Raw genomic sequence first — 230,686 nt, forward strand, 5'->3', positions numbered from 1 at the left:
CAATAGCCTGGACGCGGTACAAAGAGGTTGAGCACGGCTGTAAATCCTTAACGCAGAGAATGACGCTAGAGGTGAAGGCCACAGACTGACAGCACAAGCGAACAGACCGCTCTTGACGGTCTCTTTACGGATTGATGGCCGACACTCAGGCCGGGTTATTGCTTCAGTAGGGGCTGTTCAGTCGAGATCATTAAAGTGACGCGCCGGTATCCAGTAACGTCGCGGAATGTTGGGTAATTGTCCGTCGATAAAAGGATTGTCCAGCCAGATCAACTGATAGTCGGTGTTGTTCAGCCAGTCGCGCGCTTCGCGAATGGCCGGATGGTTTTGATACAGCCTATCCAGACTGCCATTGGCTTGGGCGTGCAAATAACCGGCTTGCAACTGGGCGGCCAGCTCGGCATCGGCTTTGTTTAAATAGATAAAAAAATCGGCGGGATAGGCGATCAGCCAGTCAGGGCTGACATAAAACTGGCGTCCCTGTTGCGCTTGTAAATCCAACTCGAGAAAGGCTTCGGCAACGCCGCGCGGAAAGGCATCGAAGCGACCGCGTTCAAGCATCGGCCAGAGGTTGGCGTAATCACTTTCAACGATGTTAAAGCCGCCGTGTTCCAAGATGTCGGTATCGAACCAGTTCAACCCCGAGCCGAATTGCCATTGTTGTTTTAAGGCGGCTTCGGAGCTCGGTGCCGGTTGCTCATCAGTGACCACCAACACCCTCAGTCCAAGCAAGCCTTGCGTCAGCGGGTAGGGCAGTTGAATCATGGTTTCGGCGCGTTCGCGGCTAAAGCCCGCGAAGTAGAGATCGAATTCATCGGTACCGTTTTCGAGCATTGTCAGCAGGCGCAGCTGGGTCGCACCGTCCATGGCAACAATCTCCAACTTACGTGGCTGTGGCGCATTGGCCAGCGCCAGTTCGATAACGCTCAAAGGTAATTCGAGCACAGGCGTAGAACCGAAGCGGGTGGCAACGCGCACCGGCCCAGGGTCGGCCGCCAGGCTGGGGCCGGCGCTGAGTAAAATCAGCATCGAAAATAGCGCAAACCGCCGCATGATTTGGCCCTGAAGACGATGTTTCCGGCAGTATAGCCAAGCATTGTGGCTTTGCTTTATACCGCTCTGGGCAAGGGCCGCAGCGGCGTTGGGGCCGGAGTGGGACCGCTGGGATCGCGCGGTTGCTGGCTGTACAGATAGCCCAGAATGGCGTCTTTCAGTGCATCGCTGCCGGCCAGTCCCTGATTGCCAAACAAACGGTTGAACTCCAGCAGGTAAGGATGACCGCCAACCCAGGCGATATCGAAGCCAGCATGATTGACGCCCAGATCGTGGGCGACCTGCAATGCCAGCTCAATGGCGGCAGCGGGCACCGCTTCATGGCTGACCCAGCCGCCGCGCGCCACATTGTTGTAAAAACCCTGATCAGCCTGGCGCCGCCAGTAAGCCGAAACCACCTGATCACCGACGATAACGATGCGAATGTCGCGGTCGATGGGCAGATATTCCTGAACGTACAGCACCTCGGCGCTGGCGCAGTAACGCTGCCAGTCGGCGTGGTCACGAATCAGAAAAACGCCTTCGCCCATGCTCGCCTTGGGGTGCTTGGCGACGAAGGGCAGCGTCATGGTGTCCCACAATAATTCCTGTTGCAGCGGACCGTTTGGTTCGATCAGCGTCAGTGGAATATAGGCCGGGGCGACCATCTCAAAAGCGCGCGTCATCTCCACCTTATCGTGGCCGATGCGGTAGCTGGCTTCACTGGGAAAGACGCGACAGTCGAGCCCGTAAAGCAGAGCGTTGAGTTGCCAGTAAGCGGGAAATAACACCCAGTCCGCCTGGCGCAATTCGTCCTTGTGGCGAAAGAAATGTTCCGGCTTGAGGACTTTCGTGTCGGGAAAGCCAAGGGTGCGGAAAGGATCGAATGAAATCAGCTGCATAAAGGGTGCGCAGGCCAGGGTGCGCAGATTTTATGCAGCTTTTGGTTTTTGACAAGCGTTATTCGTGCCTGCCTCAGGCTTCATCCAGATGACAGCGAAAACGCCCGCTGAGCCGGTCCAGTTCTTCGGACTGGCCGCGCAATGTCTGGCTGATGGTGGTGGTGGCGGCCACGGTTTCGCTAAGACCCTCAGCGCTGTCGGTCAGTCGTTGTGAGCGCCGTGCTACTCGGCCGATTTCGTCGCGCTGGGCGACCAACGCCGTGTCGATATCGGTGCTGCGATGTTCCAGATCGGTAAAGCGGCTGTTTAATTCGCTGAGGTGCGATTTCAGCGTCGCCAGGGTCTGGCGATTGTTTTCGCCGGCGTCGGTGGTGGCATCGAGCAAACTTTCCAGATTGCCGACCTGCTGGCCCAGATCGCCGACCCAGTCGCGAATCTGAGCGGTCGATTCGGTGGTGCGCTTCGACAGCTGGCGCACTTCATCGGCCACCACGGCAAAGCCACGGCCCTGCTCACCGGCACGCGCCGCTTCGATGGCGGCGTTGAGTGCCAAAAGGTTGGTCTGATCGGCGATATCGACGATCACATCGATCACCTGATCAATGCGCCCGCTGGCGTCGCGCAGCGCGGTGATGCCATTTGCCACCTGATCCATCACTTCGGCGGCCTGGTGGGCGGCGGCTTCGTTGGCGACCAACTGGTTTTGCAGCTCAGCGTTGCTGTTCACTGCGGTTTCGATGGTCTGGCGCGAAGCCAGCGCCGAGGTTTCGATATCGGCGGCGCGGTCGGCGATAGTCGCCATGGCTTTGCTGACATCCTGAATCTGCTGGTGGGTCTGGCCGGTGGCAGTACGCACCGATTCGGATTGAGTATCGAGCCCGCTGGCGCTGTCTTGTAAGGCTCCAGCGGCGAGGCGAACGTCGCCAACAAAGGTATTCAATCGCGCTACCAAACCGTTGATGGCGACCGCCACCCGGGTAACTTCATCGCGGCCGTCATCGGGCAGCACAGGCGTCAGGTCGGCGTCGGCATCCATGGCATCTAACTCGCTGGCGATACGCGCCAGGCGGACGGTGACTGAGCGGCGCAGCCATTCAGTGAGCGCCAGAATCAACACCAATGCCAGGGCGCCGCCGATCCAGGCGAGGCTGCGTTGCTGGGCGAGAAACCGAAACAGCGACTGTACGCCGGCCTCGGTATTGGTTCGCGCCGCCTGACGATTTTCATCGACCGCGGCGATCATCGGGTCGATGGCGCGGTACAGTTCCAGATCAACGACGCGGCCGACATCGTAATAGCTGTGTGCTTCGATGCCGCTGGCCATGGCAGCGAGCAGGGCATCGACGGCGGCGCGCTGGTCGGCGTGTTCAGCAACCCAGTCGCTTAAGCGCGGATTATTGGCCGCGCTTTGCCACTGTGCAGCGAGATCGTTTTGGATGGTGGCGAAGCGGCTGTCGACTTCGTCCCAGAAAATCAGCTGGGCTTTGATGCGATATGCCAGATCCTGCAAGGCACGGTGACTCTGGGCGAGATCCGATAATAGCCAGACGTCGGCCAATTGCTGGTGCACCAGCCGGTCGGTATCTCGCTCGGCCTGGCTCATGGTGGTGGTGGCCAGGCCGGTCAAACCGGTCAGCGCCAAAATGCTTAACGCGGAAAACAACAGCAACCGCAGGCGAACGGTCAGCGCCATGGTTGGACTTTCCTCAGTCAGGCTGGGCGACACAGTTTGTGGCAGAGAGATGACATTTTGATGGCAGGCGCTGCGATCCGGACAGGCGGCTTGCGCTATATCAAAATATATTGATATAGTTCGCCGTATTGAACGAACCCGCTGATTTAATGGTCACTTGCGAGCGGTATATAAATGCAGCTAAAGCGCCGGTTTGTTTGGCCTTCCCTGCACCCCTCCCATTGAATCAGCACCGCTTAATTGAGGTGCCTGATGACAACGTTGTTTTCCCATTTTCTGGCCCAGGTTTTGGGCTGTGCCAACCTGGGTAATTTGCACAATCGCGTCCGTACCCGGCTGCTGTTTCAGCCCGATCACGGCTTGAGTGCGGCCCAGGTCGACGACTTTCTGCTTAATGGCAGCACCGATGAAAACCAGTTGGCGTTTTGGTCGGAACTCTTGGCGATTGATCTGGAGCTGCTGCGCGACGCGGCGCATCTGGCGCATCGCAGTGCTGAACTTCAATCGCAACGCCTGCCGCGTCTGGAAGTGACCGCCGTCGGCACGCCGGAACTGCTGGCACCGCAGCGGCGTGTTCGGGTCAGTATTCGGATTGAGCCGGGTGAGCTGGCGCAGCCGGAACGACTGGCCAGATTGGGCGAGCGCTGGTTGCAGCGCGATACCGGCTATACCGTGGCTGACCTGAATCAGGCCGGCGCTTTCGAGCGGATACTGGCGGTCGCCAATCAGCATTGGCAGGACGTCGAACAACTGACCGGCGCGCCGGCCGACGCCATCGATATCGAACTGGTGCCGCAAGCCGGTTGAATGCGCTGTTATAAGCCGCTGATCAGAGCGCTCAATGAGGCGCGAATCTGGGTATCGTCCATCGACTGTTGAGTTTGCTGTTGAATCAGCAAATCGGCCAGACCATGCACCAGCGCCCAGGCGGTCAGACTGGCCTGATCATCGGTGAGCTGGGATTGCCGTTGTGGCCGCTGCTCAATGACCCGACGTAGTCGCTGGTAGGTCTCGGCGCTGGCCTCGACCAGGCCGCTGAATTGCGCTGCCTGCCCGCGTGGAAAGTGGAACATGCTGCGATACAGCTGCGGATGGTCCAGCGCGAAGCGCACGTAAATTACTCCCAAGGCGGTTAGATCCGCGTCTTCAACCGCGTCCATTTGCGCGCTTAACTGCTCAAAGCCTCGCTCGGCGAGGGCGGCGATCAGTTCGTCGGCGCTGGCGAAATGGCGCCTCGGTGCACCCTTCGATACCCCGGCTTCCGCCGCCAGCGCGCGGATGCTGAGCTCAGTTACCGCCTGTCCGGCCGCCAGTTTGTCGAGCGCGCTGTTGAGTAAGGTCTCTTTTAAGGCGCCGTGGTGATAGTTCGTGGAATCGGTCATTTGCGCTGTCTTGTAATGAAGTGCTTGACGCTAGTGTAGTCACTGCCTACATTATTGCCAAGCCATGTAGGCAGTGACTACATAGGTGCCTTTTAGCTAACAGGAGACGGTTATGATCACCCCTATCATTGTCTGTTTGATTCTGATGTCGCCTCTGGCGCTCGCCTGGCTGTTTGGTCGTCTGACTGGCCAGCGCTTTGATTTAACGCTCTGGGCAACGCTCGGACTGGCGTTCGCCTTTGTGTTTTTCTTTGTCGGTCATCTGGTCCAGACCGACGGCATGGTCGCCATGCTGCCGGCCTGGGTGCCGCAGCGGCTGGCGCTGGTCTATGTCACCGGTGGGCTGGAAGTAGTGATAGCCGTCGGCCTGGTGGTCCCGGCGACTCGGCGCTGGGCCTTGCTGGCAGCGATGCTGGTTCTGGTGCTGTTTTATCCGGCCAATATTTACGCCGCCTGGCAGCAGATCGACTACGCCGGTTATCGCTGGGGGTTGAGTTATTTGTGGGTGCGTACGCCCTTGCAATTGTTGTTGCTGGGTTGGGCGTACTGGTTGTGCTGGAGACCGACATCTGCTTCCGCTCCGGCGCTTAGGTCATAAGCCGTCGGCTCAACAAGGGCGCCGGTTCGACGGCACCCTTGTTGCTTCTGACTGAGTGATTGCCGTTGGGCTATCAAGTCGACTAAAAGTACAGGAATCACGTATTAACGTTGTCGTATCAAAGACCGCAACGAGCTGCTGCGAATGAGAAGGTAATGAATGAGTGTTTTAGCGACGAATCGGGTCGTTTGTCTGTTTTTCTTAAGCCAAATTAACTCCATGCACAACAGACTATAACGGTAAAAACTCAGCCTGTTTTTAAAATTTTCTAATAAGGTAAGCAGCTGATTTTCGCGTAACTGACGAATATTAAACCCATGGGCAATGCACAGCTTTCGCTCTAGCGCATATCGAATCAGATAGCCTTCCAGTGTATCGGAGGTTCCCGATGTTCGTGTTCCTTTAATCTGGTAGTGGGTGAAAAGTCTTTCGCGCAGTACCGCTATATTTTGCGATACGTTAAGAACATTCAGCATCATGACGTGGTCTTGAAATACTGGTGTTTTAATAAAGCCTTCGGACGCGAGATAGATCGATTTTTTCAACATGATCATTGGCGTAAACGCAACGCCAGAAAACAAGAATTCTTGCAACGATGAAGCGACTGCCTGTGAGTGCCACTCCTGATAATGCTGCTCTGCGCCAGCTTCGGTAACGATATCCATATCGCAAACGCAGATATCCAATTTGTTATCAACCATGTAGGCGAGTTGCTGAGCTACTTTGGTGGGTCGATATTCATCATCGTCGTCCAGAAAGGTGATGTAACTGCCTGTGCAATGTCGAATGCCGTAATCTCGGGCAAGACTCCCACCAAGATTTTCAGTGACGGGCAGGTAGCGGACGGTGGCTAGGTTTTTACAGCACTCATCAATAATGCGCTGTGTTTTAGTGCCAAGGCCATTGTCATCGACGACTACAATTTCGAGGTCGGGGTAAGTCTGGGTAAGTAAGCTATTTAAGGCTCGTTGAAATTGATGCACCCGATTGTAAGTCGGTAAAATGACCGACACCTTCATGATTTTCGGGCCTTTAAGACCGCGATCATCGACCACTTAACTGTTCTGGCAATCAGGTAGAGTGGCAGGCTGGATATCATCAGGCGTATGCTCAGCCTGAAGTTTTTTATTGCTTTGTTTCTGGCAAGTGTTCGGCGCAATTTTTTATGGCCAATACCCACTATGGTTTTATACATATTGATGTAGATATGCATGTATATAGTCAAAGCATTGCATAACAAAAAATAGTTAAGATCGTTGGGTTCCAATTGGTATTGTTGGTGACAAACTGCAACCACATGATTCAGGCTGATCAGGTCTTTTTCAGTGTTGGTGTTGGTGATAGAGGTCGGTCGAAAACGGTAACCAACACAGGCTTGATTATAAGTGAAAATGGACTGAGCGCGGATGTAACATTGGGAGGTAAACAGCACATCTTCGTACGTAATTCCTTCAACAAACTGAATGCCGGATAGGATTTCCCGTCGATAGAAACGTCCCCAAACCATCCAGTCTGATTGAATAAATGCGGCTTTTTTTATGTGGCTGAGATTTTGCTCAGTATCAGGCAGTTTGAAAACATCGTACTCGTCGATTTCCGTATCGGTGAAACGCTTAGAATTAAATTCAATGATGTCTGTATTGAAGGTGTCGATTTTGGCAATGAGCGGCTGCATGCCATCCAACCAAATATCGTCACTGTCGAGAAAACCTATATAGCGACCGCAGGCGATGGCCATCCCCGCGTTTCTGGCGGCAGACAGTCCTTGGTTGGTTTGTTCGATCAGTTGGTAGCTGAGATTTGTTTTGGGCAAAAGGTCGGACAGCAGTTCAGCGGTGTGATCCGTTGAGCCATCGTTGATCACGATCAGTTCAACGGCATCTCGCCAACGGGTTGGGATGTGCCTGGTAACCGATAACAGGCAATCTTCCAAATAGTCTGCGGTATTGTAACAAGGGACGATAATGCTCAGTTGAAAGATGGCCATACATTCAGACTCAAGAACTGCAACATGGCCAGCTGCAGTGAGGTGGCCTTCTGTCATGAAGAAGAGGTTAAATGGTGTCAGAAGTTAATTTGGTATCTTTTAATGAAACCAAAATCTATAAAATCAATAAAGGTAGCATTATAAGATCTTTTTTGAGGTAAGCCAAGACGCACTTGGCTAGGAAGGAAAGGTCAGTTCCGCTCTAACAGGTGCGCCCGCGCCGCATTGATACGCGCGGCCAGATAAGCGCTGCCACCGTGATCGGGATGCAGTTTCTGCATCAGTCGGCGATGCGCCTGGATGATGGCGTCGCGATCGGCGCCGGCGTCCAAGCCGAGAATTTCGTAAGCTTCGGCGTCGCTCAGGGCGCCGTTGTGATTGGAGCTCGGTTGTTCGGCTTCGCCCTGGTTTTGAGTGTCGTCAGCGCGCCAGGCATCACCAAAACGTTTGTCCAGATAACTTTCCAGCAGCCGCGCTGAATCGGTGTCGGTCTGGCGGCAGTAACTCAGTAAATCGAGAAATTCCTGCTTTTGCAGATCGGCCAGATCACGATTGGCGAGGGGCCCGGTGAGCACGCGGCCGGACATGGCGCCGCTGTCGTGATCGAGCTCCATCTCCACCACCTCGCCGGCCACGCGCGAACGTTGTCCGCCGCCAGCCTTTCCTTGCCGCTGCTGGCGACGGCGATACCAGCCGGCCAGAAACGGCAGCGAGCGCAACAGCCAGGGCAGCAGGTGGCGCATAAAGGGCACCAGCAGCGCAAAGAGCGCACCGAGCAGATAAAGACGCTGTGTCAGGGCCAGAAAGATAAGGCCAAAAATGGCCAGCGCCACCAGCGCTTTAATACGAAAAGGGCCGCGCTGGGCGGCGGGCAAGCGTCGGTAATAGAGCAGTACACCCAGGGCGAGCACCAGCAAAAACATCAGGGTGATGGGGTTCACGATCGACCTCTTATTTCAATTGCTGGGTCAGGCGTTTGACTTCGGCCGGCGCACTGCGCGAGAAGTCGTCCAGCGCGCTACGACCACCACTGGCGTAGACGGCAACCGCGCCGAGCAGCGCTTTCAGCACTGCCGGACTGCGGTGATCGAAAGCGCTGTGAGCGCCGCCCGAGAGCTGGGCAAGTTGCGCAAAAACATTGCTGGCGGTCGGCTCATTGCCTTCCTGAAACACAAAGACCGGGGTCTTGAGCAAGCCCAGTTCGCCGGCCAGTTGGCACAGTTCATCGGCCGATTCTTCGCAGCAATCAACCACCAGAATCACCGCTTTGACGGCTTGCTGGCGGGTTTCGCGGATCGCCTGTTTGAGCACTTTGCGAATCTGCGTATGACCACCCAGGCAGCGCACACCGTTCATGGCGCGCAGCAGGCCATCGGCGTTGCTGACCCAGGGCAGGGCATGGAACTCGTTAAAACCGCGGTAATAACACAGTTGAATCGCCAGACCACCCAGATCGCGCGTGGCCAGAAAGAGTTCGCTGTGCAGTTGGCAGGCGGTATCCCAGCTCGGTTGGCGGCTGGCGGTGGCATCCAGAGCGAACATCAAGCGACCCGGTTGGCGAGCAGCCACCGGTGTCTTGGCGGCGGTGCTCAGGAACTGGTCGATGTCTTGTCGGCTGGATTTGCTGGGGAGTTGGTCGTTGCTCATGGTCAAAGCATACAAAGGCCGTTGCACCTTGACCACTTAACAAACGCCCGTCAGGACGACGGGCGTTTTTGTGAGGCTCAGGTTAGCGCACGGTGACGCAGGTGCAGTGTGCCAGTTGCATCACTTTGTGAGACACGCTGCCCAGCATCAGGCTTTTCCACTCACCTAAACCACGGGTGCCGAGCACGATCATATCGGCTTTCAGCTCGTCGGCTTTGGCGACGATTTTATGCGCCGGATCGCCGATCACCAGTGAGGTTTCGACGTGCTCCTGGCCGGTTGCTTTGGCGACATCGACCGCCGCAGCCAGAATGTCGTTGCCGGCCTCTTCGAGTTCTTCGCGAGTGGCGTGCAAGGTCAGGCTGGCGCCGCCCATCACCAATACTTCATCGCCGGTCATGGGTTCGGGTACGTGTAACAGATGCAGTTTACCGTCGTGGGTTTTGGCCCAGTCTGCGGCAAATTCGATGGCTTTTTGTGAGTGTTCGGAACCGTCCACCGGTACCAGTATCAGTTTGCTCATGATGTCCCCTCCTCTGGATGGGTACGAATTAGATCGGAGCACCGACCGCAAGATTCAACCGGTCCGACCACGCTTTAATCATCGCTGACATTGGCCACAGGGAGTTTGATACAAGTCAAAGTTGCGGTGGTTGTTGCCCGCTGGTGAACGTTGCGTTTCCCGGCCGGGCTGGGTGAAATGCCGTGCCAAGCCCCCACCTTAGGGCCACAATACGCACACTTACAGCGCCATGGAGTCCGATTATGAGCCAAGCTGTTCAGCAGGTTATCCAGCTAGGGTTTCCCTGGCAGACCGCCGATCCGTTTTTATTTTGTGTCCACCACCTCGACGATTTCCCCAAAGGCAATGCTGGCATGGGGCCGCAGGCGTCGTTGGCCGGCCGTCAGATTGGCCAGGATTTCGACTGGAACCGGCCGTGGCGCATGTACCACGGCGACACCATCCCCGGTTTCCCGGCGCATCCGCATCGCGGTTTTGAAACCGTCACCGTGGTCACCAAAGGCTTTGTCGATCACGCCGATTCGTTGGGTGCCGCCGGCCGTTACGGCCAGGGTGATACTCAGTGGATGACCGCCGGTCGCGGTGTGCAGCATTCGGAAATGTTTCCGCTGCTCAGCGAGCAGGAAGAAAACCATATGGAGCTGTTCCAGATCTGGTTGAACCTGCCCGCCAAGAGTAAAAAGGTCGAGCCGCATTTCGGCATGATCTGGGGCGATGAAACGCCCATCGTTGAAGAGACCGACAGCGCCGGCCGCGCCACCCGTGTGCGTGTCGTTGCCGGTCATCTGCACGGTCACGATGCGCCGCCACCGCCGCCGGATTCCTGGGCCGCCGATGCCGACAACGAAGTCGCGATCTGGACCATTCATCTGGAACCGGGCGCGCGCTGGACGCTGCCGGCAGCGTCGGCCGACTTGAACCGCATGTTGTATTTCTATCGTGGCGACAGCGCCGTGGTGGAAGAGACCGAGCTCAGCGTGCGTCAGGGTGTGCAGTTGATTTCCAATGCCTCGGTAGAGTTGGTCGCCGGTGACGCCGGAGCCGACTTTTTAATGCTGCAAGGCAAACCGATCGCCGAGCCGATCGCCCAGTACGGTCCCTTTGTGATGAACACCGAAGCGGAGATTCACGAAGCCTTTGCCGACTTCCGTCGCGACGAATTCGGCGGCTGGCCTTGGCCGCGCATGGACCAGGTGCACGACCGTCCGCGCGGGCGTTTCGCCAAGCACGCCGACGGTCGATTGGAAGAGCGGGACTGACGCATTAAAGGCCGGTTAACAGGGATGTAAATCGGCTCTTGCCAACAGCGCTGTTGGACTACACTCTGGTGCTCCTCTCCGTGGCAACAGGAAGACAAGATGACTTCAACTGCCCAGACCGCCGTTCGCCAGGCGCACGATTTTGAGCTGCACCTCAACGATGACGAATACCGCCTGATCGAGCGTGCTGCTGAAGCCTGGCAATTGTCGGTGACCGATTTTCTAGTCGAGGCCGCTTTGGAAAAAGCCATCGCCATCACCGAAGAAGATGTTTCCTCCCACCTGGCGACCGTCACCTCTGACGAAATTCAGCCGCACAACTGAAGCTTCAATCCAGCCCCAATTCAGGGTGGCTGCGTAAGCGCTCGGCCAGTGTCTCCATCAAGGCTGTTATCCGGGCGCTGTGGCGCAGGTCCGGGTGGGTGAGCAGCCACAGATCGGTGCCCAAAGCGTCCAGCGGTTCGCCTAGCCGCATCAGATCAGCATGCTGTTCACCCAGGTAAGCGTCGGCCAGATAACAGGGCAATACGGCCGCTCCCAGTCCTGACCTTACCGCTGCCAACATGGCGTTGGTGGTGTCGGTGCGATAACGCGCCGCCAGGCCGTTGTGCTGCAGCCAGTGCTCCAGTGATCGGTAGTGCATGCTGTCGTCCGGGCCAATCCAGTCCAGTTCCTGCCATTGCTGATGCTGAGCACCAAGGTCGCGTCGCCCATACACTGCCTGGCGGATAAAACCGACGCGCCGACCAACCAGATGTTCGGGCGGCTGGTTGGATGGTCGCAGCGCCAGGTCAGCCTCGCGTCGGCTTAAATTAAACGGCTGACTGGGTGCGACGACTTCCAGCTCAATACCCGGATGCTGCTCGCGAAAATCGGCCAGCATGGGCGTGAGCACGGCGCTCAGCAGGCTGTCGGTGGTGGTCAGGCGAATGGTGCCCGCAAGTCCAAGCTCAGGTCCGGCCAGACGGTGTTCCAGTGCCAGGACCTCGGCTGCCATGCCGGCCGCGACCTGGGCCATGGCCTCGCCCGCGACGGTTGGGCGGTAGCCGCTGGCGGCGCGTTCGAACAGCGTCACACCGAGGCGCTGTTCGATGCTGTTCAAACGCCGGAATACGGTGGCGTGGCTGACGGTGAGATGACGCGCTGCGCCGGCGAGGGAACCGCTTTGAGCGATGGCCTGCACCGTGCGGAAGTCATCCCAGGCCAGCAGGTTGTTCGTTTTTGCAAGGGTCGTTGGCATTTTTTGGGAATACCTGTGCGTTTTTCGTCAGGCTAGCATGGCCTTCCTTCCAGCCATAACAGGAACCGAACCATGTCCGCGCTGATTGTGCACAGCCACCCGGAACCGACCTCCTTTAACGCCCAGCTTACCGCAACGGCGCGCCAGACCTTGCAGCAGGCCGGCCACAGCGTCGAGGTGGCGGATCTGTATGCCGAACACTTCGACCCGGTTGAGCGCGGCGCACACTATTCGCAGCGCCTCAATGCCGAGCGCTTCTCACCCTTGGGCGAACAACGCCATGCTTGGCAGAACGCTGCGCTGCCCAGTGACGTTCAGACGCAAATAGACCGCCTGGAAGCCGCCGACCTGCTGATTCTGCAGTTCCCGCTCTGGTGGCACGGGCCGCCGGCCATGCTCAAAGGCTGGCTCGACCGGGTGCTGATCAGCGGCGGTTTCTATACCAGCCGGATGCGCTACGACAAGGGTTATTTCAAAGGCCGGCGCGCCTTGATTTCGGTCACCACAGGCGCGCCCGCTGCGGCCCTGGGGCCGGGCGGCCGAGGCGGTGATATCGAGGCTTTGCTGTGGCCGCTGCATTACTCGCTGCACTATCTCGGTTACAGCGTGCTGCCGCCTTTTGTGGCGGCCGGTGTTCAGGGTCACGGCTATCGGTATCGTGATGCGGCTGGGTTTGACCAGCATCTGGCGCAACTGCAGCAGGGTTGGCGCGACCATCTGGGAGCTCTGGATGCTCATGCAGCGCTAGAATTTCCAGGCTGGCACGACTGGGATAACGACGGCCGCGCTCTGAGTGCCCGCCGCTAGGGCACTTCTTCACCCGCCGCAGCCGTCCAGATTTCAAACCAGCTGTGCCGATCGATCTCGATTTCCATTGCGCCGGCCAGACCCTGAATACGCTCAATCGAATTGGTGCCGACCACCGGCAAAATGCCGGCTGGGTGACGCAGCAGCCAGGCGATCGCCGCCAGATCGGTGCGGCCGTTATAGTCGGCGGCGGCAGCTTTCAGTAAGGGCCGAACGCGTTGGGCGACCTCGTTATCGCCAAACAGTCGGCCTCCGGCCAGTGGTGACCAGGCCATGGGCTGGATGCCGTCGAGCTGGAGGTTATCCAGCGTGCCGTCGGTGAAAGCGCTGCGTTCGAGCACGCTCAGCTCAATCTGATTGGCGACCAGAGGATGCTTCATGGCCGATTGCAGCAGTCGCCATTGCGCGGGCGTGAAGTTGGAAACGCCGACAGCGCGCACCAGGCCGGAGTCGATCAACGCATCCAGAGCCGCGCCGGTCTCAGCGGCGTCCATCAGCGGATCCGGCCGATGCAGCAACAGCAGATCGAGATGATCGGTGTGCAGATGGCGCAGGCTGGTTTCGACGCTGGTGCGGATGTAGGCAGCGCTGGTGTCGTAATACTTCACCCGACGTTCCGGGAAGCGTTCGCTGACCAGAGCGATGTCGCATTTGCTGATCAGTTCGATGCGCTGGCGCAGCGCCGGGTCGGCGGCCAGGGCCTGACCAAAGAGCGCTTCGCACTGGTAATTGCCGTAGATGTCGGCGTGGTCGAAACTGCTGATGCCTTCGCCCAGCGCTGCATCGATTTTGCGGCGTACCTGGGCGGCGCTGCTATCAGTGTCGTCAGCCAGACGCCAGGCGCCATAGATCAGCCGGCTCAGTGAGAGGCTGTTGTTTGCGAGAGAGATGCGTTCGAGTGTCATAGTTTTTACAGTCTTGGTTGATACAAAGGCGGGGCAGCATAGCCTGAGTAACGCTGCGTTGTCGGCATTTTCTGACTCCCGGTACTGGTGTTTATCGAGCCAGTCGTTAGTCTGGTCATCCGTTTGCCGCCGTGGCGGTTGAGTAGAGGTTTGTTGCATGTCTACCGAATCATCGGCGTCCGCGCCAACCACCGAGGTTAACCGAACCTTGATCGTCGCCCTGCTGATTGCCGGGGCCTTTGTCACCATTTTGAACCAGACTCTAATGCTGGTCGCCATTCCCGCCATCAGTGCCGATTTCGGCGCCGCGCCCAGTCTGGTGCAGTGGGTGACTACGGCCTTTATGCTGGCCAACGGTATTTTTATTCCGGTCTCGGCGGTGTTGATCGACCGCTATTCCAACCGCGCTTTGTATCTGACCGCTCTGGCTATTTTTGTCGGCGGTACGCTGATCGGCGCGCTCTCGACCTCCTTTGCCATGTTGCTGGTGGCGCGCATCATTCAGGGCGCGGCCGCTGGTTTGATTATTCCGATGATTCAGACGCTGGTGATGTCGCTGTTTCCGCCGCATCGTCGCGGCGCGGCCATGGGCTTGGTCGGTCTGGCGATAGCCTTTGCACCGGCCATTGGGCCGACGCTGTCCGGCTGGATAGTTGAGCATCTGTCGTGGCGCGCCCTCTTTGTGCTGATGCTGCCGATCAGCGCGCTGGTGTGGGTGGCGACCGCCATCTTTATGAGGAATGTGACGCCGCGTCGCGATCGACCCATCGATGCGCTGTCGGTGGTGCTGTCGACCTTCGGCTGGGGCGGATTGCTCTACGGTTTCAGTGTGGCGGGCAGTCACGGCTGGACCAGCCCGGAAGTGTTGGTTGCGCTCATTGTCGGCGCGCTGAGCCTAGCCTGGTTTGTTCATCGCCAGTATCGGTTGCCGCTGCCATTGCTCGATATGGCGGTATTCCGCAGCCCCGTTTTTTCACTGACCACGGCGCTGTGTACGCTGATTTTCCTGTTGATGATCGGAGTGATGACGCTGATTCCGATCTTTGTCCAGAACGCCCTGGAACTCGGTGCGCTGGTGTCCGGACTGGTGCTGCTGCCGGGTGCCATTATCAACGGTGTGATGTCGCCCGTTGCGGGTCGGCTGTTTGATCGGTTTGGTATCGGGCATATGGCACCGCTGAGCTATGCGCTGATTGCACTGGCGATCTTCCTGCTGATGCAGATGGATACCACCACGTCACCCTGGGCGATTGCCGTCTATGTAGCGCTGCTGATGTTCGCCATCGCCTTGCTGTTTTTGCCGCTGGTGACCGCCGGTATTAACGCCTTGCCGCACGAGTTGATTGCCCACGCGACCGCCATGAATAACACCCTGCGAATGGTTGGCGCGTCGGTCGGTACCGCCTTGCTGGTCACTGTTATGAGTTGGCCGATGTCGCGCGCTGGCGCCGAAGCGGCGCCAGCAGCGGCGGTCGCTGAAGGCGTGCATCTGGCCTTTGGTGCAGCCCTGGTGCTGGCGCTGTTGGGTCTGGCCGGTTCGCTGGCGCTATGGCGTCTGGTGAGTCAGCCGAGCCGCCAGACAAACGAGGGCTGAGCATGGAAATTCGAGTCGTTGACGCCACCGATCTGGAAGCCTGGGTGCAGCTGCGCCAGGCGTTATGGACCGATCTTGAGCGCGATAAAGCGCTGCACGAATGCGCCGCTATTTTAAGCAGTGACACTGAGGTCGCCTTTATTGCCTGGCAGGACGAGCGGCCGGTCGGTCTGATTGAAGGCCAGATTTATCGCGGCGACGACGAACTCTATGGTCACGTTGAAGGTTGGTATGTGGCCGCAGAAGCCAGAGGCACCGGCGTCGGCAAAGCCTTGATGAGCGCGCTGTCGGGCTGGTTTTTGCATCGCCATATCCGCACGGTGTTTTCCGATACCAATCCGGATTATCCGTTGTCGCCGGCGGCGCATGCGGCGGCGGGTTTTGAGGAAGTCGGCCGCATTATTGTCTACCGCAAGAAACTGAACGCTGATCGTAACCGTTGACGCCCGGCGGGGAGCGTGCTCGAATCGAAGCTCCCCCGGCTACGGAAGCGTTGCGATGTCCTCCGATTCAACCGCCGTCTATACCGTTTCCTCGCAACGGCCCTGGATATTGACGGCGACGATCCTTGCATCTGCCATGGCGTTTATCGACGGCTCCGTGGTGACGCTGGCGTTGCCCATTATCCGCACCGATCTGGATGCCTCTCTCGCACAACTGCTGTGGATTCTCAACGCTTACACCCTCTTTCTGGGCGCGCTTTTGATGGTCGGTGGCGGCGCCGGTGACCGCCTGGGTCGGCGGCGTATTTTCAGCCTGGGTATCGGCTTGTTTGCGCTGGCGTCCTTAGGCTGCGCGCTGGCTACAACCCCGACCTGGCTGATCATTGCCCGTGCCATTCAGGGCGTGGGCGCGGCGCTGCTGGTGCCACAAAGTCTGGCGATCATTTCCGCGACCTATCCCAGTGGTGAACGCGGCAAAGCCATCGGTCTGTGGGCTGGCGCTTCGGCTTTAACCACAGCACTGGGTCCGGCCTTTGGTGGTGTATTGATGGACTGGTTCAGTTGGCGCGCCGCCTTCTGGATCAATTTACCATTGGCGCTCATCGTGCTCTGGCTGACGCGCCACTATATGCCGGAAAGCCGCGACCCTGACGCGCACGGCCGGCTCGATTGGGGTGGTGTGCTGATCGCCGCTGCCGCCTGTGGTCTGTTGACGCTGGGTTTGACGGTGCTGACCGAAGGCGTCGCCGGCAGTGGCTTCTATGCGAGTTTGATGATCGTGCCGGGCGTGCTCGGCTTGGTGGCGTTCTTCTTCTACGAAGGCCGGGTCAGGAATGCCTTGGCGCCGCCGGCGTTGTTTCAAAGTCGTGCCTTTACCGGCACTAACCTGATGACGCTGTTGCTCTATGGCGCCTTGGCCGGAGTGATGTTTTTAATTCCCATCGATCTGATTGAACGGCGGGGTTTATCGCCGTCCCAGGTCGGACTGGCATTGCTGCCCTTTGGCTTGATCATCGGGGTATTGTCGAGCCGGGCCGGCAAACTGGGTGACCGTTTCGGCCCTCGTCCGATGCTGGTGATTGGCGCGATTTTGGTCACGCTGGGCATTGTTGGCCTGATTCCGCAGTGGTCGTCGTTCTGGCTGGGCGTTGAATTGCCGCTGTGTCTGATGTCGCTGGGCATGGCGACGCTGGTGTCGCCGCTGACCACGGCGGTGATGAACTCGGTGCCGGACCCGCGTGCCGGTGCGGCTTCGGGCATCAACAACACCGCCAGCCGCCTGGCCGGACTCTTTGCCATCGCCGGTGTCGGCGCCTGCGCTGCTGGGTTGTTTCGCTGGTTAAATGCCGGCGAAGGACAGTTTGGTTTATTCCCGGCGCCCACCGATGCCAGTTACCAGGCCACGCTGGAAGCCTATCGTTGGGCGCTGGGTGGCAGCCTGTTGCTGATGGCGCTGTGCGCCTTGGGCGCGGCCCTGTTAGCCGCCTGGTTGATACCGGGCAAGAACGCTGAGCAGGCGCTGGCATGAAACGACCTTGGCTGGCTGCCCTGGCGGCATTGTTGCTAAGCGCTGCCGCCGAGGCGAACCGTGATTTCGAACGGCTGACGGCCCAGCCCTGGCCGGTGGCGTCGCCGTTGCAGTTTCACGATCGTCCGCAGCGAGCGTTTTCAGCCCAGGGTGTGCCGATGCTGGTCAACGTCTGGGCGATCTGGTGCATTCCCTGTCGCGAAGAATTGCCGGCGCTGAATGCGCTGCGCCAGCGCATACCGGAAAATCAGTTGCGGATGGTGGCGTTGAACTATGGCGATACGCCCGCCAACGTCGCTACCTTTGTGAACCGCTTGCCGATCGATTTTGAACTCTGGCTCGACATCGATACCAGCGTCAGTCGTCAGCTGCCGATGCGCGGTTTGCCGACCACCTTTTTGCTCGATGCTCAGGGCCGGCTGCGTTACCGGCTCGAAGGCGTTGCCGACTGGGATGGCGACGCCATGGTTGAGCAGTTGAACGAATTGCTGCCACAACTGATCAACACTCCTTAGATTTATTTTCTGTAAGCCTCCTTTGTTTATTGCTCCGGGTTATTTCAAAGCTTGGCCGCAGTGTGCCGCAGCGGCCGATTTGCTGCTCTGGATGCGGCTGAACAGTCGATAAGACCGGACCGCCTGAACCCGACCCTCACTTCGCCTCAGTTGAAAAAGCCGCAATCTGTCATAGGGTTTGAATGACGGGCACTGAGGTTTATGCCCGCCCGTCTGCGCAAAACCTGGCGCAGAACAATCCCACACAATAAGCACAAGAGGGACCGACCATGAAATGCGTCTACTACTTGTCTCCCACCTTGAAAGAATGCGAACGCATTGCCGAAGATTTGCACAGCGTCGGTTTGTCGAACTGGCTGGTGCATCTGATCAGCCGCAACGAAACCGGCATCAGCCGACACCGGTTGCAATCGGCCAACTATGTGGAAACGCTCGATCTGTATCACAGCGGTGTGATCGGTGGTTTTCTGGGCTTTTGCGCCGGTCTGTTACTGCTGGCAATCTTTCATGTGACCGGCCTGTTTAGCGACAGCCTGCCGTTTTTCGTCAACCTGGTGTTTGTCGCCGTGCTGACCTTGTTTGGCTTGTGGGAAGGTGGGCTCTGGGGCGTGGAAACCCAGAATAACAAGCTGGCACCCTTTGCTGCCGAGCTCGACGCCGGCCATTATCTGATTCTGATTTATACCCCGCGAGAATACGAAAGCCGGGTGCGTGAGATGATGCAGCAGCGTCATCCGGATGCGCGCCTGGCGGCCGTTGATCCGCACTTTATCCTGCCATTTTCGCGCCCCAAACGCGTCTGATCCACGCCATTCGCGCACCGGACGATGGTCACTGTTGAAAGCCCGGGCTTTGCCACCATCTCGGGCTTTCCATTCGTTGTTGCGCGTTCGGCCACCTCCATGACGGGCCGGTTCGTAACCCTCAGTCAGGAGTGTTCATGGCGTCGATCATCTCCATCGAAAACCTCACTAAAACCTACGATTCCGGCTTTCAGGCGCTTAAAGGCATCAACCTCGATATCGAGCAGGGCGAGATTTTTGCGCTGCTCGGTCCTAACGGTGCCGGCAAGACAACGCTGATCAGCATCATTTGTGGTCTGGTTAACCCCAGCGGTGGTCAGGTGAGCGCCGATGGCCACGACATCATCAAGCAATACCGTCAGGCGCGTTCCAAAATTGGTCTGGTGCCGCAGGAGTTGACCTCCAATGCGTTCGAGTCGGTCTGGGACACCGTCAATTTCACCCGCGGTTTGTTTGGTAAGGCACCCAACCCCAAGCACATCGAAAAAGTACTGCGCGATCTGTCGCTGTGGGACAAACGCAATGATCGTCTGATGGCGCTTTCCGGCGGTATGAAACGCCGGGTCATGATTGCCAAGGCGTTATCGCACGAACCGCGCATCCTGTTTTTGGATGAACCGACGGCCGGTGTTGATGTCGAGTTGCGTCGCGAAATGTGGGCCATGGTGCGTGAGCTGCGCGAAAGCGGTGTGACCATCATTCTGACCACTCACTACATCGAAGAAGCCGAAGAAATGGCCGATCGGGTTGGTGTGATCAATCAGGGTGAAATTGTCCTGGTCGAGCAAAAGCAGGATTTGATGCGCAAGCTGGGTCGGCGTGAATTGCGCTTGGCTTTGCGTGAACCACTCAGTGAGATTCCGAGCGGTTTAAAAGATCGTGATCTGAGCCTGAGCGAAGACGGTTATCAACTGATTTATCGCTTCGACAGCCAACTCGATGACACCGGTATTCCGGAAATGCTGGCGACTCTGAGCGACGCCGGCATCGATTATAAAGATCTGCAAACGCGGGAAAGTTCATTGGAAGATATTTTCGTGAACCTGGTTCACCGCAACGATTAATCGATCAGGAGAGTCCATGAATTTTTATTCCATCCGCGCCATCTACCTGTTCGAGATGGCTCGCACCTGGCGCACCTTATTGCAAAGCGTGGCGACGCCGGTGATTTCCACTTCGCTGTATTTTGTCGTCTTTGGTTCGGCCATCGGTTCGCGCATGGTGGAGATCGACGGCGTCAGTTATGGCGCTTTTATTGTCCCCGGTCTGATCATGCTGACGCTGTTGATGCAGAGCATCAGTAATGCTTCCTTTGGTATCTATATGCCGAAGTTTTCCGGCACTATTTATGAAGTTTTGTCGGCACCGGTTTCCTATCTGGAAATTCTGATTGGCTACGTTGGTGCGGCGGCGAGCAAGTCGGTGATTCTCGGTCTGATCATTCTGATCACCGCCACCTTCTTCGTGGATTATTCCATCGACCATCCGTTCTGGATGTTTGGCTTTCTGGTGCTGACGTCGATCACCTTCAGTTTCCTCGGTTTTATCATTGGCATCTGGGCCGATGGTTTCGAAAAACTGCAGATTGTCCCGATGATGATCGTCACCCCGCTGGTGTTTCTGGGCGGTACTTTTTACTCCATCGATATGCTGCCGTCGTTTTGGCAGGGAGTGACCTTGTTGAATCCGGTGGTTTATCTGGTCAGCGGTTTCCGTTGGAGTTTTTACGGTCTGTCGGACGTTCATGTCGGCGTCAGCATCGGCATGACGTTGGGCTTTCTGGCGCTCTTTGTGGCCATCGTCTGGTGGATTTTCCGCACCGGTTACAAGCTGAAAAGCTGAAGCCGGTCGCGGCGGGCGACGCATGATTTGATAGACTGCGTTCAGTTCTTGAATCGAGTCCGTTATGCGTCGCTGCCTGTTGCTGCTAATCCTGTTTTGTCTCTCGCCACTGCGCGCCGAAACCTCGACCGCTCCCTGGTTGCAGGTGGTGCGCGATACACCCTATGTATTCAGTGCCGGCTTTTACGACAACCTCTCTACCATTCGGCGTTGGGTTTTACTCGGTGAAAGTTATTGCGCCGAGTCGCAACGTCATTTGCTGTTCGATCAGCGCGGTCGCTTTCTGACCTGGTTTGAAAACCCTGGCGATTCGGCTGCCAATCAAATTGAACTGAATGCGGTGCGTGAGCAGTTATATCGTGACGGCGACGTGCATCGTCTGATAAATGGCAGTGCGTCTGAAACCGGCTATCCCTTTGCGCTGCGTTGCGATCAGCCTCACGTCGACTTGCCGGCCGCTCTGGGGCGCCTGCTTGGAACGAATACAGAAGACCGAGTCTGGGGAACCTGGGATGGCATCACCGCCGGTTCACCCGAAGCGCCTTGGTCGCTGGCGGAGGTGGTGATCGAAGTGTTGCACACCCAGGCGCAGCGCCGTGGTTATGAGGTGACGCCGGCGATGCAGCGCGCCTTTCTCGGCCAGATTTTAATTGAAAGCGGAGCGCGCAAACGTTCCTTCTCGGCGGCACAAGCGGTGGGATTACTGCAGCTGCGACCGGAAGTTTTGGCCGACTGTGAACTGGCAGAACGGTTTTATTTGCATCGCATGGCGCAGGTCGATTGCGCGGTGCGGTTGTATCAACAAAACGATCGCAACCTGCGTCCGGCTTTTGAACAGCGCTTCGGCGATTTGCCGGAAGCGAAAGCCGAGCAACTCTATTCGCTGTTGTTGGTGCAGGCTTATCACGGCGGTATCGGCCGGATGTTGGCCTTGCTGGGCGACGACGAAGTCGGCCGTGCCGGTCGTGAACTGGCCGCCGATGCGCAGCGTTACAGCGCCGAAGATTTAGCCTTGGGCTTGGTGTTCCACAATATGGGGCGCATCGGTTTGGGGCTCGATTCGTTGTATTACAGTGTCGACGTTGCCATCGCTGCCGAGGCCGTTTGCAACGCTGAGCCGGAGCTATGTTCGTGAGATGGGTCGGCATGGTTGTGCTGGCATTGATGTCGACCGGTGCGTTCGCGGATGTGCAAAGCGAACTGGATTGGCAACACTATCCGGTGCGTATCAATGAGGGTGAAACGCTGGCCCAGGCGCTCGATCGCAGCTCGCCGATTCGCAGTCGCGGTCTGGTCTTTCACGCCACCACAGATTGGCAGGTGCAGTGGCGTTTCTGGTGGCGCCGTACCAGCGATGGCTGCGTTATTGAGCGGGTGCGAACCGAGGTTGAAGTGCAGATTCAAGTGCCGCAACTGGTCGCCGGGACGGACGCTCAGCAAGCCGAATTTGCGGACTATCTCAGCGCGCTGACGCAGCACGAAGAAGGGCATCAGCAATTGGCGTTGGCGGCTGGTGAAGCCATCGATCTGGCGTTGCGGCAGTTCCCGGTTGCCGATTCTTGCGCGGCTCTGGAAACCGATGCCAATGCGCTCGGTCAGCAGCTGTTGCAGCGCTTTCGCGAACGTGAATTTGATTATGATCGGCGCACCAATCACGGCCAGACTCAGGGCGCCTGGATGGAATAATTTGCGGGCTTTTTGGGCGGCTGGTTTTACAGCGGCCGATGCTGATCCTGCCAATAGACCACCCAGCTTTGATCGCGCACAAAATGATTCACCGCCTGCATCGACGGAAACCATTCGCTGAGTAACACCTCCGATTGCGGGTCGGCCTCGCGATAGACCATGACGAAAAAACCGTCTTCTTCGGTATCGCGGCTGATGTGGCAATAGCCGCGATAGTGATTGCCTTCGATGATCTCACCAAAGCGATCGAGCACCACATTCAGTGACATCTCAGCCTCGCTCGCCGGCCAGCCGATCCAACTGATGGGCCAGGTTGAAATCGCGCTGTGACAGACCGTCCACATCGTGGCTGATCAGTTGCACCTTGACGGTTTTATAGGCGTTGAACCATTCCGGATGGTGGTCGTTTTTTTCGATCACCAGGGCGGCGCGAGTCATAAAACCAAAGGCTTCGACAAAGTCTTTGAACTGATAAGTCTTGCTCAGCTTGTCGTCTTCGATGGCCCAGGCGTGCGTCGATTTTGAATTCAGCGCCTGAAGTTCAGTCTGGATTTGTTGGGCGTCGTAACGATCGGTAGGCATGGGGTTTCTCCGTTGGTGGAGTGGGCGGTCACCTTAGCAGTTGGGAGATGGGAGACGCAAAATGGTGAACGGGAGACGCTAATTAGCGAGGCGTGGGTTTTCAGCTATCTAGCGTCTCACGTCTGGGCGGCACACCGCTCCCGTCAAGCGTTCAGCGTTGCCAACAGCGCGACTCCATCCCGAATTTCTTCCTCACTCGAATTGGCAAAGCCAATCACCAAACCCGTTCGCTTCGGCTCGGCCAGTGCATAGTCACTCAACGCCAGCGGGCCATAGCCAGCTTGACTCAGTTGTTGTGCCCAGGCTCGGTCATCGCCTTGGCGTTCCAACACCAGATGCATGCCCGCGCTTTCGGCAACGATGCGAAACTGACCGTCGAGGCGTTGTTCGATCTGCTCACTCAGTAACTGCCATTTGCCATGATAGTGCTGCCGCATCCGGCGCAGGTGACGCGCGAAGTGACCCTGGTCGATAAAGGCGGCGGTGACCGCTTGCAGCAGTAACGGCGATTCACCGGTGTGGATACGTTTGAGCTGATTGAAGGCATCGATCAGATCGGGCGGCACCACCAGATAACCCAGTCGTAACGCCGGAAACAGCGTTTTGCTGAAACTGCCGACGTACAGCACCGGAGCGTCTTCGATTAACCCCTGCATGGCTGCGAGCGGTTTGTTGGTGAAGTGAAATTCGCTGTCGTAATCGTCTTCGATAATCCACACACCGGCGCGCGCAGCCCAATCGAGCAGGCGCAAACGCTGACTGATATCGAGAATGCCGCCCAGCGGGTATTGGTGGGTCGGTGTGCAATACAGCAGCTTGGCGTCGGTTTGCTGTGGCAATTGATCCAGATCGAGCACGGTGTCGGCCAGTGGCACCGGCTGCAATTCCACACCCGGTCGTGCCAGCGCAAAACGGGCGCCGCGATAACCCGGGTCTTCGATCAGTACTGTGTCGCCGGCGTGCAAAAACAGTTCAGCGATCATCGACAGTGCCTGCTGGGCGCCGGCGGTGATGATGATCTGGTCGGGGTGGCAGCGTACGCCGCGTGCTTGCCGTAAATAATCCGCGATAGCACGACGCAGCGGTGGATAACCCTGGTGGCTGTCGTAACCGAGCAGTGCCGTGCGGCTTTCCTGCTGATGCAGCAGACGATTCCAACTGGCCAGCGGGAAGGCCTGGTGATCGGGCAGGCCGGGAGTAAAGGGTCGGTTCTGTTCGTTGGGTTCGCGCCTTTGACTGCCTTGTAACCAGGGCAACGCCGGACTTGGCAGCGGTGGTCTGGGGTGTGCCGCGGGTTTTGGGGTGCCATCGACCGACTGCGCTGGCAGCCGCGGATCAACAAAGGTACCGGAGCGCGGCTGGTGGCGGATAAAGCCTTCGGCCTGCAATTGGTCGAACACCGCCAGCACTGTATTGCGCGCCACGCCCAGATCGGTGGCCAACAATCGGCTGGACGGCAGACGATCACCCGGTTGCAGCCGCCCATCCAGAATGCGCTGGCTGAGCGCCTGATAGAGCTGGGTCTGTAATGACTGACCGCTGTGGTTGGGGTCGCGCAGATGCAGATCATTAAGCGGCAGGCTGGTGGTCATTCTGGATCCATAAAAAATTAATATCTGGTTCTTTTTAGAATACCAGATGTCGCTAGTCTAGACCTCGTTAACACGAGGAGACCACCATGCCCCGCCAGACCGAGCAAGCAGCCAGTCAGTCCGAATTGGGTTTTTGTCCACGCAGCCAGGTGCGCCGCGCCGCCAAACGGGCGAGTTACGACCGTGAGCCGGTGTATCAGTTGATTGACGATCTGAAGACCGCCCATTTGGGTTTTGTTGAAGAGGGTGAACCCCGGGTGATTCCCATCACCTGCTGGCGCGATGGCGATAACCTCTATGTGCACAGTGGCAACAAAGGCCGGCTGGCGAAGTATCTGCAAAGTGGCCAGCTAGTGGTGTTGTCGTTCGCTGAATGCAGCGAATGGGTGATGACCAAATCGGCCTACCACCACAGCGCCAACTATCGCTCGGCGGTGCTCTATTGCCACGGTGAAACGGTTACCGATGAGGCCGAATTCGACAACGCCTTCCGCGTGCTGATCAACCAGCTCGAAGCGGGGCGCTGGGAGCAGGTGCGGCCGCCCAATCGGATTGAGCGCAAGGCCACGGTGTTGGTGCGCTTACCGATGCAGGAAGGCTCGTTCAAGGCCCGTACCGGTGGCCCGGTGGAGGAACCGGAAGATCTGGCGTTGCCCGTCTGGCATGGCACCCTGGCGGTGAAGTAAGACGGCGCTGCAACCGGTTACATAGTACTTGCACCGTGAACGTCGTTCAAAGACACTGATAAGCGTCGCTCGGGCGGGCGCGCTTTTCTTCACTTTCTAGTGAACCTGGAAAGGCCGCTTAGCGTACTCATGGATGAATGGAAACGCTGAGATGAGCATGTTCGATACCCTCAAAGATTATTCGATTGTCTATTCCTTCGACCGCAGTGGCTATCAACGCCACGCACGTCAATTTGCGCCCATTGAAGACAACCATCTGATTGGCAAACGCTTTCTGGTCACCGGCGGTACCAGCGGTATTGGTGCGGCGCTGGCGCAGCGTCTGGCCGAGGCCGGCAGTGAAGTCATCGTCACCGGCCGCAGCGCCGAGCGCTTTGCGCAGTCCGGGCTGGATTCACTGGGTGTCGCCTTTGTGCCGCTCGATATGGCCGACTTCAAAACCGTTATGCAATTGAATCTGCCGCCGCTCGATGGCTTGGTGTGCAACGCCGGCGGCATGCCCGATCAACTGCAGTTGGTGAACAATGAGTTCGATGTGATTTTTGCCTCTCAGGTGATTGGTCACTATCTGCTGATGCGGCGCTGTATCGAGTCGGGGCTGTTAGCGCCCGGAGGCAGTCTGCATCTCACATCCAGCGGTGGCATGTACTTAAAGAAACTGAATCTGGACGACCTGTGCTGGCAGGAGAACAGCTATGACAAGGTGCAGTCCTACGCCAACGCCAAACGCGCCCAGGTGATTCTTAACGAAGAACTGGCGCGGCGTTATCCGGACTATGTGTTCTCTTCATCCCACCCTGGCTGGGTTGGTACCGAGGCGTTGCGTGAGGCGCTGCCGGGCTTTACCAAGCGGCTGTCCAAACGCTTGCGCAGCGATGACCAAGGCGCCGACACCATCTATTGGTGTCTTGCCGAAGGTAAGCAACTGCCCAGCGGCGAATTCTGGTTCGATCGTCAAAGCCGGCCGGTCTACCCACTGCCCTGGACGCGGGAAACCCAGACCACCCGTCAGCGGTTGATGACGCTTTGCGCTACCGTCTGGGCCGAGCATCAAAACTGAGCGCTTTGGGCGGCAATGCAAGATTGTCGCCTGGGTGTTGGGCGCGTATATTGAGCGGTCCTGAAAGCCGACCAAAAGCCTGTGCTTGCGCGCCATGCCCGCCTTTACGCCCTTAGCTGAAAGCAACCGACGCCATTACCTCGATGCCATGGGCATTCAGTCCTGGTATCCGCGTGTGCGCTTGCCGATGGCGCCCGAACCTCTGGTGTTCGATCTGGATGACGGCCAGGATGAATTCCCGGCGGCAGAGTCAGCTGCACATTCTCAAGCTGCGCCGGCTCAAGCTGCGCCGGCTCAACCAGCCGTAGCGCAAGCCGCCGAGTCTGCGCCAGCGCAACCGCAAGAACCGGTTGCCGTTCCGCGAGTCCAAACCGAAACCGCCAAGCCGGCCGCTGAACCGGAAGCTGCGCCGCGAGCTCAGTCGGCGCCAGCGGTGCCGCGCTTTGTGTTGTCGCTCAGCGTGGTCGGCCCTTACCTGATTGCCGATACGCTGGGGCGTGGTTTGGAACAACCCACGCCGGCCGGCCAGCAGTTGCTGCTCAATATTCTCGCCACCCTGGGTGTCAGCGCTGCCGATGTGCACACCCATCATGTGATTCAGTGGCCATTGTTTACCAACCCGCGTGTCGATCAGGGCATCAAGCAGGCGCAGCTGTACGTCGATGAAAAGCTTGAGCAGTTTGTCCGTCAGCATCAGCCGCAACAGCTGTTGTCTTTCGGTGCGGTGCTGCCGCGTCTGCACGATTGGCAGCAACCTCAGGGTGAGCACTTAGGTTTGCCTTGGGTGGGTTTGCCGTCGCTCTATCGCATGCTGGAGGATCCACGCCAGAAGGCGGTCGCTTGGCAGCGTCTTAAACCCTTAGTGCAAGAACAACCCTCCAGCGACGCATGAAGCTGTTGCCAGCCCGTCTCGATGATTTTAACGCCTTGGTGATACTGGATGCCGAAGCTGGTCCGCATCCCTGGTCGGTGATGGCGTTGCAGCAGGCGTTAACCGAAAGCCGGGTCTGGCGGATTGAGCACGAGGCCCAACTGGCGGGTTTTCTGGTCGGTGAATCCATATTCGATGAAAGCAGCCTGTTGCATCTGGCTGTGGCGCAAGGCTTTCAGGGCAAAGGTCTGGCCCGTCAGGCGTTACGCCACTGGCTGGTGCAATTGCAGCGTCTGGGTCAGCAACGCTGCCTGTTGGAAGTGCGGCCCAGCAATGCGCCAGCGCTGGCGGTTTATCGCCGTCTGGGGTTTAGCGAGATCGGCCAGCGTCGTCGCTATTATGCCGATGGAGAAGATGCTTTGGTGATGGCATTGGCGTTCAGTGAGCGGTGACTTTCGGCGGCTGCATCGGCGGCAGTCAGCGACTAATGTAGCGCTATCAATGTGCCAACCAGGAGAAGCTCGGCATGCGCGAAGTGCGTTATGAGATCGTTAAACAGGGTGTGTCGTTCGGGACGGTGCTGGCCATCGTGCTGTCATGGAGCGCCAACAAATCGATTCTTTGGGCCATTATCCACGGCCTGTTCAGCTGGTTTTACGTGCTCTATTTCGCCCTATTTAAATCGGTATAAACCGTTTTTAGGCCGTTTCCCGGATCTGCAACTGGGTCGGTAATATCTGGCTTTTAAAACGTTCCGGATTGAGCGCCATCATCGCTGCCAGCCGGCCTTTTTCGATGCTTGGCTGATAGACGGTGGTGATGGTCGGGTGCGAGCGCCGGGCTTCGGAAATGTCATCGAAGCCGACAATTTTCAAATCTTCCGGCACGCGAATATCCAGATCGCGCGCCACACTGAGCGCCGCCAGTGCCAACTGGTCGGACATGCAAAGCAGCGCCTTGGGTCGCGGTTGCGACAATAGCGCTTCACGCGCGGCCTTGACGCCGTCGGACCAATTACTTTCATGGGTATTCCACACCTGATCGGCAAGAATTTCGCTGCCGAATTCAGCTGCGGCATCGCGGTAAGCATCGAGTCGTTGGCGTGAAATCGAGGTGGCGGCATCGATCAGTTCGACTTCGCTGACCCGGCCGACGGCGTCGGAATGAATCAACCGCAAACCGATGACTGCGACCGCTGCGTTGCTGCCGATCTGGCGATAAATATGTTGTGCCGCCTGCTTGGCGCCACCGTAATTATCGATGTTCAGTGACAGATGATTGCCCAGCGTAAAATCGACGGTGACCACCGGTTTATGCTGCCGTTCCAGACGCTGAATGATGCCCAGGTCGCGCGGTGGTCCGTAGATGATAAAACGGTCGGGAATCGATTCCATCGACTGCTGATGGTAGAAGTCGTCGCGACCGGGCATCAGCAGCAAATTAACGCGGGCGTCGTCGAGCACTTCGGCAACGCCTTGCAGAAATTCGGTGGCGCAGCTGTCGCGGAAGTTATAAGCCAGACGTTCGGCGAGCATCACGCCGACCACGCCGGTAGCGCCGGTGCGCAACGAGCGCGCAGCCGGATTCGGACCGTGATAGCCAAGCCGCTCGCACTCTTTAAGAATGCGGTCGCGCAGCACGGCCGACAGTTGATCCGGTCGATTGAACGCATTGGAGATCGACGCTGTCGAAACCCCCAGGGCTTCGGCGACGGCTTTCAAGGTCATGCGTTTGCTGGGTGCTTTGTTATTGTCTTTGTTGATCACACGCATAGTGTCCGCCAGGAAAACGCCGGCGCTATGGCCGGCGTCCGCTTACTCGGCCCAGGCTGCCAGAGTGTAAGCCGGAATTCGGCCTCCAGTTGCTGCTTGGAAACCAGGAACCGTCACCGCTGAACCGGTGACTTCAACCGGCAATTCCCGGCTGGTCATGTTCAGGGCGATGACCAGACTTTCCTGATCGTTGACGCGCCGGAACAGCAGCAGGTCTGGGTCGCTGTCGAGCCATTCAAAACGACCGTCTTTCAGCGCCGGATGTTGACGGCGCCAGGCCAGTAACTGACGACTGAAGTTGAGCGTGGAGTTGGCATCGACCTTTTGCTCAGCCACCGCCAATTGACGATGAATCGGCTCGATGGGCAGCCAGGGATGACCATCGGAAGTAAAGCCACCCATGGCTTCATTGAGCCAGGGAATCGGGGTGCGGCAGCCGTCACGACCTTTGAACTCGGGCCAGAATTCGATGCCGAAAGGATCCTGCAGTAATTCGAACGGCACCTCGGCTTCCGGCAAGCCCAGTTCTTCGCCCTGATAAATACAGGGGCTGCCACGCAAGGTGGTAAGCAGACCGAGAGTGGTGCGCACATAGGCTTTGGGATCTTCGGCGTCTTTGCCCCAACGGCTGGCGGAACGTTCAACGTCGTGGTTGCTCAGCGCAAAGCACGGCCAGCCATCGCCGAGGTTTTGTTCCACCCGTTCAATGGTTTTGCGGATGTAATCGACGCTGTGTTCTTTTTCCAGCAACTCGAAGGTGTAAGCCATGTGCAGCTTGTCACCGTTCGAGGTGTACTGCGCCATGTATTTCATGCCGCCCGGGGCGCCGATTTCACCGACGGTGGTGGTACCCGGAAACTCATCCATAACCGCGCGCAAACGCTTGAGGAAATCGAGGTTCTCGTCGCGGCACATCTGGTGAATGTGGTACTGACGGGTGAACGGATTCACCTTGTCGGCGCCGACAAACTGTTTCTCCGGCGAGTCGGCGAGACCGTTATCGGTCAGAGCCGCGTCGTGGAAATACATGTTCACCACATCCAGACGGAAACCGTCGACACCCAGTTCCAGCCAGAAGCGGGCGGTGTCGAGAATGGCGTTCTGAACCTCCGGATTGTGGAAGTTCAGATCCGGCTGGCTGGACAGGAAGTTGTGCATGAAATACTGGCCGCGGCGAGTATCAAACTTCCACGCCGGGCCACCGAACAGCGACAGCCAGTTGTTCGGGGCGGTGCCATCGGCTTTGGGATCGGCCCAGACGTACCAGTCGGCTTTGGGATTGTCGCGGCTTTCGCGACTTTCCTTAAACCACAGATGCTGGTCTGAGGTGTGGCTGTAAACCTGATCAATGATGACCTTTAATCCGCGCTGGTGAGCTTCTTCGATGAGGTGCTTGAAGTCGTGCAGCGAGCCGAACATCGGATCGACATCTTTGTAGTCCGAGATGTCGTAACCGAAGTCCTTCATTGGTGAGGTGAAAAACGGCGACAACCAGATGGCGTCGACGCCCAGCTCAGCGATGTAATCCAGGTGAGTAATAACACCGGGAATATCACCGATACCGTCACCGTTGCTGTCGAAGAAAGAGCGCGGATAGATCTGATAGATCACGCCACCGCGCCACCAGTTGAGATCGGCTACCACTTAAATCAGCCTCCTTTAACCGAACCGGCCAACAGGCCGCGAACGAAATAACGTTGCATGGAAATAAAGACGATCAACGGCACGATCATGGTCACGAACGCACCGGCGGTGAGGATTTCCCAGTTGTCGCCGCGCGAACCGAGCAGCTCGACCAACTGAGCGGTCATCACCGTTTTACCTTCGCCCTGGCCGAGGAACACCAAGGCAACCAGCAAGTCGTTCCACACCCAGAGGAACTGGAAGATGGAGAACGACGCCAGCGCCGGCAGCGACAACGGCAGGACAATGGTACGGAACACATCGAAGTGACTGGCGCCGTCCATGCGGGCGGATTCCATCACCTCTTTGGGCAGGCCGGCCATATAGTTACGCAGCAGATAAACCGCCAGCGACAGACCAAAGGCAGTGTGCGCCAGCCAGATGCCGGGATAGGACTTGGGCTCGGTGCCGAAAATACTGCCCAGGGTGGTGTACATGCGCAGCACCGGAATCAGTGAAATCTGCAGCGGTACCACCAACAGACCGACGATCATCGCCAGCACCAGCATCCGTCCTTTGAAACGCATCCAGGCCAGCGCATAGGCGGCAAAGGCGGCGATCAGAATGGGAATGAAGGTGGACGGCAAAGTCACCGTCATGGTGTTGATAAAGGCACGGCCGACGCCTTCGGACGCCATCACTTCCTTATAGTTCTGTAAGGTGAAGATGGGCGGCACTTCGGCGATGTAGAACACCCGCTGACCGCGGTTGTGGCTGAAGGGTTCGTCCGACACCCAGCTGAAATCGCCGTTGGCGTCGAGCGTCATCTGCGAACCGTCGTCCAGAGTGGTGGTGTCGCCGGCGGCGAAGGCGGTCAGGTCGGTTGGCCGCAGGCTCCAGGACTGCACTTCTTTGCCCTGATCCACTTCGAAGATGTTGCCTTCAATAACGAACTGACCGTTCTGTTCGCTTTGCGCATCAGCGGTTGGGGTGCGGTAGAACTCGTTGCTTTCACTGGATGACAACGACGTCCACCAGCCGGTCTGTGCCAACTGGTCTTTGTCGCGCACCGAGCTGATCAACAGACCGAGCGTGGGAATGGTCCAGAGTGCGACCAGGATAAATACCGTCAGGTGTTTGCCGCCGACGGCCAGCATGGAAGTTCTGTGGCTCATGATCGGCTCCTTATTGCTCGTCGGCGCGAGCGCGACGGATGTTGTAGAGCATGACCGGCGTCACGGCGAACATAATGACCAGAGCGATGGCGCTCCCTTTACCGATGTCACCGGCCCGGAACAGCTGGTCATACATAAAGTTCGCCAGGACGTTGGTGTCCCACTGACCGTTGGTCATGGCAAAGACGATATCGAAGATCTTCAACACCAGAATGGTGATGGTGGTCCAGACCACGACGATGGTGCCGAAAATTTGCGGAATCACGATCTTGAAGAAGATGGAGAACTGATTAGCGCCTTCGATGATGGCCGCTTCCAAGGTGTCTTCAGGAACACCGCGAATAGCAGCACCGAGAATCACCATGGCGAAACCGGTTTGAATCCACACCAGGATGATCATCAGCAGGAAGTTGTTCCAGAAGGAGACGGTGATCCAGGGTGTCGGATCGCCACCGAACGCCACGACTATGGCGTTAAGCAAACCGATTTGTTCTTCACCGACGCCGCGATAATCGTAAATAAATTTCCAGATCACCGAGGCGCCGACAAAGGAAATCGCCATCGGCAAAAACACCAGGGTGCGCGCCAACTTTCCCCACCACAGTCGATCGGTCATATAGGCAATCAGCAAACCAAAACCGGTGGCCATGGTGGGCACAAAAATCAGCCATAAGAGGTTATTGCGAACCGCGATCCAGAAGTTGGGGTTCTGTACGGCCCAGGCGTAGTTCGCCAGGCCGACAAATTCGTTGGCGTTTCTATCGAGTACGGAATACCACAGAGAGGCGAATACGGGGTACACCAGATAGATCAGCAAAATAACGACCGCTGGACCGATAAAAATCCAGGGACGGATGGATTCGCGCAGGTTGTCGCGCTTCATCCGGGCGGCATCGCCGCTGACAGAATCACTGGACAGGAAACGGTCCAGCAGAAAGTTAGATCCAAGAAAAAATAGGGCACTGAGGCCTATTGCCAGGGCAATAGCAATCACTGCCGTGATAATTTGCTGAGCCACAGTTGTCTCCTGACCAAGAAGGGGTTAAAAGCAGCCCGCCCCGAAGAACGGGGCGGGCGGGTACGGCGACCGAAGTCGCCGTGGCTGGGTTAATTCACCTCGACTTAGAGGTTTTCCCAGGCCGATTCGATGTCGTCGGCAACGTCTTCGGCGGAATCGCCACTGACGTAGTCAACCATACCGGTCCAGAAGGCACCTGCGCCGATACCGCCAGGCATCAGGTCAGAGCCGTCGAAACGGAAGGTGTCGGCGCTTTGCAGGATCTCAGCTTGACGACGCAGAGTGTCGTTGGCGAACAGATCGTTGTTAACACCAGTGTGCGGCGTCAGGAAGCCACCGTTGATCATCCAAATTTCGTGAGCCAGCGGCGTGGTCAGGTATTCCATCAGCGCCACAGCAGCTTCGTTTTCTTTCGGCATGGTGACAACGGTGCCGGCGCCCAGTACCGGGTTACCCAGGTTTTTGGACTCGAAAGACGGCAGGTAGAAGAAGTCGATGTCTTCACCAACCACAGTACCTTCTGGGAAGAAGGCTGGGATGAAGCTCGCCTGACGGTGCATGAAGCAGCCCGGCGGGATGTCGAACAGGCCGTTGGGGCTTTCACGGAAGTCAGTGGAGCCGACAGACTGAGCGCCGCCCTGAACGTAATCATCGTTCTTGGCGAATTGGCCGAACAGTTCGATGGCTTCAACCACACGCGGATCGTTGAACGGGATTTCGTGGCTGACCCATTGGTCGTAAACGGCCGGAGAGTGCAGACGCAGCATCATGTCTTCAACCCAGTCGGTGGCCGGCCAGCCAGTGGCGGCACCACTACCCAGACCGATACACCAAGGAGTTTGGCCGTCGGCAACCATCTGGTCAGACAGTTCGATCAGCTCTTCCATGGATTCCGGAACGTCATAACCGTAGTCGGCGAAGTTATCCGGGGAGTACCAAACCAGGCTCTTCAGGTCGACGCGGAAGAACACACCGTAGAAGTTGTCGTCGCCGTCAGAATCAGCATAGGTACCCAGATCAACCCAGGATTGGCCAGCGGCGTAGTTGTTCAGAACGTCTGTACGCAGTTCGCTAGACAGCGGCGCCAGCAGGTCTTGGCTGGCCATGTCGGCAGCCAGACCCGGCTGCGGGAAGATCGCCAGGTTGGGCGGAGAGCCGGCCTGGAGATCGATACGAATTTGTTGTTCGAAGCTGTCGGAACCGGAGTACTGAACGTCGGCGCCGGTGGCTTCTTCGAAGTGGCTGACGATGGCGTTGAAGATGGCGTTTTCCGGCGCCAACCACGGACCGGCGACGGTAACCGTCTGACCGGACAGATCCATGTCATCGAATTTATCCAGTGAATCCCAGTGGAAATCACCGGAACCACGGGTGGGGTTTTCTTCAGCAGCAGCGCCTGCAGCAAAAGCCGCTGACATAGCGACGACAAGCGTCTTTTTCATCAAGGATTTTGTCATTTTTGTAGCCCTTTTCGTGCAATGGGATGGTTCGCGTTTTCAAAATCAGCGCCATACACCGGGGGTGATCTCAGACGCTGGGCTTGGAAAGCACGGTCGATAGCTTAATCGTTTAAGAACGTTTGTCACCCGCTTTTTAGTCTGATTATTCATCATCAGCGCTAAACGCCCGGTAACAAACGAACCGAACACTAACAACCTTGCTGCGTTTTGAGCCTAGTTGCCGCAAATGAACGCGGACTGAACTCAAACGTGCCCCGATCAGTTGGCGGACCAACTCATCAGAGGTGTTTCCGAACTGCCTTCAACAATGCGAGCGGCGGGTTGTTCGAAGTCGACCTCCAGGGTCAAACGCTGCTCGCCTTGTGACCACGCTAACCGCAGTTTAGACGATGTTGGCTGATCCAGATCAAAAGAGCCTGCAAAGGCGGGGTGGGTATTGCGCAGCAGGATCAAATCCAGCAGTTGTTGCACCACGGGCCGGTTCAGTTCAGACGTCACTTCATCGGGCTGATAATAGTGGCGGTTGATGTCGCGACCGACGCTGGTTTGTTTGAGCAACTCCAGATCGTTGCCGCCGGCCAGCAGGCCGGTGTAGTAAAGCTGTGGCACACCGGGCGCGAAAAACTGCACGGCACGGGCGATCAGATAGTCGACATCGCGTTCGCCCAGGGCGGCGTAGTAGGTGCAGTTGACCTGATAGAGGTCGAGATTAGAGGCCGCCGCGCCGGTGGCCAGTCGGCTTTCGCCCTGGCTGCGCTGATGAATGGTTTCCACCAGTTGATCGATGGCTTGTGGTTCAAGCAGACCCGGCTTGTCGCCATCGGCGCCGACGTCCATCACCCCGATGCCATCGTGGGTATCGAGCACGGTGATGCAATTGCGCGGCGAAATGTTCAGCCAGTTGGCCAGCGGTTTTGCTTCGCCGGTAAACAGAGCGTGCAGAATCAGCGGCGGCAAGGCGAAGTCGTAGACGCGGCCGACGCGTTCGGCGATGTCGATCTGGGTTTGGTAGTGGCTGTGAATCTCGACCAGGGTTTCCATGCCGCGCTCGTCGGCGGCTTCGCTCAGCCGATGAATAAAGTCGAACGTCTCGGGCAGCATAAAGCAGCGCGTACCGGCGCGCTTGATGGCGTAACCGGCGGCATCCAGCCGGATCATCGACACCCCGCCGTCACGGAAACGATCGAGAATGGCGCTTAAATAGTGCCAGCCGGCCACGGATTCGACATCGATATCCAATTGCTGCGGGGTAAAGGTGGTCCACAGCAGGCGCTTCTCGCCGCCGAGCACATAAGGCGTCCAGGGCAGACTGGGGCGCGGTCGATAGATGGCCGTCAGTTGAGCTTCAGTCGCGCCTTCGGGAAAAACTCTGTCATAACTCAAAAACAAATCGTGCCACTGACTGTCGCGACCTTTGGCCTGCACATCGAGAAACTGGGGTGAACGGCTGGACAGGTGATTGACGATCAGGTCGGCCATCACCGGCGTGGTCTGACTCAGCGTTTTAACGTCAGACCAGTCGCCCAGGCGTGGATCGACGGTCAGATGATCGTCCGGATCAAAACCGGCATCGGCACCATCGATGGGCGTATAAAACGGCAGCAAATGAATGCCACCAAAAAGTTGATTTAACGGACCTTGCAGTAACGCCTGCAACGCCTTGAGGTCGCCGCCGCCGAGGCGGTCGATGTAAGTAATCAGTTGTACCTGGTTGTTCATAAGTGTGCCGAAGCCTCTGCTGATTCGGCCGGAACCTTAGTTTGCTAAATCGATTAAGTAAAGTGCGAGCGGTGTTCGAAAAGCCCCATCTTTGAGCTTAACGACACAGTGACCATCCAAGCCTAAGTTTCGCCCTGATGCTGCCGGTACAATGCCGATCCCTTATTGATGGAGGCCGACATGGTGCGTTGGTTTCTGCCCCGGCGCGACGGCGATCTGGTTCGCGAAAAGGCCGTGGTAGCGTTCTGTTTTCTGGCTGTGCTGGTTGGGCTCTATTCGTTGCTCAAGTGGCGGGCCTTCGATGTGGCCGGCCTGCAGGTGACGGCGGTTATTTTGATGCTCATGGTGCTGCCCGTGCCCTGGCTCGTGCGCGCTGGTTTCTCGGTGGTGCTGGGTTCTAACCTGGCCATTGCCGGTATGGCGACGCACGCGCTGTTTTCCGCCTATCTGTTTGGCGGCATCGATTCGCAGTATTTGCTCTGGCTGGTCACGTTGATCGTGCTCGCCTATATGATGACCAACCCTCTGTGGGGTTCGGTCTGGTCGTTGCTGATGCTCGGCTTTGCCGGCTTCTTTGTGTGGCTGAAGCTGGGCGGGCATGAGTTTCCCGAACCGCCGCTGAGCGGCAGCGATCTGAACCGCGATATCGTTGTGGGTTACCTGTTGCCGGTGCTGATGATCTGGGTCGGTCAGGCTTATATGCAGCGCATTACCTTGCAGGCGGTCGACGATGCGCGCGCTGCGGAAGTCGCCGCCAGTGAACAAAGCGATCGGCTGGAAGCCGCCAGCGGTCGCATGAGTCGGGTGGTTGAACGCACTCGCGATGTTAGCACGCGCCTGGTCGATGCCACGGCGGAGTTGGCCTCGGTGCGTACTCAGGTGAATCAGGAATCGACCGAACTGAACGATGTCAGCGGCCGTCAGGCCAGTCTCAGTCAGCAACTGGCGGACAGTCTGGCGCGGGTCGATGAGATCATGACGGTCAGTGGTCAGACGCTGGCGCAGGTCGGCACTTCATTGGATGCGACGCGCCAACAATCTGACCAGACGCAGCAACTGGTGGCCGAACTGGTCGCGGAAATGTCGGCCATTAAGACCAGTAACGAGCGCATCGAAGAAGCTTCTCAGGCGATCAGCGATATTGCTGCGCGGACTAACCTGCTGGCGTTGAATGCCTCCATCGAAGCGGCGCGTGCGGGTGAACACGGTCGGGGTTTTGCAGTCGTGGCTGACGAGGTGCGCGCGCTGTCGCTCAGTTCTGATACCTCGGCTAACGAAATCCGCGAGTTGCTCAATGAAAGCGGCGAGCGTATTGCCCGCGGCATCAGCCAGAGTGAAGACAGCCAGCGGCGGGTGCGGGCGGTGGCCGACCAGGTTGCCTTGATGCGCGAACGCTTTGCCGAATTGGAAGAGCAACTTGGTCGCGTCGCCAGCGAAATGCAGTCGCTGGCGGCCGGTGGCGCCGAATTAAATAACAGCAGTGCCATCTCGCTGGCCACGGTGGAATCGATGACCGGTCGGTTGGCGACCCTGAGTGAAGTCGCCGATGCCTTGCAGGATGCGGCGCAGGAGCTACGCCAGGCCACCACTGATTAATTCAGATCGCACCGTTCCAGCCAGCGGCTTGCGCGCCTGACCTTAAAGCCGGACACTGCCTGACCTCGATTCGCCTAATAATTATTTTAAAAAAGTAACAATAACAACCGAGGTCACAGTGTCTTATCGCGCCATTCTGGTGGCGGTCGGCTTTGCCGTCCTGGCCAACTTTTTCTGGGCGACCAATGCCATTGTCGGCAAACTGGCCGTCAGTTCCGTTCCTGCCTTTACGCTGTCGCAATTTCGCTGGTGGCTGGCGCTGCTGTTTATCGCGCCTTTTGGGCTGCCATTTTTGCGTCGCCAGTGGCATTGGTATCGCCTGCATTGGCGGCGCCTGGTGGTGCTTTCAATTCTCAGCGTGACCCTCTTTAACAGCTTCCAATATTGGGCGCTGGAATACACCCAGCCGGTGAACATCGGCGCGCTGACGGCACTGATGCCGGTGATGATTTTTATTCTGTCCGGTTGGCTGGGTCAGGGTCGTTTGACCATCGGTCAGTGGCTGACTGCTCTGATCGCGGTGGTCGGCGCTTATCTGGTGCTGACGCGTGGCCAGGGTCTGAGTCTGGATGAGCAAAGCTGGCGCGGTGACCTGCTGTTTATTCTGGGGTTGTTGGGCTGGTCCTGTTACTCGGTGCTGCTGAAATCAGTACCGACGCACGAAGTGAATGGGCTGGGTTTGCTGACCTTTCTGATTGGCAGCGGCAGCTGTTTTATTGTGCCCTTCTGGCTCAGTGGTTGGTTCACTGATACGGCCCTGTTACCAACGGGTTCGGCCTGGTGGGCCGTGCTTTATGTGGCGATTTTCCCATCGCTGGTGGCGTACTTTTCCTGGATTAAAGCCGTCAGTCACGGCAACCCCAGCATTGCCGGTTTGATGATGACCACGGCGCCGTTATTTAACGCTCTGTTAACCCTCTTTGTGTTGCATCAGGTCGTGTTACCGGTGCAGTGGCTGGGCATCCTTTGTGTGGTTGTTGGGGTGGCGCTGACGTTGCTTCAGGCGGGTAAACGAACGCCGGCCATGCCACGCGAATCGTTGGAATAAAGCGCGGTTTAGCTCAGGCAATCGGCCAGGATCTGTTGCAGTCGGGTTACGCCCATGGCTTCCATGCGGGCGATATTGCGCTCGGGAATATCGGCGGTATCCGGATAGCGTTCAATGGCGTCTTCCAGCGACGCTTCGCGCAATAAATGCAGCACCGGGTAGGGCGAGCGGTTGGTGTAATTTTCGGCGTCGTCCGGCTCGGTGCCGGCAAACTGGTAATCGGGATGAAAGCTTGCGATCTGAAATTCACCCTCGAGTTTTTTATGACGCAAGAGCGCATCGGCCTGGTCGAGAAAATTATTAAAGTTGAGAAAATCCTCCAGCACCTGGGGGTGAATCAACAAGGTGGTTTCCACTTCAGCGTCCGCCAGCAAGCGGTTTAATTCGGCATCCAGATCCAACAGCAAATCGGCTTCATTGGTGGCGCTTGAATGCACGAAACGCACCCGGTCGCGCACCAGCTCGCGTTTGGCAAAAGGACAGAGGTTTTCGCCGATGACCAAACGTTCAACCCAGCGTTGAACCGCTTGAATAACGGAGTCCTGGCTGCTCATCAGACGGTGGTTTGCTCCGGCCGGGACAGCAGCGTTTCCAACCGCTGCGGACGATAAAAATGGAAGCCCTGCAATTCATCACAGCCCAGACTGGTCAGCATTCTGACTTCCTGTTCGGTTTCCACACCTTCGGCCACCACACTCAACCCCAGCGTATGACCCAGGTTGATGATGGCGCGCACCAGTTCCAGGTGTTTGCCGCCGGCGCCCAGGTTCTGCACAAAACGTTTATCGATTTTAAGCACCGACAACGGCAGTGATTGCAGCATGCCAAGATTGGAATAACCGGTACCAAAATCGTCCATGGCGAAGCGAATGCCCATGGCGGAAAGGTCGGTTAAAGTGCTCAGGGTGGTATCGGATTCTTCGGTGACCGAATGTTCGGTGATTTCAAACTCCACGCGTTCGGCGGGGACACCCGACATCTGTATTTCGGCGGCGACATAACGCACCAGGTCGGCGTGTTCCAGTTGGCGCGGTGACAGGTTGATGGAAATCACCATGTCCGGGTCGAATCGATCCAGGTTGGCGGCAAACTGCGTCAAGGCTTCACGAATGACCCAGTTGCCGATGTCGACAATCAGGTGGCTGCCTTCGGCCAGTGGAATAAATTCCGCGGGCGATACAAAACCCAGCACCTCACTTTCCCAGCGCAACAACACTTCGACGCTCGACCAGCGACCGTCAACACTCGCTACCCGCGGCTGCAACACCAGATGGAATTCGTTGTTGTTCAGGGCGTTGGGCAACAGTCGCATGACTTCCTGACGACGATCGTTTTCCAGGTTCAGTTGATCGGAATAAAACTGATAAAAACCACGCTCCACTTCCTTGGCTTTTTGCAACGCCATCTCGGCTTTTTTCACCAGGCCTTCGTATTCCTGATCGTCTTCCGGGCAGGTGGCGATGCCCAGAGTGGCCGTCAGGCTGATGCGTCGATCATCCAATTCCAGTGCTTCGGAAATTGATTTGAGAATGGTATCGGCCACGAAGATGGCGTGGCTCGGGTCTTTGAGGTTTTGCAGGCAGGCGGCGAAGCGGTCGCCGGACAAGCGCGCAATGCTGTCGCTGCGCCGGATGCAGCGGGCCAGACGATCGGTGGTTACTTTGAGCACTTCATCGCCGATGGAGTGACCGTAACTGGAATTGATGGCTTTGAAGTTATCCAGATCGATAATGATCAGCGCCAGATGATTGCCATGCCGGCGCGACAAACTGATCGCCTGCTGCACTTGCTTGCTGAAAAAATTGCGGTTGGATGCGCCGGTCAGGGAGTCGTAATAGGCGAGCTTTTTCAACTCGGCTTCGGTCGATTTGATCTCGGTAATATCCCGCACCATGCCGGAAATTTCGCCGTCGGTATTCATCGCCAGACTGTGTTCCACCCAGATCAGCGCTTCATCGGTCATGACGCGATGTTCCAAACGGGTGAAGCCGGCTTCGCCAGAGCGTACAAAACGCAGATGCGATAAAACGTATTCCCGATCAGGCTCGTAGATAAAGCCAAGAATCTGTTTGTCAGTCAGACATTCGCGCTCGGTACCAAGCATTTCAGCCAGCGGCGATGACAGCGAAAAACGGCGGTAATCGTCGGTGGTCCAGGAGCCCAGTCGTCCCAGACGCTGAGCTTCGAGCAGTTCTTTCTCCTGAGCTTTGAGGCGCAGGCGTTCGCGGTCACGCACGCGCATCAGACGGTGTTGCCAGCCGATGACGCCAAACAGAAAACCCCACAGCACCAGCCCCACTGCGCGGGCACCCCAGGATGCCCAGGCCGATGGCGCGAAACCCAGTTCGGGTTCGGCCTGGAATTGCCAGTCAAAGCCGGAATGGAAGAAGCGCGCCTGCACCGCCTGCGGCCCAAGCTCGCCGCCGGACAAGAGTTGATGACTCTGCTCGCCGCGCTTGAGCGTCAGTTGCAAATTTATGCGTGAACCGGCCAGCGCCGCGCGCGATAGCAGGCGATCGAGTGACAGCACACCGGAAACAATCATGCCCTGCCGCCCTGGGACCGGAAGCCGATAAATCAGCGCTTCATCGCCTTGCAACGTCTCGATGGGCCCTACTACCAGTGGACGCTGTTGTTGCATGACCTCTTCGATGGCCGCGCGCTGCTCTGGCACGGTACGCATGTCCATGCCCAGTATGTCCAGGTTGTGTGCCGACAGCGGATAAACGTGAGTGATGATCAGATCGTCGGTGATGGCGATGTTCAGGTAGGTGTAGTTCTGGGCGGGAATCAGATAGGTGAGCCAACGCTGGTAGTCGGCCTGGTTGATATCAACAGAATTAGCGACCAGTAAAGTAACGGCGTCGAGATGACTGCGATTGACCACCAGCTGACTTTCGACGCGCTTGGCTATGACATTCAGATCATCGCTCAACTCGGCCTGACGGGAACTGAGTTGCAGCTCGAGCATCAGACCTTCGAGCCAGGTGGTCATCGGTACCACAGGAACCGCCGCCAGCAGCGCCAGCTTTAACAGCATCTGGCTGCGGCGACCGCGCCAGATCGACAGGACGATACACAGCAATGCCGCCAATGCCAGAACGACATCGACCCACAAAACCGAGCTGAAAAATGTGCTGCCCAGTAAAACAATGGCGAGGACCAGACTCAGGGCGGGCATGGTCGGCATCCGATCATGAACATAGACCCTTGAGTATAGACAACTGTGGCCTAGTGACCACAGGGAGCCTTAAATAACTCGTGCAGAGCCTGGTGCGAATTATTTAGACGCTCCTCGGCAACAATTTCAGCCCAACGGTTTCAATACGATCGCCAGTCATTTGACGGATAGTCAGCCGAACCGCGCCAAGACGAGTGCGATCACCGACTACGGGATGCCGGCCCAACCGCTGGTGCAGCAAACCGGCGACCGTCAGCGGGCGTTCGGCGTCATCAATGCTCAGACCATAGGCGCTGGCCAGATCGGTCAACTGAGCATCGGGGTGCAACACGAATTCGCCATAGAAGTTGTTGCTGGCCAGCAGGCCGCCCTGGGTTTCGCTGGAAAACTGACTGGCAACATCATCGACGTCTTCACTGCGCAGCAACATCCAGACGCGGTCGCCAGCATGCAGCTCGACCTTGCCATCGAGCGGCAACGGCCGGCCATCGCGCACCAGCGCCATCATTGCAGGATTGATGGGGTTGTCCTCGCCGACGCGAAACAGCGGCGATAACACTGGAGACTCAGGCTCGACGCGAAACTCATCAACCTCCAGCGTGATCTGATCGCCCGATACCAGCCGATGTCGTTTCGCCGGTGCCGGTGCCGGCGGAATCAGCACCTTCAGCCAACGCGCCATCAACGGCACGGTCGAACCCTGCACCAGCAGCGACACCAGCACCACGGCGAAGGTCACATTAAAAATATATTGGGCGTTCGACAGCCCGGCCATCACCGGATAAACCGCCAGCACAATGGGCACGGCGCCACGCAGGCCGACCCAGCTGATATAGAAACGTTCGCGCCACTGAAAACGAAACGGCAGCAGACACAGCATGACCGCCAGCGGCCGGGCGATCAGAATCAAAAAAGCCGCAATGGCGCCAGCGGTGGGCGCGAAGTAAAACACCTCATTGGGCGCGACTAATAAACCGAGAATCAAGAACATACCGGCCTGAGCCAGCCAGGCCAGGCCATCCATAATTTGCGACACCGGCTCAGAAGGCCCGCTGCGCACATTACCGAGCATCAGACCGACCAGATAGACCGCCAGATAACCACTGCCACCGAGGCGGTTAACACCGGCGAACACCACCAGCCCGAAAGACACCACCAACAGCGCCTGCAGACCGTCGGCCAGACGCAGATGCTGAACCAGCCGCACCAGCAACCAACCACCACCGACACCAATCAGTGCCCCGAGGGCAAATTGCTGCGTCAGCAACGTCAGCAGCGGCAACCAGGACAGTTGCGCCTCGCCCTGAATCAGATCGACGATGACGATCACCAGCAGAATCGCCATCGGATCGTTGGCACCGGATTCCAGCTCTAGAGTCCCGCCGACGCGTTCGTTTAAGCGAATGCCGGAATTGCGCAGCAGATTAAAAACCGCAGCCGCGTCGGTGGAACCGACGATGGCGCCGAGCAACAGTCCGAACAAAGGATTCACACCGAGCAGCCAGGTGGCGAAAAGCCCCAAAGCGCTGGCGGTCAGCACCACGCCGATGGTCGCCAGCGACAGCGATGGCCAAAAAGCGGCGCGAAACGTTGAGGTTTTGGTGCGCATACCGCCATCGAGCAGAATGATGGCCAGCGCCAGATTACCGACCAGAAAGGCCTGATCGAAATCGTCGAAGGCAATGCCGCCGATACCGTCTTCGCCGGCGAGCATGCCGATGACCAGAAACAACAGCAGAAACGGCAGACCGAGACGAACCGTCAGCGAGCTGGCGAGAATGCCGATCAACACCAGCAGGCCAGCGATCAATAAAAAGAGGTTGGAATCCAGCGGCACGTCGCAATCCTTGTTGCCTGAACATGAGTGGCTTAGGCGCTCAGCATACCGCAAAGCCAGCTTGTGACGCAGCGACCGCTGGTTCAGTCGGTGTGTTGCTCAGCAATGAGAGGGCACAAACCCACGCCGAGGCCGGTGCCCAGCGTCACCATGATGGCCGGTACCGAAGCAGGAAAAGCCAGAGCCGCAGCGCTGCTGTCGTGCAGCAAAGTGACCAAGCGACCGAGACCGGCCTCGGGCAACCAGTGCTGATGCAAACTGCTCGCCAGATGCGGGCTGTCTTCAACGAGCCGATGATAAACGCCGGAATGATAGTCGTAAGGCTGGCCGTCTTTCATATAGCACGCCAGGCTGATCGCCGTCGGCAAGGCCGCGCCAACCAGAGTGCGGCTGTCGCGCAACACAGCGCTAAAAGCCTCGGCGCGAAACAGGCCGTCATCGTTTAACCAATGGTCGACATTCAACTCCGGCAGGCTGTGCAAGTTACCCTGCGCATCGACCAGGCCGCGCTTGATGCCGGTGGCGCCAAAATCCATCACCAGTAACGGCGACGGCTCGTGCCAGACTGTGGTCAGACCGACCAGGCCGGTTTGACCACCATAAGGCGACAGCGCCAGTTCACGGCCATCCAGTTGTCCGTTCAGTGCCTCGGTCAGTGCGCGACCAAAGGCGCCGCTGCTTAAACCGCCACCGAGCACCAGCCGCTGACAGCGCTGCCAATAGCGCGCGTAGCCTTGCTGGAAATCGCTGCCAGCCAGCCAATAGTCAGCGCGTAAGGCGGTTTTCAGCACGGTCGTTAAGCGCTCGGCATAGCGTGCGAGGATGCGGGCGTCGCTGGCTTGATCGCTATCAAAGGTGCGCAGGAACTGCCGCACCGAGCGTTCATCGCCGGGGTCTTCTGCCAGCATCAGGCCGTGCAATGCCTGCGTAGAAACCCAGTGTCGCGCTGGTCGTATGGGCTCATTCGCCAGCGCCACCGGCAGGCGATTGAGCGACGCTTCGGGGGTCAGTGTCAGCATGGCGTTGAGGGTCTGGCGATAACAGAAAAGATCGGGCCACCTTAGTGCTGGCCGGGCGACTTGAACAGCCAAAACGTGTCAGAATATGGCCGACAAAAAACGCGGGCCAGTGCGGCCCGCTATAACACTGAGGACGCTCATGGTCACATTGTTTCATCAGGTCGATATCGACGCTCCCGCCGCGCGCATCTGGGAGCAGTTGACGACCCGAACCGGACTGCAATCCTGGTGGTCGGGCACGGTCAGTATCGCCGGTGGCGACAGCTGGCGCTTCAGCAGCAGCGACCTGGAAGCGCCCATCACCATGCGAGTGGTTGAAGAAGAACCTGACCAGCAGCTGGAATGGTTGTGCGTTCAGGGTGCGCCGGACTGGGAAAACACCCTGATACTCTGGACCTTAAAACGCGCCAAACAGGGGTTCAGTGTGTGTCTGGAACACCGCGACTGGCGACTCGACGAAGCCAGTCTCGCGGCCGAAAACACCCGCTGGGGGGAACGGCTGATCAAGCTGCGCGCCAACTGCCACCACAACGATGAACTGCCCCATAACGACAATGATTTGAGCGTCTGGACCTGAGTGTCCAGGTTCGTCATCGCAGGAGAATACGCCTTATGACTGGCTCGGTGTTAACCGAAGTGTGGACCTCGTTGTTACTGTCGGCGCTGGTTGGCGCTGCCATCGCAGGCGGCGCCATGGCCGTGGTGCGGCAACGTCTGCTGCGTGACTTGCAGCAACAACAAAGCGATTTGCAACAGGCGCGCTTTGAGACGCAAATGGCGGAGCGCCAACGCAGTGAAACTCAGGCTGAACTGGCCTCGAGCCGGCAGCGCCTGCAACAGCTTGAAGCCTCGCTGAACGACAGCAATAACCAGATGGCGCGCCTGGAAACTCAGCATCGTGCCGATGCGCGTCACTACGAAGAACAGATTCAATTGCTGAAGGAAAACAAAGAGCAGTTGAAGCAAGAATTTTCCAATCTGGCGAACGAAATTTTCGATCACAAAGGCAAACGTTTTGCCGAACAGAGCCAGGAAAATCTCAACGCTTTATTGAAGCCATTTCGTGAGCAGGTGGAGCAATTCCGCAAGCGCGTTGATGACATCCATACGCAAGATACTCAGGGTCGCGCCGAACTGAAAACTCAGCTCGATTCGCTTAAGGAAATGAATAACCAGCTCAATCAACAGGCGGGTGATTTAACCCGCGCCTTGCGCGGCGATAAAAAACTCCAGGGCAGTTGGGGTGAGCTGCAGGTTGAACGCATTCTGGAAAGTGCCGGTTTACAGCGCGGGCGAGAGTTCGAACGCGAAGCCAATTTTAAAGACGAAGACGGCCAGAACCGTCGGCCGGACTTCATCGTTTATCTGCCCGATGGCAAACACCTGATCATCGATTCGAAAGTTTCGCTGAACGACTATCAGCAATACGTCAGCGCCGAAGAAGACCTCGAACGTGACGCTGCGCTGAAGCGTCATATCGGTTCGGTTCGCCAACATATTCGTGCCTTGAGCGATAAAGATTATCCGCACCTTGAAGGCATGAAAGCGCCCGATTTTGTGCTGATGTTTATGCCAGTTGAGCCAGCTTTTATTGCTGCTTTCCAGGCTGACCCGCAACTGTTTAACGACGGTTTTGAACGCAACATTGTGGTGGTTACTCCGACCACCTTATTGGCAACACTGCGCACCGTCGCCAACCTCTGGACCCTGGAGCGGCAGAACGACAACGCCAAAAAACTCTTTGATCAGGCCGGCAAGGTTTACGACAAACTGCGCATCTTTGCCGAGAAAATGGAGAAGCTCGGTAATCAGTTGGGCACCGCTCAACGCACCTACGATGACGCCTGGAGTTCGTTGCGCGATGGTCGCGGTTCGCTGGTGCGGCAGGTCGAGGTGTTGGAAGAACTGGGTGCTTCGGTGCGGCGTAAATTGCCGGAATCCATTGCCACCGGTTTGGGTCAGGATGAGGAGACTGAGGCTTCGTCGTCGCAGACGGAATAATTCAGCTGTCGTTGTGAATATCGTGCTCGACGAATTGTTTAAAACGCCGCATTGTTTTCAGCGACTCCTTACGAAAGGCGCCGGGTAAAAACCAGGTCATCAGTTTCATCCAGCCCGTGCCGATAAATTCATTGTCGGCATACCAGCGGGTTACATCGCCCCGTTCTTCGAAACGATTCACCATATGATTGGTCATGCCGGTGGCTTCGAAGCGCATGGCCATACGCTCTGGCAGCTTGCGCTCAACGACCGTTTCGATCATTTCCAGTTCACGCTTACCCAGGCGGTAAACCAACCGCACCTGGCTGTCGGGCTGGCCGGGAATGCCCGCGATCGGTTCCAGCTCGATCAGGTCGGGTTGCCATTTCGGCAGGTGGTCGGGGTTATCGAAAAGTTCGATCACTTCGTCCCGCGGCCGTTTGATGTCGACGTGCACACTGTATTTCATGGCGCCCCTCCCTGCTTGCCAGCTTAGATCAGCCGCTTTTTGTTGTCGATGCGGCTGACAAACCGCGACCAATGGTTACACTGGCTGCTCTTTTTCAATAAAGCCGCCTGGTGTTGTTCTACAAGCTCGAGCCCGGTGCGAGTTGTCTAGAGGTTCCTGATGTCCGATCTCAGTTTGGTGCAGCTTGGGCTGATTGCCCTGGTGTTTGTCTGGAGTGGCTTTGTGCGCTCTGGTCTGGGTTTTGGTGGTGCTGCGCTATCACTGCCTTTCCTGTTATTGATCTCCGACCGGCCGGTGGTGTTTTTGCCGATCATCGGCATTCATCTGCTGGTGTTTTCCTCCTTGACGGTCTGGCAAAGTCATCGCCAGTCGCGCACTGATAGCGAGGCTGAAGGCGGTACGATCGACTGGAATTATCTGGGCAAGTTGCTGGCGCTGCTGCTGATTCCAAAACTGATCGGCGTCTTTGGTTTGCTGACACTGCCCGATGCGGTGATGAGTGCCATTATTTTTGTCATCGTCGGCAGTTATTCGATCAGCTACATTCTCAATAAACCCTTCCGCAGCACCTCCAAACCCCTGGAGTGGTTGTTCATTATTCTGGGCGGTTACATCAGTGGCGCTTCCCTGGTGGGCGCGCCTTTATTGATTGCCGTGGCGGCGCAGCATGTGGCGCGGCATCAACTGCGCGATACGCTCTTTGCGCTCTGGTTTGTGCTGGTGTGCATCAAGCTCGGTGCTTTTATGATCTTTGGTGTCGATCTGCAATTACTGGCGGCGTTGTACTTGTTGCCGGCGGCGGCGATCGGTCACGTCCTCGGCCTGCGTTTCCATAGCTTGTTGCAACGCGCTGATTCGGCTTTGTTTTATCGTTGGCTGGGTTGGGTGTTGTTGGTGACCAGCTCGGTTGGCGTGGTGCAGGTGTTGCTTTGAGCGGGTTGTAAAATTTCGTAACCCCGGTTTCACCCTTTGGCGAAAGCGACACTACAGTCATCCAAACGACAGTCGCTGAGTGAATGGATTTATGACAATCAAGCTGAAACTGCTGGGGTTGGCACTGGTTGCGGTACTGGCACTGGCATTGACCGGGGCGTTCGGTTTTCTAGGGATTAACCAACTCGATCGGTCGGCGAGCGCCATGCTGACCAATACCTCTATTTTGAGCCACCATCTGACCGCGGACATGATGCATGACGCGCTCAGTTCCGACGTGATGGCTGCGCTGATTGCCAGCCAAACGCGTGACCAGGAAGCCTTGGCAACCGTGCAGGCTGACCTGGTTGAGCACGCGGATAATTTTCGCGCCCAGCTCGATGCCAACGAGAACCTGATAGATGACACCGAAACCCTGGCCGCCCTGGATGCGGTGCTGCCGGCTTTGCAGTCATACATCGCGACTGCGGAGGACATCGTCGAGCAGGCTACTGTTTCCTATCGAAGCGCTCTGACCCAACTTCCGGAATTCAGAGTGGCTTATGATGCTCTGGCCGATCAGATGGAAGCCTTGACGGTACGGATTGAAGGCAATGCCGAGCGGGTGACGCAGCAGGCGGATCAGACCGCCGTGGTATCGAATCTGCTGATGGGACTGGCGGTCATCCTGGGTATGGCGGCGTTATTGGGCATTGCCGGCTGGGTGATTATCAATATTCAGCGTTCGTTGCATTTGATGATTGGTGGCGCTCAGGATCTGTCGCAAGGCAGGTTGGATGAGCCGTTGCCAGCACGCGGCCGTGATGAGCTATCGGTTGCCATGAAATCGCTTGAGCAGATGCGCGTCAATTTAACCGAAATGGTGACCTCGATTGATCAGGCATCACGACGTCTGGTGCAATCGTCAGAAGCCTTGATTCGGCTGGCGCGTGAAAGCAGTGACAGCGCCAGCGAACAGCAAATGGAAATCTCTCAGATGGCGACCGCCATGCAGCAAATGGCCTCCACCGCCGCCGATGTCACCCAGAATATTTCTCAGGCCGCGAGCGCTGCCAACGATGCCAATAACCAGAGCCAGCAGGGGCGTGAGATCGTTACTCGTATGGCGTCGGCGATGCAAAAACTGACCGCTCAGGTCGAAGAAACCGCCAACCGCATCCATCAACTGGACCAGGACAGCGCTGAAATTTCCGAGGTGCTGGAAGTGATCACTGGTGTTGCCGAACAGACCAACCTGCTGGCCTTGAACGCCGCCATCGAAGCGGCCAGGGCGGGCGAACAAGGACGCGGCTTTGCCGTGGTCGCGGATGAGGTGCGCACCCTGGCGGCGCGTACCCAGGCCTCGACCGAGCAGATTCGCGACACCACCGACAAGCTGCAAAGCGGCTCGCGTGCCTCGGTCGAATCCATGAGTGAAAGCCAGAGCCAACTGGGTGGCGCTGCTGAGCAGGCCAGTGCTGCCGGGGAAGCGCTTGAGGCCATCGCGCGCAGCGTCAACGATATCAATGATATGAATACTCAGGTCGCCAGTGCCGCAGAAGAACAAAGCCGGGTCGCCAATGATATGAGTCAGACACTGGAAGGCATTAACAGTCGCGCCCAGCACGCCAGTGACAGTATGAAGCGGACCTCGGTGTCGGCGCGTGAAGTCTCGGATATTGCCGGAGAATTACAGGCGGCAGTGGGACGGTTTCGGGTTTAGGGCGCTGCGCGCCCGGAAGACGCTGGATGGGAGACGCAGGACGCAGGCTACAAAAGGGGAGCGCCGGGCGGTAGCTCCCTTTTTATTGATTCATCCCGGACGAAAATCCGGGATGCCGAAGGGCATTTGGATACGTCGAGTCAAACTAAGTCACCAGGGCGTAGCCCGCAGTGACTTAGCCCCAATCCTCAATCGGGAAGCCGCCGTATTGTTCGCCCAGCCAGGCAAGGCCCGCTTCGGATTCGGCGATGCTGTCGAGTTCGGCTTCCTGGGCGCGGGTTTCGAACGGCAACTGGTCGGGGAAGACGTGCAGCAGGCCGGTCAGCCACCAGCTGAAGCGTTCGGTTTTCCACACTCGGGCCAGCGCCACTTCGGAATAACGATCCATCATGCTGTCGTTGTTTTCCTTGAAGTGGGTGGTCAGAGCGCGCCACAGATAATAAACGTCGCTGGCGGCCAGGTTCAGACCTTTGGCGCCGGTCGGCGGCACGATATGAGCAGCATCGCCGGCGAGGAACAGATTGCCGTAGCGCATTGGCTCGGAAACAAACGAACGCAGCGGCGCGATGGATTTCTCAATCGACGGACCGGTGACGATCTGCTTGGCAATGTCCGGCGGGAAGCGCTGCGTCAGTTCATCCCAGAAACGGTCGTCCGACCAGTTTTCCACCTTGTCATCCATCGAGCACTGAACGTAATAACGGCTCAACATCGGGCTGCGTTGCGATGCCAGCGCAAAACCGCGCTCGTGCTGCACATACCACAGATCTTCCAGCGGCGGGGTTTCGGACATCACACCCAGCCAGCCGAACGGATAGACCTTCTCGAAGGTTTTCTGCACCGATTCGGGAATGGAGCGACGCGATACGCCGTGAAAACCATCGCAGCCAGCGATGAAATCGCAGTCGATGCGATGCGCTTTGCCGTCTTTGTTGAAGGTGACGTAGGACGTCTTGTCGGTCAGTTCGTGCAGGGTGACGTCTTCGGCTTCGTGCCAGACCTGGCCGCCAATCTTGTCCATTTCGGCGTAGAGATCTTCGGTGATGTAAGTCTGGCCGTAGGCCATCAGCTTGCGCTGCGAATATTTGAACGAATCGATCATCAGGTGACGTTCGCCTTTCCAGGCGACGCGCGTGCCGTCGTGGGCGTGACCTTGTTTATCCATACGTTCGCTGACGCCGGCGCGGCGCAACAGTTCCACCGCACTCCATTCCAAAATACCGGCGCGAATGCGCTCTAACACATGCGCCCGGGTGGCGCGTTCGATAACGATGGAATCGATGCCTTCGCGGTACAGCAGGATGGACAGCAGCATGCCGGCTGGTCCGCCGCCGACAATGGCGACCTGGGTCTTTTGAGTCTGGCTCATGCATTACCTCCGCTCGTGATTGTTGTTGTCAGTCTGATGCAAGCCTTTGTCAGTGCAAAGTACCACTGCCAACCCTATTGCTGTAGATGATAAATTGGTTAGCATGATAACCATTGGTTATAGAGTAGTGGAGCGCCGATGAAGCTGGATCTGATCGAAGCCTTTATGGCGACGCTGCACAGCGGCAGCATTCGCGCCGCCGCCAAGGCGTTGCATCAGTCGCAGCCCGGGGTGTCGAAAAAACTTCGCCAACTGGAAGCCGAGTTGGGCGTGCCGTTAATCAGTCGTTCGCAGAAAGGCATCGACCTGACCCGCTATGGCGAAGCCTTCGCGGTGCGCGCCAGAGCGATTCTCAATGAAACCGATCGCGCTCTGGATGAAATGAAGCAACTGCGCGGCGAGCTGGAAGGCGCGGTGCGCATCGTGCTGGCGCCCTCGTCCTGTGTCGACTTGGTGCCCCAGGCGGTGCGTCTGTTTCAGCGCGATTGCCCGCAGGTGCGGCTGGATATTTATGAGGGTTTGCAGGCACTGGCGATCAATCAGCTGCGCGCCGGCCATATCGATTTCGCGGTCTGCCCGCTGTGGGAACCCTTGTCAGAGTCGGAATTTATCGTCGAGGAAATTGAGCGCATGCGCATGGCGGTGGTGACCAGCGTTGGCAGTCGTTATCGCAACGCCACCAGTCTGGCGCAGCTCGATCCGGCCGACTGGGTGCACGTCGGCGCCGGCGCCAATATCAGTCCCTTGGTGGTAAAGATTTTTCAGCAGGCCGGGCTCGCCGCGCCGCAGCCGCGCATGGAGTGTTATTCGATGACCTCGACCCTGGCGCTGCTGGTGCATTCCGAAGCCGTCGCTCTGCTGCCGGCCAAGCTGGCGCAGCAGCCACAGTATCGCGATCTGCTGGTGGACGTGCCGGTGCGCGAAACCATTCCCGATTACCCGCTGTACATCATCCACCGCCGCGAAAGTCCGCTGACACCGGCCAGCCGGGTGCTGGCGTCAACCTTTGCCCGCGTAGCCTCCGCTAAGGGATAAAGTAGCCTCTGCTAAGGGATAAAGCGGCCGGCGGCAAAGGCTGAGCGTTCAGTCGATCTCGCTGAACATTTCGGTGTCGATTTCCGCCAGCGTCGCCTGGCCGTAGCGCGGGCCGCTGACGGTATCTTTGTTGATCAGCCGATCCAGTTCATCGACGACACTCTTGCTCAGTTTGATGTCGGCTGCCGCCAGGTTGTCTTTCATGTGCGCAATCTGAGTGGTGCCGGGAATGGCGACGATAGACGGCGAACGATGCAGCACCCAGGCCAATGCCAGCTGCGCCACGGTGACGTCGTGCTCGGCGGCGATGGCTTTCATTGGCTCCAGCAAGGCCAGGTTTTTGGCGTAGTGTTCGGTGGTAAAACGTGGCATCTGGCGGCGAATATCGCCTTCGGGCAGACGCGCCGGATCGATCAGCTTGGCACCAAGATAACCGCGCGCCAGCGGACTGAAGGCAACGAAGGTCACGCCCATCTCTTCGCAGGCTTTGATCACGGCGATTTCCGCATTGCGCGTCCACAATGAGTATTCGGTTTGCACCGCAGCGATCGGATGAACGGCGTGCGCTTTGCGCAGGGTATCGGCAGAGACTTCCGACAAACCCAGCTCGCGCACTTTACCGGCTTTGACCAGATCAGCCATGGCGCCGACGCTGTCTTCGATGGGTACGCTCTTGTCCCAGCGATGCAGGTAATACAGATCGATAACATCGGTGTTCAGTCGTTGCAGCGCCGCTTCGCAGGTTTCTTTAATAACGTCCGGGCGACCATCGATGGCGCGTTTGCCATCCGGGCCTTTGAACATGCCGCACTTGCTGGCCAGATAAAATTCATCTCGGCGATGCATAACACCACGACCGAGCAGGGATTCGTTTTTACCAAAGCCATAGAGGGCGGCGGTATCGAGGTGATCGTAGCCGGCATCCAGGGCTTCGTTGAGTAGCTTGATGCCGTCTTCGTCGGACGGACGCGGCCCGTAGGCGTGCGAGAGGTTCATGCAACCCAAGCCAATGGCGCGAGTGTCTTTCAATGTTTTCATGCGTTCCTCCGCGAGTGTCTTTCCGGATGCTTTTCCTGGTTCAGCGCCGGATGATAAAGGTCGCTCAGTGTAGCGTCCGCAGGCGTTGCATGTTTAGTACGCTGTGTTGCAACGGCCGCGCTGGCTGAGCGCGAAACGTCTGACGTAAATAACAACAAACCGTCACAGGAGTCGATATGAAATGGGTGTCTTTTGTTCACCGGGATGAGCCCGGTTTTGGGGTGCTGGACGAAGCGGGCGTGCGCGATGCCCGTGCCTTGGCGCCGACGCTCAAGGCGCTGTTGCGTGGCGCTGGTCTGGCATCGGTACCGCCGTTGGATAAGCTGCCGCTGCTTAACTTTGATGAAGTGACTTATTTACCGGTCATTCCCGACGCCGAAAAAATCTACTGCATCGGCATCAACTACGCCCGCCATATTGAAGAGACCGGCATGCCCAAGCCGGACTACCCGATGATCTTCACCCGCTATGCCGATACCCAGGTGGGGCATGGTCAGCCGTTGATCGTACCCAAGGTGTCGCATCGCTTCGATTACGAAGGCGAGCTGGCGGTGATTATTGGAAAAACCGCACGCCACGTCAGCGCCGCCGAAGCGCTTGATTATGTTGCCGGCTACAGCTGCTACAACGACGCCTCGGTGCGCGATTGGCAGGTGCATACTTCGCAATTCACGCCGGGCAAAAACTTCCCCGGCAGCGGCGCTTTTGGTCCGGCGCTGGTAACCACGGATGAGATTCCCGATCCGTCGCAATTGCATCTGACCACCGAGTTGAATGGCGAGGTAATGCAGGACACGCCGGTCAGCGATCTGGTGTTCGATGTGCCACAGCTGATCGAATACATCAGCACCTTTTCGCAGCTCAATCCCGGCGATGTGATTGTTACTGGCACACCGGGTGGTTCCGGTGCGTTTCGTAAACCGCGGGTGTGGATGAAAGCCGGCGATGAGGTGCGGGTGAACATTTCCGGGCTGGGAACCCTGATCAATTCAGTGCAGGAAGAAGCCTGATTCAGCGCGCCAGTCGCCGTCCCAGCTCAATACTTGCGGCTACCTGGCGGGCGACGCGCTCCAGGTTATCGGTTGCGCCAGCGAGGGCGTCGGGTAACGACATGGGTCGTTGTACGCTGCCAAAGAGGGCGTTGATGCCGGCGTCCATCAGGGCTGCGGCGTCGTCATCCATGGCACCGCCCAGAGCGATGACCGGTACATTCGCGGCCTTCGCCACCCGGGCCACGCCCAGCGGTGTTTTGCCGCCGAGCGTCTGGCCATCGAGTTTGCCTTCGCCGGTAAAAACCAGATCGGCCCCGGCCATGGCGGATGTCAAACCGACCGCTTCGGCCACCACCTCGATTCCAGATTTCAATTCTCCGCCCAGCGCCATCAGGCTGACGCCCAGGCCACCGGCAGCGCCGGCACCGGCCTGGTGACGAGCGTCGATACCGGTCGCCTCGGCCAGACACTCGGCGAAGTGATTCAGTGCATCATCCAACGTCTTAACCTGCTCAGCGCTGGCGCCTTTTTGCGGGCCGAACACCGCACTGGCGCCTTGGGGTCCGCACAGCGGGTTGGTGACATCGCTGGCAATGATCAAGTCGGTGTGTTGCAAGCGCGGGTCGAGAGCACTGAGATCCAGACGCGACAGCCGCGCCAGAGCAGCGCCACCCTCGGGCAGATCGGCGCCTTCGGCATCAAGCAGACGCGCGCCGAGCGCGGCCAGCATGCCGGCACCGCCATCGTTGGTGGCCGATCCGCCCAGGCCGAGAATCAGCCGCCGGGCGCCGCTGTCCAGGGCGGCGCGAATCAGTTCGCCGGTGCCCCGGCTGGAGGTGAGGTTGGGGTTGCGTTCGTGGCCGCTGACGCGATGCAAACCGGAGGCTTCGGCCATTTCGATAACGGCGGTGGTCGACTCGGTTGGATCCGCACCGACCACGCCATAGTCGGCCTGAACCGGCCGCCCCAGCGGGTCGCTGACGGTCTCGGTGATGCGCCGGCCGCCGCTGGCATCGACCAGGGCCTGAACGGTGCCTTCGCCGCCATCGGCCATTGGCAGCAGGCTGCACTCGGCATCGGGCCAGACGGCACGCAGGCCACGCTCGATGGCTCTGGCGACATCCAACGCGGTCAGACTCTCTTTGAATGAATCCGGAGCAATGACAATTTTCATGGCAATGACCTCAAGGATGCCGGGGTCAGCTGTGGCCGTCCGGCCGGGTTTTCAGGAAGTCGAGCACCATGGTGACGGCGTGCGCTTCGCGCTCCTGAATCATGGCGATGTGCGCCAGGTCGGTGTCGAAAATGATCGACAGGGTGTGGATGTTTGAGATGTAGAAATAACCCAGGGCTGCGATAGAGATATACAGCTGAACCGGGTCGACATCCTGACGGAAAATGCCCTTGTCGGCGCCGCGCTCGATCAGCGTGCGGATCTGGGCGACCAGTGGTGAATGCAGTTCCTTGACCTCGGGCAGCGTCTTGAGAAAACGCGCGTATTGCAGGTTTTCCGTAGTCAGCAGACGTAGAAACCAGGGGTTTTGTTGGAAGTGACGAAAGGTGAAGCGCACCAGCCGGTCCATGGCTTCTTCGGGTGAATATTGATCCAGGCTCAGTTCGCGCTCACCGGCGCGAATGGTCTTGTAAGCGCCCAGCAGTACCGTTCGGTAGAGGTCTTCCTTGTTACCGAAATAGTGGTACAGCAGGCGCTTGTTGGCGCCGGCGCGGGCGGCAATGCTGTCGATCCGGGCGCCATCGAAGCCCTTTTCACAGAACTCTTCGTGAGCTGCCTGGAGGATGTCCTGGCGGGTGAGGTCCGGGTTGCGTTTACGACCCACTTCGGTGCGCTCCGTCGTTCATACAATCGCTTTAGGAACCTGAGTCGGTCGCTGCCTTGCGCACCAGACCGAGCCTGGCCGCCAGTTGTCGGACCAGCCGGGTGCAGGCGGGAATGCTCATAAAGATGGCGGCGAGCGTGATCAGGCATAGTATCAAACTGACTGGACGGGTAAAGAAAGGGGTCGGGTCGCCGCCGGTCAGTGCCAGCCCGCGTCTTAGATTGGTGTCGAGCAGCGTGCCCAGAATGATACCCAGCACGATCGGCGCCATCGGGTATTTCATCTCCCGCAGCAGATAACCGGCCAGACCAAAGAACACCATGACGTAGACATCGAACAGCTGTTGCGAAATGGAGAAAGAACCAATCACACAGAGCACATAGATCACCGGCATCAGTTTTTCGCGCGGAATGTTCAGCACCTTGACCAATAACTTGGTCATCGACAGTCCGTAGAGGGTGATGGCAAGCGTGGTGAACAACAGCATGGCGACCACCTGGTAGAGGAAGTCCGGGTTCTCGATCATCAGCATCGGACCGGGGCGGATGTCATGAATAAACATGGCGGCGATCAGTACGGCGGCCGAAGTCGAACCGGGAATGGCCAGTGTTAACACTGGAATCAGAGCGCCGGGAATCACCGCGCTGTTGCCGGTTTCGGCGGCGGTCAAACCCTCGTAGGAACCCTTGCCGAACTGCTCCTTTTCCTTGCTGGCGCGACGCGCGGCGGCGTAGGACGACCAACTGCCGATGTCCTCACCAACGCCGGGAATAATGCCCACCAGAGTGCCGATCACGCCAGAGCGAATCGAGGTGCGACGGTATTTCCAGATGTCTTTGAATTCCGGTATTACCCGACCCTGGGAGCGAATCACCTGAGCATCCGCCTTGCGTTTCATCACGGTCAGAATCTCGGCAAAACCGAAGGCACCGACCATGGCCGGAATGATGTCGATACCGCCAGCCATCTGTGGAATATCGAAGGTGAAACGGCGGTAAGCGTGCAGGCTTTCCATGCCGATCATGGCGACCAGTAAACCGAGCAGCCCGGCGATATAGCCTTTGAGCGGATCGCCTGCGGCGGTTAACCGCCCGGAGATCACCACACCGAAGACCGCCAGCCAGAAGAATTCGTAGGAACCAAAGTTAAAGGCGAACTCGGCCAGCATCGGCGCCAGTACCGCCAGGCAGAAAATACCCACCAAAGTGCCGATCGCCGAGCTGGTGGTGGCCAGTCCCATGGCGTAACCGGCCTTGCCGGCCAGAGCCAGGGGATAGCCGTCCAGACTGGTGGCGGCGCTGGCCGGGGTGCCGGGAATATTGAGCAAAATGGCACTGCGGCTGCCGCCGTAGATGGCGCCAACATACATGCAGATCAGCGTCAGAATGGCCTGATCGCCGGGCAGTCCGTAAGTCAGGGTGACCAGCAGCGCCACACCCATGGTGGCGGTCAGGCCAGGGAGCATGCCGATCACAATGCCCAGCAAGGTGGCCCAGGCGATATTGAACAGACTCAGTGGTGTTAAAAAATGGCCGATGCCCTGAGCCAGCATGCCAAGCTCTTCAATCATGAACATGGGACTTCCTCATTGAATCATCACGGCAGTCGTACCAGGAAAATTTCCTGGAAGGACAGCGTGACCACTGCCGCAACGACAACGGCCTGAATGCCAGCCAGAATCAGACAGCGCAGCAAGGTGCGCGGCTGGCTGGTCAGATAACGTTCAAACAGCACGATGGCGGCGAATACATAGACAAGGGTGGCCAGCCAGAACGGCAGGCGACCGACCAGTAACAGGGCATAACACAGCGTCAGTGCCAGCATGGCGCCCAGGCGGACGGCTTCGATATCGTTGAACAAATCGCGCAGGCGCTGGCCCACCGGCAGTGGTTTGAGCGCCCCCTGTCGCCAGGCGCGCAGGCTCAGCAATAGACCGCAGAACGCCAGCATCAGGCCCAGCGCCATCGGCACCAGACCGGGAATGGTCGACGGATGCACGCCCCGGCTTGCCAGTCGGGGCATGGTCCAGGCGGCGATAAACACCAGCAACCCCAAGGCGATAAACACCAGGCCACTGATCAGATCGGCGCGCAGCGAGCGTTGGCTGATATCGCTCATCGCTCAGCCCTCCTTATTAGGTGAATGTGCTTATAGAAATCCGGCCGGTGCCATATGACACTGGCCGGCTACGACTCAGCGGTCCACTTCGCTGCGGGTTTCGCAATCGATGCCGATGTCGATCGGGTCGATTACCGCTTCACCACGATGCACATAGGCACAGGCTTCCTGGATGGCGATCGGCATGGCGCGAGAGCGGGCTTCGGCACCATAGGATGGATCGAAGATGGCGCCCTGACGGTCGGCGTAACTCTGCAGTGCCTGGGAGTTCATCACGTGCTCCGCCCAGATGCGGTCCATGGTGGCGACCACTTCGTCCGGTACGCCGGTGGGAATAAAGATGCCGAAATAATCCGGCGCCACCGGCAGATCGGGCAACCAGTTGGTGACCGGCGGAATCGGCTCATCCAGACCTTCGATCGTGAGCGGCTTGTCACTCAACACCGCCAGCGGCTTGAGTCGGCCACCGCGCAGCATCTGCGCCTGTTCGACCGCCAACTGAGTGGTGACCATGGCCTCACCGCGCGCCGCGGCGACCACCGCCGGGTTGCCGCCGTCGTAGGTGATCATGTTGTATTCGAAGCCGCTTTCATCGCTGAGCGTGGCGATGGCGGTACCGCCGGAAGAGGTCTGACCGGCGGTGGCGACGGTGATTTGGCTGCCGCGTTCTTTGAAGGCGGCCAGCAGTTCACCGAAGTCATCGAACTCGCTGTTGGCCGGTACGCTGACCACCGGCACGTTCGCGACCGACAGGTAGATGTGATAGTCGTCGATGTTGGTGTCTTCGATCAGACCGGTGATCGAATAGTTGGCGTTGTTGGCGATGGCGTTGGCAGTCCAGGTGTAGCCGTCGCGTTCCGATTCCAGCACTTCACGGGTACCGATGGCACCGGAGGCGCCGCCCTGATTTACCACCACCACACTCTGGCCGAGGTGTTCCTCTAGAATGGGCACGGTGGCGCGGGTCACCTGGTCGGTGGAACCGCCAGCGCCCCAGGGCACGATGATGTTGATGGGTTTGGATGGTTGCCAGTCTTCCGCCATGGCCGGCATGGCCAGAGCAGCAGCAGTGATCAATCCATAAACCAGTGTTGTTTTTGTTGGGTTCATGTCTGACTCCAGGTTTTGAGGTGCGGCCAGGCCGCGTTTTTTATTTTTCCAGCACAATACAGCATTCGTGCCGGGACCGGTCGGCGGTTGCCGACCCTGGGTGAACGCCTCGAAGCGGGTTTACACCACGCTCAGATAACGTTCCTTGCACGTTGCCAGTACTTCCTCGGCTGGTTTTTTCCACCAGTGGTCGGCCGAGAAAATTTCCACTTCGTGAAAACCGTCGTAGCCCTGATCCTCGACCCAGCTGCGAATCAGCGGGATGTTGATGACGCCGTCGCCCATCATGGCGCGGTCGAGCAGCATGTCGGACATCGGCATGCGCCAGTCGCAGATATGAAAGGCCAGCAGCCGTTCGCGTCCGGCGCGTTCGATCTGTTGCTTGAGCTGCGGATCCCACCAGACGTGAAACACATCCACAGCGACACCGATGCCCGAGCCGATGCGGTCGCACAGATCGAGCGATTGCCCGAGGGTGTTAACGCAGGCGCGGTCGGCGGCGTACATCGGATGCAGCGGTTCGATGGCTAGTGGTACACCGGCCTGGCGGGCGTGATCGATGATGGCGTGCAGGCCGTCTTCGACCATGGTGCGCGCGCCAATCAGGTCGCGTGAGCCTTCGGGTATGCCGCCGACCACCAGCACCAGACACTGGGCACCCAGCTTGGCGGCGTCGTCGATGGCGCTTTTGTTGTCGTCAATGGCCGCCTGACGTTCGGCGGCGGTCGCGGCGGGAAACATGCCGCCGCGGCAGACGCCGGTCACCGTCATGTCGTGCTCGCGCAGCAGTCGCGCCGCCTGATCGACACCGCACTCGGCGAGCTTGTCGCGCCAGATGGAAATGCCGTGAATGTCGGCGGCAGCGTAACCGCGAATCTCTTCTTCCAGCGTCCATTGCACCTTGGTGGTGGCGTCGTTGATCGACAGCCGGCTGAAGTCGGTCAAAGGTTGTGCACTCATTGCTCGACTCCTCGTGTTGCCAGCACCTGTTTCATGCGTTGCACCGCCAGCTCCGGCTGACTGAGCAGGCCGGCCTGGTCGGCCAGGCGGAACAGTTCGGTCAGATGCAGGGTGGAACGCGCGCTTTCCTGACCGCCGATCATGGTGAAGTGATCCTGGTGGCCGTTGAGGTAGGCGAGAAACACCACGCCGGTTTTGTAGAAACGCGTCGGCGCCGCAAAGACGTGGCGCGCCAGCGGCAGAGTAGGCGCGAAAATCTTGTGATAGTTGTCCAGATCGCCGTCATCCAGAGCCGCCAGTGCTGCTGCCGCGGCCGGCGCGATAGCGTCGAAAATACCCAGCAAGGCATGGCTGTGTCCGTGTTCATCGCCTGCGATCAGTTCCGGGTAATTGAAGTCGTCGCCGCTGTACATTTTCACGCCGTCAGGCAGGCGGTTGCGCATGGCGATTTCCTTGCTGGCATCGAGCAGTGAAATCTTGATGCCGTCGACCTTGTCAGCGTGGCGCTGAATCACATCCAGGCAGACATCCATGGCGCGGTCGGCGTCGGCGTAACCCCAGTAACCGGCGAGCGCCGGATCGAACATCTCGCCGAGCCAGTGCAGTATCACCGGTTCGCGCGCCTGGCTGAGCAGGTGGTCGTAGACGCGGGCGTAGTCGTCGGGCGACTGAGCGTGCGCCGCCAGCGCACGGCTGGCCATGATGATCAGGCGGCCACCGAGTTGTTCGATGGCCGCCATCTGGCTTTCATAGGCGCGGATGACGTCGTCGACACTGCGGCATTCATCGACGCTCAGATGATCGGTGCCACAGCCGCTGGCGACGCGGGCGTTGGGGAAATCCCGGCTGGCGTCGATCGAGCGGCGAATCAGCTCCAGACTGGTCGGCCAATCCAGACCCATGCCGCGCTGGGCGGTGTCCATGGCTTCGGCGACGCCGAAACCCAGACGCCACAGATGACGGCGGTAATCCAGGGTGCGGTCCCAGTCCACGGCGCTGTCGAGCCAGGGATCGACCGGCGCCAGCGGATCGGCCACCACATGAGCGGCGGCATAGGCCACGCGGCTGCGCGGCCCGGCCGGGTTCGGTTGAAAGGACAGCGGCTGGCCGACCTGATAGCGGGTGACTTGGCCGGTGGCGTCGGGGAGCAGTAATGAATGGCTCATCTCAGTCCTCCAACGCCGGTACGTTCAGCCAGCGACGCTCAGCGGAACTTTGCAGCGCCAATTCGGCGAACTGCACGCCCTTGGCGGCTTCGCGCAAGGTCCAGCGGTAAGGCGCGTCTTCGACGACGTGACGGATAAACATTTCCCACTGGCGTTTGAAGGCGTTGTCGGTCGGTTCGCGCTCCGGAACTTTCTGCCAGTCACCAAAGAAATCCAGCGTCTGTTTCTGATCCGGGTTCCATACCGGTTTGGGGGTGGCTTCGCGCGGTTGGATGTAGCAGTCGGTCAGGCCAGCGACGGCGGAACCGGCGGTGCCATCGACATGGAAGGTGACTAGATCGTCGCGTCGCACCCGGGTGTTCCAGCTCGATTTGATGTGCACCACGGCGCCGTTGTCGAGTTCGACGGTGGCGTAGCAGGCGTCGTCTGCGGTGGCGTTATAAGGTTGGCCGTTTTCGTCCCAGCGCTGCGGAATATGGGTTTTGCCCAGGCAGGTGAGCGAGGTCGGCGCACCGAATAGGTTGTCGATGACGTAGCGCCAGTGGCACATCATATCGAGAATCATGCCGCCGCCGTCTTCTTTGCGGTAATTCCACGATGGCCGTTGCGCCGGTACCCAATCGCCTTCGAATACCCAGTAACCGAAATCCAGATCGACGCTGAGAATGCGACCGAAAAAACCGGAATCATTCAGTTGCTGCAGCTTGAGCAGACCGGGTAACCACAGCTTGTCCTGAACGGCGCCGTTTTTAACCCCGGCCTGTTCGGCGGTTTTGGCGATGGCCAGCGCATCTTGCAGATTTTCGGCGATGGGTTTTTCGCAGTAGACATGCTTGCCGGCGGCGATGGCTTTGCGCAGCAGATCGCAGCGCAATTGGGTGGAGGCGGCGTCGAAGAAGATCTGATCGTCTTTATTGGCCAGCGCCGCGTCCAGATCGGTGGTCCAGCGTTCAACCTTATGCTGCTCCGCCAGGCGGCGAATCTTGTCGGCGTTGCGGCCGACTAGAATGGGGTCGGGCATCACGCGGTCGCCATTCGACAGCACGACGCCGCCCTGGTCCCGAATCGCCAGAATGGAGCGGATCAGGTGCTGGTTCATGCCCATGCGGCCGGTAACGCCGTTCATGATGATGCCGAGTGAATGGGTAGTCATTGGGATTCCTCTTGATCGTGTTGAGTCAGTGCTCGCATGCCTGCAAAGGCAGGTACCGCGCCGCTGGCGAAGCCGGCACCGGCGAGCGAATCGAGGGCGATACGCCCCTGTTGGATGCGCAATGACAGACCTTTGTCATCGCGCTGATAGAGGCTTGGATGAGCCGAGGCGAAGGCGTCCACTTCGGTCGCGGGCGCGCCATCCAGTCGCCCCACAAAGTGGTGTCCGTTGCGTTCGACGTGGTCCAAACCGAGCAGGCCGACCAAAGCCAGGTCTTGTTGCACGGCGAGGCCGGCCTGGGTGGTCAGATCCTCAGCGGAGAGAAAGCAGCCGGCGCTGGTATCGTGCTGGCAGCGCATAGCGTTGATCAGGGAGCGATAGAGGCCTTTGCAGGCTTTGGACGAGACACCCAGATAGCCCAGTTCGCGGGCGCGGCGGAAGCTGTCCAGATCGGCGTCGCTTTCATCGATTAATAACGGCAGGCGTCGGGCCAGGTCGTGCACCGGTGTATCTAGGGTGTGCTCGCGGTGCAGTGGTTGTTCGACGAACAGAATTGACTGGCGCAGCCGCGTCAGTTGCGGTGTTGCCTCTATGGCGTCGAGTAATTCGCTGAACGCTGCAGCGGTGGTGAATTGTTCGTTGCCATCGAGCGTCAACCGGTAATTCGGCAGCGGCTCCAGTTGCCCGGCGATGGCGATCAGCCGTTGCAGGTCGGTATCGAGTTCGCCGCTGACCTTGACCTTGAAGTAACCCGGCTGATAGCGCTCGATTACCTCGCTGAGCGTTTCCGGCAAGCCATCGTTAAGCCCCGATTCCAGCTCCGCCGGTGTCAAAGCATCGGCCAGGCCAACGGTATGTCGCAGGGCGATGGACGGCTGAGGTTTGAGACCGGCAAGGAAGGCATCGATATCAAAACCGGCTAGATCGTCCGGCAGATGAGCCGCGCTCAGGCCGGGCCGGTTGAGCTGCATCAGTTGGGCGAACGACAGTTGCTCAATGTGGCCCAGCGCATCCAGACAGGCGCAGGCCAGCAGCGCCGGCCCGAAACCCGCGACCAGACCATTTTCACCACTTAGTTCGGCGCGTTGCCGGGCATCCAGATGCCAGGCGTGATCGGCAGCGGTCATCGGGCCGGGTTCGGCCAGGCTGAGTCTGAGCGCTGTGCTGACCGAACGCCGCAGTTGGTTGACGTTATCGGCCTCGCTCAAGGCGGGTGATTTGTCGAACCACTTGGGCACCATCAGCTCGGCGGCATAACCTTCGGCGCTGACACCGCTATTAGCGTCGCGCAGCCGCACGCGCACAAACACCTCGGTAACCTCGTGCAGAGTGATAACGCCGAAGCGAAACGGCAGCCGCAGTTTGTGGTCGCGTTCAAAGGCCTCGGCCTGTTCGATGATTAACAGCGGTGCCGTCATGCCAGTGCCTCGCGTAAACCGTGCAGATAACCGATGGCGCGCGCTGCGGTGGTGGCGCCATCGGGTTCATAGATAAAGGGTTCCACCGCCAGCGTGCCGCTGTAGCCGTGTCGGATCAGCGTCTCCAGCACCGGCAGAAAAGCATCGTCACCCTGGCCCGGTGCGCGACGGTTGCGGTCGTTCAGTTGCACGTGGGCGACCAGGCCGGAGTCGAGCCAGGCGTCGAGCACAGCAGCGGGCGATTCGGTTTCACCGTGCGCTGCGGCCGAGGTATCGAGCATGGTTTTCAAGCCCGGTCGATTGAGACGACGCACCAGGTCGGCGGTTTCGGCCAGGGTGTTGAGGTAGTTGGTTTCGCGCGGGGCCAGTGGTTCGATGCAGTAGGTGACGCCGGCTTTTTGGGCGAGTTCACCGGCGCGGTCGAAATAGTCTTCGGCGCGTTCCCGGTCGCCATCGGCTTCCAGCCGGCGCTGACCTGGCGAGCCATGCACCAGCACCTCAGCACCGAGCAGGGCGCACTGTTCGATCAGCCGCTGCATGGCCGCCAGGGTGTGTTGGCGCACGGTGCTGTCGGCGCTGACGATGGACAGCCCGGCTGGCGCCACCAGCAACCAATGCAGGCTGGTGATCGTCAGGCCGTGGCTGGCCGCAACGGCTTGGTAACCAAGAAGTTCTTTATCGGACAATGTCAGCGGGTTTTCGCCCAGGGTATAGGGCGCCACTTCCAGACCGTCGTAACCCAGCGCTGCCGCATAGCGGCATTGCTCGGCGAAGGAGCGGTCTGCCAGAACCTCGTTGCACAACGCAATGCGCATTCGAGCACCTTTTTTGTTTTTATTAACTATATGGTTACTTTTAAGCTAACAACGGGATTTGCTGCTGTCAAAATGGTTGCTGGCTCTCTAGACGAGGTTGGATGGTGGAGCCTGAACTTCAATGATCGTCAGGAAAAATCGCTGTACAGGGAAAATTCTCTTTGGATTCAGTAGCTTGCTGCCAGCACTGGAATGATCGCTTTCTTGCTGACAGCTGAATCTTCATTCCTGACAAATATAACTATGTGGTTACTTATAAAAAAATAATCGGATTGGCGTGTTTTACTGGAGGGATTGGAGATGTGACGAGGAGCAGAAGGAAAAGCCAACCTGGGGCGCTGGATGAGCGCACCGCAGGTTGGTAATGGAGGGGTTCAGATCACGCCGATGGAGCGCGGCGGCCGCTGATCTTCCGGGATATCGTCGCGTTCCCAGAAACCGATCAGAATGCCTTGGCGCCGCGACAGGCCATTGTTCGCCTGCTCCATTGCGCGACTGACTGTGGTTCGGTTGCGCAGGGTTGCGCTCCAGTCGAGTAATTGATGCCGCAGTTCGCTGCGCACAGCGCTGCGTGCCGGATCGCGGCCGAGGTCGACCAGTTCGTCCGGATCATCGTGCAGGTCGTACAGCAGGTCGGCGAAACCGGGGCAGTGCACCAGCTTGTGGCGACCATCGAAGATCATCGTCATGCGCGCATCCAGCGCATCGACACCCAACTGCTTAGCCACCGGCAGGCGGCCGTAGTCGTCTTCGCTGATGATAAAGTCACGCTCGAAAGCGCTGGCTTGATTGTGCAGCCAGGGTTGCAGCGAGCGGCCTTCGATACGGTGTTCGGCAGCGGTGCCGCCGGCGCTTTCGATCAGCGTCGGCAACACATCAATAGCACCGACCAGCGCATCGCATTGGCTGCCTCGGCTGGCGTCGGCTTCCGCTCTTGGGTCGGCGATAATCAGCGGCAGTTTTACCGACGGCTGATGGAACAGATCTTTCTCGCCGAGCCAGTGATCACCCAGATAATCGCCGTGATCGGCAGTAAAGACGATCAGCGTATCGTCGCTCAGGCCTTTGGCGTCGAGGTGGTCGAGCAGCCGGCCAATGTGGTCGTCGACTTCTTTGACCAAACCATAATAAGCCGGCAACACATGGGCGCGCTTGGCCGGATCGGCCAGGGTGCGGCTGACGCCCAGCTCCATAAAGGCACCATAGATCGGATGTGGATCGGCGCGTTCAGCTTCGCTGCGCACCGCCGCTGGCAGCTCCATATCGCGATACAACTGGTGATAGGGATCCGGCGCCAGGTAGGGCCAGTGCGGTTTGATGTAAGAAGCGTGCAGACACCAGGCCTGATCGCCCAGGGCGTCGATGGTTTCGATCACTCGGTCGGTCAGATAGGCGGTTTCTGAGTGTTCTTTGGGGATGCGCGCCGGCAGGTGGGCGTTGGCCAGAAAGAAGCCGGACAGCCGTTCGCCGTTGTCGCCATCGGCGGCATTGGCCCACTCCAGCCAGGGGTTGTCGCCGTCGAAACCCTGTTTACGCAGATAGTCGTTATAGCGCGGCTCGACCGCTGAATACTTGCCGGCCGGGCCTTCCGGATGCAAGCCGTCGTCGTGCTCGCCTGCCACAAAACCCGCGTTACTGAGCTTCTTACCCAGAGCGGAATCCGCCGCTATGTTGAGCCGGTTCATGCCCTCGCGGTCGGGTTTCATATGGGTTTTACCGAGCAGTACCACACGCCGATCCAGCTCGCCTAAATAGTCGGCCAGCGTCCACTCATCCAGACTGAACGGCCAGTCGTTCCAGGTGGCACCGTGCGAGCGCACGTGACGGCCAGTATAGAAAGAGGCGCGGGAATTACCGCAGCTGGTGCCCTGGGTGTAGGCGTTGGTAAAACGCAGACCCCGCTGCGCCAGGCGATCGATATTGGGCGTATCGATCACACCGCCATAGCACGACAACGCATCCCAGCGCAGTTGATCGATCATAATAAAGAGGCTGTTCTTAACCGTTGAACTCATCGCTTAGGACTCCTGCAAGGCAGTGGTCGCCAACGCCGGGCGGCGCAGCCAGTGCAGACTCAGCACGGCCAGACCCAGCACCAGGCTGGCGAGGCTCAGCGTCAGGTAAGGTGTCAGCAGTCCCAGGGCGAGGACAAAGCGCAGCAGACTTTCCAGCGGATGCAGGGCGCGCCGGTCAAAACGCGCCAGGCTGGAGGTCACCAGATAGAGCGCGGCCAGCAATTGCACCAGCAGCCAGGCGTAACCGGCCAGACTGAATTCTGCACCGGCTTCGGCCACGGTCAGCATCAGCGGGTTGTAGGCGAAGGCGAAGGGAATCAGGAACATCACCGCCGAGATACGGGTACTGGCAATGGCCGTCGCCATCGGCGTGCCGCCGGAAATGGAAGCGGCGGCGTAGGCGGCGATCGCCACCGGCGGGGTAATCACCGAAGCAACGCCGAAGAAGAACACAAACATGTGCGCCGTCAGCAGGCTCATGCCGAACGCCTGCAAGGTCGGACCCATGACCGCGATAATGGCGATATAAGCCGGCAAGGTCGGCATACCCATACCCAGCACGATGCTGCCAGCGGCAGTAATCAATAACGCCGCCAGCAGCGAATAGTTGGAGGCATCGGACAGCAGCACCGCGAAGGTGGTGGGAATACCGGTTGCTGCCAAGGTGGCGACAATCACGCCGACCACGGCGATGGCCATCGACAAACGCGCCACCGTCACGCCACCTTCGGCAATGGCGGACAGCAGCTGTATCGGTTTACGGCGAATCGCCGGGTTAAGCAGGCTCAGCGGCAGCAACATAAAAATGGCGCTGATCGACGCGCCGGCTGGCGACAGACCGCGCACCAGCAGCCAGACGATCATCGCCAGCGGCGCAATGATCAGCAGCAGGTTAATCCAGTCCTGACGCAACACCGGCTCGGCGACGGTTTCTTCTTCGCTCGCGCTCAGGCCCAGCTTGCGCGCTTCGAAATAGACCGCCAGAAACAGGCTGGCGTAATAGGCCAGCGCCGGTATCAGCACCGCCAGTATCACTGTCAGATAGGTCACCCCGACGTAGTCAGCCATCACCAGCGCAGCGGCGCCCATGATCGGTGGCAGTATCTGCCCGCCGGCCGAAGCTGAGGATTCCAGTCCACCGGCGAAATCGCCGTGAAATCCGCGCTTTTTGATCATCGGAATGGTCACCACACCGGTGCCGACCACATTGGCGACGGCGCTGCCGGACACAGTGCCAAACAGGCCCGAAGCCAGAATGGCAGCGTAGGCCGGACCGCCGCGAAAACGCTGCATTAAGGCAAAGGAAATGCGGATCATCGATTGACCGGCACCGCAGCCATCGAGCACCGCGCCAAGCACGATAAAGGGCAGCACGGTGGACAAAATAATGCCGAAGATGGAGCCGAGTACGCCGTTATCGCTGCCGAACCAGAGGTTCGATGCCAGCCGGTCGAGCACATTACCGCCAGCGGTTTGCAAAACGCCGGGCCAGTATTGGCCGGTGGCCAGATAGCTCAGTGCCAGCAAGCCGATAATGGCGATGGGCGCTCCCCAAAGCCGCCAGCAGATGATGGTGGCAATGGCGACAGCTGCGAGCGCGACGCTGGTGTCCCAGCCATCGAAAAAGACGATGGAAAACATCATCTCCCGGGCCACCACGAAATAGCGCAGGCTGCAGTAAAGCGTAACGACGATCAGTGCCAGATCGAGCAGCAGTCGGCCGGTGCCGATGTTTTGTCCGGCCGCTAAGCGAGCGCGCCAGCCATAAACGACGGCGATGGCGACGCAGAAACTGAAGAAGGCCGGGCGAAACCATTCGACGGCAAAGGGGCCAAGCCGGGGCACGAAGTCGTAGCCGGGCATTACATTGATCAGGCCGGCCAGTGCCAGCAATCCGCCCAGCACCAATATCAGTCGGCGCAGGCGCGGATCGGTCATCCAGGAAGTCAGCATGGAGTCCTCCCGAGGCGAGCCAAGGCTCGCCTCAAGGTCATAGTTCTAAGTTCTGGGTTCTAAGTTCTAAGTTCTGGGTTCTTAGTTGGCAGGCGGTAACAGAGCGTCGGGAACAGCGATATCGTGCTCGCGGTAGTAACGCAGCGCGCCTGGATGCAAGGGCGCATTGACGCCAGCGAAGGGGTTGTCGGTGCTGACACTGCGCAGCAGAGCGTTAGATGCCTTGAGCTCGTCGATGTTGTCCCAGTAGGCCTTGGCCAGGCGGTAGGCGACGTCATCATCGAGGCCAGCGTGGGTGCCCATAAACATGATGTTGGAGGCAGTGACCAGGTCTTCATCGCCATTTACCTGGCCCTGGTAAGTGCCGGCCGGAATGGTGGTGTAGTCCATGGCGGCCGCTTCGGTATAGGCGTCCCAGTCCGCGGTACCGAGCTTCTGTTGCGGAATGCCGAGGATGCGGATGGAGCGTTGCAGGCTCATCTCATTGATGGATTGCTGGCCGACCGGAGCGGAAATCACCAGGACGTCATATTGGCCGTCCTGAAAACCCTGTACCGCTGCACCCCAGGGTGCGCGCACGGCATCGTAGTCGGCTTCGGTCAGGCCGGACGCGACTTCGATCATACCCATGATCTGCATATTGGCAGCACCGGCCGGTGGGCCGACATAGACGCGCTTGCCGCGCAGGTCATCCCAACTTTCGATGCCGTCATCGGCCCAGGTAATGGCGTGGTAGGTGGAACCCGGCAGGCCGGTGATGGCACGCACATTGGCGGATAACTGCTTGGCCTGATCGGCGTTGCTGGCGTAAGGACCGACACCACGGCGCATGGCGTTAAAGGCCGGTGGCGGCACCACAGAAGTATCGAGGCGGCCGGCGCCGAGCATCATCACTGAGCGGGTCAGCGTCTGGCCGAGCACGACTTGCAGGGAAATGCCTTCACGGTTGGCGTATTGAGCAAAGGTCTGCGGCAGGATGCCGGTAACGGAAGCCGAGCCGCCGGCGTCCATTTGCAGGTTTTCCGCATGGCTCAGACCGGCGCACAGCAGCAGCGCCAGGCCCGCGCAGAGGGACTGGAGGAAGGTTTTCATGATCACCTCGTATTATTGGATTTATTAGAGAGACTCTTTAGGTCAACTCAGTGTGCCTTGAGCGCAGACCTTCGTATAATGCAATTTTAGCGACCCAAACCAACAAAAATGCATATAACGGGGAGCCCTTGCCATGGAACCCAAGCACCTGGTCCATTTGGCCGCCATTATAGACAGCGGCTCGATTCGCGCCGCCGCCAGCCGGCTCAACCTGACGCAGTCGACCTTGACCCGCAATATTCAAACGCTGGAGATGCAGGCCGGTGGCAGTCTGTTTGCGCGCAGTCGTCACGGTGTGCGTCAGACCTCGCTGGGCGCGGCGCTGGCGCGCGAAGGCCGCAGCATTGCCCGGGCGGTCTGGGTCGCCGAACAGGCCGCGACTCGCCATGGACTGGGGCTGAAACGGGAATTACGCATCGGCGTCGGGCCGCTGTTCGCCAACAACGTTATGAACAAGGTGGCCCAGGATCTGGTCAGCACTCATGCCGAGTTGTCGTTGCAGATACGCGTGGATACGCCCTATCGATTGTTTGAGCAGATGCACGACGATGCGCTCGATCTGGTGATCGCGCCGCGGGTGCAGTCGCCCACTCAGGAACTCGATTGCGAACTCTTGCTCGAAGACCGCCTGGTGGTGGTCGCCGCCGAGCATCATCCGTTGGCCGGCATTGGTCCTTTGCAGGTAGCCGATTTAGAAGATCGTGACTGGATCAATATGGGCACCTACGCCCGCTTTGAGGAATCGCCGGTGGAGCGTTTGCAAGCGGCGGGCATCCATCGTCTGCATACCCCTATAGCGCTGTCCGGCGATGCCGTTATCTGTCTGAATATTCTCAGTGAAGGTCGGCACCTGAGTCTGATGCCGCAGCGCCTGACGCAGCGCGTTGCCGCCGACTATGGTTTGAAAGTGCTCAATGTCGACGCCGATTTCGGCCAGCGCAATCTCTATTTATGGCATCGATTGAGTGACACTGATCCAAGCTGGGTAGCGACGTTGCGGGCTGCCTTATTAGCAAGGTTGGCATAACGACTATTGGCATAACGACTAAGGTAGCCAATTAAATCGGGAACGGTGAACGCCGATGCAGTGGTAGTAACAAACACAAAAAAATCAGGTGTTGTTAACCGGCGTATGCAGAGATCTTTTCATTCGAGTGCCACTTAAATTTTTTAATGGCACTCGAATGAAATGCGCTTAGTTCAAAGTATAGCTTAGACCGAGCGTCAAAAAGGTTTCTTCGTAGAATCGACTGGTTTTGGTACCAGATGTCAGATCGCCATTGCTGTCTATCTCGACATCTTCTATCTCTCTGTTGCCAAACTGAAATTCTATTTCTGAATGAATGGCAATTCGTTCTCCAAGAGACTCTTCAAAACCAATAATGGCACTGCCGTGATATCCCGAAAAAGTTCGTTCATCGACGGCATCGTTTTCATACTCTTCGGTGCCGCGGTAGGTATAGTAACCAGCCTTAGCTGCCAGATAGACACCATCATTGATAAAATATTGGCCTCCCAGGCTGAACCCAAAATTGGGGTCCTCGACGGTGCTGTAGTCTTCGTATCTATCATCACCTACGCTGTATTCATCAAGTTTATCGGTAAGCAGATCGAACTCATCCAGTTTTGCATAGAAGGCTAAATCGTCGGAATGAGCAAAGCGAATGCCGGCAGATTCATAGCCGATTGGACTGATGATGATATCAATATCACCTGCTTTTATTGGTGTTTCGGCAAGTGCCTGGATTGACGTGGTCCATAATAAAATAAGCGACAACAGTAGAATTCTCATCAAACTCTCCTTCGTAAGCTGAGTCCTTAAGCGGAATTGCAATGTCTAGTTTGGGGTGGAGTAAGTTCAGGCTGAAAAATAATTTAATGAATTGCAAACCAATTTTATTGATGGAAGTAACATGATTTTTGGCGAATTAGAAAAATATTTTTGTCGACAATGGTTTAGGCGGAATTTCGAAAAATAAAAATTTCTAAATTAATTTCATGATCGTCAATCGGTTGACGACTAATGCTGCCTTGTTAAGTTGAAAACATTCCTTTGCCATTTATTTGACTAGAATCTGAATGGTAAATGTGACGGGTTATTTGGGGTAGGCAGTTATAGCAATGGCATAAAAAAACCCGCCAATAAGGCGGGTAAAGCACAACACAAGATGGAAAAAACAGTGTCTTTGATGAACGCGCCAATTTGGCGCGTTCATTGTCGCGACTAAACTTTTAAGCGCGGGAATACAGCGCGGGCGTTGTCTTCAAAAATTATTTTCTTCTCGGCAACACTCAGCTTGGTATTGCCGTCGATATAACGCTTGGTGTCGTCGTAGTAGTTGCCGGTGCGCGGGTCGATGCCGCGTACCGCGCCGATCATTTCTGAGGCGAACAGAATGTTTTTGGTCGGAATTACGTCCAGCAACAGATCGATGCCTTCCTGGTGGTAAACGCAGGTATCGAAGTAGATGTTGTTCAGGACGCGCTCTTCCAGATCGCCCCAGCCTTTGTCTTCACTGATGCCACGGAAACGACCCCAGTGGTAAGGCACCGCGCCGCCGCCATGAGGAATGATGAATTTCAAATCCGGGAAGTCTTTGAACAGGTCGGATTTCATCATATGCACGAACGCCGTGGTGTCGGCGCTGAGATAGTAAGACGAGGTGGTGTCGAAGCTTTCGTGGCAGGAACCACTGACGTGAATCATCGCCGGGATGTTCAGCTCGACCATTTTTTCGTAAATCGGATACCAGAACTTGTCGTACAGTGGCTTGTCTTTCCAGAAACCGCCGGACGGATCGGGGTTCAGGTTGCAGCCGATAAAGCCCATCTGCTCAACGGTGCGCTCCAGTTCGGCGACGCAGGCCTCGGGCGTAACACCCGGGCTTTGCGGCAACTGGGCGACCGGCGCGAAGTTCTGCGGGAACAGATCGCAGACGCGTTTGATCAAATCGTTGCAGTGTTCAGTCCAGGCGATGCTGGTGCTTTCATTGCCCAGGTCGTGACCCATCCAGCTGGCGCGTGGCGAGAAAATGGTCAGGTCGGTGCCGCGCTCGCGTTGCAGTTTTAACTGGTTGTTTTCGATGCTTTCGCGAATCTGGTCGTCGCTGATGTTCAGCGTGCCTTTAGCGGTGCGAAAGTTGGGATCGCTGTTCAGCTCGGCGCGCTGTTGATCGCGGTATTCGCCCAGCTCGCCCGGGGCCGTGGTGTAGTGACCGTGGCAATCGATGATCATGGTCCGCTCCAAATAAGTCGGTAATGTTGTGTTGTTATTAATTAGGTTATGAGTTGCGTTATTAGTCGGGGCCAGCAGGCCCCGTTTTTTTTCGCCGGACGCTTACTGATCTTCCAGCAGAATAATACCAGCGCCGGTGTTAGAAGCCGGGACATGATAGAAGCTGTAGGTTTCCTTGGCGGCGTCGCCCAGCGCGCCGCGCATGATCAGCCACATCACCAGTTCGATGCCTTCGGAGCCAGCTTCGCGCATGTATTCGACGTGCGGTTTTTTCACCAGGCTGGGCACATCGGCGGTCAGGTCGCGCAGAAAGGCGCGGTCGAATTCTTCGTTGACCAGGCCGGCGCGTTCGCCCTGTAACTGGTGCGACATGCCGCCGGTGCCGAAGATGGCGACGTTAAGGTCTTCACCATAAGCTTCGACCGCTTTGCGGATTGCCACACCCAGATCGAAGCAGCGCTTGCCTGTGGGTGGCGGATACTGAATGACGTTGACGCACAGCGGAATGATTTTGCACGGCCATTCTTCCGGCTCACCAAAGGCGATCGACAGCGGCACGGTGCAGCCGTGGTCGATGTCCATTTCGTTGGCGATGGTCATGTCGAATTCATCGAGAATCAGCGATTCGGCCAGATGCCAGGCCAGGTCCGGTTCGCCCTGGGCGACCGGGACTTTGCGCGGGCCATAGCCTTCGTCGGCCGGGTTGAACGATTCCGCAACCCCCAAGGTGAAGGTCGGGATCAGATTCAGGCCGAAGGCTGAGGCGTGGTCGTTGTAAACCACGATGGCGACGTCCGGCTTGTTCTTTTTGAGCCAGTCGCGCACCGGCTGATAGCCATCGAACAGGGGTTTCCAGTAATCGTTCTGGGTCTTGCCGTTGTCGATGGCGGCACCGATGGCCGGTACGTGGGACGAGCCGATGCCGGTAGTAATTCTAGCCATGGTTCAGCGCTCCTGTGCTTGCTTGCTGCGATTGCCTTCGACGGAACGCCCGCCGCCCAACATCATCTGTGCGAATTCTTGTTCGCTCACACCGCTCATCTGACCACCGACGTACTGCATGGAATGGCCGTCGAAGATGGCGAGCTTGAAGGTGTAGTAAATGTTGCCGCCCAACTGCAGCAAACCCAGCCAGTCGCGTTCCAGCACGGCTTGGCGTTGTTCGGGGGTCAGCTTGAAGTTATCCAGATAGGCCGCTTCGTCTTTGCGGAACGCCTCCCGGTTTTCTGCTTTGTTCAGGGACATACAGAACATGTTCAGGTGATAGCCCTGACGGCAGTGCCGGCCATCCATGACGTAGGTGCCAGGAATGTCCATGTATTCGCGGTCTTCGCGGTTCATCGGTTTCACCTCTTGAGCGTGGTCACTTCTAAGTGAGTGATCCTAGGGGTATTCGTTCCCAGTGCATTTTGCGTTGGCATTATTTTAGGGCGTACTCAGCTGCCCTGCGCTGGAATAGGGTGACAATGAGCCTAGTTAAGGGCACAATCTGGAACAACCTATAACAATAGGACGTTTCGTTCGTGAAGTGGAACATTGCCGATCTGCCCGTCTTCGTTGCTGTGGTTGAACGCGAAGGCATATCCGCTGCTGCTCGAGCCTTGCGCATGCCCAAATCGAGTGTCAGCCGTTTTATCCAGCGACTCGAAGACGACCTCCAGGTGCGTCTGCTGGAACGTAATTCCCGCCAGATGCGCATGACCAGTGAAGGTGAAATCTTCTACAAGCATTGCCAACTGATCATGGAACAGATCGAAGTCGCCGACGCCCAGATGAATGGTCTGACGCATACCCCCAGTGGCGAGCTGACGGTGTCGCTGCCGATGGCGTTCAGCCGGCATATTCTGGGCGGTCATCTGAACCGTTTTCATGAGCAGTATCCGGAAATTCAGCTGAACATTCAGGTCACGCCGACGACGGTGGATCTGATTGGCGATCACATCGATCTGGCGGTTCAGGTGGGCGATCTGCCGGATTCGGAACTGATTGCTGTGCCGCTGTTCGAAACACCGCTGGTGTGGGTGGCCAATCCGAAAACTTTCGCAGCCAATCATCGTTTCGACAGCCTGGAAGACTTGCTGGCGGAAGTGAAAGTCTGTGAACGACGCTACAACCGCACGCCCCTGTTGATCCGTCATCACGGCGAGAAGCAAAAAGCCGAGATCGACGCCCCCATCGAAACCATCGATCCCATTATGGTGCGCGATACCGTCGCTGCCGGCACCGGCATTGGCTTGCTGCCGCGCATCTACTGCGGCGATATGATCGACGCCGGTCAATTGGTGGAAGTCGGTCGTGAATACGCCCTGGATGCGCCGGCCAAGGCGTCGGCGGTCTACACCAGCCGACGCATGCTCAGTGCCAAAACCCGACTGTTTATCGAGTTCCTCAAAGAGTTGACCGAAGGCTGGGGCTGACCGAAGCTGAGCCTTCGATTGAGGGCGAGGACTGAGCGATGCAACTGACGCTGGCGTTCGACATCTACGGAACATTGATCGATACCCGCGGTGTGGAAGCGGAACTGTCGACGCTGGTCGGCAGCGCCGCCGCCGAAGTCAGCCGCAGCTGGCGTGACAAACAACTCGAATACGCCTTCCGACGTGGCCTGATGGGCCGCTACCAACCCTTTTCTGCCTGTACCGCTCAGGCACTGGATTACGCTCTGGCGTTTCATCGTTGCAGCCTGACCGATAAACAGCGTCAGCAATTACTCACCAGCTATGGTCGCTTACCCGCCTTTGCCGATGTTGCTCCGGCGCTGCGCCAATTGAGCGACGCCGGGCATCGACTCTGGGCCTTCTCCAACGGCCAGGCTGCAGCGGTGGAGACCTTATTGGCTGGCGCTGGTTTGCCGGCTGTCTTCGAAGGCACGGTCAGTGTCGATGAGATCCAACGCTTCAAGCCCGACCCGGCTGTTTATGCCCATTTTCTGCAGCGCACCGGCGCCCGCTCCGATGCAACCTGGCTGGTGTCGTCCAATCCCTTTGATGTACTCGGTGCCCGTTCTGCCGGCTGGCAGGCTGCCTGGGTGCAGCGCTCGGCAGCGATACCCTTTGATGACTGGGAATGGTCCCCCACTGTTGTTGTCGAGCGCCTCGATGTGTTGGCCGGTGCCTTGCCTGACTGAAGGTTTGCAACAGCGGAACGCACTGTCCAAGGCCCCGCAGGGACGGCGAACTGAGTATGCTTGGCGCACAACAAGAGGGGAGGCCCAATGAGCCAAGAACTGACCGAATTGGATCGCTGTCTGATCCACCGTGCGGTGGAAGAGCTGATCATCCGTACCGGCAAAACCATCGACAGCAAGGACTTCGCGTCCCTCGATCAATGCTTTCATGCCGATGCCCAACTGTTCCGACCCACCACGCCCGATCCATTGATCGGTCCGCAAGCCATAGCGGCGTCCTATGAGCAGAACCCGGCGCAGCGGTTGAACCGTCATCTGGTTTCTAACCTGAGTGTGAAGATTGATTCTGCCAGCCAGGCGCGGGCGCATTGCTATGTGACGCTTTATTCCAGTGACGAAGGCGACCAGGCGGAAGCCGTTTTCGGTGCACCGTTGCACCGCTGTCTGGTCGGCGAATTTCACGATACCTGCGTCAAAACTGACGCCGGCTGGCGCATTCTGGAGCGTCGCGCCAGCTTCACCCTGAAGATGCCGGTAGGAGAAACACTGTGAAACCAACCCTGATGCTGCTGCCTGGTCTGATGTGCGATGCGCGCGTTTGGCAACCGCAGATCGATGCCCTCAACGATGCCTGGGATTGCCGCGTCCCCGACTACGATTTCGCCGACGATCTGGGCGCTATGGCCGACCATGTGCTGAAGGAAGCCCCGGAAACCTTTGCGCTGGCCGGCCATTCGATGGGCGGTCGGGTTGCGTTGGAAGTCATACGGCGAGCGCCGGAACGGGTGTTGCGACTGGCGCTGCTCGATACCGGCTACAAGGCCCTGGCCGACGGCGACGCCGGTGAGCGTGAAGTCGCCGGCCGCATGCGCCTGGTCGAACTGGCGCAGCGCGAAGGCACCCGGATCATGGGCGAAGACTGGGTGCAGGGCATGGTGCATCCGGATCGGCTCAGTGACCAGCCGCTGATCAATGCCATTGTCGAGATGATCGGCAGCAAGACGGTCGCCACTTTTGAACGTCAGATTCATGCGCTGATTCATCGCCCTGATGCCACCGAGGTGCTCGAAGCCATTCGCTGCCCGACCACCTTTATCTGCGGCAGCCACGACAGCTGGAGCCCGCTGGAACAGCACCAGGAAATGGCCGATCAGGTACGTCACAGTCGTGTCGTCGCTATCGAAGCGGCGGGTCATATGAGTACCATGGAACGCCCCGAAGCGATGAATGAGGCGTTCTGGCAATGGCTGAGCTGACATCGATCGATATGCAGCCCATCGGCTGGGTTCGCGGTGGTCGCACCCAGGCGACCAAAGACGGCTGGGCTGGCAATCGTTGCCGGCTGGAATTACGCGCCGATCTGTTCGGCCCCGAAGCCTTGGCGGGCGTCGCTGAGCTGTCGCATCTGGACGTGCTGTTCTGGTTTCATATCGATGCCGATGAGGCCGTTGAGACCGGCGCGCGTCATCCCCGCGGTAACACCGATTGGCCAAAAGTCGGCATTTTCGCCCAGCGTGGACGCATGCGACCAAACCGCATCGGCGTGTCTTACTGCAAAGTCGTCAGCGTGGATGGCTTGAACATCGAGGTGGAAGATCTGGACGCGGTGGATGGCACGCCACTGCTCGACCTGAAACCGGTGTGGCGCGAAACCTTACCGCGCGGCGAGATTCGTCAGCCCGACTGGGCCAGTGAATTGATGGGGAAGTATTACTGACGGGAGACGCTGAACGGGAGACGGGAGACGCCGGGTTAGCGGTATTAGCGTCTCCCGTCCGGGCGGCGCACTGCTCCCGTTAAGCGTTCAGCGGTTATGAACAAACGGATCGTCGCCGTGGTTGTGCACCAGGTCGTCATCGGCTTCGCTGGCCACTTCGTCGGTTAATTCTTTGAACCGCGACATCAACTCTTCCAGCGTCTGGCGTGATTGCGCCGACATCTCTTCCAGCGAAACCCCCAGGGCGTACAGGCTGGGGTCGTTTTCCTGATCACACCAGCGCACCCGGGCGCAGAAGTCCATCTTGCCTTCGCCCATGGTATTGCGTGGCAGCTCGACGCTCAGTGCCAGGCGGGTGTCGGGTGCGAACTCGGCATTGCCGATCAGCATCATGCCGTCGAGGGTGACATCCACCAGATGACCGTTGAACCAATGACCCTGGTCATCCTGGGCTTCGGCACGCAGACGATAGATGAACCGCGTTCTGTCCTTACGTCTCGAATCCATATCAGGCCTTTTGGGATGAAGGGAAGGTCGCCACCGAAGCCTGGGAGCCGTGGCCGGCGCTCGCCTTGCCGCTGTGTTCCAGGCACCGACGTACCACCAGAGCGGTCATGTCGTCGTCCTGCTCCTGCTGATATGCCTTGACGCCATCCAGGACGGTGCGGGCAATGTCTCCCGGTTGGCCGCTGATGCCTTGCCGGAACAGTTTTTCCAGATTCTGTTGACCGAACATTTCGCCGTGCTCTTCACCGGCTTCGGTTAAACCGTCGGTGAACAGCAGCAGCGTATCGCCAGGTTCGATGGTCAGCGTCAGCGAATCGATCAGGCCGCGCAGGTCATCGGTGATGCCCAGCCAGGTGCCGGTGGTCGGCTGAATTTCCAGGCTGTTGCTGGAATAACGGTGCACCAGAATATCCTGATGATGGCCGGCGATTTCGATGATTTCGTCACCCAGCTTGAGGATGGTCATGGTCATGTAGTGATCCGAACCCAGCCGGCCGACGTTTTCGCGCAGCGCAGCATTGATGGTTTCCAATGCCCGCACCGGTGAACAATCGGGTTCGGCCTTGAGCAAGGTCATCAGGCTGGTTTGCACCATCATCATGATCAGACCAGCGTTCAGACCGTGGCCGGCGACATCACCAATGGCGACATAGCGGGCACCGGTTTCGGTCTCAAACACTTCGTAATAATCGCCGCCGACTTCCTGCGCCGGTTCCATCAGGGCAGCAATGTCGTAGCCGGAGATGTTCAGTTGGCGTGGCAGCAGTGACATCTGAATGCGTTGCGCCAATTCCATTTCGCCCCACAGCGAGTCCCGCGCTTCTTTAAGTTTGATCAGCAATGAAAATTCGTTGGCGATCAGACGGTGACGCAGTTCGTTGATCGACACCGCCAGAATACCGCTGCTGCACAGGAAGAAGAGGTTATTGACCAGCAGACGGCCGTCGTAGGGTTGCGGGTGGGCGAAATTCAGTCCCAGATACATGCCGATAATAATCAGCGTATTCAGACCGGTATGTTTGCCGCGCCAGGGCAATAACAGATTGACGCCGATAATGACCAGAATCAGACCAACGTAATAACCATTGTCAAAACCACCCAGATGAACCGTCATCAGGGCGATAAAACCGCCGATTTGGAAGGAGGCAAAATAACCGTGGAAATAAGACAGCGGACCGGGCTGGGTGCGGCTGAGGATAACAAATTGCAGTAAAATCAAGGCGGTCGATAAACCGCGATACAACGCAAAGAGCGGAATCAGTTCGTGCGGTAACAGGATAACGTCGAGCACGAAAAACAACGGCACCAAACCGGTCGCCAGAAAAGCCACAGTACGCAGCCAGCCATGGACCAGTTCGGTTTGATAGGCATCGAAGTCGGTGTGCTTAACTGCTTCGTCGACGTCCGGGCCGTATTGTTGTTCTAAATCTCGGCTCAAGATTCCCGTTTCCGTATGCGTAGCATCATTTGGACGCCAGTATCGTCAAATTCGATCCAGGTTTGCGCGCCCTCAAGGCCATCTGCCAGCGCCGTAAAACTGTCTTCGGTGCGGTAGATAATGGGCCAGTCTAGCCAGTAATCCATATAGTAGCGACTCGGATTACTTTCATGGAAGTTGCCGATCGCCATTTCACCACCGGGCAGCAACAATGCATAGAGTTTTCGTAATACTGCACTGGCCACCGGTGGTGTTAAATAATCGAACAGTCCCATCGAATAAATAAAATGGAAATCACCCCAGCGTGCTTTCAATTCACGCGTCGATAACAGGGTGCGCACCGACTCGCGGATAAAATCCACCGACAGCTTACCATCGAGCCGCGTTTCAATCGATTCCACCGTTTTACCCGCTTCAAACAGGGCGGCCGGGTCCTGGTCGAGCAAGGAAGCGTGAATGCCCGCGGCGTCTTCGGGGTTGATATAAATATCCGCCAGTTCGCGCGCCGGACCACAGGCAACCGACAAAAACTTGAACGGTGCTTCGACACTGTATTGGGGCCAGCGCGGCAACTGCGCACGAATCAATTGCGGAATAATTTCGCGTCGGTTGCGGACCGCCTGAGCGCCCGGCGCGGAAACCGGATGCTTGTGCAATAACTTGCCGAAGGTGGAGTCACCTTCATAAGTATTGCGATAACACATGGCCATCATTTCTGAATCGCCAATATAGCCGCGTGGTTTGAGGTTGGTGCGGGCAATAAAGGGAGCGCACAACAAATCACCCCAGATCAGCTTGCGCAGATAATAGCCATGATGGCTGTGCTGCTCGCCGTCAAAGCCAGCGATCAAACCTTCCAGACGCTGAATATGCTGATCGATGCATTCGTGCAGTTGCGGACCCAGACTGGCCAGAATGCCGGCCTGAATGCGTTCGGCGACCTCGGGCGGTTCATTGGCGTACTCCTCATCAAGTCGGTCGAAGAGGTTGTGATAGATACTCAGGTCGTAGGCAATGTCGGCGACGTGTTCGCGAAAGGCCGGGTCGATGTTGTCTTTGTAACCCAATACCAAGGGCAAATTGCGGGCGGTGTTATCGAGCACATCGATGCGGCCATCAAACAGCAGTTTTTTGAAATCGTGAATGTTCTCCAGCGCCACCAGACGAAAATCATCGCCCTCGATTTCCGGTGCCAACAGTTCACAGCGGCCGGTTTCGATGGTGAGGATTTCCGCATTCAGAGTGAGGTGATCATAAACACCGAGCGGCGCTGGCGGCTGGTCATCGACAAAGCGCAACCACAGCGAATACTGGGAGGCGTAGCGCATCGCCACCTCGAAGCTGTGGTCGCCACGCAACAGCCGCCCACTGAGTGTGGTTTTTTGGCTGTCATCAACCCTACTGTCCGCTTGCGGCGTGGTCATCAGACGGCGCCTCCGTCGATGCGAATACGCTCGTCCGGGGTTTTAAAAATGGTCATCGCGGAAAACGAAACAGTTTGCCATTTTTGCTGGTTGTCATAGCAAATGGTCAGCGCCTGCTGGCCCAGACGGGCTTTTTCCAACACCTTGATCACCGGCGCGAAGGACGACGAATTCATATAGGTCACCTGGCGAAAATCCAGCACCAGCCGGAGGCCGCTGTCAGCGCTTGCTTCCATGGCGGTGGCGAAGATCGGCATCAGCGTATCGTTAGCATCGCGGATAATGCACTTGCCCATCAATTCCAGGGTCAGAGTCTGATCTTCAATGATGCGTGAAATCTTCAAAGTGCCATCGTCGAAAACAGCGTCCATAGTACTCATAGTGGAACCTCCGGTTGGCGGTTGAGCGGAGCGCGGTTGAGTGGCGCCAGGGCAGAAACGCTCAGTCGGTCGTTATCATCCAAAATAAAATCGATATTGGCGCGGCCTTCGTAGGCAATGCGGACCAGCCCCAGACAGCTGCGTGCCATATTCAGTGGTTCACGGGAAATTTCCCGGATGCGTTCCAGGTACGCCTGGTAAGGGTCCTGAACGCCACGAATCCATTGCAGGGTACGATCCAGTTCGGCCAGGTGGGGTCGGTTATTACTGTTGATGGCGTTGTCGACCTGAATGCTGATGTCCGCCTCGGTGATGGTCACGCTCACTTCGATGGTTTCGCCTTCGCTGCCATATTTGATGCTGTTTTCCAGCAGTTCACAGATGACCATGGTGTAGGTGTCGATGGCGGTTTCCGGCAGGTTGGTCTGACGCAGAAATTCCTGCGTCTGATCGTTGATGCGCGCGATTTCATGCCAGTCCGGTTGAATACTGAATGTCAGGACGTCGTTCATAGTGGCGTTATTCCTTCAGGATCGACGAGCAAAGTGTCGCGCGCCGCCAACTCAGCAATCGCACTGGCTGGTTCGGGGCGACAAAACAAGAAACCCTGGATAAAGCGGCAGCCATAGGTTTGCAGTTGCATCAGTTGTTCTTGACGCTCAACGCCTTCCGCGACGACGGACAAACCAATGGCATCGGCCATGGACATGATAGAACCCACGATGGCACTGGTGACCGGATCGGTCGCAATGTCATCGATGAAACTCTTGTCAATTTTCAGGCGATCAACCGGCAAGTGTTTCAGGTAAGCCAAAGAGGCGTACTTGGTGCCGAAGTCGTCAATCGATACGGTGATGCCCAGTTCGCGTAAGCGATTGAGATGATCGATAACGTCTTCGCGTCCTTCTATCCAGACGGCTTCACTCAGTTCCAAGTCCAATCCATCGGCCGGGAAACCGGTTTCCTTTAGGATGTTCTGCACCCGGCTGACGAACTGGGTGTCGCGCAGTTGTTGCGCTGAGACGTTAACACTCAGTTTGCCGAAACGGATGCCTGCCTGTCGCCAGGCGGCGCCTTGTTGGCAGGCGCTGCGTAATACGTGCTCGCCCAGGGGTCGGATCAGCCCGGACTCTTCGGCGATGTCGATAAAGGTGCCGGGTCCGAGCAGACCTTCACTGGGTGAATCCCAGCGTGCCAGTACTTCAAGTCCGCTGATGCGGCCGGTCTGCAGATCAACGATGCCTTGATAACGATTGACGATTTCGCCGTCTTCGATGGCCCGACGCAACTTGGCCTGACGGGTCAGACGTTCGCCCATATGTTCGACCAGACTTTCTGAGACCCGCTGATAGCCGTTTTTGCCGTTGGCTTTGGCGGCGTACATGGCGCTGTCGAGCAGACGCAGCAGTTTTTCACTGCTCTGGCCGCGTTGATAATCGCTGATGCCGATGCTGGCGGTGAGAAAGAATTCCTGATCTTCCAGCGTGACCGGTTCGGCGATGCGCGCGAGAATTTGCTCGGCGATCTGGTTGGCGCTGTCGAGGTGATCGAGGTGACGCAACAGCAGCAGAAACTCATCGCCACCCATGCGTGCGACGGTATCGCTTTCGCGCACGCAGGCGACAATGCGGTCGGCGACGATGCGCAGCATTTCATCACCGGAACGATGGCCAAGGTGGTCGTTAACCAACTTAAAACCGTCCAGGTCGATCAACATCAAACCGATGTTTTCGCCGCTGCGATCGGCCGACGACATGGCCTGAGACAGACGATCATCAAACAAGCGACGATTGGACAGGCCGGTTAACTGATCGTAATGCGCCATCTGAAACAGCTGCTCTTCGGCTTCTTTTTGCCGGGTCACGTCGGTCAGCACCGCGATGTACTGACTGAGACTGCTGTCTTCGGCGCGCACTTCGGTGATGGACAGCCACAGTGCGTAGCGGCTGCCATCGCGACGCTGACCCCACAATTCTCCCTGCCAGCTGCCTTTGGCCATTAAGGACTGACCGACCGAGGCCATAAATTCAGGGTTTTCTTCTTCCTCGGCATGAAAGGTGGCGGTCTCACCGAGCACTTCGCCCGGTTGGTAGCCGGTAATCTGCGTATAGGCGGGGTTTACATCGATGACCCGAAGATCCGGGTCCATGATCAAAATGCCTTCCAGCGCCGATTCGAACACCCGGGCATTAAGCTCTATTTTTTCTTCGCTCTGACGGCGAGAGGTGACGTCGATACCAATGACGCTGACTTGATTGGAGGCGGGCAGAGGCAGGAACAATAAGGCGATGCTGACCATGCCGGCGGAGAGCGTTGTTTCCTGCGTTTCACCGCTGTTCAAGGCGTTGAGAGCGGTGCTTAACCAGGGATCGGTGAGGCGCTCGCCGGGACTGACACCCCACTGATACTGCACCAGCCAACTGCCGGCGTTGGCATCGATCAGAGTGCCGTCGGCGTCGAGCAGCAGTACCGGGCAAGGATTATCCTGGGCGTCCTGAACGAGGCTGACGGGCATATCATTCAGCCGCTTGACGCCTCTCGATGTGTCCATGCCCGTCCTCCGGATCCAGTCACTCAATCGACTGGCCCAACATCATTGATTGCTAATAAAAAGTAGCAGAGCTTCCCGGGTGCTACAACGTGAATTAGTTCACATTCGGCCGATCCGGGACGGACCGGACCGGCCGTCGGCTTCAGCGCTGCGCAATCAGCAACTGTTCCATTTCGTGCAGGCTTTCCATCGCCGGCAGGCACTGGGCCACGCTGGAGTTCGGTTCGCGGCCGTCACGGATGGCGCCGATGAATTCACGATCCTGCAGCTCAATACCATTCATGGAAACGTCGACCTTCGATACATCGATGGGGTTTTCGTTGCCGTCCACCAGATCGTCGTAACGGGCGATGTAGGTGCCGTTATCGCAGATGTAGCGGAAGAAGGTGCCGAACGGACCATCGTTGTTGAACGACAGCGACAGGGTGCACAGCGCGCCGGAAGGCACTTTCATGCCGATGCTCATGTCCATGGCGATGCCCAGTTCCGGATGGGTCGGGCCTTCCATCGCCTGCACCTGCTTGGCTTTTTCGCCGGTCTGGTACTGGAACAAATCGACGGTGTGGCAGGCGTGGTGCCACAGTAGATGGTCGGTCCAGGAACGCGGTTTGCCCAGAGCGTTCTTGTTGGAGCGACGAAAGAAGTAGGTCTGCACATCCATCTGTTGAATCTTCAGCTCGCCGGCCTGGATCTTGTTGTGAATCCACTGGTGGCTGGGGTTGAAGCGACGGGTGTGACCGGCCATGGCGACCAGGCCGGTTTCCTGCTGCACCTTGACCAGTTCGCGCGCGTCTTCGATGTTGTCGGCCATGGGGATTTCCACCATGACGTGCTTGCCGGCTTTCAGGCATTGAATCGCCTGGCTGGCGTGCACCTGGGTCGGGGTGGCGAGAATAACCGCATCGACGGCGTCGTCTTTCAAAGCGTCGGCCAGGTCGGTGTAGTAGTTGTCGATGCCGCGTTCTTTGGCGAACTCAGCTACGCCGTCCTGATCACGGCCAACAATGGAGTGAACTTCAACGCCGTCGATCTTGCTCAGGGCGTCCAGATGTTTCATGCCGAAGGCGCCAGCGGCACCGGCTACACAGAGTTTCATATCAATCCTCCGTTAAGGGTTGGAGTTTCAAGGCGGAAATCAGGGCATCGGCGGTGACTGCTACATCGTCGTTCGCCGCCTCAGCCAGGTTCAGTTCACCCAGCCGGCGTTGCCAACTGACCGTCCGTTCGGACAGCGGTTCGGCCATGCCCAGTTCATTGAGAAAATGACAGACTTCGGTCATCTCGGCGGCGCGTCGGCCACCGTGGTTAAGCATTCGTTCCAGGTTGTAAGCGCTGCGCTGCGCCCAGTCGAAACCGGGGTGAGATTGGTTCAGCGACGCCAGCACTTTGTCCTCGACGCCGGCCAGACGACCGGCCAGCACGCATTCAGCGGTCAGTGCTTCCAGGCCTTTGACCATGATTGAACGCACCATCTTCACCGACGAGGCTTTACCGACCGGGCCGGCTTGTTCGGTGGCGTTCATATTCAGGCGGTTCAAGGCGTCCAGCGCCGCAAAGCTGTGCTCGCCGCTGACCAAGAGCGGCGTGCGGTTGCGCGCCGGCAGCACCGGGGCCATTACCGCCACATCGACATAGCGACCGCCGCCCTTGCTAATGGCGGCGGCCGAGCGTTGCTTGGTCTGGGGCGCGCAGGAGTTGCAGTCGAAAAACAGCGCTTCGGAGCTAAGCAGCGGCGCGGCTTCGACGGCGACAGCATGAGCCTGGTCGGCGGTGACCACGGAAATGACCAGGTCAGCACCGTCCAAGGCTTCGGCCAGGCTGGCGCACCCGATCACGTCACAGCCTCGCAGACGGTCGTCGATTTCGCGATTCGCCTGGATATCGAAGGCGCGAACCTCTGCCAAGGTGCTGCGGTCCAGGCTGCTGGCGAAAGCTTCCGCGGCTTCGCCGAAGCCGATAAAGGCCAGTGTCAGATCGCGGCTGCTCATGGTGGCGTCCTCTCAGCGCTCCCAGTAGAGGCGCATCGGGTTGTCGATTAACAGCTTCTGGCGCGCTTCCTCGGTGGTGGCGATGCGCGGAATCACATCGACCAGCACGCCGTCGTCCGGCACATGCGATTTCATGTTCGGGTGCGGCCAGTCAGTGCCCCACAAGACGCGATCCGGGAAGCGTTCGACCAGGGTACGCGCGAAGGGCACGACGTCGTCGTACTCGGGGCCGTCGATGGTCAGGCGTTCCGGGCAGCTGACCTTGGTCCAGATGTTGGGGTTGTCTTCCAACAGTTGGATAAAGGACTGAAAACCAGCGCCATCGATGCCTTCGCTGACGTCGGGACGGCCCATATGGTCAACCACAATAGTTGTATCGAACTTGGCTAACAGCGGCTTCAGACCTTCCAGATCGGGCGCTTCGAAGTAGACAACGATGTGCCAGCCGAGTGGTTTGATCTTTTCATAGATCTCCAGGAAGTTTTCCCAGGGCGTGTCGTCGACCAGCCGTTTGACGAAGTTGAAACGCACGGCCCGTACGCCGGCGGCGTCCATCTTCTGCAATTCTTCGGTGGTGACTTCCTTGCCGACAAAAGCCACGCCGCGCGCCAGCTCGCCGGCGCTGTTCAGCGCGTCGACCAGGGCGTCGTTGTTCTTGCCGTGGCAAGACGCCTGGACGATGACGTTGCGGCTGAAACCGAGGTGATCGCGCAGTGCGAATAATTGTTCTTTGCCCGCATCGCAAGGCGTGTATTTGCGTTCCGGCGCGTAGGGGAATTTGTCTTCCGGTCCAAACACATGGCAATGCGCGTCGACGGCGCCAGCCGGTGGTTGGTAGTCGGGTTTTTTCGGGTTGGGGTGAAACGGCAGATAGCCTTCACTAATAGGCATGTTTTTGCTCCTAACCGGACAAGTTGCCGATTGCTGTATCAATGCTGTGGGTCCGGCCCGGCCGGCCATCACCCATTAGGGGTCGGCGTAAATCCGTCCCTGGAGCCTAGGCCTCGGCATCCATGCCTCGGACTTCCCCTAATGAGTGATGGCCAACCTGACCTCAGTTCGTTGCACCGTTTAGGCGAACACGGTGCCGTCCATCAATTTGCGCGCAGTGCGCAAAATGGCGGCGCTTTCGACATTGCCCTGGTCGTCACGTTTCAGTACCACCGTGGTTTCGCCACTGGGGTGTTCAATCGCCATATCGTCGCCGCTGATCTGGGCAACTTCGTGTGCGACTGAGCCTTCAATGGCGCAGGCGGTTGCCACCGACACCGCGCCTAAAACGCCGATGGAGGCGTGGCAGCGATGCGGAATAAAGGTGCGCGTGGAAATCACGCCGCCATTGGTCGGTGCGCTGACCAGACTCATCTTGGGCACGGTCTTTTCGGTGACATCACCCAGATTCATCAGGTAGCCCGCCTGTAGACGGATTTTCTCCAGCCGCGCTTTAAGCTCGTCATTGGCGTCCATTTCCTCGCGCGTTTCGGTACCGCTGATGCCGAAATCGCGGGCGCGCAGCAACACCGTTGGCATGCCGTTATCGATGCAGGTCACGCGCGTGCCTTCGATGGTGTCGTAGGCGTTGCCGGTTGGCAGAAGAGCGCCGCAACTGGAGCCGGCGGTGTCTTTAAAGGTGATCAGCACCGGCGCCGAAGTGCCCGGTACACCGTCGATGCGGGCGTCGCCGTCGTAGCTCACCTGGCCGTTGGGTGTCTGAATATTAGCCACCGCCACCTGGCCGGTGTTGGCCATAAAGATGCGCACTGGGGTGACATCATTTTTGGCTTCTACCAGACCGCGCTCCAGCGCAAACGGGCCAACGCCGGCGAGCATATTGCCGCAGTTCTGGGCGTCGGTGACGATGGCTTCATCGATCAGCACGTACAGAAACAGATACTCGACATCGACGTCGGGCTTATCGGACTTGCTGACCACGGCAATCTTCGAGGTCAGCGGATCGGCGCCGCCCATGCCATCAATCTGACGCGGGTCGGGCGAGCCCATGATTTTCAGCAGGAAAGCATCGCGTTCGGCGGTGTCTGAGGGCAGGTCGTCCGCTAGGAAGTAGCCGCCCTTGGAGCTGCCGCCGCGCATCCACATGCAAGGCGCAGACTTAGACATATTTCAGTCCTTTCTCTTTCAGGCGCGGGCGCATGTCGTAGATATCCAGGCCCAGTTCGCCATTGGCCAGACGGACGCGTTTCTCTTCCTCTTTGGCCATGCGCTCGCGGGATTTTTCCAGTACTTCGGCGGCTTCCTCGCGACGCACCACGCAAACACCATCGTCGTCGGCCACGATGATGTCGCCCGGGTTAACCAGCTCACCTGCGCAGACAATCGGTACGTTCACTGAACCCAGCGTCTCTTTAACGGTGCCTTGGGCAAAGACGGCCTTGGACCAGACCGGGAAATCCATCTCGGTCAGGTCTTTGGTATCGCGAACGCCGGCATCGATGATCAAACCAACGCCACCACGCGCCTGCATGGAAGTCGCCAGCAGGTCGCCGAAGTAGCCGGCGTTAGAAGGAGAGGTCGGTGCCAGCACCAGAATATCGCCGGCTTTTACCTGCTCGATGGCGACGTGCACCATCCAGTTGTCGGCCGGTGGCGCGGAGATGGTTACCGCCGACGCGGCCAGCATCTTGCCCTTGAAAATGGGTTTCATGTAATCGGCCAGCAGGCCTTTGCGACCCTGGGCTTCATGCACAGTGGCGACGCCACATTCGGCCAGTCCGTCGATGATGGCCTGATCGGCACGCTCAATGTTTTGTACGACAACACTCATGGCAAATGCTCCTCTGTTGAGACGGGGCGGTCGGGGTAAGGCGGTTGCAGGTCACCCGGCCGCCGGTTTGCAAGCGGGAATGTCTGGCCGGCGCCAGGCCGGACCTTGGGCTAGATCAGCCCCAGTGCCAGTACCGGGAAGGCGATCAGCAGCGCCAGCCGCACGATGTCGGACAGTACGAAGGGCACTACGCCTTTGAAAATTTCGGTAATGCGCACGTCTTCCGACACCGATTTGATGACGAAAACGTTCATGCCGATGGGCGGCGTAATCAGCCCCAGCTCCACGGTGATCACGGTAACGATGCCGAACCAGATCGGGTCGAAACCGGCCTGCATTGCCAGCGGATACACAATCGGCACCGTCAGCAGCAGCATGGCAATCGAATCCATCACCATGCCCAGCACCACATAGAGCGCCAGGATGGCGAGCAGAATCATGAAGGGTGATAGGTCGAGATGAGTGACGATCTCGATCAGCGTCTGGGAAATACGCGACACCTGCAGGAAGTAACCGAACACTTCGGCGCCGATGACCATAAAGAAGATCATCGTCGACATGATCAGCGTTTCCTGAATCGCATCGACAAAATCTTTCCAGGTCATACCGCGGAACAGGGCGATGATCAGTGCACCGGCGGCGCCGACAGAGGCCGCTTCTGTGGGCGTGAAAATACCGCCGTAAATACCGCCGATGATCAGCGCGAAGATGGCGCCGAAGGGAATCAGACCTTTCAGGCCGGCCAGTTTTTCGCGCAAATTAGTGGCTTCACCGGGTGTCGCCAGTTCGGGTTTCAGGGCAACGGTCACGGCGATGGCGACCATGTACAGCGCCAAACCAAGCAGACCGGGCAGGATGCCGGCGATAAACATGTCACCGACCGATTGCTCAGTCATCAGACCGTACAACAGCAACGCCAGTGACGGCGGAATCATGATGCCCAGCGTACCGCCAGCGGCCAGCGTGCCGGTGGCCAGCGAGGCGGCGTAGCCGTTCTTCTTCATTTCCGGCAGCGCCACCTTGGACATGGACGCCGCTGTCGCTAACGAGGAGCCGGAGATGGCGGAAAACACACCGCAAGAGGTCACTGCCGCCAACGCCATACCGCCGCGCCAGGCACCGAATAAGGTCTTGGCGCCGTGGAACAGTTCCGCCGACATCCGCGCTTTGGAGGCGAATACACCCATCAGAATAAACATCGGAATGGGACTGAAGTCGTAGGAGGAAATGGTTTCAAAAGTACCGTTTTCCAGAATGGAAATCGCCGGTTTAAAAGCAATGATCCAGCCGAAGCCGACAAAGCCGGTGACGCCCATAGCCAGGGCGATGGGCATGCGCAGCGCGATCAGGCCGAACATGCCAGCGACGCAGAGGAAGCCGATGATTTCAGAACTCATGACTCACTCCCGTCGGTCAAAAAGAATTCTTCATACGCCAAGGCAAAGCCACGCAGGCCGAGCATCAGCATGCCGATGGATGCCAGGTAATAGATGTATTGCATCGGAATCAGCAAATCTTGTGAGGTTTCGCCATTCATGGCGGCACCCTGGCCGGACTTGATCATCAGCCAGACCATTAATAATCCGAACACACCGAACAGCAGGGTGTAGAAACCCTTGAGCCGCTCTTTCATCCATTCTGGGAGGTTGTCGGTAAACAAATCGACCACCACCTGGGCGCGCGGCAGGGTATAAGGCATGCAATACGCCAGCGACAACAACATGCCCCAGCGCACCAGTTCAAAGCTGCCGGTAAAGGTCAGATCCACACGGCCACCGGTCAGGCCGAACAGGGAACGCAGTAAAATTTCAGCGAGCACGACCACCATGGTCGCGATCAGGATGACGCCGGCAGCCAGGTTCAGGCCGTAGGCGGAATGTCGTATCCAGTCAATCAGGGTTCGCACGGGAGATCTCCGATCAGCACGAGAAGACGATGGTAAAGGGGCGGCCGTAGCCGCCCCTTGCAACGTCGAGCTGGTTAGATGGCGCAGTCGCCGCCAGCCAGTTCCAACGCACGCTCATAGGTAGCGCGTGCCGGCAGACCACGGGATTCCAGGTCGTCCAGGTAGGCCTTACGACCGGCTTCGATGGCCGGAGCCCAGGCCGGGTTGGAAGTGCCGCCTTCGATCTGGATGATTTCATCACCCATCTCGACCGCTTGCGCACGACCACGGACGTCGAGGTCATCAAACACCTGACCGGCTTTAGTCGCCCAATCCATACCCGATACAGCATCGATCACGGCTTTGTTTTCAGCCGACAGGTTGTTGTACACATCCTTGTTCATGGTGACCACGAACGACAGGGTGTACAGACCACCGATTTCAGTGTGAGTGTCGGCCAGCTCGTTCAGACGGAAAGACAAAGCGCCTTCCCACGGCAGAGCCACACCGTCGATCACGCCACGCTGCATGGAGGTGTAGGATTCCGGTGCCGCCATACCGACCGGCTGAGCACCCAGTTCACGCAGAATGTTGGCGACCACGGTGGTCGGACGACGGATGCGCAGACCTTCCAGATCGCTCGGCTCACGAATGGTGGTGCCGTTGATGTGGAAGCCACCCGGACCGTGAGTGAACAGGAAGATCGGGTGAGTATCGGCGTACTCGTCGGCGATCAGACCTTCTTCCAACAGGCTTTGCACGACGCAAGCGCCTTGCTCACCGCTGTCGACCACACCCGGCAGCTCAACGACTTGAGTCAGCGGGAAACGGTTGGCGGTGTAGCCCTGAACGGTAGCGGTGACGTCCATAATACGGTTGGTCACTGCATCGTACTGAGCCGGCGGTGCTGCCAGGGCGCCGCCCGGGTAGACTTCGACTTCAATACGGCCGTTGGACTGTGCTTCGACGGTATCCGCCCAAACCTGCATCAGATCAACGTGTGGGCCTGCAACAGACGGCCACAAGTGACCGACGCGCAGGGTGACATCCGCGGCCTGGGCAGAGACGGCGGAAGCGGCCAGCAGGCCGATGAGGGTGGTGTGCTTAACAAACTTCAGCATTGTCAGTTACCTCATTGTTCTTGTTATAGGAGCAAGCTCCTACAGTGCTTCGAATGCGCTGTTAACGAAAAAGACGACTGCGACGGACGGCCGGTTCGGCTGACAATCATCCTTGCTGTCTTATCGATCTACTCCGATCCGGATCAGGCCAACACAGCTACTGCCTTGTCTTTAGTTGCCAGCGCCTGCAGTTCCGATTCTTCAGTATTGTCGAAGGCAAGGCAATCAGCCATTTAGTTTTCCTTTAGAAGGTATTAGTTTCTGTTATAAAGTCAGTTTTTGTTCCGTTTTGGGGCAGGCTCGCAGACCGCTTCGCGTGGGGAGCCTGTCCGTTTTGCAGAGGTTGCAATGTTCGAACACCTGCCCAATCTGCGCCATTTGAGAGCCTTCAGTGAGGTGGCGGCCAGCGGCAGCATCAGTGCCGCGGCCACCCAGATCTTTCTGTCGCAGTCGGCGGTGACCCAGGCGATCGGGAAGCTGGAGTCCAAGCTGGGAACGACCCTGTTTCTGCGTCGCCATAACGGCATGTTCCTCACCGACGCGGGCGAGCTGTTCGCAACCCGGGTCAATCGCTGCATCGCCTTTTTGCGCGCCGGCCTGCGCGATGCAGTGCGCATCGGCGAGCGCAAAGACCGGGTTGAACGTCATTCGAGTCACCCACTCTATACGCTGATCACCAATGCCCATCTACGCGCGCTGCTGGCGTTGCAGAACGCCACCAGCTATTCCATTGCTGCCCGTCAGATCGGCATCTCCCAGCCGGCGCTGTACCGTTCGGCCGGGGAGTTGGAAGCACTGCTCAACACCTGGCTGTTTGAGAAAACCAGCGTCGGCATCAGTCTGACCCGGGCGGCGTTGCGACTGGCCCGGGCAGCGCGGCTGGCGATCAAGGAAGTCGATCAGGGCATCGAGGAATTGCATGAACTGGCCGGTGCCGATTCGGGCAGCATTCAACTGGGCTGCATGCCGCTGGCGCGGACCTATGTGGTGCCGGCGACCATCAACCAGATGGCGCAGTTCAAGCCGGACGTCAGTGTCGGGGTGATCGAAGGCGCCTACGACGATCTGCTCGGCCGCCTGCTGCATGGTGAGCTGGACATGTTAATCGGCGCCTTGCGCGATCCGGCGCCGAGTCCGGACATTGCGCAGGAACAGTTGTTTATCACCTCCATTTCAGTGGTGGCGCGTTCGGGTCATCCGCTGAGCGGTCGCCGTGGTCTGACGCTCGACGATCTGCACGGCTATGGCTGGGTGGTGCCGCGGCCGGGCACGCCAGCGCGCCGCCTGTTCGATCAGGTGGTGGCCGATCAGGACCCATCGGTGTTACGCGGCGTTGTGGAATGCAGCTCGCAGATTGTCATTCGCGAGCTGCTCACCGATTCCGATCGCCTCACCTTTATTTCCTCGCACCAGGTGCAGCACGAAATTCAGGAAGGCATTCTCAGCGTGCTCGATACCCAACTGCCGTTGACCGAGCGTCCCATCGGCATCACCACCCGCACCGACTGGCGACCGACGCCGACCCAGCAACTGTTTTTATCCATGCTCAGAGAACTCAGTCGGCCGCTGGCTGCTGCCGAGCTTCCTTAAGCCGCAGCTGATGATCGAGCTGCAACGCGGCAATAAAGTCCGGGTCGTGCGATACCACCATCAAGGTGCCCGGATAATCCGCCAGCGCTTGCTCCAGCAGCAGACGCGAATCCAGATCCAGATGGTTGTCGGGTTCATCGAGCAGCAGCAGATCGGCGGACTGTTCGCCGGCGGTCACCGCTAACAACGCTACTTTTAAACGCTCGCCGCCGCTGAGCTGGGCGACTGGACGCAGCGCATCATCGCGCCGCAAACGCATGCCGGCGAGCAGGGTGCGCAGATCGCTTTCGCTGCGTTGCGGATGCAGTCGGCGCAGATTTGCGGTGGCCGATTGCTCGGGGTCGAGCAGCGAAAAGTGTTGATCCAGATAGCGCACCTGACCATGGCACTCACACTGCCCTGAAGCGGGCTCCAACAGACCGGCAATGATTTTCAGCAGCGTCGATTTGCCGCTGCCATTGGCGCCGTCCAGATGCCAGCGCTCGCCGCCGAATACGCTCAGCGTTATGGCCTCATCCGAGCCAAAGGGCAGACGCAGCTCGTTAAGATGCAAGCGCAACCGTCCATCGCTGGCGGCCGTTTGCAGGCTGACCCGCTGCGCCTTGATCTGTTCAACCTCGGCCTTGGCGTCTTTTAATTGCTCGCTGAGGTGCTCGCGGCGTTCGCCTTGGCGTCGCTTCAGCGATCCCAGACTGGCTTCGGCGCGGTTCTTCCGAGCGTCGAGCAAGAGCGTACTCTGGCTGCCGGACTTGCGCTGCTGCTCACCACTGCGGCGTCGCTGCGCGGCCTTTTGCAGTTCGGCCTGCTGGGCACGTTGCAGGCGTTGCTGTTCGCTGGCCAGTCGATCGGCTCGGGCTTCAGCGGCGGCGCGCTGAGCATCGGTCTGAGCGCGGTAGTGATCGTAGTTGCCGCCGTATTCGGCGAGACCCAAGCCCGTCAGTTCGAGAATGTGGCTCACCTGGCGCAGCAGGCTGCGGTCGTGGCTGGCGATCAGCGCACCTCCGGGATGCTGCTGTAACGCTTCCAGCAGCCAGGCGCGACCGGCGCTGTCCAGATGGTTGGTCGGTTCATCGAGCAGCAGGTAATGATCCGGTCGCAGCAGAGCGCGGCACAGCGCCAGTCGGGTACGCTCACCGCCGCTGAGTTCATCAACCCGAGCCTCCAGCGAATGGTCGAGACCGGCGCGATCGAGTTGAGCGCGCCAGTCGGCGGGTTCGTGCCAGCGCTCGGCGAGTCGGTCGAGATCCTCCGGGCTGCCTTGGCCGGCTTCGACGCGGGCGAAGGTATCGAACAGCTCGCCGACACCGAGCGCATCAACCAGACGCGGTCCGTTAAGTCGGTCAAGTTGTCGCAGCCAGAGGGTCGGAACCTGCCAGCTAACCGAGCCGCTGGAGGGCGAACGTTCACCGGCGAGAATGGACATCAGCACCGACTTGCCCTGACCGTTGCGGCCGACCAGACCGGTCAGACCCGGTTGCAGGCTGGCAGACAGGTCGGCAAATAAAACGCTGTCGTCAAAGCTGACGGAGAGGTGGTCGAAGTGACCGGGAGTGGATGGCGTAGGCATAAGCGATTCCTGTCAAAAGCGACAGATCGCGGACCAGCAGCACAGTAAGGAGATATAAAGGTAGAGCGAAACCGACGCGACCTGTCATCACACAAGATACCGGTGGTGTCACCGGACGAGAGCGAAGATGAGCAGGCTTAGTTCATGGGCGTCGGGGCCTCAGTGATTCAAAACACGCCGAAATGTTAGCACAGCATTTTCGGTCACACGACTTTAACCAAACGACCTAGAGCGCCGATAAGGTCTGATATTCCTCCAGCGCGAACTGATCGGTCATGCCGCTGACCATGTCTTGTAGCAGCCGGCAACGGCAGTAGGCTTCCCAGAGTTCCGTTTCGGTTTGTGGATGCTGGCGCAGTTGGTGATAGGCGGCCACGTGTTTGTTGGGCAGTCGTTTAAACAGCAGCGATTCAACCAGCAGACCTTTGCGCTCGCCGTTACAGAGCCGGTCGAAATCGGCCATTGGCAACATCAACAGCGGCCGGTAGTGATCGAGCAGACCGTTGATGATGGTGTAACCCTGCAGCTCCAGCGTTTCCACTTCCGGCACCGAGAAAATCGATTTCGCCGCCACCGTTTTGAAGGTTTCGATCACCGCATGACAAGGCGAATCGTCTTCCAGCAGCGCCCGGTTCAGATTGCCGTGATAGACCGCCTCGATGTTATCGACAAAGGCCTGGGCCGCGTGTTTGACCAGCGGATGAATCAGCTGCACGCGCAGCCATAAAAAGAACTGGTGGTCTTTGTTGATGTCTTCGTCATCGGCGCGCTGGACGGCGTAGTCGATCAGGTTGCGGAAGGATTTGTTGTTAAACGCCGGCTGGCGGAAGTCGGTGGGTAAGCGCTCACCAAAGGCGTCGAGCAGTTGGTCGGCCACCTGACGATAACTGAGAATGCCTTTGTCGACGCCATCTTCGATATCGGCCAGACAGTAAGCAATGTCATCGGCGGCTTCCATCAGATAAGCCAGCGGATAGCGATGACCCGGTTCCAGATTCAGCGCCTGTTGCAGGTCCTCGATATAGGGCTGCTCGGACAGGTAATAGCCGGGTTTCTTCTTCAGGTACGACAGCGGATCACCGATCTCCGGACGTTCGTCGGTAGCGCGGCGGGTGTACTTCAAAATGCAGGCGGCCTGGCTGTAGGTCAGGTTGAGCTTGAGCAGATTGCTGACCAGTCGAATCGCCTGGGCGTTGCCTTCAAAGGAACTCAGCTCGGTGATCAGCGATTTGGCTTCGCCCGCTTCGAGCTTGAAAATCGGTACTGCCTCGAGGTTGCGCGAGAACCAGTCGGAGATCGCCGCCTCACCAAAATGACCGAAGGGCGGGTTGCCGATGTCGTGCATCAGGCAGGCCATTTCGGTCAGGCTTTCCAGAGCACGTTCCAGACCGGCCAGACCGTATTGCTCGGCGTCGCTGCCCAGCAGATCGAAAACAGTGCGCACCAGAAAGCGACCGTTTTGCTGCACTTCGAGCGAATGCGTTAAGCGCGAACGCACCGCTGCATTGCGCTCCAGCGGAAATACCTGGGTCTTCTGTTGCAGCCGTCGCACTGCTGCCGATTGAATAATGCGACCGCGATCGCTTTCCAACGCCACTTCAAACAGCGCAATGCCTTTGGTCGCAACGCCCTGATGCTCGATACCCGGCTGTTGGTTGCCCTGCAGAAAGGGTCGTTCCTGGGAGAGCTTGTCGCGAAAATCGATCATGGTCGGCTGCCGTCAACGGGAAAGCGCCAAGATACCCAAGCCAGCAAGGTAACCACAACCTTACCGATTAAAACAGCGGCGCTAAAACAGCAGCCACAGCACCACGGTCAGCGACAGGAAAGAACTCAGCGTCGCCACCACTAAGGTCGCCGCATAACGACTGCCATCCAGATAGTGGCCGGCCAGCACCGGATAGATCGACAGCATCGGCATGGCCGCCGCCAGAATGGCGATGGTTTGCAGCTGCGCATCGAAAGGCGGCAACCACCACACCATTAAAGCGACCAGCGCCGGGTGCAGTACCAGCTTGGCCAGCGTAATAACAGCAATGGCGCGGCGATCGCCTTTGATCTGAGTGCCGACCAGCGAGCCACCAATCACAAAGAGCGCCACACCGGCGGCGGCCTCGGCAAGAAATTCCAGGCTGCGATCGATCACGCCCGGCAGCGTCCAGCCGGTCAGACTGAACAAGAGCCCGGCGAGAATGCCAAGCAGAATGGGTTGGGTGAACAACCGGCGCACAAAGTTGATCAGCACCTGGCGCGTCGAACCGCCCTCGGCCAGCGCCCGGTTCAGCTCCAGAATCATCAGCGTCAGCGGCATGATCAGCAGATTTTCCACCAGCAGCGTCATGGTGAAGGCGGCCGCTGGCAGCGTACCAAACACCTGCAGCAAGACGGGATAACCGATAAAGGCCGAGTTGCAGATGGCGCTGCCCAAAGCATTCAGCGTCGCCGCGCTGGTCTGGCTGCCAAACAGGCGGCTGAGACCAAACACCAAGACAAACGCCAGCAGCGAACCACCGCCATAAGCCAGCAGATAAAGCGGTTCGATCACTTGCCGGATGGGCGTGTGCGCCAGCGTCGAGAAAATCAGTGCCGGCAGGCAGAAGTAGAGAACAAAGCGTCCCATACCAGGAACGGCATTCTTTGGCAGCAGCTCGGTTTTGACGGCGAAAAAGCCGATGCCGATGACAAGAAAGATCGGACTGATGATCGGTAAAACAGCAAACATGGTGGCTCCGCTGGGTCTTTAACGGCGCTCAAAGTGGGCGTCGAGGCTCGGCAGTCTAGCGTAACAAGATGTTAAAACCAGAAGGCTGCACGGTCGATTTAAAACATCCCTCATTTTTAAAAACGTGGAATGTTATTGAATTGAGCTGCAAAACTGTCTAGCGTTCGCATCGCGAAATGTCGAATCACATACAATAAGAGGACAACAACAATGACCCGCATTTCTGCCCAGGCTGCTGTTGCGGCCATCGCACTGACAACCATCGGCGCTGTTTCGGCCGAGACTATTCGTTTTGCTCACGTAGACCCCGCCGAATGGACGCAATCCAAGAAGGGTGCGGCCAGCCAGGTGTTTAAAAACCTGGTGGAAGCGGAAACCGATATCAGCGTTGAGCTGTATCCGGCCGGTTCTCTGGGTGGTGAAACCGAACTGATCGAAGGCGCACAGGACGGCAGCATCACTGTTGTTATGGTCTCTGGCGCTTACGCCAACTTCTGCCCGGCAGCGGCGGTTACCGACATTCCCTACACCTTCCCGAACGCGCCTCTGGCCTGGGAAGTGATGGATGGTGAATTCGGTGATGCGTTGGCGGCGCACTGTCTGGAAGAGACTGGCCTGCGCACCCTGGCGTATGGCGAGACCGGCTTCCGTAACTTCACCAACTCGGTGCGTCCGATCGCTGAACCGGCTGATATGGCGGGTTTGAAGTTCCGCGTACAGACCATTCCGCTGTACCTGGAAATGGTGCGTGGTCTGGGCGCCGAGCCGCAAGGTATCGCTTGGGGTGAAGTTCCGACGGCCTTGGCCACGGGCGTGGTTGATGGTCAGGAAAACCCGATCTCGGTTATCTACAGCAACAACTTCTTCGAATTTCAGGATTATCTGACGCTGGACCGTCACGTCTACGGCGTCGACCACATCCTGATCAACGATGAGTTTTATCAGTCACTGGACAGTGAGCAGCAAGCGGCCATTCAACGTGCGGCCATTGTTGCCGGTACCACCGGTCGTGCCATTCAGCAGTTTGGTTCCGCCGACGGCATCGCCAAGCTGGCCGCCGAAGGTATGGAAATCACTCAGCCGAGCGCCGAGCAGATGGAAAAATTCCGTGCGGCTGCCCAGCCGGCGGTGCAAGCCTACCTGCGTGATGAGCTCGGCAGCGATGCGGTCTGGATCGATCGTCTGGCGGAAGCCGTTGACGCCGCCCAAGGTAACTGATTCCTTGATGCTGTTAGGGTCGTCCATTGGGCGACCCTGTTAATCACAGCCTTCTCTCGTTGCAGGAAATTCTGACTCATGTTGAGTGTTTTAACGGCGCTTCGGCGCTGGCTGATGCGCATCAATGCCTTTGGCGCCGGTTTGATGATGTTGCTGGTGTTCGGCATCGTTTTCGCCAATGCGGCCTGGCGCTATGGCGCGGGCAAATCCATCGTCTGGGGTGAAGACATCGCTGTCTATGCGATGATTTTCGGCATCATGTTCGGCATGGCGCTGGCCTATCTGCAAGACGGCCATGTGCGTTTTCATTTTGCCAGTTCGATTGTGCCCAAGCGCTGGCGTCTTGGTCATAGAGTGTTAATCGATATTCTGGTTTTGCTGGTGGGTATTGGTCTGACCTGGTCGGCGTTTGAGTTTATCGCCAGCCGTGGCGGACGGGCGTCACCCAGTACCGGTATTCCCATGGGCGTGTTTCAGTCGGCGGTGTTGATCGGCGGTGTGTTGTTGTCGATGTCGGCGGTCACTATGGGACTGTGGCGCTTCGTTGAAACGGAGGCCGCGGAACAATGACTTACGTTATTTTATTAGCCACCTTGCTGCTCGGCGTGCCCTTTGCGTTCGCCATTCTGGCGGCGCTGTTGTATCTGATGCTGACCGGCGATTTTCCGTATCACATTCGCATCGTCGCCCAGCAGACTTTTTCCGGTTTGAGTTCCTTTCCGTTATTGGCGGTGCCGCTGTTTATTCTCGCTGGCGAGCTGATGAACGAAGCCGGTATTACCCGGCGCATTATTAATCTGGCTAATGCTTTGGTCGGACGCATGAAAGCCGGTCTGGCGCAGGTGAATATCTGGGCGTCGGTGATCTTTGCCGGCCTTTCCGGTTCGGCCATTGCCGATACCTCGACGCTCGGTCGTGTCTTTATTCCGTCGATGGAAAAAGAAGGTTACCCGCGTGCCTTTGCCGCTGCCTTAACAGCCGCTTCTTCGGTTATCGGGCCGATTATTCCGCCCAGTATTCCGATCATTATTTATGCCTTAACTGTGACCGGTGTGTCGGTGCCAGGTTTGTTTATGGCCGGTATTGTTCCGGGCTTGTTGCTGGCCTTGGCGCTGTCGATTTACGTCTGGTTGTTTGCTGGCAAGATCGGCGCCAGCCAGACCTTGCAGACGGGGTCGCGTCGTAAGGCGGTACTGTCGGGACTGGTGCCGCTCTTTATGCCGATCTTTGTGGTCGGTTCCATTCTCGGTGGTCTGGTGACGCCGACTGAAGCGGCGTCGTTCGCGGTGGTCTACGCGCTGATCGTCGGGGTGGTGTTTTATCGCTCTATTTCGATTGGCAGTCTGCCGCGTATTTTCTCGCGTGCCATGCGCGACAGCGCAGTGATTATGATCATCATGGGCGCCGTTTCAGCAGCCAACTGGGTACTCACCTTTAATCGCGTGCCTAATATGATTACCGAGTGGGCGCTGGCCACTGTCGATGCTCAGTGGACTTTCTTGCTGGCGGTCATGTTGCTGTTGTTGGTGGTCGGCCTGTTCCTCGAAGGCATTGCCGCTATTTTGGTGCTGGTGCCGATCCTGCATCCGATTGCCGTTGGCCTGGGGATTGACCCTTTGCACTTTGCCATCGTCGTGGTGTTCAACCTGATGATCGGTTTGATCACGCCGCCGCTGGGGCTTTGTCTGTTTGTTTCCGATGCCATAGCGCGCACTGGTATGGCGGCGATTATTCGTCATCTGCTGCCCATGTTGCTGGTGGAAATTCTGGTGTTACTGGTCATCGTCTTTGTGCCCGATCTGGTCACCTTCCTGCCGCGTCTGGCCGGTTATTAACAAAAGGATCTGACTTAAAATGAGCGATTTTCCAATAGATAACGAAGCAGAATTACCGCTCTATGAGCAGATGCGTAATGCGCTGATTTACGGCAGTTACGAACCCGGCCAGAAGTTAAAAATCGATGTGTTAAAGCGTGAATTTTCTGCCGGTCAAAATGCCATTCGCGAAGCCTTGGTACGCTTGAGTGTTGAAGGTCTGGTGGTGGCGGAAGACCAAAAAGGCTTTCGCGTTGCACCGGCAGGTTTGGACGAATTAAAAGACCTGGCCTATATGCGCAACCTGCTGGAAAGCGAAGCTGTGGGTCGTTCCATTGAGGTCGGTGACTTGGAATGGGAAGGCCGGGTTGCGGCGGCCATGCGTAAATTGCATCGCACCGAAGAAGCCTTGCTGAACAATGAAACCAGTGTCGAGTTGTGGACCCGTTATGACCAGGAATTTCATCTGGCATTAATGAGCGCCTGCGGTTCCAAACTGATGATTCGCACCTATCAGGATCTGTTTTTGAAATACCGCCAGTACGTGGTGCGGGAATTAAAAACTCAGGGTTTTCGTGGTCGGGAAATCATTGCTGAACATCTGGCGATTGGCGAAGCGGCGCTTGCGCGTGACAAAGAAGGTTGCCTGGCGCTACTGCGTGAACACGCCAACACCTATCTCGACCGTCAGTTAAAACAGGAGCGGCACTGAGATGTTTCCTTCCATTGCCACCGTCTGTCTCAGCGGCGCCTTGCCGGAAAAACTGGATGCGATAGCGCGCGCCGGTTTTGAAGGCGTCGAGCTGTTCGAGAACGATCTGACTGCCTTCGATGGCAGCGCTCGTGAAGTCGGTGAATTGATTCGTGAACGCGGTTTAAAGCTGGTCACTTTGCAGCCGTTTCGTGATTTCGAAGGCCTGGAAGGTGACGATCGCCGCCGCGCTTTCGATCGTGCCGAGCGCAAGTTCGATCTGATGGAAGAGCTGGGTACCGATTTATTAATGGCCTGCAGTTCAGTGCATCCGCGCGCCTTGCCTGGCATCGCTCGCGCTGCTGAAGACTACCGCGAACTGGGCGAACGCGCTGCCAAACGCGGTCTGCGTGTTGCCTTTGAAGCCTTGGCCTGGGGCCGGCATATTCATGACTATCGCGACAGCTGGGAAGTGGTGCGCCGTGCCGATCACCCATCCGTCGGGTTAGTGCTCGATACCTTCCATATTTTCTCGCGCGGTACTGAACTGGGCACCTTGGCGGGTATTCCCGGCGATCGAATTTTTTTGGTGCAAACCGCCGATGCGCCACGGCTGTCGATGGATCATTTAAGTTGGAGTCGTCATTACCGCTGCTTCCCTGGCCAGGGTGAATTGCAGATGCGCGACTTTATGACCGCGCTGGCGGAAACTCGCTATGACGGCCCGCTGTCGCACGAAATTTTTAACGACGTTTTCCGCACCGGTCGCAGTCGTCAAACTGCGCGCGACGGTCTGCATTCCTATAAGTTACTGCAGACTATGACCGGCACAACCGAGGTGCCGGCAGAGCAACCGATTGCAGCGGTGGAATTTATCGAGATCGTCACCACCGACGATAAAATCGATGGCCTGCGCGATACCTGTCGTGCTTTAGGCTTGGCGCCACTGGGCAAACATCCGACCAAAACCGCCGAACGCTGGGGTGTCGAAGGCGTCAATCTGGTGCTCAATACCGAGCGCGATTTTGCCGAACGGTTTCACGGTGGTCGTCAGACCGCGGCGGGTGCTTTTGGTCTGCGCGTGGGCAACAGTTACGAAACCATTCAGCGCGCCCGCCAGTTGGGTTATCCGTTAATTGAGCCGACTGACGATGCGACCAGTCACGGCATGACCGCGCTCGACAGCACCGAAGGTTCGCTGGCTTATCTGCTCGATGAACCTCTGGCCAGTCGCGTTTGGGATACCGAGTTCAGTGTCGAACGTCAGGCGCCGCAAAGCGGTTTGTTGACGGCGGTGGATCACCTCAGCTTGTCGTTGTCTTACCACGATTATCTGTCGCTGCTGCTGCAGTATCGGGCGCTGTTTCAACTGGAAACCACGGCCTCTTTCGACGTCGCCGACCCGCGCGGTCTGATTCAAAGCCAGGTACTGCACAGCGCCGGAGGCGACTTCCGTTTGGCGTTAAACGCCAGTGCTTCACCCGACACCACAAGCAACAAATTTGTGCGTCGTCAGGGCGGCGCGGGTGTGCAGCATATCGCACTCGCCAGCAGCGACATCATCGCCAGCGCCGAGCGCTTGCAAGCCGCCAAGGTGCCGGTGTTGGAAATTCCCGCTAATTATTATCGTGATTTGCAGGCGCGTTTTGATCTGGAAGACGATCATCTGGCCGACCTGCAACGGCTGAACATTCTCTATGACGAAGACGAGTCGGGTTGTTTCTGGCAGCTCTACACCCAGCCGATCCACGACACCTTCTTTTTTGAAATCGTCCAGCGCGACGGCTATCAGGGGCTGGGCGCACCCAACGCCTTTGTCCGGGTCGCTGCGCAACGCCGCGCCGAACGCGCGACCATGACTGAGGAATTGTAAGCATGTTGAAGTTGGGATTGATTGGAGAAGGCATCGGCCAATCCAAGTCCCCTGATTTGCACCAGCGTCTGGGTGGTCTGGTCGGCATCGACACCGACTATCAATTGATCGACGCGCTCAATGAAGCGGATTTCGATTTTGCCGCTACTGTCGAGCGCGTACGCCAAGCCGGTTATCGCGGTGTGAATGTCACCTTCCCGTTCAAAGAGGCGGCTTTGCGTCTGGCCGATCATGCCGGCGAAGGCGCACGTCGGGTCGGTTCGGCCAATACTTTGCTGTTCGAAGCGTCCGGTATTCGCGCTGAAAACACCGACTACACCGGCTTCGTCAGCGCCTACCAATACAGCCTGGGTGAGCGTCCGGTCGGGCGGGTGTTATTGGTTGGCGCCGGTGGTGTTGGGCGGGCCGTTGCCTGTGGTTTGGGTGAGTTGGGCGTTGAGGAGTTGTTGATCGCCGAGCGTGATAGTGCGCGCGGTGAAGCGCTGGTGGCGCATCTGGTTGGCCTGGGCATAAAGGCCCGTTTCGTCAGCGCGGCCGATGGACAGGCTGCGCTGGCGCTTTGTTCCGGGCTGGTCAATTGCACCCCTGTGGGCCATCGCAATCATCCGGGTTGCCCGGTGGATCCGAGCCCACTGACGGCTGATCACTGGGTGTTTGATGCGGTCTATATTCCGGCCCACACCGAGTTATTACAGGCGGCTGAAGCGGCGGGTGCGGCGGTGCTCAGTGGCGTGGAGCTGTTCGCCTTCCAGGGCATTGATGCCTACCGCTTTTTTAGTGAAGGCCTGGTCGAGGCGGCGCAGCTGAGTGAAGCTGCGCGTGGTATTCGTGATCATTATTACCAGCAATTAGTTCTGGCGGCTGATCACTCGTAAGGACGAATCTTGGCCGCTTCAAACCGATAACCGGCGGTGCCGATGTCGGTTTCGGTCTTGGCGATGGTCAGCGTGCCTTCGGCCCAATAAGGTTCGAACAGATTGTCGAAGGGAATGGCTTCGTCCAGCACCACATGCACAATCTGGTTGGATGGCGGTGGCGGGGTGTGAATGCAGGCGCCGTAATAAGGCACCAGGAAAAATTCGCGTACCGCATCGCCGGCGTTTTCCAGTGGCACTAAGAAACCGGGCAGGCGGGTCTGCTGACCGTCGAGGCTGGTGACCAGCGGTACTTGCGACATGGCGTCCTGCAAGTCGGCGAACAGTCGCTGCGCTTCGGGGTCGGAATCGTCCAGTTCCTGAATGTTATAGCTGTCCAGATCGATCTGATCGCGGATGGTCTGGAAGTCGAAATCTTCTGGCAATAAGTCGTCCCAGCTGAGTTCGCGGTAAGCCAGATCATCCGGATTGGCGATCGGCTCGATGGTCTCACTGGGTTCCAGATCACGCTCTTCTGCGGACAGTTGAGACGGGGTTGCACCCAGCGCCGGCTCGACGGCCGGTTGGTTGGCCTGGGCTTCAATATCGGCACTGACCTTATCGTCGGACTGGCCGCAGGCGCTGAGCAGAGCGGTGGCAAATACCAGGCTAAAGAGTGGAAGACGGATCGACATCGGTAGCAGTCTGCCTTGGAATGTGCGGGATACGGTATAACATCTAACGAAGGGTGCAAGCGGTCAGGGGTTGCACGACGCAGGTTTACCCGGCCTTGACTGTGCGAGGCCGGGTCCAGCGCCACCAGGCTCAGTCTGCCATTGGGTGGTAACGCCAGCCTTGCATTGATTTTTGATTCGCCAATTGCAGATCGAACAGAACACGGCCGTCGGCGTTGGTCAGATCAGTGATCTCAACCTCACGGGTATAGAGCCCTTTCTCCACCCGGATTTGTTTCGGCACGGTGACTTCGCCAGCGGCGACGGTGAAGCTGCCGTCAATATCTTCCAGGCGAATGCCACGGGCATCGCGACGGATGTCTTCGCGTTTTACAAAGCGGTATTCACCATTGGGTAAACGACCCAAAACGGCGTAAGTTTCCCCTTCACGCACCACCATGCGCATCCGGTCGACGTCGCCGGTGGCAACATTTTCAACGCTGAAAATATAGTTGTATTCCAGCTCCGCATCGCCTTTCACGACGATGTCGGTACCGAAGACCACCAGACCTTCCGGTTCGCCATCATAGGGCGCCATCGTTGGGCTGATGCTGCAGCCGGTTAGCAGTAACACAGATAAAACAGCCGTCAGGCCGAGCGTTTTCAAAGCAGACATAGGGCACTTCCGAAAGTGGTTTGAACGGTGCCGCAGCATAACGCAGGCGCAGGCTGATATGCACCTTCCATCAGTCATGGATGCGTTGATGGCGGTGGCAGGGTGACCACATCGAACCAGTAGGTGTCCATGGTGCGGATCAGTTCACGCAAACCCTCGAAACGCAGTGGAAAACGCAGCACGCTGTTGGCACCGAACTGATAGAGAATTCGGGCCAAGGCCGGGTTCTCGCCCTCAATTAAGGCCACCAGTGGCACGCTGCGCCAGCGCGGTAACAAGCGGATTTCCTCAACCGCTTTACGGCTACGCTCGGCATCGTTCAGGTAGGCAATTAAACACAGGTCGATGCGCGCCATCGGGGTGGCAACAACACCGGAGCCCAGAGCGGCTTGCTGATAGTGGTCGATATCGCAAAACTGATGCAGGTGATGGCACAGTTGATAACCGGCTAACGCCTGCTCGATATGCTGCGCCAGAGCTGAATCGTCAGTCAGCAAGAGCAGATGATGGTTGCGATAAGCAGGCATGGCGTGTTCACTTTGCTGAACCCGGCAGCCGGGGCTCAAGCTCTGCCAGTGGCATGGGGCGGTAATAGTGGTAACCCTGAAAATACCGGCATCCCTGTTGGCAAAGCAAGTCTACCTGCTCCGCTGTTTCGACACCTTCAGCCACGACCTCCAGTTGCAGCCCCTGCGCCAGCGACAGTATGGATTGGGTAATGGCCGGCTCAGACAGTTCTGGACCGCCTTTGCCACTGACAAAACTGCGGTCGATCTTAATACGATCCAGCGGCAGGTCACGCAAGTAACGCATCGATGAATAACCGGTGCCAAAATCATCAATGGCAATGCGAATGCCGGCGTCTTTCAGTCGCTGCATCATCTTGCTGTAGACCGAACCACTGTCGATAAAAACCTCTTCAGTTAACTCAATTTCCAAAGCGCCATCCGCCAGCTGATGCTGTTGTACACAGTCGATCAGATGATCGGCAAAGCCATTGAATTTAAGTTGGCGTGGCGAGACATTGACCGACATGGGAATATGGATGCCAGCCTTTTGCCAGTGACCTATCAAACGACAGGCGGTTTCGATAACCCATTGGCCGATCGGCACAATCAAACCACAGCGCACGGCGACCGGGATAAATTCATCGGGTGATACCAGCTGGCCATCTGGCCGATGCCAACGGATCAATGCTTCGAGGCCGGCAATCTGTTGGGTTTGAATATCGATCTGGGGCTGAAAAAACAGCTCGAACTCGTTATCAGCCAAAGCTTCGCGTAAGGCTTTTTCAAGCTCCAGACCACGCATTAATCGTTGCTGCAAATTCTCGGTGAAAAAATGATAGCGACCCGGTCCCAGCGCTTTGGATTCATACAAAGCCATATCGGCTTTCTGCATTAATTCAATCGGCAGCTCGCCGTTTTTCGGATACAACGCCACGCCGATACTGACCGACACATCCAGGGTGGTATTGCTGATCGGTGCCGGCCGGCAGACTTCAGCGCAGATTTTTTCGACAATCTGGGTTACGTCGTCGGCGGAGTTAATACCATCGAGCAGCACGGTGAATTCATCGCCGCCAATGCGTGCGACAAAATCACTTTTGCGCACCGAGCGTTTCAGCCGGTCACCTACCAGGGTCAGCAATAAATCACCAATATGATGGCCCAGACTGTCGTTCACATCTTTGAAACGGTCCAGATCCATAAACAACACGGCCAGTTGCGCATTGCTGCGAGACGCGCGGGCAATGGCCAACTCCATATGTTCCTCAAACAGAACTCGGTTACCAAGGCCGGTTAAATGATCGCGCCGAACCAGTTCAGCAATTTCCTGCTCTGAATTTTTGCGTTCAATAGCGTGACGAATAGTACGATCCAAAAAGGCGGTGCTTAAATCATCCTTGGGAATGAAATCCGCAGCGCCTTGCTTCATCAGCATGTCATCCAATTCTGCTGAGTTGCTGCTGGTCATTACCACTATGGGTCTGGTGCAACGAAGCTCGCGTGCCTGATGCAAAACATCCAGGCCGGAGTGTTCGCCGAGAAAATAGTCGAGCAGAATAATGTCGTAATCATCGTCGATCAGTATCTGCGAAGCCTCGGTCAGTGTGGTCAGATGACGGACCTCATAGTCTGCCCGCTCACTCATCCGCAGGGCCGTTTTTATCAACAGAAAATCCTCATTGTCATCTTCAACAATGACCGCACGAATGGTGTTTTTACTTGCACTGCTCATGCCTTGCTCCTGTCACCAAACCAGTACTGATAGACTGAATTCAGGATGTTGTCTAAGGCTTTGGGATCATCGGGTTTGCTGATGTAGGAATTGGCATTTAGTTCATAACAGCGGCGGATATCGTCGGGTGCATCGGAGGTGGAAAAAATCAGGATAGGCAGATCCACCCAGTTTGGATTCGACTTTAAACGCTGCAGACATTTGCGGCCGTCCAGGCGTGGCAAGTTCAAATCGAGGAATATGATGAGTGGTGGTACTTCGTTGGGCAGGCTGCCTTCATCGATAATGTCATTTAAATAATCAAAGAGGGCGTCACCGTCATACAGGCTGATCACCTCCAGCGGAATATCGGCACGCCGGATGGCGGTTTTGACCAGCAAAATGTCTTCAGGATCATCGTCAACCATAACCAGCCTGCGTTTTGCTTCAGTGATCATGAACGGCCTCCGCCGGTGCTTCCGTCTGCGGCTGTCGTACCGGTAAATCGATAATAAAAGTGGTGCCCTCCTGGTCGCGCCCGTTAGCCATGATGACGCCGTTATGGCGATCGACAATTTTCCGGCAAATCGCTAATCCCATGCCGGTGCCGGGGTATTCCGAACGGCCGTGTAATCTTTTGAAGACCTCAAAAACCTGTTCGTTATAACGTGGATCGAAGCCAATGCCGTTATCGCTGATCACCAGACGGTAACGTTCGTCGGGCAAGGCTTCTCCCTGTATCAAAATATGAGGCGTCCGCTCGGGATGACGATACTTCAAGGCATTGCTGAGCAGGTTCTGCAACAATTGTCTGAGCTGGCTACTGTCGGCATCAATTCGTGACAGTTCGCCGACTTCAACAGTGGCATTGGTTTCTTCGATAGTCAGCTGCAGATCAGCCTTAACCTGTTCCACCACCTGAGCAATATCAGTGTCGATGAACCGACGGCCCTGAGAGGTAATTCTGCTGTACGATAACAAGCTTTCGAGCAGCTCACGCATGCGTTCGGCGGCACTCACGATATAGTGTGTAAATTCCTGACCTTCGCCGGTGAAATTGCCGTAGTCATTGCTTAACAGTAAGCGCGAAAAGGAAATGATTTTACGCAAGGGTTCGCGTAAATCATGAGAGGCAATAAAGGCGAATTCCTCCAGCTCTTTGTTGGAGCGTTCCAGTGCTTCATTGTGTTGTTGAATGCGTTGTTCGTAACTGCGTCTTTCGCTGACATCGACAATGGACGCAATGATTTCTCCACCCTCACTGCCACTGATTGGATTCAAACCAATTTCAACCGGCACAGCGGTGCCATCCTGACGCAGGCCGAACAAATCCTGACGGTCACCCATCATGCGTTTGGAGGGGGCCGCGCTGTAATCAAGGCGACGCGCTTTGTGCTCTGGGCGATCCGGTCGTGGCACCAGATCCTCAACACAATGCCCCGCTAAATCGGTGTAGCGAAAGAGACTGTTGGCGGTGGCATTGGCCTGCAGAATATGACCACTGGGTGAAACCACGATCATGCCATTGGGTGCGGATTCGAAAATACTTTCCAAGCGTTGCCGGATGCGATGCGCCGTCATGACTTCCGCTTCCAGTGCTTCTTTTGCCTGTTCCAGTTCGCGGGTGCGTTCGCTGACGGTCCGCTCCAGCGATTCATTCATCCGGAATATTTCGGTTTCAGCACGCAGGCGCAGTTGCATCTCTTCGTTCAGAATCCGGTTGCGTTCTGCCAGCTCAGCCGGACTGGGAATCTGCATCAGTCTAGGCAGTAATGGCCACAGCAGGATGGCGGTCACCACCGACACCACCGCGGTCAGCAATTTAACCACACCCTGAATATAGTAATTGCCATTCCAGATGTTCCACACCGCGAGAAAGTGAGTGGTACCACAGGCGACAATAAAGAGCGCAAACAGCTTAAACATCCAGCTGTATTCGAAGTTGGGTCGTTGACGCCACAACACCAACAACGCCAGTGGAATGGAGTAATAAGCCAGCGCAATTAACAGATCTGAACCGGCATGCAGAATGAGCAGATCGGGCCGCCATAAGAAACACATGCCATGAGGCATGAATTGAATGTCCTGGAAGTACGTCGAGATGCTGGCCATAGGCACTCCTTTGACGCCGGTTAAGGCGTAACCTGCCAGGCAATGAGTGGCAGCTCCTGATAGCAATCGATGAACGGTTAACCCGGCCGACGCCAAAGCACTGTAACGGCACAGTGCTTCGAGCAGTCTAGTCAGTGTCTGGGTGCTTTTCCAAAGCCGGCCAAAATTGTTTTCGTACGGTGATCGGGTTCAAGAGACGGTACGACACCTTTGTTATATGATCGCGTCCGGGATAAAGGTGTAGGGATTTAATGGATGTGGACTAAAGGGAATCTGGGTTTTGTTCTGTTTTATGCACTGACGCACCTCTTTATGGCGCTTGGTCTGGAGCGGTCAATGCATTCTGGTGATGTTCAACTGTATTATCGTTTTGCTTTGGATACCTGGCAGTCGATAACGAATTTTTCTGCTTTTAGCGGCGGCTTTGCTATTGAATACCCGCCGCTGACCGCCTTCTTTGTGACCTTGCCATTGGCAGTGGCAAAGGTGTTCGGTAATCAGGTTGATTTTGCCGTTTGGCATCTTTGTTTCAAATTATTTTATTGGTTGATCGATCTGGGTGTGATGCTGGTGCTGTTAAAGTACCTGACGCAAAACCCGCTTAAAAAGACCGATCGTTGGTTGTGTTTTGCTTCGCTGTATTTGGTGTCATTGGTGTTGACACCCGTCTATTTTGATCGTCTGGATGTATTGCTTGGCGCGCTGATTTTTGCAGCCCTGGTTTGCGCATCATCGGCCTCGAAAAACTTTCTCTGGCCCTGGTTCTGGTTATCCCTTGGCGTCTGTTTCAAGCTGATTCCGGTGCTGCTCGGGCCGTTGTTCTTAATCTGTTTTATCGCCCTGCGTTTCAACCCAAATAATGGACTGTCGCTGGCACGTATTATAGTTACTGAAACGGGTCGTGCAGGTGCTTTTTGTATGGCTGTTTGCTTTGCATTAATTCTGCCGTTCCTGCTGTTGTGGGGCACCGATCTGTTTGCATTTTTAAGTTATCACAGCGAACGCGGGCTGCAGGTTGAATCGACCTATAGCAACCTGATTTTGTTGTTGCATCATTTGTCTGGTTTGTCAGCGGTGGTCAGCCTTGGTTATGGCTCGTTCAACATCAATTCAGCCCTGGACGGGCCTTTGCTGATGATCAGTTCGGTATTGTTGTTCGCTGTGTTACTCGGCTGTTATGGCTATGCAGCACAGGCGTTCTATCGGCTGGCTAAGGCCGGAAAACTTGGTGATCGGCGTCATGCCATCGAGCTGCTGGCAACATTGGTTTGCCTGTTATTGCTCGGTGCCATCCTGACTGCCAAAGTATTTTCACCGCAATATATGTTGTGGTTATTTCCCTGCTATGTACTGGTCGGTAACGATGGTCGAGCAGCTACGCTGTTTCAGGTGATGTTGCCCTTGGCTTGTGCGTTAACCACGCTGATATATCCGCTGACTTATGAGGGCGATTTTATTCAGGTAGGTTTTGCCTGGACTGAAGATGGTCAGACGTTCTGGCCAGCGCCCACTATCTTGGCGACGGTATTGCTGACGTTGAGAAATCTGGTGCTGGTGATTGCCGTGGTCGCTTTGGTTGGCGTTGTTCGACGTCATGTTTTAACGGCTGAACGTTCAGGCTAAATACAAAAAAAGCCCCGGTTTCTGGCCGGGGCTTTTTGTTTAACGGGCGGAAAACTCAGTGATGATCTTCCGCTGACTTCGGCAGGAAGCGCCGTGCAAAAACGGCAAACTGTTCGATGTAGGTAACCACCACCGGGACCACTACTAAGGTCAGAATGGTCGAGCTGATCAGGCCTCCGATAACAGCGTGGGCCATGGGCGCATTCTGGCCCGCGCCTTCGTGGATATTCAGCGCCAGTGGCAACATGCCGAAGATCATCGCCAGGGTGGTCATGATGATCGGACGGAAACGCGTCATGCCCGCCTCAACCAGCGCATCGTACAGATTCAGGCCATGTTTGCGGCCCTGGTTGGCGTTATCGACCAGCAGGATGGCGTTCTTGACCACCAGACCCATCAGCATAATAAAGCCGATGATGGAGTAGATGTTCAGGGTACTGCCGCCCACCAACAGACCGAGCATAACGCCGATCAGCGCCAGTGGCAGCGACGCCATAATGGCAATTGGTTGCAGGAAACTGCCGAACTGTGACGCCAAAACCAGGTAGATAAAGACAATCGCCAGCAGCAATGCCTGGCCGGCAGAAGCGGCGGTCTCAGCCAGTTGTTCGGCATCGCCACCCATGGAAATGCGGTAGCCGCTGGGCAGCGTCATGTCGTTGATGGCTTGCTGGATTTGCGGTGTCACTGAACCCAGGGGCACACCGGCCAGGTTGGCGCTGAGTGTCACCTGACGCGACAGATCCAGTCGGCTGATTTCTGACGGACCGGTGGATTCGACAATGTCGGCCACCTGATCCAGACGCACCACCGCCGAACTGCCGGTGGCGCCACTCTGACTGATCGGCAGGCGCGCCAGGCTGCTCACGTCACTGCGCAAGTCTTCCGGCAGACGTACCACCATGGTGTGGTTTTCACCATTGGGGTCTGTCCAGTCGGACACTTCTTCACCGCCGACCAAAGGTCGCAAGGTCGCGCCGATCTGTTGCAGGCTGACACCCAGATCGCTGGCCGCTTCACGGTCGATGCGAATGCCAATGATCGGCTGGGCCGCGTTCAGGCTCGACTCGATATCGGTGACGCCTTCGATGTCAGACATGCGTGAGGCCAGTTCATCCGCCAACCGCTCCAGGGTGTTGAAGCTTTCACCATAGAGGTTGACCTGAATCGGTGCGGTGACGCCACCACCGAAGCCACCTGCTGCACCGACACGCACGGTTACACCGGCCACCTGCTGCAAGGCGTTGCGCACTGGAATAGTCATTTGCTGAGGCGTGCGCTCGCGCTCTGACGGCTCGGTCATCGACACCACTATAGTGGCGCTGGTTTCACCCTGAGCACCGGCACCGGCGTTGATGGTGGTGTAGGTGCCAGTGACTTCCGGGAACTGGCGCAGGATGGCATTAACCTGGCGTACCTTGGCCGTGGTGTAGTCCAGATTGGAACCTTCCGGCGTTTCCAGATCGACCTGGAATTCGCTGTTATCAACGGCGGGTGAAAACTCAAAGCCGACCATCGGCGCCAGGAAAAAACTGCCAATAAAGGCGCAGAAGGCAATCGCCAAGGTGATGACTCGATGGCGCAAACTCCACTGCAAAACTGAGCGGTAACGCTGGCGCAAAGCATCGAACCAGCCATCGAATTTTTCCACCCCGCGGCCGATAAAACCGCGCTTGGCGTTGGGCTCGGTTGATGGGTCGTACCAGACACTCGACAACATCGGATCGAGCGTAAAGGCGACGAACATGGAGATTGCCACCGCCACCGATACGGTCACCCCAAACTGCAAAAAGAAGCGACCGAGAATGCCATCCATAAAAGCCACCGGCAGGAAGACGGCGATGATCGACAGCGTCGTCGCCAATACCGCCAGGCCGATTTCGTTGGTGCCATCGAGTGCTGCCTGCTTGTGGTCTTTATTCATGTGCAGATGACGCATGATGTTTTCGCGCACCACGATGGCATCATCGATTAACAAACCGACCGCCAGTGACAGCGCCAACAGCGTCATCATATTCAGCGTAAAGCCGAGGAAGTGCAGCGCGGTCATGGTGCCGATGATGGAAATCGGCAACGTCAGACCGGTGATGACAGTGGAGCGCCAGGAGTTCAAAAACAGGAAGACGATCACCACCGCCAGCAGTGCACCTTCGACCAGCATGTTGCGCACCGTGTGGAAGGATTGTTCGACCGGTTCGGCGTTATCGCGCACCACTTCAATGTGCACGCCATCGCGCGCCAGTTCCTGCTCCAGTTTATGAATTTCCTCACGCACCGCTTCGGCCACGGCGACCGTATTGGCGCCCTGGGTTTTGACGATGTCGATGGCCAGCGCCTGTTCATCATCGAGCAGCGCCAGACTGGTTAGTTCGGAAACGCCCGGCACAATGGTGGCCACGTCACCGAGGTAAACCGGTTGGCCACCCTGACGGCCAATGATCAGTTTGAGAAAATCATCGAGCGACTGAATGCGGCCTTCCACCTGAATGGAGGTGACTTGCCGATCCTGGCGAATTGAGCCGGCCGGCAGATTCATATTTTCCTGGTTCAGTGCCGACACCACCTGACCGATGCCAACGTTAAAGGCCGCCAGTTTGTCCGGGTCGACCAGCACATTCAGCTGGCTGGCCTGCCCTCCGACAATGGTGGTGTTACCCACGCCCTGAATGATCGATAAACGCTGGGTGATGGTGTCTTCGGTCAAGGTGGTGAGTTCACCGGTGGTCAGTTCGGACGAGCTCACCGACAGCGACATAATCGGGAACTGCGCCGGGTCGAAACGCCAGATCAGCGGATCATCGGCACCGTCCGGAAAGGAGGCGGTAACGGTCGACATCCGGTCACGCACATCCTGAGCGGCGCGATCGGAATTAACCTCCAGATCGAACAGAATCACCACCAGAGCCTGGCCCTGACGAGCGGTCGATTCGATGCTGTCGATGCCGTTGATGGCGTTCACCGAATCTTCGATCGGCTTGATGATGTCATTCTCAACCGCCTCGGGTGAAGCGCCCGGATAGGAGGTCACGACGGCCACGACCGGTACATCGATGTCCGGCATCTGTTCAATCGGCAGACGCTGATAGGAATAGAAACCAAACACCATGATGGCGACCATAATCATGGCCGCGAACACAGGTTGGCTGACGCTGATTCGGGTCAGAAACATCAGTTCGCCTCCATCAGGCGGACCTTATCTCCGGCCTTCAGTTCGGGCAGCGGAGCGGCTACATACTGAGTGCCTGCCGTCAGGCCCGAGGTGATGGCAACACGTTCGCCGCCGTTCCACAGCTCGCCGGTTTCCACCGCGGTGCGTGCTAATTCGTCGTTGTTCAGCGTCAGCACAAATTCGCCGTCGGCGTCTTCACGCAGCGCATCGACCGGAATCGACAAGGCGTCATCGCGCTGGGCGATCACAATTTCCACGCTGGCAAACATACCGCCGCGCAGACGCTCTTCCGGGTTAGGCACGCGAATATAAACCGACGCCGTCCGGGTGCCGCTTTGGGCCACCGGATTGACGCGATCGACTTCGCCGGTGAAGCGTTCGCCGTTGATGCCGTCAACCTGAATCAGCGCGCTTTGGCCGGGTTTGATGCTATCGACCGCACGCAGTGGCACGTTGGCGGCTAGTTCCATCGCCGACAGATCGACCAGCGTCATCAGCGGCGTACCCGTGGAAACATACTGACCGGCTTCGACCGAGCGACTGGCAATACGGCCAGCGACCGGCGCCGTCACCGTGGCATTGGCGAGCGCGCGTTCAGCGGTTTGCACCGCCAACTGCTGCGCCTCAAGATTGGCTTCCAGAGCAGTGACCTGAGCGCGTTGCGATTCGATCGACGACTGCGGTGTCATGCCGCGTTCGCCCAGGGAGCGATCACGTTCCAACTGATTACGGGCAACGGCCAGATTGGCCGCGGTGGAGCGGGCATTAGCGCGTTGTTGGTCCAAGGTCGAGGCCAGATCATCGGTCTCCATGCGCAGCAACACAGCGCCGGCTTCGACGGCATCGCCAGAACGCACCAGCACCTCCGCGATGGGCGCATTAACCCGGGCCGCCAACTGAGTAGTGGCCAGAGGGCTTAAAGTCCCGGTGACTCTAACGCTTTGCCGGATCGGGCCGCGCTCGGCGGTGGCTACCTCGGTGGCATTCAATTGCATGGTGGCGACGGCATCGGCGTCTTCTTCACCGGCGCCGGAATCGTCACCACCGCCGAGCACCACCATCAGCACCAGCGCCACAACGATGACGCCTGCGACAATCCACGGCCAGCGACGGCGTGGTTGGGGAAAACCCTGGCGCAATGCTTCGGCTTTGCGTTTTTCGCGGCGGCTCATCGCCCAGTCGGGCTTGTCGTCGAGAGGTTGGTTGGACATAACGAATAACCTTAATTCGAGTGATTGTTTGCTGACGATGTTGAGCGTCAGTCCAATTCCGGCAGTTGATCGAACATCTGCCGTGCGGTTTCGGCGGAGACCCGGTAGCACTGGGCCAGACCTTGAATACGTTGCTTCGCCTCCGGCGACCCCGTCGGCAGCAGCGACACCATGTTCTCAATCTGCTCGGCACGAACCAGAAAACGCTCGGTCATGGTCCGGCTCATCTGACGGTAGAGATCAGGCACCAGGGCGTAGCTGTCTTGTCGGTTGGAACTTTTGATGTGCTCAATAACACCGATGGTGGCCAGCCGCCGCGCATTAGTGCTGGCGCTGGCTTTGCTGATATCCAGGCGCTGCGCAAAATCGTTGAGCGTCAGAGCACGACCTTCCACCAGCAGCAAACCGAACATCCGCCCGCCAATGCGGGGCTCGCCATCGGTCTGGCTGATCAGGCCCATCAGTTCCACAAAATCGTCGTAGGTTTTGGTCATAGAGCTCCTCAAGTCTGGCAAAGGTAGGGGTGCGCTATCGTTCAGTCAATACTGAACGATGGGGCCATAAGTCATGACTTTGCAGGAGCGCGTGAAATGAGCACAGGTATTCGAGCTCAATTGGGCGAAGTTGGTGGTTGTGAGCTCTATAGTGGGAGTGATGGTGCAGATATGAGCAATGCTACAGGTAGGGTGTGAAAGCAATGCATCGATGATTTGTCGGAAAATTTCTGACTGATAGTTTTATACGACGGGATAGAAATTTCCACCAACATAAACTGTGCTGTTTTAAGGTTGCTGCTCATCAATTATGTTTACTGAAAGTGGTTATTGCGTGAAGGTTGATTCGCAAATGACTGTTCGTGTGATGATACTCTTGCGGGATAACTCATTTCAGTACTGCCATTTTACTTTTAACGATAGGCCAGGGAGGCTTACGGTTTGCACGATTTTAGTCAAGGATGCATTAATGTTTTTGCCATCGCACGCGCTTTAATTTCGGCAGTTATCACTCTGATGTGCGTGGCGGTTAAAGCAGAGTTACCAACACCTGAACAAGAATCGCTCGATCAGCAGCGTCGTTTCGAAGAATGGCAGCGACAACAGAACGAACGTTTTCAGTCTGACCCGGATGTCTTTTTTGATACCCCAGAGTTCCCGTCATTGGATGACGATCAGTTGCTAGATGGAACCTGTTTTCCTATTGCGAAAATTCAGTTGGTATCGACCGCGTACAAGCGATTTCGTTGGCTGGAAAAACATCTCAATAGCCGCTTGGAAACAGATGGATGTCTGGATGCCAAAGACATCAATCGTCTGATGACCGAGACTCAAAACGATGTCATCAGAGCCGGCTATGTCACTACTCGGCTGGTTGCTGAAGCTCAGGATCTGAATTCGGGGTTGCTGACTTTTACGCTATTACCCGGATATGTCGAGGACATCCGCTTTGCTGATGGAGTGTCGCGCCGGGCGACGGTCTGGAATGCACTGCCAATACGCTCAGGTGATGTGCTGAATTTACGTCACCTGGAGCAAGGCCTGGAGAATCTCAAACGGGTTCCTTCGGTTGCAGTGAATATTGATATTGAACCGGGGGAACAACCTGGTTACAGCGATTTAGTCATTCAGTGGCAACAGCAAAAACCACTACGCGTGACCGAAACCCTAGATAACAGTGGCAGCGGAAATACCGGGCGCTATCAAAGCAGCGTGACCCTGAGTTATGACCCTTACTGGGCGTTTAATGATTTATCCTATGTCACCTACGCGCAGTCCATTGTATTCGCCGTAGGGCAGTTGGGATCGCAAAGCTTCAGCGCTCATTACTCCGTGCCTTATCGCTATTGGCTGCTGAGTTTGAATGGTGGTTACAGCGAAAGTGTTCAGACCGTAAAGGGCGAGACAGGGTCCTACAAATACGCCGGAACCAGTTCGAATCAGAGCGTTAAACTTGAGCGAATTTTGTTCCGTAGCAGCCACCAAAAAGTGGCCGCATCCTCCAGTATTAAGGCTAACCAATCGGAAAGTTTTATTAATGATGTCGAGATAGACGTGCAGCATCGGCAGCGCCGAAAGATAGAGTTGGCTTTACAGCATCAATGGTTCATGGGCAAAGCAACCCTGGATTCCAGTCTGATTTATAAAAGAGGTGTCACGGCCATGGGTGCCTCCGAAGATCCAGAAGTGAAAGCCGGAGATGGCGTGAAAAATCCGCAGTGGCTGATGCTCGATATAAACTACAGCCAGCCATTCAGGTTCGTGAAGCAAAATTGGGTATTAGGCAGTCGTCTTCAGGTGCAGGGCAACCTGACCCCATTGATTCCGCTCGATCAAATGCTACTGGGCAGCGCCTACAGCGTACGAGGTTTTGACCAGGGCATCAGCGGCGAATCTGCTGCCTATCTGCATAACGATCTGATTTTTGTCGTACCAAAGGTCTCTCAGCAAATTACCCTGGGTTTCGACGCTGGGACGGTATTTGATCATGGAGCCGTTCTGGCAGGAGCAAGTCTTGGTTTAAAAGGACAGATACTTGGTTTCGCCTATGAAGCCAGCATCAGTCGCCCCTTGCTGAGTCCGAAGGGTTTGGAAGCAGAATCTTCAATCTATGCTTTCCAGGTATCGAAGGCATTCTGAGTGACCTTGTTAGTCCGGTTGTGAAAATAAGTTGTTACTGGGCCTGAATTCAGGTCGGTATATTGCGATAAATCTATTATTGATCTGGCATTGTGACGTATATCTCAAAATTAGATTTCGTATTTGTCAATAAATTGACGATCGTCTGACAAAGAGCTTATCAAAGGGAGGCTGAATACTGACACTGCCAACCAGGAAGGAGGCAGTGTTCCAGCTCTGAATGGGCGCAACCAAGGGACTGCAGCGATGAACAAGCAATGCTATCGCGTTATTTTCAACGCCGCGCGCGGCCAACTTATGGTGGTGGGGGAGGTCGCCGGGTCGGGGGATTGCGCCAAGGGTACCGCAACCGCAATGCGACCATCCGGCCCATTCCGCTTATTCGGGCTGCTGACCCGAGCCCTGGGCCAAGGCCTGATCATACTGATCGGCTGTACCACCCTGGCACAGGCCGAGACCCAGATTACCTCTGATCCCAGCGCTAACCAGGCACAGCAGGCTAATGTGACCGAAACCGCCAGTGGTATGGTCCAGGTTGATATCACCAAGCCAAGCGCTGGCGGTGTCTCGCATAACGTCTACAGCCAGTTTGATGTGGGTGCCGACGGCGCCATCCTCAATAACAGTCAGCAAGCGGTGCAGACGCAATTGGCTGGCTGGGTGAGTGGCAATGCCAATCTGAGCCAGGGCAGTGCTCAGGTAATTCTCAACGAGGTTAATAGCAACGATCCTTCCTTGTTACAGGGTTATATTGAGATTGCTGGCCAACGTGCCGAACTGGTGGTTGCCAATCCGTCCGGCATTCAAGTCGATGGTGCTGGCTTTATCAACGCTTCCAGCGCCACTCTCACCACCGGACAGCCCATGCTGCAAGGCGGGCAACTAAGCCATTACCGCGTTACCGACGGCAGCATTGCTATTAACGGCGCGGGTCTGGATGGCCAACAGACGGATTACACCCAACTGATTGCCCGTGCCGTCGAGGTCAATGCAGGTATCTGGGCGAAGGATCTATCGGTGGTGACGGGTGTTAATGAAGTAGACGCCACCAACCTGGATGTCACCGCATTGGAACCCAACGACCCCGTTGTACCGCAAGGTGCCGCTATCGATGTTGCAGCGCTGGGTGGCATGTACGCCGGAATGATCCGATTGGTTGGAACCGAAGCCGGCCTGGGCATTCACAACCAGGGTACGTTGGCCGCCAGCAGCGGCGACGTAGTGATCACCGAAGATGGTCAGTTGCTGAATGCCGGTGTTATTCAAGCCGAGCAAGGGGAAGTCCATGTCACCGCTGAGACGCTGACCAACGGTGGCGAAGTAACGGCAGAATCAGCTCTTGTCGCCCGCACCGTTAGCCTGGACAACACCAACGGCACCCTTCAGACCAACCGCTTTGATATCGAAACTGAAACCCTCACCAATACCGACGGAACCCTGCAGCAACTGGGCAGCCGCAAGCTGGAATTGGCTCTGGCCGAGGTAGACAACACCGCAGGCTGGATTGGCCAGTTGGAGCAAGAAAGTGAGCAAGACGATAATCTCGACATTCCTGATGATATAGATGCGCCAACCTCAGGTGATGGTTCCGGGGAAACACCGGATGAAGACGAGGCAGTGGGTGGCGAAGTAGAGCAACCACTAGCGGGTCGTATTGAAGTAAACGGTCAGACCGATAACCAGAACGGAACCATTTCCAGCTCGGGTCTTATGAGTCTCGCTGCTCAGGCGTTGGACAATAGCGAAGGCGAAGTTCAGGTAGATGCCTTGACGTTGTCAGGCACCCAATTAAATAACCAAGATGGCAAAATTCAAGCCCGTCAGGCTGAGCTGACATTGGAAGATTGGAATAACCAGATTGGTCAATTTGAAGCGGATAATCTGAATGCTCAGGTCGCAAGTCTTAACAACGACAATGGTCAAATCCAAGGAAATGAATTGACCGCTTATCTGGATACTCTAAGTAATGACGACGGCGATATCCGAGCTAATGTCAACTTGCTACTTGATGTGGATGGTTATTTTACTAATAAAGGTCGACTGGAAGCGGGAGCGAATCTGAAACTCAACGCGACCAATCTGAACAATGCAGCAGTAGGTAAAATCAACGCCGGATATACCTTTATTAACGTGGATTACACATTCAACAATAGCGGCCTGGTGGATGGTGGTGGTACCTATATAAGTACAAATTATCTAACCAATATTGGAATAGGACGGATTTATGGCAACCTTGTTTCCATAGATGCCTATCGCTTGGGGAATTATGCGGAATCGACGAATGGATCAAATAATAAAGCCGTGATAGCGGCCCGAGAGCGCTTAGATATTGGTGCTAGTTATATATATAACACAGGTGGATCTACCCTGATGAGCATGGGTGATTTGCATATCGGTGGCGGCATAGACGATAACTATAGAGCTGTGGGCGTGGCGAGCTATATCCATAATGGAAGTTCTACGATAGAAAGTTATACAGACATGTACATCAGTGCTGACCGAATTCTTAACTATGATGCAGTACTTGACTATGAAACTTATTTGGCCGACGTAGAGCATGTTCATGAAAAAATAAATAGCCACGACTATCTTGATTATTATATCTATACCTATGACGTAGAAATAACCAATAAATCTCCAGGAAGGATTATCAGTGGCGGAGATATGGTTATTGACAGTCAGGATGCTTTGAATATGGATAGCCATATCATAGCGGGTGATACTATTTATATCAAAGGTAAAGCCATTGATAACAAAACCACGGAAGTAGTGGTTACGGATAAGCATACTGGTACCTATCGTTGGCGTGAAGAAGATGAAGACTGCTACTGGTGGACGTTCAACTTGATTTGCGATACCGAATATAAATACCATTATGAAAATTACTACAAAGAATTTAATAAAACTAAAAAACTCGCGACAACAAGATACGAGGACAATGTGTCTGTCGGGTTTGGCTCTGGCATACAAAATAGGACTGCTTATGAAGGCGATACAAATAAACCACAGGCTTTAGCTGAGTTAACCAGCAGTGGTTTATTCAAAACGATGCCTGATAGCTCCAGTGGCTATCTGATTCAGACTGATCCTGACTTTGCAAATTATAAAGATTGGATGAGCTCTGAATACATGCTGGAAATACTGGGCATTGGTGATGATGAAGAAGCGCCAATTTTATTAGGCGATGGGTTCTATGAGCAACAACTGATCAAAGAGCAAATTATATCCCAGACCGGTCAGCGTTATCTAAATGGTTATACGGATGATGATGCCCAGTATCAGGGCTTAATGGCGGCGGCAGTAGATTTTGCTCAAGGCAAAGATCTGAAAATTGGAATAGCCTTAACTGACGAACAAATTACCTCACTAACAAGTGACATTGTATGGCTGGTTGAACGAAAAGTGACCATGCCTGACGGTCAAATTGTGACGGTACTGGCTCCTAAGGTCTATACCGCAGAAAGATCAGATAACGACGCTGTGAGTGGTGCAGTTTTGGCTGGCCGCAATATCAACATCGATGTCGATGGCGACTTCACTAACACCGGTACCGTTAAGGCCACAGAAACAGCCAAAGTCGATGCTGAAAACATCAATCACGAAGGCGGCGCTATCACTGGTGAGCAAGTTCAGCTCTCGGCTAAGGAAGACATCAATGTCATTGGTGCTAGTGTTAGGGCTGACGATCTGTTGGCACTTGATGCGGGTAATGATGTCAACCTAGTTACCTCAACCAACCAACAAGGGAATTGGAACAATCGAAACTGGTACTCAGGTGAAGGCGCTGGTCCGGTGCAAGAATCCACCAAACAGATCGACCAATTCGCCAGTCTGACCGTGACCGGGGAAGGTGGTCAATTGGTGACCAGTGCAGGTAACGACATCAACCTGACGGCCGCCCAAATCGAAAGCGCCGGCAGTGCTCAGTTCCATGCTGAGAACGATATCAACCTGAATACCGTTACTGAATCTTCATATAAAAAAGTCGGTTTGGGCCATAACTATGTGGAAACAGAAGCAAGCCGTGAGGTAGGTACCCAAATACTAGGTGACGGCAATGTAGTTATGGTCGCTGGGAATGATATCAATGCTCGCGCCGCCGAAGTGCATGCCCAAGAAAATCTGGCGCTGCAAGCGAGTGGTGACATTGCCATAACAGCAGGGGAAAGCACCTATTCACGAGAACAAGAAATCAGGATAAAGAAAAAAGGGCTCCTCAGTTCCAGTACCTACAAGGAGAAAAACAGCTACTCCAGTACCGAGTTGCAAAGTTCTAATCTTTCCGGGGGTAACGTTTCCATAGTATCCGGTAACGATATTTTGGTAGAGGCATCTTCGATCACCAGCCAATCCGATGCCCTGTTACAAGCGGAAGGCGATATTGATGTAATCGCCGGCCATAATACCGAAACAGCGAGTCGGGATGTCTACAGCAGCTCCAAAGGACTCAGTTTTTCATTCGATGCTTCGTCCTTCGGTATTTCATGGCAAGATGAAAAATCGTCCAACGGCAACGATCTGAACGCCAGCACCTCAGTCGGCAGCACGATAGATGCTGGTGCAGGTAATCTTATTATCAATAGCGGTGGCAAAGTCTCGCAGATAGGTTCCGATTTACTTGCGGGCGCGAAGCAAGACGGTACCGCTGGAAACATATTAATAGCTGCACAGGAGGTTGATGTACAAGCCAGCTATGACACTTTCGAAAGCACCAGCTACAGCGACAGCGAAACCTATACTGTTGGTTTAACTGTCGATGTATCTACTGGTCTGCAAACGGCCTACGAAACAGGGCAAAAAATTAAAGGTACGAATGCCAATTTTGGCGCGGCTTTGGATAATGGACAAAGTATTTCTGCCACTTTAGCGGGGCTCACACTGGCCGATCAGGCACTAACGGCAGCAGGGAGTGCAAAGGGTGCAATTGGTAACGCCATAGATGATCCACTTTCAACCATAACACCGACAGCAAGTGTGGGTTTGAGTGTAGGTTACAGTGCCAGTGAGTCCAGCAGCAGTACAAGTGGCAGTACCGCCAGGGCCAGCAGTATAAAAGCCGATGGCCAAATCAGTATAGTCGCCAGCGGTGCGGGCAAAAATTCCAACGTCAGCCTGATAGGTGCTGAGCTTGATGCCAGCAGTATTGGTATAGCGGCCGACAACGATATTCTGCTGCAGGCCGCAGAGAATACCTATCAGGAACATTCTGAATCTTCGAGTGTCAGCGGATCGGCCGGTGTGAATGTTTCGGCCGCAGGCTATGGCGGCAATGCATCAATGAATAGCTCGGAATACGAACTGGACCGCAGTCGAACTTCCTATACGCAGACCAGCCTGAATGCCGCCAATATAAGCCTGAATAGTGGCAACAATCTGACCTTGATAGGGGCGGATGTTAACGCTGACAGCATCGCCGCACAGGTCGGCGGAGACCTACACATAGAAAGCGTTCAGGCATCATCCACTTACAGTGAAAGCAGCAAGAGTTATGGCGCTAGCGTGAGTGCTGGAGGTGGGGCACCAAGCAGTGCGAATCTCAACGTTAATACCAGCCGCCTGGAAGCCTCTTATACCAGCGTCGTAGAACAAAGCGGTCTCTTCGCCGGTGATGGTGGCTTTAACGTGAATGTTGAAGGCAACACTCATTTAGTAGGCGCGGTGATCAGCAGTTCTGCCGAAGCCGAACAGCTAGGTCACAACAGCCTCACCACGGCAACGCTAACCGCGGCCGATCTGCAAAACGAATCCAGCTACAGTGTCAGCAGCAACAGCGTCGGCTTGGGCACCGACATGTTTTCCCAAGGTGCCTTCAGCATGATGAAAGGTATTGGCGGTAACGTGGCCGGGCACGGTTCCGCCGGTGGCTCAGATGCAGGCACGACCAGCAGCGCCATCTCGGAAGGCAGCGTCACCCTGACGGATGCTTCAGCTCAACAGGAACTGACCGGGGAGTCCCCAGAAGATTACTTGGTGGCATTGAATCGGAATACCGACGACAGTCACGATGAAGTCAAGTCATTTGAGGATACAGCAAAATCTGAGCTCAATGAGGTTGAGGAGAAAGTTGAAGTACGTACCACGGCCTATAACAACTTTAATGCTGAGGTAACGGATGATATCTATACCTCGGCAACGGCACCAAAGAAAATATTGTTACAAAAATGTGAGGCCGGTGGTACTAACTGCGGTGAGGCTGTTGAGGTAAAGGCTGAAGATATTGAAGTGGGCGAAGATGGTGTGATCTATGTCTTTAACCATGGCATAAACCAGACAGAGAAAGACGCGTTGGAAACCGCCGCCCAACAAAGTTCAGACGAAGCCAATGCCGATGGGGTTTATGTTGTAGTAAACCGGAAAACCGATAGCTTTGTATCGGAGGTTTTGTATGCAGGTTACGACAAACTGAACGAGCTAACGGGCACACCCCTGCCAATAACTAATGCGGGCAAGGCGAATATAGACATTGCACACCTGGCGGAGGAGCAAGGTGCAGATATAAAGAGCGTTAATCATAGCCGCGGTGGCTTAACCCAAGCCAATGCGGTACAGAAACAACTAAACAACGGCGAAACCGATATCCCGCTTGCACGTGTTGAGTTCAACGGGTCAGCCGCTAATGCGCAGGCAATGGCTAATCGGTTGGGTGAAGCTACGAATGGCGAAGGTGAGATGTATCAGTCGACACATAGAAGCGATTTTGTGGGTCGGGTTTTAGGTGGAAATGAGGCCACGGGTGATAAAATCTTATGGGCACCGTGGGATTGGTTTGGTGATGCGCACGGCGCCTATGGACAGAACACTGACCGCGATCAACAAAATATTGTGTGGGGGGATGTAAATGTTAACTCTCCAATATTTGTTAAGTCGGAGGGAAATTGATTAAAAAAATTCTGCTTATCATTTTACTGTTCGTTTTTACTATAACTTTGGGTGCATGTGCTTTTTTTTACTTTGGTAGAATTAGCGCTCCAACTGGGAGTCAGTGGAGTAAGGATGGCTATACTCTAGAAGAAACGCAGGCAGTTTTATTATCTGAATGTTGGCGTGATATTCCTAGTGGCCATAGCGGTCGAGATGAAATTATCTTCTCACATAATTGTATGTTAAATCGTGGATTTGACTATATGGAAGATGCTTATGACGTAGTAGGATTGGGATATTTACCGCTAAATTCTCATGTGTGCTTCAAAGGAAGTAATAGCTTCATGTACTCCACTCCTGGATGTATTTCTTATCGTGAGAAGCACCCTAAAAATTCTTGGTTTAAAGTGTTTTTTTGAATACGGTAGCCCTTGAATGATTCGATTGATTATAGAATAGGATACATAGTTTATATCATCGCGAGGCCAAGGCAATTAATTAAGGGAAGGTTGCTATTGTATTTTTTAAAAGGCCGGCTTATGACGTTTAAGGAATGTCAATTAACATTGAAGAAATTACGAATAGAATGAATAATGAAAGTAGGGCCAAGGCTATTTGATGGTGTGACTAAAATAAATATAGATACGGAAATTTCGATGATACCTGTTTGGTAGTAAATTATTAGAGATATCTATTATTTTGAGGAGGCTTTATGAATCTTTCGAAGTCAGCTATCTTTTTAACGGTGGTATTTATAGTCACAGGCTGTGCCACAAATACTAATACCATGACCACCACTTCATTCAAAAATGGAAGAAGTGAAACAGTCTATTGGTCTAAGTATTACAGCTCTGCAAGTTGGGTAATAGAAGGCGAGGTCGGTGTAGAAGTTTGGCTGGATCATGACAAGAAAGTTAGCCCGCTTTACTCGTTTCAGGACTGGATGGGCATATTGGGACCCGGTGATTTAAAGGCCAATGGGATTGTGACGGGCTATCTGATTAATTTAAGTGAAGCACCACGGCAGGTGTTTAGGTTTCGGGTCATACCTGATAGAGCCGACCAGCCTGTAAATTTGGAGCAGGCCATTCAGTTGGATCCGCATACCGTTACCCAAGTACATCCAGGAACTTTTCCGATTGCTAACTACGGCACAGAGGTGGGACTTACCGTTGAGTTGGATCTTGATGGAATCGAGTATCATATTCCGCTAAAGGCGCAGCGATTAACTCGTGAAGATATGGTGGATCTGAGAGGTGATTTTCCATGGTTTCAGGAACCTTACTTTCCTTTTGACCCACCATTAGCAAACAGTAACTTCTAAGGAAAGGTACTGGTCGTATTGGATTATATAGAACGTTTTGCAGGTCTCGATCTCAACACTATTCCGTCAACGTTGAAGGTGGCGGGTAACATGCGCATTCACGGAATATTAGATCGGTAAGTATCCGAGTCAATCAACCAGGGAACAATACTATGAAAGTAATTATAGCTATTTTTCTTTTCCTATTTCTGCTTTCAGGATGTGCAACTGTTGGCGGTATGGATCGCCGGGAAGCAGATATCGAAGAAATTCGTTCCGGGTATGAGACGATTTATATTTTTGAAGTACCAAACACTGATACAATTATCAGTGACACTCTGTTGGTTGCTACCATTAAGCTGGCTTCATCAAAGCCTTCTGGCGACTTACTGGCTTATATGCAATCACTTTCTGCAAGCGACCCTATCGTCGTATACAGTGACTCAGATGCGGTTGCTGCCGCCACATTGGAACGTGCGATGAAAGAGGGCGCTGGAACCATCGATGGCAAATTGGTGTATTTCCTTGGGGCTGAAAAGTATTGGGAGAGTTTGACAGGCGTTGCTAAAGAAGCCGGAGTTGATCTTCGATTCTCCCACAATATGCCTTGATCAGTCGTATGTTCGTAACCCTAGCAGGGAGTGTAGTTCGAAAGAGTGATTCAAAAGATGCAGCTGCGACGTTAGTAAGGGAACCGCCGAGAGAGCAGATCTTTTGACTATATTCGCTGTAGCACTACATCCACTATCCAGGCCGCAGCAGCCACCCACACAATCAGAATCAAAGCTGCCCCTGCTTTACTGGCGGAGGGGGGCTTTAGTTCCTTAGCCCGTTCCATACACTCCTGTCGCACTTGCGCTGGTATCATCCGATCGACCCACCACAACCCAATCGGCACCAACAGCAAGTCATCAAGCAAGCCGAAGACGGGGATAAAATCGGGAATCAAGTCGATCGGAGACAGCGCATAGGCGACGACACCGACGCCCAGAGCGCGGGCGTACCAGGGCGTTCTTGGGTCTCGCACGGCCAAGTATAAAACCACCAGCCGGGTTTTCATGGCGGTGGCGAACTGTTTCAGTTTTTCATACATGGCCATGGCGCTCGTTAGTCGTCACCACGGCTAAGTTGCACGCGCCGCTTTAAGCTGAACAAATCCTTGCGACGATCTTTCAGGTTGGTGACCGAGCCTTCGTTGCGGACGATTTTCAAGCGTGAAAAATCCACATCCGAGAAGAAAATCATCTCGGTGTTGGGTGTAGTTTCGTTCAATACCGCATCGTGCGGGAAGGCGAAATCGGACGGGCTGAACACGGCTGACTGAGCGTATTGAATATCGAGGTTTTCAATGGACGGCAGGTTACCAACGCTGCCGCAGATAACCACATAACATTCGTTTTCAATGGCGCGTGCCTGAGCACAATGACGTACGCGCAGATAACCGTTTTTGGTATCGGTCCAGAATGGCACGAACAGAATGTCCATGTCGTCGTCGGCGAGCAGACGCGACAGTTCGGGGAATTCGACATCGTAGCAGATCAACATGCCGATGCGACCAGCATCGGTCTGGAACACGGCCAGATCATGGCCGCCTTCAATCACCCAGTCGCGTTTTTCCTGCGGGGTAATATGCAGTTTGGCCTGGCGTTCGGTGGTGCCGTCGCGGCGGAATAAATAGGCGACATTATAAACCCGCTGATCGTCGCCTTCTTCGATCATCGAGCCGCCAATAATATTGATGTTGTAGCTCACCGCCATACGCGACAGTTCGCTTTTAAAAGCTTCGGTGTGAGTGCCTAAATAACGAATGGCGGCTACCTGATCGGACTGATCGGTCAGGCCCATCAGCGGCGCGTTAAAGAGTTCCGGAAAGACGGCGAAATCACTTTGATAATCGGACAGCGCATCGACGAAATATTCGACCTGTTGCAACACATCCTCGACCGATTCGAACACCCGCATTTGCCACTGCACCGCACCGACGCGCGCCTGGGTTCGAGTGTTTTCAATCACTCTGTCGGCGGGTTCATAAAGGATGTTGTTCCATTCCAGCAAGGTGGCATAGCCGTGCGATTTTTCATCTTCGGGCAGGTATTTGCGCATCAGGCGTTTCACCTGAAAATCGTTGGCCAGCTGGAAGGATAAAATCGGGTCGTGGATTTCCTTGCGCGCAACCTGATCGATGTATTCGGTCGGTTTCAGTTGGTCCGAATGTTCGTGGTAATTAGGAATGCGACCGCCCGCCAGGATGGCGCGCAGATTCATCGAGCGGCACAGTTCCTTACGGGTGTCGTACAGGCGACGGCCGAGGCGGTGGCCGCGGTAATCGGGATCGATCAGCACGTCCAGTCCATAGAGCGCATCGCCTTCGGGATTGTTCAGAATAATTTCGCGATGGCCGATCAGATCATCGTATTTGTGCGGGTTGGAAAAGGTGGCGTAGTCGACCAGCAGACTGAGCGCCACACCGACTAGCACGCCATCGTCGTCGATAACGATCTGGCCATCCGGAAAATCGGCAACCAGGGTGTCGATGGTTTCTTTGTACCAGGAACCGCCGATGTCGTCGTAGACACGATCCATCAACCGTTTCAGCTGAGGGTAATCCTCGCTGGTCAGGTTGCGCAGGTTCAGGTGAGTGTCGTCCTGTTGCAGCATCAATCGGCTCCGCGGCGCTGAAAAAGTGGAAGTCCGCTATTGTAGCAACGAAACCGGGCTGACAGCGAAGATCAGTCGGTGACCAGCAGCCAAAACAGGCTGATTATTTGGATAATCAGCAAGGCAGTGGCCAGTCGATTGGCACGCACGGCCAGGCGCTGATAGAGGGCGTGCCAGAGCATCAGCAGCAGACCAGCCATAGTGGCCGGCGTCAACCAAAGCAGCGCGAACAGCCAATAAGCCGCCAGAGGTGGGCCAGGGTCGTGGCCGGTTAACAGCAGGCCGCTGAACACCAGAGTAATAAACCAAACCGGTATGCTGGCGATCAGGACGAGATGGGCCAGCAAGGGCAGCAGCCAGGGCCTGGAGGTTTGCGTCATAATGGCGACTCGGCAAAGGTGACTTAAGCAGATTAGTCAGCCTGATGGGGCGCGGCAATAGCGCTGTTCCTCACCCAGTGTGATCGCTACACTGCGGATTATTATTCAACCTCCGACTGTGCTATGACCGACACCCTGATCACCGATCCGCCCGATATCGAACACTGGCCCACCTGGACCACCGATCTGTTTCTGTGCACCAACCCTTACCATGACATGCTGAAGCAACCGGTACTCGATGCCATCAAGGCGCATCGTGATCAATCGCAGCAGGCTATCGCCAGCCAGGTAGCGGTGAGCGCCAAACACGCCCTGTTCGAAAGTGAGCTGGACTTTCTGGAAAGCGACGATGCTGACCTGCAAACCTTGCGTCAGTTGCTCACCGATCTGGTGCTTGAATGCGCCACCAGCGTCAACGCACCCTACTGGCCGGAAGACGCCGAACCCGACGCCCAGATTATTGAAAGCTGGTATCACCTTACTGCTAATGGCGGGTATCACGATGCCCATTCGCACCCCAATTGTTCCTGGTGCGGTATTTATTGTCTCGACCCTGGCGCTTCCAACTTGCAGACCCGCAACGGCGTTAATCGGTTTTACGACCCGCGCCATAATGCCGCGCATTATATGGATGCCGGTACGGCCTATTTGGATGGCGCCGGCTTTTGGGATGTGGCACCGGTGGCCGGTCAGGTGGTGATTTTTCCGTCCTATTTAAAACACTCGGCGTTGCCGTATTTTGGCGATCAAGAACGAGTAGTCTTGGCCTTTAATGCTCGGGTGGATTTGCGATGAAGGAAATCGCAGCGATGACTCCCGCCGAACTCTTGGAAGTTTATGAAAAGGCGCTGGCGTCGCAACGCTGGTCGGTTGTTGAACCGCTTCTACACGATAAAGTCTGCGTAACCTTTGCCAACGGTACCTTTAAAGGCAAGGCCGCAGTCCGCTCCATTTTCGAACAGAATTTTCGCAGCATTGAAGACGAGCAATACACCATCTCTAAATTACATTGGGTGCATCAATCAGCCGCTTCGGTCGTCGCGCTCTACGAATTTCACTGGCAGGGAATGATCGATGGCGAAGCTGCTTCCGGTGGTGGCCGTGGCACCAGCGTGCTGATCTTCGAACAAGACCGCTGGTGGATCATCACCGAACATCTGGGCCCTTTTGCTGACGACTAAACCGGCTTGCGAAAGAACACTCTTTGGTAACCGCTATCCAAACGTCGATCGGTTTCCTGATAACCCAGGCTTGGGTAGAGCGACAGGTTATTGGTCATCTTTTCGTTGGTGAATAATTCCACCACCTGAAAACCTTCCGCCTTTGCTTTGTCTTCTACATAACCGATTAAACGCTTGCCAATACCTCGGCCAGTAAAAGCAGGCAACACAGCGATAGCATCCAGATGCAGTGCGTTGCCATCGGGGTAACAGGCAACATAACCGGCAAATTGCGACTGGTAACGAGCGATGAAGATTTGCTGCTTGCTGATCTGGTTGTCGAAGTCGGCGTCCATAGGCGCCGGTCGCTTGCCAATCGCTTCGATGTACTGAGCGAAGGCCTGCTCGGCGCAATCGCGAATGGTGGCGATGTCCGATGCTTGTGCAAGCTTTATTTCGACCGTGTTCGTCGGTGCTTCCAGCTGGTAGTAGATATCGAAATCACTTTCGTGCGTTTGTTGAAAACCATGTCGGCGATAAAATTTATTAGAATCGCTGCCTTTGAGTGCCCCCAGACGAATCGGTTGCTGCTTCTGTTGAGCCAGTTTTTTAATCTCAGTGATCACCACACCGCCAATGCCGAGTCCCTGAAATTCTGGATCGATGTAGAAATGATCCAGATAGAGGTGGTCGACTTTATCGAGCAACACATAAAAACCGACCAACTTATCCTGATAAAAAATCTTTTGAGTATCGTCGGGCTGGAAGGTGCTGAGCAATCGTTGGCGAACGCGCTGCTCATCAAAGCGGCCCAGCAATTCAAGACTGGGTTGCATAGCCCTGGCACGAAGGTTGGCTAAGTCGATTGCATCGGAAAGTCGGGCAGGCGTGTAGTTCAGGTCAGTGCTATGCATAAAAGTTTGGATTACTAAAGATTGTTAGCCCAAAACTGGTTTCATCTATTAGCATAACTACTATTTCCGATCCGCCGATTATAATTGAGTAAAAGGTGTGTTCACATAATGCCCTTTGGTAAAGATGTGAATGCCATCCTTGGATTTTTTATTATGGCTTTGATTTTGGAAAGGAAACAGCTTCTTCTTAGTAAACGCAACTTGAGCAATGAGCAGTATTTGTATGCCCATATCAATCAAGAGTTGAGTCGATAATTCTGAACCGTTTTCGATGCCGAAAATCAGGCCAAAAAGATATAGGTAGAACAGAGCGAGATAGCCAGTTGAGCGCTTTTTAATGAGCAAATAAAGTATAGTGGATGCTATAGCTATTATCAGGCTAGAAAGAACAATTTTCATGGTCGGTGCTTGATTGGTGAGAATGATCCAGGCGTTGCTGAGGAGAGCAATAGATAAAAGGCAGTGAATGATAATTACGGCAATATGGTATTTATTGTATTTTCTTGCATCATCCGGGTCTGGAATTTTGGCTAGGTACTTTGCAATTCTCTTCGGCTTTTCCCCCATTAGCAATGGCGAGACGAAAAACCTCTACTTTAGATTTCCCCCTGCGTAGCTGACGTACGACCTCGTTCATACTGGACATCTTTATTTACCAATACACACTTTTACCATTGCATGGATAAATTCTGATATCTAGGTGTTAGAGCGAGTTTTATGCTGTGGCAGATCATCGGTTATGTCATACCAGACCGCTTTCGAGCCAACAAACATATGCTCTGTTGGGCGAATACCCGGGTCGCCATCTACCGTGCCTAAGGCAACGCTGGTTAAGCGTCCATCGGCACCGGGCATCCCCAAACTGGAGCCGCAGGTTTTGCAGAAGGCCCAGCCTTTACCGGGGTTGGGCTCGTAAATACCGAGCTGATCTTCGCCTTGCAGCCAGTGGAAATCATCGGGGTTAAAATCGGCATAGCTGGAAAAGGCGGCACCGTGAAAGCGGCGACACATTGAGCAGTGACAATGCTCGGCGCTCTCCAGTGGAGCGGCGATCTGGTAGCGTATTTTTCCGCATAAACAGCCGCCTTCAATGCTCATCGTTATTTCCTTTTATTGGTTACTTATCCAGCTATGGCGAAAGCCGGTAAAACAGTCAGTGGTTTTCTTTGGGTTGATAATGCGCTACTTCTTCAATAGATCCCAGGCTACTGAATTCGACGGTCACTTTCGGCAGGCTCAGATAATGACAAATTCGAATCAAGACCGCGCCGATGGCGATGGTCAGCATGGCATTAAAACCGACCATAAGCGTCTGGAAATTTTGCACATCGGCAGGGCCATGAATGATGCTGGCTCGGGCCAGTGGCAGTTCGGCCATAAACAGGGTCATCAGTATCAGGTTGATGACTTTCCAGGCCAGGCCGATGATCAATAAATTGATCAGCAGTTTGCGCGCCCATTCGAAGCGATTCAGTACGCCGATGGCGGCAATAAAAAGCACGGCTGAAAGTGCAGTAAACAAGCCGACCAGCCAATGCAGATGCGTCGCCAGAAAACGGGCCAGCGGTGGTGCACTGGATAGGTTGCGGCTCAGCTCCGGCAGAAAGTCTGGATAGAGCCAGTAGATCAACAGATTTTGCGCGATGCCGATTAAGGTCATAAGGGCGGCGAGGATAATAAAGACCCAGGCGATCAGGGTGACAGAGTCTGATCTCAGTTCCTGTTCGGGCATGGACGGCGTCTCCTGAATTGTGCGTCGAGCGGGCGCCGTTATTCGACGCCTCTGTTTTATAAGTGGTTATTCTTTGATGAAACCACGACTTTGCAAAAACGGCAGCATGTGTGGCCGCGCTTCTTTCTGCAGCATGCCGGAAATCTGTTCGGTCCAGCTTTGACTGCGTGGGTTGCCGGTGCGGGTCTGATAGTACTGACGCACCTGGTCATCATAGTCGCGCAGAGCGGCTTCGTCGTCAGCGTCGCTGTAAGTTTCCTGTTTTAAAACAACCGACAGTGGCAGGCGCGGTTTCACTTCCGGGTTCTGGTCCGGGTGGCCGATGCACAGTCCGAACAGCGGATAGCTCAGGTGCGGTAATTGCAATAATTCAGCAACAGCCTCGGGATTGTTACGCAAGGCGCCGATGTAGCAGATGCCCAGACCCAGATTCTCAGCCGCGACCACGACGTTTTGGGCGAACAGCGCGCAATCGACCGAGGCGGTCAGAAACTGCTCGGTAAAGCCGCTTTTCATCGGTGCGTCGTGCATATCGCAGGCAATTTGATGGCGATGCATGTCAGCGCAGAACACCAGAAAAACCGGCGCATCATTAATATAAGCCTGATTGTTGGCAAGTTCGGCCAGCCGCGCGCGCCGTTCGCCCTGACTCACCTGTATCACGGTGCAGGCCTGAATAAAGCTGGAAGTGGCCGCCGCCTGACCGGCACGGATCAGTTCTTCAACGGTGCTTTGTGCTACTGGCTCGGTGGTGAACTTGCGGATGGATCGGTGGTTTTGCAGTTGGCTGAGAATGTTGGTCATGGTGGACTCCAACCGAAAATGATCGGTTGATTTTATCATTGATTGACGCCTTTGGCGGTGCCCTGATCGCTATTTCCAGTCAGGCTTGTATTGCCCCAACCAGCGCGGTACAAAGCGGCTGGGTTTTATTAGGGGCGAATGGGTGACGTCATCTTCTGGATCAGCGCTGCGCTTATGGGCTTCCGGCCTGGCGGCAAGTGCGTCATTGGCCGTGGGCTATTTCCCGGTGGCTTTTTCCTTTGGTGTGGTGGCTTTGCAGGCGCAGCTCAGCGGCGTTCAGGCCATGCTGATTTCACTGATTGTTTTTGCCGGCGCCTCGCAATTTGTGCTGGTCAGTCTGGTGGTGGCCGGCACCGGTTTTTGGCCGGCCTTGTCGGCGATCTGGATGCTCAATCTGCGCCATCTGTTTTATGGCCCGGCCTTGGTTGCTCAGTTAGAGCGTCCGCCGGGCAAATTGCTGCCCTTTGTCGCCTGGGGGCTGACCGATGAAATGTTCGCTACTGCCATGGCCGAATCCACGCGCCGGCCGTTACCGCCGGCCTGGTGTCTGGGTGTTGGTTGCGGCGCTTACGGTTCCTGGCTGTCGGGTACTCTGGTTGGTGTCTGGCTGGGTACGGAATTGGGCGGCGCTGACGGCTGGCTGAGCGATGCGCTGTCCTTTGTGTTGCCGGCACTCTTTATTGCCTTGCTGGGGCAGGCTTTTGAGCGTTCCTTGTGGCCGGTGATTGCATTCACGCTGGTGGTCACGGCGCTGGCGCTGATCTGGTTGCCATCACACCTGGCGTTGATGATGGGCATGGTACTCGGCGCCTGTGCCCGGCCACTGACGCAGAGGGGCGTAAAGCATGACCCATCATGAACTCTTGATGCTGATCCTGTTGGCCGGTTTGGGTACCTATCTGATGCGCCTGTTGCCGATGCTTTATGGCCAGCAACTGGCGACTGGTCGCGGTGCTTTGGCGCTGGTGTTGAGTGCGTTGGGCGTGGCGGCGATTAGCGCGCTGATCGTGGTGTCACTGGTCGATCTGGCCGCTCAGCAGGTTGGAATAATGCGTTTGCTGTTGGCGTCGCTGGCGGTGCTGGTCACCTTGAAAGTCGCCCGCAATGTCGGTGTGGCGACCTTGACCGGGGCATTGCTATACGGTCTGCTGGGAATATGGCTGGCCTGACCGCGATGCACATCCGGCGCACCTTACTGGCTCAGTGGCGAAGGAGGTTCCATGTCTTTGGATTCATGGGTTTATGTGGTCGATCAATACGGCGTCAAAAATTATCGACTGACGTTCTTATCCCTGCTGGCGGTGTTGATTTTGTACGGCTGCATTGGTGCCCTGTCGCCGGTGCTGCTGTGGTTTGAACGTGCCGCCGCCAACGCCAATATTCACAGCTACGCCGATGCCTTCTGGACCTTGCAGATGGCGGCGTCGACCATTGGTTTTGGCGATTATTATCCGGTGTCGTTCGGTGGCCGGTTGATCGTCGCCCTGATGTTTTATCTGGGTGTCGGCCTGGTGGGTTTTATCGGTGCTCTGGTGGCCGATAAGTTACTCGGCTTTGCTGATACCACCGTTAAAAATCGCGAATTGCGCGAACAGAATGCGGTGCTGCTGGCGCACAATCGCGAGCTGGAACGCAAGATCGATAAATTACTGGATCGGTTCGAAGCCGATATCGAGCAGGAAAAACACTAGCGGTTACTCCTCTTTGCTCAACAAAGTGGCATAACCGCTTGATGCTGTTAGCCGAGCGGATTCACACCGATCAGCAGGCCGTGCAGCCAGAACGCAAAGACGCCATAACCCACCAGACCGACGACTAACACTGCCAGATCACGGCTGACGCCAAGCGCCGGATAAGTCACACCCTCAGCGCGATCGCGCCTGCGCGAAACAGCGAAATCGGCAATCGCCCAAACCAGGAAACTGCCGAACAACAGCAAATCGGCCAGGGTGCCGTTGGCGAGTAAATGCGCCAGCGCCCAGACCTTGGTGGCCAGCAGCATGGGATGTCCCATCTTGGCTTTGATACGGTTGCCGGGAATATAGGCCGCCGCCAGTAACACAAAAGCCAGCAGCATCAGCAAAGCCGCCAGATGATAGGTCCAGATCGGGCTGACCCACAGCCAGACCGGCGCCATGCGCGCCTGGCCGTAACCCCAGACGATCAACGCCAAGCCCACCAGTGACACCACCGAGAACAGACCTTTCCAGGTCATTTCACCGAGTTTTTCGAGCAGCGCCGTACGGACGCCAGGAATAAAGATGCGCACCGAATGAGCGCCGAGGAATAACACCAGTCCAAGGATTAACGCCGCCATCGTCCAGTCTCCATTGAAGGTCATTGTTGTAGTCGAGCACGGTGCGGCCAGAGTAGAGGGGTTTGGCAAGGCTGTACATATGCCGAAAGGTCAGTCGCGCTTAACGTTCCAGATCAATGACGCGGGTCAGAATGCTCAGCAACCATTCTTTCTCGCCGGAGTTCATCACCTGTTCAAAATGGGCTTCGTGAGCGAGCACTTTTTTGTGCAGATCATCGGTGAAACGGATGCCGTGTTCGGTGAGGTAAAGCGCGTAAGAGCGGCGATCATTTTCCGAGGGCTGGCGTTCAATCAGACTCAATTTTTCCAGCTTGTCGACCGCCGCCACCATGGCCGAGCGGTCGGTTTCAATGGCCTGGGCGACGGCGGTCTGGGTCAGCCCCGGGTTGTTGCGGACGATCGCCAGAATGCCAAACAGGCCGGGAGTGACGCCGAAGTCGGCGCAGGTCGCGGTGAAGTTTTCAAAGTAGGCGAGCTGAGCCCGACGCAGCCGATAACCGACCAGTGAATTCAGCAGGCTGTAGTCGATGCCGGTCTTGGTCTCGCTCATAGATGTCTAATCGCCCTGTTGTCTATAGGAAGCTGGATGAAGCAAGCAAAGGTAACGCTCAAAGCGGTGCAGTTTATCATTACCGCTGTCGGTTTTGCCGAGCATCAGCCAGTCATAAAGAGCACCAGTTCCGGCCACAGAATGACCAGCGTAACCACCACCAGGTCGGCGACCAGAAAATAAGCCACGCCTTTGAAAATATCGACCAGGCTGGCGTATTGCGATGCCACCGAACGAATCACAAAGATGTTCATACCCACCGGCGGCGTGATCATGCCAATTTCCAGCAGCTTGACCAGCAGCACACCAAACCAGATCAGGCTGATGTCGTATTGCTCGAACACCGGCAACAGAATCGGCAGAGTGACCAGCATGGCGCCGAAGGGGTCCATAAAGAGACCGAGGAACAGATAAATCAGCACCACCACGAGCATCAGTTGCAGAAAGCCGAGCTCCCAGTTGGTGACGGCCACGCTGATAAAACCGGCCAGGCCCGAGAGGCTCAGGAACACAGTAAACATGGTGGCGCCGACGCCGATGATCAGCAGCGAGGCGGTGGTCGAGAGCGTCTCCAGCAGGGCGGTTTTTAACTGACCCAGGTTAAGTTTACCGAGCGCAAAACTGATCAATAAGGCCCCGGCAGCACCCACGGCGCCGGCTTCGGTGGCGGTGAAAAAGCCACTGAACAGGCCGCCAAAGACCAGCGTACCCAGGGCCAGCACCGGCCAGATTTCCAACACCGCTTGCCGTACCGAGTAACCTTCCACGCCTTGGGCAACGCGCGGTGCGATATCGGGCCGCAACCAGCTGACAATGAGAATCACCAGGCTGTAACTGACCGCTGTCAGCAGGCCGATGGTGATACCACCGAGAAACACCTGAGTGATGGAGGTTTGCGCAAAAACGCCGTAGATGATCATTAAAATGGACGGCGGAATCAGCGCACCGATGGTGCCACCGGCGGCGATGGTGCCGCAGGCGAAACTCGGTTTATAGCCGGAGCGCACCATTTCCGGAATGGCGATGCGTCCCATGGCCGCAGCACAAGCCAGGCTGGAACCACTGACCGCCGCAAAGCCGGACGCGGCAAAAATACTGGAAATCGCCTGGCCACCCGGCAACCAGCGAAACACCACCTTGGCGGCGTTAAATAAGCCTGCGGTTAGGCCGGCGTGATAGCTGACAAAGCCCATCAGCAAAAACATCGGTACCGCGCTCAGGGTCCACTTGGCGATAAAGTCGTAAGGCGTAGACGCCAGCAAACTGAGCGCGGTTTCCCAACCCAGCATCAGGCTGAGACCACCGAGCGACACCACCATCAACGCCAAAGCTACCGGCACGCGCAATGCGAGCAGCAGCATCAACACCAGCAAGCCATAAAAACCGGTTTCAATCGACATGCGTTTGCCTACTGCGAAGCCATCGCAGGCGTAAGGTGATGCAGCCGCACAATGCGGATCAGGCACACCAGGCCAGCGAGGGCAAAAGAAAGCGGCAGTACGAAATAGGTCGGCCAGACCGGAACTGCCAGATCGAGCGCCATTACATAGGCACCCAGCTCAAATTGTTCGACCGCCTTGTCCCAGGTGGCCAGGGTAAAAATGCCATAGAGCCCCGCGGCGAGCAGCGCCACCAGACTGTCCAGCCAGCGCACACCAGCGTCGCCTAAGATCGATGAAAAGGCTTCAACGGTGATCATCTGTTGTTTCCATTCCACCCAACCGAGGGGCAATAACACCAGGGTGATCATGTAGTAGCGAGTCACCAGTTCGATGGTCGCCGGCACTGAAATAGACAGCGTCGAGCGCAACACCACATCGAGGGTGACGTGCAGCATCATGGCGATAATGCCTAGGGTGCCGAGCAAAGCCAGACCGGCCACCAGGCGATCGGAAAGTTGATACAGCCAGCGCATCAGCAAGGTTCTCCGAGCAATAAAAAACCGACCCGACGCTTGCCGGGCCGGTACCACTTAGAGACCGTAAGTCGAGAAATCGACCTGATCCCAGACTTCGCTATTTACTTCGTCGGCGATTTTTTGCGGGTCGTTATCGACCGAGTTGGCAAAGGCGGTCCACTTGTCGACCAGCGCTTCAAAGCGTTCGACCTTGGCCGCTGCATCGGCAATGCCGTCGCGTTCCTGCGCCAGTTCGATGGCTTTTTGCAGGTCTTCACGCTGGTAGGCGTTGGACGCATTCAGCAACTCAGCGCTCGGTTCGATGAACTCGATACCGGCGTCACGCGCAGCGGATTCGGCCGCCGATGGCATTTCGTAGCCCCAACGCTGGGTTGCCAGCGCACTGGCGTAGCTGGAGGTTTCTGCCATGATGCGACGCTTATCTTCGTCAAGACCGGCCCAGGTGCGGGCGTTGATGGCGTGCGAGATGGTGGAATGGTAAGTGCCCATCGGCAGGGTGGTGATGTGGGTGACGACATCGTCCAGGCGGAAGGAAATCAGATCCGCGGTGGAGGCGATGGTGCCATCGAGCACACCCTGAGAAATGGCTTCAAAGGTTTCACCGACCGAAACGTTAGCACCGTCGGCGCCCATTTCTTCGGCCCAGCGCGCAAAGTGCGGGCCACCGACGCGCAGCCGCAAACCTTGCAGATCATCAAGATCGCGCACCGGTTTGGTGGTCAGCAGCACATAGGTATCGGAGGAATGGCTGGAGCCGTAGACCACACCCAACTGCTTCAATTGGGCCTGGCAATCAGCACAGGTAACAATGTATTCGGTCATGGCGGCCGCCATCGCCTGAGCGTTGCTGCCCAGGAAGGACAGGTTGCCCACCAGGTTGATCTCGGACAGATCAGCCGGGAAATAAGCCGGCAGGAACATGCCCGCATCGGACAGGCCGGAACGGATGGCGGTGCGCATATTGCCCAGGTTGGCGACTTCGGTACCGAGGATGGTGCCGGTCAGTTCGCCATTGGTGCGCGCATCGATCTGTTCAGCAAAGGCGGTAAAAAGCGGCGTATGGCCGGGATGTGCCGGAGGCGTTCCGGGCGTCAGACGCAGCGTTTGGGCACTGGCCTGGGCGCCGAACAAACCGCACGCCAGCAGCAAAGCCGCCACAGCGGCGGGGAGTTTCTTGGTCAGCATCGTTCGAACCTCTAGTTTTTGTTGGACTTGTTCTTAGAGCCGGGCGGTGCCCGCAACGATCGTTTTGTCAGGCCGAAAAGCCTGGTCGCCGAGAGCGTATTGTCGCCGGCGCACGTTGAGGTTTATGGCACAGATTGTTGTGTTCATCAACAAAAATCCGGAGATGATTGGTTAAGGCGCTGTTGTTGATCTTGTTCGAAATGGCGCTGTGGCGCCCATTTTAAGGGGGCTTATCCTTTATCAATCTGAAATCGTCCGTGCTTAGCTTTAAACGTCATAAAAATAAATTGTTTACAAATACAACAATCATGGCTAGGTTTTTTAGCCACAGCAGCGGACCCTCAAATGGGACCGGCAACAACAAGACTTCATAGCCTGAACCGCTGACCGACGATCCATTTCACAACCGCTGCGGCGGTGTTGCACACAGGTCCGAGCATGACACAGACGCCTCTGGTGACCTTCGACGTGAGCGAAGGTATTGCCCATATCCGCCTTAACCGGCCGGACAAACACAACGCCATCAACGACGCTCTGTTGCTGGAGCTGGAAGCCTGTTTCGATCCGGTACCTGAAGGTGTCCGCGTCATCGTACTCAGCGGCGCCGGCGATAATTTCTGTGCCGGTCTGGATCTGGCTGAACATCAGGCGCGTGAACCTTTCGCTGTGGTTAAACACTCGCACAGCTGGCACCGGGTGTTCGGCAAAATTCAGCAAGCCGGCGTGCCGGTGATTGCTGTTTTGAAAGGCGCTGTCATCGGTGGCGGTCTGGAACTGGCATCGGCGGCGCATATTCGGGTGGCCGATCCGACCACTTACTTCCGCTTGCCCGAAGGTCGTCATGGCATTTTTGTTGGTGGCGGTGCCTCGGTGCGGGTAGCGCGCCTGATCGGCACCGGTCGTATGACCGACATGATGCTCACCGGTCGCACTCTCGATGCCGACGAAGCCGAGCGTTTTGGTCTGGTGCAGTATCGCGTCGAGCCCAACGCCGGTGATGCCAAGGCCGACGAGTTAGCGCGCACCATTGCCAGCAATTCTGAGTTGTCGAACTGGGCCATGGTGTCGGCCTTGTCGCGCATCGAAAACATGAGTTCCGACGATGGTTTGTTTACCGAATCGCTGGTCGCCGGCATCACTCAAACCAGTCCGGAAGTTCAGGCCCGTATCGGTCAGTTTTTGAATAGGAAAAAATAATATGAACGCCTATGCCGATTCCGAAAACAGCGCGCTGAAATCGCGCTACGACGACATCTATTTAATCGATGGCCGGCGCACGCCCTTCGCCGATTATTGCGGCGTGCTGCGTGATATTTCGCCGACCGATCTGGGCATTTATGCCGCTCGTGCCTTGTTTGAAAAAACCGGCATTCCGGCAGCAGACGTAGACGCCATTGTCGCCGGCAATGTCGCTCAGTCGAGTTTCGATGCCTACCTGTTGCCGCGCCATATCGGTTTGTATTCTGGCATGCGTCAGGCAGCACCGGCGCTGCTGGTGCATCGTTTGTGTGGCACCGGTTTCGAAGCCATTTTAACCGCTGCCGATCAGATTCAATTGGGCAAAGCGCAGTTGGTGTTGTGCGCCGGTGCTGAGTCGATGTCGCGCAATCCGGTGGCGTCTTATAGCCATCGCGCCGGTTTCCGCATGGGCCAGGTGGAGTTCAAGGATTTCCTTTGGGAAGCGACCATCGATACCGCTCCGGAAGTGTCCATGGGTGGCACCGCCGAAAATCTCGCCAATCGTTATGGCATCAGCCGCGACCAGGCCGACGAGTTCGCTGCCCGCAGTTTTGCCGCCGCCGAACAGGCCTGGCAGAACGGCTGGTACGACGACGAAGTGGTGCCGGTCGAGAATGCGCATTGGACGCTCGATGGCTACGCCGATCGCGGTCTGAAACTGGCCGACAAAGCTCAGCGCTTTGATAAAGACGGCCATATTCGGCACTCGCCTTTTGAGGTGCTGAATAAATTGCGTCCGGCTTTTGGCGGCGTGCAAACCGGCGGTAATTCATCCGGCATTGTCGATGGTGCGGCGGCGGTACTGGTCGCCTCAGGTGACTACGTGCGTGCGCACGGATTAAAACCCTTGGCGCGTATTGTCGGTGGTTCGGTGGTGGGCGTGCCGCCAGAGATTATGGGCATTGGTCCGGCACCGGCGATTCGCTCGCTGCTGGCCGATCAAAAAATGTCGCTGGGTGATATCGGCCGTATCGAAATTAACGAAGCTTTTGCGGCGCAATATTTGGCCTGCGAACAAGAGCTGGGTCTGGACCGCGACAAGGTAAACCGTAACGGCGGTTCCATTGCCATCGGTCATCCGTTGGGTGTTTCCGGCGTACGTTTAACGCATACCGTTGCGCGTCAGATGCAAGCCGATGGTCAGCAGTTTGCTATTTCTTCGGCCTGCGCCGGTGGTGGTCAGGGTGTGGCGGTGTTGCTGGAAAACGTCTCTTAAAAAGAGTGTTTAAAAACATCGCTTAAACAGACCGTTATGGAATTGTCGTTATGCAAATAGAGTCAGCCAATATTCTGGTTACCGGCGCCGCTTCCGGTTTGGGTGAAGCAGTGGCGCGTTATCTGGTCGGTCGCGGCGCGCGCGTGCTGCTGGCCGATTTAAACAGCGAAGCGGGTGAAGCTCTGGCAACTGAGATCGGTGAGTCGGCTTATTTTGTGACCACGGACATCACCCGTGAAGACGAAGCGCGCCGCGCCATCGACACCTTGCGCGAACGCTGGGGCGACTTAAATGGCCTGGTGAACTGCGCCGGTATTCCCGGTGCTGCACGTGTTTTAGGTCGCGATGGCGTGCACGATCTGGAGCGTTTTGCGCGCGCTATTCAGGTCAATCTGATCGGTACTTTTAACATGATTCGCCTGGCCGCCGAGGCCATGCAGCACAGCACACCGAACGAGAATTTAGAGCAGGGCGTCATCATTAATACCGCCTCGGTTGCCGCCTACGATGGCCAGATTGGTCAGGCTGCTTACTCGGCGTCCAAAGGCGGCATTGTCTCGATGACCTTGCCCATCGCGCGTGAGCTGGCCAACTTTGGCATCCGCGTGATGACCATAGCACCGGGCTTATTTAAAACGCCGATGATGGGTGCTTTGCCCGAAGAAGTGCAGCAGTCATTGGGTGAGTCGGTGCCCTTTCCGGCGCGTCTGGGTGAGCCGTCTGAATTCGCTCTCTTGGTCGGGCAGATTTTCGATAACCCTATGCTCAATGGCGAAGTGATCCGTCTCGACGGTGCTTTGCGCATGGCGCCACGGTAAGCGGTTATGGCTCAGTATCGCGCGCCCATCGATGATTACCGTTTTATCTTCGAACGGCTGTTACCCAACGAGCTTCGGGCAACACTCGGTGGTGATGATCTCGACGACGAACTGCTGTTCGCCATCCTCGATGAAGCCGCGCGCTTTGCGGAAGATCGTCTGGCGACGCTGTATCGCAGTGGCGATCAGCAAGGCTGCACGCTCGATCAAAACCAGGTAACAACGCCTGATGGCTGGCGTGAAGTCTTTGCGGATTTCCGCGCTGCCGGCTGGACCGCGCTGGCGTTACCCGAAGCCATTGGTGGGCAAGGCTTACCGCGCTGGTTGGCAACGCCGGTTACTGAATTCTGGCAAGGCGCCAACCTGGCGTTTTCCATGTTCCAGCCGCTGACCGAAGGCGCCCTGGAAGCGCTCGAAGCCAGTGGCGATAAAGCGCTGATTGAACGCTATGGTCCGGCGCTCGCCGCCGGTGAAATGACTGCCACCATGGCACTGACTGAAGCCGGCGCCGGCTCCGATTTGGGCTTATTAAAAACCCGTGCCGAAGCGGATGGCAACGGCGGTTATCGACTCAGCGGTAACAAGCAATTTATCACCTTTGGCAGCCACGATTTTTGCGATCGAATTCTGCATCTGGTGTTGGCGCGTCTGCCCGATGCGCCCGCCGGCAGCAAAGGTATTTCACTCTTTGCGGTGCCCAGCCATTTAGACGATGGCCAGAGCAATCATGTTCTGTGCACCGGCATCGAAGAGAAGCTGGGTTTGCACGGCAGCCCGACTTGCTCGTTGTCGTTTGAGGGTGCCCAGGCGCAGTTGGTCGGCACGGCCGGTAAAGGCCTGGCGATCATGTTTGTGATGATGAATGAAGCGCGTTTATCGGTGGGTTTGCAAGGCGTGGCAGTAGCCGAACGCGCTTATCAGACCGCCTTGGAATGGGCGCAGGAACGTCGCCAGGGGCGGCATCCGGTAAGCGGTGAATCGGCTTGCGCCATCATCGAACATCCGGACGTGCGTCGGCTGCTATTACGCCAGCGTGCGCAAACTTTGGCATCGCGTTTTTTGGCCAGTCATCTGGCGTTACGACTCGATCAGTCGCGCTGCAAAGATCATCCGGAACGCGATTGGGCACAACGTGAAGTTGAACTTCTGACACCGGTGTTTAAAGCCTACTCAACCGAAGTCGCCAACCGCTTGGTGGGCGATGCCATCCAGGTATTGGGTGGCATGGGCTTTATCGAAGAAACCGGGGTGGCGCAGTGCTATCGCGACTTGCGGGTGTCGACCATTTACGAAGGCACCACAGCAATACAGGCGCAGGATTTTCTGCTGCGCAAAGTCATCGCCGATGGCGGCGAAACTATGTTCCATTGGTTGCAGCAAGTGGATCAACAGGCGCCGGCTTTGCTCGAAAAAACCGAAGCTGTTCGCCAGCTGGTGCAGCGCGCTCTGGCTGACAACAGCGACACGACTTGGCGCTTGGCCGGATCAGTGGCGTTGCTGGAAGCGGTGGGAATTCTGGCCAGCGCCTGGCAACTGAATCGTGCCCTGGCCTGCGCTGAAGATAATCAGTACGGGCAAAACTTAGCGGCTGTCTGGGCGTTTTATCAGTCGCATTTTGTCGTCGATATCGATGCGCAACTGCGTCGTGCAGAGCGCGCTGCTGATGGACTGGATTATCGGTTTGGTTGAACCGGGAGACGTTTGACGGAAGACGTTGAACGCTAGAAAAACAACAAGCAAAAAAATTAAACACCACGAATAAAAACAATCTTAGGTGACACCATGAATTCCGTATTTCGCGATGTTCGCATCGGTCGGACCACGGCCGATTTGCAATCCCAGCCGGACGGCAGCCAGGTGCTGCGGGTACGCGAACCACTGGGCGCTTATCCCGATACTCTGATGGAGCGACTTGACCATTGGGCCGAGATCGCGCCGGATCGTTTGTTTGTCGCGCAAAGAGACGCTGCCGGTGAGTGGCGTCGGTTCAGCTACCGTCAAACTCTGGAAACAGTGCGTCGTTTAGCGCAGGCATTGCTCGATCGGGGGTTGTCGAGCGAGCAACCGGTGGCGATTCTAAGCGGCAATTCCGTCGAGCATTTATTGCTGGGTCTGGCTGCCATGTACGTCGGCATTCCCTACGCGCCGATCTCGCCAGCCTATTCGTTGATCAGTACCGATTATGGCAAGTTGCGTCACATCATCGACCTGCTGACGCCGGGTTTAATCCTGGTGGAACAGGGCGACGATTTTGCCGCTGCTGTTAATGCAGTTGCGCCTTCGGTTGAGACTCTGGCGATTGATCCCGGCCAGCAAACGCAGATGCAAAGTTTCGAGTCATTATTGGCAACCACCGCCACCGAAGCGGTCGATAAAGCACACGCTCAGGTGACGCCCGATACCATCGCCAAGTTTTTGTTTACCTCCGGTTCAACCGGTATGCCTAAGGGCGTAATTAACACCAATCGCATGCTCTGTTCCAACCAGGAAATGCTGGTCAGTCTGATGGAATTTATGCGTGATGAACCGCCGGTTTTGGTCGATTGGTTGCCCTGGAACCACACCTTCGGTGGTAATCATAACGTCGGCATCGTGCTCTATAACGGTGGCTCGCTGTATATCGATGATGGCAAACCGGTGCCGGGGCATATCGAGAAAACCCTGGCGAATTTACGTGAAATTGCGCCCACGGTTTATTTCAATGTACCTAAGGGTTTTGAATTACTGGCAGCGGAATTGGAAGCCGATGCAGCGCTGCGTCGTTTCTTCTTCAGCGAATTGAAACTGATGTTTTTTGCCGGTGCCGGCCTGGCGCAACACGTCTGGGACAAGCTCGACGAACTGGCGGTGGAAACCATCGGCTCCAAGGTGGGAATGTTGACCGGCTTGGGCGCCACCGAAACTGCACCCTCGGCATTGTTTGCCTCTCTGGAGGAATCGCAGTCCGGCGTTATCGGTTTGCCGGCGCACGGCGTCGAAGTGAAGTTGGTGCCCAACGATGACAAGCTGGAGTGTCGGGTGCGCGGTCCGAATGTGATGCCCGGCTACTGGCGGCAACCGGAAGTGACTGCCAAGTGTTTCGATGAAGACGGTTTTTATTGCTTAGGCGACGCCGCCAAATTTATCGATCCGCAAAACCCGCAACGCGGTTTGCGTTTCGACGGTCGCATCTCCGAAGACTTCAAACTCGATACCGGTACCTGGGTCAGTGTCGGGCCGCTGCGCGCCAAAATTATTGCCGAGGGCGCGCCGCTGGTTCAGGACGTTGTGATTGCCGGTTTGGACCGGCCTTTCGTCAGCGTGCTGATTTTTCCGGACCGCGAACAATGCCGACAGATCTCCGGCCTGGGCAAGGAGGCGAGCTTAAGTGAGGTGCTCGACAGTGAGCCGGTGCGTTCACGAGTGCGTGCCTTATTACAGCAGCTGGTCGATACCAGTACCGGCAGTTCCAACTGCGTGCGCCGCGCTGTGTTGCTGGCTGAACCACCGAAGCTGGATGCCCACGAAATTACCGACAAGGGATCGATCAACCAGCGCGCTGTGCTGGAAAACCGCGCTGAGCTGGTGACCGATCTGTACAGCAAAACCCCAACCGATGCCGTTATCCGGCTGGATTGAGCAAGGACTCTTTATGCTGAAAAATACTCACACCCAGACCATCGAATGGGGCGATTGCGACCCGGCCGGTATCGTTTTTTATCCGCGTTATTTTGCCTACTTCGACGCCTGCACCGGCAAGTTATTTGCCCGCGCTGGTTTCGATAAATTCGAGATGCTCAAGCAATTTAATATCGTCGGTTTTCCGATGGTCGATACTCGCTCGAAGTTTTATATCCCGTCGCATTTTGGTGAGGAAGTGGTGATTGAATCGACCGTGACCGAATTCCGTCGTTCCAGTTTCGATGTCCATCATCGGTTGCTGAAAGGCGGCGACCTGGCGGTGGAAGGTTTCGAAACCCGGGTCTGGGTGGGCAAAGATCCAGAAAACCCCGACGGCATCAAGTCACAGCCGATTCCGCAGCAGGTCATTGACGCCTTTCAGTCCTGATCGTCCAGCGGTTGGTCGCCCAGACTGACCAAGAGAGTACGCAGCAATTCCGCCAGTTGGGATTGCTGCGTCTCACTGAGCCCGGCCAACAACTGAGCTTCGCGGACGACATGCTGCTCCAGTACTGCATCCACTTTTTCCAGCCCGGTTTTACTGAGGGTAATGCGCACCGAGCGGCGATTGTCGGGGTCGGTTTCGCGTTTCACCCAGCCTTTGTCGAGCAGTCGGTCAATGCGGTTAGTGATGGCGCCGGAGGTTACCATGGCGGCCTGGGTCAGCTGGCCCGCCGTTAAACGGTAGGGCGCGCCGGAACGACGCAGCGTCGCCAGAATATCGAACTCGTGGGTTTGCAGGCCGTGCTCGGCGAAGCCTTCGCGCAAACGGTTCGACAGGCGACGTTCCGCGCGCGACAAGCGGCCGATCACGCCCATGGGCGAGGTATCTACATCGGGTCGCTCGCGCTGCCATTGCTCCAGAATGGAATCGACACCGTCTTTCATGATGAATCCTTTAACGTTGAACTGTTTGACGCGAGTTTAACATTAGCTTTAATATCTCAACATTAAAATATTTAGCGTTGAGGTGATTCGATGTCAGCCGTCAAAAGCAGCAGCCCGATCTGGCTGACTACTCTGAACACTGCCTATGCACCGATGATCTGGGGCACAACCTACCTCACCACCACCGAATTCCTGCCACCGGACCGGCCCTTTCTGGCGGGTGCGGTGCGCTCGTTGCCGGCGGGTCTGGCGCTGTTACTGCTGGTTCGACGGCTGCCACAAGGTGCCTGGTGGTGGCGCTCTGCGGTGCTCGGCGCGCTCAATATCGGCATTTTCTTCGCATTGTTGTTTGTCGCGGCTTATCGCCTGCCCGGTGGCGTGGCGGCTACCTTAGGCGCGGTGCAACCGCTCTGGGTCGCGCTGCTGGCCTGGCTGATATTGTCGGAAAAGCCGGGGCTGTGGCGCTTGGGCTGGGGTTTGGCCGGCGTCGTGGGTGTTGCCTTGCTGGTGCTCAAAGGCGAGCTGTGGCTGGACCCGCTTGGGCTGATGGCCGGCCTGGTGGCGATGGGCTGCATGGGTCTGGGCGTTGTCTTAACCCGGCATTGGGGCCGCCCGTCCAGCATGCTGGCCTTTACGGCCTGGCAATTGATCGCCGGTGGGCTCTTGTTGATGCCCTTGGCGCTCTTGGTGGAAGGCTTGCCGCCGGTGCTCGACGCTCGCGCCATTGGCGGTTATCTGTGGTTGTCGATTCCCGGCTCGATTGTGGCCTATTGGTTGTGGTTTCGCGGCATCAATCAATTGCCGGTCTCGGCGGTGTCGTTTCTCGGTTTGCTGTCGCCGGTGGTGGCCACCTTGCTGGGCTGGTGGGTTTTGGGCCAGGCACTGTCGGCCTGGCAATGGCTGGGTTTCCTGCTGGCGCTGGCGGCCATGCTGGCGGCGCAGTTTCAGCCAAAATGGAGTCTGGGCCGGTTTAACCCAGGAAGAGCGGGTGTTTAAGCAAGATGGCGTAGGTTTGCCAAAAGGCGGGCCTGGCCTGAGTGTTTTGCGGTTGGGTCATGATGGCGCCCTCTGTGGTGGAGTAATGGTCGGGTGGCGACCTTGAGCGCAGTTTAGTCAAGCTAATGTTGTTAGCTGAAATATATTGATGTTAATTCAGTGATAGCTAATGGCTAATTTGTGACGAGCTTTACACCTTGCCCATGGCACCGCGACCTGCCTTGGGGTAAAGTGCACGCCCCCGCTGACCAGCGGACCCTTTTTTCTCACTTGCCCGATTCCACAAGAGACACCTCCTCACGATGAGTTTTGCCCCTTTGGGCCTTGCCACCCCCTTATTGAAAGCCGTGGCCGACCAAGGCTACGAGACACCTTCCCCCATTCAAGCCCAAGCCATTCCCGCCGTCCTCCAAGGCCGGGATGTGATGGCAGCCGCCCAGACGGGCACAGGCAAGACGGCCGGTTTTACGCTGCCGTTGTTGCATCGTCTGAGTGAAGGGCAACGCGCCGGCAGCAACCGCGCCCGCGCACTGATATTAACGCCAACGCGCGAACTGGCCGCCCAGATTGCCGAGAACGTCACCGCTTACAGCAAATACCTGCCGATGCGTTCGGCTGTGGTGTTCGGCGGCGTCAGCATCAACCCGCAGATGAAAGCGCTGCGTCAGGGTGTGGATGTTTTAGTCGCGACGCCAGGTCGCCTGCTCGATCTGTACAACCAGAACGCGGTGCGCTTTAACGAGTTGGAAATACTGGTGCTGGACGAAGCCGACCGCATGCTCGACATGGGCTTTATCCACGACATCAAGAAGATTTTGAAAGTGCTGCCGGCCAAGCGTCAGAACCTCTTGTTCTCGGCCACTTTCTCGGATGACATTCGCCACCTGGCCAAAGGCCTGGTCAACGATCCGGTGGAAATCGACGTCAGTCCGCGCAACTCGACGGTGAAGTCGGTCAGCCAGACGGTGTACACCGTCGACAAAAAGCGCAAACCGGCGCTGCTGACGCAATTGATTCAGGACGGCAAATGGCACCAGGCGCTGGTGTTCACCAAGACCAAACACGGCGCTAATCGCCTGAGCGAGCATCTGGAAAAGAATGGCATCCGTTCGGCGGCCATTCATGGCAACAAAAGCCAGGGCGCGCGCACCAAAGCATTGGCCGGCTTTAAGGCGGGCAAGATTAATATTCTGGTCGCCACCGACATCGCTGCGCGCGGTCTGGATATCGACCAGTTGCCGCAGGTGGTGAACTTCGATCTGCCCAACGTGCCGGAAGATTATGTGCATCGCATCGGTCGTACTGGCCGCGCTGGCGCCACCGGCAAAGCCTACTCCCTGGTCAGCGCCGACGAAGCCAAACTGCTGGCCGCCATTGAGCGGCTGACCAAGCAGACCATTACCCGCACCACCTTGGATGGCTTCGAGCCGGATCAGAACGTGCCCCATGCTCGCCCAGACGACAAACCGCGTGCGCGTCGTCCGGCCAGCGGCAACGGTGGTGGTCGCGGTAACAGTAATGGTGGACGTTCGAATCACTCGGGTCGCTCGAATAACGGCAGTAATCAGAGTCGTGATGGTCAAGGCCGTGACGGTCAATCACGCGGCGAAGGTCGCCGTCGTCCAGGTTCCGGAAACGGTTCATCTGGTCGAAGCTCTGGCGGCCGAAGCTCGGGTAATCGCAGCTCCGGTCAGCGCTCGTCAGGCAATCGAGCTTGATCTGAGAACGAAAAAAAAGAGCGCTTCGGCGCTCTTTTTTTTCGCTGAAACACACTCATTGCTGTGCCAGAGAGCAGGCGATAACGTCGGAAAAATTGTCGGTGATTAAGATGGGTTCGTGCACATCCAGCGGTTTATTCTGGTGGTAACCATAGCTGACGGCGATGCGTGGCATAGCGATTTTTTCAGCCGGAATTAAGTCGTTCACCGAGTCGCCGACCATGATCGCTTCACTGGCATGAATGCCAAAACGATCGCAGAGAATGTGCAGGCTTTGCGGGTCGGGTTTGGGGCGGTCAACTTCATCGCCACACAGCACTGCATCGAAATAATTCGTCAGTTCCAGCTGGCGCAAAAAGGGTTCGGTGTAGTGCGACGATTTGTTGGTCACGCAGGCGAGTTTTAAGCCGGTATTTTTTAACTGCGCCAGACCTTCGCGCACGCCGGGGTAACACACCGCATTGCCGAGGGTTTGTTGGTAGTAATGGCGGAAGCGTTCGAGTGCCTGGTCGGACGGCAGATCAATAGTGCGAAATTCCAGCGCGCGTTCGATCAGTTTTTGTGGCCCGTTGCCGACCCAGACGCGCACCTGATCTTCACTGCATGGCTCGCCACCGAGTTCCACTAAAACGCCATTCACGGCTTCCGCCAAACCCGGCACGCTGTCGACCAGAGTGCCGTCCAGATCGAACAACACCGCCTTTAATGTCACAACGAAAATCCGTAACGCTCAGCCAGAAAATAGGCGATGGCGTGGTCGGTATTTTTGCCGATGGTTTGGGTCGCCATGGCTTTTAAGGCGGGCAGTGCATTGCCCATGGCGTAGGCTTCGTCGGCGCGTTCGAACATGGCAATGTCGTTGTCGGAATCGCCAAAGCAGATCAGTTTTTTGGCACCGGTTTGCTGTTGCAGATATTTCACCGCATCGCCTTTGGTGCCTTCAACGTGATGAATGTCGAGCCAGTAATAGCCGTCGTGGTACATGTCGGCACCGGCATAGACTTGCACGCCGGGAATGTCGGCTAGTTCTTCGGCCATATAGAGCACGCGTTCGTTTTCGGTGAGTGCGAAAATGTTGAACGCCGTGCCCTTGATCAGGTTGAAGTCGTTGTGGCGCTGAATGTCGATTGCCTGGCTTTCCATATAGCGCACCCAGCTTTGTTCACGCTCGTTGTCGGAATCGCGCACCGCGGCGCCGATGCGGTTTTCCTCGTTCAATACGTTGGCCATCGCATTGATGCCGTGGGCGTCCAGACGTTTGCAGACTTCGATAAATTCATCGCGATCGAGTGGCCGGGTATGAATGGAACGGTCATCGTTCAGATCCCAGATCAGTACCCCATTTTTATAGGCTTGCGGATGCTTAAAGCGCACATCCGGCAAGGCTTCACGCGCGCCCTGGGGCAGGCGGCCGGTGGCCACTGTCCAGGCGATGCCGCGTTGGTCGAGCTCGTGCAGCGCACGGCGGGTGACATCGGAAATACGTTCGTCGGCGTCAATCAGGGTGCCGTCGAGATCAAAAACTAATAGTTCGTCCACTGGGACTCCGTTGTTCGGTTAGGGCAATTAGCCGCGCTGGGCAGCAGCGAGTTCGGCGCGCATGGCGCGGATGGGCTCCAAGTAGTCGTCGGCGCCGAAGATGGCGCTGCCGGCAACGAAAGTGTCGGCCCCGGCTTCGGCGATGGCGCGGATGTTATCGACCTTGACGCCGCCATCGACTTCCAGGCGAATGTCGCGGCCGCTGGCGTCGATGCGGGCGCGGGCGTCGCGCAGTTTATCGAGTGCGGCAGGGATAAAACTCTGGCCGCCGAAGCCGGGGTTCACCGACATGATCAGCACCTGATCGACCTTATCCATCACATAGTCGAGGTAACTCAGTGGCGTGGCCGGGTTAAATACCAGACCGGCGCGGCAGCCGCCAGCGCGGATCAGTTGCAGCGAGCGGTCGATGTGGTCGCTGGCTTCAGGGTGGAACATGACGGTGGTGGCGCCGGCCTCAATAAAGTCGCCGATCAGCCGATCAACCGGTGACACCATCAGATGCACATCCAGCGGCGCCGTGACACCATAGTCGCGCAACGCCCGGCAGAACATCGGGCCCATGGTCAGGTTGGGTACGTAGTGATTATCCATCACATCGAAATGCACCCAGTCGGCACCGGCAGCCAGAACGGCAGCGGTATCCTCGCCCAGACGGGCAAAATCGGCGGAGAGTATGGACGGCGCTATGACAAATTCCGACATCGGCAGGCGGTCTCTAGGCAGGCGGATTGCCCATTGTAGTGACGCCCGGGGGCAGGTCAAACGGCGTCTGCCCCGTTGGCTGTTGCCGACCGTGCTGTTGGCCTTATTGCCGCTCGCAGCAGCCGCCGAAGCGCTCGACCAGGCGCGTCAGAACCATATGGACGATCTGGCCACCTACTACCGCAACGCGCTGCGCGGTGAGGAAGTGGTGGAACTGACGGCCAATGGTGAAAGCTTTCTCGGCCTGTGGCTGGAACAACGCACCGGCACGCCTCAGGGTGGCATCGTGCTGCTGCACGACCAGGGCCACACTCCAGACTGGCCGTTCCGGTTGCAACAGGCGCGTTCCTATTTACCCGATGTTGGCTGGAACACGCTGTCGATTACGCTGCCGCGCACTCCCGACGATCTGACCGATGCCGAATACGACCGCCTGACTATGGCGCGGGTGAATGCCGGCGTACAGCGACTGATTCAGGAAGGGCAGTTGAACCTGGTGCTGCTCGGTTATGGCGAGGGCGCCTATTGGGCAGCGCGCTATCTGGTGATGACCGGCGCACCGCCGGAGAACTTCGGCTACGCTTTAATGATGGTCGATGCCACACCCGATCGCGCCGACCTGCCGGATCTGATCGGCCAACTGGAAATCCCAGTGCTCGATCTGATGTTCAACCGCGACAACTGGGCCAAGCGCAACGCCCGCGAGCGCAAGGCCGAAGCCGCGCGCAACCAGTTGGAAAACTACCTGCTGATTGAAGACGCACCGGACGGAACTTTTCTCGGTGAACCCAATCCCAGCCGGACCACCCGCCGTCTGTGGGGTTGGCTCAGATCCAACGCCGCCGGCCAGGAAGTCGAGGTGAAGCGGTAACGTGGAGTCACGCCCAATTGTGATATAGTTCACACACGTAAATGGGAGTGATTGCTAACTTCAAAGCCAGGGTCGGTTGTTTAATTCTTAATCAAAACCGACATTGATGGCCGCGATAGCAGGAGAAACGGGATGAAACCCTCCGAAGCTGCAGTTCCGGAAACTGTACCGGTTGGTGCCGAGTGGAGCGCCGATAACACCAGCGACCTGCTGGTCCGGTTGGCCCAGGAAAAAGGACTGGGCAACCTGATGCAGCGCATTCTGCGCGAAGCCCGTGGTTTGACCGGCGCCGAAGGCGGCACTTTCTACCGCTTTATCGACGATGGCGATAACTCCCGTTTAGCCTTCTCGGTGGTGCACAACACCGTGCTCGGCATCGAAACAATGATCAACGAAGGCCAGGACCAGGGCTGGCCGCCGATCCAACTCTACAAGGACGGCGAACCCAACCACCGCAATGTGGCGTCCCACGTCGGCCTGACCCGCCAGGCGGTGAACATTCCCGATGTTTACGACGCCGAAATGTTCGACTTCACCGGCACTCGCCATTTCGACGCAGCGCACAACTACCGTTCCAAATCGATGCTCACGCTGCCGCTGCTCAACCACGAAGATGACATCATCGGCGTGATGCAGCTGATCAACGCCCGCGATGCCGAAGGCAACACCCGCGCCTTTTCGCCGGAAGATCAGGCCACCGTTCAGGCCATGGCCAAATTCGCCGCCATCACCCTCGACAACCAACTGCTGGTGCAGAGCCACAAAGACCTGCTCGATGCTTTTATTCAGGCTTTGGCACGCATCATCGACGTGCGTTCGGCGCACACCTCGGCGCACTGTCAGCGCATTCCGGTGCTCACCGAACTCATCGCCCAGGCCGCCTGCGAAGACACCGAGGGCGTCTTTGCCGACTTCCAACTGAACGACGACGAATGGTACGAACTGCACGTCGCCGCCTGGTTGCACGATTGCGGCAAACTGGCGACCTCGGAAAACGTGCTCAACAAAGGCCGCAAACTGCAGAAACTGCACGACGGTTTCGATGCCGTGCGGGCCCGTTTCGCAACGGCAATTGCCGTGGCGCAAAGCGAAGACGAAAAAGCCGCGCTGCGCGACGACCTGGAATTTATCGACCAGGTAAACCGGGGCGGCGAATTTATGTCCGACGAATTCAAAGCGCGCATCGAACGCATCGCCACTGGCACCTGGCCGGACGCCTACGGCGAAGCGCGCCCGCTGCTGAGCGAAGACGAGGTGTACAACCTCAACATCACCCGCGGCACCATCAACAACGAAGAACGCGCCGAGATTAACCGCCATATCGACATCACCATCGACATTCTCGAAGGCCTGCCGTTCCCGCCGAAACTGCGCCGGGTGCCGGAATACGCCGGCGGTCACCACGAACGCATGGACGGCAAAGGCTACCCGCGCGGTTTAACGCGCGACCAGTTATCCATTCCCGCCCGCATGATGGGCGTGGCCGACATCTTCGAAGCCCTGACCGCCAAAGAACGACCCTACAAACCACCAATGCCACTGAGCCAGGCGTTCTCTATTCTGCGCAATATGCGCGATGAAAATCATATCGACGGCGATGTGTTCGAGCTGTTCCTGCGCAGCGGTAAATGGCGTCAATACGCGCAAGATCATCTGCTGCCAGAGCAGGATGATATTGAGGATGTAGAGCAGTATTTGTGAGTGCGAAACGCTAAACGCCAGTTAAAAAGGATATGCGTAGATCGCACATTAATTCAGAACTAGTGTCTTACGGCAGCTTTAAGATCACTTACTGTCACTATTTAAAAAACATGACGATTTTATGAGAGACCGTGGTGATGAAGAAGTAAAAGGCCTGGACCGTTTTATCCCAACCAGGCGGGCAGTGGTTCTTCTAGTGGCAACTGTAACTACGCCACCAGGTATATTTGCTTTTTTGGTTAGTCAGCAAAGCTTTCTATTTTATGGAACCCATGAAAGTGCACGAATACCACTTATAGCGGCAATAACTTTTGGCTGGGCGATAATAGTATTAGCATGTCTATGTGTTGAACTATCAATTGCATTGAATCATTCCAAGCACCGAAAAATCACTCATTTCAGCAACGAACATTCTCAAATGTCTTTTCAGTGGATTTTCTTGAATGCGACTACAAAACACTATTTATTTATAGCTTTTGTATTTTTGTTCGGGTTGGTGTTGGGAAGGCTTATATGAGTCGCTTATTGATTGATGGAAGTGCAATAAGAAAATTTTTACTGATACCAACTAGTAATGATTGGCGATCTTGGTCTACACCTGAGAAAGCTACCATGATCGGGGTTTGGTTGACGGTATTTAGCATTTTTTCCTCCATAATTATTGGAGGAGTTAAGTACATTTTTAGCGATACGCATAATACAAAAAACATGGGTGAAGATGAGAAATTAGAAGTTGTAGATATTAAAGATCAATTTTATACCCTGGAAGAAATGAGATCCCGTTTGCCTGGTTTTGATGGGGCATTTTTAGCGTTGAAAGCTGACCGTCAAAGAGAAATAAGAGAAATTCAGCATGGCACATTGATTACTGCGCCGGTCAAATTAAATGCAGATGTTGAAGGAAGACTGTTAAGTTTAGATAACACTGTACTTGATCTAAATATTGATGGCTTCCCTGAGCTTTACTTTTACCACCCGGAAAATTGCGGATCAGGTGGCTGTAATCATGATGTCTATTCATACAATGTTGAGACTTTAAACTTAGAGAATATTGGTGTCTTCAATACGAGCCATTTTTCAGTATCAGAAAGTCCTATCAATGGTTGGTTGCCAGTTACAGATTATTGGCGCCTCGGCGCTTGTGAGTTTCTTGTTACGTTGTTTGTTTTCAAAGACCAAAGTTATAAAAAAGAGACTCAGCACTCCGTCAGGCAATGCTAAGTGGTGATGTAGTAGCTACATTAGTCAGTAGTTTTTAACGGCCATACATGGTATTCGGGGTTGTCGCGTTAGCCTGAATAAGATGGTGTTTAAGACTTTGATGGTTTTTGTAGAGCTGGAGGTTTTTGACAGAAGACTTCAAACACCAGTTACAAAAAAGGCACCCTAGGGTGCCTTTTTTGTAACTTGCGTTCTGTGTTTCCAGTCAAGCGTCTCCCGCCACCTCAGTGATACCGTAAGGTGGTGGATTTCCCCCAAAACACCCGATACGCATAAACCGTATAGGCCAGAATCAGCGGCAGGACGATGGCGACGCCGACGCCGATAAAGCGCAGTGAGGCTTCGGCGCTGGCGGCGTCGGTGGCGGTGATGCGGCCGGGCACGACTTCCGGGAAGAAGCTGTAGGCGAGGCCGAAGAAGCTGAGGATAAACAGGAAGGCGGTGCCGAAGAAGGGCAGCCAGCAGCCGACGTCGCCGCGTGTCGGAACCTGACGCAGGTATTGGTCGACGACGACGATCAGTACCAGACACATCAGCGGAATCGGAATCAGCAGAATGACCGCCGGCAGTGTGAACCAGCGCTCAGCGACGGCCGGGCTGAGCAGCGGATTGACGATGCTGATCGCCGCCAGACCAATGGCCGCCAACCAACCGCAGTAGCGCGACCAGCGCGCGGCGCGCACCTGCAATTCGCCTTCGGTTTTCATCACCAGCCAGGCGCCGCCGATGTAGGCGAAGGCGGCGGTGACGCAGACCGCGCTCAAGGCGGCAAAAGCGTAGGCGGTCGGGCTGTCGTCGAAACCGAGCACGTAGCGGCCGAGCATATAGCCCTGGGTAGCGGCAGAAATAATGGAGCCGGCCTTGAAGGCGTAGTCCCAAAACCGGCGGTGGCCGGTCACGGCCTTGGCGCGGAAGTCGAAGGAGACGCCGCGCAGAATCAGCCCGAGCATCAACAAGGCTGCCGGCAGATAGAGTTCGCGCAGCACCAACGAATGGGCTTCGGGGAAGGCGATCAGCAAAATACCGACGGCCAGCACCAGCCAGGTTTCGTTGGCGTCCCAGAACGGACCGATGGAGGCGATCATGCCGTCGCGCTGGGTTTCGTTATCGAGCGGCAGCAACACGCCGACGCCCAGGTCGTAGCCATCGAGTACGGCATACACCAGCACCGCCAGACCCATCAAAAACAGGAAAATATAGGGCAACCAGTCACCGGGAATCATGCGTCGGTCTCCTTGGTGTGATGGGTGTTGAGGTAATTGAAGTCGGTGGACATTTCATACTCTTCCACCTTCACCGATTTACGCGCCATGTAGAACAGCGTCTGGATGTAGGCAAACAATAAGCCTGCGTAGAGCAGCAGATACATGGTCAGCGACAGTCCGACCTGGCTGCCCGGTACGGTGGTGACGGCCTGATCGGTGGTCAGCACGCCGGTAACCAGCCACGGCTGACGGCCGATTTCGGTGACGTACCAGCCGGCCAGAGTGGCGATCCAGCCAGAGAACGTCATACCGATCAGCACGCGTTGCAGCCAGCGCGGTGGGTCGGTGCGATGGCTGTGCAGGTGCCAGAAGGTGGTCCAGCTCACCAGCAACATCAGAATGCCCATGCCGACCATAACGCGGAAACCGAAGAAGACGGGTTTGACCGGCGGGTGCATGCCGTCGAATTCGTTGAGGCCGGGAATTTCGCCGTCGGTCTGGTGGGTGAGAATCAGGCTGGCCATGTTGGGAATGCCGATTTCGAAATGGTTTTCGCGATTCTCTTCATCCGGCCAGGCAAACAGCAACAGCGGTGCGCCGTGTTCGGTATCCCAGACCGCTTCCATGGCGGCGACTTTCTGTGGCTGATGCTCGAAGGTGTTCAGACCGTGCATGTCGCCGACCACAATTTGCACCGGAATCAGGATGGCGGCGACGGTCATTGAGGTTTTCAGCGCCACACGCGGTGCGTGTTTCACATCGCCTTTAAAGATGCGGTAGGCGGAAATACCGGCAACCAGGAAGGACGCGGTCAGGCCGGAGGCGATCAGCATGTGCGTCAGGCGATACGGCATCGATGGATTGAAAATGATCGCCAGCCAATCCAGAGGCATGGCCACACCGTCGACCATTTCGAAACCAGCCGGCGTATGCATCCACGAATTCAGCGCCAGAATCCAGAACGCCGACAGCGTCGTGCCGATGGCGACTAAAAAAGTTGCCAGCGTGTGCACCCAGTTGGGCACGCGATGAATGCCGAACAGCATCACGCCCAGAAAGGTGGCTTCCATAAAGAAGGCGGTGAGCACTTCGTAACCGAGCAAGGGCCCGGCGATGTTACCGACGGTTTCCATATAGCCCGGCCAGTTGGTGCCGAACTGGAAACTCATGGTGATGCCGGATACCACGCCGAGCGCGAAGCTGAGCGCGAAGATTTTCACCCAGAAGCGATAGACGCGCATCCACACCGGATGGTTGGAAATATTGGAGCGGACTTTGAAATAGAACAGCAGCCAGGCCAGCGCGATGGTGATGGTGGGGAACAGGATGTGAAAGCTGATATTGGCGGCGAACTGGATGCGCGACAATATCAGTGTCTGGGCTAGATCGGCTTCCATGGAAGTCTCCGTCAGTCTTTACGGCCACCCGGACGAATCCGGTCGGTGAATTTGAGAACACCGGTACCCAGCGTCAGCAAACGCTTTAACTGGTCGGGTGTCAGGCTTTGTATCTCGTCGAACCCGCGATTGAGCAACTCCAGCAAGTCGTGCATTTCCTGCAACTGTTGGCGGGCGTGGCTGGGCGGGTTGTCTTCGGCGCTGTCCAGCAACTGGCTGCGCAACAAAGACAGGGTGGGATCCATCTCGCGTTTTTTGCGTTCCGTCAGCACCTGTTGCGCCAGCTCCCAAATGCTGCCGGCGGCGATCAGATAATCCTTGCGATCGCCCGGTTCGCGGTGGGTGCGCACCAGATGCCAGGCGTGCAGCTCTTTCGCTGCCATACTGACATTGCCGCGTGAAACTTTGAGTTCGGCGGCGATTTCATCGGCGGCCAGCGGCCGATCGCTTAAGACGATCAACGCCAGCATCTGGCCGACCGTGCGGTTGAAGCCCCAGCGGCTGCCCATCTCGCCGAAATGAACCACGATGTTTTCCAGTTCCGGCGTCAAGCTGACCTCTGTAGTTTCAGAAATTTCTGAAAGTTTAAAAACTTATGACTGAATCGCCAAGTTTTTTGATGTAAATCAATGCAACTCAGGCTCGCCTGCGGTTGGGTCAGCACGCATCTGTAACTCATAAAGATGCTTGTACAGCCCTTCTTCGGCGACCAGTTCAGCGTGGCTGCCCAACTGCTGAATCTGCCCCTGATGCAGCACCACCAGCTGGTCGGCGTCTTTCACGGTACTCAGCCGGTGGGCGATGGCGATCAGTGTAACCCGGCCGCGCAACAGCATCAGTGACCGCTGTATCAGTGCTTCGGTATGGCTGTCGATGTTGGCGGTGGCCTCATCGAGAATCAGCACTTCCGGCTTACGCGCCAAGGTGCGCGCCAGGCTGAGCAGTTGCCGCTGACCGCTGCTGAGGTTGCTGCCGCGTTCGGTCAGCACCGTCTGGTAACCATTCGGCATGCGCATAATGCTGTCGTGCAACTGCGCCTGCTGAGCGGCGTCGATGATGTCGCTGTCACTGAGCGGCAGTTCCAGACGGATGTTGTCGGCAATGGTGCCGGCGAAAATAAACGGATCCTGCTGCACCAATCCCAAACGCCGGCTGCGCTCGGCCGGATCGAGCCGCTCCAGCGGCACACCGCCGACCAGCACCTGACCGTATTGCAGCGGATAAAACCCCATCAGCAAGGACATCAGCGTGCTCTTGCCCGAGCCGGTGTGACCGACGATGCCGATAAAGGCGCCAGGCTCGATGCGCAGATCGATATCGCGCAGCACCGTATGGCGACCGTCGTAACTGAACAGCTCGATGTCGAATTGCACCGAGGCATTGTGCGGCAACTCCGGATGCTTGGGCGCGCTTTCGATCGGCTCGTCCAGCAACTGGAAAACCCGGTCGGCCGAGACCAGCGCCTGCTGAAACAGATTCAGCCGCGAAATCATATCGACCATGGGTTCGGTCAGGTTGCCCAGATAATTCAGAAAGGCGTAGATCACCCCGACCTGTATCGCTCCGGTCGGACTCAGCGCATCCATGCCGAAGGCGTAGAGCAACGCTGCCAGCACTGCCATATAGAGCAGATCGACCAGGGCGCGCAGCATGACGCCATCGATCAGGATGTTGCGGATTTTGGCGCGGTAATGATCGGTCGAGGTTTTGCCGAAGGCTTTGCTGAACGCCGCCTGCTGGTTCATCAACTGAATCACGCTCATGCCCTGAATGCTTTCGCTGAGCCGGGCATTGATGTCGCTGAGCAGCGAACGCACACGTTGAAACACCGGCGTCGACAACTTGCTGTAGGCGAGCATGGCGACGACGATGCCCGGCACCAGTGCTGCGCTGATCAACATCAGGTGCCAGTCGAGCAACGCCATGGCGATCAGAATACCGACCATGCGAATGGAGTTTTGCACCACCACTGAGATGACGTTGACGTAGAGGTCTTTGATGGTTTCGGTGTCGTTGGTGATGCGGCTGACCAGACTGCCGGTTGGGGTGCGATCAAAAAACGCCATCGGCAAACGGATAACGCGCGCGAAGACCTGCTCGCGAATGGTCTGCACCACATTGAGCGCGATCTCGTTAAAGCGAATCGCCTGCTGAAAAAAAGTCGCCGCTGAAATCAACTGAGCGGTGATATAGGTCAACACCAGAGCGACAATCGGCCCGACCGTCCAATCGCCCGGCGTTAAATGCTGGTCGATAAACACCTTGATTAAATAAGGCCCGAGCACGTTGCCGGCGGTGGCGACCACCAATAACAACACCGCCTGAGTCAGCAAACGCCGATAAGCCAGGCCGTATTTCAGCAGCCGCAAAAACGGACGATTCATCGGCCATCCTCCACGGTGCGTTCGAGTTGTTGGTAATCGTAGGTGCGTTTATACCAGCCATTTGCCGCCAGTAATTGTGCATGGCTGCCGCGTTCCAACACCTTGCCCTGGTCGAGCACCAGAATTTCGTCGGCCTGTTCCACCGCGCTTAAACGATGGCAGGCAATCAGGGTGGTGCGGCCAGCACGCGCTTCTTTTAGATGCGCCAGGATGTGTTTCTCGGTGCCCAGATCGACTGCCGATAAGGCATCGTCGAGCACCAGAACCGGCGCATCGAGCAACAGCGCCCGCGCCAGTGCCAGACGTTGTTTCTGACCGCCCGACAGCGTCACGCCACGCTCACCAACGCGGGTGGCATAGCCGTCGGCAAAGCGCTGAATGTCGTCGTGCACCTGCGCCAGTTTGGCCGCGGTTTCAATTTCCTCGACGGTTGCATCGGGTTTTGCCAAGGCGATGTTTTCGGCAACGCTGGCGGAAAACAGAAACGGCGATTGCGGCACCACTGCCAGATGCCGGCGCAGATTAGCAAGGCTGAATTCGGCCAGGTTTTTGCCGCCGAGTTTTAACTGCGCATCGGGGCTTTCTGACAGTCGTAAAATCAAATCGATCAGCGAAGTTTTACCGGCACCGGTCGGGCCGACCAGGCCAATTAACTGGCCCGGTTCAACCTTCAATTCGATAGCGCTGAGCACCGGCTGTTGTTCCGGGAAATGGCGGAAATCGCGGATGTTGATGTGCAATGCCGGCTCAACCGAATCTTCAAAAGTGCCGCTGTCGGCGATGGCCGGTTTGGTATCAAAAATTTCCTGGATGCGCTTGTACGCCGCCTGGCCGCGTTCAACCAGATTGAGCATCCAGCCGACGGCAAACATCGGCCAGATCATAAAACCCAGATAGAGCGTAAAACTGGTCAGTTCGCCGAGCGTCATCGCATCGTGCACGATCAGCCAGGTGCCGCCGGCAATGCTGAGAAAAAACGAGGTACCGATGGCCAGTGAAATGGCCGGATCGTATTTGGAATCGGTGCGCGCTACCGACTGGTTGGCTTCATTGGCTTCGCGCGCGATGGCGTTGAAACCGGCGTCTTCGACCTGCTCGCGACCAAAGGCGCGAATCAGCCGAATGCCCGCCAGGCTTTCCTGAACGCGGTCGTTTAGGTCACTGAAACGCGCTTGGGCAATATGAAAAGAGGCCTGCATTTCCTGGCCAAAACGCCACATAAAATAACCGACAATCGGCCAGGGCAGCAGTGCCACCAGCGTCAGTTGCCAGCTGATTTGAGTGGTCAGGACGATCAGTACCAAAAGCCCGGTTAATGCGCCGTCGAACAACGCCAGTACGGCTTCGCCGGCGGTCATTTCCACGGCTTGAATATCGTTGGTGGCGCGGGCCATCAGGTCGCCGGTTTTGTGCTTGGCGAAAAACGACGGTGGCTGCAACGACAGGTGTTGATAGAGGTCTTGGCGCAGTCGGTTAGCGAGCGCAAAACTGGCACCAAAGAGCGCCACCCGCCAGACCACACGCAGGGTGTAACTGACCAGCGCTACCGCCAGAACAATGCCGACGTTGAGTAGTAACTGCTGGCGCGTCAGGCTGCCATCGGCGATGGCGTCGACGACTCGTCCGGTAATCCAGGGCGGTACCAGAACTGCCAGGCCGACAACGATCAGTGCCAGCACCGCCAGGCCATAGCGACGCCATTCTTCGCGGAAAAACCACCGTAATTGCCAGAAGACCGACACCCTGCCTCCTTAGCGCGAGCCGACCCGATAGAAGCCGGGCAGCATAGTGAAGGCCGGGCGAAAACACCAGACGGGCCAGCGCGATAACCGTCAGCGAAAACGGCGACGTAATTGGCCCGGCGTTTCACCACGGTATTTGCGAAACAGCCGGTTGAAATTGGCCAGGTTGGTGAAGCCAGAGCGTTCGGCGAGCAGCGCGATTGGCTGGTTGCTGCCAATCAGTTCCGAGCAGGCATGGCCCAGCCGAACCTGAGTCAAATAATGATGGACGCTCTGTTTCATATGGCGCCGGAAAAACCGGCTCAGCGTCGCCGGGCTCATATGGGCGCTGGCGGCCAATTCATCCAGCGACAAGGGCTCGGCAAAGCGCTGGTGGATGCGTTCCAGCAGGGCGCTTAATTGCTGCTGATCAGACGGCGCCGGTCGGCTGGCGGCAAAGCTCGGCGACGCCAGGGTCTGGCTGGGCGCATCGAGCAGTTGATCGAGAATGCTCAGCAAACTCGCCAAGCGTTCGCGCGGTGTGGCTTCGACCAGGGCTTCGAACTGCGGCAGCAGCTGTGCGCTCAACTGGGCATCGAAGGCCAGGCCCTGACGCGCCTGCAGCAATAAGTCGGGCAGCTGACGGTATTCGGCAAAACCTTCGCTGAGCCGTTGTACCCAGTCCTGACTGAACCAGAGCACAAAGGCGGTGTGTGGCTGGCTTGGGTCCGGTCGTTCCAGCGACTGCCAGGAATGCGGCAGGTTGGGGCCGATCAACGCCAGGTCGCCCGGTTGATAGTCGCTCAGATGATCGCCGACAAAGCGTTTGCCGGCGCTGTTTAAGGTCAGCGTCAGTTCGTATTCGGGGTGGAAATGCCACTCGAACGGCAGCTCATCCAACTGGCGATGAAAGAAGCGCCAGGAAGCGTCTTGCGGGGGTGCGATGTGTTCATGAAAGGCGCGCATGACGATGCATAGTAACCAGCAATAAGCCTGAGAATGATCGGAAAGTATCATTCTTTGCGTGCTTTGGATAACACCGATGCAGCGAGCCGACCAGAATAATCACTCCAACAAGAACAAAACGAGGAGATGGCATGCGTTCTCAAGCCTCAACATCCGGCCAACCGCAAAACCGTTACGGCTTTGGCGACAACGCTCCGGGCAATAATTCCATTGCCAATACCGGCGATGTGCAACTGCGTGAACTGGAAAAACAAATGCCGCTGCGGGTGCTCAGCGACGCCGATTTTGCGCACTGGCAGACTTACGGTTACGTCATTGTGCCGAATGCCATCGATGCCGATGCCATCGAACGCACGCGCCGGTTGTTATGGGAATTCCAGGAAATGGACCCGGACGACAGCCGCACCTGGTATCAGCATCAGCGGCGCGATCACGCCATGGTGGAGCTGAATAATTCCGGCATGGTGGAGTGTTACAACCATCCGCAGCTGTGGGCTAATCGTCAAACGCCGCGCATCTATAACGCCTTTGTCGATATCTGGGATCGCGAAGATTTGTGGGTCACCATCGACCGCGCCAACCTGAACCCACCGAATACTCAAAAGCGCGCCTTCAGCGGTTTTATTCACTGGGACGCCAATACCACTCTCGATCCGCTACCGATCAATGTGCAGGGCGTGTTGGCGCTGAGCGATACCGACGACGATACTGGCGGCTTCCAGTGCGTGCCGGAACTGTTCCGTGATTTCGATGACTGGCGCGCCAAGCAACCGGCCGATCGCGACCCTTATCAGCCGGACCTGGGCGACCTGAAACCAACCTCGATACCGCTGCGCGCCGGTGACTTACTGATCTTCAACTCGCTGCTCGCCCACGGCATTCGGCCGAACCATTCCGACCGCGTGCGCATGGCGCAATACATCGCCATGGTCCCCGCCGACGAGAGCAACACCGAGATCCGCGACTGGCGCATCCGTTCCTGGCGTGACCGCGAACCGCCCCAAGGCTATGCCTTTCCGGGCGATCCGCGTGAGTGGGAGAAGCTGAAGTATGGCCGGGCGGAGTTGACAGAGCTTGGGGAGAGGTTGCTTGGGTTGAAGTCCTGGCGTTGAGCCAGGCTTCAACGGGAGACGCTTGGCTGCTCCGCACCCGGGAGACGGAAGACGCTAAACCACTAAAACCTGCCCGTCGCTGCTACTTAGCGTCTCCCGTCTCCCGTCAAGCGTCTCCCGGGCGCCGCTAACGGCGCCTCAATAATCCTCACTCCAATTCAACTCCAACCCACCCGAGCCATATTGCCCATTGGTATACAACTCCAGACTGACCTCAGGTGTGACCTGGAATTGCAGTCGGCCGGAGAAGTTTTGCTCGGTGCGTACGCCGGATTCCACCTCCAGATAAAGTTGGTCCGACAGGTATTTGCCGGCCTGGACGTTGACCGCGGTTTCGCCCGCTTCGTTGGTGTTGCTGTCGAGTGACAGGGAGTCGAGACCGAGCAGTTCGCGCGTGGTGCCGAACAAATCCAGGCCGGAATTCGGGTCGCGCAGGCTGTTCAGAGCGCTGGCCAATTGGAATGCCTGGACGGCGGTCATCTCGTTCAGAGAGGTGCCGAACAGCAGTCGCGCCAGCAGCTCGTCGTTGGCCAGCGGCGGCTGCGAGGTCAGCGTCAGGTTGAGTTTGTCCTGGGTGCCGGTGATGTGCAGTTCGACGCTCAGTTCCGGGTTCGAATAATTCGCGGTGATGTCGAGAAAAATCTGGCTGCCCTGAACCTGGATATTGCCGTCGGTGATTTCGAAGATTTTGCCGAAGGCGGTGTAGGTTCCGCGGATCACCTGGAAGCGACCACCGACAGTCGGGCTGGCCAGTTCGTCGGTCAGATCGAGTTCGCCAGACAGTTCAGCTTCCAATCCCTGGCCGTAAATCTGCGCCCGGCGGTCGGCGCGCAGCCGAACCTGCCATTGGCCCTGGGGCGCGAGCAGTCGCGGTTCGGCGTCTTCGTCTTCGTCGTCTTCCGCTTCGCTGGCGCCATTGTTGCGCACCACGTTCAGGCTGGGTGCGCCGCTTTGCAGCAAGGAGTTCAACTGAATGGTCAGCGGTGCGACATCGACGTTGCCAGCGGCGGTCAGGTCGCGCCAGGGACCGGTGACGCTGACTTCACCGGTGACGCTGGCGTCCATATCGGCGCGGCGCAACAGATGGGCGCTGCGCGTGGTCATGGCGAGGTCGAGTTCGGGCATCCACCAGACGGTGCGATCTTCCGGCCATACAACTGAGCCGGCCAATTCGACGCTGCCGCCACCGTCGTCGGAAGCATCCAGTTCCAGTTGGAGGGTGCGGTTGTTGGCGCTCAGGTTACCGTTCATATCCGACAGCACGGCGCCGTAGGTGGCGTTTTCGTAGCGGCCGTTGCGCAGCGATACCTCGCCATTCCATTGCGGCCGCGACAGGCTGCCCTCGATGTTCAACTGGCCTTGCAGTTCGCCGCTGAAATCCTGGTCCGGCCGACCCTGGAAGAAGGGCTCGAAAACGGTGGAGTCGGTGTCGAAACGCAGTTCGGCATCGAACGGCCGGTCGGTTGGTTCGCCGCGCCAGTCGCTCAAGGCGGTCTGGGCGGTCTGGACGCTGACGTTGAGGCGTTCGACATTTTCTTCGCTGAGTTTGGCGTTGAGTTGGTGTTCGCCTGCTTCGGTCGCCAGATTGAGGTTCAGCACCAGCGGCCAGCGATCGGAGCGCCAGTCCAAACGGGCATCGACCACCGGTTCTTCGGCGCTGCCGCTCAGTTCGAAGTCGCCTTCCAGCGAACCGCTCCATTCCGGACTATTGGCCAGCCAATAGCGGCTGTCGGTGATGTTGATGTCGCCGTTGAGGGTCAGCTCATCCATGGAACCGGAGCCGCTGATCGACAACTGGCCGGCGCTGCCCAGATCGGCTTCGGCCTGTTGCAGCTGCCAGTCGTCGCGACGGCCCCGGCCATTGAGGTCGATGCGCCAGTCGGTCGGGTTGGTCAGCCCAATGCTGGCCGGCTGCCAGCGACCGGCGGCCTGCAATCGCAGGTCGAGTTCGGGATCGTCCATGCTGCCGGCGACGCCCAGGTCGGCGTTGATCTGGCCACTGACGCCGTTCTCCAGCGGCAAGCCTAAAGCGCGCAGTTGCTCGATGCTGAGATTGTCGACGCTCAGTTGGCCGTCGATTTCGTCGCCACTGCTGTCCAGCTGGCCGTCCAGTCGGCTGTCGCCCCAGTTCAGGCTGAGACTGTGGCGCAGTTGCGCGGACCATTCGCCCTGGCCGCGCCAGTTCAGTTGGAAACCCTGGTCGCGATAACGACCGCCGGCGCTCAGTTCGCCATCGAGCGTTAATTGTGGCCAGCGACCCTGAGCGCTCAACTGGCCGGAAGCCTCACCGCTCAAGGTTGAAAACGACTGGCTGATGCTGTCTGGCATCCAGGGTTCGATCCGCGCCCAGTCGAGGTTATCCAGATCAGCTTGCAGGTTCATGGCTTTGTCGGGCCAGTTGAGTTGGCCTGCGAGCCTGAGACTGGCGTTGCCGGAGCGCAGCTGAAATTGGTTGATGTCGACGTCGTCGACACTGGCTTGGGTCAGGTCGACCGTCAGTTGCAGCGGTGTTTGGTCGATGGCGCCGTCGAAGCTGGCCTGAGTGTTGGCGAGCGTCGGCCGTAGCAGATTGCCGCTGATCTGCCCTTGGGCATTGGCGGTACCGCTCAGTTGTTCCCAGGGATCGGGCAGGGAAAACGGCAGCGACTGCAGCTGGGCAACCGTCAGCTGGTTGACCTCGAACTGGCCTTGCAGCGCTGGCGTGAAGGGTTCTATCCAGCCTTGATAATGGATGTCGGCATCGCCCCAATGCACGCCAGCGTGGTTGATCTGCCAGCGCTCGCGTTGCTGCGCCTGAACGTCCAGATCGACGCTCAGTGGCAGCTCCTGCCAGTCGCCGTCGAGGGTCAGATCGGAAACCAGTCGTGGCTGAGTCCAGGGGCCGTTGAGGGTGAGTCGGCCGTTAATCTGGCCGCTCAGTTCGTCAAACAAGGCTGGCCAGGGCGGGGTAAAGGGCCTGATGCTGGCCAGGCGTACGCCCTGAGGAGTGGCGCTCAAATTCAGTTGGCGTTGCTGCCAATCGACCTGGCCGGCCAGTCCGGTTTCGGCGTCGCCGAGCGACAGCCGGCTCTCGGCCAGCGTCACCTGATGCAGGTTTAGTCGTTCGACCGCCAGGTCAGCGTTCAGCGGTTGATCCTGCCATTGGCCTTGTACCCTCAGGTTGCCACTGGTGTCGGGGTTACGCAGCGCGCCGCTCCAGCTCAGTTGGCCGTTGACCTGCCAGTCGTGATCGCCGGGCAGGGCGACCCCGAACACCGGCAACCAGTCGGAATCGACCTCGCTGAAACGGCTGTCGCCGCTCAGGGTGGCATTGCCGAAGTCGATGTTCAGATCGCCGGCGACCGCACCGAGATCAGACTCAAGCTGGATGTCGGCCAGGTTTAGTTGGCTGAGGGTCAGCCGGACCGGGGTCTGCAGTTGCAGCGTCTGGTCGTGGTAGGCGCCAGTGGCGCTGAGATCACCCGTCAGTACCGGCTGGCGCAACGGACCGTTGATGCTGCCTTCGATGTTGGCGTCATCGACGCTGATCGCACTGGGCCAGGCAGGCACCCAGTAACGCCAGTGGCGATCGGCCAGGTGTTGGCCGCTGATGCTCAGGTCGAGTCGTTGTCCGCCCCAATCAATGCGACCGGTGGTGGTCACTTCGGCCGGTCCCCAGTTGAGCTCGAATTCATCGATGGTGACGGCATTGCGGGTGGCGCTGGAACGAGTAGTGATGTTTAGGTTTTCGTCTTGCCACTGACCATCGAATTCAGCATCGCCGGCAAAGCGCGGTGCGCGCCAGCCGCCGGTCAGACGGCCGTCGACCGACAGGGCACCGTCCAATCCATCGACCGGCAGCCAGGGTTTTACCAGTGCCAGTGGCAGGGCGTCGGCGCTGAGCCTGAGGTCGGCGCGGTCGGCCTGCACAAAACCGTGCAAGCGGGCGGGCTGACCATCGGCGCTGAGTTCGAATTCGGAGAAAAACCAGCGGCCATTGTAAGGGTTGAGGCTGATGCCGCCTTCGGCGCGCAGCGATTGTTCGCGCCAGGGCAGGGTCAGGGTATCGATGCGCGCTTCAATCTGGCCCTGGCGTTGGCTCAGTTCCAGATCCCACTGGCCGACGATATCCTGTTGCAGCGGCCAGTCGAAGGCCTGTGCCCAGGCGCTGTCGGCCGGTGCCTTGAGTTCGCCCTGAATGCGCAGGGCATCGACGGCATCGACATTAACACCCAGCATCAGCGCACTGCGGCTGCCTTCGCTGAGCGTTAAATCGAGTCGCGCCGGCCAACTGCCCCAGTTGATGGCCATCTCGCCCACCGCTGTGGCGTCCAGCTCGGGCAGGCTGGGGTGTTGCACGCTCAGTCGATGAATCACCAGTTGGTCCAGTCGCGCCGACGGCAGTTTTGACCAGAGCTCAGCGACATCGGGTATGCCGCCGGCTTCGTTGTCTGGCGCTGCTTCCTCGTCGTTGCTAGCGGGAATCTGCACATCGAGGCGGTCGGCATTGAGGGCGTCGATCCACAGTCGGCGTTGCCACAGATAAGTGGGTCGCCATTGCACACTGAGGTTTTCGGCGTCGACGGCCACGCCATCGTCGCCGCTTTGCCAGCTCAGTTGTTCGAAGCGCCAGTCGCCGATGTCCGGACTGCGCGCGCCTTCGGTGTGCAGGCTGAACGGCGTGACGCGCGGCAGCCAGTATTCGGCCTGGCCCAACAGCGTCAGTCGGCCGCTTTCGCTGGCCAGCAGCCAGGCGACCACCAACAGCAGCGTTATGATCAGGCCAAGCAGGCTGCCCAGTCCGATCAACCAGGCGCGCGCGGCGCCTTTGCGCAATCGCCAGGCCATCAGAACGACTGCCCCAGGCTGATGTAAAGCTGATAATTCGGGTCGTCTTCGCGCTGATTCAGCGGCATGGCGATGTCGACCCGTATCGGCGCAAAGCGGGTGAAATAGCGCAGACCCAGGCCGACGCTGCTGTACCAATCCTGTTGACCAGAGGTCGGGTCCGCGTCTTCACTGACACTGGCGCTGTCGCTGAACAACACCAGCCCCCAGTTCTCACCCAGTTTGCCACGCAGCTCCAGACTGCCCTGCCATTGTTGGGTGCCGCTTTGATCGCTGCCGTTGATGCCAATGGAGCGGTAGGGATAGCCGCGTACCGAACCGCCGCCACCGGCTAACATGCGGTCGGACTGCGGTGCGGTATCGAGGTCGGTGTAATCGCGCAAGGCCCACAACGAACGCCATTCCAGGTGCGTGGCGATGATCAGGTCACCGTCCCAGGCCGGTAGAAAACCGGACCAGCCCAGAGTCCCGACCCAGAACGGGTCGCTGCTGCCTGACAGGCTCCACACCGGTTCTACGCCGAGGTCGTAGCGCATACCGTCGGTTGGATTCAGGCTGCCGGCCGAGCTGTCGTATTCGTAAGCCAGCGGCACCCGGACCAGACTGAATGAGTCCCAGTTGTCATCGACGCGCTCGTCACTGCGCTGGTAGGCGATGCCGTAGCTGTAAGTGTCACGGCTGGATGCCTGGCGGTCGATGGTGGCGCTGCTTAAATATTTATAAGTTTCCCCGTTTTCCGGCGTTTCGTGAACGAAGCTGTTGTCCTGCCTCAGGGTATTTCGCGCTTCCAGAAAGCCCGGTAACGTCAGCGTGACATTGGCGCTCTGCCGTTCCTGTTGCAGGCTTGTACCCAGTTCCAGCCATTGGGCACGGTGCCCCAGATTGCGGTGCTCCCAGCCCAAAGTCAGACCAAAGCCCTGATCGGTGTCCCAGCCGATACCGGCGCGCACCGTGCGTGGCGAACGCTTGATCACCTCGAAGGTGACGTCGACCTGGCCGGCTTCGTTGCGTGACAGCGATCGCCGCACCGTGGCAAAGAGTTGGGTTTGATAGAGGTTGATCACCGCCTGATCAATATCGGCGCGACGGAAGCAGGCACCGGTATCGAGGTCGGTTTGCCGGCGCAGATAGGCCTGGTTGATGTCGTCGGCGCCTTTGAACTGAATGTCGCCAATGCGTGATGGCTCGCTGGCGTTAACCCGATAACGCACCCGACCACCGGCTTCACCCGGCACCAGTCGGACTTCGTGGCTGACGGCCAACTGAAAGAAGCAGCCCTGATCATCGACAATGGATTGCAGACTGGATTGATCGCTGAGAATGGTTTCGGCATCCAGCGGTTCGCCTTCGCGCGCTTGCGGCCAGTCATCCGGTAGCTCGACCGTCACGCCCTGAATATCGACCGATAAGACTTTATATTGCGGTCCGGTATCGATGCGGTAACTCAGGCGTTCGCCGTTGTTGGTTTCTTCCACCCGATGCAGAATTTCAGCGTCGTAATAACCGCGCGAGTCGAGCCATTGAATCATGCGTTGACGTTCGCCCTGGGCCAGGCGATTGGAGCGTGGCGAGAGATTGATGGCGCGCAATGAATCCCGGTAGATGCGTAACTGATCGAGCAGTTCGCCTTGCAGGCCGCGATTTTTCGGCGACAGGGTCAGGTCGGAGCGACCGATACGCGGTAACTCTTCTGCGTCGGCCAGGCTGGCCATCATTAGCAGCGCGACGCCGAAAACGGCCGCCAGTAAACGTAAGGCTGTAATGATTGACCCCTTCGCGTCTTGGTGTGAATGGTGCTGTGTAGTGTCATCAGCTTGCCTGAACGCGGCCTGAAGGCAACGCATATAGCCCAGCTGGGTGCATTTATTCCAATAGGGCATTTCACCCAGCCTAACTATAACTTTAGAATGCCCGCCTTTGGTCGGCTTTGCGGCTGATCGCAACCGATAACATCCGCCGACGCTGTAAAAGCACCCCAAGAGGCACCCTATGAAACGAGACAAGCAACGTGTTGAAGGCGAAACCTGGAGCGAGGAGCATCTGGCGGAATATTTGGGTTTCAAAACATACGATGGCACCGACCCGGATTTCCATTGCCTTTACCGCGCTTATACCCGCATGAACGAGGTGACGTTCGAGCGTTTCGTGCAGCTGTTTCGTGACCAGGGTCGTAACGTCCAGGCGACCAATCTGGAAGGCCAGACGCTGGCCGATATCATCAAACAGCATCGCCAGTCCGAAGACTATCTTAAGGTGCTGCAGGGCGAGGCGATCAGCTAAAGATTCTGCAAGGCGGCCAGCACTTCATCGAGGCGCGCAGCGCCGATCACCGTCATTCCCTCAATCGGTTTCTTGGGCATATTGGCCTTGGGCATGATGGCTTTTTTAAAGCCGTGCTTGGCCGCTTCCGATAACCGCTCCTGGCCGTTAGGCACCGGTCGCAACTCGCCGTTTAAACCCAGTTCACCGAACACCACCCAGTCGCGCGGCAGCGGTTTGTCGCGCAGGCTCGATAACACCGCCAGTAAGGTGGCCAGGTCGGCGCTGGTTTCGGTGACGCGCACGCCGCCGACAACATTCAAAAACACATCCTGATCGCCGGTAAAAACACCGCCGTGCCGATTCAATATCGCCAGAATCAAACTTAAACGGTTGGTATCGAGTCCCACGGCAATGCGTCGCGGGTGGCCCATGCTGGTGCCATCGACCAAGGCCTGAAGTTCAATCAGCAGTGGCCGGGTGCCTTCCCAGACCACGGTAACCACCGAACCCGGCGCTTCTTCGCTGCCCTGGTTCAAGAAAATCGATGAGGGGTTTTTGACCTCTTTAAGACCCGAATCGAGCATCGCAAAGACGCCCAGTTCGTTGACCGCACCGAAGCGGTTTTTGATGGCGCGCAAGGTGCGAAAACGACTGTCGCCCGAGCTTTCCAGCATCACCGAGGCGTCGATCATATGCTCCAGCACTTTCGGCCCGGCCAGGCTGCCGTCCTTGGTGACGTGACCGACGATGATCAACACCGTGCCGGTTTGTTTGGCAAAACGCGTCAACCAAGCGGCGGATTCGCGTACCTGGGAGACCGAACCCGGTGCCGATTCGACATCGGGTGCGTGCATCACCTGAATGGAGTCGATGACCAGAATTTTCGGCGCGACCTCTTTGGCCGTTTCGGTGATGCTTGCCACCGAGGTTTCCGCCAGAATCGACAACTCATCCATGGGCAGGTTGAGTCGCTTGGCGCGCAAGGCGATCTGCTGCACCGACTCTTCGCCAGAGACATAGAGCACCGGCAACTGACGCGCCAGATGACAGAGCGTCTGCAACAACAAGGTCGATTTACCGGCGCCGGGATGACCGCCAATCAACACCGCGCTGCCGCCAACCAGGCCGCCACCGAGCACGCGGTCGAATTCACCCATGCCGGTGGCAATGCGCGCCTGCTCGGCCAGATCGACATCGGAAAGTTTTTGTATGCGCGAGCGGGAACCGGCAAAACCTTCGCGGTTATCGGTGAAGTCGGGTTGGCGCGCCGCAGCGCCAGTGGCCTCACGAAACTCCTTGAGCGTGTTCCAGGCCTTGCACTCGGTGCACTGGCCTTGCCATTTGGAATAGTCGGCGCCGCATTCACTGCAGACGAATTGAACTTTGCTCTTGGCCAAGAAAGGATGCCTCTGAGAATGCTGCCAAAGGTGCGCAGTTTGACACAGCGACCGGCGCTCATAAACGTCGACGGCTTGCCAGCGCATGCGTGCTGCTGGATCATTCACCCTTACGTTAACGAGATAGCCTCATGGATTGGACCCAACTGCTGACCACCGAACGCTACGGCCACCAGGCCATCGACGCCGAAGAACTGGGTCGCAGCCACTTCCATAAAGACCACGATCGCATTGTTTTCTCCAGCGCCTTTCGCAAGCTCGGCGGCAAGACGCAGGTGCATCCGCTGGCCAAGAATGACCATGTGCACAACCGGCTGATTCACAGCCTGGAAGTGGGCAGCGTCGGTCGCAGCCTGGGCATCCGCGTTGGTGAACGCATTCGCGAACAACTGCCAGCCTTTATTGAACCGGACGACCTGGGCGTCATCGTGCAAAGCGCCTGTCTGGCGCACGACATCGGTAACCCGCCGTTCGGTCATGCCGGTGAATACGCCATTCAGGACTGGTTTAAGCAGCCGGAAAATGAGTATTTGCTGAAGCCGTTGTCTGACGCCACGCGCCGTGATTTAACCCAATTCGAGGGCAATGCTCAGGGCTTTCGCATCGTCGCTCAGGTGGAATATCACCTCGGTCGCGGTGGTTTGCGGCTGACCTACCCAACGCTCGGCGCCTCCATCAAATACCCCTGGACCGCCGAAGGCGCCGGTGCCAAGGGCAAGTTCAGTTGCTTCGAACCGGAGCGTCCCATTCTGCAAAAACTGGCGGCGCAATTGGGCTTGGTGCCGCGTGGCGAATTCGGTTTTGCGCGCCATCCACTCAGCTATCTGATGGAGGCGGCGGACGACATCTGTTACGCCCTGATCGATCTCGAAGACGCCGTTGAATTGCACATTCTCGATTTCGAAGAAGTGCGCGATGTGTTTCAGAACATCCAGGGCAGTGGCGACCTCGACCTGGACAGTGCCGACAACGGCATTTCTTCCGGCCGTCAGTTGGCAGCGCTGCGTGGCAAAACCATCGGCGTGATCGTCGATGCCGTGGTTGATGCGTTTATTCAGCAACAGGACGCCATTCTCGCCGGTACTTTCGAAGGCGACCTGATCGCCAGTTGCCCGCCGCGCATCCAGCAAGGTATTCAGCGCGCCAAGACACTGGCCTACACCAAGGTGTTTCTCGATACCCAGAAAACCGAAACCGAGATCGGCGCCTACGCGGTCTTGAGTACTTTATTGCAGGCTTTTATCACCGCCGGTTTTGAGTTGTATAACAAGGGTGATCAGCAGCAACTCAGTTACCGCGCCAAACGCGTTTTCGACCTGATGGGCGATGAAGCACCGGCGGCCCAGAGTTCATTGGAGACGATTTATCACCGAGTGATCGACCATATTGCCGGCATGACCGACAACTACGCCAGCTATCTGGCGCGGCAGATTGGTGGACCGTCACAGCCGCATTTTGTGTGACGGGTTCAAAGGGGAACGCAGCGTTCGATGCGGCTGGGAGTCGTATTGAAAGCAATTATCATTATTGACTCTTGATGACGAAAGGATAGAGTTGCTGGCGGTTATCGCACTCTCACTCATTCGATAGAAGTCATCTTATGCGTCTGCAACTGCCCCATCCTGTCCTGATCTTCTGTTTCGCCGTCGCCACGCTGGCCTCCTGGTCGGCCGCGGCGGAACAACATTTTCCCCTGCAAATTGAGCACGCCTTCGGCACCACCACCCTGACTGAAAAACCCGAGCGTGTGGCCACCGTTGCCTGGGCCAACCACGAAGTGCCCTTGGCGCTGGGCGTGGTGCCGGTTGGTTTCGCGGCGGCTAATTTTGGTGATGATGACGGCGACGGTTTGCTGCCCTGGGTAAAGGCGCGTCTGGACGAACTCGGCGCCGACACTCCGGTTTTGTTTGACGAAGGCGACGGCATCGATTTTGAAGCCGTGGCAGCGACTCAGCCGGATGTGATTCTGGCGGCCTATTCCGGTCTCAGTCAGGCCGATTACGACACCCTGAGCATGATCGCGCCGGTGGTGCCTTTCCCGGAATCGCCCTGGTCGACCGACTGGCGCGAAATGATCCGTATCAACAGCGCCGGCATGGGCATGGCGGCAGAAGGCGAAGCCTTGATCGAGCAACTGGAACAACAGATTGCTGATACCGTGGCGGATTATCCGGAACTCGATGGCAAGTCGGCGATGTTTATTACCCACCTGGATGCGACCGATTTAAGTCTGGTGCGTTTTTATACCGCCAACGATACCCGGGTGAAATTCTTTGCCGATCTGGGTTTGCGCACGCCGCTAAGTGTTGAGCAAGCCAGTCGCGATGGTCAGTTCTCCGGCGAAGTCAGCGCTGAACAAATCGACCGCTTTAACGACGTCGATATCTTTGTGACCTACGGCGATGACAGCCTGTTGGCGCCGCTGAAGGCGAATCCGTTGACCGCCCGAATGCGCGCCATCGCCAACGATTCGGTAGTAATGCTGGGCAATGGTCCGATTGGTACCGCTGCCAATCCGACACCGCTGTCGATCGGCTGGGTGCTGGATGATTATGTCGCCATGCTGGCCGAAGCCGCACGCCGATCGCAATGACATCGGTTACTGGTTTGAAGGACGCAGCGCCGTCTTTTAAACGCAATAATGGGTTACGTTCGCTGAGTCTTTTAGCGCTGGTTTTAGTGTTGCTGGCGCTGTGCTTTTTATCGATTGCCGTCGGCACGCGCGACGTTAGCTGGGCGGAAATTAATGCCGCTTTGCAGGGCCAGATTAACAGCGTCGGTGAAGCTGCCGTCGCCACCCGAATTCCCCGTACTTTGTTGGCGGTTATCGCCGGCAGCGCCTTGGGTTTGGCAGGCGCCGTTATGCAGGGCGTGACGCGCAATCCGCTCGCAGACCCTGGCATTCTGGGTATCAATACCGGCGCGTCTTTGGCGGTGGTTATTGGTCTGGCCTGGTTTGGTATGAGCCTGGCACACAGCTATGTCTGGGTGGCAATTTTTGGTGCGGGCATTACTGCAGTTTTTGTTTATGCCATCGGCTCGCTGGGCCTGGGTGGGGCAACGCCACTTAAACTGGCGCTGGCCGGTGCGGCGACCTCCATTGCCTTGTCCAGTTTTACCATTGCTGTGGTGTTGCCGCGTAATGATATCGCCGGTGGCGTGCGTTCCTGGCAGATTGGCGGCGTCGGTGGCGCCACTTTCGATACCCTTCGTTTAGTGCTGCCATTTTTAGTCGTTGGCTTTGCGATCTGTCTGTTATCGGCGCGCAAATTAAACAGCCTGGCACTGGGTGATGAGCTCGCCGCTGGCTTGGGTGAAAACGTCATGCTGGCGCGATTAAGCGCTGGTTTTGGTGCCATCCTGTTGTGCGGCGCAACCACAGCGGCTTGTGGGCCCATTGGTTTTGTCGGTTTGGTGGTACCGCATCTGTGTCGGTTGTTGGTTGGTGTTGATCACCGTTGGTTGTTGCCGTTTTCCGCGCTCAGTGGTGCGGGTTTATTGCTGGTTGCTGATGTCGTTGGCCGCCTTGTCGCCCGGCCGAGCGAACTGGCGGTCGGCATTGTTACCGCCTTTATTGGCGCGCCCTTTTTTATCTGGATTGTGCGGCGCCAGCGAGTGCGTGATTTATGACGATCACCCAGACAGATGTGCTTGATCGTGTTGTGGCACAACGACATAAACGCCACCAGGGCTGGCGGTTTATCGCGCTGATTTTTGTGCTGATTTTGTTGTTTGGTTTCGCGCTGACGTTGTCATTGGGTCAATCTTTTACGCCGCCTTCGGCTGTGTTGCGCGTGCTGTTGGGCGAGCCGGTTCCCGGCGCCAGCTTTACCGTCGGTCAGCTGCGTTTGCCGCGCGCGGTGTTATCCATTCTGGTGGGGCTGAGTTTCGGTCTGGGCGGTGTCGCCTTTCAGATTATGTTGCGTAATCCACTGGCCAGTCCGGACATTATCGGTGTCAGTTCCGGCGCCAGTGCGGCAGCGGTTTTTGCCATTGTCGTACTGCAATGGGACGGCACAGCGGTGACGGTTTTTTCTGTGCTGGCGGGGCTGGGTGTTGCCTTGCTGGTGTATGGGTTGTCGTTTAAAAACGGCGCCGCCGGCAGTCGGTTGATTCTGATTGGCATCGGCGTAGCGGCAATGATCGAAAGTTTTATCAGCTACGTTTTGTTGCGCGCACCCGCCTGGGATTTGCAGCAAGCCATGCGCTGGTTGACCGGCAGCGTGAACGCGGCGCAACTGAATCAGGCTTGGCCGGTGTTGGTTGCTTTGCTGGTTTTTGGTGGCCTGCTGCTTAGCCGGCGGCGCGATCTGGATGCGCTGCGCATGGGCGACGATACCGCTGCGGCGCTGGGTGTAAAAGTAGGAGTTACCCGGGTCATGGTTATTGTCTGCGCGGTCGGCATGATCGCTGTGGCGACCGCTGTTACCGGCCCCATTGCCTTTGTTGCGTTTCTCTCCGGTCCGATTGCTGCACGCATCGTTGGTAGTAAAGGTTCGCTGTTAATTCCCTCGGCTTTAGTCGGCGCTGCTCTGGTGTTGATGGGCGATTATGTCGGACAGTTTTTATTACCCAGCCGTTATCCGGTTGGCGTGGTCACCGGTGCCTTGGGCGCGCCCTATCTGATTTATCTGATCATTCGCGTGAACCGTGCAGGAGGTTCGTTGTGACGCTGGAGCATCGTTTGGTGGTCGAGAATTTATCGGCCGGTTATGGCGAACGCACCATTCTAGATGGTTTGAATCTCGATGTTATTCCCGGTCGCATTACCTCCATTGTCGGTGCCAATGCTTGTGGTAAATCGACCTTGTTGCGCACCATGTCGCGGTTGTTGAAACCCACAGCTGGACAGGTATTCCTCGATGGTAAGTCGGTGCATCAGGGCCCCACGCGAGAGCTCGCCCAAACGCTGGGATTATTGCCGCAGTCACCGATTGCGCCGGAAGGCATTACCGTGGCTGATCTGGTCAGCCGGGGTCGTCATCCTCACCACGGTTTGATGTCGCGTTGGGGCAGGCGTGATGACGACGCGGTGGCCCAGGCGTTAGAAGTGACCAAGACTGCTGAGTTGATGGATCGCGATGTCGACGAACTGTCCGGCGGGCAGCGCCAGCGCGTCTGGATCGCCATGGCACTGGCGCAGGAAACAGCGTTGCTGCTGTTGGACGAACCGACCACTTTTTTAGATGTCAGCCATCAGGTGGAAGTACTGGATTTGTTGGTCGATCTGAACCAGAGCCGGGGCACCACCATCGTCATGGTGCTGCACGATCTGAACTTGGCGGCGCGTTATTCCGATCAGTTGGTGGCGCTGCAGGGCGGGCGCTTGTACGCCCAGGGTGCGCCTGAAACGGTTATGGATGAAGCCATGATTGAGTCGGTATTCGGGCTGCGCAGTCAGGTGATGACCGATCCGGTTTCCGGCAAACCGATGGTGTTACCCATCGGCCGGCATCGTTTGTCGCCGGGCACGAATTGAGATAAAAAGTCAACAGCAAACGCAAATGATCATAATTCCCATTAGCATTGACTAAGTAAGCCTCTCCTTACACACTATGACACCCCTGAAACCAACGGGTCGCAGGCATCCTCCGATGCTCGGCCTACTGAGGATGTCTATCATGTTCCAATCCAAACCGCGGATGATTTCAGCATGGACTCGCTGTCAACGTTCCACCTCTGTCCTGCTGTGTTGTACTCCGTTGGTGTTTGCGCCGCTGAGTGTTCAGGCCGAGCAGACTGAGAACGAAACCGAAGCAGAAAGCTTCCGTCTTGCACCCATCATCGTTAATGCCCAGGTGCAGGCCGATGACGATGCTGAATCCACCGTCGCCCAGGAGCTCTGGGTCGGCGGCAAAGTTGCTACCAGTATTCTTGATACTCCGGCTTCTGTTTCAGTGATTACGCAAAAAGAAATTGAACAGCGCGACGCCAATACGACTGAGGAAGTTTTGCAGTATACGGCGGGTACGGTCACCGATTATTACGGTACCGATGACCGCAATGATTACTTCCAGATTCGTGGCTACAACGCGACTACTTACCGTGATGGTTTGACGCTGGGTTCCATGCGCGGAGTTCGCGAAGAGCCGTATGCGTTCGAGCGAGTCGAAGTGCTGCGTGGCGCTAACTCAACCTTATTTGGTCCTGCTGATCCCGGTGGTTCAATAAATTTTGTCAGTAAGCAACCTCGCTTTGAACGTTTCGGTGAAACGTATCTGACATTGGGTTCGTTCAGTCATATGGAAGCAGGTGTCGATGTCGGGGACGTTCTAAATGATGATGAAACACTGGCTTATCGACTGACAGGTAAAATAAAAGACAGCGAGCGCGAGTATGAACATTCGCGTGACAATACTGGTTTTGTAATGGGTGGTTTAACCTGGGATGCGACCGACAACACAACCACTACCATTATCGTCGATTACCTGAACACCGATAGTACGCCGAACAGTGGTGGCTATGGGTTTGATAAGGAATATGACCGTAGCGACTTTTACGGTGAGCCGGACTACAACTTCCATGATGTAGAACGTATAACGGTTTCGGGTCGAGTCAGCCATGATTTTAATAATGGCTTAATGCTCAGTAGTAATATTCGCTATAGCGATTTAACTGATGATTATGGTCAAGTCTATATCACCGACAGTGAGGGCCGAACCGGTTCTGTTGTCGATCGCGACTATCTGGGCTCCGACCGTGAAGCTCAAGAACTGATCGGTAATATTATTACCCAATATAGCGCGGAGTTTGATCTATTCGATAGCAATACGGCGGCTGGAGTTGAGTACCGCAATGCATCAAGTAGCAGTACGTCGGTATACGGTGACACAAGCTCAATTGATCTCAACAACCCAAGTTACTCAGGTGCGCCATCTAGCTTGTCCGTCTATCAAGACCAGACGTTGGAATATTCCGCGCTAGCATTCTTTATTCAGCAAAACATCGCCATCAACGATCGATATATTGTGACTGCAGGTCTGCGTAATGACCTGTTGGATATCTCACGAGAGGGCGAGAGTGCTTATACAGGTTCCTTAGATGCCGAAGATGATTTCTCGGAATTCTCCTTCCGAGGTGCCTTGACCTATATCGTTAACGATTCAGTGTCCACCTACGTCAGTATGGTTGAGTCTGTTGAACCACCAGAAGCGGGCTCCGAGCCTGAACGTGGAGAACAGTATGAGTTGGGTGCTAAGTATTCACCGGCTGACATGAATGCGGTGTTCTCTGCTGCGGTCTATCAGTTGACCATTGGCAATGACAGTATCGCTATTATTGGTGGAGATGGCAGCATTACACGTGAAAGTATCGATGAGTCCTTGGTCCGCGGTCTTGATTTGGAGGCCAGAGCTGAAGTTACTGCCAATCTGAGTATAACAGCAGCCTATTCTTACATGATGTCGGAGATCGAACGGCGTGAAGGTTCTGAAGAAAAAGAAGGCAATGAACTACCGACTGCTCCGAATCACACTGCTTCCGTTTGGGGTTTCTATGAAGTGCCGGAATTGGACCTCGGTGTTGGCTTGGGAGCTCGATATGTTGGTGCCTATTACTTCACAGAAGATAACGATGATGAAAGCGATGCGGCCGTCATCTTTGATACCTCTTTGAGTTATCAGCCGATCGACAATACAGATGTATCAATTAATGTCAGTAATCTGCTGGATGAGCAACATGTTGTGAATAAGGGATCTGCAGCATACTACAACCCAGGCCGCGAAATTACCGCAACCGTTAGCTATAACTGGTAAGCAAGTCGTTCGATAGAACGCAATAAAAAACCGGAGCCGAGTTATCGACTCCGGTTTTTTATTCAACAAAAGTATTCAGCTTAGTACTGAAATCCTCAGTTACCCGCCTTCTTTAATACTTCCGAAAGGCCCGCAACGGCACCGCCAATATTCGACAACTCAGCTGGCAGAATCAGCGTATTGTTGGTCTTAGCCAGCTTGCCGAATTCACCAACATACTGCTCGGCGATGCGCAGGCTGACGGCGTCTTTGCCGCCGGGTGTTTGAATCGCTTCGGCGATTTTGCGCAGACCTTCGGCGGTAGCGATAGCGATCAGTTCGATCTCTTTAGCGCGGCCTTCGGCTTCGTTGATCTGCTTGAGTTTTTCACCTTCGGAGAGGTTGATGACTTCCTGTTTCTGACCTTCAGACACGTTAATCATCGCCTGACGTTCACCTTCGGATTTGGCGATGGCAGCGCGACGTTCACGCTCGGCACGCATCTGCTGTTCCAGCGCATCTTTGATGCTTTCCGGCAGCGAAATGTCGGAAATTTCGTAACGCAGTACTTTAATGCCCCAGGGCGCAGCGGCTTCGTCCAAAGCCTTGACGACCACTTCATTGATCTTGGCGCGTTCCTCGAAAGTTTTGTCGAGGTCGGTCTGGCCGATCACCGAACGCATAGTGGTTTGTGCTAACTGGCTGGCGGCATTGCGGTAGTTGTCGACACCGTAACTGGCTTTGTGGGCATCTATCACCTGAATGTAGAGCACGCCGTCGATACCGACCTGGATGTTGTCCTTAGTGACACAGTCCTGCTGGGCAACGTCGATGACTTCCTCTTTCAAGGTGTGCTGGTAAGCGACCTTGTCGATAAAGGGAATCAGAATATGAAAACCGGAGTCGAGGGTTTTGGAGTATTTACCCAAACGCTCGACGACGAAGTTGGAACGTTGCGGAACAATGCGCGCCGTCTTGAGAATGACGACAATAACAGCGAGGGCAATACCCAACGCCAGAATAGTGCCGATATCGAGAAAGCCGTTCATGGGATGTCCTTATTGAGTGGGGGATTCAGTTGGGGCGCTGGCGACTGACCGTCAGCCGGATGCCTTCGTTAGCGACGACCCAGGCAACATCGCCGGCTTTAAGGTCGTCGTCGCTCAGTGCGTCCCAGGCGACGCCATTGAGAATGACGCGGCCGGCGCCCTGATTAAAATCGTTTTCCACTGTTACGCGTTCACCCAAATCCTGACGAAAAGCGCTGTGGCTTTCGCCTTGGTCAGTCGTGAAGCCACCGAACCAGGCTTTAAGGCGACGCCGGGCGAGCACGAGTGAACCCAGGCTGACAATGCTGAAGGTGAGTAATTGCCAGGTCAGGCTATCGACCCAGCCCAGCCACATCAGAATACCGGTCACCAAAGCACCGAGGCCGATAAACACAGCGACTACACTGGTCGCCAATAATTCAGACAGAATCAGCAGGATGCCGACAACAATCCAGATGATCGCATTCATCCCGGTTTCCCTGTGGTGGGGCGTCCGTTTTCACGCACGCACGGCTGTTTATTGTGGTACTGATTGCGCGGATTTATTTGTGTTCGACTTGCTCAATTTCGTATTCAACATCGCCGCCGGGGGTTTTCACCACCACTTCGTCGCCTTCTTCTTTGCCGATCAAGGCGCGGGCAATGGGTGAGCTGTAGGAGATCTTATTGACCTTCACATTGGCTTCGTCTTCGCCGACGATTTTGTAAGTGACGCCCTGGTCGGTTTCCAGGTTAAGCAGGGTGACGGTGCAACCAAAAATCACTTTGCCGCTGTGCGGAATATCGTGAATGTTGATCACCTGAGCGTTCGACAGTTTACTCTCGATTTCCTGAATGCGACCCTCGATAAAACCCTGCTGTTCGCGCGCTGCGTGGTACTCGGCGTTCTCTTTTAAGTCGCCGTGTTCACGCGCTTCCGCAATGGCTTTGATAACCGTTGGTCGTTTGTTTTGTTTGAGGTCTTTCAACTCATTTTGTAAGGCGATTTCGCCTTCGAGTGTCATCGGGTGACGTTGCATCTGAGTGCTTCCTGTACTGGAACCGGACGGTTAAACCGACGCGGCGGATGATTCAAATTCGGTGCTTGCCTGATGGCAAATAAAAAGGGCGCCGCAGCGCCCTTATTTAAATCGCTTGGCGCTGTCGGATCAGGCGATGTGCTTTTCGTGCAGCTGTTGCAAGCGGCGCACGGCAGTGTTCTGAACGAACTGTAATGCCATGACCGAAGCCTCTGCAGCGGCCATCGTCGTAGTGTAGTAAACCTTGTGTTGCAATGCACTACGGCGGATAGCGGAGCTGTCGATGATCGACTGGCGGCCTTCGGTGGTGTTGATCATAAAGGCGACTTCGCCGTTCTTGATCATGTCCACCAGGTGCGGCCGACCTTCTTTCACCTTATTGACCACGCTGACCGTCAAGCCTTCGTTTTCCAGGAACTTGGCGGTGCCGCTGGTGGCACACAATTCAAAGCCCAGTTCGGCCAGAGCACGGGCTGTCGGCAGAATGGTTTTCTTATCGCGATCCTTAACCGAAACGATCACCTTGCCGGTTTCCGGCAAGCGAGTGCCAGCGCCAAGCAAGGCTTTGGCATAGGCTTCGGCAAAGGTTTCGCCGATGCCCATCACTTCACCGGTGGATTTCATTTCCGGTGACAGAATCGGGTCGACACCCGGGAACTTATTGAACGGCATTACCGCTTCTTTGACCGAGTAATAGGTCGGGATCAGTTCCTGAGTGAAGTTCAGTTCGGCCAGCGTTTTGCCGGTCATGACCTGAGCGGCGACCTTAGCCAGTGACACGCCGATGGCTTTGGAGACGAATGGCACGGTACGCGAAGCGCGCGGATTCACTTCGATGATGTACAACTGCTCGTCCTGCCAGGCCATCTGCACATTCATCAGGCCGATGACATTCAGTTCCAGCGCCATGGCGGTGACCTGTTCACGAATCAGATCGAGCGCTTTCTGTGGCAGGCTGTACGGCGGCAGCGAACAGGCGGAATCACCGGAGTGCACGCCGGCCTGTTCGATGTGTTGCATGATGCCGCCGATGACCACTTGCTGGCCGTCGCTGACCGCATCGATGTCGACTTCGATAGCCGCATCGAGGAAGTGGTCGAGCAGCACCGGCGCGTCGTTGGAAACGCGCACCGCATCGTTCATATAGCGTTCCAGTTCGCTCTCTTCATAAACGATTTCCATGGCCCGGCCGCCCAACACATAAGACGGACGCACCACCAGCGGATAGCCGATTTTCGCCGCCACGGCGAGCGCCTGTTCGTGGCTGCGCGCCAGACCATTTTCCGGTTGCAGCAGGCCGAGTTTGTCGGCCATCACCTGGAAGCGTTCGCGGTCTTCGGCGCGGTCGATGGCATCCGGTGCGGTGCCGATAATCGGTGCGCCGGCGGCTTCCAAATCGCGCGCCAGTTTCAGCGGCGTCTGACCACCGAACTGAACGATAACGCCCTTGGGCTTTTCCAGCTCGATGATTTCCAGCACGTCTTCGAGCGTGATCGGCTCGAAGTACAAACGGTCGGAGGTATCGTAATCGGTAGAGACGGTTTCCGGGTTGCAGTTGACCATGATGGTCTCAAAACCGTCTTCGCGTGCGGCCAGGGAGGCGTGCACACAGCAGTAATCGAATTCGATGCCCTGACCGATGCGGTTGGGGCCACCACCGATGACCATAATCTTGTCGCGATCGCTCGGCGCGGCTTCGCATTCCTCGTCGTAACTGGAATACATATAGGCGGTGCTGGAAGCGAATTCAGCGGCGCAGGTATCGACGCGTTTGTAGACCGGGCGAATGCCCTGGGCCCAACGCTTTTTACGCACTTCCTGTTCGCTGACGCCGACCAAACGCGCCAGGCGTTCGTCGCAGAAACCCTTGCGTTTTAATTGGCGCATGCGGGTTTCGTCGAGGTCTTTCAGGCCGGATTCAGTGAGCGTTTTTTCTTCGTTAATCAGGTCTTCGATCTGCACCAAAAACCACGGATCAATACCGGTTAAGCGTTGCACTTCCTCGACGCTGAAATCGGCACGGAAGGCATCGCCGATGTACCAGATGCGCTCGGCACCGGGTTCTTTCAGTTCGCGTACGATGGTGTCGATGGCACTCTCGGCGTTGAGATCGACCTTGGGGTCGAGACCACCGACATTGACTTCCAGACCACGCAGCGCTTTCTGCAGCGATTCGGAGAAGTTACGGCCGATGGCCATGACTTCGCCGACCGATTTCATCTGGGTGGTTAAACGATCATTCGCTTGCGGGAATTTCTCGAACGCAAAGCGCGGAATCTTGGTGACCACGTAATCGATGCTCGGCTCGAACGAAGCCGGCGTTACGCCGCCGGTGATTTCATTGCGCAGTTCATCGAGCGTATAACCGACCGCCAGTTTGGCGGCGACCTTGGCGATCGGGAAGCCGGTGGCTTTCGATGCCAGCGCCGAAGAACGGCTGACGCGCGGGTTCATTTCGATGACCACCATGCGGCCGGTCTGCGGATCGACACCAAACTGAACGTTGGAACCGCCGGTCTCGACACCGATTTCACGCAACACCGCCAGCGAGGCGTCGCGCATGATCTGGTATTCCTTGTCGGTCAGCGTTTGCGCTGGCGCGACGGTGATGGAATCGCCGGTGTGTACGCCCATGGCGTCGAAGTTTTCGATGGCACAGACGATGATGCAGTTGTCCGCTTTGTCGCGGACCACTTCCATCTCGTACTCCTTCCAGCCGATCAGGCTTTCGTCGATCAGCAGTTCGTTGGTCGGCGATAAGTCCAAACCGCGTTCGCAGATTTCATCGAACTCTTCTTTGTTGTAAGCGATGCCGCCACCGCTGCCGCCCATGGTGAAGGACGGACGGATAATGGCCGGAAAGCCGATCCATTCCAGAATGTCCCAGGCTTCCTGCATGGAGCGGGCGATGCCCGAGCGCGGTGTTTCCAGGTTGATGGCTTTCATCGCCTTATCGAACCGTTCGCGGTCTTCAGCTTTGTCGATGGTGTCGGCGTTGGCGCCGATCATCTGTACACCGAATTTTTCCAGGACGCCGTGTTTTTCCAGATCGAGTGCGCAGTTCAACGCCGTTTGGCCGCCCATGGTCGGCAGCAGGGCGTCGGGTTTTTCCTGCTCGATGATCTTGGCAACTTCGGTCCACACCACCGGTTCGATGTAGGTGGCGTCGGCCATGGCCGGGTCGGTCATAATGGTGGCCGGGTTGGAGTTCACCAGAATGACGCGGTAACCCTCTTCGCGCAGGGCCTTGCACGCCTGGGCACCGGAGTAGTCGAATTCACAGGCCTGGCCGATGACGATGGGGCCAGCGCCGAGGATCAGAATGCTTTTTATGTCTGTGCGTTTGGGCATGGGTCAGTCGCTTCGCTTTGTGACGCTTGACGCATGACGGGAGACGGGAGACGCAAGCTTGGGTTTAGCGTCTTCCGTCTCCCGTTCAGCGTCCAGCGTTATCCATTAACTCAATAAAGTGGTCGAACAGGGGCGCGCAGTCGTGTGGGCCGGGGCTGGCTTCCGGGTGACCCTGGAAGCCGAACGCTGCCTTGTCGGTGCGGTGAATGCCCTGGACGGTGCCGTCGAATAGTGAGCGGTGTGTCAGCTCGACGTTGCTCGGCAGACTGTCACCATCGACCGCGAAGCCATGGTTCTGGCTGGTGATCATCACCGTCTTGTCGGCGATGGTTTCCACCGGGTGGTTGGCGCCATGATGGCCGGTCGCCATCTTCATGGTCTTGCCGCCACTGGCCAGTGCCAGTAACTGGTGGCCGAGGCAGATGCCGAACACCGGAATCTCGGTTTCCAGAATCTGCTGGATGGCTTCAATAGCGTAATCGCAAGGCTCAGGGTCGCCCGGTCCGTTCGACAAAAAGACGCCATCCGGATTCATCGCCAGCACGTCTTTGGCTGGGGTCTGCGCCGGAACCACAGTCAGTTTGCAGCCGCGATCGACCAGCATGCGCAGGATGTTGCGCTTGGCACCGAAGTCGTAAGCGACAACGTGGTAGTTCAGTTCGGCCTCGGTTTTTTCGCTGTGGCCGTGGCCCAGTTGCCAGCTGCCGGAGCGCCAGTCGTATTGTTCCTTGACGCTGACGACCTTGGCCAAATCCATATTTTTCAACCCGGCAAAGCCGCGTGCCTTAGCCAGTGCATCGGTTTCATCGATATTGTCGCCGGCGACGATGCAGGCGCTCTGGGCGCCTTTTTCGCGCAGCAGTCGGGTCAGGCGACGGGTGTCGATATCGGCAATGGCGACGACGTTATTGGCGATCAAAAATTCGCTCAGCGAGCCCTGGCTGCGGAAGTTCGAATGCAGCAACGGCAGATCGCGGATCACCAGGCCAGCGGCCCAGACGCGGTCGGACTCGTTGTCTTCATCGTTGGTGCCGGTATTGCCGATGTGAGGATAGGTGAGGGTGACGATTTGTCGGGCGTAGGATGGGTCGGTCAGGATTTCCTGGTAACCGGTCATGGCGGTATTGAACACCACCTCACCGATCGATTCTCCAGGAGCGCCAATACTGACCCCCCGGAATAGACTACCGTCGGCGAGAGCAAGTATGGCTGGCGTACTCAAGATCCGTTCCTCTGGTTAAAGCGAGTGGACGTCATGGGCAGCGGCGCTTTGATGGTGCTGTTTAGCAACCTGACCGGATGGACAATAGTCCTGGCCTCTTTCGCAAAAAAGCGAGATGAAGTAGCCTCCATCCCGCTCGGAATTCGTTTGCGATGTGCAAAGTCGCGACCTGTGCTCAGCAGCTTAGACGCAAACGCCTGATTTTGCTGTGCCGGCGATCCGGGTGCCGTGCCCAAATTTCGGGGATTCTACCCAAGAAGCAGCCTGGCTGTCCACCGAACTGGGCCGTGAATCATGCCTTTCAGAGGAACGACCATGTCGTTAAATGCTCGTCTGTCCTTTACTGAGGACCTGGCTGTCCAGGCCGGTCAGTTGATCCGCAAGCGCCGCGAAGCCGGCAATCTGAATACCGATTTCAAAGGTGGCATCGAACTGGTAACCGACGCCGATCTGGCATCGGAGCAGTTGATCACCAATGCCATTGCCGCCAGCTATCCCAGCGACGCCATTCTGGCTGAAGAAAGTAACCAGTCGCTGAGCCCGGCTGAATTGAACGGCCCACTCTGGGTCATCGATCCCATCGACGGCACCGTTAATTACGCCCACGGTCACAATATGGTGGCAGTCTCGGTTGCCTGGTACGACGGCGGCGAGGCGCAAGTCGCGGTGGTCTATAACCCCTTTCTGAACGAATGCTACACCGCCATTCGTGGCCAGGGTGCCTGGTTGAATGGTCAACCGATTCAGGTATCGGGCAAGACCGAACTGGCGCGTTCCATTGTCGGCACTGGCTTTCCCTATGATCGTGCCGCCCGGGCGGAATTGTTACCACGGCTGAGTCGGGTGTTGGCGGAATGCGCCGATGTGCGACGCCTGGGTTCGGCGGCGATGGATATCTGTTGGGTGGCCAGCGGTCGTCTGGATGCCTATTACGAATCGATCAGTCCCTGGGATGGCGCGGCCGGTCAATTAGTGGCGCGCGAAGCCGGCGCCAGTCTGAGTCATTTTCTGCCGGGCGAGGGTGACTTGCCGGAAGAACTTGAGGGGCGCCATTGGTTGATCAGTACGCCGGGCATTCATGAGTCGCTGAGAGTAATGTTGGCGTCGCAGGGAGACTAGCGAACAGTCCGTTCATTAGGTAAATGGTGGTGGAGTGTGCGACGATTGGTAGCGTCTAGTGCTACCAAGCAATACCGCCACCATGTCTCAAACAGCCCAACTCGTCGACACCCTCAAACGCATTCTGCGCGAACGCAAAATCACCTATTCCGATGTGGCCAGCCATCTGGATCTTAGCGAAGCCAACGTCAAACGGATGTTCTCCAAACGTCATTTTACGCTGACGCGATTGGAAGAAATCTGCGCTCTGGCGGGTACTGACCTGGGTTATCTGATGACCCGTATGCACGAACGGGCGATGAATCTGGATGAGTTGAGTGAGGCCAGCGAAGCCGAGTTGGTGTCCAATCCGAAACTGCTGTTGATGGCACAGTTGATGGTTAACCGCTGGTCGTATGAAGACATCGTGGCCACCTATCAGATTGACCAAGAAGAAGCCTGCAGACTGCTTGAGCAGCTGGATGAGATGGGTGTGATTGGGCGCTTGCCGGGCGAGCAGATTCAAATCAAGATTTCGCGCGATTTTCGCTGGATTCACAACGGACCGGTGTATCAGTTCTTCCAGCAGCACATCTCGAATGAGTTTTTTGACAGCAACTTTGATCCACGCCTGGGCGAAATTCTGGTGTTTGTCGGCGGTATGTTGTCGCGCGAATCGAACCAACGCATGCAAAATGCGATTCGCCGTCTGGCCAAAGAATTTGATGAGTTAAGTTTGGACGATGCCCGGTTGCCGCAAAATGATATTTTCGGCACCGGTCTGGTCCTGGCGATGCGGCCCTGGGAATTGAGCATCTTCACGCAGATGCGCCGTGGACCCATTACCAAGAAGTTTTGAGGGTTTGACCCGGCGATGAAGGCGCCGGGTGCTTAAACGATGAAGTCCAGGTTGCGGCCGACAGTCGCCTGTTGATCGCGGTACTGTTCGCGCACCAGGGCCTGATCGTTGACCTCACGGCTCTGCTCGAAAATGGCTTCGAAGCGCTCGCGAGCGTTATCAACTTCCTGCTCTCTGACTTCATTATTGCGCTCACCGGAGCGTTCCGTCTGGTTCTCCGACTCCTGCTCAATCGAGCGGGACTCTGCCACTTCCTGGTCACTGTCCGCGCTCTCGGCGCGTTCCTGCTGACGCAGTTCCACCTGAGCCTGCAGCGCCATTAACGTCGCCTGGGCGGCAACGGAACGGTCCTGATTGGAGGGTTCCGCCGGCGCCAACGCAGCCTGACGAATCTGCTGGGCTTTTAATCGCGTGGCTTCAGGGTTGCCCGGTATGGGTGACAGGTCGATGGGCACTTCACCCGATACCGCATAGCGACGACCGTCCGGGCCGGTGGTGTAGTCCAGTTTCATGGCGCCCGCATACTGGCCACCTACGGTCTGGTGGGCCTGTTCATGGCTGCGCACTTCCCGGTCACGACGAGCCAGGTCACGGATGGTTTCCAACTGCTCTTTCTGCAGGCGTTCTTCGTTGCGACGTTCAGTCTGGTTGCGTGACTCACTGTCGTCTGCTTGCTGTTCCTGCTGCGCTGCTTTGGGTGTTGCTTCGACATCCTGCCGGGCGCTGGCTCGCTCCCCAGTCGTCGGTTGTGACGACTGGCCGGTGCGGCTTTGCTCAGTACGACTTTGTTCGGTGCGATCCTGGCTGGGTCCAGCGCGGTTCTGGCTGGCCGATGTCGCTTCACCTTCCTCAACGGGGGCAAATACCGCCGTTTCATTGCGACGACGCAACTGCGCCTGCTGATCAGGATCGTTCAGTGGGGCAACACTGGGCGTTACAGAGGTCGGGGTAAGGCCGCTGACTGTCGACATCGTTGTACTCCGCTAAACCTCGATATCCAGCAAGCTGCCTAAGGTCGCTGAGCCGGCCTCGACAACGCGAGCGCTGGCCTGAACCTGAGTCTTGCCTTCAATCTGTTCAACTAAGGGAGGAGCGAGGTCTTCAGTTCCGCCTTCTTCGGCTGGAATATTGGCACGCGCAATCTCATGGCCGCTGCGAGCCAGAGAGTTCATGCCGGTATGGATACCGGAAATTGCACTGCTGAAGACTGAACCTATCATTTCATGCTCCGGGATGATGTCCCTGAAGTTACAACGAAAACGGATGGATCAATGGTACAAACGTTTGAAAATCCGTTTGAAACGTTTGAATTGAGCATATTTTAACCAGCATTAGAGGCCTTGTTGTAACAAATTGTTATAAAAGTTCAATTTAATGGTCATTTTGCCGACTTAATCACAGTTCGACCCCCAATCCGTGCATTTGCAACGCTGGTTATTGCGTTCCGGCGTCGGCCTTTCTTACAGTATTCGGCGATTTGACCCGAGTGAGCAGGCACGGATGCCATCAAAACTCCCCTCTTTTATTCACCCGGCTGCGGTTGCGGTTGGCGCTGCGGTGAATCGTGTTATCGGGCTGCAGTGTCCGTTGTGCGAGCAATCCTCGGTTGACGGCGAACTTTGTGAGCTCTGCCGCAGCTGGCTGCAACCGCTGTCCGATCCCTGCAGCGGCTGTGGTGCACCCCATACTCTGGTGTCGCTGTGTGGTCGTTGCCAGCGCCGCCCGCCGCCCTGGCAGCAACTGCGAGTCGCCTGGCCGTTTGCCGAAGCATGCCGGTTTCTGATCCATCAAATGAAGTACCACCAGGATTACGCCAGCACCCGGGTGTTGGCGAAACAATGGCTGTCATTGATGCAGGCACAGCTGGATCTGTCGGCCGATGCCTTACTGGCGGTGCCGGTACACCGCAGCAAGCTGAACCAGCGAGGCTTTAATCAGGCACAGTGGCTGGCTGCTATCTGGTCGCAGCTGTTGGGAATTCCTCTTTGGCAGGGCGCTTATAAGATGCGTTCGACGCCGGCTTTGGAAGGGTTGAACCGGCGTCAGCGTAAGGCGGCGTTGAGCGGTGTGTTTAAGGTCACCGGACCCGTGCCGAAGCGGTTGATTGTGGTCGATGATGTGTTGACCACCGGTGCCACCCTGAGCGAGCTGAGTCGCGAACTGTTGCTGGGTGGTGCGCAGCAGCTCGAGGTCTGGACGCTGGCGCGAACGCCGCTGGGTGACTAAGCGCAGCGTCACACTTTTTAACCCCGCACTTCAGACGGCCTTTGCTCTACAATGCGCCGACATTTTCCCGCCAGGCTGTGACATGACCACAAGCGCCCACCCTTACGATGCTCTGAGCCAGGACCGGCTGATCGACTGGATCGAATCACTCGGCCTGTGGTCGGACTATCGACTTTACCCGCTCAACAGTTACGAAAACCGGGTCTATCGGGTAGGCATCGAAGACGCCGAACCGATGGTGGTAAAGGTGTACCGACCCGGGCGCTGGAGCGAAGCACAAATCCGCGAGGAGTTGCTGTTTACCGCTCAGTTGGCCGAGGCCGATGTGCCGGTGGTGCCGGCGCTGGAAATTGCCGGTGATGTGCTGCACCAACGCGACGGTTTCTACTTTGCCTGTTTCCCGATGCGCGCCGGCCACGCCTTTGAACTGGATAACCCCGATCAGCTGTATCGCATTGGTCAGCATCTGGGTCGACTGCATAATATCGGTGCCGTGGAAAGCTTTGCCCATCGTCCACGTTTGTCACTGCTTGAACCGCTGCAACAGGCGCAAAGCTTCTTTGCCGACAGTCCACTGCTGCCGGACGATCTGCGCGCCAATTATCTGGCCACGCTGGAACCCTTGCTGCGCTTGATGAGTGACCGCTTCGAGCCGATCTATCGTGATCTGCCAGTGCATCGCATCCACGGCGATTTTCACGCCGGCAATATTCTCAGTCGGGGTGATCAGTTGCTGATCGTCGATCTGGACGACACTGTGATGGGACCAGCGGCTCAGGATATCTGGAAGCTGCTGTCCGGTGACGTCAATGAACAGCGTCTGCAACTGAGCGAACTCGAAGAAGGCTATGAGCAGTTCCGCGCCTTTCCCAAAAAGGATCTGGCCCTGCTCGAACCCTTGCGCACGGTACATATGGTGCGTCACACCCTGTGGATTGCACAGCGCTGGCAAGACCCGGCCTTTCCGCGCGCCTTTTCCTGGTTCGACAGTGGGCGCTTCTGGAGTGATCACTTACTGGCATTGCGCGAGCAGTGGTCGCTTTTACAGGAAGGTTGATAGTTGCAGGAAGCTTGATCGCTGCAGGAAGGATCAGCAGCAATAAAAAAGGCGGCCGTGGCCGCCTTTTTTATCGACTGCCAAATGGCTTAAGAGGTAACGGCGGTGGCCTGAGTGATTTCCAGGCGAATGGTGCCGTTGCTGCTGTTGCCGAAGTCGCGCACCTGGATGGTGTATTCACCCGGCGTCAGGAACTGTTCGATCAGCGAGTTGGTGCCTTCGCCGCCGTCGTCATCTTCCAGGTTCAGACCGCCACCGCTGAGCGTCAGCACGGTGTCGGCTGAGGTCGAAGAGGCGCTGATGCTGACGGTACGAGCGCTGTCGACGGTCAGGTTGTAAGTCAGCGGTTGGCCGTTTCGCATTTGGCCATAGACCACATCACCGGGTGCCACTTCGCCGCCGTCCTGCAGACGACCGACGGCTTCGGCCTGGGCAACGCTGATGTTGAAGACGCCGCCGGCACTGCCGTAAGCCGATACCTGAATGCTGTAAGTGCCCGGTTCCAGCAGCGTTTCAATGCGCGAATTGGTGCCGTCGCCGCCATCGTCGTCGCTGAGGTTGATGCTGTTACCGACCAGCGTGACCAGGGTGTCGAAGTTCTCTGAACCGACATCGATAGTGACTTCGGAGCGCTCTTCAATGGTCAGGCTGTAGGTGTTGTCAGTGCCGCTGTGCAGGCCGGTCAGTTGTTCACCGGGTTCAATGCTGCCTTCGTTGGTCAGCTCGCCGCTGAACGGTTCGATGCGCGCGCGCAGGTCGTATTGGCCGCCGTTGCCGGAACCGAAGGACTGTACCAGCACGCGGTAATCACCCGGACGCATGACCGAATCGATTTCTGAGTTGGTGCCGTTGCCGGAATCGTCATTACGCTGGTCGCCATAAGGTCCCTGGATTTCCAGCACGGTGTCGAAGTCTGATGACGCCAGGTTGATGGTGACCTGAGCCAGTTCGTCGAGCGTGAAACGGTATTCGTTGTCGCGGCCGTTACCCAGCACGCCAATGATTTCGTCACCGTTAGACAAGGGACCGCCGTTGCGCATGCCTTCGGGCATCAGGCTGGCGGTGGATTTCAGGTAGAAGGCCTGGCCGTCAGTCGTGGCGACAGCGGCGCATTCATCATCAGGCAGGTTGTTGGTGGGGCGCTGGCCGGGAATCAAAGAGATTTGGTAATCGCCCGGTTCCAGATAGGTGGTCATGCGCAGTTCTTTATCACCGCAAGCCAGGGCCTGATCGCGGAAATTATCACCGCTGATGCTCAGACCAAGGCGACCGCTGGTATCGATCAATTGCAGGTCGAGTTCGGTGGCGTCATCCACGTTCAACGGTAAATTCATCGGCTTGTTGCCGCCCATTTCCGCGAGAATGGATTCGCCGGCTTGCAGACGACGAGTCGAGTCCGAGGCACTGACTGCATTCAGTTGATAGGGACCATAGGCGTTGCTGTTCTGGCCACTGACGATCAGCGTTACGCACTGGTCAGCCGGCGGATCGATCAGCACCAGGCCACCTTCAGCAGCGGTCGCTTTGTTGCCAGCGCCAATCAGGCTGTAGTTTTCATCGATCAGCGACAACCGAGCGCTGAACGGACCCTGGAATTGATACAAGGCAATGGCATCACCATTGCCCGCACAAAAGCGATGACTGGAATAGCGGGTGCCATCGTTCAGGTTGACCGGGCTGGCGGAGGTCAGTTCACCGCGCAGGTTGTCGCCCAGTGTTGAGACAGGGACTTCTTCAGCGAATGACGGGGAGGCAAAGACGGCGCTCAGGGTGACGACCAGGCTCAGGCCAGTCAGTGGGCGACGCGCCCTGAGTTGAGTTGCGCTCAGGCGGCTGATCATGAAATACATCTCCTTGGGGGGTAGTTCACAGCCAGGTCTGCCTAGCTGCTCAGCAAAGCGGGAACTATAGGCAGGCATCTTCAAATGGTAAAGTTGAATGCATTGGTTCGTGAGCCCCGTCAGGCTTTTGAATCAGGGGACTTGCGTTGCGTTTGAATTTCCGCACCAAGTGATCTGGTACCGTTTGAACGTGGGCCGCACCCGGCTCGATTAAAGCCGGATACGTTTGAGGGAAGGGACGGGTGTTGCCGGACTAGTTCTTGCGTCCGGCCTGAACTTCCGGTTGGCGTAAATGCTGGGCGAGTTTATCGAGCACGCCGTTCACATAGCGGTGACCTTCGCTGGCCCCGAACACCTTGGACAGCTCGACACCTTCGTTGATCACCACCTTGTACGGAACGTCCAGTCGGTGGACCAATTCATAGCTGCCCATACGCAAAATCGCCAGCTCTACCGGGGTCATGTCGCGGGTTGGACGATCGGTGAAGCGTTCGATCTGGCTGTCGAGGTCGGCCTTGGTGGTGGCGACACCGCGCAACAGTTCCGAGAAGTATTCGCCGTCGACCTTGGTCATATCGTGATCGGCATTGAACTCGGCTTCGATCTGACTGATTGGCGAGGCCGAAACCTGCCACTGATACAAAGCCTGCACCGCCAGTCGCCGCGCTTTGCGGCGGGCCGCCATGGATGGACGTTCGCTCATTCGCTGGCCTCGATCTGCTTGAACAGGTTGACCATTTCCAGCGCGACCTGAGCGGCTTCGGCGCCTTTGTTACCAGCCTTGGTGCCGGCGCGCTCGATGGCCTGTTCGATGGAATCGACGGTCAGCACGCCGAAGATCACCGGTACGTTGGTGGCCAGCGACACCGAACTCAGACCACCAGCGGCTTCACCGGCGACGAAATCAAAGTGCGGTGTGCCGCCACGAATGACGGCGCCGAGCGCGACGATGGCGTCATAACGGTCAGTGGCCGCGAGCTTCTGACACACCAGCGGCAATTCATAAGCACCAGGAGCGCGCACGATGGTGATCTGGTCGTCTTTGATGCCGTGGCGTTTCAGTGCATCGACGGCGCCGTCGAGCAGGCTTTCAACCACAAAGCTGTTCCAGCGACCCACGACAATGGCGTATTGCGCGGCGTTCGGCGAAAAGTCGCCTTCCAGAGTTTTCAGTGCAGAGGTGAGTGTCGACATCGTCCTATCCTGTTGGTGGAGCTCGCGCTCCAGGCAAAAAATAAAGTGGCCGGTCAGTCGCCGGCCGCAGCGATATATTCTGTCACTTCCAGATCGAAGCCGGAAATGCCACCGAATTTGATTGGCGAACTCAGCAAACGCATCTTGCCGATGCCCAGCTCACGCAGAATCTGCGAGCCGGTGCCGATGGTGTTATAGGTGCCGTATTTATCGACCTTGGGATTGCGTCGATTAGGTTCGCCCTTGCACTGCGCCAGTTCGGTCAGCACATCCGGCGCTTGCTGCACATCGAGCAGCACCACACAGCCAGCGCCTTCTTCGGCGACGCGTTTAAGCGAAGCATCCAGCGTCCAGCCGTGACCGCGCGGTGGCGCCACGCCCAACAAATCGCGCAGCGTCTGGGCGACGTGCACCCGCACCAAGGTCGGTTCGTTAGGGTCGAACGGACCGCCCAGCGTCAGTGCCAGATGGGTGCCGCCGCTGACGCCATCGCGAAACACCTGCATATCGAAGGGGCCGTTGCGGGTTTCTAACTGGCTGGTCTCAACGCGCTCGATGGTGCGTTCGTTGAGAATGCGGTAGTGAATCAGATCGGCAATGGTGCCGATGCGCAGGCCGTGTTCTTTGGCGAAGACTTCTAAATCCGGCCGGCGCGCCATTTCGCCGTCTTCTTTCATGATTTCGACGATGGCCGCTGCCGGAATCAGACCGGCCATGCGCGCCAGATCGCAACCGGCTTCGGTATGACCGGCGCGGCTCAGAACGCCACCGGGCTGGGCGCGCAGCGGGAAAATATGGCCGGGCTGAACGATGTCTTCGGGCTTGCTCGCCGGATCGACCGCAACGCGAATGGTGCGTGCCCGGTCGGCAGCGGAAATGCCGGTAGTGACGCCGTGCGCCGCCTCGATGGAAATGGTGAAGGGTGTGCCGAAGGCGGAACCGTTGTCTTTTTTCACCATCGGTTCCAGGCCTAAAAAGTCGCAACGCTCGCCGGACAACGTCAGGCAAATCAGGCCGCGTGCCTTGGACGCCATAAAGTTGATGATTTCCGGCGTGACTTTTTCCGCCGCGACGATCAAGTCGCCTTCGTTTTCGCGATCTTCATCATCCATCAGGATGACCGGTTTTCCCTGGCGAATGTCGTCGATGATGTCTGCGATACTGTCCAGTGCCACTGCGGGACCTCGTCGTTGTAAAAGAGCGACCGCCGCGCGGCCAGGCTCGCTGTCAGGTTAGGGTAGCGCTCGGGCTTTTCAAGCGCGGTTGCAGCCGCCAGCACAGATCGGTGCCCAGGCTGAGTCGTTCGATCACATTAAATTGCTGGCCGTCGCTCAGTTGACTCAAAGCGGTGGCGTACAGCGGGCGGATGGCGGAGCCCAGAAAAACCGGCGCCTGATAGAGCCGCACTTCGTCGACCCAACCGCCATCAAGCAGGCTGGCGGCCAGTGTCGCGCCGGCTTCTGTCCAGACTTCGTTGTAGCTCTGTTCACCCAGCCAGTTCATGACGGCGGTTAAATCGAGCTGGCCGTGAATGTTCAGCGGCAGTTCGTGCAGTCGGGCACCGGCGTCTAACAGTTGTTGTTGCGCGGTCTGATTATCGTTCGGGCCATGCAGTAACCAGGTTTCGCCGTCGAGACTGAGCATCTTGGCGTTGCTGGGCGTACGCAGGTGAGTATCGAGCACAATGCGTGCAGGCTGGCGCGGATGATTTTCCAGCCGCACATTGAGCGACGGATCGTCGGCCAGCACCGTGCCGATGCCGGTGAGAATGGCGCAGCTGCGTGCGCGACCCTGTTGCACATGGTGGCGTGATTCGGCGCTGGTAATCCATTGGCTGTCGCCATTGGCCAGCGCTGTTGCACCATCAAGACTGGCGGCGAGCTTCAGCGTCAGCCAGGGCTGGCCTTTACGCATGCGTTTAAGAAAGCCAGCGTTCAATGCTTCGGCGTCGGCACGCAGTACCTCGGTGTGAGTCTCGATGCCCGCCGCTTCCAGTCGCGCCAGACCACGGCCAGCCACATCCGGATTCGGGTCTTGCATGGCGGTAACGACACGGCTTACGCCAGCCTTAATCAAAGCATCGGCGCAGGGCGGAGTGCGACCGTGATGACTGCAGGGTTCGAGCGTGACATAGGCGGTGGCGCCGCGGGCTTTGTCGCCGGCAGCGGCCAGAGCATGAACTTCGGCGTGAGCTTCGCCGGCGCGCTGATGAAAGCCTTCACCGACCACTTCACCATTGCGCACCAGCACACAGCCGACGCGAGGATTGGGTGTGGTGGTGGTCAGTCCACGTGTGGCCAGTTGCAGCGCGCGGGCCATCCAGATGCTGTCATGACGGTAATCGGGCACGATCAGGGCTTCTTGCTTTCCAGACGGTCGATCTCGCTGCGAAATTCGCTGAGATCCTGGAAGGAACGATAAACAGAGGCGAAGCGCACATAGGCGACCTGGTCGAGATCGCGCAATTCATCCATAACCGCTTCGCCAACACGACGCGAGGGCAATTCACGCTCACCAGTGGCACGTAAGGCTTGCTTGATGCGGGCGATGGCGGCTTCCACATCCTCGACACTGACCGGGCGTTTTTCCAACGCTCTTTGCAAACCGGCGCGCAGCTTGAGTTCATCGAAGGCTTCGCGATTGCCGTTTTGCTTGATCAATCGCGGCATCAGCAGCTCGGCGCTTTCGTAGGTGGTGTAGCGTTCGCCGCATTCCAGACATTCGCGACGCCGGCGCACCTGCTCGCCTTCGGCAACCAGACGCGAATCGATCACCTTGGTGTCCTGAGCTTTACAGAAGGGGCAATGCATGACGGCAGCGCTGACTCAATGCGTGAATGGGGGTAAATATTTGAACGCCGTAGTGTACTGGCAATGCACACTTTTGGCGATCAATTCACCCTTTTTAGCGTCTTGACTTTTACCAAGTCCGCCAGGAATCGGGCTTGGCGGGTGATGATTATTCACATGGCGGGCGTGCACCGTCTCAGTGCTTTTGACGTCTTGTCTTAGCGTCGGTCAATCTATGATCAATTCAGCAACTCTATGATTTTATTGGGTTTTTTGTTGTTGGTCATTTTTTGATCAATAATTTGCAACAACAGTGTCATGCCACTAAGGCGTTGCTATAAAGAGGCTGTGCACAATTTTATCCACAGATTCTGTGGATGGATGAGGCCAGCCAGCATGGTAGGCGGACCGGCTGGTTTTTGCGCCTCAGCGACCCGGCGTCAGGCTGGCGTAATAGGCTGCCAGGTTGCGGATGTCGTCGTCCGACAGACCCGCGGCCAGGCTCCACATCACCGCCGCGTTACCGCCCTGGCGGTCGCGACTTTTATAGGCCTGCAGCGCCGACACCAGATAGGCTTCTTTCTGGCCGGCAAGGTTGGGATAAACCGGAGCATTGGAAATGCCGGCGACGCCGTGACAACCGACACACAGACGCGACTTATCGCGCCCGGCATCAATATCGCCGTCGGCCAGCGCCAGCGGGGAGAGCAGAACTATAAACAGCGTACTGATAATTCTGAGGGCCATGGAGGTTCCTAAAAATAGACGTCAGGGGTGTTCAGCTTAAAGCCCGCACGCTAATCAGCAAACCACCACATTGACCGCCAGGCCACCGAGCGCGGTTTCTTTATATTTGGCGGTCATGTCTTCGCCGGTCTGGCGCATGGTTTCGATTACCTGATCCAGCGACACTCTGTGATCGCCCGGTTCGCGCAGTGCCAGCCGAGCTGCCTGTATGGCTTTAACGGCACCGAAGGCGTTGCGCTCAATACAGGGCACCTGCACCAAGCCACCGACCGGGTCGCAGGTCATCCCCAGATGATGCTCCATGGCAATCTCCGCCGCGTGTTCGGCCTGGGCCGGGCTGCCACCGAGCACCGCCGCGAGTCCGGCGGCGGCCATGGACGAGGCCACGCCGATTTCGCCCTGGCAACCCATCTCGGCAGCCGAGATGGAGGCATTGCGCTTGTACAGCCAGCCAATGGCGGCACAGGTGAGCAGGAAGTCGGTTTCGGCGGCCCGATCGAGGCTGGGTAAATGCAAGCGGATATAAGCCAACACCGCTGGAATAACCCCGGCCGAACCGTTGGTCGGCGCGGTGACCACCCGGCCACCGGCGGCGTTTTCTTCGTTCACGGCCAAAGCGTAGACGCTGACCCAATCGATCAACGCCAGTTCATCAGTGGCTGGTTTCTCTTTTAGCGCTTTGACCATACGTGCGGCGCGACGCTGAACGTCCAGACCGCCGGGCAGGGTGCCGGTCAGGGTCATGCCTCTATCCAGGCAGGCGAACATGGCGTCGATGATCAGCTTGCTCCAGGCAGCCAGCTCAGTGTCGGAACTGCCCAGGCCGTTTTCGTTGGCGCCAATCAGTTGCGCAATGCTAAGTTGATGCTCGTTGCATTGCGCTAACAGTTCTGTGGCGTTAAAGAAGGGATAAGGCCGGCTGTCGGGAAATTCCTCGAGCAAGTCCCGATGCGCCGAATCGCGCGCCAGCTCATTGGCAATGGCACCGCCGCCGACCGAATACCAGGTTTCGCTGAGTAAGACGATGCCGTTGGCGTCTTCGGCGGTAAAGCGCATGCCATTGGGGTGCTCGGGCAGGAAGACGTCTTTAAAAAGACGCACGCTCTCATCAAGATTGAATCGGAGATCGCGTTGACCAGCCAACCGCAGACGTTGCTCGGTGCGCACTTTGAGGAAGGTCTGATCGGCCTCTTGCGGATCGACAGTGGCCGCATCCAGACCGCAAAAACCCAATACCACCGCTTTATCGGTGGCGTGGCCCACACCGGTCAGCGCCAGCGAGCCATAGAGGTCGGCGCGCAATTGTTCGACCTGGTCGAGCAAGCCCTTCTCCTGCAGATGCAGCACAAAACGTTCAGCCGCGCGCATCGGCCCGAGCGTATGCGACGACGACGGGCCCAGCCCGACCTTAAACAGATCCTGTACTGAATAGGGTTGCATCTATCCGCTTCCGAATTGGGATGGTTAGCTGCGCATTGTTGTTGCTGAAGTTGGCCTTGTCGATCTGCGTGCCTTGGTTCAGTCCGCTATAAGCTGTATGGCTGTGTTGCCAGTCTACTGGCGATAGGCCGTTAATCGCTGTTGCAGAAATTCCCTTAAGGCGGTTACTGCCGGTGTTAATGACAAGCGATGCGCGCACAACAGATACAAGGGCGTCGCTTCGGTGGGCCAGTCGGGTAACAGAATTTGCAGCCGACCGGCCTGCACATCGGCTTGCACATCGAGTGCCGACTTGTAAGCAATGCCTTGACCACGAATCGCCCAGCGCCGCACGCAATCAGCGTCGTCACTGCTGCGGTCGCCGCTGACGCGTACCGTCTGGTCACCAAAACGCCAGCGATCATGGAGTCGGTCACCCAGCAAAAAGCGCAGGCAATTGTGCTGGCTCAGGTCGGCGGGTCTTGCCGGTGTACCGTGTTGGCGCAGATAGTCATTTGAGGCGCACAGAACGCGATGGTTATCGGTCAGCAATGGCAAAGCGACCAGGCTGGAGTCTTCCGGCAGGCCATAGCGCAAGGCCAGGTCGACCGGTTGGCGATAAAAATTACTGAGTCGATCACTGACGCGTAACCTGAGGCGTAAATCCGGATGGCGAGCCATAAAGTCATCGAACCAGGGCAATAACAGATGACGACCGATATCCGATGGCATGGCAACCGTCAGTGCGCCGGCAATGCGTTGGCGCTGTTGATTGATGGCCGCTTCGCCGGCCGCTATGGCATTTAAGGCCGCTTTGGCGTGTTCCAGGTAGTGCGCGCCTTCGGTGGTCAGGCGCAGATGTCGGGTGGAGCGAACCAGCAGCCGCAAATCCAGCTCAGCCTCGAGTCGTTTGATCGCCAGGCTGGCCACCGCCGGGGTGATGTCCAGGTCGCGAGCAGCCGAGGAAAGGCTGCCCAACTCGGCAGCCTGGACCAACACCTGCAAATCATCCAGTCGCACCATTTTCAATAATCTATAGAAACTGAAACCAATATTTTGCTCTATTTCTATAAAAAATGCTTTGTCATGCTGAGTGCCCTGAACCATTAAGTGGAGAGTATTAAATGAAAGCCGTTGCCTTTACCCAAAGCCAAACCATCGATCAGGCCGAGGCCTTGATTGACCTGGACCTGCCGATACCGGAACCCGGCGCGCATGATCTGCGTGTTGCGGTACGTGCCATAGCGGTTAACCCGGTGGACACCAAAGTGCGTAACAGCGCCTTGCCGCAACCAGGCGAGCCTCGGGTACTGGGTTACGATGCGGTCGGTATTGTCGATGCCGTGGGTGCTGAGGTGAGTGCCTATCAGCCCGGTGACCGGGTCTGGTATGCCGGCAACATCGCCCGGCCGGGTTCCAATGCCGAATATCAGCTGGTGGATGAGCGCATTGTCGGTACTGCCCCGACTCAGTTGAGCGATGTCGAGGCTGCGGCTTTACCGCTGACGGCGATCACCGCCTGGGAATTGCTGTTTGATCGGCTGGAGTTGGATCGACGTGATACTCGTGGCCAATCGCTGTTGATCGTTGGCGCGGCCGGTGGTGTCGGTTCCATTCTGATTCAGCTGGCCAAGCAGCGAACTGACTTGCAGGTGATTGCTACCGCATCACGTCCTGAAAGCCGCGATTGGGTGACCTCGCTGGGCGCGGATACGGTGCTCGATCACAGTCAGCCACTTGATCAGGCCTGGCAGGCAGCGGGTTTGAAAGCGGTTGATTATGTCATCAGCCTGACCCACACCGACCGCCATTTCGATGCACTGATTGAGCTGTTGAAACCTCAGGGCAAACTGGCGTTGATCGACGATCCGGACCTGATCGACGTACGCAAACTCAAGCGCAAAAGCCTGTCGCTGCACTGGGAACTGATGTTCACCCGGCCGCTGTTTGGCACCGACGACATGATTCGTCAGCAGCAGTTGCTGAACGAGGTCGCGCAACTGGTCGACGCTGGCCACATTCGCACCACCCTGGCTGAGAATCTGGGACCTATTAACGCGACTAACCTCAAGCGCGCCCATGCGCTGCTGGAAAGCCAGCGCACCATTGGTAAGTTGGTGTTGAGCGGCTTTGCCGACTGAGTGCCGTCAGCCGGTGATCGGTGGCGGCGCTTCCGGCGGTACCGATGGCTGGCGTTTTTCCTGGCTGAGATAGACGCCGACAAAGACCAATACGATGGCGATCCATTGCCACAGATTGACGCGCTCGCCCAGCAAGGCCATCGAAAACAGCAGGGTAAACACCGGCAACAAGTTAGTGTAGCCAGCGGCGACTGAGGCTTTCAGATAGGTCAGTGAATAGTTGTACAGGCCGTAGGCGCCGAGCGTGGCAACCAGACCGAGGTAGACGATGATGCCGAAGGTGCTCAGCGAGATCTGCTGCGGCCAGTCGGACATCAACGCCAGCGGGAAGAAAAAGACGGCGCCGACGCACGCCTGAAAGGCGGTAATAAAGAAAGCCGAATAACGCCGGGTCAGGTTTTTCACCATCAGCGTATAGCCGACCGCCGCCGCCATGGCGAGCAGCTCGAGCGTATTGCCGAGAATGGCATTGGGCGCTTGATCGTCGTCTTCGCCGGCGAGCGTCATAACGATGACCCCGGTCACGGCGATGGCGAAACCGACCCACTGGCGCGGCAAGGTGCGTTCTTTTAATAAAAAGTAGGCGGCGACGGCGACCATCAGCGGCAACATGGCGGTGATCATCCCGGCCTGGCCGGCGCTGGTGTATTGCAGCGCCTGAGCTTCGAAGATGAAATACAGGCAGGGCTCGAACAGCGCCATACCGGCGAGCAGTTTCCAGTCGCCTTTTTGATAATTAAAGCCGTGGCGCAACCAGGGCCAGACCACTAAAAAGGCCAGCGCGCCGACGCACATGCGCAGGAAGACGACGATCATCGGCGACAGTTCGGTCACCGCCAGCTTCAGGGCAATAAAGGAAGAACCCCAGAGCAACATGGCGAGCAGCAGCGCCAGATGAGCGCGCAGGGTGACATTATCCGGCATGGCACGACCTCATTTTTTGACCCTGTAAAACAACAAAGCCCCTTGCCGCAGCGCGACAAGGGGCTGGATTCAAACCCTGTCGCGCTTAGCGATAAACCGGCAACTTGGCGCAGATGGCCAGCACCTTGTTTTTCACCGTCTCGATCACGCTGTCACTGTCGCCGTTTTCCAGCGAATCCAGCACATCGCAAATCCAGCCGGCCAGTTCGCTCGATTCGGCTTCGGTGAAACCGCGACGGGTGATCGCCGGTGTACCCAGACGCAAGCCTGAAGTCACAAAGGGTGAGCGTGGATCGTTCGGGACGGCGTTTTTGTTGACCGTGATGTTGGCACGACCCAAAGCGGCATCGGCGTCTTTACCGGTGTATTCCTTGCCGATCAGATCGACCAGGAACAGATGGTCGTCAGTGCCGCCAGAAACGATATTGATGCCGCGCTCGATAAAAGTGGCTGCCATGGCCTGAGCGTTTTTCACCACCTGAGTTTGATACGCCTTGAAGTCTGGCTCCATGGCTTCTTTAAAGCACACCGCTTTGCCAGCGATCACGTGCATCAGTGGGCCGCCCTGGCTTTCCGGGAAAACGGCGAAGTTGAGCTTCTTATTCAGCTCTTCGTTTTCTTCGGCCAGAATCAGACCGCCGCGCGGGCCGCCCAAGGTTTTATGCGTGGTGGTGGTGGTTACGTGCGCATGCGGCACCGGGCTAGGGTAGACGCCGGCGGCAATCAAACCGGCGACGTGCGCCATATCGACCAGCAGGTAAGCGCCCACTTCGTCGGCGATCTTGCGAAAACGCGCCCAGTCGACCACGCGGGAATAGGCCGAGAAGCCAGCAACAATCATCTTCGGCTTATGTTCGCGCGCCAGTTGCTCAACCTGCTCGTAATCGATTTCGCCGGTTTCCGGGTTCAAACCATATTGAACAGCGTTGTAGATGCGACCGGAGAACGACACCGAAGCACCGTGCGTGAGGTGACCACCGTGCGCCAGGCTCATGCCCAGAACGGTATCGCCGGGTTCGCACAACGCCATATAAACGGCAGCGTTGGCCTGAGAACCGGAATGCGGCTGAACGTTGGCGTAACCCGCACCGAAGAGTTTTTTGGCGCGTTCGATGGCCAGGTTCTCGACCACATCGACGTGCTCACAACCGCCGTAATAACGCTTGCCCGGATAGCCTTCGGCGTACTTGTTGGTCAGCTGAGAACCCTGCGCCTGCATGACTCGGGGCGAGGTGTAATTCTCGGAGGCGATCAGTTCAATGTGCTCTTCCTGACGCTTGCGCTCGGCTTCCATAGCCGCCCACAGGTCGGCATCGTAATCGGCGATGTTTTGAGTCTTCTCGAACATGGCAATTTCCTCGGGCAGGTTGGCCTTGGCCAGCTAACGAAAGGGTATCGATGGGGATGACCGAAACTGACCACAAGATCAGCTTTGGCTCAGCCACAGCAGGCCTTTCGCGAAGGGGCGTTATTGTACATAACAGGCGCCGTTTTCCCACCGCCAAAACGCAGCCAGCCTTCCCATAGTCAGGGCTTTTCTCTACCCTAGTCGCTCATTATGGATACCCGGTGAGCCGCTTTTTCATTCGCTCGCTGTTTGGCATCCGCCGCACTTCCTCATTTATTTCATCAAGGCAAAGGTGCACTGGTGGCTCAATATGGGGTTAATACTGATGTGTATTTGTAACGTTTAAAAATGTAGGGAAAATAGTTGATGTGCTATGGCTTAAAACGCATCTAATGCTGCATGGGCCAAAAATAGAGGGTATTTTTGTAACCTTATCACTGTGATCGCTAGTTAAACGTTACAAAATGGCGCAACTTCCATTTCAAAACATGTTTGTTACCTGAAAGGTGACACCTAGGGATCTTAATAGTTCTATTAACTAGTTATCTGATCCATTAATCAATATGGGTTGAACCCCAGCAATCAGGTCTTTCGATATCCTCAGTGGTTTTGATAAATCACCAGAACCAAGGTCAAGAAACAACTCAGAAGAGGTTTCACCAATCAAATATACTTTCGACTGCACCATATTGTATAAATCAGAGCCGTCTTTTGTGATAAGAGAAGATTCATTAAATATTAAATTAACAAGCCTAGGTTCGCCTCCTCCCACTTCAAATCTTATTTCGCCATAAAACCTCGATCCGAGTTCGATTGTTGCAAACCCAAGCATTACTACTACAAGAAAAGCTGAGAAAAAATCTTTTACTTGAAAATTGAAGTGCGAGAGGAAAAATATTAATAATGAAAAATATAAAAAGAACATATGCAATTGAAGAATTTTTTTATCAGGAAGAAAGTTATAAACTAGGAATATTACTATTGTATATAAAAGAGTCTTAACGTATATGATGTTTTCTGAGTGTTTCTCACGATTCTCAAGCTTGTAAGTGACCAAATAGTCAATAATAAAAGCTCCAATTAAGATTGCAGTGAATAAGTGTAAGATATTTGAAGCCCCAAATAAAATGGAATATAAAAGATGTACTGCGATTGAGGACTGAAACTGCAATTCGTATATTATAAAAAAACCAATATAAAGTTTCCACCACTTGGTTGGTTCTGATTTTTTTTCGATTTTTAGAAGCTCTCCATAGTACTTCTTCACTTCAAAAATCCGCCTACCAACAAAGAAGTAATAAGCAGCAATGATAATTGAGAAGATCACCCCTGCAGAAAGAAATTGGACGCTTATGAATTCATAGGAATAGAACCCGTAGCGAGAAAAATATGAATTTACACCAATATATCCAATAACGTAAAAAATCGAAATAGATGCGCCGACTATTTGAAAAAGTGAAGTTGCACTATCAAAAGGTTTATTTATGTCAAAACTCACGATGTGATTGCCCCATTAAAGCGAACACCCTGATGTACTTAACGGCATCTGTGCCTTATAACTCCAGGGTTATTTGATCTTCAGTGCTCAGCATTGTGCCGCACCCTGAAATAGTGTTGTCCTGCAACTAACTTTCTAATTTACAGTGAACTGAGTAATGGTCACCGCTCAAGAGGACGAAGAACATGAAGAAGCAATAGACCGAAGAACACGTCATCCCCATCCTAAAGGAAGGCTAAGCGGGCTGCACATCAACTAACTGTAGTGGGAATACAGTATCTCGAATATCACCTTGTAACGGACATTACAAAGACACCTTGTTATTATAACGCCTTAATCGGGAGCTACTTTAGCATTCGGTTGTATTGATTTGTTATGTGACTTTTGAATTTTATTAATTTCGTCTAAATTAAAATCGTTATGATATTGACAAACAAAAGTCAATATAACTGTTCTCGCTTTTACTATTACATCATGTGCCGGCTGATAGTCCGCAAATTTACCAGCGTGAACTATTCCGTTTCGAATTCTGTTTATATCACTAATATCATTAGAGAGTTGCTTAAAGGTTAGAGCATAATCTTTACCTTCGACGGCAGGTAATATCAATTTTTGAAACTTTCCCTGTATTCCATTGGCCCACATCATCAAATGACTAACAAATGGCTCGTCAATACCTTTGATGTTTTCTAACTCCTCACGAACTACTAAATTCGACGCGATTTCAGCTGTTGTGGCTGCTCTGACTATAGAGCTAGACCACTCGTTGCGGGAGTACAGGCCGGAAAGCTTTTTCCAGTTCGATTGAATTTTTTCTATATCCGATCGGTCTTCATACTCTTTACTCGTATATGACATTCAGTCTCCTTGTCAAATAAGGCTACCAGCATGCGCGACTTTGCAGTTAAGGCGAAGCCGTAACAAAGAAGACGTCGCCGTGCCTGGTCTTGTTAATTTACTCCTCAGCCACCCAACGCCGAGAGAAGAAATGATCCAATTGTGGCAATGCTACCGGCGCTTGGCAAAGCGCTCAGAAGTGTTTTTATGACAATCTTGCTAGGTGCGTTTGATTCAAACTGCCCCTCAATAGCATCAACCACTTCAAGAGCTGATTTTTGCTCCTGTTCTGGTAGAAGACGCTTAACTTCCTGTCGCAACATTAAAATATGCTCGACGACTTCGGGATTAACTGTAATGGTATTTACTGAATTGTCCGTGGAATGATTATTCACCCGAGCATTTGCACCAGAGATGTGATAAGTGATGCTCTGCACTGCCGCATTGGCTTCAGGTAATCCAAGCTTTCGATAGGTTATCTGGTAGCTTGCTTCTATACCATGGAAGCTCTCATGAAAACCCGGATCGATTACCTCGTAAGTATCTTCTCCGCCGTTAGTCATGTTCCGCTGAATAAGGTCTCCGGTTTCGATCAAAATATCGGACCGATTGATGAAGATCTTCTTCGCCTGAACACTGGCTTTAATTCCTTTTACTCGATCACCGTTCTTTTTCAGAAGAGTGACGTTGTCATTTAGCATACTTGAGAATGTCATGATGACTCCTGTGTAAATCAACGCAGAGCTTTACGGAAATTTTTAGCCGCGAAGCGATGGTAAAATTGTTTAACAACTGGGACTTGTTATATTTTACCGAGCCACGATTCGAAGGACTCGGTCTTGGCTGCCATCCACATTGTCCCAGCGAAGAGACACCGTGTAAGTTGTCTGCCGGACGCTAAGGGGAATAGATGCCAATAGGTAGTAGCTGTCACCAGGCCCCAGTATTCGGTATGGAGTTTTTTGTTCCAAATCGTTTGAAACTAGTGGATTGTGCTCGTTGTCTTGCTCTAGGCCGAAGTAGATATTTTTGGCTTCTGCCCTACCTTGGTTTGTTATTACGAATTTGTGGGCTTTGTCGTCTTTTACCATTCGTACCGATAAAGATGCCTTTAGAGCATCACGATCCCGCTTGTCGTACTCGGCAAGTTCACGTTCACTAAGCCTGGCATGTACCTTTTCTATTTCAATAAGCTGATCATGGTTTCTCTTCGAGCGATAAAGCGCATAGAAAGACACCATCACAGCGAGTAGAGATATTACCGAGCTAATTATTTCGAACTTAGTCAAACCAATACCTCAAATATAACGCCCCTATTCTTTGGTAAGAGGCTTTTCCGAGTCCAAAGCAATGGATCGCTATCTTTAAAAATCCCTTGCAATATCTTCTAAGGTGATAATTCTTAGCTTTAAATAATCTATATCATCTTTACTACTTTTGGAATTTACTACCGCACTGCTTAGATTATTTGCCAACTCAACTGCGTCTTCATTTCGTTCAACGATTAAGTAGTTTACTGCCGAAATAGGAAATTTGAGCATGCAATTATCATATGTATAGCCATTTAGATCCTCATTTTCAATATTATGCTTATTCATCGATATACACTTCCTGTTTTTGGGTAGGTTTGGTGAGTACCTCCATTCACTTTCAAGACAAAAGTCCTTTTCTATTTCTTCCCCATTTGCTCTAGACATCTTCCCAGAAATAGGCTTGATTAGGCTAAGAACCTCAAGAAAATAGTCAGAATATAGGTCTATATTTGGAGGGAACACGAACTTCTTAGGCTGTGCCAACTGAAGAAGACTGTACCTTAGCGCACTATTTTCAGTGAGATATATAACTGGATTTATACCGGCTGAGATTGCCATTTCCCTTGAAATACCCAAACCAAACTTACCGTAAAAATCAGTATGCTCGTTAATTTGTGTTAGTGGGATATCGCAAAAACTAACTATAGGGTAAGAAACATAACCTAATTCTTGGTTATACCATCTGAAGTCCTCTGTACAGTATCTGGGCCAAAATCCTGTTCTTAAAATGCTTAGCAGAGTATCTAATGAGCTTGTAAAGTGAAATAAGGTATGCGATTTAATTGCCACTTAATCTACCAACTTTGAAGGTGACGCCAATCTTAAGCGGCGTCTGGTGGACGGCCGCTAGGCCCTAGACCGGTAACGTACTTGAATGACTAGCTAGAAAAGCCTAGCCACCGAAATTGGAAGCAGACTGGATAAGTGTGGCAGAGTTTTGAACGCTCCATAGTACCATCTCCGAGAAAACTTTCCGAAGCTCTTCTCGCGCACTGTCTTTAGCCGCGCCAGCAAGAACACTCTTGGCAGCGTTCAGCAATCGGCTTTCTCTTCCGGGCGCCGACCTGATTGCTTCCAGCCCCTTTGCAGTTAAGCAAACGTTTTGAAATTTACCTCCGCGGTAGCAATCGAAGGTTATGAAATCTGTATTTGCCAGCCAACGGACCGTGGGTTCGGCTAACCCTGCAGGGCTTTTATGTCGAATATATGCATTGATTTGGCCGGTGTCTTCCAGGGGGCGTTCCGCCTCATCCCAATATTCATTTCCGAGTTCTAGAGCCAGCAGCTTTGGATCGATAGTCTTTGGAAGCGGGAAGTACTCGTACAACTCTGCAAACAGAAGTCCGGATAAAGCTTCAAATATCTCGATGTTTTTCATGCATACCTTCGGGTGGTTCTCTAACGCTGTGTTCTGAAATAAACTTATGGCACTGCGTAAAGTTTATCCGCCAGTAGCGCTTTGTTATGTTTATTTAAAGTAAGCAGTGTAACGTCTAAAAATCCAACCCTGCTCAAGATTGCCGTCAATTTCAACCTCAACTAGAAGCCATGACCGGTCGGACTTATCAATGACTTCGACCAACGTTCCAACCGGCAGCGTTGTAATAATTTCAGATTTAACTCCAGGATTTTCTCTAAAGTTCAAGGCATTGACAGTTATAATACGAAACCCTTTTAAAGCAGCACGATCGAAATTTTCATTTGGTTCTTTAACAAAAGCTTTAGCCTCTGACGGCATTGTTATAGCGACAGTCTCTTTTCTTGCCTCAACTGCATTCGTCATTACATAAGAAGATAGGAAGCTCAAAAAGACAGGTAAAAAATAGGTGTGGTATAGATAAACTAGAATATTCTTTGTTCTTTCCGATAGAGCATTAAAATCTGCTGCTGATGATATTTCTTCACTTATTTCTGCATCTATTTCAATAAGAGATTCATCAAGAGTTTCTGAAGAAGCCATTTCAGGAAACAATGATAAAGCTGAGCTTTCAAGAAACGGCGAGTTTTCCAGGCTGGATAAGGCTTTAAATGATGCAAGACTGCTCAGCTGTGATATATGCTTAAACGCTTCAGATTGATTTAAAGCAGTCGATGCAAACTGACTTGATTCGGCCAAATTTTGTAGTTGTATAGCTTTTTCAAATTGCTGGAATGCAATAGCAGATAATTGAGTCGATCCTGCAATAGACCTAAATGATTTCAAAACTTCTGATTCTTGCAATGCTAGTGCAACAAAGCGACTTGACTTAGTTATCTGGTTGATTGATCTAATAGCATCTAAATCACCAGATGTGAGTGATATCAACCTATTACTTTCTGCAACTATACGTGCAGACTTCATAAGTGCCGATCCACTAAAAGCAAAATAATCTAGCTTGATAGGCTCACTTAGTTTTCTGATTGAACGCATAGCGTTGGATTCTTGGAATGCTAACGAAGCAATGTCAGTCCGCATTTGGAGCTTTTCAGTGAACTTCGTCCAGGGAGGGTTGAGTAGCTTGCCTAGATCTTTATTCATACTTTATAGATCCCTCTTTCCTGGTTGGCAGCAAAGACTAAACGCCAGCCAACATGCACGGCTACGGAGTGGAAGCGTCGCATCAATGCAGTAGGCGCCACAGTGCATGGTCTTTTTAAAAATTCGGTGCACTGACCACGCGTCCAGAAACGTTGATATTAAAACCGTTTAAATCATATGTTCCGCCCTGAACAAATGTTATAGACATATAGTAGTTGTCGAGGTGGTTGACTATGAGGTTTCCAGAACTGATAGAAGAAAGTCGAGCAAACTTCCCTGAAAGTTGGTCCGCCCAGGACCATACGTGGACGTCCCATCCGCGATTCAGTGCTCTCTCCGCCTGCTTGGTAAAGCTAGTGCCGAAATCTGAGTCATTCCCGTCTCCAGTGACGAGAACAAGGGTCTGTGGAGGTTCATGATCAAGAAGGGCATTCGCAATTTTAAGGTGCGCTATTTCGTCCACGCCTTGCTCAACTAGCCGACCATCATCTTGCTCAATACGGTGCAGAAGATCTGTGTTATATCCGTACTTCCTCGCATGCTCCCAGAGCACTTCATTTCCTGGGGGAACGGAGCCAGCAAGGACTTTAGTAACCGGATTCGTCTCACGCTCTAACAGCTGGAAAAAGTTTCGGTAATATAGTCTTACCGCCATCCAGACTGCTTCCGGCTCATGGGTTGCTGCTGCTCTCTGAGCTCCTCCGAAAATATTCGAGTTGTCTATAAAAATGTGAGAATCCATTCGATCTCCTTGTTTTTTGACACCCGCGGCACGCGCGACTTTTTAGTGGAGGGACAGCTACAACGGAAAAGCCATTGCAGACTTTCGATTGTTATGCCATTCATGAGAGTAGGCCGAGAAAAAATTCAGGAGCAGCCTTGCACTCTCTCTTGCAGTTTCAATGAATGTCGGTATCAGTATCAGAACATCACTTGCGACAAGCCACCAAACCAACTTTCCAGAAAAGGTGCTGAGCACACTGTTCCCACAGCGTTGGCCTGCTGATCTGGTTGATTGGTGTCGTCTAGAATTTGTAGACTACCAGTCCCGATTTTTTGACGTATAGGTCACCAAAGTTTAGCCCCAAACTTCCATCGACACCCTTTGCCCCCTCAATATATCCTTCTGAAATCATGCTCAGCAGAGAGAGACAAGTTTTGTGCCTTGCTGTGTCGTCGGCCCCCCGACGTATAGATTGGACTTGAAACTCATCCGTGCTCGACCATACCCCTATCTTACTTTTTCAAATTGATCTATATCTACTAAAGGCTTCCGAGTCTAATTTTTGGTACAAGGCCGCGTTCTGGGATGATTTTTAGCACAGCGGAACAATTGTCCGGCAGTCGTGCTTTTCTAGCTTTGGCTCTCTAATATGCTGTGTGACCATCATTTCCTAGCACGAAATCTTCAACCAGGCTCATACCTTCGATGCTCTCGTATAGGAGGTCAAGGTTATACTTTTCAGAAAAGTCGGAAAAATCATTAATATTAACTTGCGCATTTTCTATATAGTTGACTAACTTATCAAAACTGGAATGGCTGACGCTGCAGTTGTTTCGAGATAACAGTACACTTAACCTTTGTATACGCCGGACGTGTACCGTGATTTCCGAAATAGTCCTTTCGTCCTTCGCATAGTTTCCGCTCAGCATAGCGGAAAAACGGTGAACCAGATCTCCGTAAAACTCTCTGTATTCAATCAGCTCTTCGAGATACTTGGGACGAAATGCTATTTCCTCTATTCTTTCAATCCTTTCAAGAACCATATTTTCTTTTGGAATGCGTATCGTTATGGATTTTTTGGCTGATTCCCGCCAAAATGGATCTTCGGTGTCCAGGACGTCTTTGATGTACCTTTGAATCCAAACGAAGTAACACTCATTTGAATCCGATGACACATTTAGTCTAAAAAGAAAAAATGGGACACTAAATTTTTCCACGTATTTTAATGAATCTTTATCCAGTGAGTAATTAATCGATCCTACTTTCGAGGCTTTAAGTTCGTTGCTAGTGCCTTTGATTTGAATATGAAATATCGCACCAGATGAATCGAATGCTTCGTTACCCTTTTTATCTTCTAGACCACGAATGAAAATCTCGACCATAAGGTCTATGCCATAGTCTCGCTCGGTCAATTCTCTAACGACCCAATGATCTGGCAGTTGATTCAGGACTTTCTTAACCGCTTTTGTATCGGTAACGTGTGTTTGAGTTCTCATAAGAAGCTAACGCCTCCAGTAGCGGCAGCTTTGTAGTTGAATTGGTTTTATGGCGGTTTTTTTTGCCAAAAAATTATGCGACGGGAAACCTGTCCACTGACTGGCCTTGTTGCACCGCAGTTTTTCCGCTATCACGACTAATATCTAGCCCGCACGGTCATTAACTAGGCAATTTACAATTATTCTCAAAAATTCCATCCTATCGACAGCGAAGTGCGATTCTCTGGAATTTACTGTCATTACCACAACTATTTTACGTTTCGGGAAGAACACCTTCACGTTGTCCAAAGTTTTAAAGTAGGTTGAATCACCCATTTTCTGAGGATAAAGCGGTAGGTCGATATATTCATGCGCAGGAAGCTTTAAAAATTTAGATGAAGTCCAGTTTTCCTTAAATTTTCTTATGAGTTTATTATCCGTTGTCAGTTTATGTTCTGGATTATTTTGTTCCAGTGTCCTAGAGAAATACGTATTTTGCTGAATTATGTAGGAAAGCGACTCGCCGTTTATAAAAAAACTTCCTAGATCGAATGTAACATCATCAGAGCTTGCATTATGGATTCTTATAGCAGGAAAATTTGGGCGTAGTCGCTTTGCATCACTAGTAGCGAATTCAATGCTCGTATTTCTGACAGCCAATTGAAGACTGGGCCGCTTCCAGTAATTCCAAAGCTTCCCAATAAAGTTAGGAGTAAATCTCAATATGGCCAAGCCAACTTTCATACCAGCTGACAAATACTCAGCTACCATTATTCCTTCCTATTCTTAGTTCGTGGCAAATCGTGACCAGCGTTGTAACATCTTATTCTTTGCCACTTATGCTACTTATTTGGGAGCGACCTTGGTTTCACGTTGTCACGGTGTTTTGCTCTGGCCCAGTGGCTATCATATATTCCAGCATGATTTAAAGCTTATTGCCGCTGATATTAATCCCACAAAACCGCGCTAACCGACGCATATTCGGTTTATCAGCGACTCCAAAGGTGGATATCCGTTTTTTGCCCGGAGTATCTGTCGTACCAATGAAGGTTTTATGATCATCCTGTTGCTAAATTGCGCTCTATCTATGACTACATGCACAGGTCTACTATTCTAACTAGGATTTGGAGCATGGCCGCTTAAGACTGTTTCAAACACTTCAAGCCGGTTTATAGGTCGGCTTAGTGACTACTGCGCGATGGCTGGACCTACAAATATCCAAGATACTTTAGACCGCCGTTCGATCGATACGGTTCAAATGTATCTGAATGTTGCTGGATTGCCTGAGCGTGGAGTGTGCAGCTCGATGGACATTCGCTAGCCAAAAAACACGCTACCGCCCGACCAGCTACACGGTTGCCAAAGTGGTTAGGTTGTGACGACCCATGGATACCACGATTAGCATTCTGTTGTCATTCCAATTGGCGCACTTTTGTCCGCTTTCGATCGGGCCAAGACCAAGTTAAAGCGATCAAAGGTAAAAATATATATTATAAATGCGGCCTACTTCTGCCACCCACACCGACGGAGGGATGCATTTGTCTTTAATATGCCAACGATGACTAATCCAGTGGCTAAGCTCTTTATTGAGCGTCCATTAAAATGTGTTCTACGCTTGGTTACGCCCCATCCCACGCAATAGAAAGAGGCGGTGTGTCAGATTCATTGAATAAAAATAATGTACTTTCAGGTCCTTAGATTAGAGCGACAAGATATTTTCAGGTATCAGCCTAGGAAAGAGATCTTGAGCTAATCTTAACGGGATATGCATCTTAAGCGGGGCTCTGCTGCTTTTTGCTGCCATCAGTTCGTGCTTTTCAAGCAGAGCCTTCACGACCCGCCGGCAGCTGCGCTCGGGTAGTCCGGTTACCTCTTGGGCTTTGCCACGAGGTACTTCACCATGCACTAGAACGTAGCGCAGCAACTTCTCTATCGGTAGCGCATAGGTTTTTTCGCGATCATGAACCCAACGCATCAGTTGATGCACTATGCTGTCGACCTGTAGAGCCTCAGACATGCGCTGCACCTGGTCGCAACTGGTCTCCAAGAAATACTGCGTGAAACTTACTAGGCTTCGCTCATTCAACTGGCCATGGCCGTCTAAGTCGTTGCTCTGAGGCTGGTCACACGCCGCAAGCAATCGGCGATAATCCGTTTGTGATTGTCCGAAGCCCCGTGAGGCCGACCACATATCAGTTCCGAGCATGCAATAGCGCATCATGGCGTGCGTGACAAGCCGAGCAACACGTCCGTTGCCATCCGTAAAAGGGTGGATCCACACCAAGCGATGGTGGGCTGCGGCCAAGGCTGAGACCATCGCCAGCTTTCCAAGGCCGGAATAGAAGCGCTCCCAACAATCCATGAGCGGTATAATCTCATTTGGCCGGCAGGGCACATGGTTGCCTACAACTACCCCGTGATTCCTGAACTCGCCTGGGATCACCTGGTGCATCTCGCTTGTGCCTGGGGTGTGCACCCAATGTAGACGTTTTGGCATGGCTTCATAGAACCGACGATGGACCTCCTTGATGCCGTCCACCCCAAAGCCCAATTCTTCCATCCCGCCATGATCAATCCACCGCTGAACCTTGATGTGTGCCAGGGCCTCCTCCTGCAGTTCAAGCCGCGCGGGGTCGTTATGGAAGTGTTGCCGTAGAGCTTGATCGATGTCGACTGGCATCATCGAACGCCCTTCGATCAAGTTGGAGTAATAGCAATCCACCACCCGGACCATGTCACCAACTGCTAAGATAAGGCCGGCGGGTAGATCACCTCCAAGTGCAGCGGACTGTAGGGCCAGGTCATAAGCTTTCTCGCTTAATACCTGATAGGAGTCGTGATCCGCCCGGATCAGCATTGGCTCCATAATTTGCACCGTTTTCATAATTGCTGCCTCAAACAATGCCTGGATCGGCGCTTATAGCTACTTAATATGTCTTTCAAACTAAGGAGTGGCCGGTTTTCACCCAAAATTTGGCCGGTTAAAAAGCAGGTTTCGGCCGACAACGAAGTTACATTTTTTATCTGAAAGCTGCGCATATCGATGGGATAAAGCTTTAACGAGGTTTTATATGATGTAAAGAGGCCCTCTTTATGGCCGGATCAGAACTCTTTATTGGCCGGTTTTGGAGAGAAAGATGTCGGAAGTAAAAACTCCAAAAATACCTTAAAGCTATATGCCTTGATAACTATACTAACAAGGCCTTGTATATTTAGGGAGCGGCAACTTTCGTTTAATTGAGATAACCATAGAAACCCCTTAACTGAAATATCAGCTATGGGGTTATATTAAAAAAAATGATGCAGAAACAACATAAATTCGATGCATTTGAGGTAATTAGTCTGACAGTTCGATGCAAGATCGGATAGACAATATTACAAAGTAATACTGCCGCTGGAAGACAAGTAACTGATCTGGCCTATAGAAGTGCCTACTTTTGGCCTATGTTTTTAACGGGCAAGTACCTTGTCATATGTCGACATCACGTTACGCATTCAGGTTGACTCTGGTCGATGCAACTCGAATTAGTCGGCAGGCATAATGGTCACTGCACCGACCAGATCCCTCCCATTGTTCAAAAGGAGCCCAAAACTATCCGTATATGCAATGCCTTGAGTCTGAGACTGCAACTTCCTTAGCCAGCCTTCTGATGTCAAACCCTCAAAAAATGGTGGCAGGCCTTTTGATTCGTACGGTGTTCCTGTCAATGGCAACCTGAATGCGATTGCCACACCATTTTCTAAGTAATCGGAGTCATAAGTGAACCGGAAATGATTGCTATCCAGTTCTAGTAATTCACCGGCATAACGATCTTTATAGTACACAGCCCCTCTTCTCATATCGTGATTCCCTCAAAACCTTATAAGCCATACTGCAAACAGTAGTGATTCGTAAAGTATTATGCTGCATGTAACAGTCGAACTGGACGGATATCTCCTATCTCTGTGTTTGGCTGTTCGTTGCTGTTTTGCCATTGCTATTGCTACTTCGCTACAACGCCTATTCAACACTATCAACATCGTGCAAGTCGAACCATTAGTGACGGGCAGTGCAGTTTGAATGCTCAACATAGGAATTCTGTGTGTACTTGCTAGGTTAGATGTACAGCAATAATATAATTTGATGCTGATTGGCCCATGCCACCAAGGGACTGGAAAAATATTCTGGGCCATTTTCAAAGCGCAACGCCGATGATTTTCCTTGCCATTCAATGACCCGTTCTATAGCTCGCGTCACCCACAGTTCAGGCAACCCCGGCACAGTCATCTCGATGGTTTCGCCCCAGAGGCGTTTTAAACAGCCTCAAAATAAGGGTTAGGCATATGATGAGAATTCGAGGTAATCCAAATATCATTGTCAAACTGAAGGTTTTCGCAAAATCTTGCTCAATCCTATGGGTATGCTTATCATTTTTTAAATAATTAATACCTGTTGTTTATAAAACCACAAACAATCATCGTAACAATGGTATTGGTTGGTTCAGTATGTCCTCATTGAGTCCATGTGCATCGGCGTTGTATGCCCAGCGGGAAAACTGATCCAATAAAACTTCCTGTGCTGCTTCTAGTTCAGATACTCGCTTTGACAACCGGGCGATCCTGTCATTAGCTCTATGAATGTCACTGAACTGTATGGGAACCTGTGAAGGAGCTTTCAGCTCAGATTTCCTAACTTTCATTGTTGCAGTAATGGTTTCTCGAGTAAGTAAAGTCTTTCTTGTAGTCTTTATATTAAGTTCATTTTCGCAGGCAATAACAAGCAACTCCCAGGTTAATTTGCTGCTGGTCCAGCCTTGAATTAATTTCTTGATTGAATTTACATCGTTCGCACTTAATCTAGGCATCGTTGTCTGATCCGATTAGTTTTTCGATTTCTCTAATATTGTTGTCTATTAGTAATGAAGTATTACTGTCTGAGGATTTTTCTATTGACTCATTCAAGTTCAAAGCATTAGTAGTAGAAGACCAACCATCAGTTGTATTTTTTATGACTGCACCTTCTTGGACGTCAGGGTCTTCAAGAATTGAGATTAGTGAGTTGCATTTATTCAATTTTTCGACGGTATTTTTTAGCCAGTTATTTAATCCATATGCTTTCTTATCTGTTTCTTCTCTGAATTTCTTTAGCAGCCCTAATAGGTAGATTCGTTCAGACTTTAGGTTTTCTAATTTTGTTTCGTCTCCTTTTACGCAAATATGTTCGTTACAGTTAAGGCAGTTGTTGAACTTAGAACACGGCTCTTGTGCGTAGTCATGAAGACATATCCCAAATTCGGTACGGTGCGCCAACCTGTCGCCACTGAGCCCTATATCCGAAATGCTAATGGCAGTCTTTCTCCTGATCTTTGAAAGTAAACTTTCTGCCTTCGAAAGCGTCGAAACATCTAATACTTCTAAGTCATACCTACGGTCTTCTATAGTCACATGATTATAAACTTTATTCTGGCTTAGATCAGTTCTTCCCGACCAGCGGGCAATGATTTCTTGGGAGACATTGCTCTTTTGAGCTGCAGTGTTCAAGAAGTGTCGAAATGCATGGCTATTTACTCGGACTCCAAAGTATCCATATCTATCGAAAATAGAGGGCATTTTTGGTGTGCTTCTAGACAGCTGCGAAGCTAGTTTCATTGATGTACAGCCGACTAATCCAAGTGGTTTTTGAGCCGCAATTGTTTTAGTAGTAACTAGTGATCCAGAATGAAAGCAGAACAAAGCGTCTTTCCATTTTGTAATTTTTTTGTCATCTGTATATGGAAAGTTATTGTTCAAGTACCTATCCCTAACCAGCACGTTTAGTGTCCGTAAGGTAATCCTACAAGTGTCTTGATAGGTGAATTTTTCCGAATTAGAGACAGGACTGCGTACTTTGGTACGTGTACTGTCATTGTATCCTTCTAAATATTCTATACAGATATTTCTAGTTACATTGCTGCATGATTTACCCTTCAATACTGTATTCAAGAAAAGTCGAAATGCAGAACGTGGGCTATTAGTTTCCGTTGATATCAATAAAGCATCACAAGCTTCTTTATAAGAAAGTTCAGCATCTTGTTCTTTTGCCGGTGTTTTCGAATGAATAGGGAATAGATCGGGATTTTCTTCGAGCCACTTAGCGTACTTCCTCGATTCTTCTGAAATCTCACTAACTCTTTTAATGGCAAGCTTGCAAATTTCAGCCATGCTATCGGGAACGAGTTTTCTTGTGGGTCCAAATCCTTTTAGAGAATGCCAAACCAAGTATAATTGCTCCCTACCTGAGCGGTCTTTTTCTATGAGTAAGCAATCTTTTTTAAGATATGTTAATTCACTAACCCTAGATGGTTGTGATAGTAAAATTGCTGCTGCTGAGGTCGTAACAATATCTACTTTTAAAGTCGGATCGCTATGAAAAATTTCACCTAAGGCTAGCAGAGATTCCTTGCTTGGGAGTTTAGATAGTGAGTGACTTTCATCTTCTATCAAACTTCTTCTATTCGGCTTGTAGCAATGTTCCCATTGATATTGCTCTGCTACAACCCCGATTTCCATTAGATGCTTATGAATAGCCTTTAATTTATTCATGCAACCTAAGACTGTGCTGCCATTGTAATTTTCTAATATTAATCTTGCAGTGCGGTCGAAGATAGCTCCGTTAATTTGGGGTAAAGATATTGATCCGCCTACCTCTATTAAGGCGGTATCCAGACACCTTAATGTAATGATTGTGTTGACTTGATTCTTCTTAAAAATAACTCGTTCTTGAAAAACGTACGCCTTAGCATAGTCCACTAAAGACTGATTCGGCTTGTTGCTTTTGTGTCGTAGTTTCTTAAAGTTAGAATTTTTTAGACCCCATCTAAACCAGCTTATGGCTTCCCATGAAAATGGTTCGCTAGGTTTGTCTAGAGCATGACACTGCGACTTGGCCCAAGATACAAAGTGACTAAGTGCCTCTGACGACTTGATCTCTTTGCCAGAGACGAAGGGGGTGACATGGGATGTTGTCATTTGGTATCCATTTTAGAGTCTTGAGCGATCTGATGCATCACTTGAATCACCGCAAGTATTGGGCGCTCGAAATTTACGGCAGCGGGGCTGCTTTCTCCCTCGTCTTCAATTATTCGTTTTTGCCTCAGAATTAGTCGTTCCAAGACCTCATGGTGTGGGGCCTCTTTCCATGGCTGGAATTTTGAACATAGGTAGCATGCAATAGGTGCATCTAAGTGACAGTTTCCTGAAGCACCGCAGGTTGCTATCGCGTTTTCACTACGAATAGTTTTATTAGGGTCTCCCCCGTTGATGGCTTTTTCTGCTCCCGATACAATTCTGCCTGTAAATGCATTAACAACTAAAGCTAGCTCTTGCTTAAGCTTGTTGTCGATTCGAGCGCCAAGGCTGGGCGACATTTTGATGTACTTTCCAACACTTCTCGTATCTTTATGATCAAGTGCTGCTGCAATTGTATGTGCACCGTAACCCATCCTTGCCATATCAGTACCTAGTGTGTATCGGAATCTGTGCGGCCCAATTCTAATTTTCTTTCCTGTTCGTTCTGATATAGGAAAGTCATCTCGTGCCGCGAGTTCTGTTAAGATGTTCTTCATTGAGCTGTCTTGCCTATGAAGCTTTTCTTGTGGCGAGTCTTCAAGGGATAGTAAGGCTGGATCATCAATGACTACATGCCTAGAATGACCTATCGTATAACCTCTTGCAGGAAAAACCGGTAGGTTATCGAGCGCAGATGACCAGTTTATCTCTGGCTTTTCAGCAGAAACTTTTGATAGCGTGATCTTTCTAAAGCATATAATGGCTTGGTACAGGTCATGCGAAATATTGATATCCTGAAAGTCTGTTCGAAAATTGGTATTAAGCCCTTTTTCTTTGGCTTTGGGAGTCTTTACTGTAGGAATTCCTTGAGAATTTAAGGCAACATCACCAAATACTAGTTGCTGAAGTTGCCTTTGTCTGGCGCCGGTAGAAATCAGCAGTCGAATATAGATATATCTTTCCAAAGATATTTTAGCATTTGCATAGCTGTTGTTTGCCCAGTCGAAGATAGCTTGTGTCTCAAGTTCTGTAAACGGACCTTTTTCCGGGTCTACGCTTTCAACTGGGCAAGTTCCTGTGGGTTTGAGTCGGACGGAGTAATACGTTGCTATAAGATCCTTCTCTGGTTTTATTGATAGCTGGTTTAAGTTGTGCCAGTAGCTAATAAACGCTCTCAATGTCGAAAATTCTTCACGACGTAGGCGCCTGTTAATTGGGATTACTGATTTTTTATCTAAAATATTGAATTCTTCGTCAGACAATACTTTTAAGATGCTAGCTAAGCCTTTCAAGGATCTAGCTGAGTATTCTTTCGCGTAAATAGCTAAAGCAGCTACTAACCATAACTGAAATTCGTATGGTACGGATAATTTTGCCCCGCCTATATTCGCGGACATAGTTGTAGTATCAGGTCTCCAGAAGTCATCTGTTGGCCTGAAGTACGCTCCATTCTTTGCTCTCATATCCTGGCTAAGCCATTGCCAGATGGTTTCTTCTGTAGGACTCGTGAGACTCATTACTTTGACTCTTTGTGCTCGTTTAACTTACCAAGTAGCTGGTCATTTCTTTTAGCCAAAGCCCTGCTGGCTTCTTCTTGGTAATATTTTTGACCATATAGGTTTGGCATTTCGGATGTATCAGACCATCCGAACTTGTATGCGAGTGCTCTTTTTTCCCGTTCCATACGGTCTTCAATAGGGAGGTTTTTTGTTTGTTCGGCTATAGATTCTAGTGTTCGAAATACATTGTGATGCCTAAATGAGTGAGGTGTAATTCCTTCTAGATTAGGAAAATTTTTTCTTACAGTGTTAAAGATAGCGTCAATTGCTTTTATTGAAAGTGGGCTGCCATTTCCTTTCCCATAAGAAATTAGTAAATAAGGGTGATATTTGGCTTTTTTCCCATTTCTGTAGTGTTCAATGTAGTAATTGATATGGGTCATTAAGTAGTCGGGTACAGAGAGAATCCTTTCGTTGGTTTTTATTAGAGGTTCACTTTTTCTGTTGTCGTCAGGGTCATTTGGTCTGTGCACGATACTCACTGAATTATTCTGATAGTTGATATCAGATAGCTTTATTCCCAACATTTCGCCTCTTCGAATGCCAAGGCTATAGAGCAACATGACTATTAAGTAATTTCTAACACGAAGCGCCTTATTTTGCGGCCATGGATTCTCATCAGAATCGGGTTGAAGTTTTACTAAAATCGTCTCTTCTTGGTTTTCTGAAAGCCCTTTCGGGACGCTTAATCTTCTTTTCCATGATGGGCGTATATCTTTAGTGCTTTGACTAAGGCACTTAGCCATCCATTCGATGTGTTTTGTACGATCATCCGATCTACCAAGATATTCGTACAGGAAAGCCAAGTAACTCTTTATTGAATTAATTCTTGAGATCGCTTGTTCTGCGCTAACTTGTTGGTACGCAGTTGGGTGGATGCGCACTCCTTGTGCTTTTTGGTCGATGAGCTTCTTTTTCCAGTGGGATTGGCTGGTGAGTCTGGCTAGCTCATTGGCATCAAGATATTTTTGACCGGTGGGCTGCTTTAGTCGTTCTTCAATATTGATATGTTCAGAGTTTAGCCATGAATAAAAAAAAATGAGATCACTAAGGAATCTTTGCTGCGTATTTGGGGATCTAGCCCTCATCTTTTTTAAGATATATAGACATGGCCAATAAACAGGAACAGCATTTTTTAGAAGTAGTTTGACCCTAGTTCGTTTATCGAGCTTTGTTTCTATGATTGATAGGGTCATAATTCTACTATTCTTTAAGGTTACAAAAAATTTATTAGCACTTTATGGGTGGCCTGTCAAAGAAAAGGTTACTGTGGTACTAATGCGACATTGGCTGACAATCTCTATTTCATAACGTCGACAGGGGCATATTTGTGTCTAAAGGTAACAAAACGGGAGCAACAGGTTCTTACGTATTTACCATGAACCGCGTGGGCAAGGTTGTCCCACCCAAAACTGAAATTCTCAAGGACATCTCGCTGTCCTTTTTCCCGGGCGCCAAGATTGGCGTTCTGGGTCTGAACGGCGCCGGTAAATCGACGCTGTTGCGCATTATGGCCGGGGTCGATAAAGACTACATCGGCGAAGCCCGGCCGCAGCCGGATCTGAACATCGGTTACCTGCCGCAGGAACCAGAACTGGACGACAGCAAAACCGTGCGCGAAAGCGTCGAAGAAGCGCTGTCGCATCTGTCGGAAGCCCAGGCCAAGCTGGAGCAAATCTACGCCGCTTATGCGGAGCCGGATGCCGACTTCGACAAGCTCGCCGCTGAGCAGCAGGAACTGGAAAACCTGCTCGCGGCCGCCGACGGCCACAACCTGGAAAACCGTCTCGAGCAGGCCGCCGATGCACTGCGTCTGCCGCCCTGGGATGCCAAGGTTGAACATCTATCCGGGGGTGAACGTCGTCGCGTCGCGCTGTGTCGTTTGTTGTTGTCGAACCCCGACATGCTGTTGCTCGACGAACCGACCAACCACTTGGACGCCGAATCCGTCGCCTGGCTCGAACGCTTCCTGCACGAATTCTCCGGCACCGTAGTGGCCATTACCCACGATCGCTACTTCCTCGATAACGTCGCCGGCTGGATTCTGGAACTCGACCGCGGCCACGGCATTCCGTTCGAAGGCAACTACAGCAACTGGCTGGAACAGAAAGAAAAACGTTTGGAAATGGAAGCCAAACAGCAGCAGTCGCACGAAAAAGCCATCAAGGCAGAATTGGAATGGGTGCGCCAGAATGCCAAAGGGCGTCAGGCAAAATCCAAGGCGCGTTTGCGTCAGTTCGATGAAATGAATTCGCGCGAATTCCAGGAACGCAACGAGACCAACGAAATCTACATTCCACCGGGTCCGCGTCTGGGCGATGTGGTGATTCAGGCCGAAGACGTATCCAAGTCATTCAACGGCACTTTGCTGTATGAGAATTTGACCTTCGCCGTACCGCCGGGCGCTATCGTCGGCATTATCGGTGGTAACGGTGCGGGTAAGTCGACGCTGTTTAAAATGATTGCCGGTATGGAACAGCCGGACGCCGGTTCCATTAAAGTCGGTGAAACAGTCGATCTCGCCTACGTCGGTCAGATGCGTGAACTGGATGGTTCCAAAACTGTCTGGGAAGAAGTCTCTGACGGTCAGGATATTCTCAGCGTTAACGGCTATGAAATTCCCTCGCGTGCTTATATTGGTCGCTTTAATTTCAAAGGCTCGTCGCAGCAGAAATACGTTAAACAACTGTCCGGTGGTGAACGCAATCGTCTGAACCTGGCCAAGCTTTTGAAAGAAGGCGGCAACGTGCTGATGCTCGACGAACCGACCAACGATCTCGATGTCGAAACGCTGCGTGCTTTGGAAGAAGCCTTGCTGGCCTTCCCCGGTGCGGCCATGGTGATTTCGCACGATCGCTGGTTCCTGGATCGGGTGGCGACACACATCCTGGCGTTCGAAGGCGATTCAAAAGCGGTTTTCTTCGAAGGCAACTTCACCGAATACGATGCGGATTATCGCAAGCGGACTGGCAATGAAGGTCCCAAGCGCATCAAATACAAACGCATTCAGTAACGGGGAAGTGCGTGCTGATGAAGTCCGAAGGTAAGGCCGCTCGAGATCAGCGTCGCGCTTTGATGCTGCCCATGAAAAAACTCAGTCTGTTGTCCTTTGTTACCGGTTTGGCGGTAGCGCTGGGGCTGTGGTTTTTTACCTTGCAACAGCTTGCGGTGGCAACGGTGGCCGGTGTTTTTGTATTGCTGTTGGCGATTGCCGCCGCCATGCAAGCCTGGACTCTGCTGCGTGCGCCGGCCACGGCTGTTGCCACCGACCCGCCTTCATCTTTGTCATTGCAAAGCTTTGAACGGCTGCCTTATCCGGCCTGGTTAAAAGATCGCTCTGGTCAGTATCTGGCCGCCAACGCCGCCTTTCGCGCCCAGTGGAGTCATGGCGCCGATCCGACCGGACGCAGCGATGCCGAAGTACTGCACCGCGACCTGGTTGAGGTGTTTGAAGACAGCGATGCTGCCGTCTGGGCCAATCGTCAGGTGCAGTTAAACGAACTGAAGATGGAAGCACCCAACCAGGGTGCGCATTGGTTTCGTCTGGAGTGGCATCCCTGGCTGGATGCCGAGGGTGAAACGGTAGCGGTGCTCGGCGTTGCCTTTGATATCACGCCTTACAAAATAGCCGATGCGCAATTGCGCGCCGACCAGTGGCTCGATCCGTTGACCGGCTTTGCCAACCAGCCGGGTTTGCGCAGCTTTATGGAACGCTTGGATGACGAAGAGGCGACCAACCTCTGGTGCCTGCACATCGACATCGATCACTTCAAAGTACTGAACGATTCCATGGGCGGTGAAGCCGGCGATCAATTACTGCGACAACTGGGTGCGCGCTTATCGGAACAAAGTGATCAGGGTGATTTCCTGGCGCGTGTGGCTGCCGATGAATTTGTCGTCTTCTGGCAGGGGCCACATGAAGATGATCAGGGTGAAGATAACCGCGAGCAACGTCTTAACGATTTGCACGTCCAACTGACGCAACCCTTTAACCTTGGTGGCGCCAGCTATTCCTTTACTGTCTCGATCGGTGCGGCGCGTTCGCCACGCCATGGTGACAGCGCGGGCGAGTTGCATCGCAACGCCGGTGTGGCTTTGTTTAATGCCAAAAAACTCGGTCGCAATCAGGTGCACTGGTATCACGCTGGTTATGAGGATCAGGCGCAGCGTCGGTTGAATAAAGCGCAGACGTTAACGCGCGCCTTGCAACAACACGATATGGAGATCCACCTGCAACCGCGCATCGATTGCCGCACCGGTGAGATTCAGGCGTTGGAAAGTCTGGTGCGATTGCAAAACGAAGGTGGCGATTTGATTTATCCCGGCCACTTTATCGACCTGGCTGAACACAACGGTTCCATTCGTGAGCTCGATCGCTGGGTGCTGGAGCAGACCTTAATGCTGCTCGCTCGGCAACTGGGCGAGGGTGCTCAACCGGTGACGCTGGGCGTTAATTTCAGCGTGCAAAGCGTGAACCGCGATACGCTGCATTATTTGCGCGCCTGGCACGAACGCCACCCGGAAGTGCTGCGTTATCTGGAAGTGGAAATCACCGAACATCAATTGCCCGACCAAAACGCCGACTTCCGTGAATTGCTGGAAGCTTTCTGTGAGTTAGGCATTACTCTGGCGCTGGATGATTTTGGCACCGGCTACGCCAATCTATCACGACTGCCCGATTTGCCGTTCCAGGTGGTCAAACTCGACCGCACCTTTATTCACGATTTGCCGGAATCGGATAAACAAATGGCCGTGGTACGCGCTGTGGTCGATCTGTGTCAGTCCTTGTCGATACAGGTGGTGGCCGAGGGCGTGGAAACTGAAGCCGAACTCAATGCGGTCGCCGGCCTGGGCTGTCATCTGATTCAGGGCTTTGTTTATGCCCGGCCACGCCCGCTCAGTGAAGCCATTGAATGGTTTGAGCAGCGGCGGTTGTCGCGGCAGTAGGGCTTTTGTCGATCGGCAGTTGCCCCAGCGACGTGAAATCATTAATATCGCCCGCCCTACCCCATGCGGACGTGGTGGAATTGGTAGACACGCCAGATTTAGGTTCTGGTGCCGCAAGGTGTGAGAGTTCGAGTCTCTCCGTCCGCACCATCGCACGATAATACCGTTCCATACTTGATCTCCGTCTTTGGCGGGCTAGAATAGCCGCGCCGAAAAAGATCTGGCCGGTTAGGTAATCCCGGCCCCTGCGTTGGCAGGTCTGCATCGATTCGTCGAGCCCACGGCATCAACCTGAACTGGTTTCGGGTCTGGTGTTGTTGTGGGATCGAACCCTCCTAGAACGGCAATTCCAGTCCGAAATCGCTTTGAACTGGAGATTGCTATGCACCCTGAACTGAAAATCGGACTGCTCATTTCTGCCCTGATGTCTTTCGTTATGGCAGGTTTTTTCTCGGGCTTTTTCTCTTGGCTGGCGCTGGGAACGAACTTGATTTGGCTGCAAGCCTGGGGGCGGAGCTTTTTGCTGGCCTGGCCGATGGCCTTTGTGCTCGCCTTTATGCTTGGTCGAGTGATTCCGCCCTGGGTGACTCGCCTGGTCTTAAAGCGCTGATCGGATCTGTCGGGCGGATGGCTTGCTTAGCCGGAGAGTCTCCGGCATTATAACAAAAGTTTAATTATAAACATTTGTTAAGTCGCCATGAATCCAACCGAGCAGCAGCTTCTCGACGCCATCCGCCAAAACCCACTTGCCAGCCAACAGGCCTTGGCCACTCAGTTGGGTATCAGCCGGGAATCGGTGGCCGGGCATATCATGCGTTTGACCCGTCAGGGTCGCATTCTGGGCAAGGGCTATTTGCTGCCGGACGACAAGCGTTTTGTCGTGCTCGGTGGCGCCAATGTCGATCTGACCGGTCAATCGAGCGCGGCCTTCCTGCCGGCCGATTCCAACCCCGGTTCGCTGCGCCAGAGCGCAGGCGGCGTGGGTCGCAACATTGCTGAGAACCTGGCCCGGCTCGGGCACAAGGTCAGTTTGATCAGTCTGGTCGGCCGTGACCCGGGTGGCGATTGGCTGAGTGAGCGTATTCGTCTGGCGGGCATCAGCATCGATGGCGTGCTGCGTGATCCGGAATTGCCGACCAGTACCTACCTGGCTATGAACGATGCCAACGGTCAGTTGATCGGTGCGATTGCCGATATGGGCATTATCGATGCGCTGACGCCGCAACGCTTAGCACCGCTGCAGTCGCGACTGGTTGCTGCCGATACGCTGGTGGTCGAAGCCAATCTGTCGGCCGAGACGCTGGCCTGGATCGGCACCTTGCCGCTGCGCGGTCGGCTCTATGCCGATGCGGTTTCTGCTACCAAAGCGCCGCGGTTAAGACCTTTGCTGCCGAAGTTGGCGGCCTTGAAGGTGAACCGCTCTGAGGCCGCAGCCATCCTTGATGAGACCGGCCTGGATGATCAGCAATTGCTGACGCGCCTGCATGAAGCCGGTGTCGAGCAGTTGGTGCTGAGTCTGGGCCGTGATGGGGTGTTGCTATCGCGCGCCGGTGACCAGCATCAGCAAGCGCCGTATCGCGTCGACATTCACAGCGATACCGGGGCCGGCGATGCGCTCTTTGCCGGCATTCTGCACGCCGCTTCGAAAGGTGGTGATCTGGCCGAGCAAGCCGCCTTTGGTCTTGCCTGCGCCGGCCTCACGCTGGAAACCGACGGCGCCAATCATCCCGACTTAACCGAAACTTCTGTCCAACAATGGATCGCAAACCGATGAATTCTTACCTCGATATCAGCCCTGAAGTCGCCGCTGCGCTGGCCGATGGAAAACCGGTCGTGGCGCTGGAAAGCACCATTATTTCGCACGGCATGCCTTGGCCGCAGAACTACGAAACCGCCTGCCAGGTGGAGCAAATTATTCGCGATGCCGGCGCTGTGCCGGCAACCATCGCCATTCTTGATGGCCGCTTAAAAGCCGGCCTGTCGGACGCCGAAATTCAGGTGCTGGCGAAGGCCGGTCAGGATGTCGCCAAATGTTCGCGCCGTGATCTGCCGTATGTAATCGCTCGCCGCCAGCACGGCGCTACTACCGTTGCTGCGACCATGATCATCGCCGATCTCGCCGGTATTCGCGTGTTCGCCACTGGCGGTATTGGTGGCGTTCATCGTGGTGCTCAGCAGAGCTTCGATATTTCCGCCGACTTGCAGGAACTGGCGCATACCTCGGTGGCAGTAATTTGCGCGGGTGCGAAATCGATTCTGGATCTGGCATTAACGCGTGAATATCTGGAAACCCAGGGCGTACCCGTGCTTGGTTACCAGACCGAAACACTGCCGGCCTTCTACACCCGTGACAGCGACGAGACGGTCGACTATCGACTCGACAGCGAAGCCGAAATTGCCGACTTCCTGGCCGCCAAATGGGCGCTGGGCCTGGACGGTGGTGTGGTCATTGCCAATCCCATTCCGGCTGAGTTTGCCATGGATAAGGCGGCCATCGATGCCGCCATTGAACAGGCATTGAGCGAAGCCCAGGAACAGGGTATTGCCGGTAAAGCCTCGACGCC

General features: G+C 55.8%; 212 protein-coding genes and 1 tRNA gene (2 of these 213 only partly in view). 82 read left to right on the forward strand and 131 right to left on the reverse strand.

Annotation, left to right across the window (positions count from 1 at the left end):
• The 4 genes from ABMA60_RS02280 to ABMA60_RS02295 all read right to left on the reverse strand — a co-directional run.
• Positions 1–35: the 5' portion of a rhomboid family intramembrane serine protease gene (locus tag ABMA60_RS02280; protein WP_392798078.1), read on the reverse strand. It extends 589 nt beyond the left edge of the window; the window shows 35 of its 624 coding nt (coding positions 1–35); its start codon is at positions 33–35; its stop codon lies beyond the left edge, outside the window.
• A gap of 142 nt (positions 36–177) precedes the next feature.
• Positions 178–1,029 (reverse strand): hypothetical protein, encoded by an 852-nt coding sequence (locus ABMA60_RS02285; protein ID WP_392798081.1) that lies wholly within the window; start codon positions 1,027–1,029, stop codon positions 178–180.
• A gap of 80 nt (positions 1,030–1,109) precedes the next feature.
• The gene (locus ABMA60_RS02290) at positions 1,110–1,934 is read right to left on the reverse strand and encodes a RimK family alpha-L-glutamate ligase (RefSeq protein WP_392798083.1); all 825 of its coding nucleotides are present in this window, start codon (positions 1,932–1,934) and stop codon (positions 1,110–1,112) included.
• Positions 1,935–2,007: 73 nt separating this feature from the next.
• Positions 2,008–3,627, reverse strand: a complete 1,620-nt coding sequence (locus ABMA60_RS02295) for a methyl-accepting chemotaxis protein (RefSeq protein ID WP_392798086.1) — start codon at positions 3,625–3,627, stop codon at positions 2,008–2,010.
• A gap of 252 nt (positions 3,628–3,879) precedes the next feature.
• Between ABMA60_RS02295 and ABMA60_RS02300 the strand changes: the two genes are divergently transcribed.
• The gene (locus ABMA60_RS02300) at positions 3,880–4,434 is read left to right on the forward strand and encodes a hypothetical protein (RefSeq protein ID WP_392798088.1); all 555 of its coding nucleotides are present in this window, start codon (positions 3,880–3,882) and stop codon (positions 4,432–4,434) included.
• Positions 4,435–4,442: 8 nt separating this feature from the next.
• Here the strand turns inward: ABMA60_RS02300 and ABMA60_RS02305 are convergent, their stop codons facing one another.
• Positions 4,443–5,009: a TetR/AcrR family transcriptional regulator gene (locus tag ABMA60_RS02305; RefSeq protein WP_392798091.1), complete on the reverse strand. Its 567-nt coding sequence runs from the start codon at positions 5,007–5,009 to the stop codon at positions 4,443–4,445.
• Between the two features lie 112 nt (positions 5,010–5,121).
• Here ABMA60_RS02305 and ABMA60_RS02310 point away from each other — a divergent pair, with 112 nt between their 5' ends.
• Positions 5,122–5,607, forward strand: a complete 486-nt coding sequence (locus ABMA60_RS02310; RefSeq protein WP_392798094.1) for a hypothetical protein — start codon at positions 5,122–5,124, stop codon at positions 5,605–5,607.
• 104 nt (positions 5,608–5,711) lie between these two features.
• Here the strand turns inward: ABMA60_RS02310 and ABMA60_RS02315 are convergent, their stop codons facing one another.
• The 5 genes from ABMA60_RS02315 to ABMA60_RS02335 form a co-directional block, all read right to left on the reverse strand.
• Positions 5,712–6,662, reverse strand: coding sequence for a glycosyltransferase family 2 protein (locus ABMA60_RS02315; RefSeq protein ID WP_392798097.1), 951 nt, complete (start codon positions 6,660–6,662; stop codon positions 5,712–5,714).
• On the reverse strand, positions 6,623–7,594 hold the full coding sequence (locus ABMA60_RS02320; RefSeq protein WP_392798099.1) for a glycosyltransferase family 2 protein: 972 nt from the start codon (positions 7,592–7,594) through the stop codon (positions 6,623–6,625). Before ABMA60_RS02320 ends, ABMA60_RS02315 begins: the two co-directional genes overlap by 40 nt.
• A gap of 191 nt (positions 7,595–7,785) precedes the next feature.
• The gene (locus ABMA60_RS02325) at positions 7,786–8,535 is read right to left on the reverse strand and encodes a DnaJ domain-containing protein (protein WP_392798102.1); all 750 of its coding nucleotides are present in this window, start codon (positions 8,533–8,535) and stop codon (positions 7,786–7,788) included.
• Positions 8,536–8,545: 10 nt separating this feature from the next.
• Positions 8,546–9,268 (reverse strand): VWA domain-containing protein, encoded by a 723-nt coding sequence (locus ABMA60_RS02330; RefSeq protein WP_392798105.1) that lies wholly within the window; start codon positions 9,266–9,268, stop codon positions 8,546–8,548.
• Between the two features lie 55 nt (positions 9,269–9,323).
• Positions 9,324–9,764: a universal stress protein gene (locus ABMA60_RS02335; RefSeq protein WP_392798108.1), complete on the reverse strand. Its 441-nt coding sequence runs from the start codon at positions 9,762–9,764 to the stop codon at positions 9,324–9,326.
• A 242-nt stretch (positions 9,765–10,006) separates the two neighbouring features.
• On the opposite strand from ABMA60_RS02335, the gene ABMA60_RS02340 reads away from it, so the two are divergent.
• Positions 10,007–11,023 (forward strand): pirin family protein, encoded by a 1,017-nt coding sequence (locus ABMA60_RS02340; protein ID WP_392798111.1) that lies wholly within the window; start codon positions 10,007–10,009, stop codon positions 11,021–11,023.
• Positions 11,024–11,122: 99 nt separating this feature from the next.
• Positions 11,123–11,347: a DUF1778 domain-containing protein gene (locus ABMA60_RS02345; RefSeq protein ID WP_392798113.1), complete on the forward strand. Its 225-nt coding sequence runs from the start codon at positions 11,123–11,125 to the stop codon at positions 11,345–11,347.
• Positions 11,348–11,351: 4 nt separating this feature from the next.
• On the opposite strand, the gene ABMA60_RS02350 is transcribed toward ABMA60_RS02345, so the two are convergent.
• A complete protein-coding gene (locus ABMA60_RS02350; protein WP_392798116.1) occupies positions 11,352–12,263 on the reverse strand; it encodes a LysR family transcriptional regulator in 912 nt (303 codons plus the stop codon).
• Between the two features lie 72 nt (positions 12,264–12,335).
• Between ABMA60_RS02350 and ABMA60_RS02355 the strand changes: the two genes are divergently transcribed.
• The gene (locus ABMA60_RS02355; RefSeq protein WP_392798119.1) at positions 12,336–13,070 is read left to right on the forward strand and encodes an NAD(P)H-dependent oxidoreductase; all 735 of its coding nucleotides are present in this window, start codon (positions 12,336–12,338) and stop codon (positions 13,068–13,070) included.
• Here ABMA60_RS02355 and ABMA60_RS02360 read toward each other — a convergent pair.
• Complete coding sequence (locus ABMA60_RS02360) at positions 13,067–13,975, reverse strand: aldo/keto reductase family oxidoreductase (protein ID WP_392798122.1); 909 nt, start codon at positions 13,973–13,975, stop codon at positions 13,067–13,069. The genes ABMA60_RS02355 and ABMA60_RS02360 overlap by 4 nt on opposite strands.
• A gap of 157 nt (positions 13,976–14,132) precedes the next feature.
• On the opposite strand from ABMA60_RS02360, the gene ABMA60_RS02365 reads away from it, so the two are divergent.
• The 9 genes from ABMA60_RS02365 (at position 14,133) to ABMA60_RS02405 (ending at position 22,386) form a co-directional block, all read left to right on the forward strand.
• A complete protein-coding gene (locus tag ABMA60_RS02365) occupies positions 14,133–15,569 on the forward strand; it encodes a DHA2 family efflux MFS transporter permease subunit (protein ID WP_392798124.1) in 1,437 nt (478 codons plus the stop codon).
• Positions 15,570–15,571: 2 nt separating this feature from the next.
• Positions 15,572–16,012, forward strand: coding sequence for a GNAT family N-acetyltransferase (locus ABMA60_RS02370; RefSeq protein ID WP_392798128.1), 441 nt, complete (start codon positions 15,572–15,574; stop codon positions 16,010–16,012).
• Between the two features lie 55 nt (positions 16,013–16,067).
• Positions 16,068–17,540 carry an MFS transporter gene (locus tag ABMA60_RS02375; protein ID WP_392798131.1) on the forward strand — a complete coding sequence of 491 codons (1,473 nt, stop codon included), beginning with the start codon at positions 16,068–16,070 and terminating at the stop codon, positions 17,538–17,540.
• Positions 17,537–18,055 carry a TlpA family protein disulfide reductase gene (locus ABMA60_RS02380; protein ID WP_392798134.1) on the forward strand — a complete coding sequence of 173 codons (519 nt, stop codon included), beginning with the start codon at positions 17,537–17,539 and terminating at the stop codon, positions 18,053–18,055. Before ABMA60_RS02375 ends, ABMA60_RS02380 begins: the two co-directional genes overlap by 4 nt.
• Positions 18,056–18,324: 269 nt before the next feature.
• A complete protein-coding gene (locus tag ABMA60_RS02385; protein ID WP_392798137.1) occupies positions 18,325–18,858 on the forward strand; it encodes a hypothetical protein in 534 nt (177 codons plus the stop codon).
• A 137-nt stretch (positions 18,859–18,995) separates the two neighbouring features.
• Positions 18,996–19,922: an ABC transporter ATP-binding protein gene (locus ABMA60_RS02390; RefSeq protein ID WP_392798140.1), complete on the forward strand. Its 927-nt coding sequence runs from the start codon at positions 18,996–18,998 to the stop codon at positions 19,920–19,922.
• A gap of 16 nt (positions 19,923–19,938) precedes the next feature.
• Entirely contained in the window at positions 19,939–20,700 is a 762-nt protein-coding gene (locus ABMA60_RS02395) for an ABC transporter permease (RefSeq protein WP_392798143.1), read from the forward strand.
• Positions 20,701–20,764: 64 nt separating this feature from the next.
• Positions 20,765–21,835: a hypothetical protein gene (locus tag ABMA60_RS02400; RefSeq protein ID WP_392798145.1), complete on the forward strand. Its 1,071-nt coding sequence runs from the start codon at positions 20,765–20,767 to the stop codon at positions 21,833–21,835.
• On the forward strand, positions 21,826–22,386 hold the full coding sequence (locus tag ABMA60_RS02405; RefSeq protein WP_392798148.1) for a DUF922 domain-containing Zn-dependent protease: 561 nt from the start codon (positions 21,826–21,828) through the stop codon (positions 22,384–22,386). Before ABMA60_RS02400 ends, ABMA60_RS02405 begins: the two co-directional genes overlap by 10 nt.
• A gap of 26 nt (positions 22,387–22,412) precedes the next feature.
• Here the strand turns inward: ABMA60_RS02405 and ABMA60_RS02410 are convergent, their stop codons facing one another.
• The 3 genes from ABMA60_RS02410 to ABMA60_RS02420 all read right to left on the reverse strand — a co-directional run bounded on the left by ABMA60_RS02410 (position 22,413) and on the right by ABMA60_RS02420 (position 24,560).
• Complete coding sequence (locus tag ABMA60_RS02410) at positions 22,413–22,655, reverse strand: hypothetical protein (protein ID WP_392798151.1); 243 nt, start codon at positions 22,653–22,655, stop codon at positions 22,413–22,415.
• A gap of 1 nt (position 22,656) precedes the next feature.
• Positions 22,657–22,968 carry a 4a-hydroxytetrahydrobiopterin dehydratase gene (locus ABMA60_RS02415; RefSeq protein ID WP_392798154.1) on the reverse strand — a complete coding sequence of 104 codons (312 nt, stop codon included), beginning with the start codon at positions 22,966–22,968 and terminating at the stop codon, positions 22,657–22,659.
• Between the two features lie 143 nt (positions 22,969–23,111).
• Positions 23,112–24,560, reverse strand: coding sequence for a PLP-dependent aminotransferase family protein (locus tag ABMA60_RS02420; RefSeq protein ID WP_392798157.1), 1,449 nt, complete (start codon positions 24,558–24,560; stop codon positions 23,112–23,114).
• Between the two features lie 86 nt (positions 24,561–24,646).
• Between ABMA60_RS02420 and ABMA60_RS02425 the strand changes: the two genes are divergently transcribed.
• The 5 genes from ABMA60_RS02425 (at position 24,647) to ABMA60_RS02445 (ending at position 27,868) form a co-directional block, all read left to right on the forward strand.
• On the forward strand, positions 24,647–25,246 hold the full coding sequence (locus tag ABMA60_RS02425) for a pyridoxamine 5'-phosphate oxidase family protein (protein ID WP_392798160.1): 600 nt from the start codon (positions 24,647–24,649) through the stop codon (positions 25,244–25,246).
• A 151-nt stretch (positions 25,247–25,397) separates the two neighbouring features.
• Positions 25,398–26,306 (forward strand): SDR family NAD(P)-dependent oxidoreductase, encoded by a 909-nt coding sequence (locus ABMA60_RS02430; RefSeq protein WP_392798163.1) that lies wholly within the window; start codon positions 25,398–25,400, stop codon positions 26,304–26,306.
• Positions 26,307–26,391: 85 nt separating this feature from the next.
• On the forward strand, positions 26,392–27,198 hold the full coding sequence (locus ABMA60_RS02435; protein ID WP_392798165.1) for a hypothetical protein: 807 nt from the start codon (positions 26,392–26,394) through the stop codon (positions 27,196–27,198).
• Positions 27,195–27,629 (forward strand): ribosomal protein S18-alanine N-acetyltransferase, encoded by a 435-nt coding sequence (rimI, locus tag ABMA60_RS02440; protein ID WP_392798168.1) that lies wholly within the window; start codon positions 27,195–27,197, stop codon positions 27,627–27,629. Before ABMA60_RS02435 ends, rimI begins: the two co-directional genes overlap by 4 nt.
• A 74-nt stretch (positions 27,630–27,703) precedes the next feature.
• Entirely contained in the window at positions 27,704–27,868 is a 165-nt protein-coding gene (locus tag ABMA60_RS02445; RefSeq protein WP_199224206.1) for a hypothetical protein, read from the forward strand.
• Between the two features lie 7 nt (positions 27,869–27,875).
• Here the strand turns inward: ABMA60_RS02445 and ABMA60_RS02450 are convergent, their stop codons facing one another.
• From ABMA60_RS02450 to gtfA, 6 genes are all read right to left on the reverse strand, one after another.
• Positions 27,876–28,949, reverse strand: a complete 1,074-nt coding sequence (locus ABMA60_RS02450; RefSeq protein ID WP_392798172.1) for a LacI family DNA-binding transcriptional regulator — start codon at positions 28,947–28,949, stop codon at positions 27,876–27,878.
• Between the two features lie 42 nt (positions 28,950–28,991).
• Positions 28,992–30,593, reverse strand: coding sequence for an alpha-amylase family glycosyl hydrolase (locus tag ABMA60_RS02455; RefSeq protein ID WP_392798175.1), 1,602 nt, complete (start codon positions 30,591–30,593; stop codon positions 28,992–28,994).
• 5 nt (positions 30,594–30,598) lie between these two features.
• Positions 30,599–31,747 carry a carbohydrate ABC transporter permease gene (locus ABMA60_RS02460; RefSeq protein WP_392798177.1) on the reverse strand — a complete coding sequence of 383 codons (1,149 nt, stop codon included), beginning with the start codon at positions 31,745–31,747 and terminating at the stop codon, positions 30,599–30,601.
• Positions 31,748–31,757: 10 nt separating this feature from the next.
• Complete coding sequence (locus tag ABMA60_RS02465) at positions 31,758–32,765, reverse strand: carbohydrate ABC transporter permease (RefSeq protein ID WP_392798180.1); 1,008 nt, start codon at positions 32,763–32,765, stop codon at positions 31,758–31,760.
• Positions 32,766–32,869: 104 nt separating this feature from the next.
• Positions 32,870–34,207 carry an ABC transporter substrate-binding protein gene (locus tag ABMA60_RS02470; RefSeq protein WP_392798183.1) on the reverse strand — a complete coding sequence of 446 codons (1,338 nt, stop codon included), beginning with the start codon at positions 34,205–34,207 and terminating at the stop codon, positions 32,870–32,872.
• A 276-nt stretch (positions 34,208–34,483) separates the two neighbouring features.
• Positions 34,484–35,944: a sucrose phosphorylase gene (gene gtfA / locus ABMA60_RS02475; protein ID WP_392798186.1), complete on the reverse strand. Its 1,461-nt coding sequence runs from the start codon at positions 35,942–35,944 to the stop codon at positions 34,484–34,486.
• A gap of 180 nt (positions 35,945–36,124) precedes the next feature.
• Between gtfA and ABMA60_RS02480 the strand changes: the two genes are divergently transcribed.
• Both ABMA60_RS02480 and ABMA60_RS02485 read left to right on the forward strand, forming a co-directional pair.
• Positions 36,125–37,540 (forward strand): methyl-accepting chemotaxis protein, encoded by a 1,416-nt coding sequence (locus ABMA60_RS02480; protein WP_392798188.1) that lies wholly within the window; start codon positions 36,125–36,127, stop codon positions 37,538–37,540.
• A 118-nt stretch (positions 37,541–37,658) separates the two neighbouring features.
• Complete coding sequence (locus ABMA60_RS02485) at positions 37,659–38,588, forward strand: DMT family transporter (RefSeq protein WP_392798191.1); 930 nt, start codon at positions 37,659–37,661, stop codon at positions 38,586–38,588.
• Between the two features lie 8 nt (positions 38,589–38,596).
• Here ABMA60_RS02485 and ABMA60_RS02490 read toward each other — a convergent pair whose 3' ends face one another.
• The 4 genes from ABMA60_RS02490 to ABMA60_RS02505 all read right to left on the reverse strand — a co-directional run bounded on the left by ABMA60_RS02490 (position 38,597) and on the right by ABMA60_RS02505 (position 44,625).
• Positions 38,597–39,142, reverse strand: coding sequence for a DUF1415 domain-containing protein (locus ABMA60_RS02490; RefSeq protein WP_392798194.1), 546 nt, complete (start codon positions 39,140–39,142; stop codon positions 38,597–38,599).
• On the reverse strand, positions 39,142–41,769 hold the full coding sequence (locus tag ABMA60_RS02495; protein ID WP_392798197.1) for an EAL domain-containing protein: 2,628 nt from the start codon (positions 41,767–41,769) through the stop codon (positions 39,142–39,144). Before ABMA60_RS02495 ends, ABMA60_RS02490 begins: the two co-directional genes overlap by 1 nt.
• Positions 41,770–41,872: 103 nt before the next feature.
• Complete coding sequence (locus ABMA60_RS02500; RefSeq protein WP_392798199.1) at positions 41,873–43,606, reverse strand: potassium/proton antiporter; 1,734 nt, start codon at positions 43,604–43,606, stop codon at positions 41,873–41,875.
• Between the two features lie 83 nt (positions 43,607–43,689).
• Positions 43,690–44,625 carry a hypothetical protein gene (locus tag ABMA60_RS02505; protein WP_392798202.1) on the reverse strand — a complete coding sequence of 312 codons (936 nt, stop codon included), beginning with the start codon at positions 44,623–44,625 and terminating at the stop codon, positions 43,690–43,692.
• Positions 44,626–44,764: 139 nt separating this feature from the next.
• Here ABMA60_RS02505 and ABMA60_RS02510 point away from each other — a divergent pair, with 139 nt between their 5' ends.
• Entirely contained in the window at positions 44,765–45,202 is a 438-nt protein-coding gene (locus ABMA60_RS02510) for an SRPBCC domain-containing protein (RefSeq protein ID WP_392798205.1), read from the forward strand.
• Between the two features lie 35 nt (positions 45,203–45,237).
• Positions 45,238–46,626 (forward strand): DNA recombination protein RmuC, encoded by a 1,389-nt coding sequence (gene rmuC / locus ABMA60_RS02515; RefSeq protein WP_392798208.1) that lies wholly within the window; start codon positions 45,238–45,240, stop codon positions 46,624–46,626.
• A 1-nt stretch (position 46,627) separates the two neighbouring features.
• Here rmuC and ABMA60_RS02520 read toward each other — a convergent pair whose 3' ends face one another.
• On the reverse strand, positions 46,628–47,074 hold the full coding sequence (locus tag ABMA60_RS02520; protein WP_392798211.1) for an SRPBCC family protein: 447 nt from the start codon (positions 47,072–47,074) through the stop codon (positions 46,628–46,630).
• A gap of 159 nt (positions 47,075–47,233) precedes the next feature.
• Here ABMA60_RS02520 and ABMA60_RS02525 point away from each other — a divergent pair, with 159 nt between their 5' ends.
• Entirely contained in the window at positions 47,234–48,007 is a 774-nt protein-coding gene (locus tag ABMA60_RS02525; protein ID WP_392798213.1) for a TSUP family transporter, read from the forward strand.
• Positions 48,008–48,098: 91 nt separating this feature from the next.
• Positions 48,099–49,709: a methyl-accepting chemotaxis protein gene (locus tag ABMA60_RS02530; protein WP_392798216.1), complete on the forward strand. Its 1,611-nt coding sequence runs from the start codon at positions 48,099–48,101 to the stop codon at positions 49,707–49,709.
• A 175-nt stretch (positions 49,710–49,884) separates the two neighbouring features.
• Here ABMA60_RS02530 and pobA read toward each other — a convergent pair whose 3' ends face one another.
• Entirely contained in the window at positions 49,885–51,078 is a 1,194-nt protein-coding gene (pobA, locus tag ABMA60_RS02535) for a 4-hydroxybenzoate 3-monooxygenase (RefSeq protein WP_392798219.1), read from the reverse strand.
• Between the two features lie 138 nt (positions 51,079–51,216).
• Between pobA and ABMA60_RS02540 the strand changes: the two genes are divergently transcribed.
• Positions 51,217–52,113 carry a LysR family transcriptional regulator gene (locus ABMA60_RS02540; RefSeq protein WP_392798222.1) on the forward strand — a complete coding sequence of 299 codons (897 nt, stop codon included), beginning with the start codon at positions 51,217–51,219 and terminating at the stop codon, positions 52,111–52,113.
• A 48-nt stretch (positions 52,114–52,161) separates the two neighbouring features.
• Here ABMA60_RS02540 and ABMA60_RS02545 read toward each other — a convergent pair whose 3' ends face one another.
• Positions 52,162–53,151 (reverse strand): aldo/keto reductase, encoded by a 990-nt coding sequence (locus ABMA60_RS02545; protein WP_392798224.1) that lies wholly within the window; start codon positions 53,149–53,151, stop codon positions 52,162–52,164.
• 176 nt (positions 53,152–53,327) lie between these two features.
• Here ABMA60_RS02545 and ABMA60_RS02550 point away from each other — a divergent pair, with 176 nt between their 5' ends.
• A complete protein-coding gene (locus ABMA60_RS02550) occupies positions 53,328–54,161 on the forward strand; it encodes a fumarylacetoacetate hydrolase family protein (RefSeq protein WP_392798227.1) in 834 nt (277 codons plus the stop codon).
• Position 54,162: 1 nt separating this feature from the next.
• Here the strand turns inward: ABMA60_RS02550 and ABMA60_RS02555 are convergent, their stop codons facing one another.
• The 13 genes from ABMA60_RS02555 to ABMA60_RS02615 all read right to left on the reverse strand — a co-directional run bounded on the left by ABMA60_RS02555 (position 54,163) and on the right by ABMA60_RS02615 (position 69,781).
• A complete protein-coding gene (locus ABMA60_RS02555; RefSeq protein WP_392798230.1) occupies positions 54,163–55,317 on the reverse strand; it encodes a glycerate kinase in 1,155 nt (384 codons plus the stop codon).
• A gap of 25 nt (positions 55,318–55,342) precedes the next feature.
• A complete protein-coding gene (locus tag ABMA60_RS02560) occupies positions 55,343–55,981 on the reverse strand; it encodes a TetR/AcrR family transcriptional regulator (protein WP_392798233.1) in 639 nt (212 codons plus the stop codon).
• A gap of 31 nt (positions 55,982–56,012) precedes the next feature.
• Positions 56,013–57,557, reverse strand: a complete 1,545-nt coding sequence (locus ABMA60_RS02565) for a tripartite tricarboxylate transporter permease (protein WP_392798236.1) — start codon at positions 57,555–57,557, stop codon at positions 56,013–56,015.
• 20 nt (positions 57,558–57,577) lie between these two features.
• On the reverse strand, positions 57,578–58,099 hold the full coding sequence (locus ABMA60_RS02570) for a tripartite tricarboxylate transporter TctB family protein (RefSeq protein ID WP_392798238.1): 522 nt from the start codon (positions 58,097–58,099) through the stop codon (positions 57,578–57,580).
• Positions 58,100–58,174: 75 nt separating this feature from the next.
• Positions 58,175–59,209, reverse strand: a complete 1,035-nt coding sequence (locus ABMA60_RS02575; RefSeq protein WP_392798241.1) for a tripartite tricarboxylate transporter substrate binding protein — start codon at positions 59,207–59,209, stop codon at positions 58,175–58,177.
• Between the two features lie 120 nt (positions 59,210–59,329).
• A complete protein-coding gene (locus tag ABMA60_RS02580) occupies positions 59,330–60,169 on the reverse strand; it encodes a sugar phosphate isomerase/epimerase family protein (RefSeq protein ID WP_392798244.1) in 840 nt (279 codons plus the stop codon).
• Positions 60,166–61,335, reverse strand: a complete 1,170-nt coding sequence (locus tag ABMA60_RS02585; protein WP_392798247.1) for a dihydrodipicolinate synthase family protein — start codon at positions 61,333–61,335, stop codon at positions 60,166–60,168. Before ABMA60_RS02585 ends, ABMA60_RS02580 begins: the two co-directional genes overlap by 4 nt.
• A gap of 1 nt (position 61,336) precedes the next feature.
• Positions 61,337–62,488 carry a Gfo/Idh/MocA family protein gene (locus tag ABMA60_RS02590; RefSeq protein ID WP_392798250.1) on the reverse strand — a complete coding sequence of 384 codons (1,152 nt, stop codon included), beginning with the start codon at positions 62,486–62,488 and terminating at the stop codon, positions 61,337–61,339.
• Positions 62,485–63,906, reverse strand: a complete 1,422-nt coding sequence (locus ABMA60_RS02595; protein ID WP_392798253.1) for a hypothetical protein — start codon at positions 63,904–63,906, stop codon at positions 62,485–62,487. The genes ABMA60_RS02590 and ABMA60_RS02595 overlap by 4 nt, the downstream gene beginning before the upstream one ends.
• A complete protein-coding gene (locus ABMA60_RS02600; RefSeq protein WP_392798255.1) occupies positions 63,903–64,721 on the reverse strand; it encodes a sugar phosphate isomerase/epimerase family protein in 819 nt (272 codons plus the stop codon). The genes ABMA60_RS02595 and ABMA60_RS02600 overlap by 4 nt, the downstream gene beginning before the upstream one ends.
• Before the next feature lie 374 nt (positions 64,722–65,095).
• Positions 65,096–66,736 (reverse strand): sulfatase-like hydrolase/transferase, encoded by a 1,641-nt coding sequence (locus tag ABMA60_RS02605; RefSeq protein WP_392798258.1) that lies wholly within the window; start codon positions 66,734–66,736, stop codon positions 65,096–65,098.
• 3 nt (positions 66,737–66,739) lie between these two features.
• The gene (locus ABMA60_RS02610; RefSeq protein ID WP_392798261.1) at positions 66,740–68,689 is read right to left on the reverse strand and encodes a TRAP transporter permease; all 1,950 of its coding nucleotides are present in this window, start codon (positions 68,687–68,689) and stop codon (positions 66,740–66,742) included.
• Positions 68,690–68,770: 81 nt separating this feature from the next.
• Complete coding sequence (locus ABMA60_RS02615) at positions 68,771–69,781, reverse strand: TAXI family TRAP transporter solute-binding subunit (RefSeq protein ID WP_392798264.1); 1,011 nt, start codon at positions 69,779–69,781, stop codon at positions 68,771–68,773.
• 133 nt (positions 69,782–69,914) lie between these two features.
• Here ABMA60_RS02615 and ABMA60_RS02620 point away from each other — a divergent pair, with 133 nt between their 5' ends.
• Positions 69,915–70,808: a LysR family transcriptional regulator gene (locus ABMA60_RS02620; RefSeq protein WP_392798267.1), complete on the forward strand. Its 894-nt coding sequence runs from the start codon at positions 69,915–69,917 to the stop codon at positions 70,806–70,808.
• A gap of 168 nt (positions 70,809–70,976) precedes the next feature.
• On the opposite strand, the gene ABMA60_RS02625 is transcribed toward ABMA60_RS02620, so the two are convergent.
• The 4 genes from ABMA60_RS02625 to ligA form a co-directional block, all read right to left on the reverse strand.
• On the reverse strand, positions 70,977–71,573 hold the full coding sequence (locus ABMA60_RS02625) for a hypothetical protein (protein WP_392798270.1): 597 nt from the start codon (positions 71,571–71,573) through the stop codon (positions 70,977–70,979).
• A gap of 432 nt (positions 71,574–72,005) precedes the next feature.
• A complete protein-coding gene (locus ABMA60_RS02630) occupies positions 72,006–73,016 on the reverse strand; it encodes an amidohydrolase family protein (protein WP_392798273.1) in 1,011 nt (336 codons plus the stop codon).
• Between the two features lie 102 nt (positions 73,017–73,118).
• Entirely contained in the window at positions 73,119–73,958 is an 840-nt protein-coding gene (locus tag ABMA60_RS02635) for a class III extradiol dioxygenase subunit beta (RefSeq protein ID WP_392798277.1), read from the reverse strand.
• 3 nt (positions 73,959–73,961) lie between these two features.
• Positions 73,962–74,357: a protocatechuate 4,5-dioxygenase subunit alpha gene (ligA, locus tag ABMA60_RS02640; RefSeq protein WP_392798280.1), complete on the reverse strand. Its 396-nt coding sequence runs from the start codon at positions 74,355–74,357 to the stop codon at positions 73,962–73,964.
• Between the two features lie 182 nt (positions 74,358–74,539).
• On the opposite strand from ligA, the gene ABMA60_RS02645 reads away from it, so the two are divergent.
• The 5 genes from ABMA60_RS02645 (at position 74,540) to ABMA60_RS02665 (ending at position 77,860) form a co-directional block, all read left to right on the forward strand.
• A complete protein-coding gene (locus tag ABMA60_RS02645; protein ID WP_392798283.1) occupies positions 74,540–75,433 on the forward strand; it encodes a LysR family transcriptional regulator in 894 nt (297 codons plus the stop codon).
• Between the two features lie 38 nt (positions 75,434–75,471).
• Entirely contained in the window at positions 75,472–76,143 is a 672-nt protein-coding gene (locus ABMA60_RS02650; RefSeq protein ID WP_392798286.1) for a haloacid dehalogenase type II, read from the forward strand.
• Positions 76,144–76,230: 87 nt separating this feature from the next.
• Positions 76,231–76,695 (forward strand): nuclear transport factor 2 family protein, encoded by a 465-nt coding sequence (locus tag ABMA60_RS02655; protein WP_392798289.1) that lies wholly within the window; start codon positions 76,231–76,233, stop codon positions 76,693–76,695.
• Positions 76,692–77,399: an alpha/beta fold hydrolase gene (locus ABMA60_RS02660; protein WP_392798292.1), complete on the forward strand. Its 708-nt coding sequence runs from the start codon at positions 76,692–76,694 to the stop codon at positions 77,397–77,399. Before ABMA60_RS02655 ends, ABMA60_RS02660 begins: the two co-directional genes overlap by 4 nt.
• Positions 77,387–77,860 (forward strand): SAM-dependent methyltransferase, encoded by a 474-nt coding sequence (locus ABMA60_RS02665; protein ID WP_392798294.1) that lies wholly within the window; start codon positions 77,387–77,389, stop codon positions 77,858–77,860. The genes ABMA60_RS02660 and ABMA60_RS02665 overlap by 13 nt, the downstream gene beginning before the upstream one ends.
• A gap of 87 nt (positions 77,861–77,947) precedes the next feature.
• Here ABMA60_RS02665 and ABMA60_RS02670 read toward each other — a convergent pair whose 3' ends face one another.
• From ABMA60_RS02670 to ABMA60_RS02735, 14 genes are all read right to left on the reverse strand, one after another.
• Entirely contained in the window at positions 77,948–78,367 is a 420-nt protein-coding gene (locus tag ABMA60_RS02670; protein ID WP_392798297.1) for a PilZ domain-containing protein, read from the reverse strand.
• 1 nt (position 78,368) lies between these two features.
• On the reverse strand, positions 78,369–79,805 hold the full coding sequence (locus ABMA60_RS02675) for a PP2C family protein-serine/threonine phosphatase (protein ID WP_392798300.1): 1,437 nt from the start codon (positions 79,803–79,805) through the stop codon (positions 78,369–78,371).
• Positions 79,802–81,229, reverse strand: coding sequence for a class I SAM-dependent methyltransferase (locus ABMA60_RS02680; RefSeq protein ID WP_392798304.1), 1,428 nt, complete (start codon positions 81,227–81,229; stop codon positions 79,802–79,804). Before ABMA60_RS02680 ends, ABMA60_RS02675 begins: the two co-directional genes overlap by 4 nt.
• Positions 81,229–81,609 carry a hypothetical protein gene (locus tag ABMA60_RS02685; protein ID WP_392798307.1) on the reverse strand — a complete coding sequence of 127 codons (381 nt, stop codon included), beginning with the start codon at positions 81,607–81,609 and terminating at the stop codon, positions 81,229–81,231. Before ABMA60_RS02685 ends, ABMA60_RS02680 begins: the two co-directional genes overlap by 1 nt.
• Positions 81,606–82,121 (reverse strand): hypothetical protein, encoded by a 516-nt coding sequence (locus tag ABMA60_RS02690; RefSeq protein ID WP_392798310.1) that lies wholly within the window; start codon positions 82,119–82,121, stop codon positions 81,606–81,608. Before ABMA60_RS02690 ends, ABMA60_RS02685 begins: the two co-directional genes overlap by 4 nt.
• A complete protein-coding gene (locus ABMA60_RS02695; RefSeq protein ID WP_392798312.1) occupies positions 82,118–84,160 on the reverse strand; it encodes a putative bifunctional diguanylate cyclase/phosphodiesterase in 2,043 nt (680 codons plus the stop codon). Before ABMA60_RS02695 ends, ABMA60_RS02690 begins: the two co-directional genes overlap by 4 nt.
• A gap of 142 nt (positions 84,161–84,302) precedes the next feature.
• Positions 84,303–85,256, reverse strand: a complete 954-nt coding sequence (locus ABMA60_RS02700) for a Gfo/Idh/MocA family oxidoreductase (protein WP_392798315.1) — start codon at positions 85,254–85,256, stop codon at positions 84,303–84,305.
• A gap of 1 nt (position 85,257) precedes the next feature.
• Positions 85,258–86,148, reverse strand: coding sequence for a DUF1932 domain-containing protein (locus tag ABMA60_RS02705; protein ID WP_392798318.1), 891 nt, complete (start codon positions 86,146–86,148; stop codon positions 85,258–85,260).
• A gap of 12 nt (positions 86,149–86,160) precedes the next feature.
• Positions 86,161–87,039, reverse strand: coding sequence for an amidohydrolase family protein (locus ABMA60_RS02710; protein WP_392798320.1), 879 nt, complete (start codon positions 87,037–87,039; stop codon positions 86,161–86,163).
• 180 nt (positions 87,040–87,219) lie between these two features.
• Entirely contained in the window at positions 87,220–88,266 is a 1,047-nt protein-coding gene (locus tag ABMA60_RS02715) for a 4-oxalomesaconate tautomerase (protein ID WP_392798322.1), read from the reverse strand.
• On the reverse strand, positions 88,259–88,930 hold the full coding sequence (locus ABMA60_RS02720; RefSeq protein ID WP_392798326.1) for a 4-carboxy-4-hydroxy-2-oxoadipate aldolase/oxaloacetate decarboxylase: 672 nt from the start codon (positions 88,928–88,930) through the stop codon (positions 88,259–88,261). The genes ABMA60_RS02715 and ABMA60_RS02720 overlap by 8 nt, the downstream gene beginning before the upstream one ends.
• 110 nt (positions 88,931–89,040) lie before the next feature.
• Positions 89,041–90,327, reverse strand: a complete 1,287-nt coding sequence (locus tag ABMA60_RS02725; protein ID WP_392798329.1) for a TRAP transporter large permease — start codon at positions 90,325–90,327, stop codon at positions 89,041–89,043.
• The gene (locus ABMA60_RS02730) at positions 90,324–90,836 is read right to left on the reverse strand and encodes a TRAP transporter small permease (RefSeq protein ID WP_392798331.1); all 513 of its coding nucleotides are present in this window, start codon (positions 90,834–90,836) and stop codon (positions 90,324–90,326) included. Before ABMA60_RS02730 ends, ABMA60_RS02725 begins: the two co-directional genes overlap by 4 nt.
• A gap of 74 nt (positions 90,837–90,910) precedes the next feature.
• Entirely contained in the window at positions 90,911–91,936 is a 1,026-nt protein-coding gene (locus ABMA60_RS02735) for a TRAP transporter substrate-binding protein (protein ID WP_392798334.1), read from the reverse strand.
• A 348-nt stretch (positions 91,937–92,284) separates the two neighbouring features.
• Here ABMA60_RS02735 and ABMA60_RS02740 point away from each other — a divergent pair, with 348 nt between their 5' ends.
• Entirely contained in the window at positions 92,285–93,526 is a 1,242-nt protein-coding gene (locus ABMA60_RS02740) for a LysR family transcriptional regulator (protein ID WP_392798338.1), read from the forward strand.
• On the opposite strand, the gene ABMA60_RS02745 is transcribed toward ABMA60_RS02740, so the two are convergent.
• The 3 genes from ABMA60_RS02745 to ABMA60_RS02755 all read right to left on the reverse strand — a co-directional run bounded on the left by ABMA60_RS02745 (position 93,492) and on the right by ABMA60_RS02755 (position 97,815).
• Positions 93,492–95,093 carry an ABC-F family ATP-binding cassette domain-containing protein gene (locus tag ABMA60_RS02745; RefSeq protein WP_392798341.1) on the reverse strand — a complete coding sequence of 534 codons (1,602 nt, stop codon included), beginning with the start codon at positions 95,091–95,093 and terminating at the stop codon, positions 93,492–93,494. The genes ABMA60_RS02740 and ABMA60_RS02745 overlap by 35 nt on opposite strands.
• 226 nt (positions 95,094–95,319) lie before the next feature.
• On the reverse strand, positions 95,320–96,801 hold the full coding sequence (dgt, locus tag ABMA60_RS02750; protein ID WP_392798344.1) for a dGTPase: 1,482 nt from the start codon (positions 96,799–96,801) through the stop codon (positions 95,320–95,322).
• Between the two features lie 81 nt (positions 96,802–96,882).
• The gene (locus ABMA60_RS02755; protein ID WP_392798346.1) at positions 96,883–97,815 is read right to left on the reverse strand and encodes an AEC family transporter; all 933 of its coding nucleotides are present in this window, start codon (positions 97,813–97,815) and stop codon (positions 96,883–96,885) included.
• A gap of 210 nt (positions 97,816–98,025) precedes the next feature.
• On the opposite strand from ABMA60_RS02755, the gene ABMA60_RS02760 reads away from it, so the two are divergent.
• From ABMA60_RS02760 to ABMA60_RS02785, 6 genes are all read left to right on the forward strand, one after another.
• Positions 98,026–99,033, forward strand: a complete 1,008-nt coding sequence (locus ABMA60_RS02760; RefSeq protein WP_392798349.1) for a DctP family TRAP transporter solute-binding subunit — start codon at positions 98,026–98,028, stop codon at positions 99,031–99,033.
• Positions 99,034–99,111: 78 nt separating this feature from the next.
• Positions 99,112–99,603 carry a TRAP transporter small permease gene (locus ABMA60_RS02765; RefSeq protein ID WP_392798353.1) on the forward strand — a complete coding sequence of 164 codons (492 nt, stop codon included), beginning with the start codon at positions 99,112–99,114 and terminating at the stop codon, positions 99,601–99,603.
• The gene (locus tag ABMA60_RS02770; RefSeq protein ID WP_392798356.1) at positions 99,600–100,868 is read left to right on the forward strand and encodes a TRAP transporter large permease; all 1,269 of its coding nucleotides are present in this window, start codon (positions 99,600–99,602) and stop codon (positions 100,866–100,868) included. Before ABMA60_RS02765 ends, ABMA60_RS02770 begins: the two co-directional genes overlap by 4 nt.
• Before the next feature lie 19 nt (positions 100,869–100,887).
• A complete protein-coding gene (locus ABMA60_RS02775) occupies positions 100,888–101,559 on the forward strand; it encodes a GntR family transcriptional regulator (RefSeq protein WP_392798359.1) in 672 nt (223 codons plus the stop codon).
• 1 nt (position 101,560) lies between these two features.
• Positions 101,561–103,411: a bifunctional sugar phosphate isomerase/epimerase/4-hydroxyphenylpyruvate dioxygenase family protein gene (locus ABMA60_RS02780; protein WP_392798361.1), complete on the forward strand. Its 1,851-nt coding sequence runs from the start codon at positions 101,561–101,563 to the stop codon at positions 103,409–103,411.
• A 2-nt stretch (positions 103,412–103,413) separates the two neighbouring features.
• Positions 103,414–104,286: a shikimate dehydrogenase family protein gene (locus ABMA60_RS02785; RefSeq protein WP_392798364.1), complete on the forward strand. Its 873-nt coding sequence runs from the start codon at positions 103,414–103,416 to the stop codon at positions 104,284–104,286.
• Here the strand turns inward: ABMA60_RS02785 and ABMA60_RS02790 are convergent.
• The 6 genes from ABMA60_RS02790 to ABMA60_RS02815 all read right to left on the reverse strand — a co-directional run bounded on the left by ABMA60_RS02790 (position 104,277) and on the right by ABMA60_RS02815 (position 109,947).
• On the reverse strand, positions 104,277–104,960 hold the full coding sequence (locus tag ABMA60_RS02790) for a DUF3299 domain-containing protein (RefSeq protein WP_392798367.1): 684 nt from the start codon (positions 104,958–104,960) through the stop codon (positions 104,277–104,279). The genes ABMA60_RS02785 and ABMA60_RS02790 overlap by 10 nt on opposite strands.
• A 130-nt stretch (positions 104,961–105,090) precedes the next feature.
• A complete protein-coding gene (locus ABMA60_RS02795) occupies positions 105,091–105,615 on the reverse strand; it encodes a hypothetical protein (protein WP_392798370.1) in 525 nt (174 codons plus the stop codon).
• A 74-nt stretch (positions 105,616–105,689) separates the two neighbouring features.
• Positions 105,690–106,142, reverse strand: coding sequence for a hypothetical protein (locus ABMA60_RS02800; RefSeq protein ID WP_392798372.1), 453 nt, complete (start codon positions 106,140–106,142; stop codon positions 105,690–105,692).
• Positions 106,143–106,149: 7 nt separating this feature from the next.
• Positions 106,150–107,856, reverse strand: a complete 1,707-nt coding sequence (locus ABMA60_RS02805) for a putative bifunctional diguanylate cyclase/phosphodiesterase (RefSeq protein ID WP_392798375.1) — start codon at positions 107,854–107,856, stop codon at positions 106,150–106,152.
• The gene (locus ABMA60_RS02810) at positions 107,853–108,293 is read right to left on the reverse strand and encodes a response regulator (protein ID WP_392798377.1); all 441 of its coding nucleotides are present in this window, start codon (positions 108,291–108,293) and stop codon (positions 107,853–107,855) included. The genes ABMA60_RS02805 and ABMA60_RS02810 overlap by 4 nt, the downstream gene beginning before the upstream one ends.
• Positions 108,283–109,947, reverse strand: a complete 1,665-nt coding sequence (locus tag ABMA60_RS02815) for an ATP-binding protein (protein WP_392798380.1) — start codon at positions 109,945–109,947, stop codon at positions 108,283–108,285. Before ABMA60_RS02815 ends, ABMA60_RS02810 begins: the two co-directional genes overlap by 11 nt.
• Before the next feature lie 255 nt (positions 109,948–110,202).
• Between ABMA60_RS02815 and ABMA60_RS02820 the strand changes: the two genes are divergently transcribed.
• A complete protein-coding gene (locus ABMA60_RS02820; protein ID WP_392798383.1) occupies positions 110,203–111,570 on the forward strand; it encodes a hypothetical protein in 1,368 nt (455 codons plus the stop codon).
• Positions 111,571–111,625: 55 nt separating this feature from the next.
• Here ABMA60_RS02820 and ABMA60_RS02825 read toward each other — a convergent pair whose 3' ends face one another.
• From ABMA60_RS02825 to ABMA60_RS02835, 3 genes are read right to left on the reverse strand one after another with little or no spacing between them, the layout of a single operon-like run.
• Positions 111,626–114,739, reverse strand: a complete 3,114-nt coding sequence (locus ABMA60_RS02825) for an efflux RND transporter permease subunit (RefSeq protein WP_392798386.1) — start codon at positions 114,737–114,739, stop codon at positions 111,626–111,628.
• Positions 114,739–115,950 (reverse strand): efflux RND transporter periplasmic adaptor subunit, encoded by a 1,212-nt coding sequence (locus tag ABMA60_RS02830; RefSeq protein ID WP_392798389.1) that lies wholly within the window; start codon positions 115,948–115,950, stop codon positions 114,739–114,741. The genes ABMA60_RS02825 and ABMA60_RS02830 overlap by 1 nt, the downstream gene beginning before the upstream one ends.
• Positions 115,951–115,997: 47 nt before the next feature.
• Positions 115,998–116,444, reverse strand: a complete 447-nt coding sequence (locus ABMA60_RS02835; RefSeq protein ID WP_392798392.1) for a GbsR/MarR family transcriptional regulator — start codon at positions 116,442–116,444, stop codon at positions 115,998–116,000.
• A gap of 441 nt (positions 116,445–116,885) precedes the next feature.
• Between ABMA60_RS02835 and ABMA60_RS02840 the strand changes: the two genes are divergently transcribed.
• The 5 genes from ABMA60_RS02840 to ABMA60_RS02860 all read left to right on the forward strand — a co-directional run bounded on the left by ABMA60_RS02840 (position 116,886) and on the right by ABMA60_RS02860 (position 127,358).
• Positions 116,886–118,583: a ShlB/FhaC/HecB family hemolysin secretion/activation protein gene (locus ABMA60_RS02840; protein WP_392798395.1), complete on the forward strand. Its 1,698-nt coding sequence runs from the start codon at positions 116,886–116,888 to the stop codon at positions 118,581–118,583.
• Positions 118,584–118,829: 246 nt separating this feature from the next.
• Positions 118,830–125,462 carry a hemagglutinin repeat-containing protein gene (locus tag ABMA60_RS02845; RefSeq protein ID WP_392798398.1) on the forward strand — a complete coding sequence of 2,211 codons (6,633 nt, stop codon included), beginning with the start codon at positions 118,830–118,832 and terminating at the stop codon, positions 125,460–125,462.
• The gene (locus ABMA60_RS02850; protein WP_392798401.1) at positions 125,459–125,863 is read left to right on the forward strand and encodes a hypothetical protein; all 405 of its coding nucleotides are present in this window, start codon (positions 125,459–125,461) and stop codon (positions 125,861–125,863) included. The genes ABMA60_RS02845 and ABMA60_RS02850 overlap by 4 nt, the downstream gene beginning before the upstream one ends.
• A 293-nt stretch (positions 125,864–126,156) precedes the next feature.
• A complete protein-coding gene (locus ABMA60_RS02855) occupies positions 126,157–126,768 on the forward strand; it encodes a hypothetical protein (RefSeq protein ID WP_392798404.1) in 612 nt (203 codons plus the stop codon).
• Positions 126,769–126,920: 152 nt separating this feature from the next.
• Positions 126,921–127,358 (forward strand): hypothetical protein, encoded by a 438-nt coding sequence (locus ABMA60_RS02860; protein ID WP_392798407.1) that lies wholly within the window; start codon positions 126,921–126,923, stop codon positions 127,356–127,358.
• Positions 127,359–127,465: 107 nt separating this feature from the next.
• On the opposite strand, the gene ABMA60_RS02865 is transcribed toward ABMA60_RS02860, so the two are convergent.
• The 3 genes from ABMA60_RS02865 to ABMA60_RS02875 all read right to left on the reverse strand — a co-directional run bounded on the left by ABMA60_RS02865 (position 127,466) and on the right by ABMA60_RS02875 (position 129,785).
• A complete protein-coding gene (locus ABMA60_RS02865) occupies positions 127,466–127,846 on the reverse strand; it encodes a YkvA family protein (RefSeq protein WP_392798410.1) in 381 nt (126 codons plus the stop codon).
• An 8-nt stretch (positions 127,847–127,854) separates the two neighbouring features.
• The gene (locus ABMA60_RS02870; protein ID WP_392798413.1) at positions 127,855–129,405 is read right to left on the reverse strand and encodes a GNAT family N-acetyltransferase; all 1,551 of its coding nucleotides are present in this window, start codon (positions 129,403–129,405) and stop codon (positions 127,855–127,857) included.
• A gap of 71 nt (positions 129,406–129,476) precedes the next feature.
• Positions 129,477–129,785, reverse strand: a complete 309-nt coding sequence (locus tag ABMA60_RS02875) for a hypothetical protein (RefSeq protein ID WP_392798416.1) — start codon at positions 129,783–129,785, stop codon at positions 129,477–129,479.
• Between the two features lie 123 nt (positions 129,786–129,908).
• On the opposite strand from ABMA60_RS02875, the gene ABMA60_RS02880 reads away from it, so the two are divergent.
• Complete coding sequence (locus ABMA60_RS02880; protein ID WP_392798419.1) at positions 129,909–130,580, forward strand: putative 2OG-Fe(II) oxygenase; 672 nt, start codon at positions 129,909–129,911, stop codon at positions 130,578–130,580.
• 14 nt (positions 130,581–130,594) lie between these two features.
• Positions 130,595–130,966, forward strand: a complete 372-nt coding sequence (locus tag ABMA60_RS02885; RefSeq protein ID WP_392798422.1) for a nuclear transport factor 2 family protein — start codon at positions 130,595–130,597, stop codon at positions 130,964–130,966.
• Here ABMA60_RS02885 and ABMA60_RS02890 read toward each other — a convergent pair.
• The 5 genes from ABMA60_RS02890 to nfsA all read right to left on the reverse strand — a co-directional run bounded on the left by ABMA60_RS02890 (position 130,963) and on the right by nfsA (position 134,395).
• Positions 130,963–131,781, reverse strand: a complete 819-nt coding sequence (locus ABMA60_RS02890; RefSeq protein ID WP_392798424.1) for a GNAT family N-acetyltransferase — start codon at positions 131,779–131,781, stop codon at positions 130,963–130,965. The genes ABMA60_RS02885 and ABMA60_RS02890 overlap by 4 nt on opposite strands.
• 156 nt (positions 131,782–131,937) lie before the next feature.
• On the reverse strand, positions 131,938–132,426 hold the full coding sequence (locus ABMA60_RS02895) for a hypothetical protein (RefSeq protein ID WP_392798427.1): 489 nt from the start codon (positions 132,424–132,426) through the stop codon (positions 131,938–131,940).
• Positions 132,427–132,555: 129 nt separating this feature from the next.
• The gene (locus ABMA60_RS02900) at positions 132,556–132,957 is read right to left on the reverse strand and encodes a GFA family protein (protein WP_392798430.1); all 402 of its coding nucleotides are present in this window, start codon (positions 132,955–132,957) and stop codon (positions 132,556–132,558) included.
• Positions 132,958–133,012: 55 nt separating this feature from the next.
• Entirely contained in the window at positions 133,013–133,591 is a 579-nt protein-coding gene (locus ABMA60_RS02905) for a hypothetical protein (protein WP_392798433.1), read from the reverse strand.
• 66 nt (positions 133,592–133,657) lie between these two features.
• Positions 133,658–134,395, reverse strand: a complete 738-nt coding sequence (gene nfsA, locus ABMA60_RS02910; protein ID WP_392798435.1) for an oxygen-insensitive NADPH nitroreductase — start codon at positions 134,393–134,395, stop codon at positions 133,658–133,660.
• Between the two features lie 142 nt (positions 134,396–134,537).
• Here nfsA and ABMA60_RS02915 point away from each other — a divergent pair, with 142 nt between their 5' ends.
• Genes ABMA60_RS02915 through ABMA60_RS02925 form a run of 3 tightly spaced genes read left to right on the forward strand, consistent with a single transcriptional unit; the run spans position 134,538 to position 136,086 of the window.
• Positions 134,538–135,254 carry an AzlC family ABC transporter permease gene (locus ABMA60_RS02915; RefSeq protein WP_392798437.1) on the forward strand — a complete coding sequence of 239 codons (717 nt, stop codon included), beginning with the start codon at positions 134,538–134,540 and terminating at the stop codon, positions 135,252–135,254.
• The gene (locus tag ABMA60_RS02920; protein WP_392798440.1) at positions 135,241–135,564 is read left to right on the forward strand and encodes an AzlD domain-containing protein; all 324 of its coding nucleotides are present in this window, start codon (positions 135,241–135,243) and stop codon (positions 135,562–135,564) included. The genes ABMA60_RS02915 and ABMA60_RS02920 overlap by 14 nt, the downstream gene beginning before the upstream one ends.
• A gap of 51 nt (positions 135,565–135,615) precedes the next feature.
• Complete coding sequence (locus tag ABMA60_RS02925; RefSeq protein WP_392798443.1) at positions 135,616–136,086, forward strand: ion channel; 471 nt, start codon at positions 135,616–135,618, stop codon at positions 136,084–136,086.
• A 47-nt stretch (positions 136,087–136,133) separates the two neighbouring features.
• On the opposite strand, the gene ABMA60_RS02930 is transcribed toward ABMA60_RS02925, so the two are convergent.
• The 5 genes from ABMA60_RS02930 to ABMA60_RS02950 form a co-directional block, all read right to left on the reverse strand.
• Complete coding sequence (locus tag ABMA60_RS02930) at positions 136,134–136,712, reverse strand: NnrU family protein (protein WP_392798445.1); 579 nt, start codon at positions 136,710–136,712, stop codon at positions 136,134–136,136.
• 100 nt (positions 136,713–136,812) lie between these two features.
• Positions 136,813–137,262 (reverse strand): MarR family winged helix-turn-helix transcriptional regulator, encoded by a 450-nt coding sequence (locus ABMA60_RS02935; RefSeq protein ID WP_392798448.1) that lies wholly within the window; start codon positions 137,260–137,262, stop codon positions 136,813–136,815.
• 104 nt (positions 137,263–137,366) lie between these two features.
• Complete coding sequence (locus ABMA60_RS02940) at positions 137,367–138,662, reverse strand: TRAP transporter large permease (RefSeq protein WP_392798451.1); 1,296 nt, start codon at positions 138,660–138,662, stop codon at positions 137,367–137,369.
• Between the two features lie 8 nt (positions 138,663–138,670).
• Positions 138,671–139,177: a TRAP transporter small permease gene (locus tag ABMA60_RS02945; protein ID WP_392798454.1), complete on the reverse strand. Its 507-nt coding sequence runs from the start codon at positions 139,175–139,177 to the stop codon at positions 138,671–138,673.
• Positions 139,178–139,234: 57 nt separating this feature from the next.
• The gene (locus ABMA60_RS02950; RefSeq protein ID WP_392798457.1) at positions 139,235–140,365 is read right to left on the reverse strand and encodes a C4-dicarboxylate TRAP transporter substrate-binding protein; all 1,131 of its coding nucleotides are present in this window, start codon (positions 140,363–140,365) and stop codon (positions 139,235–139,237) included.
• 438 nt (positions 140,366–140,803) lie between these two features.
• Between ABMA60_RS02950 and ABMA60_RS02955 the strand changes: the two genes are divergently transcribed.
• From ABMA60_RS02955 to ABMA60_RS02980, 6 genes are all read left to right on the forward strand, one after another.
• Complete coding sequence (locus tag ABMA60_RS02955) at positions 140,804–141,562, forward strand: crotonase/enoyl-CoA hydratase family protein (protein WP_392798460.1); 759 nt, start codon at positions 140,804–140,806, stop codon at positions 141,560–141,562.
• A 1-nt stretch (position 141,563) separates the two neighbouring features.
• On the forward strand, positions 141,564–142,820 hold the full coding sequence (locus tag ABMA60_RS02960) for a thiolase family protein (RefSeq protein ID WP_392798463.1): 1,257 nt from the start codon (positions 141,564–141,566) through the stop codon (positions 142,818–142,820).
• 50 nt (positions 142,821–142,870) lie between these two features.
• Positions 142,871–143,638, forward strand: coding sequence for a 3-hydroxyacyl-CoA dehydrogenase (locus ABMA60_RS02965; protein ID WP_392798467.1), 768 nt, complete (start codon positions 142,871–142,873; stop codon positions 143,636–143,638).
• A gap of 6 nt (positions 143,639–143,644) precedes the next feature.
• Entirely contained in the window at positions 143,645–145,327 is a 1,683-nt protein-coding gene (locus ABMA60_RS02970) for an acyl-CoA dehydrogenase family protein (protein ID WP_392798470.1), read from the forward strand.
• 93 nt (positions 145,328–145,420) lie between these two features.
• Positions 145,421–147,256, forward strand: coding sequence for a feruloyl-CoA synthase (locus tag ABMA60_RS02975; protein ID WP_392798473.1), 1,836 nt, complete (start codon positions 145,421–145,423; stop codon positions 147,254–147,256).
• Positions 147,257–147,269: 13 nt separating this feature from the next.
• A complete protein-coding gene (locus ABMA60_RS02980) occupies positions 147,270–147,686 on the forward strand; it encodes an acyl-CoA thioesterase (RefSeq protein WP_392798477.1) in 417 nt (138 codons plus the stop codon).
• On the opposite strand, the gene ABMA60_RS02985 is transcribed toward ABMA60_RS02980, so the two are convergent.
• Positions 147,677–148,186, reverse strand: coding sequence for a MarR family winged helix-turn-helix transcriptional regulator (locus ABMA60_RS02985; RefSeq protein ID WP_392798480.1), 510 nt, complete (start codon positions 148,184–148,186; stop codon positions 147,677–147,679). The two genes, ABMA60_RS02980 and ABMA60_RS02985, sit on opposite strands and share 10 nt — an antisense overlap.
• Positions 148,187–148,276: 90 nt before the next feature.
• Here ABMA60_RS02985 and ABMA60_RS02990 point away from each other — a divergent pair, with 90 nt between their 5' ends.
• On the forward strand, positions 148,277–149,182 hold the full coding sequence (locus ABMA60_RS02990; protein ID WP_392798483.1) for an EamA family transporter: 906 nt from the start codon (positions 148,277–148,279) through the stop codon (positions 149,180–149,182).
• Positions 149,183–149,484: 302 nt separating this feature from the next.
• Complete coding sequence (locus ABMA60_RS02995) at positions 149,485–150,900, forward strand: DEAD/DEAH box helicase (RefSeq protein ID WP_392798486.1); 1,416 nt, start codon at positions 149,485–149,487, stop codon at positions 150,898–150,900.
• Positions 150,901–150,955: 55 nt separating this feature from the next.
• Here the strand turns inward: ABMA60_RS02995 and ABMA60_RS03000 are convergent, their stop codons facing one another.
• The 3 genes from ABMA60_RS03000 to rpe are packed head-to-tail and all read right to left on the reverse strand — an operon-like array spanning position 150,956 to position 153,144.
• Positions 150,956–151,612 carry an HAD family hydrolase gene (locus ABMA60_RS03000; RefSeq protein WP_392798489.1) on the reverse strand — a complete coding sequence of 219 codons (657 nt, stop codon included), beginning with the start codon at positions 151,610–151,612 and terminating at the stop codon, positions 150,956–150,958.
• Positions 151,609–152,439, reverse strand: coding sequence for an HAD-IIB family hydrolase (locus ABMA60_RS03005; RefSeq protein WP_392798492.1), 831 nt, complete (start codon positions 152,437–152,439; stop codon positions 151,609–151,611). Before ABMA60_RS03005 ends, ABMA60_RS03000 begins: the two co-directional genes overlap by 4 nt.
• A 27-nt stretch (positions 152,440–152,466) precedes the next feature.
• A complete protein-coding gene (gene rpe, locus ABMA60_RS03010) occupies positions 152,467–153,144 on the reverse strand; it encodes a ribulose-phosphate 3-epimerase (protein WP_392798496.1) in 678 nt (225 codons plus the stop codon).
• Positions 153,145–153,235: 91 nt separating this feature from the next.
• Here rpe and ABMA60_RS03015 point away from each other — a divergent pair, with 91 nt between their 5' ends.
• From ABMA60_RS03015 to ABMA60_RS03030, 4 genes are all read left to right on the forward strand, one after another.
• Entirely contained in the window at positions 153,236–154,015 is a 780-nt protein-coding gene (locus ABMA60_RS03015) for a DUF3530 family protein (protein WP_392798499.1), read from the forward strand.
• A gap of 132 nt (positions 154,016–154,147) precedes the next feature.
• Entirely contained in the window at positions 154,148–155,716 is a 1,569-nt protein-coding gene (locus ABMA60_RS03020) for an HD-GYP domain-containing protein (protein WP_392798502.1), read from the forward strand.
• Between the two features lie 121 nt (positions 155,717–155,837).
• The gene (locus ABMA60_RS03025) at positions 155,838–156,233 is read left to right on the forward strand and encodes a hypothetical protein (protein ID WP_392798505.1); all 396 of its coding nucleotides are present in this window, start codon (positions 155,838–155,840) and stop codon (positions 156,231–156,233) included.
• Complete coding sequence (locus ABMA60_RS03030; protein WP_392798508.1) at positions 156,230–156,937, forward strand: hypothetical protein; 708 nt, start codon at positions 156,230–156,232, stop codon at positions 156,935–156,937. The genes ABMA60_RS03025 and ABMA60_RS03030 overlap by 4 nt, the downstream gene beginning before the upstream one ends.
• A gap of 224 nt (positions 156,938–157,161) precedes the next feature.
• Here the strand turns inward: ABMA60_RS03030 and ABMA60_RS03035 are convergent, their stop codons facing one another.
• From ABMA60_RS03035 to ABMA60_RS03060, 6 genes are all read right to left on the reverse strand, one after another.
• On the reverse strand, positions 157,162–158,160 hold the full coding sequence (locus ABMA60_RS03035) for a cytochrome d ubiquinol oxidase subunit II (protein WP_392798511.1): 999 nt from the start codon (positions 158,158–158,160) through the stop codon (positions 157,162–157,164).
• Positions 158,157–159,539, reverse strand: coding sequence for a cytochrome ubiquinol oxidase subunit I (locus ABMA60_RS03040; protein WP_392798514.1), 1,383 nt, complete (start codon positions 159,537–159,539; stop codon positions 158,157–158,159). Before ABMA60_RS03040 ends, ABMA60_RS03035 begins: the two co-directional genes overlap by 4 nt.
• 11 nt (positions 159,540–159,550) lie before the next feature.
• Positions 159,551–160,090, reverse strand: coding sequence for a GbsR/MarR family transcriptional regulator (locus ABMA60_RS03045; RefSeq protein ID WP_392798517.1), 540 nt, complete (start codon positions 160,088–160,090; stop codon positions 159,551–159,553).
• Positions 160,091–160,165: 75 nt separating this feature from the next.
• A complete protein-coding gene (locus ABMA60_RS03050; RefSeq protein ID WP_392798520.1) occupies positions 160,166–161,923 on the reverse strand; it encodes an ABC transporter ATP-binding protein in 1,758 nt (585 codons plus the stop codon).
• Positions 161,920–163,665, reverse strand: a complete 1,746-nt coding sequence (locus ABMA60_RS03055; RefSeq protein ID WP_392798523.1) for an ABC transporter transmembrane domain-containing protein — start codon at positions 163,663–163,665, stop codon at positions 161,920–161,922. Before ABMA60_RS03055 ends, ABMA60_RS03050 begins: the two co-directional genes overlap by 4 nt.
• 90 nt (positions 163,666–163,755) lie before the next feature.
• On the reverse strand, positions 163,756–164,661 hold the full coding sequence (locus tag ABMA60_RS03060; protein ID WP_392798526.1) for a helix-turn-helix domain-containing protein: 906 nt from the start codon (positions 164,659–164,661) through the stop codon (positions 163,756–163,758).
• 80 nt (positions 164,662–164,741) lie between these two features.
• On the opposite strand from ABMA60_RS03060, the gene ABMA60_RS03065 reads away from it, so the two are divergent.
• Positions 164,742–165,722 (forward strand): phytanoyl-CoA dioxygenase family protein, encoded by a 981-nt coding sequence (locus tag ABMA60_RS03065; protein ID WP_392798529.1) that lies wholly within the window; start codon positions 164,742–164,744, stop codon positions 165,720–165,722.
• Between the two features lie 138 nt (positions 165,723–165,860).
• On the opposite strand, the gene ABMA60_RS03070 is transcribed toward ABMA60_RS03065, so the two are convergent.
• Complete coding sequence (locus ABMA60_RS03070) at positions 165,861–170,549, reverse strand: translocation/assembly module TamB domain-containing protein (RefSeq protein WP_392798532.1); 4,689 nt, start codon at positions 170,547–170,549, stop codon at positions 165,861–165,863.
• Positions 170,549–172,264 carry an autotransporter assembly complex family protein gene (locus ABMA60_RS03075; protein ID WP_392798536.1) on the reverse strand — a complete coding sequence of 572 codons (1,716 nt, stop codon included), beginning with the start codon at positions 172,262–172,264 and terminating at the stop codon, positions 170,549–170,551. The genes ABMA60_RS03070 and ABMA60_RS03075 overlap by 1 nt, the downstream gene beginning before the upstream one ends.
• 274 nt (positions 172,265–172,538) lie before the next feature.
• Between ABMA60_RS03075 and ABMA60_RS03080 the strand changes: the two genes are divergently transcribed.
• A complete protein-coding gene (locus ABMA60_RS03080; RefSeq protein ID WP_392798540.1) occupies positions 172,539–172,829 on the forward strand; it encodes a PA4642 family protein in 291 nt (96 codons plus the stop codon).
• On the opposite strand, the gene radA is transcribed toward ABMA60_RS03080, so the two are convergent.
• The gene (radA, locus tag ABMA60_RS03085) at positions 172,826–174,208 is read right to left on the reverse strand and encodes a DNA repair protein RadA (RefSeq protein WP_392798543.1); all 1,383 of its coding nucleotides are present in this window, start codon (positions 174,206–174,208) and stop codon (positions 172,826–172,828) included. The two genes, ABMA60_RS03080 and radA, sit on opposite strands and share 4 nt — an antisense overlap.
• Before the next feature lie 131 nt (positions 174,209–174,339).
• Between radA and ABMA60_RS03090 the strand changes: the two genes are divergently transcribed.
• The 6 genes from ABMA60_RS03090 to ABMA60_RS03115 all read left to right on the forward strand — a co-directional run bounded on the left by ABMA60_RS03090 (position 174,340) and on the right by ABMA60_RS03115 (position 181,962).
• Positions 174,340–175,671: a deoxyguanosinetriphosphate triphosphohydrolase gene (locus tag ABMA60_RS03090; RefSeq protein WP_392798546.1), complete on the forward strand. Its 1,332-nt coding sequence runs from the start codon at positions 174,340–174,342 to the stop codon at positions 175,669–175,671.
• Positions 175,672–175,808: 137 nt separating this feature from the next.
• Entirely contained in the window at positions 175,809–176,801 is a 993-nt protein-coding gene (locus ABMA60_RS03095) for an iron-siderophore ABC transporter substrate-binding protein (protein ID WP_392798549.1), read from the forward strand.
• Complete coding sequence (locus tag ABMA60_RS03100; protein WP_392798552.1) at positions 176,798–177,838, forward strand: FecCD family ABC transporter permease; 1,041 nt, start codon at positions 176,798–176,800, stop codon at positions 177,836–177,838. The genes ABMA60_RS03095 and ABMA60_RS03100 overlap by 4 nt, the downstream gene beginning before the upstream one ends.
• Positions 177,835–178,878: a FecCD family ABC transporter permease gene (locus ABMA60_RS03105; protein WP_392798556.1), complete on the forward strand. Its 1,044-nt coding sequence runs from the start codon at positions 177,835–177,837 to the stop codon at positions 178,876–178,878. The genes ABMA60_RS03100 and ABMA60_RS03105 overlap by 4 nt, the downstream gene beginning before the upstream one ends.
• Positions 178,875–179,687: an ABC transporter ATP-binding protein gene (locus tag ABMA60_RS03110; protein ID WP_392798559.1), complete on the forward strand. Its 813-nt coding sequence runs from the start codon at positions 178,875–178,877 to the stop codon at positions 179,685–179,687. The genes ABMA60_RS03105 and ABMA60_RS03110 overlap by 4 nt, the downstream gene beginning before the upstream one ends.
• A gap of 142 nt (positions 179,688–179,829) precedes the next feature.
• The gene (locus ABMA60_RS03115; protein ID WP_392798562.1) at positions 179,830–181,962 is read left to right on the forward strand and encodes a TonB-dependent siderophore receptor; all 2,133 of its coding nucleotides are present in this window, start codon (positions 179,830–179,832) and stop codon (positions 181,960–181,962) included.
• A gap of 95 nt (positions 181,963–182,057) precedes the next feature.
• On the opposite strand, the gene ABMA60_RS03120 is transcribed toward ABMA60_RS03115, so the two are convergent.
• The 5 genes from ABMA60_RS03120 to carA all read right to left on the reverse strand — a co-directional run bounded on the left by ABMA60_RS03120 (position 182,058) and on the right by carA (position 188,582).
• Positions 182,058–182,990, reverse strand: coding sequence for an SPFH domain-containing protein (locus ABMA60_RS03120; protein WP_392798565.1), 933 nt, complete (start codon positions 182,988–182,990; stop codon positions 182,058–182,060).
• A gap of 25 nt (positions 182,991–183,015) precedes the next feature.
• Positions 183,016–183,459 carry an NfeD family protein gene (locus ABMA60_RS03125; RefSeq protein WP_392798567.1) on the reverse strand — a complete coding sequence of 148 codons (444 nt, stop codon included), beginning with the start codon at positions 183,457–183,459 and terminating at the stop codon, positions 183,016–183,018.
• A gap of 73 nt (positions 183,460–183,532) precedes the next feature.
• Positions 183,533–184,009: a transcription elongation factor GreA gene (gene greA / locus ABMA60_RS03130; RefSeq protein ID WP_392798570.1), complete on the reverse strand. Its 477-nt coding sequence runs from the start codon at positions 184,007–184,009 to the stop codon at positions 183,533–183,535.
• 129 nt (positions 184,010–184,138) lie between these two features.
• Complete coding sequence (gene carB / locus ABMA60_RS03135; RefSeq protein ID WP_392798573.1) at positions 184,139–187,360, reverse strand: carbamoyl-phosphate synthase large subunit; 3,222 nt, start codon at positions 187,358–187,360, stop codon at positions 184,139–184,141.
• 85 nt (positions 187,361–187,445) lie between these two features.
• Positions 187,446–188,582, reverse strand: a complete 1,137-nt coding sequence (gene carA / locus ABMA60_RS03140) for a glutamine-hydrolyzing carbamoyl-phosphate synthase small subunit (RefSeq protein ID WP_392798575.1) — start codon at positions 188,580–188,582, stop codon at positions 187,446–187,448.
• A 315-nt stretch (positions 188,583–188,897) separates the two neighbouring features.
• On the opposite strand from carA, the gene ABMA60_RS03145 reads away from it, so the two are divergent.
• Together ABMA60_RS03145 and ABMA60_RS03150 are read left to right on the forward strand one after the other, a co-directional pair.
• Positions 188,898–189,701 carry an inositol monophosphatase family protein gene (locus ABMA60_RS03145; protein WP_392798579.1) on the forward strand — a complete coding sequence of 268 codons (804 nt, stop codon included), beginning with the start codon at positions 188,898–188,900 and terminating at the stop codon, positions 189,699–189,701.
• Positions 189,702–189,783: 82 nt separating this feature from the next.
• Entirely contained in the window at positions 189,784–190,539 is a 756-nt protein-coding gene (locus tag ABMA60_RS03150; RefSeq protein WP_392798581.1) for a helix-turn-helix domain-containing protein, read from the forward strand.
• A 32-nt stretch (positions 190,540–190,571) separates the two neighbouring features.
• On the opposite strand, the gene ABMA60_RS03155 is transcribed toward ABMA60_RS03150, so the two are convergent.
• Together ABMA60_RS03155 and ABMA60_RS03160 are read right to left on the reverse strand one after the other, a co-directional pair.
• Entirely contained in the window at positions 190,572–191,510 is a 939-nt protein-coding gene (locus ABMA60_RS03155; RefSeq protein ID WP_392798584.1) for a putative metalloprotease CJM1_0395 family protein, read from the reverse strand.
• A 12-nt stretch (positions 191,511–191,522) separates the two neighbouring features.
• Positions 191,523–191,759, reverse strand: a complete 237-nt coding sequence (locus tag ABMA60_RS03160; protein ID WP_392798587.1) for a hypothetical protein — start codon at positions 191,757–191,759, stop codon at positions 191,523–191,525.
• Between the two features lie 280 nt (positions 191,760–192,039).
• Between ABMA60_RS03160 and ABMA60_RS03165 the strand changes: the two genes are divergently transcribed.
• A complete protein-coding gene (locus ABMA60_RS03165; RefSeq protein WP_392798590.1) occupies positions 192,040–192,765 on the forward strand; it encodes a ComF family protein in 726 nt (241 codons plus the stop codon).
• Between the two features lie 82 nt (positions 192,766–192,847).
• Positions 192,848–193,822 (forward strand): serine/threonine protein kinase, encoded by a 975-nt coding sequence (locus tag ABMA60_RS03170; protein WP_392798592.1) that lies wholly within the window; start codon positions 192,848–192,850, stop codon positions 193,820–193,822.
• Positions 193,823–193,911: 89 nt separating this feature from the next.
• Here ABMA60_RS03170 and ABMA60_RS03175 read toward each other — a convergent pair whose 3' ends face one another.
• From ABMA60_RS03175 to ABMA60_RS03215, 9 genes are all read right to left on the reverse strand, one after another.
• Complete coding sequence (locus ABMA60_RS03175) at positions 193,912–195,663, reverse strand: PPC domain-containing protein (RefSeq protein ID WP_392798596.1); 1,752 nt, start codon at positions 195,661–195,663, stop codon at positions 193,912–193,914.
• A gap of 253 nt (positions 195,664–195,916) precedes the next feature.
• Positions 195,917–196,366, reverse strand: coding sequence for a transcription antitermination factor NusB (gene nusB / locus ABMA60_RS03180; RefSeq protein WP_392798598.1), 450 nt, complete (start codon positions 196,364–196,366; stop codon positions 195,917–195,919).
• Positions 196,363–196,857 (reverse strand): 6,7-dimethyl-8-ribityllumazine synthase, encoded by a 495-nt coding sequence (gene ribE, locus ABMA60_RS03185; protein ID WP_392798601.1) that lies wholly within the window; start codon positions 196,855–196,857, stop codon positions 196,363–196,365. The genes nusB and ribE overlap by 4 nt, the downstream gene beginning before the upstream one ends.
• A 53-nt stretch (positions 196,858–196,910) precedes the next feature.
• Entirely contained in the window at positions 196,911–198,032 is a 1,122-nt protein-coding gene (gene ribBA, locus ABMA60_RS03190) for a bifunctional 3,4-dihydroxy-2-butanone-4-phosphate synthase/GTP cyclohydrolase II (protein ID WP_392798604.1), read from the reverse strand.
• A 52-nt stretch (positions 198,033–198,084) separates the two neighbouring features.
• Positions 198,085–199,206, reverse strand: a complete 1,122-nt coding sequence (gene ribD, locus ABMA60_RS03195; protein WP_392798606.1) for a bifunctional diaminohydroxyphosphoribosylaminopyrimidine deaminase/5-amino-6-(5-phosphoribosylamino)uracil reductase RibD — start codon at positions 199,204–199,206, stop codon at positions 198,085–198,087.
• A 2-nt stretch (positions 199,207–199,208) separates the two neighbouring features.
• Positions 199,209–199,667: a transcriptional regulator NrdR gene (gene nrdR / locus ABMA60_RS03200; protein ID WP_392798609.1), complete on the reverse strand. Its 459-nt coding sequence runs from the start codon at positions 199,665–199,667 to the stop codon at positions 199,209–199,211.
• 405 nt (positions 199,668–200,072) lie between these two features.
• The gene (locus ABMA60_RS03205; protein ID WP_392798612.1) at positions 200,073–200,393 is read right to left on the reverse strand and encodes a c-type cytochrome; all 321 of its coding nucleotides are present in this window, start codon (positions 200,391–200,393) and stop codon (positions 200,073–200,075) included.
• Between the two features lie 54 nt (positions 200,394–200,447).
• Positions 200,448–201,833, reverse strand: a complete 1,386-nt coding sequence (locus ABMA60_RS03210; RefSeq protein WP_392798615.1) for an L-serine ammonia-lyase — start codon at positions 201,831–201,833, stop codon at positions 200,448–200,450.
• 114 nt (positions 201,834–201,947) lie between these two features.
• Positions 201,948–202,835, reverse strand: a complete 888-nt coding sequence (locus tag ABMA60_RS03215; protein ID WP_392798618.1) for a LysR family transcriptional regulator — start codon at positions 202,833–202,835, stop codon at positions 201,948–201,950.
• A gap of 101 nt (positions 202,836–202,936) precedes the next feature.
• On the opposite strand from ABMA60_RS03215, the gene ABMA60_RS03220 reads away from it, so the two are divergent.
• Positions 202,937–203,953 (forward strand): zinc-binding alcohol dehydrogenase family protein, encoded by a 1,017-nt coding sequence (locus tag ABMA60_RS03220; protein ID WP_392798620.1) that lies wholly within the window; start codon positions 202,937–202,939, stop codon positions 203,951–203,953.
• A gap of 6 nt (positions 203,954–203,959) precedes the next feature.
• Here the strand turns inward: ABMA60_RS03220 and ABMA60_RS03225 are convergent, their stop codons facing one another.
• The 18 genes from ABMA60_RS03225 to ABMA60_RS03310 all read right to left on the reverse strand — a co-directional run bounded on the left by ABMA60_RS03225 (position 203,960) and on the right by ABMA60_RS03310 (position 224,371).
• Complete coding sequence (locus tag ABMA60_RS03225; protein WP_392798622.1) at positions 203,960–204,877, reverse strand: DMT family transporter; 918 nt, start codon at positions 204,875–204,877, stop codon at positions 203,960–203,962.
• 85 nt (positions 204,878–204,962) lie between these two features.
• Complete coding sequence (gene glyA / locus ABMA60_RS03230) at positions 204,963–206,225, reverse strand: serine hydroxymethyltransferase (RefSeq protein WP_392798624.1); 1,263 nt, start codon at positions 206,223–206,225, stop codon at positions 204,963–204,965.
• Positions 206,226–206,763: 538 nt separating this feature from the next.
• Entirely contained in the window at positions 206,764–207,723 is a 960-nt protein-coding gene (locus ABMA60_RS03235; protein ID WP_392798626.1) for a hypothetical protein, read from the reverse strand.
• Positions 207,724–208,056: 333 nt separating this feature from the next.
• Entirely contained in the window at positions 208,057–208,581 is a 525-nt protein-coding gene (locus ABMA60_RS03240) for a hypothetical protein (RefSeq protein ID WP_392798628.1), read from the reverse strand.
• A gap of 104 nt (positions 208,582–208,685) precedes the next feature.
• Complete coding sequence (locus tag ABMA60_RS03245) at positions 208,686–209,276, reverse strand: hypothetical protein (protein WP_392798631.1); 591 nt, start codon at positions 209,274–209,276, stop codon at positions 208,686–208,688.
• 93 nt (positions 209,277–209,369) lie between these two features.
• Positions 209,370–209,849, reverse strand: coding sequence for a hypothetical protein (locus ABMA60_RS03250; protein WP_392798634.1), 480 nt, complete (start codon positions 209,847–209,849; stop codon positions 209,370–209,372).
• A 75-nt stretch (positions 209,850–209,924) separates the two neighbouring features.
• Positions 209,925–210,662, reverse strand: a complete 738-nt coding sequence (locus tag ABMA60_RS03255; RefSeq protein WP_392798637.1) for an abortive infection system antitoxin AbiGi family protein — start codon at positions 210,660–210,662, stop codon at positions 209,925–209,927.
• A gap of 103 nt (positions 210,663–210,765) precedes the next feature.
• A complete protein-coding gene (locus ABMA60_RS03260; protein WP_392798639.1) occupies positions 210,766–211,251 on the reverse strand; it encodes a hypothetical protein in 486 nt (161 codons plus the stop codon).
• A gap of 90 nt (positions 211,252–211,341) precedes the next feature.
• The gene (locus ABMA60_RS03265) at positions 211,342–212,391 is read right to left on the reverse strand and encodes an SH3 domain-containing protein (RefSeq protein ID WP_392798642.1); all 1,050 of its coding nucleotides are present in this window, start codon (positions 212,389–212,391) and stop codon (positions 211,342–211,344) included.
• A gap of 115 nt (positions 212,392–212,506) precedes the next feature.
• Positions 212,507–213,133, reverse strand: coding sequence for an NYN domain-containing protein (locus tag ABMA60_RS03270; RefSeq protein ID WP_392798644.1), 627 nt, complete (start codon positions 213,131–213,133; stop codon positions 212,507–212,509).
• 626 nt (positions 213,134–213,759) lie between these two features.
• On the reverse strand, positions 213,760–214,611 hold the full coding sequence (locus ABMA60_RS03275) for a DUF4365 domain-containing protein (protein WP_392798646.1): 852 nt from the start codon (positions 214,609–214,611) through the stop codon (positions 213,760–213,762).
• A 144-nt stretch (positions 214,612–214,755) separates the two neighbouring features.
• Positions 214,756–215,361, reverse strand: a complete 606-nt coding sequence (locus ABMA60_RS03280) for a hypothetical protein (protein ID WP_392798648.1) — start codon at positions 215,359–215,361, stop codon at positions 214,756–214,758.
• A gap of 928 nt (positions 215,362–216,289) precedes the next feature.
• A complete protein-coding gene (locus ABMA60_RS03285; RefSeq protein ID WP_392798651.1) occupies positions 216,290–217,474 on the reverse strand; it encodes a Fic family protein in 1,185 nt (394 codons plus the stop codon).
• A gap of 641 nt (positions 217,475–218,115) precedes the next feature.
• Positions 218,116–218,415, reverse strand: a complete 300-nt coding sequence (locus ABMA60_RS03290; RefSeq protein ID WP_392798655.1) for a HipA N-terminal domain-containing protein — start codon at positions 218,413–218,415, stop codon at positions 218,116–218,118.
• A gap of 629 nt (positions 218,416–219,044) precedes the next feature.
• Positions 219,045–219,434: a hypothetical protein gene (locus tag ABMA60_RS03295; RefSeq protein WP_392798657.1), complete on the reverse strand. Its 390-nt coding sequence runs from the start codon at positions 219,432–219,434 to the stop codon at positions 219,045–219,047.
• Positions 219,427–221,577 (reverse strand): hypothetical protein, encoded by a 2,151-nt coding sequence (locus tag ABMA60_RS03300; protein WP_392798659.1) that lies wholly within the window; start codon positions 221,575–221,577, stop codon positions 219,427–219,429. Before ABMA60_RS03300 ends, ABMA60_RS03295 begins: the two co-directional genes overlap by 8 nt.
• Positions 221,574–223,133, reverse strand: a complete 1,560-nt coding sequence (locus ABMA60_RS03305) for a tyrosine-type recombinase/integrase (protein WP_392798662.1) — start codon at positions 223,131–223,133, stop codon at positions 221,574–221,576. The genes ABMA60_RS03300 and ABMA60_RS03305 overlap by 4 nt, the downstream gene beginning before the upstream one ends.
• Complete coding sequence (locus ABMA60_RS03310) at positions 223,133–224,371, reverse strand: tyrosine-type recombinase/integrase (protein ID WP_392798665.1); 1,239 nt, start codon at positions 224,369–224,371, stop codon at positions 223,133–223,135. Before ABMA60_RS03310 ends, ABMA60_RS03305 begins: the two co-directional genes overlap by 1 nt.
• A 134-nt stretch (positions 224,372–224,505) precedes the next feature.
• Between ABMA60_RS03310 and ettA the strand changes: the two genes are divergently transcribed.
• From ettA to ABMA60_RS03340, 6 genes are all read left to right on the forward strand, one after another.
• A complete protein-coding gene (gene ettA, locus ABMA60_RS03315) occupies positions 224,506–226,188 on the forward strand; it encodes an energy-dependent translational throttle protein EttA (RefSeq protein WP_392798668.1) in 1,683 nt (560 codons plus the stop codon).
• 17 nt (positions 226,189–226,205) lie between these two features.
• Positions 226,206–228,122 (forward strand): putative bifunctional diguanylate cyclase/phosphodiesterase, encoded by a 1,917-nt coding sequence (locus ABMA60_RS03320; protein WP_392800403.1) that lies wholly within the window; start codon positions 226,206–226,208, stop codon positions 228,120–228,122.
• Between the two features lie 65 nt (positions 228,123–228,187).
• A tRNA-Leu gene (locus ABMA60_RS03325) sits at positions 228,188–228,272 on the forward strand.
• Positions 228,273–228,504: 232 nt separating this feature from the next.
• Positions 228,505–228,732 carry a DUF2798 domain-containing protein gene (locus ABMA60_RS03330; protein ID WP_392798671.1) on the forward strand — a complete coding sequence of 76 codons (228 nt, stop codon included), beginning with the start codon at positions 228,505–228,507 and terminating at the stop codon, positions 228,730–228,732.
• Positions 228,733–228,819: 87 nt separating this feature from the next.
• Positions 228,820–229,896, forward strand: a complete 1,077-nt coding sequence (locus ABMA60_RS03335; RefSeq protein ID WP_392798674.1) for a carbohydrate kinase — start codon at positions 228,820–228,822, stop codon at positions 229,894–229,896.
• A protein-coding gene (locus tag ABMA60_RS03340; protein WP_392798677.1) for a pseudouridine-5'-phosphate glycosidase crosses the window boundary here: on the forward strand, positions 229,893–230,686 show its 5' portion. The gene runs 121 nt beyond the window's last position; the window shows 794 of its 915 coding nt (coding positions 1–794); the start codon lies at positions 229,893–229,895; its stop codon lies beyond the right edge, outside the window. The genes ABMA60_RS03335 and ABMA60_RS03340 overlap by 4 nt, the downstream gene beginning before the upstream one ends.

The sequence above is a fragment of the Saccharospirillum sp. HFRX-2 genome (genome assembly GCF_043196805.1).
Classification (GTDB): Bacteria; Pseudomonadota; Gammaproteobacteria; order Pseudomonadales; family Natronospirillaceae; genus Saccharospirillum.

Coding starts and splice junctions, on each gene's coding strand:
- ABMA60_RS02285 (WP_392798081.1), bottom strand. CDS start 1,029: ATGCTGATTTTACTCAGCGCCGGCCCCAGCCTGGCGGCCGACCCTGGG.
- ABMA60_RS02290 (WP_392798083.1), bottom strand. CDS start 1,934: ATGCAGCTGATTTCATTCGATCCTTTCCGCACCCTTGGCTTTCCCGAC.
- ABMA60_RS02295 (WP_392798086.1), bottom strand. CDS start 3,627: ATGGCGCTGACCGTTCGCCTGCGGTTGCTGTTGTTTTCCGCGTTAAGC.
- ABMA60_RS02300 (WP_392798088.1), top strand. CDS start 3,880: ATGACAACGTTGTTTTCCCATTTTCTGGCCCAGGTTTTGGGCTGTGCC.
- ABMA60_RS02305 (WP_392798091.1), bottom strand. CDS start 5,009: ATGACCGATTCCACGAACTATCACCACGGCGCCTTAAAAGAGACCTTA.
- ABMA60_RS02310 (WP_392798094.1), top strand. CDS start 5,122: ATGATCACCCCTATCATTGTCTGTTTGATTCTGATGTCGCCTCTGGCG.
- ABMA60_RS02320 (WP_392798099.1), bottom strand. CDS start 7,594: ATGGCCATCTTTCAACTGAGCATTATCGTCCCTTGTTACAATACCGCA.
- ABMA60_RS02335 (WP_392798108.1), bottom strand. CDS start 9,764: ATGAGCAAACTGATACTGGTACCGGTGGACGGTTCCGAACACTCACAA.
- ABMA60_RS02340 (WP_392798111.1), top strand. CDS start 10,007: ATGAGCCAAGCTGTTCAGCAGGTTATCCAGCTAGGGTTTCCCTGGCAG.
- ABMA60_RS02345 (WP_392798113.1), top strand. CDS start 11,123: ATGACTTCAACTGCCCAGACCGCCGTTCGCCAGGCGCACGATTTTGAG.
- ABMA60_RS02350 (WP_392798116.1), bottom strand. CDS start 12,263: ATGCCAACGACCCTTGCAAAAACGAACAACCTGCTGGCCTGGGATGAC.
- ABMA60_RS02355 (WP_392798119.1), top strand. CDS start 12,336: ATGTCCGCGCTGATTGTGCACAGCCACCCGGAACCGACCTCCTTTAAC.
- ABMA60_RS02360 (WP_392798122.1), bottom strand. CDS start 13,975: ATGACACTCGAACGCATCTCTCTCGCAAACAACAGCCTCTCACTGAGC.
- ABMA60_RS02365 (WP_392798124.1), top strand. CDS start 14,133: ATGTCTACCGAATCATCGGCGTCCGCGCCAACCACCGAGGTTAACCGA.
- ABMA60_RS02370 (WP_392798128.1), top strand. CDS start 15,572: ATGGAAATTCGAGTCGTTGACGCCACCGATCTGGAAGCCTGGGTGCAG.
- ABMA60_RS02375 (WP_392798131.1), top strand. CDS start 16,068: ATGTCCTCCGATTCAACCGCCGTCTATACCGTTTCCTCGCAACGGCCC.
- ABMA60_RS02380 (WP_392798134.1), top strand. CDS start 17,537: ATGAAACGACCTTGGCTGGCTGCCCTGGCGGCATTGTTGCTAAGCGCT.
- ABMA60_RS02385 (WP_392798137.1), top strand. CDS start 18,325: ATGAAATGCGTCTACTACTTGTCTCCCACCTTGAAAGAATGCGAACGC.
- ABMA60_RS02390 (WP_392798140.1), top strand. CDS start 18,996: ATGGCGTCGATCATCTCCATCGAAAACCTCACTAAAACCTACGATTCC.
- ABMA60_RS02395 (WP_392798143.1), top strand. CDS start 19,939: ATGAATTTTTATTCCATCCGCGCCATCTACCTGTTCGAGATGGCTCGC.
- ABMA60_RS02400 (WP_392798145.1), top strand. CDS start 20,765: ATGCGTCGCTGCCTGTTGCTGCTAATCCTGTTTTGTCTCTCGCCACTG.
- ABMA60_RS02405 (WP_392798148.1), top strand. CDS start 21,826: ATGTTCGTGAGATGGGTCGGCATGGTTGTGCTGGCATTGATGTCGACC.
- ABMA60_RS02410 (WP_392798151.1), bottom strand. CDS start 22,655: ATGTCACTGAATGTGGTGCTCGATCGCTTTGGTGAGATCATCGAAGGC.
- ABMA60_RS02415 (WP_392798154.1), bottom strand. CDS start 22,968: ATGCCTACCGATCGTTACGACGCCCAACAAATCCAGACTGAACTTCAG.
- ABMA60_RS02420 (WP_392798157.1), bottom strand. CDS start 24,560: ATGACCACCAGCCTGCCGCTTAATGATCTGCATCTGCGCGACCCCAAC.
- ABMA60_RS02425 (WP_392798160.1), top strand. CDS start 24,647: ATGCCCCGCCAGACCGAGCAAGCAGCCAGTCAGTCCGAATTGGGTTTT.
- ABMA60_RS02430 (WP_392798163.1), top strand. CDS start 25,398: ATGAGCATGTTCGATACCCTCAAAGATTATTCGATTGTCTATTCCTTC.
- rimI (WP_392798168.1), top strand. CDS start 27,195: ATGAAGCTGTTGCCAGCCCGTCTCGATGATTTTAACGCCTTGGTGATA.
- ABMA60_RS02445 (WP_199224206.1), top strand. CDS start 27,704: ATGCGCGAAGTGCGTTATGAGATCGTTAAACAGGGTGTGTCGTTCGGG.
- ABMA60_RS02450 (WP_392798172.1), bottom strand. CDS start 28,949: ATGCGTGTGATCAACAAAGACAATAACAAAGCACCCAGCAAACGCATG.
- ABMA60_RS02460 (WP_392798177.1), bottom strand. CDS start 31,747: ATGAGCCACAGAACTTCCATGCTGGCCGTCGGCGGCAAACACCTGACG.
- ABMA60_RS02470 (WP_392798183.1), bottom strand. CDS start 34,207: ATGAAAAAGACGCTTGTCGTCGCTATGTCAGCGGCTTTTGCTGCAGGC.
- gtfA (WP_392798186.1), bottom strand. CDS start 35,944: ATGAACAACCAGGTACAACTGATTACTTACATCGACCGCCTCGGCGGC.
- ABMA60_RS02480 (WP_392798188.1), top strand. CDS start 36,125: ATGGTGCGTTGGTTTCTGCCCCGGCGCGACGGCGATCTGGTTCGCGAA.
- ABMA60_RS02490 (WP_392798194.1), bottom strand. CDS start 39,142: ATGAGCAGCCAGGACTCCGTTATTCAAGCGGTTCAACGCTGGGTTGAA.
- ABMA60_RS02495 (WP_392798197.1), bottom strand. CDS start 41,769: ATGCCCGCCCTGAGTCTGGTCCTCGCCATTGTTTTACTGGGCAGCACA.
- ABMA60_RS02505 (WP_392798202.1), bottom strand. CDS start 44,625: ATGCTGACACTGACCCCCGAAGCGTCGCTCAATCGCCTGCCGGTGGCG.
- ABMA60_RS02510 (WP_392798205.1), top strand. CDS start 44,765: ATGGTCACATTGTTTCATCAGGTCGATATCGACGCTCCCGCCGCGCGC.
- rmuC (WP_392798208.1), top strand. CDS start 45,238: ATGACTGGCTCGGTGTTAACCGAAGTGTGGACCTCGTTGTTACTGTCG.
- ABMA60_RS02520 (WP_392798211.1), bottom strand. CDS start 47,074: ATGAAATACAGTGTGCACGTCGACATCAAACGGCCGCGGGACGAAGTG.
- ABMA60_RS02525 (WP_392798213.1), top strand. CDS start 47,234: ATGTCCGATCTCAGTTTGGTGCAGCTTGGGCTGATTGCCCTGGTGTTT.
- ABMA60_RS02530 (WP_392798216.1), top strand. CDS start 48,099: ATGACAATCAAGCTGAAACTGCTGGGGTTGGCACTGGTTGCGGTACTG.
- pobA (WP_392798219.1), bottom strand. CDS start 51,078: ATGAGCCAGACTCAAAAGACCCAGGTCGCCATTGTCGGCGGCGGACCA.
- ABMA60_RS02540 (WP_392798222.1), top strand. CDS start 51,217: ATGAAGCTGGATCTGATCGAAGCCTTTATGGCGACGCTGCACAGCGGC.
- ABMA60_RS02545 (WP_392798224.1), bottom strand. CDS start 53,151: ATGAAAACATTGAAAGACACTCGCGCCATTGGCTTGGGTTGCATGAAC.
- ABMA60_RS02550 (WP_392798227.1), top strand. CDS start 53,328: ATGAAATGGGTGTCTTTTGTTCACCGGGATGAGCCCGGTTTTGGGGTG.
- ABMA60_RS02555 (WP_392798230.1), bottom strand. CDS start 55,317: ATGAAAATTGTCATTGCTCCGGATTCATTCAAAGAGAGTCTGACCGCG.
- ABMA60_RS02565 (WP_392798236.1), bottom strand. CDS start 57,557: ATGTTCATGATTGAAGAGCTTGGCATGCTGGCTCAGGGCATCGGCCAT.
- ABMA60_RS02570 (WP_392798238.1), bottom strand. CDS start 58,099: ATGAGCGATATCAGCCAACGCTCGCTGCGCGCCGATCTGATCAGTGGC.
- ABMA60_RS02575 (WP_392798241.1), bottom strand. CDS start 59,209: ATGAACCCAACAAAAACAACACTGGTTTATGGATTGATCACTGCTGCT.
- ABMA60_RS02580 (WP_392798244.1), bottom strand. CDS start 60,169: ATGAGTGCACAACCTTTGACCGACTTCAGCCGGCTGTCGATCAACGAC.
- ABMA60_RS02585 (WP_392798247.1), bottom strand. CDS start 61,335: ATGAGCCATTCATTACTGCTCCCCGACGCCACCGGCCAAGTCACCCGC.
- ABMA60_RS02590 (WP_392798250.1), bottom strand. CDS start 62,488: ATGACTACCCATTCACTCGGCATCATCATGAACGGCGTTACCGGCCGC.
- ABMA60_RS02595 (WP_392798253.1), bottom strand. CDS start 63,906: ATGACGGCACCGCTGTTAATCATCGAACAGGCCGAGGCCTTTGAACGC.
- ABMA60_RS02600 (WP_392798255.1), bottom strand. CDS start 64,721: ATGCGCATTGCGTTGTGCAACGAGGTTCTGGCAGACCGCTCCTTCGCC.
- ABMA60_RS02605 (WP_392798258.1), bottom strand. CDS start 66,736: ATGAGTTCAACGGTTAAGAACAGCCTCTTTATTATGATCGATCAACTG.
- ABMA60_RS02610 (WP_392798261.1), bottom strand. CDS start 68,689: ATGCTGACTTCCTGGATGACCGATCCGCGCCTGCGCCGACTGATATTG.
- ABMA60_RS02615 (WP_392798264.1), bottom strand. CDS start 69,781: ATGAAAACCTTCCTCCAGTCCCTCTGCGCGGGCCTGGCGCTGCTGCTG.
- ABMA60_RS02620 (WP_392798267.1), top strand. CDS start 69,915: ATGGAACCCAAGCACCTGGTCCATTTGGCCGCCATTATAGACAGCGGC.
- ABMA60_RS02625 (WP_392798270.1), bottom strand. CDS start 71,573: ATGAGAATTCTACTGTTGTCGCTTATTTTATTATGGACCACGTCAATC.
- ABMA60_RS02630 (WP_392798273.1), bottom strand. CDS start 73,016: ATGATCATCGATTGCCACGGTCACTACACCACGGCCCCGGGCGAGCTG.
- ABMA60_RS02635 (WP_392798277.1), bottom strand. CDS start 73,958: ATGGCTAGAATTACTACCGGCATCGGCTCGTCCCACGTACCGGCCATC.
- ligA (WP_392798280.1), bottom strand. CDS start 74,357: ATGAACCGCGAAGACCGCGAATACATGGACATTCCTGGCACCTACGTC.
- ABMA60_RS02650 (WP_392798286.1), top strand. CDS start 75,472: ATGCAACTGACGCTGGCGTTCGACATCTACGGAACATTGATCGATACC.
- ABMA60_RS02655 (WP_392798289.1), top strand. CDS start 76,231: ATGAGCCAAGAACTGACCGAATTGGATCGCTGTCTGATCCACCGTGCG.
- ABMA60_RS02665 (WP_392798294.1), top strand. CDS start 77,387: ATGGCTGAGCTGACATCGATCGATATGCAGCCCATCGGCTGGGTTCGC.
- ABMA60_RS02670 (WP_392798297.1), bottom strand. CDS start 78,367: ATGGATTCGAGACGTAAGGACAGAACGCGGTTCATCTATCGTCTGCGT.
- ABMA60_RS02680 (WP_392798304.1), bottom strand. CDS start 81,229: ATGACCACGCCGCAAGCGGACAGTAGGGTTGATGACAGCCAAAAAACC.
- ABMA60_RS02685 (WP_392798307.1), bottom strand. CDS start 81,609: ATGAGTACTATGGACGCTGTTTTCGACGATGGCACTTTGAAGATTTCA.
- ABMA60_RS02690 (WP_392798310.1), bottom strand. CDS start 82,121: ATGAACGACGTCCTGACATTCAGTATTCAACCGGACTGGCATGAAATC.
- ABMA60_RS02695 (WP_392798312.1), bottom strand. CDS start 84,160: ATGGACACATCGAGAGGCGTCAAGCGGCTGAATGATATGCCCGTCAGC.
- ABMA60_RS02700 (WP_392798315.1), bottom strand. CDS start 85,256: ATGAAACTCTGTGTAGCCGGTGCCGCTGGCGCCTTCGGCATGAAACAT.
- ABMA60_RS02705 (WP_392798318.1), bottom strand. CDS start 86,148: ATGAGCAGCCGCGATCTGACACTGGCCTTTATCGGCTTCGGCGAAGCC.
- ABMA60_RS02710 (WP_392798320.1), bottom strand. CDS start 87,039: ATGCCTATTAGTGAAGGCTATCTGCCGTTTCACCCCAACCCGAAAAAA.
- ABMA60_RS02715 (WP_392798322.1), bottom strand. CDS start 88,266: ATGTCTAAGTCTGCGCCTTGCATGTGGATGCGCGGCGGCAGCTCCAAG.
- ABMA60_RS02720 (WP_392798326.1), bottom strand. CDS start 88,930: ATGAGTGTTGTCGTACAAAACATTGAGCGTGCCGATCAGGCCATCATC.
- ABMA60_RS02725 (WP_392798329.1), bottom strand. CDS start 90,327: ATGAGTTCTGAAATCATCGGCTTCCTCTGCGTCGCTGGCATGTTCGGC.
- ABMA60_RS02735 (WP_392798334.1), bottom strand. CDS start 91,936: ATGCTGAAGTTTGTTAAGCACACCACCCTCATCGGCCTGCTGGCCGCT.
- ABMA60_RS02740 (WP_392798338.1), top strand. CDS start 92,285: ATGTTCGAACACCTGCCCAATCTGCGCCATTTGAGAGCCTTCAGTGAG.
- ABMA60_RS02745 (WP_392798341.1), bottom strand. CDS start 95,093: ATGCCTACGCCATCCACTCCCGGTCACTTCGACCACCTCTCCGTCAGC.
- dgt (WP_392798344.1), bottom strand. CDS start 96,801: ATGATCGATTTTCGCGACAAGCTCTCCCAGGAACGACCCTTTCTGCAG.
- ABMA60_RS02755 (WP_392798346.1), bottom strand. CDS start 97,815: ATGTTTGCTGTTTTACCGATCATCAGTCCGATCTTTCTTGTCATCGGC.
- ABMA60_RS02760 (WP_392798349.1), top strand. CDS start 98,026: ATGACCCGCATTTCTGCCCAGGCTGCTGTTGCGGCCATCGCACTGACA.
- ABMA60_RS02765 (WP_392798353.1), top strand. CDS start 99,112: ATGTTGAGTGTTTTAACGGCGCTTCGGCGCTGGCTGATGCGCATCAAT.
- ABMA60_RS02770 (WP_392798356.1), top strand. CDS start 99,600: ATGACTTACGTTATTTTATTAGCCACCTTGCTGCTCGGCGTGCCCTTT.
- ABMA60_RS02775 (WP_392798359.1), top strand. CDS start 100,888: ATGAGCGATTTTCCAATAGATAACGAAGCAGAATTACCGCTCTATGAG.
- ABMA60_RS02780 (WP_392798361.1), top strand. CDS start 101,561: ATGTTTCCTTCCATTGCCACCGTCTGTCTCAGCGGCGCCTTGCCGGAA.
- ABMA60_RS02785 (WP_392798364.1), top strand. CDS start 103,414: ATGTTGAAGTTGGGATTGATTGGAGAAGGCATCGGCCAATCCAAGTCC.
- ABMA60_RS02790 (WP_392798367.1), bottom strand. CDS start 104,960: ATGTCGATCCGTCTTCCACTCTTTAGCCTGGTATTTGCCACCGCTCTG.
- ABMA60_RS02795 (WP_392798370.1), bottom strand. CDS start 105,615: ATGTCTGCTTTGAAAACGCTCGGCCTGACGGCTGTTTTATCTGTGTTA.
- ABMA60_RS02800 (WP_392798372.1), bottom strand. CDS start 106,142: ATGCCTGCTTATCGCAACCATCATCTGCTCTTGCTGACTGACGATTCA.
- ABMA60_RS02805 (WP_392798375.1), bottom strand. CDS start 107,856: ATGAGCAGTGCAAGTAAAAACACCATTCGTGCGGTCATTGTTGAAGAT.
- ABMA60_RS02810 (WP_392798377.1), bottom strand. CDS start 108,293: ATGATCACTGAAGCAAAACGCAGGCTGGTTATGGTTGACGATGATCCT.
- ABMA60_RS02815 (WP_392798380.1), bottom strand. CDS start 109,947: ATGGCCAGCATCTCGACGTACTTCCAGGACATTCAATTCATGCCTCAT.
- ABMA60_RS02820 (WP_392798383.1), top strand. CDS start 110,203: ATGTGGACTAAAGGGAATCTGGGTTTTGTTCTGTTTTATGCACTGACG.
- ABMA60_RS02825 (WP_392798386.1), bottom strand. CDS start 114,739: ATGTTTCTGACCCGAATCAGCGTCAGCCAACCTGTGTTCGCGGCCATG.
- ABMA60_RS02830 (WP_392798389.1), bottom strand. CDS start 115,950: ATGTCCAACCAACCTCTCGACGACAAGCCCGACTGGGCGATGAGCCGC.
- ABMA60_RS02835 (WP_392798392.1), bottom strand. CDS start 116,444: ATGACCAAAACCTACGACGATTTTGTGGAACTGATGGGCCTGATCAGC.
- ABMA60_RS02845 (WP_392798398.1), top strand. CDS start 118,830: ATGAACAAGCAATGCTATCGCGTTATTTTCAACGCCGCGCGCGGCCAA.
- ABMA60_RS02855 (WP_392798404.1), top strand. CDS start 126,157: ATGAATCTTTCGAAGTCAGCTATCTTTTTAACGGTGGTATTTATAGTC.
- ABMA60_RS02860 (WP_392798407.1), top strand. CDS start 126,921: ATGAAAGTAATTATAGCTATTTTTCTTTTCCTATTTCTGCTTTCAGGA.
- ABMA60_RS02865 (WP_392798410.1), bottom strand. CDS start 127,846: ATGGCCATGTATGAAAAACTGAAACAGTTCGCCACCGCCATGAAAACC.
- ABMA60_RS02870 (WP_392798413.1), bottom strand. CDS start 129,405: ATGCTGCAACAGGACGACACTCACCTGAACCTGCGCAACCTGACCAGC.
- ABMA60_RS02875 (WP_392798416.1), bottom strand. CDS start 129,785: ATGACGCAAACCTCCAGGCCCTGGCTGCTGCCCTTGCTGGCCCATCTC.
- ABMA60_RS02880 (WP_392798419.1), top strand. CDS start 129,909: ATGACCGACACCCTGATCACCGATCCGCCCGATATCGAACACTGGCCC.
- ABMA60_RS02885 (WP_392798422.1), top strand. CDS start 130,595: ATGACTCCCGCCGAACTCTTGGAAGTTTATGAAAAGGCGCTGGCGTCG.
- ABMA60_RS02890 (WP_392798424.1), bottom strand. CDS start 131,781: ATGCAACCCAGTCTTGAATTGCTGGGCCGCTTTGATGAGCAGCGCGTT.
- ABMA60_RS02895 (WP_392798427.1), bottom strand. CDS start 132,426: ATGGGGGAAAAGCCGAAGAGAATTGCAAAGTACCTAGCCAAAATTCCA.
- ABMA60_RS02900 (WP_392798430.1), bottom strand. CDS start 132,957: ATGAGCATTGAAGGCGGCTGTTTATGCGGAAAAATACGCTACCAGATC.
- ABMA60_RS02905 (WP_392798433.1), bottom strand. CDS start 133,591: ATGCCCGAACAGGAACTGAGATCAGACTCTGTCACCCTGATCGCCTGG.
- nfsA (WP_392798435.1), bottom strand. CDS start 134,395: ATGACCAACATTCTCAGCCAACTGCAAAACCACCGATCCATCCGCAAG.
- ABMA60_RS02920 (WP_392798440.1), top strand. CDS start 135,241: ATGACCCATCATGAACTCTTGATGCTGATCCTGTTGGCCGGTTTGGGT.
- ABMA60_RS02925 (WP_392798443.1), top strand. CDS start 135,616: ATGTCTTTGGATTCATGGGTTTATGTGGTCGATCAATACGGCGTCAAA.
- ABMA60_RS02930 (WP_392798445.1), bottom strand. CDS start 136,712: ATGGCGGCGTTAATCCTTGGACTGGTGTTATTCCTCGGCGCTCATTCG.
- ABMA60_RS02935 (WP_392798448.1), bottom strand. CDS start 137,262: ATGAGCGAGACCAAGACCGGCATCGACTACAGCCTGCTGAATTCACTG.
- ABMA60_RS02940 (WP_392798451.1), bottom strand. CDS start 138,662: ATGTCGATTGAAACCGGTTTTTATGGCTTGCTGGTGTTGATGCTGCTG.
- ABMA60_RS02945 (WP_392798454.1), bottom strand. CDS start 139,177: ATGCGCTGGCTGTATCAACTTTCCGATCGCCTGGTGGCCGGTCTGGCT.
- ABMA60_RS02950 (WP_392798457.1), bottom strand. CDS start 140,365: ATGCTGACCAAGAAACTCCCCGCCGCTGTGGCGGCTTTGCTGCTGGCG.
- ABMA60_RS02955 (WP_392798460.1), top strand. CDS start 140,804: ATGACACAGACGCCTCTGGTGACCTTCGACGTGAGCGAAGGTATTGCC.
- ABMA60_RS02960 (WP_392798463.1), top strand. CDS start 141,564: ATGAACGCCTATGCCGATTCCGAAAACAGCGCGCTGAAATCGCGCTAC.
- ABMA60_RS02965 (WP_392798467.1), top strand. CDS start 142,871: ATGCAAATAGAGTCAGCCAATATTCTGGTTACCGGCGCCGCTTCCGGT.
- ABMA60_RS02970 (WP_392798470.1), top strand. CDS start 143,645: ATGGCTCAGTATCGCGCGCCCATCGATGATTACCGTTTTATCTTCGAA.
- ABMA60_RS02975 (WP_392798473.1), top strand. CDS start 145,421: ATGAATTCCGTATTTCGCGATGTTCGCATCGGTCGGACCACGGCCGAT.
- ABMA60_RS02980 (WP_392798477.1), top strand. CDS start 147,270: ATGCTGAAAAATACTCACACCCAGACCATCGAATGGGGCGATTGCGAC.
- ABMA60_RS02985 (WP_392798480.1), bottom strand. CDS start 148,186: ATGAAAGACGGTGTCGATTCCATTCTGGAGCAATGGCAGCGCGAGCGA.
- ABMA60_RS02990 (WP_392798483.1), top strand. CDS start 148,277: ATGTCAGCCGTCAAAAGCAGCAGCCCGATCTGGCTGACTACTCTGAAC.
- ABMA60_RS02995 (WP_392798486.1), top strand. CDS start 149,485: ATGAGTTTTGCCCCTTTGGGCCTTGCCACCCCCTTATTGAAAGCCGTG.
- rpe (WP_392798496.1), bottom strand. CDS start 153,144: ATGTCGGAATTTGTCATAGCGCCGTCCATACTCTCCGCCGATTTTGCC.
- ABMA60_RS03020 (WP_392798502.1), top strand. CDS start 154,148: ATGAAACCCTCCGAAGCTGCAGTTCCGGAAACTGTACCGGTTGGTGCC.
- ABMA60_RS03025 (WP_392798505.1), top strand. CDS start 155,838: ATGAGAGACCGTGGTGATGAAGAAGTAAAAGGCCTGGACCGTTTTATC.
- ABMA60_RS03030 (WP_392798508.1), top strand. CDS start 156,230: ATGAGTCGCTTATTGATTGATGGAAGTGCAATAAGAAAATTTTTACTG.
- ABMA60_RS03035 (WP_392798511.1), bottom strand. CDS start 158,160: ATGATTCCCGGTGACTGGTTGCCCTATATTTTCCTGTTTTTGATGGGT.
- ABMA60_RS03040 (WP_392798514.1), bottom strand. CDS start 159,539: ATGGAAGCCGATCTAGCCCAGACACTGATATTGTCGCGCATCCAGTTC.
- ABMA60_RS03050 (WP_392798520.1), bottom strand. CDS start 161,923: ATGAATCGTCCGTTTTTGCGGCTGCTGAAATACGGCCTGGCTTATCGG.
- ABMA60_RS03060 (WP_392798526.1), bottom strand. CDS start 164,661: ATGATACTTTCCGATCATTCTCAGGCTTATTGCTGGTTACTATGCATC.
- ABMA60_RS03065 (WP_392798529.1), top strand. CDS start 164,742: ATGCGTTCTCAAGCCTCAACATCCGGCCAACCGCAAAACCGTTACGGC.
- ABMA60_RS03070 (WP_392798532.1), bottom strand. CDS start 170,549: ATGGCCTGGCGATTGCGCAAAGGCGCCGCGCGCGCCTGGTTGATCGGA.
- ABMA60_RS03075 (WP_392798536.1), bottom strand. CDS start 172,264: ATGATGGCCAGCCTGGCCGACGCAGAAGAGTTACCGCGTATCGGTCGC.
- ABMA60_RS03080 (WP_392798540.1), top strand. CDS start 172,539: ATGAAACGAGACAAGCAACGTGTTGAAGGCGAAACCTGGAGCGAGGAG.
- ABMA60_RS03090 (WP_392798546.1), top strand. CDS start 174,340: ATGGATTGGACCCAACTGCTGACCACCGAACGCTACGGCCACCAGGCC.
- ABMA60_RS03095 (WP_392798549.1), top strand. CDS start 175,809: ATGCGTCTGCAACTGCCCCATCCTGTCCTGATCTTCTGTTTCGCCGTC.
- ABMA60_RS03100 (WP_392798552.1), top strand. CDS start 176,798: ATGACATCGGTTACTGGTTTGAAGGACGCAGCGCCGTCTTTTAAACGC.
- ABMA60_RS03105 (WP_392798556.1), top strand. CDS start 177,835: ATGACGATCACCCAGACAGATGTGCTTGATCGTGTTGTGGCACAACGA.
- ABMA60_RS03115 (WP_392798562.1), top strand. CDS start 179,830: ATGTTCCAATCCAAACCGCGGATGATTTCAGCATGGACTCGCTGTCAA.
- ABMA60_RS03120 (WP_392798565.1), bottom strand. CDS start 182,990: ATGAACGGCTTTCTCGATATCGGCACTATTCTGGCGTTGGGTATTGCC.
- ABMA60_RS03125 (WP_392798567.1), bottom strand. CDS start 183,459: ATGAATGCGATCATCTGGATTGTTGTCGGCATCCTGCTGATTCTGTCT.
- greA (WP_392798570.1), bottom strand. CDS start 184,009: ATGCAACGTCACCCGATGACACTCGAAGGCGAAATCGCCTTACAAAAT.
- carB (WP_392798573.1), bottom strand. CDS start 187,360: ATGCCCAAACGCACAGACATAAAAAGCATTCTGATCCTCGGCGCTGGC.
- ABMA60_RS03145 (WP_392798579.1), top strand. CDS start 188,898: ATGTCGTTAAATGCTCGTCTGTCCTTTACTGAGGACCTGGCTGTCCAG.
- ABMA60_RS03150 (WP_392798581.1), top strand. CDS start 189,784: ATGTCTCAAACAGCCCAACTCGTCGACACCCTCAAACGCATTCTGCGC.
- ABMA60_RS03155 (WP_392798584.1), bottom strand. CDS start 191,510: ATGTCGACAGTCAGCGGCCTTACCCCGACCTCTGTAACGCCCAGTGTT.
- ABMA60_RS03160 (WP_392798587.1), bottom strand. CDS start 191,759: ATGATAGGTTCAGTCTTCAGCAGTGCAATTTCCGGTATCCATACCGGC.
- ABMA60_RS03165 (WP_392798590.1), top strand. CDS start 192,040: ATGCCATCAAAACTCCCCTCTTTTATTCACCCGGCTGCGGTTGCGGTT.
- ABMA60_RS03170 (WP_392798592.1), top strand. CDS start 192,848: ATGACCACAAGCGCCCACCCTTACGATGCTCTGAGCCAGGACCGGCTG.
- ABMA60_RS03175 (WP_392798596.1), bottom strand. CDS start 195,663: ATGATCAGCCGCCTGAGCGCAACTCAACTCAGGGCGCGTCGCCCACTG.
- nusB (WP_392798598.1), bottom strand. CDS start 196,366: ATGAGCGAACGTCCATCCATGGCGGCCCGCCGCAAAGCGCGGCGACTG.
- ribE (WP_392798601.1), bottom strand. CDS start 196,857: ATGTCGACACTCACCTCTGCACTGAAAACTCTGGAAGGCGACTTTTCG.
- nrdR (WP_392798609.1), bottom strand. CDS start 199,667: ATGCATTGCCCCTTCTGTAAAGCTCAGGACACCAAGGTGATCGATTCG.
- ABMA60_RS03205 (WP_392798612.1), bottom strand. CDS start 200,393: ATGGCCCTCAGAATTATCAGTACGCTGTTTATAGTTCTGCTCTCCCCG.
- ABMA60_RS03210 (WP_392798615.1), bottom strand. CDS start 201,833: ATGCAACCCTATTCAGTACAGGATCTGTTTAAGGTCGGGCTGGGCCCG.
- ABMA60_RS03215 (WP_392798618.1), bottom strand. CDS start 202,835: ATGGTGCGACTGGATGATTTGCAGGTGTTGGTCCAGGCTGCCGAGTTG.
- ABMA60_RS03220 (WP_392798620.1), top strand. CDS start 202,937: ATGAAAGCCGTTGCCTTTACCCAAAGCCAAACCATCGATCAGGCCGAG.
- ABMA60_RS03225 (WP_392798622.1), bottom strand. CDS start 204,877: ATGCCGGATAATGTCACCCTGCGCGCTCATCTGGCGCTGCTGCTCGCC.
- glyA (WP_392798624.1), bottom strand. CDS start 206,225: ATGTTCGAGAAGACTCAAAACATCGCCGATTACGATGCCGACCTGTGG.
- ABMA60_RS03240 (WP_392798628.1), bottom strand. CDS start 208,581: ATGTCATATACGAGTAAAGAGTATGAAGACCGATCGGATATAGAAAAA.
- ABMA60_RS03245 (WP_392798631.1), bottom strand. CDS start 209,276: ATGACATTCTCAAGTATGCTAAATGACAACGTCACTCTTCTGAAAAAG.
- ABMA60_RS03260 (WP_392798639.1), bottom strand. CDS start 211,251: ATGAAAAACATCGAGATATTTGAAGCTTTATCCGGACTTCTGTTTGCA.
- ABMA60_RS03265 (WP_392798642.1), bottom strand. CDS start 212,391: ATGAATAAAGATCTAGGCAAGCTACTCAACCCTCCCTGGACGAAGTTC.
- ABMA60_RS03270 (WP_392798644.1), bottom strand. CDS start 213,133: ATGGATTCTCACATTTTTATAGACAACTCGAATATTTTCGGAGGAGCT.
- ABMA60_RS03275 (WP_392798646.1), bottom strand. CDS start 214,611: ATGAGAACTCAAACACACGTTACCGATACAAAAGCGGTTAAGAAAGTC.
- ABMA60_RS03280 (WP_392798648.1), bottom strand. CDS start 215,361: ATGGTAGCTGAGTATTTGTCAGCTGGTATGAAAGTTGGCTTGGCCATA.
- ABMA60_RS03285 (WP_392798651.1), bottom strand. CDS start 217,474: ATGAAAACGGTGCAAATTATGGAGCCAATGCTGATCCGGGCGGATCAC.
- ABMA60_RS03295 (WP_392798657.1), bottom strand. CDS start 219,434: ATGCCTAGATTAAGTGCGAACGATGTAAATTCAATCAAGAAATTAATT.
- ABMA60_RS03300 (WP_392798659.1), bottom strand. CDS start 221,577: ATGACAACATCCCATGTCACCCCCTTCGTCTCTGGCAAAGAGATCAAG.
- ABMA60_RS03305 (WP_392798662.1), bottom strand. CDS start 223,133: ATGAGTCTCACGAGTCCTACAGAAGAAACCATCTGGCAATGGCTTAGC.
- ABMA60_RS03310 (WP_392798665.1), bottom strand. CDS start 224,371: ATGACCCTATCAATCATAGAAACAAAGCTCGATAAACGAACTAGGGTC.
- ABMA60_RS03320 (WP_392800403.1), top strand. CDS start 226,206: ATGAAGTCCGAAGGTAAGGCCGCTCGAGATCAGCGTCGCGCTTTGATG.
- ABMA60_RS03330 (WP_392798671.1), top strand. CDS start 228,505: ATGCACCCTGAACTGAAAATCGGACTGCTCATTTCTGCCCTGATGTCT.
- ABMA60_RS03335 (WP_392798674.1), top strand. CDS start 228,820: ATGAATCCAACCGAGCAGCAGCTTCTCGACGCCATCCGCCAAAACCCA.